Genomic DNA, 230,686 nt, shown 5'->3' on the forward strand with positions numbered 1-230,686 from the left:
GTGACGGATCATTTGGTGCCTCCTTGAGGGCGGCAATAGCGCATGGTGTGGCTGGAACAATGCAGATTTCCATTCATGGAATGGGCAAAATGCGTGTCGATGTAATCAGTTTTAAGTCCCAGACTTTTGATTGAGGAATCGATGTCACTTTTAAATGCCGGATTTACCGGCTCAGGCAAAATGAAGGTGTCTTGCACGATATCACCGTTTGTGGGATTGGGGAAAATCGAATCTGCAGAACCGTTCACGTATTTGGGAGGATTGCTGTCATAGTCCATTTCCCCAATGAAAAGATCAGGAAGTTCCACCGTTTTCGGGTTGCATTGTGGATAGGACTTTTTAACTTTCGCCAGTAAGTCTTTTTTGAACTTTTGAGTCGCCTCTTCGATGGAGGCATTGAATTCTTTGAACTCAAAATCCTCTTCAATCAGGTTGGCCAGATCCTTATTGGTCATATTGTAGCAGTCCATGGTGTTCTGGATGCTGGTTGAATCCTTGATCATTCCCGTCTGGCGCATCAGGGCGCGCCGACGGTTTAAGCGAGCGTACTTTTCTTCGCGACGGCTGCGTTCCAGGGCGGGATCGTCAATACCACCTTCAGAAATCCTTTCCAGGTATTCCTGCATGCGTTTGGATTCAGCGTCTTTTAGGGGTTGAACTGTGGCACCAGCAGAGACGGGCGGCAGCATGATTTCAAAAAGGAACTGACTGACTCCGCGCGACCGTTTTTCGCGGGACTTTTCCGGATTGCCACCGTTGTTTTTCAGGGCTTTGCTATAGGAAAATTCCTGACAGATATAGGTGTAAGGGGTCTGGCTCATGCGGGCCAGAGCTTCATCCGGTGTCAGGTGCGAAAAATCAAAAGCCCGGCCTTGCGGGTTTTTCTTCAGCAGGTCCAGACCTTTTTTGGGGCTGGCAAAGGACAGGCTGAAATCGCAAGGGGCTTTTTGAGTTGGGTCCTTCAGGGTTTTGAAAAACTCATCCGTGTGGCCAACGCTTAAAAAATCGGAGGGGGTTTTCACAGCCATGGCGGGATTTTCGCAAGTGACTTTGGCGTATCTGTCCCATTCGGTGCCTTCGAAGTGATCCGAGCCAATCAGGCAAAGTCCGTTGACGGCTTCGATGTTGCCGCCGCTGTGCCCGGATTTGTAAGGATTGTTCGTCAGCTTTTTTCCCTCTTGAAACGAGCAATCCTTGCTGGATTGTTTCATCAGATCATTGAAGGCGTTGCCGTGGCGGCCATAGCCCTGAACTTCGCGCAATACCGGTTTCCCGGTATTTGGATCAAAGAAGCTTTCAAAATAATCCTGCTGCCAGTTCCAGCGACTGTTGGTTTTCACGCGGCTCAGGCCTGAAATCCATTGCTGGGCGGTGGTTTGATCCGGAGCTTGCTTTTTGATTTCCCGGACAACGTCGTCCCAGGTTTCATCAGTCACGGCCAGAAAGAATTGTGGTGGTTTTTGTGATTGGGCCTTTAGAACCTTGGTGACATAGTCTTTAACGTAACCAGGTCCTCCCATGTCATCAGAAACAGTGGCCGCCATAATGGGATAGTTTTCAGAAAGCAGTTTGCTGCCGCCGGCAGGACACAGTGGTACATCGGCAGCCATCGGATTATGCTGGGAACAGGAATTTGCAGAAGCCTCAGTCAGAATGAAACTTAGCAGGATCTGCAGGAAAATGGTCATGATTATGCCGCCTGCAGACCTTTTGTGAATTCGCCGGAAAGCTTTTCAGCCAGAGTCAAAGAGACTTTGTTGTAGGCCGCTTTTTCAGCAAAGCCCATCAGCATTCCCACCAGTTTTTCATTGATAATGATGGGTGTGATGGTCACATGATCCGGGATGCGACCCTGATTCCAGCCATCAAAGAATTTCTCGTTGATCGCATTCAGGGAGATATAGCCGTGATACGGTTTTTGCGTCGTCGCCACAATATTGAAAACACTTGGCGTCTGAAGCGGGAAGCGCATGGACGTGTCCTTCATGCCCTGGAAATTTTCATCCCAGGCAAAGGCGGTCATCTGCGTTTCCTGTTCGTCCAAAGTCAGAATCATGGACTTTTCAAAGTGCACTTTCATCTGGCTTAGGGCCGTTTTGATTTTCTCATTCAGCAAAGCAGCATTTTTCTTTTTGATTTTTTCCAAAGCAAAATGACCACTGGCCACCGGATTGATGGTTGGCTTAGCCACACCAGCCGGGCGCGGAGTGATCGCAATTGGTTTGTTGCTGAAGCTGTCCTCAAATGGAGGCGGTGTTTCAGCTTTAGGTGGAGGCGGTGGAGGTGTTGCACGTTTTGGTGCAGAACTTTCCACAGCGGTCGCCACAGCAGCCGGTTCATTCGGCATTGTTGCAGCTGGCGCCGGGGTTAGCGGAGTCAGCGGTGACAGAGGAGAAATCACAGTTTTAAGCTCAGTCTCTGGCGTTTCAGAGGAAACGGCCACCGGTTCAGGAACCGGAGCAGCTGGCGTCGGTGTTTCTGCGGATGGGCTTAAAGCCTCAAGACGGATCACCGTGGGGCCATCAAACAGACCATCAAGTTTTTCGCCACCGGTTTCACCCAGTTGCAGTTCATCTTCACTTAAAGGCTGGAATTCCGGAGCCTCTTTGGAATCGGTTTTTACCCCCAGATCCTCGAAAGAGAAGCTGTCGGAAGCTTGTTTTGTCGTCGTGACCACGGAAAGATCAATACCCTCGGGGGCTTCTTCGGCCACCGGGGTTGCAGCAGGGGCTTGTTGTCTTTCCGGGTGCAGTTGTTTCCAGGTGGCTTCCAGATTTTCGTAGGTCGCCAGAACCAGAATACTGGAAGGCATTGAAGGAAAATCCTGCGGCGGCTGAAGACATGCTACGATGAGGGATCCATCCCACTCCGCCACAGGCAGACACTCCGCAGACCACGGATAATGGGTCGCCCACTTCGCGAACATTTCCTGGGACACGGGAGTTTCTGTAAAAAATCGTGACTGAAGCAAAGGCAGTTTATGGTGAGTCATCGCCCAACGAAGATAGTCCTCAGAGCTCAGGCGTTGCTCCTTGATGGCGTAAGCCAAAAGGCTCAGAGGCGTAGCACTTTGTTCAAAGGCTTCGGTAAGTCCTTGAAGTTGCTCTTTAAAATGTTCAAACCATAAATGATGACTCATCCCTGTGTTTATCGGAATTCCTGTTAAAAACCTGAGTGAAAACTGAGGTCTAGTCCAGTTAAGGACCGAAAAATCCCTGGTCGGCCTGGAAAACAGGCAGAAACGGGGTGTAGAAATTTCCTGATCTGTTAACGCAGTGGACACCCTAAAAGGGCAAATTATCTTAGAGGTTCTCAATACTTAAGAACTATGATAGGTTCCGGCAGCTTATGATACAGACCAAGGTCCTTCATTATTTCGATCACAACGCCACGACTCCGGTGTGCAAAGAGGTTTTGGAATCTCTGCCCGAGTTCGCACAAGCTTGGGGGAACCCAAGCTCCATCCATTGGGGTGGTCGTCAGCCGAAGAATATTCTGCGTGACGCGCGCAAGGCCGTGGCAGAAATGGTGAACGCAAGTCCGCTGGAAATCATTTTCACTTCCGGTGGCAGCGAAGCCAACAACACAGTTTTGAAAGGTCTGCTGGAATACTACCAGACAGCACAGTTCCTGACTCCGGAGCAGCGCAAGCGCACTCACTTCATGAGTTCTGAAGTGGAGCACCCAAGCATCATGAAAACCATGCAGCACCTGAAAGATCTGGGGGCGCGCGTGGATTTTATTCCGGTGAATCGTCAGGGGCAGATTGATCTGAAATTCTATGAAGAGCATCTGAGCGAAGAAACCGCACTGGTGTCTGTGATGTTTGCCAACAATGAAACGGGCACATTATTCCCGATCAAAGAAATGGTCGAGATGGCGCATAAAAAAGGCGCGCTCTTCCATACGGATGCGGTACAGGCTTTCGGTAAAGTGCCGGTGGACCTGAAGGCGTTGAATGTCGATTTTGCCTCTTTCTCTGGTCACAAATTCTATTCCGTCAAAGGAATCGGAGTTTTGTATGCGAAGAAGGGCAACAACGTCACACCTCTGATTCACGGAGGCGCTCAGGAAAGACACCGCCGTGGCGGCACTGAAAACACACTGGGTATCGGGGCGCTGGGTGTGGTTGCCAAGCGTGCGCCAATGATTGCGGAAAAATCCAAGACGCTGGCAGCTCTTCGTGATCACATGGAAGCCCGCATTCTTTCTGAAATTTCTGAAGTGACGGTGACTGCCGGGGAAACCCCTCGTCTGCCGAACACAAGTTCATTGGTGCTGAAAGGTGCTGATGGGGAAACCATGCTGATGTCTTTGGATATCAAAGGCTATGCTGTCTCCACGGGGGCTGCATGTTCTTCCGGGAATCCCGAGCCAAGCCCGGTGCTTTTGGCGATGGGTCTGTCCCGTGACGAAGCTCAGAACAGCCTGCGTTTAAGCCTTGGCTGGGACAGCACACTGGAGCAGGTGGATTCGTTTGTAGATACATTGAAAACAGTAGTGGATCGCTTGCGATCTTTGAACGACGACAAAGGAGAGACTTGTCATGTCTAAAGGAAGAGTCCTTGTTGCTATGAGCGGAGGCGTGGACAGTTCCGCCGCGGCTGCGCTCTTGGTCGAACAGGGTTACGAAGTTATCGGAGCCACGATGCAGGTCTGGGATTATTCCACCTGTGATATCGAGGAAGGAAACGGCACGTGCTGTTCCAGTATCGACGTGGATGACGCTCGTTCGGTTGCAGACCGTCTTGGTATTCCGTTTTATGTGATCAACTGCGAAGCGAAATTCCGTGCCGCGGTTATTGATCCTTTCTTGAAAGCCTACCTGGAAGGGCAAACGCCGCTTCCATGTGTGAACTGCAATACGTATTTGAAATTTGACCACCTGGTTAAAAAAATGCGTGAGCTTGAGTGTGACTATATCGCCACCGGCCACTATGCCAAAATCGTTTATGACGACAAAGGCAAAGCCTCGATCCACACATCCACAGATGACTGGAAAGATCAGACTTACTTCCTGTTTACAATTGATCCGGAATTGGTGCCGAAGCTTTTGTTCCCGGTGGGAGATATGAAAAAGCCGCAGGTGCGCGAGTATTCTGAAAGCCGTGGTCTGGTGACTGCGCGCAAGAAAGATTCTCAAGGCATCTGCTTTGTCGGCAATCAGGGTTATCAGAACTTTATCAAAGATCATGTGAAGTCCGAAATTCTGGCCAGCAAAAAAGGTCTGATCAAGCGCTTCCCGGAAGGTCAGGTGATGGCTTCTCATGAAGGCATTCACAACTATACCTATGGTCAATCAAAAGGTCTGGGCATGGATTATCACGAAAAACTGTTCGTGATTAAGATCGATGCCGCTGACAACACAGTCTGGGTGGGCGAAGAAAAACATCTTTTCGCCAAGGAAGTCGATGTCGTCGATCCAAAGCTGCTGGATGAAATCCAGGACGGCGAAATCATGAATGTGAAGATTCGCTATCAGCACAAAGGGGCCCCGGCTCAGGTGATTAAAACTGACAGCGGCTTTAAATTGAAATTCACAGAGCCTCAGCGTGCAGTGACTCCAGGTCAGGCTGCCGTTTTCTATCGTGACAGGCAGCTCGTGGGGGGCGGATGGATCACTCTATGAAGTATCAGGTCCACACTTTCGGCTGTAAGGTGAACACTTACGATGCCGGCCTGATCCAGAAAAACCTGAACGCCAGCGGCTTCATGCCGGTGGTGTCCGGCCAGAAAGACGCGCGCATCCACGTGCTGAACACCTGTGCGGTGACTGCGGAAGCCACGAAAGAGGCGGTTCGCTATATCCGTCGTCTGAAGGTGAAAGATCCTTTCTGCACGATCGTGGTGACAGGATGTGCGGCGCAAGTCGACACCGGGTCGTTCTCAGGTCTTCCGGGGGCAGATCTTATTGTGGCCAATTCCCACAAAGGCAGTCTGCCGGATCTTTTGAACAAGCACTTCCGCGGTGAGCTGACTGAAAAAGTATTTAAATCCAACATTTTTAAAAAAGAGGATCTGGAAGCCGGCGGTGGTATTGAAAAGCAACACACCCGCACCTTCCTGAAAATTCAGGATGGCTGTAACAGTTTCTGTACTTACTGCATTATTCCTTATGCCCGCGGTAAGAGCCGTTCCATCCCGGTGGCGGATCTGGTGAATCGTATCAATGACCTGTATGCGGAAGGCTCGCGCGAAGTGGTGCTGACCGGCGTGCATATCGGCGATTATGAAGACCAGATCGGTGACCGTAAATATGTGATGGAAGATCTGCTGGAAAATCTTCTGGCGAAAACCAAGATGCCACGTTTCCGTCTTTCAAGCCTTGAGCCGGTGGAAGTGTCTGAGCGTCTGTTGGATCTTTATCAGGATTCACGTCTGTGCCCGCATTTCCATATGAGCATTCAAAGTGCCAACACCGATGTGCTTTTCCATATGAAGCGCAAATACACGCAAGAAGACGTGCAAAAATCTCTGCGCGCGATTGCGGACCGTGTTCCCGGCAGCTTTGTCGGGATGGATGTCATCACGGGTTTCCCAACTGAAACCGAAGAGCAGTTCCAGGACACCTACAACTGCCTGAAAGATCTGCCGTGGACCAAGCTGCACGTATTCCCGTACAGCGAACGTCAGGGCACCCGTGCGGCGGCTATGGATGTTTCTGTGTATCCGCATGTGCGCGCGGAAAGAGCGGCACGTCTGCGCGAACTGAGTATCAGTCGTTACACCGAACAAGCCCGGAATCAGATCGGCAGCACCAAGCGTGTGCTGGTCCTGAAAAATGCCGCCAAAGGCGGACAGGGTCTTAGTCATGATTACTGGCCAGTGGATATTTCCGGTGCCGATAGCTTCCTGGATCACTGGGCGGGTCAGGAAGTCGATGTGAAAGTGACAGGCTATGATCATTCCAACAAACAACACATGGAAGGTCATCTGATCGGCGAGGTTCTGTCATGAGTGATCAGGGCCGAAAGAGTCTTGAAGAGCGTGTAGGGTATCACTTTAAGAAACCGGCACTGCTGGAAAGAGCGCTGACCCACAAGAGTTTTGCCAACGAGCTGAGAAACACCGTTGAGCACAATGAAAAGCTCGAATTCCTGGGTGATGCTGTTTTGGATCTGGTCGTGGGAGAGTTTTTGTATGAAAAATTCCCGACCGACACTGAAGGTGGATTGTCAAAGAAACGTGCCAGTATTGTCAATGAAGAGGTTCTGTCCGAACTGGCACTGGAAATGGGTTTGAATAAACTCATGCAACTGGGAAAGGGCGAAGCCCTGACCGGGGGCGCGCAGAAGCCGCGCCTGATAGCCTCTTCGTTTGAAGCCATTGTCGGGGCGCTGTACCTGGACGGTGGTTTCGAAGTGGCTCGCAGCTTTATTCGTCAGGAATTTGTTCCTTTGGCGGATCGGGTGTGTGGTCACGAGGACTTCGAGCGGGATTATAAAACCCGTCTGCAGGAACTGGTGCAGAAGTCCTCGAAAGAAACGCCACGCTATGAAGTGCTGGCGGAAGAAGGGCCCCCGCATGATCGGGAGTTCCTGGTTTGTGTAAAAGTAAAAGAAGATGTCTGGGCTCAAGGGCGGGGCCGCAGTAAGAAAAACGCCGAGCAAATGGCGGCAAAGAATGCCCTTGAGATGAAGTACAAGGAGACGAATTAAGATGAGTTACAAAGCTGGATTTTTAGGTCTGATCGGACAGCCGAACGCGGGGAAGAGCACGTTGATGAACTTCCTTGTGGACGAAAAGGTCTCTATCGTCTCTTCAAAACCTCAGACAACCCGCCGCCGTATTCTGGGCATCTGGAGCACAGATAAAGGTCAGGTGATCTTTGTTGATGCTCCGGGTTTGATCAAAGCCGATGAGGGTTTGAATGGTTTCCTGGCACAGGAAGCCCATGATGTTATCAACAGCTCTGATGCGCTTTTGGCGATCATTGCGGTGGATGAGGAAAAACCGGAAAACGCTGAAAAGGTCATCGACCTGGTTTCCAAAAGCGGCAAGCCATGGATCGCCGTGATCACCAAAACGGATATCGAGGAAAAAGCCCACCGTGTGATGATTCTTCGCAAGATGGTCGAGGACAAGGGCGGCAAAGCCTTCTCTGTGTCCGTGAAAGACTCCAAAAACGATCAGGAAGAGCGTGAAGCACTTCTGATTGAGTTCATGGAATTGCTGCCAGAGTCTCCGGCTCCACTTTATGACACTGAGTTGTTTACGAACGAAAACGTGCGTGAAATGGCGGCGGAAATCGTCCGTGAACAGTGCTTTGAGGCGCTTCACCATGAAATCCCGTATTCTATCGCGGTTCGCATCGTGAAGTTTGAAGAAGAAGCCAAGCCGGTTCCAAAGATCTATGCCGAGATCGTGGTGTCCAAAGACAGCCACAAAGCGATCGTGATCGGAAAAGGCGCCAGCGTGATCAAGCAGATCGGTATGGAAGCCCGCAAGGAAATTGAAAAACTGATGGGAGAAAAAATCTTCCTGGACCTGAACGTGGCATCCAAGCCCGAGTGGTTCTCCAATAAACGCATGATGAAGGAGCTTGGATATGTCGTCGACTCTAAAGACTGATTTCTCGCCGAAAGTGGCGATCATCGGTCGCCCGAATGTCGGTAAATCAACACTGTTTAATATCATCACTGAAACCCGCAAAGCCGTGGTGAAAAACCAGGCGGGTGTTACTCGTGACATCATGATCGAACCTGTCGATATCTGGGGCAAGCAATTCGACCTGATCGACACGGGCGGTATCACGGAAGCCGGCGATATTTTCTCCAAGCTGATCAAAGAACAGGTGACTGAGTTCCTGCACTCGGTGGATCTGATCGTGGCAGTGATGGATGGGCGTGTGGGTCTGGTGCCTGAAGACCGTGACATCATTCGCGTGGCGAAACAAACTGGCAAGCCGTTCCTTCTGGTGATCAACAAGGTCGACAGCGATCAGGATCAGGATATGGCCAAAGCTGACTTCTATGAGTTCGGTGTGGACGTGATTGCGGCCTCTTTTGAGCAGCGCCGTGGTCTGGCTGAGATCCTTGAATGGGTTGTGGCGCAGATCCCTGAAAATCCAGGAACGGTGAAAGAGGGCATGAATATCGCCATCGTCGGTAAACCGAACGTGGGTAAGAGCTCTATCTGTAATGCGATTCTGGGCTTCAATCGAATGATCGTTTCGGATGTTGCCGGAACGACCATTGACTCTGTCGATTCTCCTTTCGTTTATAACGAGAAAAAGTACACTTTGGTGGATACCGCCGGTCTTCGTCGTTCTGCAAAACGTGAAGAGGATCTGGAAATCATTTCTGCCTTCAAATCCCAGGAAGCCATTCGTCGTGCGGATATCGTGCTGTTGATGGTGGATGGAACTGTCGGCCCGACAGATCAGGATGCGCGTATCATGCAGGCGATTCTGGAAGATCACAAAGGTGTGATCGTCGTGGCGAATAAGTCAGACTTGGGTGGCAAGGAAGTTCCTGAATACCGCAAGACCTTCCGTGAGCAGGTTGAGCGTGTGTTCCACTTCTTCACTGACGTTCACGTTGTCTTCACCAGTGCCAAAACCGGTTACGGTCTGGAAGACCTGTTTGAGATGATTGAAAAAGTCGCTCATCAGATGACCTTCCGTGTTCCAACGGCAGAGCTGAATGACTTCTTCTTCGAAACCATCCGTAAAGCTCCGGCTCCGGTTTGGGGTACGACGAACGTGAAGTTCTATTATCTGACTCAGACATATCAGCAGCCTCCGGCATTTATCGCATTTGCGAATCATCCGGATGGTGTGACGAATTCCTATCGCCGCTTCCTGATTAAACACATTAAAACGAACTGGGACCTTCACGGGATGCCGATTCGTATCTTCTGTATGAAATCACGCCGTGGTGGACCGGATAATGGCTAGTAAACGCGGCTCGTGGAAAACACGCTATGGATTCTATCTTCTGGCCATCGGCTCTGCCTGTGGTCTGGGAAATCTGTGGCGTTTTCCCTATGTCGTGGGCGAAAATGGAGGCGGTGCCTTCATTTTGCTTTATGGTCTGCTGGCTTTGGCCATTGGTGCTCCGCTGCTGATTGCCGAGCTGATGCTGGGTAAAGGCACGCGTCGTTCGGTGATCGTGGCGACCCAGCAGATGAGCGCCAAGACCGGCGTGAATTTCCGCTGGGTCGGGCGACTGGCCGTGATGGTCAGCATTGTCGTCTTGTCTTATTATTCGGTTATCAGTGGCTGGGTTTTGCACTTTCTGACCCAATTCCTGGTTTCTTTATTTTCCAGTCCCGAACAACTGACTGACAAAACCAATCTGGCGGCCTTGATGTCCAATGGCTGGCTGCAGTTGATGCTGGCCAGTGCGCACATCCTGATCACGGTTGTTGTGGTTGTAAAAGGGGTGCAGCAGGGGCTGGAGCGCTGGATCGGCTACACCATGCCGCTGTTTGCAGTGCTGGTTATTATTCTGGTCATGCGTTCGTTCTCGCTGCCTTCAACTCCGGAGGTTTTGCGCTTCCTGTTTTATCCGGACTTTTCAAAGCTGAGCTGGGATTCCATCAACCACGCATTAGGGCATGTGTTCTTCACGCTTTCGGTGGGCTTTGGCACGATGGTGACCTTTGGTTCTTACATGCGTGAAGAAGACCACGTTCCGACGGCGGGTTTCCGTGTGACGATCGTGGATACGGTGATTTCACTGGTTGCCGTGGTGATGATTTTCCCGGTGGCTTTCCAGGCGTCCAATGTGCCGTTGACTGATCCGGCGTTGATGTTTGAAGTCTTGCCGAAGTACCTGTTGGGGATTCGCGGAGGCACGCTGTTTGGTTTGGCGTTCTTTGCGTGTCTTTATATGGCGGCACTGAATGCCAGTATTGGTTTGCTGGAAGTTGTCGTGTCCAACTGGGTGGATGCCAAGAAAGAAATGGAACGTGGTAAAGCGACCTGGTATTCCGGAGCGATTGCTTTGATGCTGACGGTTCTGCCGGCGCTTTCCAGTTCGATCTTTAAGGACATCCGCGTGGGTGGCCGGTCACTGATTGAAAATCTGGATTCATTGCTGATCAACTGGTTGTTGCCATTGGTGGCGCTGGGTATTTTGATCGCCTTCAATCGCGGCGTTTCAGACAAGGAAAAAGAGCTGGGCTTTGTCGACAAGGACAAGTTCGTCAGCTATTCAATGTATCCGCATTGGATGTTTGTTCTGAAGTGGGCAGGCCCGGTTGTGATTATCGTGGGCCTTTTGCTGCAAGTCATTGGGGTCTTTGTCAGTTAGTCTGGTCAGAAATGCGGGATGATTAGAAGTTCATCCCCAGGATCACCAGGAAGTTATAGAAGTCACCGGTCAGATTCTTATCCAGCTTTTCAGTGCCGTCCACATAGGACTTATTCTCGTCGCTGAAGTTCACATAGTGATAGGTCCCTTGCAAGCCCAGGTAGGCTTTTTTGCGCATCAAGGGGATCTCTAAACCCGCACCGATATCAAAACCCATTGTCGAGTCACGGCTGAAGCCATCAAGGCCCGCAATTGTGTATGTGCGATAGAACTGACCCAAGCCGCCCAGGATGTATGGATTCAGATCCGCAAGACCGCGGGTCACGTTCTGGGTGTTCATGTAATATTTCAAATCAAAGTTCACGGCCGTGATGGACACGTTGCCTTCGTAGGTTTTGGCCTGGTTGTTTACAGAGAACTTCACTGCGTGGTCACCAGTCTGGAACCCCAGGCTCATCGCCAGACGCAGGTCAAAGAAGTAAGTCAGGAAAATACCAAAAGTTGGCGCCGAGGAATACGCATCCGCAAAGTTGCCGGTGAATCCGCGCATACCACCCGCAAGACCAATTGTGAAGAAGCGGCCGTTGCGGAAAAAGTTGATGTCAGCTTCTTCGTCGGATTCTTCTTCAAATTCAGAATAATCAGTGAATGGATCATAGGCTTCGTCCGCGTCAACCTGGGAAATAAGGTAGGATTTGTGATCAGACTGAGCCAGGGATTTTGAGGGTAGGCTAAGCCCCAAAGCAAGTAGAATCAGAAGGCTGTATGTAAGTGATCGAGCTGTGGTTTTCACAAGGTCCCCCTCTTGATATTATCGAATCAAAAGGGGCAAAACTTCAAAGCAAAGTATCAAAACGGAGTCCAGAAATCGGCGGATTGTCTCGCTTTGGGACGCCGGACTTTTTAGAGGGGTTCGTTCAGGGCCTTTTCCACAGTTTTTGTGATGGAGTCCGAGGACGGTTTGGTGATTGAGCTCCAGCGTTCAACCGCCTGACCTTTGCGGTTGATAAGGAACTTTTCAAAGTTCCAGGCCACGTCTTTGAAGATCAATCCTGGTTTTTGTGTCGTCAGGAATTGATAAACCGGCTGGATGTCCTTGCCACTGACCGGTGCTTTATCAAACAACGGGAAGGTCACGCCAAATTCCTTGGCGGCAAAAGTCTGAACTTCGTCGTTCGTTCCCTTTTCCTGTTTGAAGTCGTTGGAAGGAAAGCCCAGAACCACGAAACCGCGGTCTGCATATTTTTTGTACATTTCTTCCAGCTCTTTTAGTTGAGGAGTGAACCCGCATTGTGAAGCGGTGTTGACCACCAAAACAACCTTGCCCCGGTATGTGGAGAAATTGATCTTTTTGCCGGAAAGCGAGTTCGCGGAAAGATCAAAGAAGCTGGATGGTGTGTCCTTAGCCCAGGCAAAAGAAGTGCACAAAATTAGGGCGATAAGAGTAAAAATACGCATGGTTTCCCCCTGATGGGCGTATTCTAGAGGGGGCGAAGGTAAATCACAAGAAAAAGCCCCGGGAAACCCTTTGGATGCAGTGCGCACCTTTGACTTTATCAATTCGTGATTTTCTAATCATTAAGAGCCTTTAGGATTCTAATTCAATTCAAAAACAGGAGATTATCTCGGCGATGGAACTGGGCAGTCCCGTTATCTTGATTTCAGCATTTGGTCGCGGTCATTGGCTGGCGGCGGCCTTGGCGAAAGAAGGTATCAAAACAACTCTTGTTGATGTGTCTTCAAAGCTGGGCGTGTGGCCCTCTGAAGACGTTGAAGGTCCTTTTGGTTTTCTGCGCAACGAACGCGTTTCCGAGTCCCAGCTTGAGCGTCTGTATTCGGATGATCCTTACGATGAGGTTTCCAACGGTTTCACATTGTGGCTGAAGGAAGGTCCTTTTGAATTCAAAGGTCCGGTCAGCAAATACAAACTGGATCAGTCTTCACTGGCAGCACCAGTCAAAGAATTCATCGCCGGCAGCAGTGCTGATAAAACCGCGAAAAATCTTTACAAGCATCTTGAAGCTTTGAGTTTTGATCAGAGCTGGATTTTGCATCTGGCGCATCAGTGGGCTGGTACCACTTATGCCCCGAATGCGCGCGGAGCTTCTGTGGGGGCGGCCGTTCCTTTGTCGTCGTCATTTCTGGTTCGTCAGGCGACTCGCAACGGTCTTGAGAAATCCCTGACCTGGCTTGTCAGCAAAGGTGTTGAAGTCATGCGCCCGCATCAGATCATGGACGTGTCCTTTGGTGGTGGCAAGTCTATCACCGGACTTGAGCTGTCGGGTGAAAAGCAAGGTCTGTTCCGTCTGGAGCAAATCATCTGGATGCTTTCCAGCGAAGAAACTTACTTCCTGAATGAGCGCCTGGGAAAATACTTCTTCCCTGAAGGGGCTTTAGAGCCTGAGTGGTGCTGGGTTCGTTACCGCGTGGGATTGCAGCAGTGCTTTGAACGCGATCGCCTGCCGCTGCACACACTGGTGGTGGATGATCTGTCTTCGCCATGGACTCATGAAAACATGATGGTTTTGCAAAGAACTTCATTGGCAGATCAATTTGATGTGTGGATGCGAATTCCGACGGTGCAGCGATTCAATAAAGAATACCTGACTGTGCGCAGTGATCGCATGAAGAATCTGCTGACGGCGCGCATGTCGTTGTCGGATCCGCAGATTCTAAGCTTCCCTCAGGAGTATTACTATACTTATGCGCAACTGGGGGCTTCACGCTTCCCGGTGTTTGGTGAAAAGCAGACGGCCCGTCGCGGACGTGCTGGTTATGGCAACCTTCATCTGGATGGGCCCGAAGTGTGGCCGCATTACAGTTGGGGATCTTACTTTGACAATCATGAGCGCATCCAGCTTCAGATCGTCAACTGGTGGAAAGAAAAACTTCTGAAAGAGCAAAAAGAGAAGAAGCGAAAGGAACAAAATCCGTGATTGAGAGATACACCCGCCCGGAAATGGGCCTTCTTTGGGACGCCGACCACAAGTTCGGAAAAATGATGGAAGTTGAAATTGCGGTGGCGCAGGTTCAATCCCAGCTTGGCATCATCCCCAAGAACGCAGCCAAGATCATCGCTCAAAAAGCTCGCTTCAATGTAAAAAGAATCTCTGAAATCGAACGAGAAACCAAACACGACGTCATCGCCTTTGTTTCAAATCTGGCTGAAAACGTCGGCCCGCAGGGAAAGTTCATCCATTACGGCATGACCTCGTCGGATGTGCTGGATACCGCCTTCAGCTTGCAGGTGCGTGAAGCCGGGGTCGTTCTGATGAAATCCATCGTCGCTCTGGAAAAATCCCTGAAAACCCTGGTGACCAGGCATGCGGAAACCCTGTGTGCCGGACGCACGCACGGCATGTTTGCCGAACCAACCACTTTCGGATTCAAGATGGCGGGCTTCCTGGCTGAAACTCAGCGCAATAAAAAACGTGTGAAATCCGCTCTTGATAACATGATGATCTGCAAGCTTAGCGGTGCGGTGGGGACTTATTCTTCTCAAGCTCCCAAAATTGAAACTTTGGTGGCAAAGAAGCTGAAGTTGAAAACCGAGACTATCGCAACCCAGGTGATCCCGCGTGACCGTCATGCCGAAATGCTTTCTGCCCTGGCGTTGTTCGGAACAGGGCTTGAGCGCCTGGCGGTGGAACTTCGTCATCTTCAGCGCAGTGATGTGGCTGAAGTGACCGAAGGCTTCACCAAGGGTCAAAAAGGCTCTTCAGCGATGCCTCACAAAAAGAACCCTATCAGTGCGGAAAACATCACCGGTCTTTCCCGCTTGCTGCGTGGTTATGCCATTGCCGGATTTGAAAACGTGGCGCTTTGGCATGAACGCGACATCAGCCATTCTTCGGTTGAGCGCGTGGTGTTCCCGGATGCTTTCATCGTCGCGGACTATGCCTGCAATCGCATGAGCATTTTGTTGGATGGTCTGGATGTGAACAAAAAACGCATGATGGACAATATTGAAAGTTCTCAAGGACAGATTTTCAGCTCCCACGTGTTGCTGGCGCTGATTCAAAAAGGAATGATTCGTGAGGATGCGTATGCGTTGGTGCAGCGTCTTTGTCATTCCCTGTCTTACGGAGAACATCTGAAAGACAAACTTCTGGTGGACGATCAGATCCAGAAGCTTTTGAAGCCGAAAGAGATCGACGAGATCTTTACCGGCAAGAAACACAAAAAAGCCATCAAAGACATCATCAAGAGAGTGTAGACAATGACCTGGAAGTTTTTGAAAGAAAATGATGTGATTGATGTGGTGGCCCCGGGCTATCCTTCCAAGCCTGAAGAGGTGGAAGGGGCGCGTGCGTTCCTGGAAAAATGGAATCTGCAGCCACGCATTCCCAAAGGCATCATCAAGCCGCACTTCCTGCACGCTCACGAAGATGAGGCGCGCTGGCAGTTCATGAAGGCTGCCATTGAATCCAGGGATTCCCGGGTGATCTGGTGCTTGCGCGGTGGCTATGGCAGCAACCGTCTGATTCCTTTCCTGGCTAAAATGAAGAAACCGAAAGAGCCGAAACTGCTGATTGGTATCAGCGACATTTCCTCTTTGCACACATTCGTGAATCAGGAATGGGGCTGGTCCAGTCTGCATGCGCCTTTGCTGGATCGTCTGGGACGAAATCTTGTTTCTGCCAAACATGAAAAAGAAATTCATGACATTCTGTTTGGAAAAACCCGCCAGGTTGAATTTAAAAAATTGAAACCTATGAATGAGGCCGCTCGTCAGGTGAAAACCCTGAAATCCAAAATCGTGGGTGGCAATCTGACGGTTTTGCAGTCCACGCTGGGAACTCCGTGGCAGGTCGATGCGGATCGCCGGTTGTTGTTTGTCGAGGACATCGGTGAGCGCGGCTATCGCATAGATCGTATGTTTGAGCAGTTCCGTCAGGCCGGCATTCTGAAGAAATGTCATGGCATTGTGCTGGGTGATTTCATTGGGGGCAATGAACCCAATGGCACCGAAGATAAAACTCAATTGGTCTTTAAACGCTGGGCTGCGGATTTGGAAATTCCGCTCTTTAAGGGTCTTGAAGCCGGACATGCTCCGGTGCAACGACCTGTGCCCTTTAATACTCCCTGTGAACTGGTGGTGGCGAACAACCGCACCGTTCTGACGATCGATACCGGAGGACGTCCATAATGAAATTTTCTGTACTGGAAAAAAATCTGATCACTCAACTTGAAGACCGCATTCGTGACACCACTCCGGGTGTGATGGTGCGTGCTTATCAGGGCGGCCGTATCATCTGTGATGTGGCGGTGGGTAACACTTATGCCTACTATGATCTAGCAAGTTTGACGAAAGTGATTTTCACGACTCAGGCCATGGTTCAGGCTTTTGAGGCGGGCAAGTGGAACTTTGAAACCAAAGTGGCGGACCTTCTGCCATGGTTTGCGCACAAAGAAACCCGCATCACTGAGCTTTTGACCCACAGTTCAGGTCTGGCTTGGTGGTTGCCGTTGTATCAGGAGATCAACACCTCTTTGCCGCGTGATAAACGCCGTGAACAGCTGCAGGGCATGCTGCAAAACCTGAAAATCGAAAAGCAGGACACTGCGGTTTATTCCGACGTGGGCTTTTTGGTTTTGGGCTTCATCATTGAAAAGCTTTACGACAAGTCTTTGGATGATGTCTGGACAGATATTAAAAACAAATTCTATCTGGGCACGACTTTGGAGTTCCATCCGGATAACAAGGCCGCTCACAAGGCTTCTTTGTATGCGCCGACCGAGGAATGCCCGGTCCGTCGCAAGCTGGTCCAGGGTGAAGTGCATGATCTGAATGCGTGGGCGCTGGGTGGGGTTTCAACTCACGCGGGTCTGTTCGGCAGTATTGATGATGCGGGCTGGTTCTCTTTGCACCTGCGTTCGCACTTGATGGGGATTGCCCGTTATTCCATCCGCCAAAAAACAGCTCAGTTGTTTGCCAAAAGAGCTTTGCCGGAAGGCAAAGGGGACTGGGCAATGGGTTACATGATGCCAACACCGGGTTCTGCAAGCTGCGGGACTTATTTCTCTTTGGATTCCATCGGGCATACGGGCTTTACGGGAACTTCCGTCTGGTATGATCCAAAGATGGACTTGAGTGTGATCATTCTGTCCAATCGGGTCCTGTACGGATCTGATAACAAAGCCTTTGGCAAATTGCGTCCGGAAATTCATAATTGGATTGTTGAAAACTACAGAAGAAGTGGACTTTAAGATGAATATCAAACCAGGCAGTCACATTCACTTGATGGGTATTTGCGGGACGGCGATGGCCTCCATGGCAGGTCTTTTAAAAGACCGTGGCTTTAAAATCACCGGCAGTGATTCCAATCCGTATCCTCCGATGTCGACGCAGCTGGAAAGTCTGGGCATCAATATCATGAAAGGCTACAAGGCCGAAAACCTGCATCCGAAGCCGGACTTCGTGATCGTTGGTAACGTGATTTCTGCCAACAATGAAGAAGCGCAAGAACTGGCAAAGCTGGGTATCCCGTACACGTCTTTGCCAAAAGCGATGGGTGAATTCATCATCGAAAATCGTGAAAGCGTTGTGATCTCCGGTACTCACGGAAAAACCACAACAACTTCCATGATGGCCTGGGTGGCGGAAAATGCAGGAGTAAAACCGGGCTTCCTGATCGGGGGGATTCCGAAGAATTTCTCTCAAAGTTTCAAAAATCCGGAAGGCAATTACTTCATCATCGAAGGTGATGAGTACGACACGGCTTTCTTCGATAAAGTTCCAAAGTTCATTCACTATCGTCCAAAACACGTGATCCTGACTTCGGTGGAGTTTGACCACGCGGACATCTATAAGGACTTGGATGACGTGAAAAAATCCTTCGCTCGTCTGATGGATCTTATTCCTGAAAATGGAACGTTGCTGGCTTGTGCGGAAGATGCCAACGTGATGGAGCTTCGCAAGCTTACCAAGTGCAAAAATTCATTCACTTACGGTTTTGGTGCAGAGGCTGACTTCCGTGCGAAGATCATGTTCCAAAACGCGAATGGTCTGGGCTTTGAAGTTCATCACCGTGGCGAGATCATGGGCCCCTATGCGATGCAGATCACCGGTGAATACAACGTCCTGAATGCCACGGCTGTGGTGGCGATGTCCAAGATGCTGGGCTTCTCTGAAAACCGCATCCAGATCGCATTGGAATCCTTCGAAGGTGTTAAGCGCCGTCAGGAAATTCTGGGTGAGCCGAACGGCATTCTGGTGATTGAAGATTTCGCCCACCACCCAACAGCGGTGCGTGAAACAGTGAAAGGCATTCAGAAAAAATACCCGGGCCGCAAAGTGTTCTCGGTGTTTGAACCAAGAAGTGCGACGTCCCGTCGTAAAGTCTTCCAGAAAGACTATGTGGAGGCTTTCAAGGGATCTCACGAAGTTCTTCTGGCAAAAGCTTTTGATCAAACCAAGATCGATGCGGAAAACAGATTCTCGACTCACGAACTGGTGGATGATTTGAAGAAAACCCAAGTGTCTGCGGCAGATTTTGATACAGCGGACGACATCGTCGCAGCCTTGAAATCCAAAGCCCACAAAGGCGACGTCATCCTGATCATGAGCAATGGCGGATTCGACGGCATCTACACCAAACTTTTGAAGGCTCTTGAGTAAGAGTCTTTAAGGCGGGTCCTTCTTGCGGGCCAGCTAACAAAAGCCCTCGGAATCAAGGGGTTTTGACTTAGAAACGGGTCTTTTTAGGCCCCTTCCTTTTGCGTCATGCCGGTAAAAACGGCAGCACGGAAATGACTAAGGCGCGCAGTGCGTCATCCTGCGCTTTTCCAGTGAAATAGCCTCAAAGCTTCGCTAATTTTTTTGGCCTATGTCGAATCTTACGCCACTCATGAAACAGTTCTGGGACATCAAATCTGTCCATCAAGATAAAATCCTTCTTTTCCGTATGGGGGACTTCTTTGAGATGTTCTTTGATGATGCTGTGAAAGCAGCTCCGGTGCTGGGAATTGCACTGACTCAAAGAAATAAAAAATCCCAGGACGAAACGCCGATGTGCGGAGTGCCTCATCACTCTATCGCAGGGCCTATCAATAAACTTCTGGCAGCAGGATTCAAGATCGCCATCTGTGATCAGTTGGAAGATCCAAAACTTGCCAAAGGCATCGTAAAGCGTGGTGTGACCCGCGTTCTGACGCCGGGGATGGTTTATGATTCCGACACTCTGGACGGCACAAAACCGCACTATCTGGTCAGTCTTGATTCCGAATCCTTAAGCTTCCTGGATACAACAACCGGCGAGGCGTTCTTCTTCCGTTCCAAAAAGACCACCGAGCTTTTGCGCTTCCTGCAGATCCTGCCGGTGGCAGAGATCGTGATCGCCAAAGAAGATGAATCCCTGCTGACGGGTGTGGACGGTGTGCTGATCAGTCACCACGAAGACATCGCAGACCTGCTTCATCCGCTTCTTAAAAACGAGGCCCCGATGTCGGCAGCTCGTTTGGTTTCTTATGTCGGCAATATGTCTGGCGAAGAGTCGCTGGCGACTATTTCTCCGTTTGTGATGCGTGATCTTGAACACCGTCTGGAAATCTCCAGCACGACTCTTCGTCACCTTGAAGTTTTCTCGACCTATAAGGGTGAAGGTCTGGGCAGTTTGTTCCATGCTATCAACCGCACACAGACCTCTGCGGGCAGCCGTTTGCTGCGTCAGTGGTTGAGCTTCCCTTTGCGTGATTTGAATGCGATCGAACAGCGTCTGTCGTCTGTTGAGTTCTGGCGCAGTCATGTTCTGGAGCTAAAGCGCGTTCGTCAGATCCTGGGGCAGATGGGCGATATCGAAAGACGTCTGGGTAAGATTTCCCAGCCTCAGTGCAATGGCCGTGATCTGCTGGCTTTGGCGGGCAGTGTGCACGCGGGTATCAGTGCTTTGGAGGTTTTGGTTCACGCGACGGGTGGCCAGGCCAACTTTGAAGGCCTGCGTGACCTGGCTTACAAAATCGAACGCACCATGGTTGAAGATCCGCCTTTGGCGACCAAGCAGGGTTATTTGATCCGTAATGGTGTGTCTCCGGAACTGGACGAGCTGATTGAGCTTTCCACCAATGCGCAGGCCATGGTGTCTCGCATGGAAGCGGAAGAAAAAGAAAAGACCGGCATTTCCAGTCTGAAGATTCGTTATAACAACGTTTTTGGTTATTACATTGAAATCACCAATTCCCATAAGGACAAAGCGCCGGCGCACTATCAGCGCAAGCAGACTTTGACCAATGCGGAACGCTATTGCACTGATGAGCTGATCGAACTTGAAAGAAAAGTTCTTAGCGCCAACACCAAGCGTGCGGACCTGGAATTTGAATTCTTTGAAGCTCTTCGTAAAGAGATCCTGGCTCAGTGTCCGGGACTTTTGGCTTTGGCGCACGAGTGTAGTGAAGTCGACGTGGTGGCAAGCCTTGCATGGCTAAGCCTTGAGGAAAAATACGTTCGTCCGAAATTCTCTGCAGATGGTTCTTTGAAAATGAAAGCCAGCCGCCACCCGGTGGTTGAACAAACCGTGAAAAAGAACTTCGTTGCCAACGACCTGGAGCTTCGCCAGCATTCCTGCCTGTTGCTGACAGGTCCCAACATGGCCGGTAAATCCACATTGATGCGTCAGGTGGCTTTGAATGCCATTCTTGCGCAGATGGGTTCTTTCGTTCCGTGTGATGAGGCTGAAATGCCGATCTTTGATGCGATCTTCACCCGTATCGGGGCAAGTGATCAGTTGTCTGAAGGTCTGTCCACGTTCATGGTCGAGATGACTGAAACATCCGCGATGCTGAAAAATGCCACCAAAGATTCTTTGGTCATCCTGGATGAAGTGGGGCGTGGGACCAGCACCTTCGATGGTATGTGTCTGGCGCAATCCATCCTTGAACATCTTTTGAGTGATGTGAAGGCTTTGACCTTCTTTGCCACTCACTATCACGAACTGACATCGTTGGATCAAAGCTTCGGTCAGATCACCAATGCCCACATGACGGTGGCAGAAAGAAACGGTGAAATCCGTTTCCTGCATACTCTTGTCAAGGGTCCGGCGCTGAAATCCTACGGGGTTCAGGTGGCCGAGCTTGCGGGCTTGCCGGCAACCGTCACCAAGCGTGCAAAAAGTCTTCTGCGTGATATCGAATCCAAACGAGTTCAGGCCAGCAGCCAATTGTCGTTGCTGGATTCTTTGACGTCGGACGAGGTTTACGTGGAACCCGTGGTGGTGAACGTGGATCCGGAAGCGGCTCGAGTGGGCGAGAAAATGAAGTCCCTGATGGAAGAGCTGCAAAAGTTCCCGCTGATGCAGACAAGTCCTTTGGATGTTATGAATCAGGTCGCTAAATGGAAAGAGATCGTCGAGCGCGTTTAAACTTGAGTCGGCTGGCAAATTCGGTGATCCTTTAAAGTCAGAGGACTTTATGGCCCACAAGACGTTTTTGACAGCCGAGCAGTTTCAACAGGCGCAGGAAATCCTGACTCCCCCTCTGATGACACCGGACGGGGATGTGCGCCAGGTGTTTTGTTTTTCCTCGGAAAGTCTGTCCCACTGGCTGGGCACTAAATTAGAAGAAATCCTGAAAGAAAATCCGCAGTGGCGCGACACCCATCCCATCATGCTGGGGTCCTGGGCCCGTGGTGAGCTAAGTCCCAAATCCGATATCGACATCCTTTTTTGTGGTGATGAAGCGCAAGTTAAAGCCTTCACCGATCATCTGCACGAGCGCGGTTTAAAGCTTCGCTATCGCATGCCTTTGAATATGGAGGACTGGACCGAAGGGGTTGAAGCCTTCGACATTCTGGCGCTGTTAAAAGCAAAGCCTTTGACTGCTGAAGGGGCGCGCAAGCTGTTTGAGCAGCAAAAGAACATCTGGACCCGCAAAAAACACTTCCGTCGCATTCTGCTGAAAGCCATCAAAGATGAACGCAAGAACCGCGAAAAGCGTTTTGATTCCATCACCAATTATCTGGAGCCCAATATCAAGTTCGGCCCCGGGGGCTTGCGTGATCTGGAGCAGGGGCTGCAGATCTATGAGCTGTTCGCGGAAAAATTCAACAATCCCGGCCACGCCCTGAATGTGCTTCAGTATTATCGCAGTTATTTCCTGAGCTTGCGGCAGAAGCTTCATCTGGACGGTCACGGGGACATTTTATCCAGCGCCGTGCAGTTTGATCTGGGAAAATGGATGGGCTTTAAGTCCCACAAGGACTTCATGCGCAACTTGCAGCGCGGTCTTTCCCGGGTCAGCTTCTATTCGGACTGGATTGTTGAAGTTGCCGAAGCCTCTGAAAAAGATCTGCGCAAAATTGAAAGTGGCACTTTTAAAAAGTTCGAGGATTTTTTAACTGCGTTACATAAGAGTCCCCGCGTGCTGGTGCAAAAGAAAGTCCGCGAGAATCTGGATTCACTCATTCCCGATAAGCTGGTGAAAACCATGGCCAAACGCCGCGGTAAAGCACTGGATGAAGTTTTGGAGGTGAAAGAATCCGACGAGTTTCTGGTCAGTGTGTTTCGTTCGCGCCTGATCGACAAACTGGTGCCGGAAGTGCGTCGCCTGGTGGGTTATGTTCAGCACGATCAATATCACAGATTCACTGCTGATTCCCATATCATGCAGGCGTGTCGTGAAGTAAAACGTATCTATAAAAAGCCCTCTGAACTGGGGCCGATGAAATTCATCAGCAAGGATCTGACCAGGGAAGACTGGAAGATTCTGACCTGGTCCTGTTTGTATCACGATCTTGCCAAGGGGCTGGAAAGCGCCGAGCATCACTCGGACCTGGGCGTGATGATTGTTGAAAGAGACTTCCGAAGCTATGGATTTTCAAAAGCGTTTACGGATGAAGTAAAGTGGATGGTGCAAAACCATCTGGAGCTTTCGCAAGCCGCCTTCCGCAAGAACCCGAAAGACCCCAAGGTCTGGCAGGAACTGCGGGAAAAAGGCATTTCCGATGCGCGCCTTTTAAGATTGGCGCTGTTCACGGCCATCGACATTCGGGCCACCAATCCCGAAGCGTGGAATGACTGGAAGGCGAAGCTTTTAAAGGACTTGGTCTTAAATCTTCAATCCAAACGTGCGCAGAACTATTTTGATTTCGAGTCGCTAAAGAAACGCAAGAAGTTGAATCTAAGTGCTGAAGTGGTGGAAGAGCTGGGCCTTCAGCTGCTTGAAAGTGTTTCTTTAACAGATCTGGTGGACGACTTGAAGAAAGCTGAAACCAGCGAGGTCTCGTTAAAACCACGCATGCTGAAAACGCGCAAGGGCGAGTTGTGGATCCGCTTCCATGACAAGAAAGACCGTCGCGGTCTTTTGAGTGACTATGTAGGCCAGTTGTATTCATTGGGTCTGGGGATTCGTCATGCCTCCATTCATACGCTGCCCAAGGTCGGTGTCTATGACTGGTTCCAGGTGACCAGTTCCCGCAATCTGACAGCATTGTCCAAAATGATCGAAAATGCGTCGGTGCAAAGCAAGCCCGTGCCGGCGGTGAAGTTTGATACGATTCAGATCGTCAGTGCGGATGACAAGGAATGGGTGGTCAGCTTTAAAGGAGCCGATCAGCCGGGGTTGCTCGCGTCTGCTGCCAAAGCCCTGAGTGATGCGGGGATGAGTATCAAGTCCGCCCGCGTGCATACGTGGGGGCGTCAGGTGGATGATATTTTTGTTGTGAAGCCGTCAGGCGATGCCCAGGAACTGGTGAAAAGTCTTTCGGAAAAGCTCGGATCTTAGTAGCCCCTAAAAACAAAAAGAGCCCTCTTGGGGCTCTTCTAATTTCAACTAGAGACTAGTTGTTTTTCTTTTTTGCCGCACCAGTGATGCCAGTGTGGTTTCTCCAGTTGTACTCTGGATCTGTTTTGGTGCGATTGTGCCAAGCTTCCCATTTTTTCTTAGGAAGTTTGTGAGAGACCTGACCCTTTTCATCAAAGATGTCTGGATCTTTACCTACCAAAAATTGACCGATGGACTTCAGAATACCCATTTATAACCTCATTGAATTGCTATCCCAATATAAGCGAGCAAGGGGGCTCGAGCAAGATAGCAGGTTCATGAGTGCGGCGCGTCTTAGGAGCGTGGGTTGGCGCAAACGTCGATGATATCCAAACCGCGGTCTTCTGAAACTCTGCCAGCACCTTTGTAGAAGCTGAAGCACTGTTGGGCTGCTTGTTCGTAAGCTTCTTCGTAGCTGCCTGCGGATTTTTTAAGTTCCAGAGTCTGGCCGGAAAGTTTGTATTTAAACGTGTATTCTTTGGAAGCGGCATCGCGGCTGCTCCATGCGAAGGAAGTGCAAGAGAAAGCCAGGATTGCGATAGTGATGAATGTTTTCATAAGTCCCCCTTGGTCAGGTTTCATGTTCTTGCTTTTACATAGAGCAAGGGGTGCGCCATAAAGACGGCGGCTATGCCCTAAAAATACCTCGTAACATATTGTAATAACGAGGTTATTTCATCTCATAGTGAGGCGTCTCAAAGGGGTATGCAGGAACTAGTCAGGTGACATGTTAGGGAATGCGGTTGATAAACTTTTGGACACTGCTAAGCTTTCATAAAAACCAACAAGGACATTTCTATGAGAGTTTTTCTTTTTGCTCTTTTGCTTCTGACGGCGACGACTTCTCAGGCCGGAACCCGAGGTCAGTTCTTGGGAATGCAGCTGATCGTGAATATCGCATCGGTCATGTACGACGGCTCCAACGACAGTTCCCCGCACGTGCTTTTTGAGGCCATGAACAGGCCGGAGCAGGATTCTATGGTGGGACGGGGAAAAGTGCTGGAAGCGCCTCAGAAAGTGCTTAATTTCATCTGCGCTCGTAAAGGTGAAAACAACTATCATTGTGCCATCTACATCCATCAGTCGCCTTTGGCGCGTATTGGTCCGGGGATGGCGCATTTCGAGGCTCGGGGGGCTGAGGCTCGCGCCCTGTTTGAGCAGTTCCACACCCAGGACAATCGCTTTTCCTTCCGCGATGGTGATGGGCTGTTCCTGATTGAGGCCACGCCAGAGCGATTTGTGATGAAATTCAACTCGAACGGCGTTTAGTTTCGCGCCATTTCCTGTAATTACTTTGCCCCCGAAAAAGGCCCTTTGAGTGAGGGCCTTTTCTGTTATAGAACCTTCGCTAGTCGGAGGTTTAACCAAATGAAAACATGGATTGCTTTTATTTTGCTGTTTGTGGGCTTGTCAGCCCAGGCGCGCACTCTTTTGGTCAGCGATGTCGATGACACGATCAAGCTGGCCCACATCAAAGATTTGTCTGAGGCCGCCCGATACGCTTTTGACTCCAGAAGCCGTTTTGCCGGGATGAGCGAATTGTATCACCTGATCGCCAAAGATCAGCCAGATCTTGAGATCGTCTATCTTTCCCGTGCTCCGGACTGGTTTATGGGGCGCACCCACAGAAAGTTCCTGGAAAACGGAAACTTCCCGGATGGCGAATATATCAACCGCACCAATTATGATTCTGACGTTCACAAAATCTACACCTTAAGAGAAGTCATGGCGAAAGTCCGTCCGGATAAAGTCATCTTTGTTGGCGACAACGGCGAGCAGGATCCAGAGATCTACAAACAGATTTCCGAAGAATTCGCCGGTCGTGGTGTTGAGTTTCATCAGTTCATCCGCGTGGTTTATCCCAAGACCAGCATTTTACTGGTCTTGCCGGAAATGATGCTGGAAGGGCAGACAGGATTTGTGACTCCGGTGGAGGTGGCACTGGATCTGGAAAAAGCCGGCATTCTGAAGTCTTCTTCCGTGCAAAACCTGATCAAGACCGTGTTGCCGAAAATTCTGGATGAGCCCAGTTACACCGCCGAAGGCGAAGTGGCCTTCCCGTATTTTGTGAACTGCCGTGATATGGTGTGGAAGTGGGATGCGGCCATCCCGCGCTTTGACGGAGTGAAAAGCGTCAAAGACCGTATCGTGAACCGTTGCAAGCTTCGCCCTTAGGATAAAGATGTTATTAAAGTACCAGCTTCCCCGCATTTATGAAAACATCCTGCCGCGTGAAATTTTGCAATTCGCACCGGAAGAAAAAAAGGCCACCTGTGATGCCTGTGCGATGTCACGTCCACAGAACAAGGCCAAGATTCATTATCGCGCGGATCTGAAGTGCTGCACCTTCCATCCTTTTTTGGCGAACTATATGGTGGGGGCCACGTTCCTGGACAGTACTGCCACGGAAGCTCATCGCATCTTCCGCGACAAAATTGAGCGTCGTGAATACGCACTTCCCATTGGTTTGGTCGCGCCGGTGAAATACCAGGTCCAGTTCAACAATCGCGAAGAAGGCGACTTCGGTCAGCGCGAGGACTGGCTGTGCCCGTACTTCAATAAAGAAAGCCAGAACTGCAATGTGTGGCGCAACCGCGGTGTGGTCTGCACGACGTTCTTCTGCAAAAGCTCTTATGGCAAGACGGGCTTAAAATTCTGGGAAAAGTTCAGTAATTATCTCTGGTATGTCGAGCTGGCCCTTTTGGAAGAGGCCTTGGCGATGCTGGATTTTTCCCCGCGCCAGGTGATGACTTTGTTGGACTATCACAATCGATTTGACGGCACAGCGGCCGAAAAAAAGTCCTGGGTGATCCCGGAAAAGCTCTCTCGCGAGCTGTGGAACGGGTATTATGATGATCAAGAGGGCTTTTTCAAAAAGAGCTTTGAGATTGTGGCCAATTTGGATAAAAGTGCCTTCCATGAATTGATCGGTGAGCAGGGGCAGTCTCTGGAAGAAGAGCTATTCACCATACTTCCCAAACTGAAAAGTGAATAAGCAGGGTGAGATATATGACTATTCAAGAAAAACAAAACAAGGTTATCCAGGACTTCTCCGCACTTGCGCAGTGGGAAGACCGCTATAAGAAAATCATCGACATGGGTAAGGCTTTGCCGGAAATGCCCGAGTCTTTGAAGACCGAGCAGAACGTGGTGAAGGGTTGCCAGTCTCAAGTCTGGTTGTCGGCTTCGTTGAATGATCAAGGGCAGGTTCACCTTCAGGGTGACAGTGATGCTTTGATTGTGAAGGGCTTGGTTGGTTTGCTGTTGAATGTTTATTCCGGATCAACTCCGGCAGAGATTTTGGCGACTCCGCCAGAGTTTTTAAAAGCTTTGGGGTTTGAAGGAAACTTGTCGCCGAGTCGTGCAAATGGTCTTCACTCGATGCTGAAGCAGATTAAGCTTTATGCGACGGCATTCGATTATTTGTTAAAAACTAAAAAGTAGTTGTCTTTCCCTGTCACATTACACAAACTTGTAATGGTGGATGTTCATGATGAGCGTCCAGAGGGGACAAAGTGAAAAGGAATTCATTCGTCGCGGCCGTCAGTGTCGCGGTTGCAGCAACGTTCTCAGTCGGTTTTGTTAATATCACTCCAAAAGTTATTTATGGCGAAGACAAACGTGTGGACGTGTACCAGGTCCAGCGCTCTGACATTCGCGAAATTGCCGATTCCACCGTGGCTTTGATTCCGTCCCGCTCTGTGGTTCGTGATGCCCAAGGCAACTTCAAAATCAACACGACAACTTATGGTCACGAATTGGATCTTTGCAAATCCGAGCCATTCTTTGATCAGCCGACAGCAGCGAACTGCTCTGGCTCTTTGGTTGGTGAGGATTTGATTGCAACGGCTGGTCACTGCATCAGCACTAAAGATTGCGGCACTTACAGTTTTGTCTTCGGCTTCCGTATGCTGGATGCGAAAACAGCTCCACAGACGATTTCTGCTGACGATGTTTACACCTGCAAAGAAATCGTGGCGCGCGAATACACATCCGCTCAGGATTACGCATTGGTTCGTTTGGACAGACCGGTTCGTGGTCATCGCGTATTGGCGATCCAATCGACTCCAGTACAGCCAGGTGATGATATCTACGTTGTCGGTCATCCATCGGGTTTGCCAACCAAGATCGCTGATGGTGCGAAAGTGCGTTCTCAAAAGAACGGCTACTTCGTGACTAATTTGGATACATATGGCGGCAACTCGGGTTCTGCAGTATTTAATGCCCGCACGAATGAAATCGTGGGTATCCTTGTTCGTGGTGCTCAGGATTTTGCCTATGACCGTGCAAATCAGTGTACGATCAGCAACCGTTGCACTGATGAAGGCTGTCGTGGCGAAGATGTGACGAACATTTCTTTCATCTCTCAGGCTTTGAAACAGTAAAAGATTTTAAAATTTAAAAACGAAAAACCCACAGCTTCCTCCGAGTTGTGGGTTTTTTGTTTTTTCAGGACCGCGCTACTGATATCTCAGAGGGCGGCCTGGTTCAGCCGGATCCGCGGGTCTGATAGGCTGAGCTTTAATAGCTCCTTCAGCAGGGCAGTCGCGGGTCGTGCTTTCGAGTCGGGCCATATCACCCAGTTTATCCCGATGAGCTTCCCCCGCACACGGCAGGAGAGGGGATTCTTTCTGAGTACTGGCCGGTTTACGTTTCAGTTCTTCACTTGTCTCTGTGGCACTGGACGCGTTTTTATCAGAAGTCATGCGTTCCGGAGCCCCTTTGACAAATTGAGGAACGATCATCAGAAGAGCCGTTAGCCACAGGGCAAATTTCATAACGACCTCCTTTGCACCTTTATTATAGCGCACTGGGAACGATGCCGCTTTTCAAGTGGAAGAGGGTTGCTGCGAGGTTTGAAACTGCCAAAAGACAGGCTTTGTTTGCGCCGTTGGTCGGGTAAAAAAAAGGGGAGGTCTTTAAACCTCCCCTTTGGGAATGCCTGTTAAATTGTTGCGTGAACGCGGTGAGTGTCGTCCATATCGTCAAGATAGTTCAGGAACTCTGCGACGTCTTTTCTTTGTTCGTCAGAAAGTTCCGTGATGTTCTTGGCTTTGTAAGACAGCTCCCCTTTGGTGATTTTCCAACCACGGGAAGTCAGTGCTTCACGAACCGCATCCAGATCGTCAGCGGCAGTGAAGAACTCATAAGTGCCTTCGTCAGCAGAAACTTCATTGGCGCCAGCTTCGATGGCTTCTTCATCCGGATCAAACGATCCGTCCTTAGTGCCTTCAATCAGGCCCACGCGATCAAACATCCATGCAACAGAGCCGGTTTCACCCATGCTCCCTTCGTGGGATTTGAAGGCGTGACGCATGTCCGGAGCCGTTCTGTGTTTGTTGTCCGTTTGGCACTCTACGATGACACCAACTCCATGAGGGCCATAGCCTTCATAGGTCAGCTCTTCGATCACCTTGCCGTCATCCAGAAGACCCGCACCTTTTTTGATGGCGCGTTCGATAGTGTCATTCGGGCAGGAAACTTTTTTAGCTGCATCCACAGCCAGACGAAGACGGGCATTGGCATTGGGATCAGGGCCACCAGCTTTTGCAGCAACGGCAATCTCGCGCGCAAGTTTGGTGAATATTTGGCCTTTTTGTTGAGCTTTCTCAACTTTACCGGCGGTTTTCCATGATTTACCCATATATCTCCTTCTTAGGCTTGGGACTTATTGCACCAAATCAGGAAATATTTGGCAAGAAAGGGAGCGGGATGTAAAAGGGGCTATGTTCAGTTTTTTGGTCCCTGATGTGTGGGAAAAAATAGACAATATCGAAAAATCCTGTGAGGAAGCATTTAAACTCACTCAACCCTGGACTCAGATGCCTGAAGATCCGGCAAGGGACGTCCTTTTGCTGCATCCAAAGCTTCACCCCCCGAAAAAGGGCTTTTCTTCTGCTGAAGGGCAGGCCCGCATGCTGCACGACCTGGCCAATATCGAACTTCAGGCCATGGAGCTGGGTGTAAGAACCCTGACCGAGTTCCCGGACGCCCCCCAGGGCTTCAAAGAAGAGCTGGTGGCCATCACCATCAATGAATCCGAACATCTGCGCATGTGCCTGGAGGGTATTGAATCCCTGGGGTTTAAATGGGGCGATTGGCCGGTGCACTCCGCACTTTGGCGTGCGGTCGGTGCTGAAGACACCTTGTTGGATCGTATCCTGATCGTGCATCGTTATCTTGAAGGCAGCGGCCTGGATGCCGGGGATACTTTGATCCGCCGTCTGGAAGGCCTGGGGTCGAATGGCCCGATTCAAAAGATCGTAAAACAGATCAATCACGACGAAATTGGCCATGTTAATTTTGGTTCTGAATGGTACCGCGAAATCTGCCGTCAGGAAAAGATGGATGCCGGCGAGGACTTCTTTAAGCGCATGGCGGATTTGCGTCTGCGTTTGCCCAAGCGAATTGAGCCGGTGAACCGCGTTTTACGCTCCAAGGCCGGTTTCACGGATGAAGAGATTCAGTATTTTGAAAACCTGCGCCTTGATTTCATGAACAAGGACAAAAAGCCCTAATCCAGATCGTGGTAATACGACAAGGTCATGGACGCGAAGCTGTGGAAGTTGTCTCGTTCTTCAAACTCGGGTGAAACGGTCACAAATCTCCAGATAAAGCTGAAGTTCATGTACTGCACACCGTAACCAAATTCCGTTTCGGCGACAAAGGGTTTGCGGGTCACATGCGGGCCGTTGTGAAAGATACTGCCGTCGATAAAGATGTTATGCCCCACCAGATTTCCGCGGGCGGCACCGTAAACATATGCCCGCCATGGCAGATCGGCTTTGCTTTCGCGTGGATCTTTGATCATGTCACCATCTGAAGCTGAGGGGCGGGTGGGACCAAAGTCGTTCGGTATATTGACTCCCAGTCGTCCAATCACGCCGGTGTGTGCAGCAACCAGGGCATTGCCCAGGGATCCTCCGACATAGGGAATCACGTCAAACATGCGGCCGGTGGTTTTATCCAGCACATCGACAAAGCGCACTTTCTGAAAGTAGGAAGCCTGCACGATCGGCTCGGTGTCGATTTGATTGTCCCAGCCTTGTGCTTCGGGCACATCGACAATGTGGTGGAATCCATTTTGAACCTGTTCGCCCATGGCCGGAGGCCCGACGATACCGATATCAAGCTCCAGGCTGTGGCTGTGGGTTTCGGTTTTGTAGTTTGCTGTAAACCCCAGGTACAGCCAGGCCGCATAGGGGCGGTCATCCAGAATAGGTTCTTTGGTGTCGGTGTTTTCCGGAGTGTAGATTTTCTGATTCAGGGAAATGCCGAAGTTGGTGGTTGATTGCTCAAGTTCCTTCTTGAGTCCCTGTGACCACTCCGTCAAAGTGGGTGCCCAGGATGGAATGGTGTCTTCGGCATAGATGTAAGCAAATCTAAAACCGCTTGAATAATCATCATCGGAGTTCGGTCCGCCCATGCGGCGGGTGTCGTTTTCAATCGTTGCGCTGTAGGATTCCCCTTTGCTGGCTGCGATCGCCAGCGGGTTGAATCCTGCAAAAACCAATGCAGCCAGCAGCAATGCCCTAATCAAGACGTTCGTCCTCTTCAAGGAAGCGCCATTGGCCTTCAGGAAGCTGACCCAGGCGGATTTTCCCAATGCGCACACGTTTTAGGCCTGTGACTTTCAAGCCCACCAGTTCACACATGCGACGGATCTGACGTTTTTTACCTTCCTGCAAAACAAAGCGCAGCTGATCTTCATTCAGCCATTCGACTTTGGCAGGTTTAAGCTTTTTGCCATCCAAAGAAAGACCGAAATTCAAAAGCTTCAGTTTATCCGGTGGCAGCTGACCTTGCACACGCACGATGTATTCTTTTTCGACCTTGGATTCTTCGCCGATGATTTTTTTTGCGATTCGTCCGTCCTGCGTAAACAGCAGCAAGCCTTGGGAATCAATATCCAGGCGACCGGCCACAGCCAAACCTTTGAAATGTTCTTCTTTCAGGCGGGTTTTGGAATTTCCGAACTGATTTTGTGCTGTGATCAGTTTGATCGCCGGCTGGTAGGGTGGTTCCGGTTGGGCGGAAACATAGCCTACCGGTTTGTTTAAAAGAATTGTAGCCAGACGTTTTTGTTGTTTCAGCGCCTGAGCTTCCAGTGTGATCTTTACATCCGGGCTGACCTTGGTGCCCAGCTGATCGATGATCTCGCCGTTGACCATCACCAGCCCGCGGGAAATATAATCATCAGCCTCGCGGCGGGAACAGATGCCTTTTTCAGCCATCAATTTGGAAAGGCGTACTTTATTGTCTTCGCTCATAGGCGGATCTCCGTCCAGATGTTGTCCATCTCGTAAAGGCGCAGATAAGAAATTTCTTCGGCCTTCACCTGACTTTTTAGTTTTTCCAGAAAATACAGACAGATGTTTTCTGTCGTCGGAATGTTTGTTTTAAATTCCGGAATCACGAAGTTCAAATGCTCGTGATCCAGTTTTGTCGTCAACGAATTCAGGACAGACTGATAATGATCGGCCTGCGTCTGCCAGTTTTCATTCTGACCGTGAAAGCCTGCTTCCAGCACATAGTTGTGCCCATGTCCGTACTGCGTGTAGCAGCGGCCAAAGGTTTCGCGGTTCTTTTGTTCATCCCATTGGGGTTGAGCATAAAAGTGCGCGGCGCTAAAGGGGCTTTTAAGGGTGATGATCATGTCAGATTGATTCCGCCGTCGACAGAAAGCACAGCCCCTGTGGTCCAGGAAGAAAGATCCGAGCCCAGGAAGTAAACCGCACGCGCGATGTCTTCAGGCTTTCCGATGCGACCCAAGGGTTGCAAACCGCCCATTTTATCCAGGGTCTCTTTTTTCTGATCGTCCGGCAAAGCATGGAACTGGTGAATCGGGGTGTCGACCAGGCCTGGGCACACGCAATTGGCGCGGATATTCAGAGGTCCGCCTTCCAAAGCCAGACTTTCTGTCCAGTTCACCAAGGCGGCTTTCACCGCTGAATAAGCGGAAGTCGGGCCTTGAGGGCGCAGTCCCAGTGTCGAGGAGATATTCACGATACTGCCGCCGCCTTGTTCTTTGAAGTACGGGAAGAAAGCGCGAACAATGCGCAATGGTCCCAACATGTTAACTTCAAACTGGCGACTCCACAGTTCATCGGATCCGGAGTCAGTGGTGTTGCTTTCATAGATGCCGGCATTGTTCACCACGCATTCCACGCGGTGGATTTTTGCGCCCATGACTTCACCCAGGCGCTTGTTCAAAGCCGCTTCATCAGACAGATCACAGGAGACGATGGAAGCACCGCTACGGCATTTCAAAGCCACGTCCTGCAGGCGCTCTTTGTTGCGACCCATAAGATAGACAAAGTATCCGTTTTTGGAAAATTCGATTGCGGTGGCGGCACCGATGCCACTGCTGGCGCCAGTGATAAGGACGGCTTTTTTCAAGTTGGACCCCCGAACCTCACTCCGGCTTCGTCGGAGTGCTAATAGATTTGAACTGGACTTATGGTAGCAAAAGAGGGGGCCGAAGAGAAGTTATGTCCATGCGCGAAGCGACGTCTATCGGAATAAAGTTCTTCTTTGTCGGTCTTTTGATCTTCGGGGCCTTTTTCAGCCATTTTTAAACCCGGCCACGCCACTAACAAATAAAAAAAAGCCGGGTGGGAGCCCGGCTTTTAACGGATGAATTTGAAATAGGAACAGTGTTAAGCCACTTTTTTTGCTGCCGTGTAGTGGTAGAACTTCTTGTCGAAGTCCGGCGCCTTCATGCCTTCTTTGGTGATCAGGCCGGCTTTAAACCAGTCAAAGTGTTCTGCACAGAAACCTGCTTTATCGGATTTCTTTTTGCAGCCTTCGCCGCAGCAGCGAGCAGATTCAAGGGAAACAACATTGTTTGGGATCTGTTTATCAAATTTTTTGTCAGCCATACGTGTGACCTCCAGATGAAATCTTAAGCTGGTTGATTGTCTTAAGACATAAGACTTATCGGCGAAGGTCTTGTGGACTTTAGGAAATCTTCTCAAGTTTAGAAGTCTCAAGTTGAGACACTTAATAGCGATTATAGAAGAAATGGCGGCAGGGAAAGCCGCCCTGCCGCCTTCATGGTTTAATTCACCGTGATCACATCGTTCACGTTAAAGTCACCGGGCATTTGCTTCAGGCCTGAGCCATCTTTTTGGATACGGAAGGTGCCCTCATTGGTCGTAAAGAAGACATGCTTACCCACGACATAGAAGGATTTGATGCCGGTTTGATTTACCAAAACTTCTGCTGTGGCGTTGGCAAAGTCTGTCAGATCAATACGTTGTAGTTTATTATCAGCTCCCAGGAAGAAAATAAAGTCCCCGGAAATAAAGCACGCAATGCTCGGTTTGATAACGCTGGAGTTAATGAATATGGACCATGCAGGCTGGGTGTTTTCTTGATAGCGGAATCGCTGGGTGACGGGAGCGGAAAGATCCACAGTCAATACACCCCTGCCAGTCACGATATGGCGTTTTTCCGAGTCGATAGTGTATTGTCCGCGGCATAGCAGGGTGCCGGTATCATAGTTCATGTTACTGGTGAAGGGTTTGATTTGTTCCACCGGCGTGTGTACAACTCCGGTCGGGTGAATATTTACTTCGCTCAGGGTGAAGTCCACATCTGTGATGGCAGGTGAGCTTGCTTGCAAATGATGGTACGGTCCGCTATTGGATCGTACCGAGAATAATTTCCCGTTGTGGTGAATATAAGAAAACTCCTGTGGGCCGCCATAGGGAGTGATTTGAACTTGGGTCATATCCCCATTGGGAGTCATAGCTATCGTTGGATAGTTTTCGTCGCCGTTGTCGAGGGTTCGTACTACTTGGGCTGCCACATTGTAGTTTTCATCAATCAGCATCGGCTCGCGGCTGCCGCCTTCGTCCGGAACATCTCCCTCATCATTCCACCACAGTGTTGACTGGGAGGTGAGGAATCGATCGCCTGGGATAAATGTGTAATTGGCAGGCAGGGTGATGTGAGTTTGAAGCTGTTTGGTTTCCAGGTTCATTCGTTTTAGATTTTTCAAATCACTGCTGAAAGCAAACAGGTGCCCATTAAACAAAGTGACGGATCGGGTATTGATATCCATTTCTTCCAGACGAATGATGGATCCATTCTGGATATTCACCAGACCGATAAAGGCATCCTGAATTACCACCAAAGCGTATTTCTTGGAAAGCCACTTTACCTGAGAAATGGACAGTTCAAGCTCATGTTCGATGCCTTGGTCATTCACCCAGATCTGGCGGGTGTATTCGCCAGAATCCAATAGATTATAAAGACGATCCATTTTTCCTGTGCTGGCTTTGGAAAGCCCTGTTGAAGAGGAATCCCCCGATGCGCGGAATAAAGCCGTCGTGCCATTCATTTTGAATGATGTGATGTCGCTGAGGCTGGAAGATTGATGGGCACTTTGCGGGGTGCATGCGGAAAGAACCAGTAGACCGGCCCACAGAAAGGAATTGTTTTTCATAAACGAACCTCTTTTCCCAGTACCTAAATTTTCGGCGGGACCGAGGTGTTTTTGCAGTCAAAATACGGGCAAAATCAGAGATGCTAAGTAGTGAAAAAAGCACACTCCGTATCAAATGAAGATATAAACTTAAAAGTATTTGCAAAAGAAAAAGCCCCTGGAAAAAGGGGCCTTGCCGGTTAAATCAGTTTCAGGAAGCGGCCCAGATCAACGGGTTTAGAGAACAAATACCCCTGGCCAAAACGAGCGCCCAGAGTTTCAAGCACCAGCGCTTCTTCGTGGTGTTCGATGCCTTCGGCGATGACTTCGATATCCATGGCGTGCGCCAAGTGGATGATCGAGCTGACGACCGCTTTGGATTTTGGATCACTCAGAATCTTCATTACGAATGAACGGTCGATTTTCAGAAAACTGATCGGCATCTGGGTCAGGTATTGCAGGCCCGAGAATCCGGTTCCGAAATCATCGATGGAAATCGCATAGCCCAGGCTGCGGCACTGGTTTAGAGCATCAATGGCGATCGCGCCATCCATCATGATTCTTTCGGTCATTTCAAGTTTGATGTTCTGGGTGTGCAGGTCATGCTTTTCGCGCAGATCTTCCAGATTGTTCACGAAATCAGAATGCGTGAACTGACGGCCGGAAATATTAATGCTCATCATGAAGTCATCAGACATGCGATCTTTTTTGTTCAGACGCAGCTGATCTTGAATGGTGCGCAGGTCTTTCAGGGCCTGATTGATAATCCAATGGCCAATCGGAATCACCATCGAAGAGTTTTCAATGATGTCGATGAAAAGATTCGGGGAAACCAAACCATGCTGCGGGGAGTTCCAGCGCAGAAGGGCCTCGCAGCCCGTGATGGTTTTGTTTTTAAGATTCACGATCGGCTGATAGAACAGTTCAAATTCCTTGTTCTGGAAAGCCTGGAAAATCTGATTTTCAAGTTTGATCTGATCCAGCGCACTTTGAGTTCCGTCATCACCCGCGCCTGAATTGTCGAATTCAGCTTCAGAAATACGGGAACCACCCGGGCCGCCGATGTTTTTGCGGCGCAGGCGTTTTAGCAATACACGCATCAAAAGCTGAACGACTTTGTCAGCAGTGGAAACGCGTTCCAAAACCTGTTGTTTGGTGACGATGGCCAGACGGACATCTTCCAAAGCGCGCACACTGGCAGAGCGGTTTTGATTGTCGATCAGGGCCATTTCGCCAAAGATTTCGCCTTCACCCAGGATAGTTAAGGGAATTTCCTCTTTGTCTTTGGTGATGTAAATCAGCACCCGTCCTTTTTCGATGATATAGGCGCAGTCACCTGCATCGCCTTCGCTGAAAATGATCTGATCTTTGTGGATGTCGACGGACTGAGCTGCTGCATTCATATGAGTTTTATTCTAGGGTCTTTGGTGCAGGTTGGACAAGTCCAGCTGATTCATTTGATTCAGTTTCCATCCCGTAAATTCAGGCTTGGCCAGCATTGAGAAATGAATGGCTCCCAGCGGGATCAGCAGGTGCTTTTTCATCAGGAAGTCCATGCCGGTTTGACACCATTTTTTCTGATCCTGGGGTTTTTCTGCCTTCGCAAGTGAGGACAAAATATTTTCATACTCTGTCGACTTCAGGCGGATGTAGTTTTCCGGGCTCAGCGGCGCAAATGTTTCTAAGGCTGCAAGACAGGTCGGACGATCCGGAGCCACGCCTTTACGGAACACTGCTGGAGGATTCTGCTGCAGAATTTGCAGATAGACTTTGTTTTCGCGGGACTCAAGATGCGTTTTCAGGCCGGCGTTTTTCAGCCACTGGTTTTGCATCCATTCCGTGGCGCGCTTGTGGTCTTCGCCCCCAAGGCTTGAGAACATCAAAGTAAAGGTTGAAGTGTTCTGAATCTTGGGAACTTTCTTTAAGTCAAAGTCGTAACAAGGCGCTTTTTCCGGAAACCAGGAATCCGGAACCCCCATGCAGCCGGGGCGCCCTTCAGACGAGAAAATCTTCTGAAGCTCTACGTAGTTCAAGGAATAGGTGAAGGCTTTTCTTAGGTCTTCTTTGTCTGCCAGTTCAGGTCCAAACCCCAGATAGTCCAGGCGGGTGACTGGAATCCAGTGAAAGTCCGGGCGTTTTTTATGGCTTGGAATGAATAACGTCGGGAGTCGGCGCAGAAACTGCAGTTCGTTCTTTTCATAAAGCTGCAAAGCCACGGTGTCTTCTTCAACGAACAAAAACTCCACATTCGGGCGTTGCGGGTGTCCGCCCTGATATGCCGAATTTGCCGTCAGGATGATCTTTTGGCCTTTTTTCCATTCAGCCAGTTTGTACGGACCGGAATAGGCGCCAAGGTCCGCTTTGGTGGGGGCCAGCAGGAAACTTGAAAGATTGTATTCAAAATCAGGGTCTGGATCCTGGAACTCAAAACGCAAAGTCAGGGCATCCGGGGCAAAGATTCCCAGATCAGCTGCTTTGGCTTTGCCAGCATAATAATCCTGAGCCTTTTTGATTTTGAAAAGCAAATCGGCACGCGGGGCTGCGGATTTGGGATCGAGAATCTTTTTATAGGTGCGCAGGAAGTCTTCGGACGTCAAAGGGGTGCCGTCGCTCCAGCGCAGATCTTTTTTCAGACGGCAGGTCAGATTCTTTTTCTTGTCACGGGTGCAGCCGCTGCCCAGATCCGGTACCAGGCCCTTTTGATCATCAAAGGTGAAGATATTGCGATACAGATTTCCCAGCAGATAGCTGGAGGCCGAAGTTTTTTGCTTATTCGGGTCAAGGCTTCCCGGTTCGTTGGAAAGGTGCAGGCGAAACGCCTTGGGGTTGGCAAAGGAAAGGACGGGAAAAACCAGAAGAAGTGCAAGGATGATTTTCATGCCTTTAAGATTAGCCTAAGGGCGGGATGAATTGAAGCACGAAAATTACCGGGAAAAATCATAAAAAAACGGCAGGGGATTCCTGCCGTTTTCGGGTTTCAACTTAAGGATTGAACTATTTGTCCAATTCCATTTTTGCAATCGTTTGCAACTGCATGTTGGTTGTACCTTCGTAGATCTGACCGATCTTCGCGTCACGCCAGAATTTCTCAACTGGATATTCTTTGGTGAAGCCATTACCGCCGAACAAGTCGATGGCTTTGGAAGTGATTTTCTCTGCCGCGCGGGAAGAGTACAGTTTAGCCATAGCTGCAGCTTCGATGAAGTCCAGACCTGCGTCTTTCAGGCGAGCGGCATTGTAAACCATCAAACGAGCGGCTTCCAGTTCAGTGCGCATTTCTGCCAATTGGAACTGAACGCCCTGGAAGTGAGCAATAGGTTTGCCGAACTGTTCACGGCCTTTTACGTAACCCAAAGCGGCTTCGTATGCACCTTGAGCGATACCGATCATCTGAGCGCCGATACCGATACGGCCTTCGTTCAGTGTTTCGATCGCGATTTTGTAGCCTTTGCCGACTTCGCCCAAAACGTTTTCTTTTGGAACTTCACAGTTTTCGAACAACAATTCGCAAGTGGAAGAAGCGCGGATGCCCAATTTGTCTTCTTTTTTACCAACTGTGAAACCTTTGAAGCCACGTTCAACGATGAACGCTGTGATGCCTTTGTAGCCTTTTTCCGGCGCCATGTTGGCAAATACGATAAAGATGTTGGCTTCGTTACCGTTGGTGATCCACAGTTTGGAACCGTTCAGAACCCATTTGTCACCTTTGTCTTCTGCTTTCAATTTCAATGCGAAAGCATCAGAACCGGAAGAGGATTCAGACAAAGCGTAAGCGCCCACGTCTTTGGAAGCCATTTGGCCCAGATACTTGGACTTCTGAGCTTCAGTGCCCCATTTAAGGAAGGCATTTGTTGTCAGAGTGTTTTGAACGTCTACAAGAACGGAAACAGAACCGTCCACGCGGCCGATTTCTTCAACTGCCAGGCAGGCCATGAAGAATGTGGAACCAGCACCGCCCCATTTTTCAGGAGTCTCGATACCCATCAAACCCATTTCGAAAAGCTTCGTCAGGATTTCTGGTTTCATTTTCGCTTCTTCGTCCATGTGAGTCACATGAGGTTTGATTTCGGATTCTGCAAAAGATCTTACAGCATCACGGAAAGCAATTTCATCCTCAGAAAGTACAGTCAGCGCCGGACGCGCATTTGTTGTATCAGACATCTTATTTCCCTTCGATCGGAAGCCCAGCCCCAAGGGCCTTACCTGCCTCTGCGGCTTCGGACAGTCCTCGCGGACGACCATTCCTTTGGAATGTGTCTGCTGCGGAACTCGCCGCATAGCCAGGTAAGGCCCTTGGGGCTGGGCTTCAGTTCTTGTTAAAACGTATTCAGAACCGTTTTAAAACAGTTTCTTAAAACGGGGGTCACGGTAGCTTTTTTGACTGATTTATTCAAGACCTTGGAATGACGAGAGCTTTTCTTTTAACAAGCTGTGTTAGACTGAATTGCACTTTAAATGTGCAAGTGTTTTATCGCACTAGACATGAGTCTAGGTGTGTTTTAGCGTGAGGTTGTATGGATATGATGGAAATCGGCGCCAAGATTGGTGTCTACTTTATTCCTTTTCTTTTTGCACTTTGCTTCCACGAGTTTGCGCACGGTTGGGTGGCGCGTCTACGTGGGGATAACACTGCGGAGCAGATGGGTCGTTTGACTCTGAACCCGGTGGCGCACATGGATTTGGTCGGGACGTTGATTCTTCCGATTGCGGCCATTGCGTTTTCGTCGCCGATCTTTTTTGGTTGGGCGAAGCCGGTGCCGGTGAATTCCCGCAATCTTAAGAATCCGCGCGTGGATATGTTCTGGATCGCTTTGGCGGGGCCGCTTTCGAACATCCTGCTGGCGCTGGTGGGCGCTTTTGCGATCGCTATGGTGGCGAAATACTACTCCTTCGGCATGTATGCCAAGGGTGCGGTGACGATTCTTCAGACCTTTATTGTGACTAATATGTTCCTGGCTGTTTTCAATCTTTTGCCGATGCATCCGCTGGATGGTGGCAAGGTGTTGGCGCGCTTCCTGCCTGCCAGCTTGAATTATAAGCTTGAACAGAATGAACACATCACCAGCATGGTTTTGATGGTGCTTGTGTTGACGGGGATGTTGCGCTTCCTGGCTGAGCCGGTTTACTGGAGTTCTCAGCACCTGATCAATCTTGCGTTGAGTGGGGTGGGAGTTTAAGGCTTTGCTGCGGCGCAAACACGTCGGGTGGGGGCCTTAAAGAGTTGTTGAATAATCCAAAGCCGCTTGATTCAATCTTCGGCGTTTGGACGGGGACTGCGAAGTGCGTTCCGGTTTTAGTGAAAGGGTAGAGGGGACCATCTTTCATGAGTATTACAGTACAGTTGCCTAAATTCGAAGGACCTCTTGGACTTCTTCTTTACCTTATCCGTAAAGAGGAAATGGACATCATGGATATCAAAGTCCATGAGATCACCAAACAATACCTTGAATATATCAAATTGATGAAAGAACTGGATCTGGAAGTTGCCGGAGAGTTCGTGGCCATGGCTGCGACTCTGATCCAGATCAAATCCCGCATGCTTTTGCCTCAGTACGACGAAAATGGCGAAGCTATCGAAGTTGAAGATCCGCGCAAAGAGCTGGTTCAGAAACTTCTTGAATACCAAAAGTACCAGGAAGCAGCGAAGCTTCTTTACGATCGCCCGTTGGTGGGTCGTGATGTGTGGTTGCGTGGAACCCGTGAAAAGCTGGATGAAAAAGAAGAGGAAATTGTTCTTGAGGACAACGCCCTGTTTTCTTTGATCGCCAGCTACCGTCGTATTTCCCGTGCCGTTAAAAAGAAAATTCACCAGGTGGCGGCGAAAGCCCAGTCCATCTCCAGCCGTATCCTTGAAATGAAGGATCGTCTGATTGTCGGTCAAAGAACCACAATGATGGAGATGGTGACGGCAACAGAAGACCGCGCCCGTCAGGCCCTGATCACCTTCCTGTCCTTGCTTGAACTGGGTAAAATGGGCTTTGTGGGTTTGTATCAGACCGAAGCTTATTCTGACATCTGGGTTGATACCAAAAAACCGATCGAAACGGACGTTTTGAGCCGTGTTGAAGAGTACGATTCCATGCGCGCTGATGAAGTCGCGGCAAAAATGATGGAAGAAACCAAAAAGATCGACGCTGATGAAGATCTTTTGGCAGAGATTGAAGAAACTGAAGAAGAAAACAACCAGCTGCAAATGGACTTGGGTGCTGGTCTCACAGACGACATCGCTTTTGTTGACACAAATGTTGATGATATCGCCACGGACGACGAAATCTTGGCTGCTGAGAGTGAATTGTTTAAAGATGACGTGACGGAAGTGTAGAGGGGACCATGTCTGAAGAAAAAGACGATTTGATCAACGAAGAAATGAATCACGCTGAAGAATCTGAAGGCTTCGAAACCGAAGCTGACGTTGAAACTGACGAACTTTCCGCTGACGGCATCGAATCCGACGCCTCTGTATTCCTGCAGGAAGAAGAGGAGGCAGAAGGTTTCCTTCCGGAAGCTTCTGATGATGACGTGGACGCGATGGAAGCCTCTGAAGAAGAGGACGAAGTCTCTGTTGATGGCACTGAGCTTGACGGTTTTGACTCCGCTGAAATTGAAGAAGTGGAATTCGTCGAGGAAGAACGCCTTGAAAGCATCGTGGAAAGCGTGCTGTTTGCTTCAGACAGACCGGTGAGTCTGGCTTCTTTGAAACTTCTGTTTAAAGGCACCAACATCCGTGGCGACAAAATCCGTCGTGCTTTGGATCAGCTGGCCGTTGAATACGCTGGCGGCCGTCGTGGCGTCACCCTGGAAGAAGTTCCGGGTGGATACCAGTTGCGCACTAAAATTGACAATATGGAATTCCTGAAGCGCACACTGAAAGCGCGTCAGTTCAAACTTTCCGGCCCGGCTTTGGAAGTTCTTTCCATCGTGGCCTACAAACAGCCGACCGTGAAAGCGGAAGTGGATGAAATCCGCGGCGTTGAATCCGGTCACTTGCTGCGCGCTTTGATGGAAAAGAATCTGGTTTGCTTCGAAGGCAAATCCGAACTTCCAGGTCGCCCTATGCAGTACGGCACCACCAGAAAATTCCTGGAGATCTTCGGCCTGAGAAGCTTGAAAGAGCTTCCAACCCTGTCCCAGATTGATGAACTTCTGCCGGATGGTATTGATGAACAGCAGGCGGAGGAAAAACCGACTCTTTCCACTATCACGGACAGCATGTCTGAAACTTACATTGGTTCTTACTCTCAAGGTGAGGAAGAGCTGATGAAAATCCAGGAACAGCTTGAAGACATCGCGACTTCTTCCAACTTCTTTGAGGAAGAAAAACGCCGTCAGGCTGAAAAACGTGACCAGGAGCGCGCTCAGAACATCCGTGATGCTTTGGCATTCGGCGAGCCGGTTTCCACACGTGATCAAAACTGGCTGACGAAGTACGATGAGGCTTTGGCTGCGGGCACTTCTTTGGTTGCCATGGCAGCTGAAAAGAAAGCCGCTGCTTTGGAAAACATGAAAAAGCCGGCAGTGACTGCGGAAAACGGCGAAGAAATCTCTGAGGAAGGATCTGAAGAGACTTTGGAAGCTTCCCTGGATGAATCCTCTGAAGAGTCTGTGGACGAATCCACCGACGGGGATGATTCCGAGCTGGAAGAAGCTGTCGTAGCATTTGATAACGACGAAGATCTGGATGAGGCTTCAGACGATCAATTATTCGCTGACTCTGATGATGAATCTTCCGAAGAAGAAGAGTTGCCATTCTTGGGTGAGGCGGACGACATTGATGAAGAAGGTGAAGCTTCTGTTTAAGACTCTTCTGAGTCTTTGGATCGTATATAATATCTTTGTGATGTTGGTGATGCCCAATGTGGGTGCCTATTTCGGGCGGGTGACTGCAAACGTGGTCACCCCGTACGCCAACACGGTGGGTTTGAATGCCGGGTGGAATTTCTTTTCCCCCGAGCCAGCCCATCCCATGTATCTGAAATACACCATCAATTATCTGTACACTGAAGGTGAAAACGCCGGTGAAGAGGCTAAAGAGCCGGTTTACGGTTTTTTCCCCTTGGAGACCGCCAAGGACAACCGTCCTTTGCCGAACATCACCCGCAAACGTGAATGGGCATTGATGCGCTATATGGTGCTGGATCCCAAGCGTTTAAGGGTTTTGATGGGACCATGGTTCTGTCGTCAGTATCCGGGTGCCACGTCTGTGGATATGGAGCATGTGATTGAGACTATTCCATTCCTGGATCAGGCCGTGCGTTTCCGCGAAGACAGCGTCAGTGACCTGTCCAAAGAGGTCCAGTATGTTCGGGAATCCTATTCCTGCGCAGGTGGGGATGAGGAGAGTCTATGATTAAAAAACTCTGGGCTCATTGGGATCAGTTCTGGTTTGCGCCACAAAGTCTGCTGGGTCTTGCGTATATGCGGATCATGCTGTGTGCGACGCTGCTTTATATGAACCTGTCCCGATTCTATAATCTTGAATTTTACACAGACTCCAGCTGGATTCCGCGCACCCGTGCGCTGGAAGTGATGCCGGAACTGGGGCGTCCGCTGTTTCTGTGGACGCTCTGGCCCGACAGCATGAATTTTGTCATGAACCTGGTGCTGGTGGTGCTTTTGGCTCTGCTGACCTTGGGGATTGGCGGTCGCTGGCTGATGGGGATCGCGTGGCTCATTAATGCCGGATTCCTGCAAAGAAATTATGCGGTGAATTTCGGGGCGGATGTGATCGGGGCGTTATTCCTGTTCTATATGGCCTTCACCCAAAGCTGTGAACGATTAAGTGTTGTGAATCTGGTCCGTAAGAAAAGTTCATTTAAAATGAGCGACACCGTCAGCTCGATGATGATTCGCATGATGCAGGTTCAGATTTCTGTGATCTATGCTTACACCGGGTGGGAAAAACTTAAAGGTGGCAGTTGGTGGGATGGAACCGCTTTGTGGAGTGTCCTTGCTAACCCACAAATGACGACGATGGACTTTTCGTTCCTGCGCCATTTTCCGTGGGTGATCCCGGTGATTGGCTATGTGACGATTCTGTTTGAAATCTATTTCCCGGCGATGGTGGCCTGGCCCAAGACAAGATATCTTTGCCTGCTGCTGGGGCTTTCGTTCCATGCGGGGATCGGCATCTTTATGGGTCTGATTCCTTTTGCCACGGTCATGGTTTCGACGTACTTCCTGTTCCTGGACCCACAGCTTCTTGAAAGGGCTTTGATCAGAACCCGCTCTGTGGTGCGCATTTAAATGAACAAAGCTCTGATTGGAAAAATCGTGAATGGACTGCTGGTTGTCGCAGTCCTGTGGGTTTTGATCAATCGCCTTCCGGGCATTATTGAAAACTTCAAAAAACAAAACCAGCCAGCTCCTTCGTTTGCGGTTCCTTTGCTGGATGGAACCTTGTTTGAATCAGAAAAAGCCGGCAAGCCCGTGGTGATTGTGTTTTGGGCCACGTGGTGTGGTCCTTGTGAGGTCGAACTTTCCCGCATGCAAAAGCTGATCGATGAAAAGATCATTCCCGCAGAATCGGTACTGGCTATTTCAAGTCTGGAAGATCGCGATCTTGTTCAGGCCACGGTGGAACAGCGCCGTTATACCTTCCTGGTGGGCGTGGATATCAGCGGTCAGGTGGCCGGTCTTTATGGAGTTCGTGCCACGCCGACCACGGCCTTGCTCGATAAAGACCACCAATTAACCTGGATCACCACGGGGTTAAGTCCGCTGTTGGAAGTAAAAATCCGGGGTCTTTTTAAGTAAATCCGCCGTTATCGCATTTTGGGACGGGGAAATCGTCTCAAAACTGGACCTGATGAAAAAACTCGTTTAAGCGTCCCCGCACCTCATTTATTCTATAAAGGTGGGGGAGCTCATGAAATCAGTACGATATTTTGCAGGACTTTCAAGTCTTTGTCTTCTGTTGGCGGCCTGTCAGCCGGTGGAAGGCGATTCTCTGCTGACTGATAAAAAAGATGATTCCAGCACCCATACTTTGGATAAAACTCCGAAATCAGAAGAACTGACCGTTCAGCTTTTCTCTCCCACCATCAATATGAAAAACACAGACACCAAAGCCGAAATCACCGGCGAGTGCTATGTTTCAACATATCCGTCCCACAGGCTGATTGTGATGAATGGTTCGACACAAATGACCCTGGTGGATACAAATCCGGCAACGGCCTCCAATGCCAACTATGCCACTTGTAAAAACGGACGCTTTAACTTCTCGTTGAATATTGCGGCTTTGGCTTCTGGCGTTTACAGCATGCGAATCATCATGCAGGCCTTCGATGCGGACGGAAATGCCGTGATGAACGAAGCCCGTGCGGCTCCGACATTCACTCTTACAAAATAAAATTGAAATCGTTTTTAAGTTTCAAAGGCGCTTCCTGATCTTTGCTTTCAAGAATCAGGGTGTCTTTCAATTGCAGATCGCGGATAAAATCCGCACGTCTGTGCAGTGGAATCTCTTTTCCCGTCACAGTTGAAAAGGTCGAATTAAAAGGGGTGCCCAGCAATCCCTTTTCCTGGTGCTCCACATTCGTCAGAACCTCAAGAATCTCCAAAGCCAGTTCTTTCTGGGTGGAGTTCGCCGGAATGGCGGCTCCCCACATCAAAAGGGCACTCAAAAACGGGTGAGGACCGCCGCGGAATTCACGATTCTGCGGGGTTTCCACGGCCCCTTCATCACTGGCTTTGCTCAGTTGATCCAGCTGCAGGGTCAGAATTCTTTTTGTATTGATTTGCTCAAGCAACCCCTGCTCTTTCCAGGTCTGGAAGTGCTTGAGCAGCAGGTCTTCATCGGCCAGCAAAAACAGGAAGGTTTCTTTTTTGTTTTTCAGATAATCCTGGAAGGTTTCGTCCAGCGGAGTATCAATGCCGGTTTTCATCCAGTAAATGGGCAGGAAAGTAAAGGTTTCGGGATTGCGGCTTTTTACGAAGTCAGTGGAAACTCGTTGCAGCAATTCACCTTGAATGCCGGCGACGTTTGCCAAAAGATTCTGATGCGCCAGTGTGTTGGCCCAGTATGATGGCAGAAAGATCAAATCGGCGGAAGGGCTGGCCACCACGTTGGCCATCATTGATTCCCAGTCGCGGGTCACCGTGACGGAAAAACGCACGTGAAGTTCTTCTTCCAGTTCCTGACGCAAGTTCATCGGGAACAGGACTTCATCCGTGGTCAGTACAGAAATTTTACGGGGAGTGACGAAATAGCTTCTGGAAATGCCTTGGGGCAGGACTCCGTGCAGAAATCCCACCCCCATGCAGATTAGAAAAAAGAAGATCCAAAAAATGTTGCTTTTCAGATGAAGTCCAGTCTCCGCGGCCCGATGCACCCCGGCTTCGCCGGAGTAGCGCCGCTACGACATCCTAGCCGTAGGCTAGAAGGCCTCGTCGAAGGCAACTGCGCCGGATACGCCTGTTTGGTAGGCGGAAACGCGTCTTTCGAAGAAGTTTGCAAGCTCTTGCATGTCCTGAAGTTCCATGAAGATGAACGGATTCTTCACGTTGTAGCGTGGAGCAATGTTCAAGCTTTCAAGGCGTTGATCAGCGCAGTACTCAAGATATTGTCTCATGTCTTTGGCAGACAAGCCGGCAACACCCAGGTTCAGTACGTCGTGAGCAAATTCCATCTCGCATTCGATGGCGTCTTCAAGCATTTGCACAACCATGTCTTCCATTTGCTGGTTGAACAATTCTGGTTCTTCTCTGCGAGCTGTTTTAACAACTTCGATCGCGAAGGCCATGTGCATGGACTCATCACGGAAGACCCAGTTGGTACCAGATGCCAAACCAGCCAAAAGACCTTTGGAGCGCAGGAAGTATACGTAAGCGAAGGCTGCATAGAAGAACAGACCTTCAACGCAAGTTGCGAAGCAGATCAGGTTCATCAGGAAGCGGCGACGATCTTCGATCGTTTTCAGTTCATTCAGCTCGTTGATGGAATCAATCCATTTGTAGCAGAAATCCGCTTTCTTTTTGATGGACGGGATGTTTTCAACCGCAGCGAAAGCCTCCGCGCGTTCATCTGGATTTGGAATGTAGTTATCCAAAAGTGTCAGATAGAACTGAACGTGCAAAGCTTCTTCATAAAGCTGACGGGACAAGTACATGCGACCCTCTGGAGAGTTCACGTGCTTGTAAAGGTTCAACACCAGATTGTTACCCACGATAGAGTCACCTGTTGCGAAGAAAGCCACCAAACGACGGATCAGATGTTTTTCTGATTCAGTCATTTTGGAGTGCAGATCCACAAGGTCTGTAGAGAAATCAACTTCATCCACAGTCCAGGTGTTCTTGATCCCGTTTTTGTACATTTCGTAGAAAATAGGGTATTTCATCGGGCGCAAAGTCAGGTCAAAGCCAGGATCCAAAATCATAAAAAACTCCCAAAAAAAGTACGCTCATTCGAGCAAAATAAGTGGCTGAAAGGCAGCTCACTGGTTCAGCTTCGGGGGCCAAAGCCCCCTCAGCTCTCCGCGGGCGAGCCGCGATTACTGACAAGCTTCGCAGGCTTCTGGGTTTTCCAGAGAACATGCGATCACTTCTGCGTCAGAGTAAGACTTCTTGGCCTCTTGAGCAGGAGCTGCGTCCATCATGCTTTCAGAAGCAGTTGGATTTGCAGAGTTGCTGGAAGCTTTCACAGTCGTTTTTGCGATTTTAGTCGCAGGACGAGAGCGAAGGTAATAAGTCGTCTTCACACCTTTTTTCCATGCATACATGTACATGGAGGAAAGTTTGCCGATAGTCGGGCTTTCCTGGAACAAGTTCAAAGATTGAGCCTGATCGATGTAAGCGCCACGGTCCGCAGCCATATCAACCAAAGACTTCATCGGGATTTCCCAAACAGTGCGGTACAATTCCTTGATTTGTGGAGGAATCATAGCCACGTCCTGGATGGAGCCGTCCTGAAGTTTGATTTCGTTACGAACGTCTTCAGTCCAGATGCCCATCGCTTTCAAGTCACCCACAAGGTACTTGTTGATCTGCATGAACTCTCCGGAAAGAGTCTCACGTTTGAACAAGTTGGAAACCTGTGGCTCGATCGCTTCGTAGCAACCCACGATGGAGGCGATAGTTGCTGTTGGAGCAATCGCGATCATCAAAGAGTTTCTCAGGCCGTGCTTTTTGATTTTCTCTTTCAACTTCTCGAAACGCTCTGGTTGAGAAGGTGTCACGCCCCAAAGGTCGTATTGCAACAAACCTTTAGCCGCTTTGGTCTGCTCGTAAGCGCCGTGAGGACCGTGCTTTTCAGCAAGTTCGCAGGAGGTTACAAGCGCATTGTAATAAATCTCTTCCTGAACTCTTGCAGAAAGGTCACGAGCCGCTGCAGAGTCAAACGGAAGCTTCATAAGGAACAAAGCATCCTGAAGACCCATCACGCCCAAACCAACTGGACGCCATTTGTGGTTGGAGTCCTGAGCTGTGCCGATCGGGTAGAAGTTGATATCAACAACGCGGTCCAGGTATTTCACAGCTGTGCGAACAGAACGAGCCAGTTTTTCGAAGTTGAACTGACCGTTTTCCACGTGGCGAGACAGGTTCACAGAACCCAGGTTGCACACCGCAGTTTCTTTGTCAGAGGTCACTTCAAGGATCTCTGTGCACAGGTTGGAAAGGTGGATCACGTTTCCAGCTTCGCCAGTCTGGTTGGCTTTCAAGTTCGCATGGTCTTTGAAAGTCATCCAGCCGTTACCAGTCTGAGCCAATGTTTTCATCATACGGCTGTACAGGTCGCGAGCTTTAAGTTGTTTGATGTAAAGTTTCTTTTCCTCTGCTTCGGTGTAAGCCTTTTCGAACTCTTCACCGTAAGTGTCCACGAAATGAGGAACCACTTTCGGATCGAACAAAGACCACATTGCATCGGCTTCAACACGCTTCATGAACAAGTCTGGAACCCAGTTTGCCAGGTTCAGATTGTGCGCGCGTTTTGCTTCGTCACCAGTGTTGTCGCGAAGTTCAAGGAACTCCTCGATGTCACCGTGCCAGGTTTCAAGATAAACACAGGCTGCACCTTTACGTTTACCACCCTGATTTACCGCTGCAACGGAAGAATCCATTGTTTTCAGCCAAGGGATGATACCGTTGGAGTGACCGTTTGTTCCTTTGATCAAAGAACCACGGGAACGAACGCGGGAGTAAGCCACGCCGATACCGCCGGCAAATTTGGACAGAAGGGCGATGTCCGTGTATTTCTGATAGATGGCAGTCAAGTCATCGCTTGGAGAATCCAAAAGATAGCAGGAAGACATCTGCGGACGCATAGTTCCGGAGTTGAACAAAGTCGGGGTGGACGGCATGTAATCGTGAGAAGAGATCAAACGATAGAACTCGATAGCCTCTTCCACGGATTGCGCCAAACCGCAGGCAACACGCATGAAGAAGTATTGAGGAGTCTCAAACACCTGACGAGTTGTTGGGTTTTTCAACAGATAACGATCATAAACAGTTCTTAGACCGAAGTATTCGAAACGGTCTGTTCTGTACGGCTCGATAGCCGCGCAAAGAGCTGCTTTGTTGGTTTCAACGAATTTGTAAGTGCTCTCAGCAAGAAGACCTGCCTGGAAGCCGAAGCTTACAGAGTCAGCGAAAGATTGGATCTTCTGAGAACGAACTTCTTCGTCAATATATGTGGAAAGAAGGCGAGCCGCCAGACGGGAATACTCTGGGTCTTCACCGATCAGCAAAGATGCTGTCTGGATACAAAGATTATCCAATTCTTTGGTGGAAGCACCATCATAAAGACCGCTGATAGCCTTAGTGGCAACACGCAAAGGATCTACCTGAGTCAATCCCTGGCAATTCTTGGTTACGCGCTCAACGATTTTCGTTACGTCCACTGGCTCCAGTGTGCCATCGCGCTTTTTAACTCTCATGATGTGAGCTGTTGTTTCCAACATGGCTGTATCCCCTCTGCCCAGTTCCGTTTGGGCAAAAAAATCCCGCCCCAAGATCTTCACCCCTCGTAAAGACTTAGGTCTGGTTAATGCATATATAAGTTGTATGGTAATTGGTGAGAACGAAGTTGCTAATCCTTAGCTGTTTCCCTTGAATCCCCCTTAGTCGCCTTTCGGCTTGCCACTATATCTAGTGGTCTCTAATTGGTGACATATCCATATGCCGGGTATCTCTCTCAATTCCGATCTTGTAATTCTTTCGGTGATGTTTCAAGAACAATTTTAAAAATAACGCCGATTTTTTTGTGACGTTGCCCATCAAATAGGCAAAAAAAACTTCCTCTTGACTGAAGTCGCGTGCAAACAAAACTGGCAAGAGCTTGTAATTTTACCTCGTAAAACTAAAGTCCAGTGCTGAAACCTTAAATTTGGGGGCTTAAAGCTGAAATTTCCCTGTACTGATCTTACACGATCTTAAATTGTGCAGAAACTAAGCACGGACTGCGTCTGTTCTTTGCGATTTTTCGAACAAGCGTTTTTGCAAAAGCATGTCCGAGTCGTTCAAAGCTGCGAAATTCTGGGACTGATAAGCGCCGTGAGCGCGCAAAACATCAATAATGTGCTGGTGCATGCCCATCTTGTTTCGTGTCCACTCTGGCGCGACAAGCTCATCCCAGCGCGAAGAATACGCCGCCAGACGGTGCAAAGCCAAACGCGGGGAAAGATGCTGCAGGAACAGCTCTACACGACGTGTGTATGTGTCTTTGTCGATCGGGCTGAATTCACCCTTGTGATACATCTCTTCCAGCGGAGTGTTCTTCAGGACATGCAGGTTGTGAAGTTTCACGTTGGTGATCGGCAAGTCGTTACAGATCTTGGCCGTTTCGATGATCTGTTCATCAGTTTCCGTGGGACTTCCAAAAATCAGATGAATGCCCAGATCCACCGTCGTGGATGAAGCGATTTTGTGAATGGCCGCGATGGAATCTTCCGCGGTGTGCCCCCGGCGCATGAACTCCAGTTGGTCATTATAGAAGCTCTGCACACCCAGTTCGACGGCCACGAAGGATTTTTCGTGATATTCCTGCCACAGGTCCAAGACAGACTTTGAAAGGCAGTCCGGGCGGGTGCCCACGGTGAAGCCTTTCACCCAAGGATAAGACAGGGCCACGTCGAAATTGTTTCTAAGGGCAGACACCTTGGTGAAGGTGTTGGTGTAGGCCTGGAAGTAAATCAAAAAGGCCTTGGCGTTATATTTTTTGCTGATAATGCCGTGGTATTTTTCGATTTGCGCACGAAGCTCCATGGAAAGGCTTTCGGCGTTGGCGGCAGAACCCCAAACGTCACAGAACACGCAAGTCTGCATGCCCTTCAGGCCACGGCGGTTCGGGCAGTCGTCAACGACAGCCACCGGCACCTTATAAACCTTTTCACCAAAGAGTTTATTGTAGTGCTCACTGATAGTATGATAGGGAACCCCTAACCAGCCTTTTTCCATAGGCACTTTTACAGGTTTTTTCTGCGGGAAGTCAATCAAATGAAGTCTTGGGCCGATATTGGTTTTGAAATTGAGATCACGGGCGATGCAAGCCCCAGTTTGCGTCTGCTTGAGTCTATAGACGGCGCCACCGATCGCGGCGAGACCATGCATCACTCGGGCGGAGCATGCGCTGAGACGTTGATGATCTACGGAGACCCTGCAAAACAGATCCTTCAGAAGGTGCAGAAACCTCATTTTCTAGTGGTGGGCCTGGGGCTTGGTTACATTGAACTGGTGATCGCGCGCGAAGCACTGCTTTTGGGAAAAACGTCTGCGGATGTGGGTTTGATCACAAGTTATGAAAGTGTCCCGGAACTGCGCGAATTTTTCATTCAGTGGCTGCACGAGGATCGCACGAATCTTCATCCGGAAGTGCTGCAAACTTATGATCAGGTTTTGCAAAGTGTTTGTGGTAACACGGAGCTTGATCCGCAGGATCTTAAGTTTTTCTTGAGAAATCATTTTTCAGATGTCAGCAAAATCAGCGGAGCCCTTGATGCAGACGTTGAGCTGGTGTCGAAATATCACTGTATTTTATATGATGCTTTCAGCTCCAAGACTTCTCCGCACCTGTGGGAAGAAGAGTTCCTGAACAAGATTTTGCGCGAAGGTACAGAGCAGAAAAGTCTTCTGACTACTTATGCTTGCAAGGGGAATTTGAAGCGCGCACTGAAAGCCCAGGGTTTTGAAGTGATTCTGCGCGAAGGTTTTCAAGGGAAGCGCAACTCCACTTTGGGTCTTAAAAATATCTGAATTTGTAACGTTGCGCTGGCTGAAAAGGCCTTGCTAATTACCATCAATAAATCTTTACTTAGTTATGTCTTTGATCGCGAACGTAACAGCATTGCTGCTTCTGTCGTCTGTAGCCTCGGCCAAGCCGATTGTTATGGCGACCTTCGCCATTCCTTTAATGGTGGAAAGTCCCGAAAAAGGCCTTTTCGTCAATCTGACCCGGGAAATCGCCAAGCGCAATTCCCGCCAAATCGAAATTCTGGTTTATCCCACCGGCAAAACTCTTTTGGCATTCACTAACAACAAGGTGGATGGGTTCTTTCCGGCACTGGATGTTTATGTTCCTCAGGCCTCTGCCAAATCCAGCGCTTTTTATCGCAAGGTGGATTATGTCTTCTACAAAAAAGACAAACCACTCAGAAGCCTGAAAGACCTTGAAGGCAAAAAAGTCGGCCTGACCTTCCGCTATCCTTACGTCCGAGAACTTATCGGCAACAAGAAAATCCGCTTTGAAATGGCGGCTGACGATGTGCTGAATATGAAAAAGCTGGGTAAGGGCCTGATTGATGCTTTTGTCGTGGAAGAGCGTTCAGGGTTGAAGGCGCTGCAACTAAGCGGTCAGAAACAGATTGAGTTTGATCGGAACCAGCCTCTGTCCGAGCAGGTTGTGTATTATGCGTTTCAGGATAACGATGACGGCAAACGTCTTGCCGATATTTTCTCAAAAACCATTGAGACTATGAAAAAAGACGGCAGCCTCGATCGGGTCCTGACCGAGACTGTCGCCACCACACCTTAGTTATTCCACAGTTCCCAGGCGGATCTCGGCATCAAGGACAATGTATAATTGCGCCTCTTCGCCCAGACTCCACTGCAAATCATAAAGTTCACTTTGGCGGGGGTATTTGGAAATCAAACCTTGCAACAATCCTTGAGCTTCCTGACGGAAAGCACCCTGAGCGGCACGGGATTGTTTTGCCTGAGGCTTCAGGGTCTCTGCGCGGAATCGCCACAGATCCAGCTGAAAGTTTTCATAGTCATGAAGTCCTGAACCCAGGCGGGCCGAGATCGTGTTCAGACGCTCTTGAGCTTCAGCCAGATCGCTATAAGCCATGTCACGCTGGCCGTTCATAATATTTTTGGCTGCACGCAAAACCTTGATTCGCGCCCACATGAATTCGTACGGGAATTCAAAAACGCCATCTTGAGCTGCGGTCGCAGACGCTGTTTCCAGCAAGGCCAGGGTGCGATCCAGACCTGTGATCGTGCTGTGATCCTGTTCATTGGCGAGATAGGCCTTCACATAGTATTTCATAGAGTCATACCAGGCAGGTTTCGTTGGATCTTCCCACGCTTTGGTGGTTCCCAGAATTTCTACCGGAGCTTTTTGTCCCGGACCCAGCAGGCGGAAGCCGACAAAGTGTGAACGGTTGGTCGGGTAGGTTTCTGCCACACTCATCCACCACTGCATGCGGCCTGGCTGCATTACATGGGTCGCGGCGGTGTAAAGTTTCGTGGTGGTGCGACCAAAGGATCTTGCACCCACCAGCTCGTCGCTGTGACCACTTAAGCGATTGATCACCCATTGAGCATCAATTTTTCCGAAGTCTTCATTCAGGGTGCGTTCGACATGTGTCAGACGCGCGCGGGTTTCCAGGGTTTTGTTCAGGCTGTATTCATAACCTTCCTGACTGGTTTTGCCACCCAGGAAGTGATTGCTCTGACCCAGGAATTTGTTTTGCGCGCGACGAGCCACCACCACAGTGTCGCCACTCAATTCAATGGAAGCGGATTCGTCGGTTTTGGCGTCAGAGATAAAGAACGTCCACGCTCCAAAGCCCTTGCGGGTCTGGATCATGGCAATAGCCTCATTAAGGGTGCGTGCTTTCAACAGAACAGAATGCAGCAGGTAAGGGGCGATGTCGGATTCACCACGATCATAGCGAATCTGGGTGCCCTCGGTTTGCAGTTCATGCAAGCTCACAGACAGACCGTGGTTGTTGATACCGCTGATGCCGCCGGCATAGTGCAGCCCCGCAGATCCCAGCCCCACAGACGTGGTTCCGTTTTTCTGGCGATTGATCACGATGACCTGTTCAGGTTCATAGAAACCCAGAAGGCCCGTGTCGAAGTTGCGACCATGAACAAGGGCCCCATCCCTGGAGCTGCTAGCTGATGCACTGATCCCTGTACAACCCATTTTAATGGACCTCAAACCCTGAACCAGCAACTTAAAGGGCTTGGCCAGAGTGTTCCCGATAAAGTAAGGCGCACAGGAGGCAAAAACCTTCATGGCTCCTTTGCGGGGGCTTTCATCCATCTGTCTTTGCATGGAATCAGCAAAGATAGAGAATTCCACCATGTAGTTGGTTTCTTCAAACGCGCTCCAGGACACCTGGCTTCCGGCATCTTCCAATCCTCGGTGCAGGTTTTTAAGGCCGGATTTAAATTCATCAGAAACGCTGGCGCGATAGTTGTCGATCACACATTTTTTAATCAACAAAAGCTGATCCTGAGACTTTTTGTCCAGGGCAGAAAAAGCACGTTCGGTTCTGACCTGAACGCCCTTCAAAACACCGGCCTCGATTTCTTTTTTCAGGAAATAGCCGTGGAAATAAGCGGTCTCGGAAAAACCACCCTTCAGATCCAGCACGTGCACCGATTTCGAAGTGCCCGGGGCCTGACAGACAAAATGCTTTTGGCCTTGCAGTTCATTCTTAAGAACACAGTCCGCAAAGGCAGAGCCGGGAAGTAAAAGAGCCAGGATAAAAAGACGCTTCATAGGATCCCCACAGAAAGATAAATTGAAAAGCAGAAGAAACCGCAGGCGGCCACGATTTCGATTTTTCTTAAGAATTGCTTGATAGGCCCGTGCAGTCTTTTAAGCCCCCACAAAAGAGCCAGAAAGCTGACCACGAAGGTCAGAAGATACACGAGGACTCCCAGCCACAGGGATTTTGCGTCCCGCAGGTGAACGAACAGACCTGCATAGATCAAAACCAGGTGGAAGTTGGAAAGGGTCAAAGCCAGGCTCTTGGTGAATCCCTGATGTGGGATCTCAATTGTGGCAGGCTGTTCTTTGGAAAGAAGAACCTTCAAAGAGTAAGCTGACAGGACCAGAGCGGTCATCCCTGTCAATGTAATCTTAAGCCATTCCTGGTGAAACAACGGGCTTTTTAGCAGGGCCATTGCCAGAAGGATGTAGGTCACATCCCCCAGTAAAAAACCTGCAATCGAGGACCAGGGCCAGGTGCGGCGGGACACCAGACTGCGAATGATGCTGAAGCTTGCAGGCCCCAGCGCAAACGCTGATAAAAATCCCACCGAAATCATCCACAGAATCATTGCGCAAGTCCTGTCTGTTCCAGGTTGTTGCGGATGAAGCTCAGGTATTCTTCCGCTGTTTCAAAAGTTGTTTTCATTTTGAACTGACCACGGCTGCGGTTCTTCTCGAAGTACGCCTGCAGATAATCAGCATTCATGATCTGCACCTGGGCCGGGCCCAGAACCCCCACTTCGCGGCAGTCGTGGTAGTCACCATTCAGTTTTTGCATCTGCTGATCCAGGGTCGCAGCCAGGGCTTCCATATTGATGTTTGCTTTTTCCGGAACGAACAAAGTCCAAAGATATGCGGCTTTGCCGTTGTTCAGGACCGGGGACAGGAAGAAGTGACGCAGATCCACGTTGTGAGAATTTTTGGTGTTCAAATAACAATCCAGAATTTCGTCGTCGCTGACTTTTTCCGCGGCCAGGTTCATGCCGGTGGATTTGCGACCCACGAATTCAAATACAAGATCGCCGTTATTCAGATCAAAGCTGACAACGTCTTTCATGCAATAGTGAATCATTCCGTTGGGAGTGCCGACATTCAAATAATAAGCCACGCCCATTTCAATCTGGTGCAGGCCGATGTTCTTTTTTGGTCCATTGACCGGAGTGAAAGAGTAAATCAGGTCCGGGTTCAGGAAATAGCGCTGGCGGCCGTTTTCATATTTTTCATAGGGCAGGCCGATAGCGGCTTCCGTTGCGGCATAAACACCGTAATAGTTCAGTTCGTGACCCACCAGACGGTCAATGCGTTCCTGGTATTGTTTGATCGGGGTGGCTGCATAGACAAAGACTTTCAGGTTCGGCCAGATTTCGTTGATGTGGGTTTTGCCGGTTTTTTGCAAAACGGCCTCAAAGATAGAAATGATATAAGTAGGGATTCCGCTCACCACTTGAATGTCCTGCTGGATGGATTCGTTAACCAGCATTTCAATCTTTTTGTCCCAGTTGGAAATAGCCAGCACCTCCCGGCAAGGGAAGGTGTTCTTGGCCAAAGCCTTTGGAACACGGGTGGACAGAATCCCGGAAATGTAACCAAATTTAAAACCATTCTGGGAATACAGATAAGGATCAGAACCAAAAGTCAGACGACCTGCTTTCAGCAGATTCAGATTCGGCTCTAACGTGGACAGTTTGCTTGCAATGCGCTTCTGGGATTTGATGAACATGCGAATCATGCGTTCGTTATAAGGAACGCGCTTGGAGTCTTTTCCGGAAGTGCCGGAAGAAAGACCAAAATAGTCCGCTTTGTCTTTAAAAAGAATGTCTTTATGGCCTGCAGCGATCATGTCGACATAGGGTGCATATTCGTCATAACCAAACACCGGAACATGGTTTACGAACTCTTCGTAAGAGTGGATGTGGGACAGGCGCAAATCCTTATAGATGCGGGTGCCGGTCATGGAACGCTTCAGGCTGGCAAAGTTCTTTTCTTGTTTTGCCAGCATGTCTTGATGATTCACGGTCATTCTTTGACCGTATGTTTTCAGGTATTTTTGACCCAGGGACTGGACAACATGATTCACTGCGAACATAAAAATCTCCTTCGTTGGAATGAAGGCAATTTATTTCGATTTAAAACCTTTGTCGCTTTATGGCGTTGACAGGAAATGAGGGTTTTTGTCGAATTCGGCAGCTTCCATTGACAGAATTCGGGTATTTTTGTCAAAATTGCAGGATGGCAACTGAATCGAAAGAAGAAATCTATTTTGCGGTCTGTAACGCTATTCTGAAGATGGAAGTGGCCAAAGGTCATTTACAGTGGACCTTGTCTGATATCTCCAGAGAATCCAACGTCACCCGGTCCTTGATTTACTATTATTTCGGGAAGGAAAAAGACAAGGTTCTGGAAGAGGCCTATAAATTCGTTATTTCTCATATCTTCAATATGGAGCGCACTAAAACTGTCGGCATTCGCGAGCGGCTGCGCACTGTTTTGCGGGATGTGAAGAATATGCCTTATTTGTTTGTGCTTTATTATCTGGAGAAAAACGCCGGAACCCAGTTCGGCAAGATGATCAATGAGGCGGAAGCGTTGTTGATGAAAGCGATGAAAATCGAATTCCCAACGTTAAGCGAAGTTCAGATTCTGGAGATCTATCTGAAAGAGCTTGGGGCCATCGCGTTCCAGCTGCCGCCAGAACGGGTCGATGACCTGTTTGCTGATTACATCAAAAAGAACTAATCCTCAGCCAGCGCTTTCGGTGTAAAGCGCGCGGCCGTCAGCCCCTGGTCGATCTTCACCTGGGCCAATCCAATAACCGTGGCTCTTTTATTCTGGACATTTTTAATGCTGATCTTGGAAGCGCGCATTTTGCCTCCAGAGACTTTTTTGTATCCAGTGAAATCCAGGGTTTTTAAAAGTTTTCCCTGTTTGTCGTAACATTCCATCTTCACGGGAACATACTCGACCGATGAAACGTAGCTGATAATTTTGGAATAGGACGAAGAGGTGGCGTTGACGTCTGATTCCACAATCAGATATTTCTTGCCGCCGATTTCAGCCTCTTTTTTGATGACATTTTGCGCCGCCTGGTCGCGATTGAAATCAAAATCCTCGGTGGAAAGCTCAGACCCCAGGATGCCCCCTTGGCCCGATTCGCCGGTCAGTCGGCGGGTTTGTTTGGTTGAGGGCAGATAAATCCATTTGTCCTCTTGTTCACCTTTCAGGGTGGCCAGCAAGGCGGTGCCTTTTAAATCCTGCGGCTTTTGCATGCGCACCAGAAGATAGTGCTCTTTTTTTTGGGGGCTGAACCGCCAAATTTTCATTTCGCGGTCTTTGCTTGAGCCGTCGGCCTCGATGATCTTCATTTTCACGACGAACTGTTCATCCCGGGAACGCAGGCGCTGGCTCATTTCTTCACCCAACTTTTCCGCAGTGGGAAGCTGGGCATGCGTTGGAATTGGGGCCATTGCTACAAATAGTGTCAAAAGTATCATTGCTGTTGTTGCCATGACTTTCTCCTTTTTCCACGGTACGGGACCGAGCAACCAAGGGCAACTTTTCAGCAAAGTTGGAAGAAGAATCAAATCACCAACCAGTCCAGCGAGCATTGACAGTAGCATGTAGAAGCCAAAGATCCTGTTCATTGCAAAATAAGACGCCATAAAGACAGAGAAGCCCGCAAGCAGGGTCAGGCTTGAGATAAGACAAGGATTTCCCTCGCGCCACAGAGTGCGTTCGATCTCAAGCTCTTTGCTCTTGGACTTTTTCTGCATGTAACGAAGCCGCTCCAGCAAATAAACTGTATTGTTAAATGCCAACCCCAGCGCGATCGAAAAGATAATGGCGACACTGGGTTTGATGGGTGTTTGTGAAATTGCCAGAAAGCCCAGTAAAGCTGCCGGCGGCACCAGATTGGGAATGCAGGCCACGATGGCCCAGCGAACAGAGCGGAAGACCACCACCAGCACCAGGGCGATTGCAATCATCGAATGCCAGAAGCCGAAAATCAGTTCTTTGGAAAGTTCATTGTTCAAGTGATGAATGGTCGAACCCATGCCTGTGACCTCGACATTCATCTGCGGGAAAGCCGCTTTGGCCTTTTCACGAATTTGATCCACCACAGAATGCAGCTGATTGGATGGCAGATCATAGGTCCGCACTGAGATCCGCGTGTTGGCAGAATCTGTAGTCAGGAAGTTCTTAAGCGGGCTTGCGCTGCTTAAGGAATAAAGGAAAAATATTTCGGCCGTTGATGAACGGCTGGCTGGCAGGCGGGAATGGTGCAGATTGGCGGCGGCCACCAGATCCGGAAGTCCCACGACGCTGCCGACACCTTCGACAGTGCGAAGTTCAGACAACAGTTGATCCAGACGCGCCAGTAATTTTGGTTCATTCCATGAATCTGCAGGCCCCTTGACTTCAATATCAACCGGAATCATTCCACCCAGTTCCCGATCAATGGTTTCAGTGGACAGGCGCACCTGGTGATTCGCAGGCAGGTCATCAAACAACCGGGCGGACCAGGAAAGCCCCTGACCTTTGATCGCCAATGCTGAACACACCAGGATGATTAAAAATGCCCAGATGCCCGAGCGGCGGAACAGATACAAGCCCCAGCGTGCCTTAGCCCAGGCCCAGTCGCGGGCTTTGGGGCCTTGCATAAAATAAAGCATAGGGAACAGGGTCATTGTCGTGACCAGCCAGCCAATCACAATGGCTCCGGCGGCGGTTACGCCATAGTCACGAATCAACGGAACCTTGGTCATCAACAGGCTTAAGAAGCCGATCATCGTGGTTGTGGAGGCAAAGAAATTGGGTCCCAGCAAAACTTTGAACGTGTAGACAACACGTTGCTGATGGGTCAGGTGTGGCTGGTTCTTTTGTTCTTCGGCGTAGCGCAGAAGTGTATGAATAATCAATGACACCACATCCACGGTGGTCAGAATCGGAATTGTTGTAGACAGGACTGAAAACGGATATCCAGCAAGTGCCATGATGGCCAGAACAATGATGTTGGCAAATATGATGGTCACAAATGAAATAATCAAAGGGGACCAATTGGCAAATATCAATCCCAGCACCAGAAAGCACGCCAGAAATCCCAGAACAACAAAATTACGGATCTCGGTCTGCAGCAGGACGCCCACATCGGTCTGGACGGCCGGAGTTCCGCCAATTTCAATGTGAGCAAAAGGCACAGCGGCGGTGGCCGTGACCTCCAGATTCTGGCGCAGACTGAGCAAGTCCTTCGTGTTCAGGGACTTGATGTTGACAATAACAGAGGCCGTTTTTGCATCTTCTGAAATCAGCGTCGGCGAAATCAGGGGATTGGCCAGGGTTTCAGTCTGCCATTTTTCATGGGGAAGATTTTGCAGCAGGGGGCCGACGCTCAGGCCCTCTTTATTGTTTACAGCACCCTGTACGGTGGCCAGGCTTAAGGTGCCTTTGACGCCGGGATAATTTGCCAGCAGATCCGTGAGGGATTTTAAACTCTGAATTTTATCGTGACTGAACCAGGTTTCGCCGTCTTCTTTGATCTTGGCGGTGACAATAAAGGGCTGGGCTTCTGAAAGCTGAAACACCTGTTTAGTATGTTCATCTCTTTGTAGCAGCGGATTATCCACTGGCAAAAATTGCTTTAAACTGTACTGCGTTTGTAAACCAGGCAGAGCGAACAGACCAAGGACAGAGGCCAGAAAAACAAAAAGAAGGGTAGAAATGCAGACTGTTTTGACGGAAACTTTTGAAAATATTTTGGCGATTGTCGTATTTATCATTGGAATGTCTTCTTTCGATTCTGCTTAAAAAAGTTCCTTTAGATTTTTCAGTTGAAGCCGTAACTTAGAAACATGATGTCTGACATGATGAGGAAACGAAGTTCTATGATGACAACAAAACTATCGGCCACGCTACTCACATTCTTAATAACTGTACCTGCATTTTCCAAAACAGTTGTGGAATCAGAGTTCGAACTGAAACTACCTAGACAATTCCAACAAAGTTTAATTGAAGAAAAGTGGAAAACACTCACGACTCGCGAGTTCACCGCAAACTGGCAATTTCCTGATCAGCAGGTTGTAAGTCAGGAAATCCCAGTCCACATTAAAGGCATTTCAATTGATATTAAGTCCCGCCTTGAAAAGCCCGCCCTGAGCGGTTCTCAGAGCGCCCTGGAGCTTTCATCCAAAGGTCTGGCGGCAGAACTCAAGATTGCAGAGGTCATGGTTGATCATCTGGTGGAGCGCAATGTGGGTGGCATTATCGGCCGTTTTCGCGTTCAGGCTCAGTGTAAGGATATTGTGCTGAATTTGAAATCCGGTGAAGGTCAGTTTGCAATGAAAGTGACTCCGAACGTGGGAAGCACACAAGCGGGCGCCAATGTTGATTCTGTGGCTCTGTCCTGGAATCCGGGCGCGTGGGTTGTGGCCGGCAATGTGCAATGTTCAGGGGCTGAAGGGTTCTCGGACATCTTGATGAACGAAGTCACTAAAATCACAAATGACTCGGCCAGCTTCGTGGAACCGCAAAAAGAACTTATTAAAAGCTATGTTCAAAAATATCTGGAAGGGGTGACCTTTGATTTCTCCGGCAGCCGCAAACTTGTTGTGGCCCGCCCGGATATTGAAGTCACAATGTCGGTTCAGAGTTTTCAGGATCTGGGCACAGAGGGCTTGCTGGCCAAAGGAACTTTGGCCGTGTCCTTCACTCGTGTCGCAGAGGATTCCAAAAAAGTTTTGAAACTGGATGAAGGTTCCGCGGTGTCTTCAAGCTCGGCATCTTTGCGTCTGCCGAAGGACTTTATCAATGTGGTTTTAAGTGAGGCTTATAAAGGTAATACCTGGCTGCATCAGATCAGTTCCAGCAAACTTCCGGGTTTTTCGACGATCATGAATTCCCGCTTTGTTCAGCTGTTTATCTGGCCTGAGCTGATGAACTATTCCAAGTCAGCCAAATTCCTGTTTGATCTTTATTCAGACAAGGATGTGCAAATCACCGGAAAAGGTTTGCAGTATTCTGTGAAAACAACCATGTATGCGAAAATGCAGGCCCCAAAATCCGGATCTTATATTTCGTTTATGAACTTCACTTTGCCATTCAATTCCAAAGTGACTTTGAAACTGGATGACGGAAAGGTGCAGGCAAAGTTTGTGAACCCGACTTTGGGAATGACGGGGGTCTATGATTCGACTTATATTTCCCGTTACAGTCCTTCGCGCCGCTTTAAGTCTGCCACCATCCGGGATCGTATTATTGATTCCCTGTGGGGGCAGTCGGTCAGCATGACTTTGCCGGATATCCCTGTGGCAGAAGGTTTGTCCTTGCAGGTCAACAAGCTGCTGACGACGGAATCTTCGGATTTGGTATTGCAGCTGACTCCGTAAATCAGAAAGAACGGCTTAAGGACAACGAATAAGAGTCGTTTTTTCCATAAACTCCCAAAGGAGTGTCGGCGGATCCCTGAATAAGGTCCGCCGTAATCGTCAACACCCACGCATCAAAAAAACGGCGGCTCAGCGAATACTGCTGATAAGTGCTTCCGTGGACGCTGTCATACAGTCCCAGCAAATTAAATCCCCAGACTTCTTTCCATGTCAGGCGGCCCCCGGCCATATAGGCACTGCGGAAGATTTCCGTAATAGACAGATTGGAGTCATTCTTCTTTTCCGTGTTCACGAAAGAGTATTGAAGAATACCGATCAACAGACCGCTTTCACCCAGATTGAAGGTCTTCTCAAGACCCAGCACATTTTCATTCGTCCATTTTTGCAGAGCCGGGTTGTCTTCCAGGCTTTGAGTATAGCTGCCAACAGTTTTAAAAAGCATGTTCCACTGATTCATCACAAAAGAAAGTCCCCCCTGACGAATGCGATAGTTATAGGTGTTTAAAAGAACATCCGGATCGACATCAATCACAGTTTTGGGTGAAACCTGTACGATGGTTCCGGTCACCACCGGCTCCACAAAGGGAAAGCTGGCAGCCCCCTCGTATCCCGTCAGGGCCACATCGATAAATTCACCTCTGCGCTGCAGGCGAAAGGCATAATTGTTGTCCAGGGCATTTCCCAGGCTCTGTCTTGAAGAATAATCATAACGCAGATTTTCGGGAAGATTCAGCACCAGATCGTTGTCGGCAGTCTGGGGCACGAAGATCTCCCGTGGCAGCCAGCGGCTTTCTGTGCCCGGCAGAAGTGATCCGCGATTCTGTGGGATATAGATCAGCTCCAGCTCCCAGCTTCCCATGGTTTGGGAATATGAAAGTGACAGCGCGCCCAGTTTTCGGCTGCGTAAGGGATCGAAATACTGTTTCGAGTTCACGATATCCACCGGGTTGTAGCCATCGGTCACACCCCAGGTGAAAAGATTGTATCCCGCCTGCAGGGAAGAGCTTTCCGTCTGGTAGCGGAGGTAGGCTTCGGAGGGATCAAAGAAATAGCGTTCTTCTTCAGAGTTGTTGTTCGGGGTGGCGACAAAAACGGGGCGCACGAAAAAACGCCAGGACTCAAGATACTTCCAGCGGTAAATCGGAATCAGTTCCAGACCATAAAGTTCCGAGTTGGTGTCTTCACCGTATTCTTCCGGGAAGGCTGTGGCCTCAAGCTTTGAATCCAAATGCAGGCTCCACTCTGTTTTGCGGGCGGCAAACACAGAGCCGGGCAGAATGATAATCACAAGAAAGGGAAGCAGCCACGACATTCCTGATAGATCATCATAGCGCCGGACTTTTTTCTATTTAAAGAGCTTTGATAGATGGCAGTTTAAACCATGGCAAACTTGCGCACGTATTCGATGATCGAACTTTTGAATTCTTCTGGTAAGCCGACAAAACGAAGTCCGGCATAGCCGTCGTTTCCGACATAAACCACTTCGCAAGTCGTGTTGATAGTCACAAACAGATTGGGACTGGTCAGCGTCCCTTTAAAGCGTTCGCCAATTTGCAGGTTCTGAGCATCGTTAACGCCCAGTCCGCCTTCGCTGATGGAAATCACCCGGCAGCTGAATTCGCCCTTGGGGCTTTCACAAGCCAGGGTTCCCACCATCGGCACACGCGGGTGGGAGCGACGGCTGATGCCCAGATCATCAACAATGCGGGGAATGGAATAGATTTCCTTCCAAACATTGGAATTATCCGCACACACATCCACCGCAGAAAAATCGGTCATGCCTTTCAGGAAAGAAATCAGGGCTGAGTATTTCATTGGAGGGCGGTCTTTGCCTTCCACGCGAACTTTCCAAAGTCCTTCAGGCTCATTGGCAGAAACCGCCGCTTGGCTTGAATCCTTCAATGACTGGCGCCACTTGATAGGGGTCATCCATTCGCTTTGCCCACGCCCCCAGATTTGAGCTTCCTTGGCAGAGGCCACACGGGATTCCACTTCCTGAACATCGAAAGGGCCGTTGACCTGTCCTTCGGTAAGCACGAACCAGTTTTTTGGATTCACGATGAAGCTCCTCGCAGTTGAGTCTTGTGTTTTATTACAGCGAAAGGTATATGACTTTGTCTAGGAGAATTACTCATGAAATACATCATCGCCGGTACAGACCGTCCCGATTCCAACACTCTTAAAGTTTCCAAAATTATCCAGGGAATCTATAAAGATCTGGGTGAAGCTGTTGAAATCATCGATCTGAAAGATCTGAAGCAGCATCTGCATGACGACATTCACTATGGAAAACCTTCTGAAGCTTTGCAGCCATACTTGAACAAGGTTCTTGGCAGCGAAGGTCTGATTGTGGTGTGTCCTGAGTACAATGGCTCTATGCCGGGCATTCTGAAGTACTTCATTGATCACTTGAAGTTCCCAGAGTCCTTCGAATATCGTCCGGTTTGTTTTGTGGGTTTGGGCGCGATGTTTGGCGCGCTTCGTCCGGTGGAACATCTGCAAGGGGTTTTCGGATACCGCAATGCCTTTATCTTCCCGGAACGCGTCTTTATGATGAATGTCTTTAAGATCATCAATGCTGAAGGGCAGTTGACGGACGAGTTGATGAAGTCCCTGTTGGTCAAGCAAGCCAAAGGATTCCAGAAGTTCACAGAGGCTTTGAAAGCCTATAAACTGGATGCGAACTCGTTTATTGAGAGTAAGAAGTCGACGTAGGTTGTCGGCTCGCGATCAATCTGTCATGAACGCGGCCCTCAAAGTAGATCAATCCCAGGATCAAGAGGGCTGCCAAAAACCATTTCGAGCGAAAAAGCGCATTCCGTGCCATAGATCTATGGTCTCAAAAAGCTCAAAATAAAGGCAACTGAACTTCCTGTAATGTAGTCAATACGCGTCAAATCTTCATGGGGACTGCTGACAACGGTAGGGATCTTATCTAGACTAAAACCTTGTTTCGACAACTTAGACGGGGTCTTTTCTATCGAAAATCCGGGTCATCACAAAAATAATTCCAATGTTTTAATGCTCGCTTTAGGCGCCCTTGGTGTGGTGTTTGGAGATATCGGCACAAGCCCCCTTTACGCCATGAAGGAGTGTTTCGGTCACTACGGCCTGGCACCCACGCCTGAGAACGTGATCGGGATTCTGTCTTTGATTTTCTGGACCCTGGTTCTTGCGATTTGTATCAAGTACATGGCGTTCGTCCTCAGAGCAGACAATAAAGGCGAAGGTGGAATTCTTTCGTTGATGGCTTTGGCTGTGCGCAGCCAGCACTCTAAGGATGTTTCGCGCCGTCGCTGGGTCATGACAATTGTCGGTCTTTTTGGGGCCGCGCTTTTGTATGGTGATGGAATTATCACTCCGGCGATCTCGGTCCTTTCGGCGATGGAAGGTCTGACGCTGGTGGCTCCACAATTCCATCCGTATATTATTCCGTTAACGATCTTTGTGATGAATGCTTTATTCTTGATGCAGAAATACGGCACAGCTCGTATTGGCGTTGTTTTTGGACCGATTCTTCTGATCTGGTTCACAGTGTTGGGGTTGCTGGGTATTCGCGGGATGGCTGAAAATCTACATATCTTCGAAGCTTTGCTGCCACACCATGGAATCGAGTTCTTAATAAATAACGGAATGGCCGGATTCCTGGTGTTGGGTTCTGTGTTTCTGGTCGTGACGGGTGGCGAGGCCCTTTATGCGGATATGGGTCACTTTGGTAAAAGGCCGATCCGTCTGGCGTGGTTCTTTGTGGCTTTGCCGGCGCTGATATTGAATTACTTCGGTCAGGGTGCTTTGCTTTTGAATAATCCCGAAGCGGTTTCAAACCCATTCTACATGCTTGCGCCCAAGTGGGCGTTGCTTCCGATGGTCATGCTGTCCACGATGGCAACGGTGATTGCCTCTCAAGCCTTGATCACAGGGGTGTTCTCAATCACGCGTCAGGCGATCCAGCTGGGATTCTGTCCTCGTGTGAACATCATCCATACCTCCAGTCAGGAGATCGGACAGATCTATATCCCGATCGTGAACTGGTCCATGTTCATCGGTGTCATCTGGTTGGTATTGACGTTTAAAACATCAAGCAATCTTGCTGCGGCTTACGGAATAGCAGTCACGGGTGCGACAACAATCACGACAATCCTGGCCTTTGAAGTGGCCCGTCAAAAATGGAAGTGGAGTCTGTTGAAAGCTTCCGCCATCTTTGGCAGTTTCCTGGTGATGGATCTGGCCTTCTTTGGTGCCAACGTTCATAAGATCCCGCATGGTGGTTGGGTGCCACTGATGATTGGCGCGATCATTTACCTGTTAATGACGACCTGGCAAAAAGGGCGTCAGATTTTGTTCCGACGTCTTAAAGAACGTTCCATGCCGATTGAGGACTTCTGTCAAAAGCTTCTGCGTGAGCCGCCTCTGCGTGCGCCGGGCACGGCGATTTATATGGCGGGTGACCCTTGGGGTGTGCCAGCGCCGTTGCTGCACAACATGAAACATAACAAGGTTCTGCATCAGCGCGTGGCGATTCTGACCATTCAGACCAAGGAAGTTCCGTTTGTTTCCAAACGTGATCGTATTTCCATTCAGGAAGTCATTCCCAATATCTATCGCATTATTGCCAACTACGGCTTTATGGAAATTCCCAAGATGAAACATATTCTTGAGGCCTGCCGTCAGCGTGATATCAACTTTAACGTGAATGAAACGACCTTCGTTTTGGGTCGTGAAACCATCATCGCAGAAAAAGGACCCAACCGTCCGGGCGAAACCGGCATGGCGCACTGGCGTGAACGTCTGTTTGCGATCATGTCCAAGAATGCCCAGCGACCGACAGCCTTCTTCCGCATTCCACCGAATCAGGTGATTGAAGTCGGAATTCAGGTCGAGATTTAATCTTCATGGAGCAGGCGCAAAACCTGCTCTTTGACGTTCATGCCGTCCTTGTATCCTATTTCAATCAAATCCGTGGAATAGGATTTTTCAAACAACAGAAAGCTTGCGATCTCGCTGGCTTCCTGCAAAGTCCCCAGACCCCGCAGCAGATAACGAATCATCGGCGGCAGGTTTTCAGTTTTCATCGAGGCGACTTCACCCAGATCCACTGATGGGGAAATCCACAGGTGTTTCACAGGTTTTACCGACACATTATCAAGTTCACTGGCAGCAATTTTCTGCAGATTTAAATTAATCCTTTCAATGCGTTCTATGTCGGCTTCCAGACCATCCATCATAACCGTGTTCAGAATCACACTGACGACCCGGGCAATGGACGGGGACTCGTGAGTGTTTACTTTTTGCGAGGCAAAGCAGATGTCCTGTTTCTTGCGAACACCGATGGCAATCAGTTTGCGCGCCCCCATATAAATCGCCGGCGCACAAGGGGACTGGTTGCGAATACTGCCATCTCCGAAGAATCGTCCGTCCACCGTGGTGGCGGGAAAAAGCAACGGGATAGAGGCTGAAGCCATCACATGTTCTGCAGTGATCTTTCCGGCAATACCCACTTTGCGCACACGGGTCCAGGTGGGGATTTTTTCTTCCCCTTGAATGAAAGTGACAGTGGAGGTTGTGAAATAGTCCAGCGCTGAAATCGCCACCGCACGGAATCGTTTGGCGTCGATGTTTTTTTGAATATTGCCGAAATCACAGTTTTTTCTGATCAGTTCGTGCAGCGGTTTTGTTTCCAGCAAAGATCGATGAGGCGAAGATTTTTTCATTCCGCCCATGGACAGATCCATCAGCCACTGAATGCCGCCTTTTGATAACGAAAAAATATCGCTGACATAAACTTGCTCGGCGCTGATGCCGGTCCAGAGCTCGGTGAGTTTGGCTGTCGCAGCACCAATGTGGCAGTTGTCGGCAGTCGTCAGGAAAGCTGTGTTGATGGCGCCCGCACTGACGCCGGTGTAATAGGAAAAAGGATAAGCAATGCCTTCCTGGCGGCTGATTTCAGCCAGAGCGTTGATGACTCCTGCCTGGTAAGCGCCGCGGGCTCCGCCGCCTGATAAAACAAGACCGAGGGATGACAAGGTGGCCCCCTTTCTTTTGTCTTTGATTTTAAGAGGCAACAGACAGCGTGGACAGACGTTTTCTGGACTTGCAGAAAAATACAGATAAGCGATACTGAAGTCGAACAAGGCCACAGTAATCTTTATTCGGTTGCTGGTCCCATTGAAGGGAAACCTGCCTTGTAAAAGGGAGTCAGATCGACTCCCTTTCTATTTTGTCTGAACGATGCAGTTCACGGCTCCATCCAAATGAAAAAGAATTGAAACTGCGCCCCTTTGGTATTCCTTGAGTGCTAAGGAGTGCTTTGAATGCAATGTGCCCCGAAAGTCCTGACGATTGGATTTAGGGAGAGGTTTTCTTTTCTGTGTTGATCTCTGTTACATTATGCGGGAAAGTTTTGATGGTTAACAGTGAAGCTAAACAACGGGAATTGCGAAGGAGAAAATGCAAATGTTTAAAACTGTTTTGGCTGCGTTCGTATTGGTAGTGGCTGCTCATGCACAAGCGGCTGATGTTTATAAAATTGATACTAAAGCCAGCTCTGTGGCATGGAAAGGCACTAAAAAAGTGGGCGAATCCCACAATGGTGGCATCTCCGTAAAAGAGGGCGAAGTGACTGTTGATAAAGGTCAGTTGACCGGTGGTAACGTGGTTGTTGACATGACTACGATCACAAATGCTGACGTGAAAGATGCAGGCTACAACAAGAAGCTTGTAGGTCACTTGTCCACTGAAGATTTCTTCAACGCAGGCAAGTTCCCAACTTCCACTTTTAAAATCACTTCCGTAGCTCCATCCAAAACCAAAGGTGAAGTTTTGGTAAAAGGTGAATTCACTATGATCGGTGGTACTCACCCGATCGAGTTCCCTGCAAAAGTGACTGTTGATAAAGGTGTTGCAACTGGTGAAGCTGTTGTGAAAATCGACCGCACTAAATGGGGTCTGAAATACGGTTCTGGCAACTTCTTCAAAGAACTTGCTGGCGACAAAATCATCAACGACGAGTTCGAATTGACTTTGAAACTTGTTGCGAAAAAATAGTTTTCTTTTATAAAGACAAACTTGAAAAGGCATCACGGGTTTCGTGATGCCTTTTTTATTAGTTGAACACGAACTGACCTTGTCCGTGTTTTTGGTGCGGGATTTTTTCTCCGCGCATTTCCTGTACGCTGACCTCGATGGTTTCGCACATTTGATTTAATGCCAGGTCATTGTCCTCAGTCCCAAAGGGCTCTTCAATCTGATTCACGATCGCATCCAAAGCCATAAAGGTGTAAGCCACAAATGTACAGATCAACGGGGTCATCCAGCCAATGCTGTCCATCAGTCCAAACGGCAAAAGCACGCAGTAAATATAAACCGTGCGATGCAAGAGCACGGCGTAAGGATACGGGATCGGGGTGTTGGCGATGCGCTCACAGCCCCCGACAATGTCAGACATGTCGTTCAGGTTCTTGTCGAACATGCCGGCCGTGATGCTGTCGATACGCCCGGCATTCTTTTGATCCTGAACCCATTGGCCTAAATGACGTAGCAGCACCGCGGGTTTGTATTCCGCCTTGGACAGCTCCGTCGTCAGTTCCGGAGTCAGGCGTTGCAAGTCAGCCATGGCGTCGGTTTTGCGCAGCTGGTGTTTGGTGCAATAAGCAAAGGCGATGATCAGCTGCAGGAATCGGCGACTTTCCGTGTGATTGGCGTCAAGGCCTGTGAATGTCAGCGCTTGCCGGGTCAGGGATCTGGAAACATTCAGCAGCGATCCCCACAGCTTACGCCCTTCCCAGAAACGGTCATAGGCGGCCGAATTGCGAAACCCCAAAAAGATCGCCAGGGCAATCCCCATCAAAGTGAACGGCGTGGGGTTCAGAGAGACTTTGACTGAAAAAAACACGCCGTGAAAGTAAATCACCAGCGCAGAAAGAATGAAGATAAAAATCAGGCGCGGCAGAATCTCGGGCAGAACCGAGCCTTTCCACACCAACAGCATTTTAAACCAGTTGTATTTGGGCCGAATGACCATCGTGAACACCTCGATGAAATAAGCCTAGGCCCCCGGGGAATGTCTGTCAAAGAGCTGAGCGACAGGGGGCGCAAAGTGTTCGAACCGGGGTGGAGTGTTTTGTTCTGAGACGCGTTTCACAGTGAGAATAAGAAAGGATTTCCGGCAGTTCCGCTGTTTATGCTCTTGGCGAAGCCTTTGCACTTTCAAAGTTCGAAGTCCATCGAACAAGGAGTGGCTAAATGAAGAAAACCAAAATGATCTTTGCAGCTTTGCTGGCAGGCAGTCTGATGACCGCGTGTGCGAAGAAGGATTCTGAATTTGCCGCCCGCTATGCGAAAAACAAAATGGGTGCAAGTGTTGTCGATGGAGCAAAGACCCAGGAAGCTGGCGAACAAGCCGCAGCTCAAGGGCTGGAAGCCGACATCGTGGGGGTTAAACGATACTGGACACCGCAAGGGCAGCCAGGCCCCCGCGTGGTGATGGCGACCATTTTGATTAATAACACCGAGTTCCCGGTGACCAGTCATCACTATAGCACCGAAATCGTGGATGGCAGTGTGGATGTGAACGGCTACAACGTTCGCTATCACGCGATGTGTGGCAATGATGAGTGCAATCCTTATTATGCCGCGATGGAAGTTTATCAGAACGGGCGCATCGTGATTCAGGAAGGTATTCGCATTTACTTTGATAAAACCAAACCCGAGCATCAGGATCTTTATCAGTGGCTTTCTCCGGGCAATGAATTGCCTTTGCTGGGCTCAAGCCAGACGGATCCTCGTGGCATGGTCGGGTACCTGAATCAGGCGGTCACAGGTGGCAGTTCTTCCAGCCTGATTAAATAAGAATTCAAATAACAGACTATTTTAAGGAAGAGTCCCGCAAGGCATTCTTCCTTTTTTCGTTTTGGATTTCCAGATCCAGCAATTCGGATAAAAAGCCGTGGCGGCTCTTTACTTGACTGTCGATCTTGGCCAGGCGGGTGGCGAGGTTGTTAAACAGCCGTTCGATCTCGGAATCGTTTTCCAATCGACCTTCCTCTTCTTTGATTTCTTCAATCAGGCGCTCCACTATAAAGAGGGCTCCGTTGAGGTTGACTCCGACATCATGCAGAAAAGCCCGTTCACGGCTGAGTTCTTGAGCATCGGCCATAAGAACCTCCTTCATATTAGTATTCAAAGGTCCCATCAGGCCGGCAACTTGTAGGTTTACATGGGCCAAAGTGGCACTGAATTTTCTTCATAGTCTTCTGTCATTAGCACAAGGTGAAAGTGTAATGATACAAAAGGACACCACCTCATAATGACAAAAATGTCCTCAGATCGAATTTAAGAGCAAATGGCACAAAGTTTTTTTAAATATCCGTCAAGATTTGCTTTGCCGCTCGACCAAAGTCATGGCACCTTACTTGCTTATTGGGCTATGTGGCTCCAAATTGGGACCATTTTTGGCACTGAGGATAAAGGAATTATCCGGAGTCCGAATTAGTTAAATGAAAATTAAACGTCGAAAGACGGATAACAAATTAAGAAACATAATTAACCATTATTGAAAGGGAAAACAGTGAAAACACAAATTTTGATGTCACTGATTTTGGCGGGGTCTATGGTTGCGGTTTCTGCTCAGGCAGAAGAACAAAACCAAAATGCAAACACTAGCACTGTAAAAGTGTCTGATGTTCAAAAGTCTGAAGAGAAAAAAGAAGACATCGATCAAGAGATCACGAATGCTCGTATGCGTTCTGAACTTGGTTCCAAGTCTCAATGGTCTTTCAAATCCAGCCTTGGTTACAACGGCGGCTCTTTGCAAAAACCTTTCGATTCTATCCGTCCTAACTACCGCGCTTCTGCGACAATCGAGTCTTTGACTGCTTTGTCCGGTAACGTAGGTGTTAACTACCGTGTATCCAAAGGTGGTAACCTTTCTTTCGGTACTGGCGTAGTTATCATGGCTCCACTTGAAGGCGATATCACTAAGGATTTCCAAGATCCACGCGCTTCCAGAAAAGGTGCTGATGTAAAACGTACTCAAGTTTCCACTCCATACATGGACTACAGCCACGGTTACCGTGCAATGGACATGCAGATGATCTCCAGCGTGACTTACTCTCACTACACTGAAGAAGATCAAACTGATTACTACAACCTGATGGGTAACCTGTCTGTAAGCCAAACTGTGCTTGCTGATTTCGGTGATTCCAAATGGCAGGGTGGTGTGTCTTTGTCTCTTGATAAAGATATCGCTAAAGGCTCCTTCTCTGTTGCTGGCGATTCTCGCTATGACTACGGTGTAGGTCTGTTCCCGTTTGCTGAATACGCTTTCAACGACGACTACTCTTTCAGAACAGTATTTGGTTACTTCCAATTTGCTAAGTACGAAGAGCAGGGCGACCTGATCCAAATGGAGCCATACCAGTCTGTTGGTGTTGGTATCTCCGTTACTCGTGACATCTACGTTTATCCAAACGTACAGTTCACTCCTAAAGACATCCGTTCTGACAGAACAAACGTAGCAGTTTCTGCTAACTTGAACTTGTTCTAATTCCTGAACGAAATTAGGAAAATTAAAAGGCTGCCCCTCGGGGTGGCCTTTTTTATTTCTTAAATATAAAGACGTTCATGCTGGACGTTTTGGAAAATAAAAAACCCGCTTTTATGAGCGGGTTTTGTTTTTAAGATTTATAGCTGTGCCGTGACTGAAGGAAGAAGCGGAAGCGGGTCAATCGGTCCGCGGTCCTTTCTGACTTCAAAGTGCAGGTGAACCCCGGTGGCGCGTCCTGTGCGGCCCATGGCGCCGACAACTTCGCCTTGGCGGACCTTCTGGCCTTCCGCGACCAGGATCTTGTCAAAGTGAGCGTAAAGAGTCGCCCAGCCGTTGCCAGACTCGATCAGGACCATCTTTCCGTAACCACGGAACTCACGACCTGCATAGATCACGGTGCCAGCCTGGGAAGCCAAAATAGGCGTTCCTTTAGGCGCTGCCAGATCAATACCCAGATGCGGGCGGCGTTTGTTAGGTAAGAACCCACGGGTCATGCGTGCGCGATCCACAGGCCAATCAAAGGTCAAAGACTGTTCGATGCGGGGGCTGTGATCTGAAGCGGCCACACGGGCGTTAGTTCCGCCGTTGGGTGCCAGATATTCGCGTGAAAGGGGTGTGTGAAAAGTCGTACAGGAACCCAAAGTTCCCAACGTGGCAATGCATCCTGCAAATTTAACGAGCTGATTCCATCCTGGTGTCATAGATTGAGTATACGACATAAGCCCTTGGATCCAAAGAATTTTTTGACCAAAGGCCAGCTTAAAATAAAGGCATTTTTACTGGTTAAAACCATAAAAAAAGCCCTCAGATTTCTGAGGGCTTCGTAACACTTTGTCGGTTTGGGACGTGCTTAGTAAATCGGGAACTGCTTGCAAAGCTCTTTTACTTCTTCATGCACGCGGTTTTTCACGGCAGTATCTTCCGCATTATTCAGAACTTGGCCGATCCATTTAGCAATTTGCTTCATTTCAGAAGGACCCATTCCACGTGTGGTCAATGCTGGAGTTCCAATGCGAACACCACTGGTGACAAACGGAGAGCGCTTTTCATTTGGCACAGTGTTTTTATTCACAGTGATGCCGGCTTCATCCAAAGAATTTTCCGCAAGCTTCCCGGTGATTTCGCGATCGCTCAGATCCATCAGAATAAGGTGATTATCAGTACCGCCAGTCACAAGTTTGAAGCCTGCAGACAGCAGTTCTTCTGCCAAAACTTTTGCGTTGCTGACAACTTTGCCGGAATAATCTTTAAACTCTGGTTTAAGAGCTTCGCCGAAGGCCACGGCTTTGCCGGCAATCACGTGCTCTAGCGGACCACCCTGGATGCCGGGGAAGATACGCGAGTTCATGGTCTTGGCTTTTTCTTCTGAGTTCGTCAGAATCATACCGCCGCGAGGACCGCGCAAAGTTTTGTGAGTGGTCGTGGTGATGTAATCAGCATAGGGAACCGGGGACGGGTGATGGCCAGTTGCCACAAGACCCGCAAAGTGCGCCATGTCCACCAGCAACTGTGCGCCCACTTCATCAGCGATCTCTTTGAATTTTGCAAAATCCAAGGTGCGCGGATAAGCGCTGTAGCCTGCGATGATCAGTTTTGGCTGAGTCTCTTTCGCGGTGGCGCGGATTGTATCATAATTCAAACGACCTGTTTCTGGATCCAGCTTGTACGAAGCCGCTTTGAACAACATCCCGCTGAAGTTCACCGGAGATCCGTGAGTCAAATGCCCACCGTGAGAAAGATCCATGCCCAGGATAGTTTCGCCAGCTTTGCATGCCGCCAGATAAACACCCATATTGGCTTGAGACCCAGAGTGCGGTTGTACGTTGGCATATTGAACGCCGAAAAGTTTTTTCGCTCTTTCAATGGCCAGGGACTCGACGGTGTCCACATTCACGCAACCACCATAGTAGCGTTTTCCTGGGTAACCTTCGGCATATTTGTTGGTCAGGATGGATCCTTGAGCTTCCATCACGGCTTTGGAGGTGTAGTTTTCAGAAGCGATCATTTCCAGACCGAACTGCTGACGTTCGGATTCTTTGTTGATGGCTGCCAGAATCTCGGGGTCAACCTGGGATAAAGTAAGTGATGTGGAATGCATAGACGGACTCCTTAACGCAGGTTCAAACTGCGTCTTGATTTTAGTCGTGATGTTAAATCAGATGATGAAAGTATCCCTTGAAAGACAGGAATTTAAAAGTCTCAACAACCAGTGTCGCTTGAAAGCTTGTCGACACGCTGCTGGTGGCGTCCACCGGCGAAGGAGGTCGACAGGAACGTTTGAAGCATCTTCACCGCATCATCGGGAGATGTGAAGCGTTCGCTCAGGCAAAGAATGTTCGCATTATTATGTTCGCGGGACAGGCGGGCGATGTCGTTGTTCCAGCAAAGCGCCGCACGAATCTGTGGAAACTTGTTGGCGCGAATGGCCATACCCTGCCCAGAGCCACAGATCAAAAGACCCAGTGCCGGGCCTTTTTGAGAATCAATCAGATTGTTCTTTTGATTTTGAAGTTCTACTTGAACAACTTCGCGGCACACATGATTGGCATAGTCCGGATAGTCGACAGAATCAGCGGAGTGAGTGCCCATGTCCTTCCATTGGATATCTGGAAGAGCCGCCATCACTTTAAGTTTTAAATCCAACCCAGCGTGATCGCAGCCAACATAGACAATCATTTCTTATCCTTCGTATTTCGAGAAGATCATGGAAGCATTGGTTCCACCGAAACCAAAACTGTTGTTGATGACATTGGTGATTTTACCTTTACGTGCCTCATTAGGAACGTAATCCAAATCACAGTCTTCACTTGGATTTTCCAAGTTGATCGTTGGTGGAGCCATCTGATCGCGAATTGCCATCACACAGAAAGCAGACTCAATTGCGCCGGCTGCACCCAACGCGTGACCCATCATGGATTTGGTGCTGGAAACCCAGACCTTTTTCGCATGATCACCCAGCAGGCGTTTGATTGCTGCGGTTTCAAGGCCGTCACCCACTGGCGTACTTGTGCCGTGAGCGTTGATATAGTTGATGTCTTCCGCTTTCAGACCAGAGTCTTTCAAAGCCATAGACATCGCCGCATAACCGCCAGCGCCTTCTGGAGCCGGAGAAGTCATGTGATAAGCATCGGAGGAAACTCCGTAGCCTGTGATTTCGCAAAGAATATTGGCACCACGTTTAACCGCGTGTTCAAGGGATTCGATGCAAAGAACCGCCGCACCCTCTGCCAAAACAAATCCGTCACGGTCTTTATCCCAAGGACGGCTGGCTTTTTCAGGAGCATCATTGCGGGTGGACAGGGCGCGCATGGAAGCAAAGCCTCCAACGGCCAAACCACAGATCGTGCTTTCTGCGCCACCTGCAAGCATCACATCAGTCATGCCGTCGCGAATATAGCGAACAGCATCCCCGATAGAGTGAACACCTGAAGCACACGCTGAAGTCACAGAATAGTTAGGACCTTTCAGTCCCAATGAGATCGTCACCTGACCAGCGGCCAGGTTCGTGATCACAGAAGGGATGAAGAACGGACTGATACGGCCCGGTCCTCTTTCCTTCATTTTGATGGCGGTTTCTTCGATGTTCGCAAGACCACCGATGCCGACACCAATGATGACTCCCGCTTGATTCTTCACTTCTTCGGTCAGCTCCAGCTTGGCCATTTCCACGGCCATTTTGGAAGCTGCGATCGAGTAGTGAATGAACTCGTCCATTTTCTTTTGCTCTTTTTTCTCGACGTATTGGTCTGTGTTGAAACCTTTTACTTCGCCGGCAAAAGTCACATCAAAGCCTGTCGTGTCGAATTTGGTGATCTTGGCGATCCCAGATTGACCACGGGTTGCAGCTGCCCAGCTCTCCTCAATGGTGTTACCAAGGGGAGTGACTGCGCCTACTCCGGTGACGACAACTCTTCTCTGTGGTTTGGATGGACGTTCAAATCGGGAGTTCATAATGAATTAAGCTTTTCCTTTTTTCTCAAGGTAAGAAGCTACGTCTTGAACTGTCTTCAGCTTTTCAGCGTCTTCGTCAGGGATTTCAAGATCGAATTCTTCTTCCATTGCCATCACAAGTTCAACGATATCCAAGCTGTCTGCGCCCAGATCGTCGATGAAAGAAGCTTCCGCTTTAACTTTATCTGGATCTACGCCAAGTTGTTCAACGATGATATCTTTAACCTTTGGATGAATAGCCATTTATGCCTCCTAATAGTGCGTTCAATATTACTTAAATTACAAGTCTAGTCTAGTGTTAGAACTCTATCATGTCGCTCCTAGGCGATATGAAGTATTCGCGAGTTTATTCGCGAGCTTAGTTCATGTGCATTCCACCGTTCACATCCAATGTGTGACCGGTGATGTACTTGGATTCGTCGCTCAAAAGGAAACGCACGGCTTGTGCCACATCTGATCCTTCGCCGATTTTTGCCAAGGGAATCTTATCCATCATTTTGGATTTTACATCTTCAGAAAGAACATCTGTCATTTCAGTTGCGATGTATCCAGGTGCCACGTTGTTCACGCGCACATTGCGGGAACCCAGTTCCAGTGCCACGGATTTGCTGAAAGCAATCGTGCCGGCCTTGGACGCTGCATAGTTCGCCTGACCTGCGTTGCCAGTCTCGCCAATGATAGACACGATGTTCACGATGGAACCTTTACGTGCTTTCATCATTGGTTTGGTAAAGGCTTTGGTCACCAGGAAGGTGCCGCGCAGATTGGTGTTCACCACGGAATCGAAATCTTCTGCTTTCATGCGCAGAAGCAATCCATCTTTGGTGATGCCGGCATTGTTCACAACGCCGTCGATGTCGCTCCATTTTTCCAGAATGTGATCTACAGCAGAGTTCACAGATTCTTCGTTCGCGATATCCATTTTGATGTAGAAGTGACCTTCGCCCGTCAAAGAGTGAGCCACCTGTTGAGCGGCCTCTTCGCGGGAAGAGTAAGTGAAGGCAACCTGAGCGCCTTCATCAGCAAGAAGCTTAACGATAGCAGCGCCAATTCCGCGGCTGCCACCAGTGACAACAATTTTCTTTCCTTGAAGCGACTTTCCGCTCATGTGCAAAATCCTTTTAAGCAATAACCTGTGTTGTTTTCAGCACACTGTGACCGAACTCCGAATAAAGCTCAAGAAATTTTAATGACTCGTAGCTTTCAGAAATTCTTCAATAATTTTCACATCTTCGATGGAAGTTGTCGTCATGACTTTGAAGAAATCCCCGTCGATCTTTTTCAGCAGGCCCTGAAGGACCTTGCCAGCACCACACTCGATAACTTGAGAGTGACCCATGCCTTTAAGAACTTCCATGCTCTGAGTCCAGCGCACAGGGGCTGACACCTGACGAATCAGATTTTCACGCAGGATGGAACCGTCGGTTTCAGCTTTGGCGTGGAAGTTTTGAATGATCGGGAAGGTCGCTGTTTCAAATTTCATCGCGGTCAGGACTTCTCTCATCTTGTCTTCGGCAGGCTTCATCATTTCACAATGGAAAGGAGCCGAAACAGTCAATGGGATAAGCTTTGCGCGTTTTGGAGCTTCTGCAAAAATCAACTCTGGTTTGAAGTTGTCCTTCAGCCAGTTGATGGCTTTTTGTGAACCGGAAATAACGATTTGCCCTGGGGAATTGAAATTGGCAGCTGACAATGGACCCACGCCGGAGTTTTTCACAACGTAGTTACAAAGTGTTTCAACCTGATCAGGCTCAAGACCCAACACAGCCACCATGCCGCCTTGACCCACTGGAACGGCAGACTGCATCGCCTGACCACGGGTTTTTACCGCGCGCATGGATTCGTCAAAACGAGTCACGCCCGCTGCGACAAGGGCTGCGTATTCGCCGATAGAGTGGCCAGCAGCCACAGACGCTTTCACGCCGAATTCTTTCGTCAGCACACGTTGAGTGGCTGTGGAGACCAACAGCAAAGCGGGTTGTGTGTTCTCGGTTAAAGCCAAGTCAGCTTCAGAACCTTCGAAGCACAGCTTTTTCATGTCTTGTTTCAGAGCTTCGGAACCTTCTTCGAAAGTTTCCTGAGCGACCTTGAAGTTTTCAAACAAAAAACGGCCCATGCCAGGTTGCTGGCTGCCTTGTCCTGGGAATACCAATGTAAACATTTTTTAGTACCTCAATAGAATACTGCCGGAAGTAAGACCTGCACCGAATGCGGTAAGCAAAATAGTCTGACCCCGTTTGATCTTGCCGTTTTTAACAGCCCAATCGAATGCAAGAGGGATGGAAGCTGCGGATGTGTTACCAGTTTCCTGGAGATACACGATCACACGTTCCATTGGGAATTTAAATTGATCTGCAACCGCCTCGATGATGCGCTTGTTGGCCTGGTGAGGAACAATCCAGTCGACCTGTTCAGGTGCAACCTTGTTGTGTTCCAGAGCCTCTTGGCAGCAGGACGCCATCGTGCGAACCGCGTTCTTAAAGATATCGCGGCCCTTCATGGTCATGAAGTGCAGGCCTTTGTCGATGGCTTCGTGGGATTGCGGGATTCTGCTGCCGCCCGCTGGAAGGATCAGAAGATCCGCCAGGTTGCCGTCGGCACGCAGGTGAGAGCTTTCAATAACGTTCGTCTGGCCTTCCGCTGCACGGGACACGACCCACGCCCCAGCACCGTCTCCGAAAAGAATGCAGGTTTCGCGGTCTTTGTAGTTCATGTAGCGGGAAAGGACTTCCGCACCGATAACCAGGATGTTTTTGTACATGCCTGTGCGGATGAATTGGTCGGCAATGCTGACGCCGTAGAGGAAGCCGGAGCAAGCTGCGTTCAAGTCCACAGCCATGATGTTTTTTGCTCCAAGTTTCGCTTGTACAAAGCACGCAGTGGACGGCATTTGATGGTCACCAGTTACGGTGCCCACCAGAATCATATCGATATCTTCGACTTTTAGATTAGCATCTTCCAGAGCGCGCTTGGCGGCGATGACACAAAGATCAGAAGTGGCCTGATCTTCGGAGGCGATATGGCGGCGTTCGATCCCGGTTCTTTCAACGATCCACTGATCGTTGGTTTCTACCATCTTTTCAAGATCCGTGTTTGAAAGGATCTTTTCAGGTAGATAGGAGCCTATCCCTGAAACTCGAGATCGATACATTCCTGCCATGGAGTCAACCTATTCTGTTCTGTTATGAAGCGAGATTATTTCGCTGCGCTGATTTGTTTGCCTTTGTAGTACAAAGCACCGTCAGCACTTTTGTGTGCGCGGTGAGGGCGAACAAGTTCACCAGTCTTTTTTTCTACAGCGATAGCTGGAGCAGTAAGACCGTCGTGAGAGCGGCGCATGTCACGCTTGGAGCGGGATGTTTTCTTCTTAGGAGTTGGCATTTCAAACCTCGTTTTAAATCAGTATTTAGCAAAGCACGTTAATTTAACCAAAGAACAATAAAAATCAACAATTTAATTGAGTTTTAAATTCTTTAGAGCCGCAAATGGATTCTGGGGCTTTTCTACCGGCATTTGTTCTTCGTAGATAAGGCCTTGTCCTGACTCGGGAATTCTGCAATCTGAGGGTTTTCCGTCTTCGCCAATTTCCGGACATGCCGGATTAAAAGGCGCAGCAAGAGCAACCACTTCATGCAGGTATTCGCTCATATCAAAAACCATATTTTCGTATTCAGAAACCTCAGGACCGCCTTCTGGCAGGTCGCTGACATGGTTCACCTTGGAATACTTGCTGGCGCGGGGCTGTTCGCGCTTAGGGATCAGGATTTCGTGGAATCTTTCGCTGACCGGCAAATTGAAGTCATTTCCGCAGCGGGAGCAGACTTCCGGGGATTTGGTCTTGATTTTCCCGGTCAGTTCGAAGTCCTTGGAATTCAAAGGTTTAATGAAAAACTCAGCGTCGTAGGCGTTTTTGCCCACGATGTCGGCCAAAACCGCATTGGCTTCGCCAGTTTGAGTGGTCCAGTGATAGGCGCGGCCTTCTTCAGGGACTTCAGTCAATTTGATCTTCATAGAAACTCCTCAGCTTCCCCAAAAGGCCTCTTTGGGCCCATAGTGCATTGTAATCGGGGAACGGGACTTTGTAGTGAATTTGGAGCGGTTGGTCAAGGACTGATTTCGTCTAGTGGGTCTTGCGGGGCTCTATGGCGGGAGTAGGCTTTAATTGAAAGCTAAAGGGGGTCTATATGGCTACTTTAAGACTGCATGGACATGAGTATTACTTTGAAGATCATGGCCCCAAAGACGCCCCCTGCATCGTGCTGAGTCCTCTTGTTTATACAGACACCACTGTTTATGAGCCCATCGCCCGCATCCTGGCGGACGACTATCGTGTGATCACTTATGATCACCGCGGCTTGGGTCGCAGCGAACACACTGTCAGCCCCAGCCTGGAAAGCGGCGCCAAGGACGTGGCGGCTCTTATTGAACAGCTGGGTGTTGGACCCTGCCACTTTGTAGGAAACTGTCTGGGAGCCTATATCGGACTGCAACTGGCCATCCATCGATCTGATCTGCTGAAAAGCTGCACGTTGATGGGGGCCGTCGCTGAGGGTGAAAGCGATGAAACCATAAAAGCTATGGAAGGCTTTGTCGCCAATATCAAGAAAGAAGGAATGAAAGCAGGGGTTGGTGACTTCGCTAAAATGTGGTTCGGAGACACCTTCCGCGCCACCAAAGATCCAATTCAAGTCAGCCGCCGTGAAAAATGGCTGAGTCATATCAAACACATGAAGCCAGAGGAAATGGATTCGGCTTTGCAAATCTTCCGCCGAACCGACATGAGCGAAGACCTGAATAAAGTGCATTGTTCTGTTCTGGTTCTGGCTGGTGATGAGGATTCACCTTCAAATCTGGAAGCTTACCGCCGTCTGGCCAAAGCTCTTCCGGCCGGTGAATACAAAACCATCCACCACGCGGGTTTTGCCCTTGTGATCGAACAACCTGAAGAGGTCGCCGAAAACATCCGCACCTTCGTGGGTAAAGTCGAACGTCATCTGAAACATCAATTCAAACAAGCTCCGCTGGGTTTTGATGCCCGCGCGATGTGAAGTTAGGTTCGAAGGCCCTCTGCAGGCAGCAGGGGGTCTTCTTTATTTAGATATATTTGGTGATTTCCTTGATCTCGTCCAAATCAAGGTCCTTGTGGTTGCCATCCAGGCAGTGCTCGATGTGATCGTGAATATAAACGCTTTTTGCCGCTGACAGGGCTTTGGTGACCGCGTGCAGTTGGCGGGCTACATCAACGCAGGCGCGTTCGTCAGCAATCATTTTAATGACAGTTTCCAAGTGGCCTTTGGCGCGCTTCAGGCGTTTAGAGACATCCTCGTGACTTGCATGTTGCTTTTTGTGTGACATGAAACTAGTATCCCCTCCCGGGGGATGGGATGTCAATGAAAGTCCAGAGCTTGTTCCGAATTGAAACTCAACTGTTGGTGGGAAGATTGTTAACCAGATCCGGCGATCAGGCCTGGGACTTTGTTGTGCCCTTTGCCTTGCTGGTTATCTTTCCGGGAAAACTGCAGGTTGCTGCATTTTATTATCTTATAGTGAAGATAGGGACCTTTCTGTTGACCCCTTCCAGTGGAAAATGGATCGATACTCACCCTCGCATTCAGGTGGTGAAGTGGGGCGTCTGGCTGCAGTTTTTTGCCATTCTTGCGGGCATGGTGTTTTTCGGAATGCTGGATAATCTTATTCGTGATGGGGGCCGCGATTCGTGGTTGTTGCCTGTGCTGTTTGTCGCTCTGGCGTTATCGGGGGTTATGGCTTCTCTGGGGTCACAGATCACGGATATATCTGTTGGGAATGATCTGGCTCCGTCTCTGGTGGCGCCGGAAAAACTAACCCAGTTCAACAGCTGGTTGCGTCGAATTGATCTGGCCACCGAGGTGGGGGCGCCGATTCTGGCCGGAACTTTGTTTGCATTTCATCCAGCACAGCTTCCATTGGCGGGTCTGTTCCTGATTGGTCTTTGGAATTTGATATCTTTTGTTCCTGAATATTTCCTTTTAAAGAATGTGATTCAAAAATCAGGATTAAAGGTCAAGGCTCTTGCTCAGGTGCAGAGCTGGAAAGAAACCTTCCAGATCAAACTGCACGGTTCTTTTGCAGATCCCATTTTCTGGCTGATTTTAAGTTATGCCTTGTTGTGGCTGTCGGTATTAAGTCCGCATGGAGTTTTGTTGGCCGCCTACTTAAAGGATGAAATGAGGCTTCCGGAAGCAGAGATCGGCCTTTTCCGCGGGCTGGGCGCTGTCTTTGGTCTGATTTCGACGGTGAGTTTTCCTTATCTGGTCCGTCAACTGGGTTTGATCCGCAGCTCGCGATGGCATTTGGGTTTTCAGGGGCTTACCCTGACAATCGGAATCGTGGCTTTTGCGATGGGATCGGTGGCTTCGGTGTATGTGTTTTTGGGATGTATTTTACTTTCGCGGGTGGGACTTTATGGATTTTCCAACGGGGAGTTCGAGCTTCGTCAAAGACTTATCCCCGAAGGTCGTCGCGGGGAATTGAACTCGCTCAGTTCTTTGATGACTACGTCAGCCACCTTGATTTTATTTGCGGCTGGCAGTCTGCTGCCGCGAACGGAAGACTTTAAATATCTGGTTTACTTGTCGCTGATTGCGGTGCTTGTGGCGAATGTGGTCTTTATCAAATGGTCCAGCAGGCAGGGGGCACCCTTAAGATCTGCTGAACCGGTTGAACCCTGAGGGCCTATTTTACGTATAGGTCCGAGGCTTTCGGAGTCGATTTGATTAGCTTTAGTTTTTTCATCTGCTGAACCAGGGTGTCCCAGCGTTCGTCCGTCATGGACCCCACCACAACGCCCGTGGTTTCAATCAAAGGCTTTTGGATATCGGCGGCTTTGTTAAAGGTTGTCAGATCAATGGCCTTGTTCAATGTGGCCATATGTTCATTCGTGGCTTTTGGATCCTTCAGGTAATGCGCCCAGCCTTCTCGGGTCGCCGTCAGAACTTTTTGCACCAGCTCGGGTTTGTTTTTCAGGGTTTCTTCCGTGGTGGCCAGAACCACCAAATAGGGATTGAAACCTTCATCAGCAATCAGGAAGTTCTTCACCTTGGCGCCGGCTTTTTCCGCGCTTAAAGGCTCAATGGTGATAAAACCCTGCTGGGAAAAAGTCATGTCGTTCACAAAGTTGCTGACGCCACCCAAGTAAGGCACCACACGGACTTTGGGCTTTCCGAATTTCTGCACCAGGAACTGATAGTATGGCAGGCCTGATTGCATGGACAGGAAGCCTTCGTTGGTGAAAACATCTTTCAGGCTTTTAAAGTTTCTTTCTGCATGGGTCATTACGATGTACGGGGACTTTTGGTAAACCGCGAACAAGGCTTTGACCTTGTTCACTTTGTTTTTGTCCTGGGAAATGATCAGTTCATCTGCGCTGACGATGGCAAAATCAACTTTGTTGTTAGCCAGCATCTGCACGGTGGGAGTTCCGGATCCACCTTCAAGGATCTGTACGTCCAGGCCTTGCGTCTTATAGAAGCCCTGTAAAGAGGCGGCATAGAAGCCACCAAACTCGGGCTCAGCCTTCCAGTTCAGCGCCAGTGTTGCGGGTGCATTGGCGGCAAAGGCTGCTGATGTCATCAGAACAGAAATCAAAAGGGTGATCATGGTTTTCATAATTCTCCTTGCGTGTAAGAGGCTAGCGGGCGGCGGCTCAGTATTAACTTATGAAGCAAAGCCCAGGCGCCCATTAATAGAAGTCCCATCAGTGATAACAATAAAAGCGCACCAAAGACAATATCGACCCGTTGCTGGGTGCGCGCAGAATCAATCAGGGCCCCCAGGCCACCACCGGCCACAAACTCCCCGGCAATGGCGCCGATAATCGACAGACCCGTTGAGATTTTAAGACCGGAATAAATATAACTGTAAGCATGGGGAAGTTTTAATTTCCACAGGGTCTGCAAACGAGTGGCGCGATAAATTCGAAACAGGTCTTTTTGTGATTCGCTGACACTTTCAAGACCCATCAGGGTGTTGGCGATAATCGGGAACAGTGACACGATAAAGCTTGAGGCAATGACCGTGGGTGCGCCAAAGCCGAAATAGATCACCAGCAAAGGCGCAATGGCAATGATCGGCACAGTTTGGAAAAACACGGCAAACGGCAAAATGGCCCGCTTCAAAGTTTCAGACAAAGAAAACACAAATGAAATCAGTCCACCCATCAGAACACTTAAACCCAATCCCGCAAGAACATTGATCAGGGTTTCTTTGAAGGCGACGCCAAAGTCAGCGCGAAGCTCGTGCAAAGTTGTGATGACAGTGGAAGGGGAGGGCAGCAGGGTCTCACTCACCCACCCGCCACGAGTCAGAATTTCAAGACTTAAGGTCAATATCACAAAGCTGATAAAGGCCGGCAGAAAACGTTTCACGCGCGCAGCCTTTCAGAAAGTCCTTCAACGATCTTATTGAAACCTTCCGAGGTTCTTAGGTGTTCCTGCCGTTTTTCTGGTAAGGCCAGTTTTTGATCAAAAACGATGGGTGCTCCCTGCCCCTTTAACATCACCACACGTTCTGACAAGAACGCGGATTCAAACAGGGAATGCGTCACAAACACGACCGTCATGCGTTCGGAATGCCAAAGTTCATGAAGCTGGTTTTGCATTTCAAAACGGGTGCTTTCATCCAAAGCCGCAAAGGGTTCATCCATCAGTAAAAGCTTCGGGGAATTCACCAGCGCACGAGCCAAAGACACACGCATTTTCATTCCGCCAGACAGTTGATGGGGGAAAAGATGCTGGGCTTCGGTTAAGTGGACTTTTTTTAGTGCGGCCAGGACTTTGTTCTTACGTTCTTCGTCCGGCAGGTTTTTAAAAGTATGATTCAGTTCAAACGGCAGATGCACATTTTCATAAACAGTTCGCCATGCCAGCAGGTTGGGTTCCTGAAAAACAAAGCTGGAAGGGGCGTCTGGCATCGTCAGCTTCACGCTTCCAGAGTTGGCGGATTCAAGGCCGGCCATGAGTCTTAGCAATGTGGACTTGCCACATCCCGAAGGCCCCACAATTGAAATAAATGAACCGGGTTCAACAGTCAGGTCCATGTTTTCAATCACGGACCTTTTGCCGAAGTGCTTGCTCAGTTTTTCAATATGAATTCCCTGGGCGCTATTCACTTTACACCCAGTCGTAGTTAAAGCTGATGCTGATGCGTTCTTTGTTGGAATCGTTTTTGGGAACTTCATGGCGCAACCAGGATTCAAACAGCACCACATGACCTTCCTGAGGCTCTAGCGAGTGATAGCGCTGGTTGTGAACCTTGGCGTTGTGCTTGCGTGGAGGTGACGCCATAAACGAATCCAGGCGCGGATCCTCGAATTTGATCGCCGAGCAGTTTTTCGGTGTCTGAACATAATAAGTCCCGCTGATCACAGAAAGTGGATGCAAGTGCATGGTGTGAATCACATCTGTCGGCATGATGTTCACCCAACACGAAGACATGCGCAGCTCTTTTGGGTCAATGTCCATTTCAAGATGTTTTACGAACTTGCGAACGTGTTTGTTGATCTCTTTTTCAAGATCCCCAAAGGTGGACGAAAACTGGTGCAACTGGCTCATGGATCCGTAAGAGGTGAAGCCGCCTTTGTAGTTCTTTTGCGACCAGATCTGACCTTCTTCATCGACTTCGGCAATTTTCACGGACTCTTGTTTCAGGTCCTTGTTCAGGGATTTGTCTTTGCTCGCCAAGGGAGCATAGTAAACGAAGGTGGGGAAGAGTGTTTTTATCATTTTGAGACACCTAAATGCTTGTAATTGCGTGTTTTTACCATAGGTCTAAATCTGTGTCATTACAAGAATTGATAACTACTTCTTTGACAGTTGTAAGGGGTTTTTGCGGGTGAAGGGGTTGTAAAACAATAGGCAGGGGGCTCGTTTGGCACTGCCCTTGCTTTATAAGTCTGTATCAGCAAGGAGCTAAGTATGAAGAAGCAAGTAGTTATCGCCGTAATGACCCTGATCCCAGCAATCAGTTTTGCCAAGATCTCGGATTTCAACGCTTTGATCAGCGAAAATTCCAAGGCGCAAAACGAGCTTCATAATACGGTTCAACACAACCTTGAGGCGTCCCGCGAACAAGCTGCTGCAGCTGAAGTGCGCGAGCGTATCGTGGTGGTTGAAAACTCTGGCTCTTCTTACAATGCTCCAACCAGAAAAGATCTTTTGGCCTTCAAAAAGGAAAAGATCAGCCACCGTGCTTCAGAAGAAAAGCAGTTTGACCGCCTGGCTTCTGAAATCCGCGGCATGGAAGACTAATTAAAGGATCAATTTACGTAGCTCTTGCTGAGAATATACGTAATCCGCATAAACCATGGTGTTGGTGATGTTTCGATGTCCCAACGCCACCTGGACCAGTCGCAAATCCTTCGTTTTCTGATACAGCTCAATCGCAAACGTGTGCCTTAAGGCGTGAAACTTCTTTGGTACGGGGCGATACATTTCCCAGACCTGATAAAGCCGATTGTACGAAATAGGAAAAACCGACGTTCCGCCCTGGTTTTCGGCGAAGCGATGAAGTCGGCTGAAAAGATCAGAATGAACCGGAATTTCGCGGTCATTCGACCCCTTTAGGCCCCTAATGAATATGCTTTCATCGTAGGGGTTCAAATCCGCCCGCTGAATATTGAGAACTTCCTGAGCCCGGGCGCCAGTTCGCAAAGCCGTCCAAATCATCAAACAGTTGCGTGGATCCTTATCCTGAAAATCTGTGAGAATTTTTCGCAAACGTTCCGATTCGGGAGCGAGAAGATATTTGTTCTTATTAAGTTGATACCGAGGTGCCGTAGCCATAACTCATCATTCAAAAGTCGAGAGGGCTTTGACAAGGGCTTATTCGCAACGCACCGCATCCAAAGTGTTGATGGGTAAATAATTTGTGTTTAGTCGTGGTGTATTGTAATATATGCAGTGCATTATGGCGGTCGGGCCAAATATCACCAATATAATATATCAATAAAAACATATACTTAATACTAAAGCTTATAACTATAAGCTTTAGGCGGATTTGAAAAAGGGGTGCCTGGAGTACCCCCGGAAGGATTCTTTTGTGGTTTCAATGACTTAGCTTGACCCCTCAAACACCCTTCTGGAAAGATATCTGTATTATACAACGCTAATTATTGTGAATAACAACACTAATATTGTGAAATACAACGGTCCAGAAGGGGTTTGTATGCAGGGTGAGGTTCAGGAGCCAGATCAGGATCAGCTTCAAAAGGGTGCCTTTGACGAGGGGTTTATCGAGGATGATTTGAACCCTCGATCCAAGACGTCTTTGCGTATGAATTACGAAGCCCAGGTCACGGTCATTCAAAGGCAGATCGGCAATCTGGAGCAAATTCGGGGGGATTTAGGCCTTTCACAACGCAAAATTTCGCAACTTTTGATGGTTGATCCATCCAGTTGGACCCGCTGGGTAAAACAAGGCGATGAAGCTCCCCCGCATATTTGGAGGGCTTTGCAGTGGTATTTGGCCCTGCGAGAAAAGATCCCCGGGCTCACGCCCAATTATTTCCTGGGTTCAAGTCCTCAGGTTCTGCATCAAAGAGCTCTTCAGGAAGTGGATTTAGAACGCCAAGCCCGTCGCGAAGAGATTGAAAAACTGTCTTTGGAGCTTCGCGGAGTGTTTTCCGAGCGGGAAAAGCTGAAATCAGAGCTTCAGGAATTGAAAAAAGACCTGAAATTCCACAGAAATATCAGTATAGTTGTGCTTCTTATTGGTCTGGCTTGGGCTGGCGTATTTTTCTTCTGGAAAGGTCTATGATTAAACACGACTCCATTCGATTGCTTGCGACGAACTTACTTAAAGATGCGATTGGCCGCGCTTATCCGGACTTTTCACCCGCTGAAGACGATATTTATAAGGCTTTGGTAAATCCTCCGAAATCTGATTTGGGCGACCTGGCTTTTGGTTGCTTCATTTTGGCGAAAGCTTTGAAAGCAGCCCCTCCGCAAGTGGCAACGGCTGTTGCGGCTCAAATGACAGGTGCCACTGCGGTTGCCGCGGGTCCTTATATTAATATCCGTTTCGACGAACAAACTCATGGTGAACAGGTTCTGGCGACAATTCTGGATGGCAGCTTCTTTAAAAAGCCGCTGATGGAAAAATCCCCAAAAACCATGATCGAATATTCCCAGCCCAACACGCATAAAGAACTTCATGTGGGTCACATGCGCAACCTTTGCTTGGGCGACGCGATTGTTCGCATGCTTCGTTATAGCGGCCGTGAAATCGTTTCTTCGACGTTCCCGGGTGATATGGGAACACACGTGGCGAAGTGTCTTTGGTACATGAAAAAGCACAATCAAGAACCCGTTCCGGCCACCGAAAAAGGTGAATGGCTGGGCCGCATGTATTCCAAGGCCAATTTGTTGTTGGAAGATCAAAACGGCACACCTCAGGAAGATATCAATCGTCAGGAACTGACAGCGATTCTGCATCAGCTGGAAGGCAAGACCGGTCCTTATTATGACCTGTGGCTTGAAACCCGCGAATGGTCCATCGAGCTGATGAAGAAGGTCTATGCCTGGGCGGATGTGACGTTTGATGAATGGTACTTTGAATCCGTAATGGATTCTCCGTCTGCAGCATGGGTAAAGCAGCTTTACGCTGAAGGCAAACTTGAGATGTCTCAAGGCGCTATCGGTAAAGATTTGGAGTCTGAAAAGCTGGGCTTCTGCATGCTTTTGAAATCTGATGGTACCGGTCTTTACGCGACGAAAGATTTGTTGCTGGCGAAGCACAAGTTTGAAGATGTGAAGATTGAAAAAAGCGTTTATGTCGTCGATATGCGCCAGGCTTTGCATTTCAAACAGGTCTTCCGCGTGCTGGAAATCCTGGGCTTTGAGCAGGCCAAGAACTGCTTCCATCTTCAGTACAACTATGTGGAATTGCCGGATGGTGCGATGAGCTCGCGCAAAGGCAACATCGTTCCATTGCGTGAATTGGTTCACCGTATGGAAGATCATGTGAAGACCACATATCTGAGCCGATATAAAGGTGAATGGTCAGAGGCGGATATTGAGAAGATTGCAGGTCAGGTTGCCAAGGGTGCTATTTTCTATGGCATGCTTCGTATGGATACGAACAAGAAGATCGTCTTTGATATGAATGAATGGTTGAAACTGGACGGGGAGTCCGGACCATTTGTGCAATATTCTTACGCACGTATCTCCAGCCTGGGTCGTAAGTTCCCACGCACGGCCGGCAGTAAAGTTGACTGGAGTCGTTTGACTCACTCTTCTGAAAGACAGCTGATGCAGTCTTTGGGTGGCTTCAATACAGCTGTTGCGGCGGCGGCAGAAAACTTCAAGCCTGCGGCGATTTGCAGCTATCTTTATGATCTGGCAAAGAGCTTCAACGTCTTCTATCATGAGTGCCCGATCGGCACTGAAGCGGATGTTGCAACTCGCGAAGCACGTCTGGCTTTGAGCGAAGCTGTCGGTATGACTCTGAAAAATGGTCTGGCTGTTCTTGGTATGCCAGCACCGGAGAAAATGTAGTTTTAAATGAGAAAACAGGCCTCTAAATGAAAATTTGGAGGCCTGAGCTAATACCCCGCATTAACGCTAGTCTTTTTACTCAATTGGACCCATGATCTTTCGGCAATTCAAAAATGAAGGAGCCTACATTGGGAACTTTTGAGATTATCTCTAAGCATGGTGATCATGAGCAGGTTGTTTTCTGTAACGACCCTCATGTTGGTTTGAAAGCGATCATCGCTATTCACAACACCTCTTTGGGGCCTGCACTAGGCGGCACCCGTATGTGGAACTATAAGAACGAAGACGAGGCTCTTGTTGACGTTCTTCGTTTGTCCAAAGGTATGACTTATAAAGCAGCTGCTTCCGGCCTGAATCTGGGCGGTGGTAAAGCAGTTATCATCGGCGATCCTAAGACTCAAAAGTCTGAAGGTCTGTTCCGTGCTTTCGGTCAGTTCGTGAACTCTCTGAACGGTAAATACATCACTGCTGAAGACGTTGGTACGTCTGTTCAGGACATGGAGCACATCTACATGGAGACTCCTTGGGTGACTGGTATCCCTAAGGACTTCGGTGGTTCCGGCGATCCATCTCCGTACACTGCACACGGTGTATTGATGGGTATCAAAGCTTCCGCTAAAGAAAAATTCGGCACCGACGCTTTGAAAGGCCTTCATATCGCCGTTCAAGGTCTGGGTAACGTGGGTTCCAACCTGGTGAAATACCTGGTTGAAGAAGGCGCTGTGATCACAGTGGCTGATATCGACATGAACCGCACTAAAAACGTGGCTGATAAGTTCGGCGCTAAAGCTGTCAGCTCTGATGACATTTTGTTCACAGAGTGTGACATCCTGGCACCATGTGCATTGGGCGCGGTCGTGAATGATCAGTCCATCACTAAATTGAGAACTAAAGTTATCGCTGGTGGCGCGAACAACGTATTGGCTGAAGCCCGTCACGGTGATCAGTTGAAAGAACTGGGCATCTTGTATGCTCCGGACTACGTAATCAACGCCGGTGGTCTGATGAACGTATTCGTTGAACTAGAGGGCTACTCTCCAGAGCGCGCCTTCGAAAAGACAAAACGCGTTTACGACAACATCCTTAAAGTTTACGAAATCGCAAAACGTGACGGTATCGGTACACACACCGCTGCGGACCGTTTGGCCGAAGAGCGTATCAACACAATTGGTCGCCTAAAACAACGCCACCCAGGCAAATCTTCCCGCGCGTTCACCACGCTGCGTGAAGTTCATAACAGATAGTTTTAAAGGGGTCGAAAGACCCCTTTTTTTATGCGCCGAGTGATAGCATTCATTACGGCCCGTTTTCTTGACATCCCCTCTGGACCAAAGAACAATCTTTCCTCGTAAGTATTTATTAACAGCGAGGAATTATCTTGAGCACTAAAATTTCTAAAGACGATTTGAAGTCCCCGGATCAGGTCACTCAAACTTTGAGAAAAGGTTTTGTCTGGACCACTGGTCACTCCAAAATTGTAATCGCAGCCGTTGCTGCCTTCATCGTGTTGGGTGTGGGTTACTCCATCGCCACTCATTTGTCTGATAAGAAAGAAACAGCTCAGCAGGAAAAATACTTCCTTCTTGAAAAGGCTTACAGCACGAAAAAAAGCGGCTTTGAAGAAGCGGCTCGTGCTGAGCAGATCAATGCTCAAAGCAAAGACAAAAAGAACGTTCCGGCCTTCGATCCGGCTAAAAAAGCTTCCGGTGATCTGCAAAAGGATTACGGCACAGTCGTGGCGGGCTTTGAGTCTTTCATCAATGACGCTCCTAAAACCAAAGCAGCTCAAATGGCAGCTTTGAACCTGAGCGAAATCTATCTGACTTATAAAAAGAATGATGAAGCTGCGGCGGTATTGGCGAAAGTCGAGCCGGGTCTGAAAAGCGGCGACGTTCTGACCGCTTTGGTACTGATGCAGACTGGAAATGTTCAGGCTGACAAAGGTGACTGTAAAGCGGCTGTTGAAAAATGGGAAAAGCTGGCTGACAGCAAAAACCTGGCATTTGCTCATGATGAAGCAAAATTGCGCATGGGTCTTTGCTTTGAATCCATGAATGATCTGGCAAAAGCGGAAGCGCTTTACACTGAGATCGCTAAAAAAGAAGACATGAACACAACTGACTTCGCGGCAGCCAAAGAAGCGCAAAAATACCTGCGTTTGCTTAAAGCCAAGAAGAACCTTTAATCCGGGGAATTCATGAAGATTGTCCTGTTCGGAACTCTATTGCTGACGCTGGTTGGATGCACCACTTTGAACTCGGGTTTGGAGAAATGGAGCTCTTTAAACAACAGCAAGCGTGAGTACGAGGTCAAGGCCGCGTGGATTCGTCGCACCACTGAAAAAGACAATCTGGGCTTCCGTAAGATCAACCGTATGACGCCGGTTTTGGCTGGCAATCTGGTGATTCAGGGGAATGGTCTGGATGGGATTGTTGCCTATAGCCGCGACAGCGGTCAGGAGCGCTGGAGACTGCCGATTGAAAATGGTGCTGAACCCAGCGCCACTTTGATCCGTGATCGTTTGTTTGTAGGTGCGAGCGATGGAAACTTCTATTCTATCGAAGCCAGCACCGGCAAAGTCCAGTGGACCTTCAATACCAAATCTGAAAACCTGGCCGCTCCTTTGTTGGAAGACGGCATTGTGTACTTCCTTGCGGGCAACAGCGTATTTTACGCACTGGATGCCTCTACAGGCCACCAGGTCTGGTTGTACTCTCGTCAGGATACGTCCCAGTTCTCTATTCGTGGCGGCAGTCAGGCGGCTTTAAGCAATGGTACTTTGTACGTGGGCTTCTCTGACGGTTCCGTGGTGGCTTTGAATGCGAAGACGGGTTCTTCCCTGTGGGAAGTTCAACTGAACCGCAACAAACGCTTCCGTGATATTGATGCGACCCCGGTGGTTGAAGGCAATCAGCTTTATGTGGCTGGTTATGATGACAAGCTTTACTGCCTTTCTGTAGACAAGGGTGAAGTCCTTTGGCGCATTGAAGGTGGCGGTTATAGCGGCGTCACTATCGTGGGTGATAAATTGATCTATCCGACGACCAATGGCGAAGTCCAGGCTTTGAATAAAGCGTCTGGTGACAAGCTGTGGTCTTATACGCTGAAGGACGGCATTGCGACTCAGGTAAGAACCTACAAAGGGGTGCTTGTGTTCGGTGAATCCCAAGGCTCTTTGCGCTTTCTGGATGCCAATGCCGGCACCGAGGTGGGATCTTTCGAACCGGGCCGCGGAATCCTTTCCTCCCCACAAGTGGATGAAAAGGCGGGTCGAGTTTACTTTATTTCCGGCGAAGCGAATCTTTATGCGATCGACGCTGGTTGGATCAAAACCCCTTACTTTTAGGAGTAAGTCATGAAAAAGCTTTTGTTGGTTTTGTCAGTTATGGGATCTTTGGCAGCGTGCAGTCACGGGAACTGCCGTGCCCAGAAGGAAGCTCAGAAAAACGCCCCTAAAAGCGAGGTTGTTGTGGAAAAATCAAAGTCCACGGATCGTGTGAAGGTGTTTAAGTACGACGGATCTTTGCAGTGCGGTCAGGGCAAGAAAATCGCCCCGGCTGAAATGCAAAAAGACCTCAAGGGTATTGAGGTCTTTTCTTCATCCAATCAGAACGACGGGATGATGCGTATTCAACTTTGTGGAAGCCCTACAGGCAACGCCAATGTCTACGAAATCGATCGTAAGGACCTGGACGCTGCCCTGAAGCTGGGCTTTAAAGAGTGGTTGGCTGAATAAGCAAACGCTCTTTGATTCTTTCTGTCGGGAGAGGACCTTCTCCCGGCACGTAGCGACCGTCGATCACCATCACTTCATTTGGCTTCTCGATATTTCTTAGAAGCGTTTCCATTACTTTACCAGCGGCATCCAGTCTTTGGATCAGCATCACCGCATCTGGATCTGTACCACCGATACCCATAACTTCTGCCTGACGGCCGTAAGTGTAGGCGAATTCAGGGTCAAACGCTTTCAGGCGACCCAGGTCCACATCCTTCATCGCTCTGTAAGAAGCCACGTTGATACGGGACTTCAACTGAGACTGAAGGGCTGGATCCATGTGTTTGCCGTATTCACCAACAACCATCGCACCCATGGCGAAGGCCTTACCCACCACTTCACGTTTGGAAGTGGAGTAACCGTAAGAGACACCATATTTCGGTCCGCTTCTGTGGTGGTCAATGGCCATTTCAACCATGTCACCATTCAGGGATTCTTTGTTGTACAGAGCAAAGTCATTCTTAATAGCCTCAACCAGTGGAGTGCCGGAACGAAGAGCTCTTAGCACGCTGTTGGACACCAAGTGAGATGTTGGTTTTTTGAAGTAGTCCAACAGCTCTTGACGAGTCGGCTCTTTGGTTCTGTTGGAAAGACCGCGCCATACAAGCAGCTCTTTGTCATACCAACGGTTCATTTTTGCATCCCAAAGGGCTTTGGAACCGGAACGATTTACACCGAACATATCAATAAAGTCAGGATCAACCAGGCGCAGACCGATCTGGCGTTCGCCATCTTTATCGTGGATGTAGCGAACGGTTTTTGATCTGTAGTATTCAACAAACAAGTCAGCGATACGAGACATTGCACGCAGACGGTTGTTCTGGATCTCTACTTTCAATTCAGGGTGTGCCTGAACCAGGGCTTTGATGAAGGCGTTAAACTGCTCGGCATCCACTTTGGTTTGAGCATAGTTTTCAACAACTTTGGTCTTGCCCTGTTGTTTCAAAGAGATGCCAACCATCTCTGGCAGACCCGGGTACAGCAACTCTGGAGAATGCTCTACAGTCAGACCATTTTTGATACGGAACAAAACATCAGCCTGCAAGTGAGCGTTGTTAACAACACCTTTATGTACGTATTCGCGCCATTCTTTCTGGGAAACCTGAACATCCAGGAAAGGATCCACCAGGCGAACAGGAGGCAAGCCTTCCTTCGTCAGAAGATAGTTCATCAACAGGCGAGTCGTGCGGCCGTTACCATTCAATACCGGGTGGATTGCCACCAGGTCACGCTGAAGGTCCGCTACGATATCGATATATCTGTGTTCATTGGTGCCGATTTTAACTTCGCCCAAAGCCGCGCGCTCAGCATTGAATCTTTCGAAACGCTGTTCAACCAGGGCTTTAGTGAAGGCCTGTTCCAGGGCCGGGGTGCCCTGACCATTCAAAGACGTGCCGTTTTGTTCACGGTACGCCATGATTTCTTTATAAAGCTCCGGGTGGGAGTTTTTGATGATATCAACAGTGGCTTGTTTCGGAGTTGTTACATATGGATAGTGAATACGGCCGCTGACCAAAGTGGTGTCGCCATTTTCCACAACCATGTCACGTTTGGAACCCCAGATTTTTACATTCTTCCATACGCCTTCATTCAAAGTGCTGCCTTCGCGAGCGCTTTCAACAAAGTTCAGGTAAGGATTTTCCAGGACTACTTGAGCTTCTTTCGGCGTCATTTTGAATGCGCCAGCTACGTTACCCATCCAATGACCATTGCGCCATACGCCCAATTGGTCTGCACGGATGCCTTCAACGCCGTTTTCCATAATGCGCTTATGGATCTCTGGCAGAAGTTCTGCGGTGATTGGAGGCTGTTCTTTTCTTAGGAAATTATCACGAGCGCTCAGGAAACCTTTAAATGGAGCTGCCTCAGCTTCGCCGCGATCGTAGATCTTGGAAAAGTCCATGGCTTCGCGTTTGCCTTCAAGGAAGTTAGGCAAAAGCTTTTCAGCTGTGTGCGTGTAATCGAAGAACTCGACTGAAGCCAGAAGATGTTCAACCTGGGATTTGCGCTGTGGGGCCAGCTTGTCCAGGGTTGCCCAAAGGTCTGCTTTAATAGTTTTAAATTGCAGCAGTTCACGAGGAGTTTCCGGCTGTTTCACTTCAGAACGCAGGCCGAATTCCACACCGCGGGCTTTAACCTGCGGATCTGTAAAGACATACTCACACATCTGAGCGGCTTGCGCCGGGCTCATAAAGCTGATTGTCAGTAACAGGGACAGCATGAACTTAAACATCTTATGCACAGGCATATAGACTCCTCTTCTTCAGAAGGATACTAAAGCAACGCCCGTGCTAGGTTATAAGCACTACGTTGGCCCTAACAGGGGAGGGATGGGGGACTCCCCGTCTCATTGTGAGAAAGAGGCAATTTGCGTCGACGGCTGTCAATGCGCTAGACGAACTTCGAAAGTGACAAGATGGCAGCATCCAGTTCTGCCTGAGTGTTATGAATATGCGGAGTCAGTCTTAAAACCGGAAAGCCTGGAACCCTTGGAAGTCCCACTTGCAAAGCAGGCTTTGAATCACGGACAAACAGGCCGTCAAATTCGATTCCGGGAAAACTCTCGATCTTGTAACATAATAGACTTGAAGCAATATCTGAATGACGGTCTTTAAGTGATTTGATCTTGAATTGATTTAAGCCGTCTTCAAGATAGTTCATACGTTTTTGAATTTCGGTTCTGATAGTGTCAGGTCCCATCTGATCCCAAAAATCAAAACAAGCTTCCAAACCATACAGGCTTGAATAGCTCATTGAATGGGACCACAGCATGCGCGCCGCAAACGGATGATCACAATAAGCACCCATCCCAGGCAAAATCTTTTCTTCCGTGGTCCAAGACCCATAAGCTGGCTGCATTTGATTCTGAAGTACAGGATTCACCCAGGCAAACGCTGTGCCTTTGGGACCCATAAACCATTTATGCAGATTCCCGGCATAATAATCGACGTTTTGAAGGTCATTTGTGAAGTTTAAATCCAATAACCCGGGTGCGTGAGCACCATCAACCACCAGTAAAACGTTTTTAGCTCTTAATGCGGCCGCCAGTTTTGCCAAAGGTACAGTCAGGCCATTGCCGGTAAAGACATGGCTGACGACGAATACACGGGTTTTACCCGAGATTTGCGATACGACCTTTGAAACCACTTCATCCGCTGAGATTTCATCATACATAAAATCCGCATTGATAAAGCGCACAGAAAGACGGTCTTTGCGGGCCTTGAAATGCAGAATATTTACCACCGCACCGTATTCAAAGCTGGTCGAAAGGATTTCGGAGTCTGCAGGCAGCTGCAAACCCATGATGATTTCATTTAAAGCCAAAGTGACATTGGGGCGAAGAAACAGATCCTGAGGCCGGGCTTTGATGAAACGTCCCAGACGCTCTTGCAAGACCCACAGGCGAGCCCAGGCCGCACCATACCCTTTAGATGTGTTGTGTTCAAAAGTCCCAACCTCGGCTTTTTGCTGATCGATAACGACCGATGGGCACAAACCCAGGGTGCCGTTGTTGAGATTCACAAACGAAGTGTCTTTGTATTTCTCAAAAGCAGCGGTGAAATCCTGAAACATAATTACTTATTACGACCTTTACAGGTTTTCAAAGACAGATCTTCGTTGGTCACCAAAGACAACTGATTGTTTTTCAGCTGTTCGCGGATGTCCGTCCACAATAAATAGTAATGCCATTCACGGGGGGATTTTTCCGAAACACCATGGTCGGGGAGAAGCTTCAGATCATTTGTTTTCACCAGAACATCCAAGACTTCAGGGTTCTGGCGCAGCTTTTCGATCAGGGCTTCAAAGATCAGATTATAATGCTCAGCGGGCTCTTTAGTCGCAAATGGAAACACTTTGCCTTCAAAGGTCACCCAGTTGGCGTCGTTTTTTTCCATCAGGAAGTTGGCGTAACCACCAGCGCTTTTTGCGGCATAGCCATTCATCTGGGAAACTTGTTCGCGGGTGTATTTCCAGTTCTTGGCCCAAGCCCAGCGAGGATCAGTTTCGGTCTCTGGGTATTTCATCATCTGCCAGAAAGCTTCAACCGTTGGATAGCAAACTCCATGGAATACGAACGAAGCTTCCGCGAAGTTTGAAAGCAGACCCAGTTCATTTCGTTTGCTTAGAACAACTTCCATACGGCCGGCATCTTGGGGAAGGATTTCCCAGGATTTGGCTTCTTCGCGCGGAACTTCTTTCCACCAGTGCGCCGGATATGGAGCTTTCCAGGAATCATCGGCTTTCGCGGCAGGTTTTACACCTTGGGTGGGCTTTTTATTGCTGGAATCTGAACAAGAAACCAGAAATGCTGTCAGAAGCACAAACAATGATACGAACGTCGTTTTAGCCATAAATCCCCCTTACGCAAAAACGCCCGCAAAGACTAGCGGACCTTCCGCGTGAATACAATTCTGACCGCACGCATAAAAGGTCAAAATACGGTCAGATTTAGGGCTATTCTTAAAGAAATCGACAAAGGGGAGCTTATGGAAGTTGGATTTTTAGGCGCAGCCGGAACAGTTACCGGGTCTAAGTTTCTGGTACATAATAACAGCACTCGAATTTTAGTCGATTGCGGCATGTTCCAGGGTTTTAAAGAACTTCGCGAACTCAACTGGGAGGACTTTCCGTTTGAGGCCCGTGATATCGATGCTGTCGTTTTAACTCACGCGCATCTGGATCATTGCGGAGCTTTGCCTTTGTTGGTTAAACGAGGTTTTAAAGGCCGAATTTACTGCACCGAACCAACGCTGGAACTGACGAAAATCATCTTACTGGATTCAGCCAAGATCCAGGAAGAAGACGCTGAATACGCCAACAAAAAAGGTTTCTCCAAACACAGTCCAGCACTGGCTTTATATACCATTGAAGATGCTGAAAAAACGCTGCCTCTTTTAACGCCGGTGGATCTGCACACTGAATTTGATATTGGAACTTTGAAGGTTTATTTCACCAGCAGCGGTCACATTTTGGGGGCTGCTTCAGCATGGATTTCAAACGGTGAAACCAGTATCCAATTTTCCGGTGATTTAGGCCGTTATAATGACCCTTTGATGCCACCACCGGAACCACCAGTGCATTCAGACTATGTCGTGATGGAATCCACCTATGGGGATCGCGATCATTCCAAGATCACTTCAAAAGAAGTCTTAAAACAGTGTATTTTAGAGATCGCAAAAACACGGGGAGTGTTACTGATTCCCAGTTTTGCCGTGGGAAGAGCTCAGAATCTGTTGTTTGAAATCACGGAACTAAAAAGAGACGGGGAGGTCCCCGCCCATATCCCCGTTTATTTTAACTCTCCCATGGGTCATGAAGTTGCAAAATTATACGAACGCTATCACCCGTTCCAACGTCTGGCTTCGGGACAGTTCGCTGAAATCATGTCTGAAGTTCATTCCGTTAAAACCGCCGAAGAATCCCGCGCTTTAAATGATGATAAATCCGGGCCTAAAATCATCATCGCAGCCAGCGGCATGTTAACTGGTGGCCGGGTTTTACATCATTTAAAAGCTTTCGGCCCGGATCCAAGAAACATCGTTTTGCTGGCAGGATTTCAAAGCCCCGGAACCCGTGGATACAGCTTGTTGAATGGTGCTAAAGAGATCAAAATCCATGGTCTTTATGTAGAGATTAACTGCAAAGTGGTTCCATCGGATTCATTTTCAGCCCATGCAGACAGAAGTGATTTAATGACCTGGTTAAAGCAGGCTCCAGAGGCCCCAAAAAGAACGTTCCTGGTGCATGGGGAATCCAGCGCTGCAGATGAGCTTCGTAAACGCATCGATAAAGACTTAAAATGGAACGTTTCAGTGCCCAGAATGAATCAATTCGTTAAGACCTAGGGCCATATTCAAATAAACCCCTCTACCCATTGTTACATAATATAACTTATCAGAAGATTGTATATCCCACTTCAACCGTGGGTTTTTCATCGAATTGACCCTGAACTGGTTCTGGCTTTACATTCAAAAGCATCTCTTTAAAGGTTAATTAATATGGAGTCTTGCCCGCTTTGTTCAAATCAATCCCAACTTCATTCCGAACCATTATTTCCGGCTTGGATGAATGCCTCTGAAAACCCGACTTTGAATATCTGTGGGACCTGCCAAACACGCTTTGAGCGAAATGCTGCCTTCACGGTGGAGTTTTTCAAAGAACGTGCTTTCTTCAAGAAGCTTATTGAGCCGGATTATTACGACACTTTTTATGGCTCTGAACTTCACCTTAAACGATCCCGTATCGCTTTGTTGTACTTCCTGGTGGGTCTGAGTTTGAAACAACATCTGATTCTGGCAAATCAGGGCGAAGACCTTTTAGGTGGCAGTTTTGATCGCTTGGCGCATGATTTTAATGGCCGTTTTATCGAGGAAAATGACTATCACCTTTGGGCGGCATTCAATCCGGAACACAGCGAGATTATTTCGGCCCCGGTGCGAACCCGCATTGAAGGTTTAAATGCCACCGAATCCTGCATTTTGGGATATCATTTCTTTCTGATCACAGATCAGCGTCCTTTGCCGGCGAAGTCTTTGATTCTGCAACTGGAACAAGAGCAAGACCTGACCATTATGCATGCGGGAATTGAAAAAGATATCTATGAGGACTTCGAAGCTTTCATGGAAGAGTTCAATAGCCGCAAAAAATAGTTTTGTATCAAACGGGGATAGTGAAAAACATCTCTCCCCGTCTTCCCCTGCTGGTTTATTTACTAAAAACTTCTGGTTTCAGGATGATTTCCTGACTCTCTGTTGTGATCGCTTTTAGATATTCATCACCAGCATTCAACCCCAGACTGACGGTGGCGACTTCATATAAATTCCCGTGCTGATCTTTCAGAATCAAATGACGAATGGGTCCAGATCCTGAATCCATCGTTTTGATTCCATGCTTTGTTACGGCGATCATTTTGACCAGTTCAAATTCCATGTCTGAACTGGCATCCACGGTCTGCGTTTGCATGTTTTCAATTTGATATTGATAATGGATGGCGTGTCTGGCTTCGACAAGTTTGTTGGTGATGGCGCCCATTTCTGCCAGGCATTGATATTCTTTATCGATCCCGCGCACCACAGCCGCAGGTCGAATCAAATGTATCTTGGCACCGGTAAAATCGGTCGGTATGGTCTGAGCTTCTTCGGTATAGACACAAGACCTTACCAAGGATCCATAATAACAATAGCGCAGGCCCAAAAACACACCTGCGACAATAACGATCCAAGAGCTTATTTTCCATCTGGTTTTCATTCAAAAGACTCCCCAAAACGGATGGCATTCAAATACGGATCATCGATCTGCATTTCGTTCATGCCCCAGAGTTGCCTGGTCAGTTCATATCTGAATACAACTCCGCGGTCTTTGAACTCTGAAAACAGGTTTTCAACATTTTCAACACGGATATAGCAGCTGCTTTGGCTCCCCAGATTCTTTGCATCAGTTTCAGAAGCGGTTCTCCAAAAATGAATTTCGCAAGACCCGCGCTTTACGGACAAAAACCCGTGCTCAATCATTTTCGCAACAACTTTAAAACCCAGTTTCTGTTCCATGAACTGAGCTGTTTTTTCAATGTCACCAGAAGGTAACTGCGGAATTGCAGGAGATAAATTAGCTGAATTCATTATGTTTCAATCCTGTTGCTGTTTTCTGTCGTAATCAATTCTGGCCTTAAACCATTTTCTTCAGTTCAGAAAGATGCATAATTTCCATTTGTGGCGGGACTTCGTCGATTTCAATTTTAACTTTTCCGGGATTGAACCAGCAGGAATCAATACCGAAATGATGCGCCCCCAGAATGTCCGTTTCAAGCTTGTCGCCAACCATCAGGGTTGATCTTTTATCAAACTTACGGGCCTGTTTAACGGTGTATTCAAAGAATCGAACATCGGGCTTCGCATAGCCGGCTTCTTCAGACACAGCCATAAAGCTGACAAAAGGAGCCAGTTTCGAGCGGCTGAGCCGTTGAACCTGAGTGGCTTGAATCCCGTTGGTGATAATTCCAAGCTCGCCTTTGCCGCTTAAATATTCACATAGCTCCACGGCGTGATCGATCAACACAACAGCTTCTGGCAAAGCATCCAAATATCGGTTTGCCGTCAGGACCGGATCGATTTCAATGGCGTGGACTTCAAACAGCTTGCGGAAACGTTCGATCTTTAAAAGATCCTTGGTGGTTTTTCCCTGTTCAAACTGTTTCCACAAAGCGGCATGTTCAATCTGATAAGTCCGGAAAAGGTTGTCCAGATCCGAGGTCAAACCCACTGAATTCATCGCCGAAACAAAAGACAGCTTTTCAGACGCTTTAAAGTCCAACAACGTGTCATCCAAATCAAAAAGGAACAAATCGTATTTCATAATCTGATCTTAAATTACTCCAGAACATCACGATACTCGTTTACCAGCCCTAAAGCCATACCCAAGTCCGTATGCAAGGCATTCTCCTGTCGTAACGTCCTGTAAAACTTCCCGCCCAATAAGCCGATTAAACAAATGCAAGACAAGTCCAACAAGGGGGCCTTATGAAAATTCAGATCCTAACTATTCTGGCGATGCTGATGGCAACATCCGTGGCTTCCGCCCGCCAATTCACTCTGGTAAAAGGTTCTGGCTATGCTATTGAGCCTTTGTACGGATATGAAACTGTCTATCGCAGCAGCCCCAGTCCGCATATCGCAACCCGCGCGATGTATGGCGTGCGCCTGTCGGCCGGCGTGGATCTGCTTTCCGGTGAAGCTGAGTATTCCCGTGCCTCTGATACCGAAACTTTCTCTGGCACCCCGGAAAAGGTTTATCACGAGGATGAAAACTACAAGCTTGGTATTCGTTCGACCTACAGATTCAATCAATATTTCTTTTCTTCCGCACGTCTGGGAGCCCAGGCCACTAAAGGGTTTGAAGAATCCACATCCAGTGGCGTGGTCACAAGAAAAGACAAAGACCTGAAATACAACCCTTATGCCGGTGCTCAGTTAGGTGTGAAGCTCGGGGTGTTTTCAGTGAATTTAAGCGCCACGATGGTCTTCAGAGACTATTCCGACCTGTCTAAAAATGATGTGCAGCACACGCTGTCTTTTGGTGTGGGCTATTAAAAGGCTTCCTTTACAATCCGAGGCTGACTGAAGGCAAACTCCAGCAAAATCCTTCCGGCAGCAAAGCGATCCTGATTGCTGGGCGCCCCCAAAACAACGGCTATATAACGCTCGGACTTTTTATCCGGGCGTTTGTTTTTTCGCGCACTGACCATCACACACCAGCCTGCCGCCTTGATATGTCCGGTCTTCATCCCATCCACCGGCAGTTTCGAAAACAGCAGGTCATTGGTGTTTTTCTTGTGGAAATCCCGAAAGGTCAGATCTTTGCTGGACGAGTATTCAAAGTACTCGGGGAATTCCTGGGAAATTCGCACTGCCAACAATCCCAGGTCCTTCGCCGTGGAATAGTGTTTATCAGTGTACAAACCCGAAGCGTTAGCAAAAAGACTTTGAGTCATTCCCAAGCCTTGCGCCGTCTTGTTCATTTGCTTTGCAAAAGCCCTCTGGCTGCCTGAAACAACTTCGGCCAACACAAGGGCGGCGTCATTGGCTGAAGCCACTATAAGCCCTCGCAAAAGCTCATCCACCGACACAGACTCCCCGACCTTTAAAAACATACTGGACTCTTCCGGCCGATGGACGATTGCACTGGCAGAAACCTTCGCCCGGTCCCTGCGGGAAAGCCGACCTTCGCGGATCTCAGATAAAACCATATACGCTGTCATCACTTTGGTTAAAGAAGCCGGTGGAAGCGGTTGATCTTTATTAAGTTCCGCCAGGATCTGACCGCTGGAGGCATCCAGCAACACCCAGGACAAAGCATTCACCGAAGGCAGGGCTTGCGCCTTCACGCAGAAGAAACACACAAAAAGAAGAAGCAACCCCTTCAGGCATTCCATAAAGCCATCATACACCTTGGGGATTATTTTAAAGGGTCTTTGTCAGTTGCGCCCAGACTTCAGAGAAGGGCTTGTAAGCGGTGTCCGGAATAAACACACGGGCGCGCTCGTTGCCATGAAGATAGATTTCTTCCTGAGCCCAGACATAATGATCACAATGACAGCCCCAGGCTTTCGCACCATCTTCAAGTTCTTCCTGAGGCAATGGATTCAAAGCCATGTAAGCTTCCAAGAAGGCCGTGGTCAGATCCGGTTTCAGATCAAACATGTAAGAAGCCACACGGGCCACTTCAAAACCCCGGGGCATAAAGACCGCCTGATCCCAGTCAATCACGCCGCAGACAGTTTCTTTTTGGAAAAACAGATTTCCCTGATGAAAGTCCCCATGCAGAACCTGAGCTGAATACTTTGGAACATAAGAATGCAGACAAGCAGGATTTCGCATCCACTCGCGCTGATCTTTAAGGCGATACAACACCCATTGATCGGCTTCAGACAAATGCGGTTTTTGTAAAATAACCGCTTCGATTTTATCCAGACGTGCAATCCATTCCTGGGCGTCCCAGTTCAAGGAGTACTTGCGATAACCCACATCCGGCAGTGGTTTTAATACTTTATGCAGACGAGCTAACATGGAACCTGCAGCTCTGGCATGGGTCAAGGTCAGGTCATTTTTCTTCACCTGATGCCCTGGAGCTTCGAAATACAAAGCCCCATACTTGCCCTTAAATTCAACCAATGAAGTTCCATACCGGGAAGGCAGCGTCTGTACCGCCGGCAGATTGTGAGCCGCCACAAATTCAATCAGAGCATGCTCACGCTGCACCCGGGATTTGTCTTCGGTTTTATATATTCTTAGATAGAAGTTACCCAGAGAGGCTTCAACCCGGTATACCTGATTGACGGCCCCGTTAAGAATCTCCACGACCGAACGAATGGCCCCTAAGGGCCATAGCTCCAATATCTCTTGCAAATGCGGCAATACGGTCGTGCTAGTCATTCGCAGTTCAGAATACTTTTTTTCTGGACCAAAACTCAAGAAGATTGAGTTTATTCTAAACCGGAATTTCCACGATCGAACGAATTCCCGTGCGGGCTGTCATAGCGTGAACCACAGCACGCAAACCCATGATGGTCTTGCCTTGAGTGCCAATGACCTGACCCAGGTTTTCTTTGGCACAATTCACCCGGTACACGGTGGTCTTGGGTCCCACATAGGTGCTGACCGTCACTGTGTCGGGGTGATCCACCAGCAGGCGCACCATGTGCTCGATCAGCTGACGGATTTCCTCGCGATACTTTTCCTGGTCAATATCTGCGCCTTTGACTTTACGTTCTTCATACTTAAAGGCTTCGATGTCGTTCATAGAACCTAATCCCCCATGATGAAATTGGCTGTGCCTATACGCTTAAAGTTGCAATGCGGTCCTGGGACTGGCACCCAGCTAAACAGGAAGGAAAACGCCTGGGCCCCTTTAATAAAGGCGGCCGAGCCCTCCTGAAATCCATAACCGTCATTGCGCCCGATGGAAACATAGAACCTAGGTTTTTTACCCTTGGGATATCTGCTGATCAGCCTGAGCGGATCGTGATTGTCCCAGTCCTTTTTATCCACGAACACGGATTGCGAAATACGCTGCATTTTTTCAACCTGACAACGAAGGGCCCCGGTGCGCCGGATGTAAGCGTCGATTTCGCGATCGCTGGCAAAAGGGCTGATCGTCGCAAGTGCCGGACACAACAAAGCCACTTTGGAAAACATCCCCGGATTTTTCAGGGATATTTCCGCGGCATTGAATCCCCCCATGGACTGCCCGATGATATGGCGCTGTCCACCTTTCAAACCCCCGACTTTTTTCTCCACAAAGGGCATGATCACCCGGGTGAAGGCCGGCAACAGAGGATATCGTTTGTTGTTAACCAAGAGCCACTGGGGGCCGAATGAAACCGAAATGATCCGAGGGCGATAACCGCGAAGCTCCCACCAGTCCTGGATCGTCCGGGTTCCCAAAAACTGGCGATGCCAGGTTTTCTCAGAACCGTTCAGTCCATGAAAGAAATAGACGATGTCGTTGTTGTTCGCGCTGTCTGGATCCCGGTAACAATACTTAAACCGGACGCCCTGCAATTCTTCCGAATCACAAATAAACCGTCCGCGACCAAATTCGGTTTCCGGGACATCTGCTTCTGCAAGCATATAATCGTCGGACACTTCATCATAGCCTTGAGCCCATAGTGAAACGCACAGAAGGAGAAAAGCTAGAGTCAACCTCTTCATAGACCCCCCTCTACACAGAGAAAAGGGTCCCTTGAGGCCTATGAAAAATCAATTTGCAATATCGAAATCTTCGCGGACTCTGTGCTTAGACACGAGAACTTGTTCGCCCGTGTTCAAACAGCGCAGATAGAAATGATTAAAGCCCCTGTTGGTTACCACAAAACGGCGGGGTTGAGCGGGAGATATCTTTTTGGCAAGAACCGATCCCACATCCAGAGTTTCATATTTACTTAAAAGTTTCCCAGCCACACGCGCACGCAGAACGTGGAGCAAAATGGCACCACAGACCAACACAAACGCCGCACCCAGCGCCACCACCCAATGAACTTTTTCATCCATCAGCCACGTGAACGACACGGGCGCCATCACTGAAAGAAGCACCAGGCCGCCGGTCAGAAAGCGTTCTTGTCTTTGATATTTTTTGAATTCTTCCACAAAAGAGGACATGTGCAGGAAACCTCGCTCCTCAAAGAGACCCTTATACAATCACAATCGGTTAGTACAGATCGAGTCCAGATTCTGTTATTTTCCTTGCCGCTCTGCCTCCCCAGCTGACAGCCTGTTTTGACTGGGTTCTGCTTACAACAAAGAGGTGCACATGAAATTACTTTTGAACGTTCTTCTTCTTTCCACCGTTGGATCGGCTTCCGCAATGGCTTTCGACTCCCAGGCAGTTTGTCAGGATATCGTTGAGAGACGTGGCAGCATCCAAGTCCAGATGATTTCTTCCAGTGATGGCGACAACTGCTATGTCTCTGTCCATAACCGCAAGGCACAAGGTCTGGTTTACCGTGACTATTTGTTCACGGCTGATGGCGAACTGATGGTCTTTAACTCTTTGGGTTATGGCGATGAGTCCTCGACCACAGGAGCTCGTGAATTCTTTCTGTTCCCACGTATTAATCCGGTTCCCACATTTGAATGGAATGACGAAACCCGCCGCCTGACGGTTACGACCGTAAACGGCAACAAAGCTTCTTTCGACTATGAAGACGCCGAACTGGTTGAAATGACGGGCGCAGAAGTCAAAAGAGCTGCAGCCATCCGTCCGGACAACCGTGGTGGCGTTGAAATCAACAAGTATCAGGGCTTGAAATTGGATTCCGGCTTTAAACTGGGTTCTGCACCCACAGCCGTTTCCGGGAACAGCTCTGTTTTCACCGATAAAAACGGTAAAACCTGCAGCGTAAAGAACTATGATCTTTTCAAATACACGTCTGACGGGGATGTGCGCTTTAAGTTCTCTGATAATGGTCTGAGAACTTTCCTGAAAAGCCGCTGTTCTTCACTGACTTTCTAAATCACTCCGTTTGAAGCGCTAAAGCGCTTCGCATGAAAAACTAAAAAGCCAGTCGGTGTTCCAGACTGGCTTTTTTTATTTTCTATTCTTTCAGCTTCGGAGTGATCTTCAGCTCCAGCGGCTTGCCATCACGAAGAATCTTCATAATGGTCTCTTGATTGGGTTTTACCGATTGAAGCGTATAAACATAGTCATACAGGTTTTCAATCTTGGTTCCACCGAACTCAGTGATAATATCCTTGTCTTTCAATCCGGCTTTTTCAGCAGGGCTGTCTTTGGATGCTCCAGAGATACGCACCCCTTTGACACCTTCCTGGGAATAATCCGGAACCGTGCCCAGATAAACACGGAAACTGCGGCCTTCCAGACGGTTCTGGGCGCTGGCCACTTTCACGTATTTGACCATTGGAAGCTTCGTATCAACCAAAAGGTCCGTCAGGCTTCTTACGGCCGTCAAAACACGGGCAACACCTTCATAGTTTACCAATTCAGGAATGTCGCGCGGACTGTGGTATTCAGCGTGGGACCCGGTGAAGAAGTTCGCCGTGGGAACTCCAGCCAGATAAAACGCCAAAGAATCCGTCGGCAGATAAGGGTCCTCTTGAACAATCATCGGAACCGCACTGCGCACACCCACTTCTTCCGCCAGACGGGTCCAGTTGTCTGCAGATCCCAAACCTTGAACAAAGACGCGATCTTTGAATCGACCGATCATGTCCATGTTGATATAGGCGGCAATATTATGTTTCACCATATTTTTGGTAAAATGGGACGAACCCAGATTTCCCAGCTCTTCGCCGGACCAGATGCCGAAATAGATATTCTTTTGCAACAGACCTGGTTTGGAAGCTTTCAGGTTCGCATAGTAATGCGCAAGTTCCATCACACCAGCCACACCTGAAGCATTGTCATCCGCACCCACATGGGCTTTACCAGCATCACCAGTCTTCGCCAAACTGCTGCCGAACTGACCGTGCCCCAGATGATCCCCATGGGCGCCAATCATCACCGCAGAATTGCTACCAGCTGCCGTCAGCTTCGCAACAACATTGATGCCTTGAGCTTTCTGGAACTGCAAATCCACCTGAGCCTTGATATACGCCGAAGGAATCACAAAACCTTCAGGCATTTCGCCTTTATCCAGTTTCATCTGCAGCTTGATCATGTCCTGACCGGCATAACGAATCATTTCCTGAGCTGCTGATGTCGACAGGCGCAAAACACCCAGCGTGCTTTCAGACAATGAGCCTTCGAATTTGATCTTGCCGAATTTTTCAGGCAAACCGCTTTCAGGTCCGTTAGTCACAATAATACCAACAGCCCCTTCATTTTTCGCCACAGTCACTTTGTGCTGCAAACGAGAATACAGATTCAGATAATGACGACGTTGCGGCGAAATATTTGCTGGCAAATCCGTCAGCACCATCACCCACTTGCCTTTAACATCCAGACCTTTGTAAGAATTGTATTCAGCTTCCTTGTCACTGGCCGGAGCTTTAATACCATAGCCCGCAAACACCACCGGCGCTTCACGGAAGTCTCCGGTTTTAGAGAATGACACCGGTTCAAAATCCCGGGAAACGGTGTATTTCTTTTTGAATGAACCCACCACTTCAAGTGAGTTCGCAGCACCCAGACCCACACCTGAAGTAAATTCGAAGGTTTCAAAGAACGACCCATTCGGACCTACCCCTGTCAAACCCCAGGACTTCAAGAGTTGCGCGAGCTTTTCAGTATAAAGCTTTTCTTCCCCCGTGCCGGTGCCACGTCCTTGAAGTTCCGGGGAGGCCAGATAGTAAACCCATTTCTTGATGTCTTCGACTTTCACTTCCGGAGTCAAAGAACCCGCGGCCGGATCCTGAGCAGCAAGTCCCAGAAGCTTTCTGGCCTGAGCCTCGTCCCATTTCGCAATAAAGATCTGCGAATCCCCTTTTTCATTTCGATGGGTCCAGGACAGACTGTTGCCATCCGGCGTGAACACCGGAAGCCCGTCAAAACCGTCATCCGACGTCACACGCACCGGCGCTTTTTTGCCTTCCGCATCGACGATGAAAAGTTCAAAGTTGTGATATCCCAGAACGCTGGAGCCAAAAATGATGTAATCCCCTGATGGATGAAAGTACGGCGCCCAGGACATGGACTTCAACTTGGTGACTTGTTTCTGGTCTGAACCATCCACATTCATGGTGAAGATTTCAGCCGTGGATCCATTCGGGGAGAATCGGCGCCAAGTGATTTTCCTGCCATCCGCACTGAAGAACGGACCGCCATCATAACCCTTGGAATCAGTCAGACGCTTCACTTGGGTGCCATCAGCTTTCATGATGTAGATATCCATCATGTAGGAAGGGTCCTGTTCAAAAAGCTTCTTGTCCTCCCCTTCCAGCTTTTCGGTGTAACCGGCACGGTTGGAGGCAAAGGCGATCCATTGCCCATCCGGGGAATAAGACCCTTCGGCGTCATAGCCTTTTTCACGGGTCAGACGCTGGATGTTTTTGCCATTCAGATCAGAACTGAAGATGTCGTAGTTATCATCAAAGCTCCAGGAATAGCGGGCTTTGACCGCTTTTTTGCGGTTGTCATATTCTTCCTGGGTTTTCTTTTTCGTTTCCGGATCCAGATGGGTCGAGGAATAAAGCACCTTCTTCATGGAAGGGTGAATCCAGCCACAGGTGGTTTTGCCATGCCCCGGGGAAACGCGGGTCGTGTCCCCACTGATCAGATCCAGAATGTACATCTGATAGAATGGATTTCCCGGCTCACGCTCACTTTGAAAGATCATCTTTTTTCCGTCCGGACTGAAATAGCCTTCGCCTGACTTAGGGCCGGTGAAGGTCAGTTGGCGGGCTTCACCCACCAATGTGTGAGGCTCATTGGAAAAGGCACCGGAAGCGGCAGTCTCAGATTTGGAAACAGAGGACTTGGTGTCCTTCACCTGGCACGCCACCAGGCCGGAAATTAGCGAGAAAATGCAGGCACTTGTAAGAAGAACTTTCACTTTTTTCATAGTCTGTGTAGGCTAAAAGCAGGACCATCTTAAGTCAAACCCAAGCGAAGAAAAGAGAAACTCATGCGCCGCACGTTTCACTTGGCTCTCATCTCACTTTCACTGACCGCCTGCGCCACCTCATCACCGTATAAACTTTCAAGCCTGAGCTATTCTGAACAAGAGCTTAAGCCGAAAGCCACGCGCGGGATTGCTTCCGTCGAACATAAAGAAAAGTCCTATCTGTCTTTGGATCTGCCTTATGCGGCCTTTGAAAAAATGCGCGTTGAGGTGGAAAAAAACCAAAGCGTGCAACTTCAGCATCGCGGCGAAGCGCATATCACGGTGATTTCACCGGTCGAATTCACGAAACTGAAAAAGAAGATTTCAATGAAAGAAATCAACGCCCTGGCTGAGCGCATGGACATGACTAAAAGCCCTTATCACTTGCTGTGCGTGGGTAAAGGGGCGGTGAAGGAAGATTCTACCTATTACGCGGTGGTGGAATCAGACCGCCTGTTCCAAATCAGAAAAGCCGTGCACGTTCTTTACACGCAAAAAGGCGGCAAAGCCGAAGACTTCAGTCCTGAACAGTACTATCCACATGTGACATTGGGTTTTACGAAGAAGGATCTGCACCTGGAAGATGGTGTGATCAAGGACGCAAGTTCTTGTATCTATTCCCTGCGCCCGTCTGAATCAGTGAAAAACTAGTAAGTGCTTGAAAGAGCTTTGTCCAAGCCCTGAGTTGTTCCGGCACCAGGGCCCAGCCACAACGTGGTTTCTTCCATCAAAGATCCATCTGAAAACTTGCAGACATTGAACGTCTGGCCGTCAGTGTCTTTGCCTTGAAAAACTTCCGCATCGAAAGATCCGCAGATTCCGCCGCGAGCCGAAGAGGCATTGCGATTTTTGTAGGCCAATACAGCCTCCGGAGTCGCCGATTTGGATTTAAACTGGAAAAGAGCCTCAGCTCCCACCGCAGATTCACCAAAGAAACACATGGAGTATTCCTCAGAACCCGCTTTTAGAACCCAGAACTGCCCCGCCTCAATACGGCAAGCACGCATCCAAGGGTTGTTGTTGGCAGCAAAGGAGGAAACTCCCGCAAAGATGATCATGCCAGCAAGCAATAAAATTCTCACCATTCCCCCATTAGTTTTGATAAGATAGGTTTTTCTTATAACAGCGAAATTGCCGGGGCAAGTACTCAATGCCGAACTTTCAGAAATTCGAAACCTTTGACAAACTGACCACTGTGCCTTGTCCCTACGCCCCGGACTGTGGCGGCTGTCAGCATATCGGAGTGCCTTACGGCGATCAGGCCCAAAACAAAATAAACGACCTTTCAGGATTATTTACGGCCGCATCGGTCGCGTTTCCACAGCCCCTCAAAGTTCTTTCCGCCGACCCCGGGCATTTACGGGACCGTCTGGATTTCAGCCTTCAGGAAGGCCGTTTGGGTCTTTACCGCACGGATCGTCATGAAATCCTCGATATCGAAGTCTGCGCCCAGCTCAGCCCCGCATTGCAAGAATGGCTCTCGGACTTTAGAAAGATTCAGTGGCCCTTTAAGCGCGGATCCTTCCGACTTCGCATCGGACCGGCCGGACAGCGCGGACTGTGGATCGATCTGGCCAACGTGGATATCAAAACCCTTTTGGATGAACAAAATATCCTGCGTTCTTTGCAACAGCAGGCTTTTGTGGAAATCGGTCAGCGTCGCAAAGTTCCGGTTTGGACTGGTCACGAGTTTAAATTGCGCGATCCCGAGCACCACGTGTGGTTCCAGTCCTGGATGGGTGACATTCCGGTGAATCTGTACTGCCAGGTGGCGAGCTTCACTCAACCCAGCCACACCGCCAACAGGATCATCTGCGATGTGATTTATGACTGGGTGAAACGCTATAAGGCCCAGCGCCTGATCGAGTTCGGTTCTGGCATCGGCAACCTGACCTTCCCGGCTTTGGCGGGGGCGGAAAGCATTCTGGCGTGTGAAATCGACGAACTGTCGCTGCAAGGCCTGGAGCGGTCTTTAAACGAGCTTCCCCAAAGCCTTTCCCACCTGAAGAATCGCGTGACTATATACCGCGGGGACTTCCAGAAAAAATTGACTCAGGATTTTTCACAGTTTGATGGGGTGCTGGCGAATCCACCAAGATCCGGCCTGATGGGCTTTTTGAATCCGCTAAAAAACCTTGCGCCTGAACAGCGGCCCGAGTTCTTTATTTATATGTCCTGTTATCCTGAATCCATGGCCCGCGATCTGGTCACTTTGCAGGAATGCGGATACCGCATGCAAGAGGCCTATATCGTCGACCAGTTCCCGCAAACGGATCACTATGAGGTTTTAGGATTACTTCAAAGAGAAAAGACGTAAGCCTGAAAGCGCACCGGCCAGATCTTTTCCGGCCAACAACGAAAGCAGCGGCAAGGTCACAATTCCGGTGACCAAAATCAAAGAGCTGCGCAAAGCCACGCGGAAGATATAACTGATTTGCAGACGCTCATGAGGTTGCCCCAAGCGCAGATCACACGCCCACTCACCGATGGTAGAACCCATCACGCTGCGAACGGTGATCATATACACCCAGGCAAACATCACAAAAACTTCAGCAAAGAAGGTCAGTTGATTTTGACTGTGAAACAAGTGCTGCATAAGCGCACCCACCGGTGTTTTCACGATCATTGAAAACATCAGCATGAACACACAACTGACCGCAACCAGAATCAAAGCATCAATGAACGACGCCAACCACGACCACAACGCAAGTTTATAACCCTTGCGACGCGCCGACGGCCCGCCATGAAAACCGGTTCCCTGTTCAAAACTCAGATCACGACGATCCCTGAACAAGCCGTTCACGCGTGACGGAGCCGGTGTTGCCGGCCCACGACGACGCGGGGTTGGACCCCTTAACGGCACAGGGGCTTCCCTTTTCTGGGGAGCCCGCTGTGGAATGTTTTTCTCTTGATGCTTGTCGATATTCACTTTTTAAGTTTCCTAACGAACCCCACCCGCACGGATGGAAGTGTCAGTTGTTGTTCCGCCCTCGGAATCCGGGGTCGGAGGAGGCACCACCACGACCGGCACACACACGTTGTTGATCAACTGGTTCGGAGCCGGGCACGGAGCCGTTGGAGGCGGATCAATGACCGGAGTCGTCACCGTTGTCGTTGCTGTCGGCTCTGGTTCTGGAGCAGGTGCTGGTGGCACGTACTCTGGAGACTTGGAGTCAGACTTGGATTTCTTGCTGAACAACCACCAGAATGCACCCAGGGCCAACAAACCAATACCCACTGGGATGATCCAGTTTTTATTACGGCACCAGAAACCACAGCTGTCGTCTTTGCCGACTTCTGTTTTACCACCTGGCAGATCCCCCTCGCCACCAGCTTCGATCACTAGACAGCTTGGACGGGATTCACTTTCACTTGGTTCGCTTTCTTTGGTTCCTTCGGGGCACACGCAGCCTTTGCCGCCTTCACCAGAAACGGAACCTGGTTTTTGCACAGAGCAATCACCAGCGATTGGCCCCGGAGGAGCCGGAGGCTCTGGAGCCACCACGAAGGATTGCAGGGAGAATGCACGAGTTTTAATCTCGTTACACGCAGACGCCTGGTCATCACGTTGTTGAGCAATTTTTTGCAAAGGCAACTGACCACACTCTGCCACCGCAGAGTTGATGAAGTTCTGCAGGTCACCCAGGTAAGCAGAAATTTGATTGTACTGCTCTTGAGAGATCTTGCCTTCTTCATTCAGCACCAGATTGATGTCCTGGCCTTTTACTTTTTTAAGGTAGGATTCAATGATACGTTTTTTATCCTCACCCTCGGATTTCACATCACCGGTGCGCAGGGGGGATTTGCCGTTACAAACGCGGGTTGCGTATTTCACTTCAGAACGGGACACGCAATGAGGTGCACCGTTGGCACTGAATCCGTAAACCATCGGATTACAGGACACACCGTTGTTCAAACAAGTGGCGCTGTTAACTTCCATTTTGTTTTTCAGATCGATCGCACCCTGCTTGCTGCCGCCGCAGGAGTTATTCTCACCATAAATAGACAAATAACCTGCCACGATACATGGCTTGCCTACCAGGCCCGCTGCTTCAGCGTCTTCCCCGAACAGGAAGGATGCGGCCCACTCATGACGTTTGTTGATTTCATTCAACGCCTGAGCACCATAAACAGTGGAATAAACTTTTTGAGCAGATTCAAGTGCCGCACGCATGCGCACGAAGTATTCCGCTTTCTGACGCGGAGTCAGACGCGTGTATTCTTTGTAAGTCAGTACAAAGTTTTTGCTTAGAGGTTTTTGTTTGCCCGTTTTCAGGGACTTGGCAACAACCGGATCCAGCTTCGCCATTTTACCTGCGATAGCGTTGAAGTTGTTATAGTTCATCAATTCTTTACGCTTGAAGTTGACGCCGTTTACTTTCAGTGGATTTTCATCATCACCAGTGAAAGTCAAAGTGGATGTCTGACCAGCATGAGTCAAAGTCAAACGCACTTGTTCTTTACCGTCGGCACCTTTGTAAGTGGACGCTTCCACAGCCGGCATCATTTCATGACGATTCAGCTCAACCCATTGATCCATCTGCTTTTGCAGTTTGTGTGGATAAACGTGGCGAACCATGCGGTAGAATTCACCGACGGTCATTTTCTTTGTCGTGAGCCCTGTTTCTTTCAGGTATTGATTGATCAGCTTCTTCTGATCCTGTGCCGCCGCACCTTGCGCGACTGGCGCCATGCACATCGTGAACGCCGACGCGCTGGCTGCAAGACTTTTCATCAATGACTTCGGTTTCAACTTCCATCTCATAACGACCTCATGCTTTTGAGTCTTTTCGGTACACATTCTAAAAAACTTAAAAAGAACCCGGACTTAACTTAACTTTTCTGTGGCTGTCTCAATCTGAGACCGGAGCCACTCTTGCAAATACACCCGGTCCCGCTCTGTAAGCTCTTTAAACTTCAGGCGAAGCACGTTATCGCGATATTCCACGACTCGACTTTTGACCTTCATATTACGAATGTCCGGGAAAATCACATCCACGAAACGCAATCCTTGGGACCCCTCAAGATCCCTTTGCAGGCGCACCCGGGCCCCGCTGAGCGAAATGGATTCAGTGACACCATCAAAGATGTCCTGAGCCACCACGTTCACTGGAGTACGGAATTCATAGCGGGACGCCGCCGGAAACAACCACTGCGCGCGGCGATCCAGATAAGGAAAGCGGAAATAAAACGCCAACAACAAAACAAAGGCCGTAATCAAACACGACATGAAAAGCTGTCCGTGAACCAACAGACCACTATCAGAAAACTCGCCATTGCCCCAGCGGTACAAGTTAATGAAAAGCACCAGCATCAGCGTGCCGATAGCAAGGGTCCAAGTCGCCTTATGAGCGCGCAAAAGCAAAACCCCGGTCAGAAGCAAAAGCCCCAGCCACATCCAATCCAAATTTGAAACTGATTGCGCGAAAGAGACAAAACCGCTTTGTGAATTGACATATTCAGAGCTTACAAAGCTGATCAGAAGATTACCCAATGGAGCCAGAATAAAAAGAATCGCCATCAGGTACATTCCCGTTGGCCTTTTTAGCTGTTCTTCCCCCATGAAACCTCCTCAAGTATGTTAAACGATAGCAACTTGACGGGGCATCAATTCTTGCGGTCTCTGGACCTTAGTTATGACAAAAACAGCAAAACAAATCCTCATTTTATTGGTGTCCCTTTTATCAACCCAAAGCTTTGCCGCCCCGGCCGGGAAAATCTCGGACTCCCTGGTGGAAAACCTGGCCTGCGACCGGCTTTCGACAGATGAAATCTATCGCCGCATCCGCCCCGAATCTTTAGGAAGCAGCTATCACAACCTGTCGGTAAACTGGCCGTTTTCAGCCGGGCTTTATGATCTGGCAGCGTGCTGGTCCTTGTCGCGCACGCAGCGCCTGTTCTTTTATCTGTCGCGCTGGAATCAGAACAGTGATCCAACGCCTCTGCAGACCACGGAAATCCTGGACATGGTGCGCGGCAGCCGTCCGTATGCTTCAGGCAGCGGATTGAAAGAAACGGCATTGAGCGAATTCAAAATCTTCAGCCAAAAAGATTCCCAGTGGCGCACCAACACGCCGTTGTGGTCACAGATGCAGTATGGTTTTTCTCAGAAATTTTCAAACGGCAAAACAATGTACCGCGCATGGAAACATGAAATTGAACACTATCAAAAAGAACGCTTTCATGAATTTGCAAAAAATCTGAAATTCGTTATTGGAGATGACGCCCGCAGTGGTCGCAAGAACCGCCAGACCCGTGATGTGCTTTTAAGAAACCTTGAATCCCACCGTCTGACTTTGCTTTTGTTGCGCCCCACCCGCACCGCCCAGCACGTTGTGGTGGCCAAGTCCTTTGAAATGAAAAGCAACGGACGAATCGAGATTCGCGTCTATGATTCCAATCAGCCCCTGCGGGATCAGCTCGTGGTTTTTGATGGTCGCGAAGACGACTTCTATGCGCCGGACATCGTGCGCGGACTGCCTCGGGTGAAAAACGCCAACGACGCCATCGGTGTGTTTATTGTGGATGAATACGAACGAAGCCTTGTCGACGCGGCCTTGTTGAAACACTATAAGAAAGCCTGCTCAGCCCCGACCGGAACGTAAACTGAAGCAGAAATAAAAAAAGCCATCCTTATCAGGTGGCTTTTTTTATTTTGAAACGTACCGAAACATTTGAAATTTAGTTGCCGGACATTTTGCAGATTTCAACCAGAGTCTTTTCTTTAACTAGAGAATAAATCTCTTCGATCTCCGGGTTGGTCACTGCCACACACCCTTGGGTCCAGTTCATCGGATGGATCAAACCCACCGCCTGACCTTTGCGTTCTTCTGAAGGCAGACCGTGGATCATAATATCGCCACCTGCAGACTTGCCTTGAGCTTTTGCGAACTCTGTATCCGCTTTATTCGGATAGGAAACATGCAAAGCCTTTGTGTACTGACTTTGAGGATTTTTATAGTCGATAGAGTACAAGCCTTCCGGCGTCTTGTTGTCACCCTCGAACTGTTTGTGACCGACAGGGTTTCTGCCGAAGGCCACCGGGTACACTTTCAACAAGGTGTCGCCAGAGATCAGATAAAGCTCTTTACGGTCTTTAGAGACCACAATTCTTTCCACTTTCAGCTCTTCCGCCTGAAGACGGTCCACGCTTTCACGGCTGCGATCCAAAAGCTTATCGACCTGGGAAATGTCTTCGCAATAGCGGAAAGACTTGTCCAGCGCCTTGGAACCGGCACCAAAAGAGTTTGTAGCAAACAGACTTAGAGCAATAAGGGGAAGCAATGTCTTTTTCATGACGAGAGTTATATCACACTCACCATTCATTCACATCCACCCGTAAAAGATATTTTTTTGTAATGAATTTTCAGTCGTAAAAACCAAATAAAAAGGTCCCCGTGATTTTCACGGAGACCCCTATTGTCACTCTGTCAAAAAGTTATTCATCGCGCTGATTAGCGGCGCAAGCTGGAGCAGGAAGAAATACAAGCCTCTCGGGCCATTTTCACTCGTGGAGCCATACAGTCCGTCGTGCCCTTGTGGCGAATCACCGACAACGTACCCACATTCGGAGTATAAGTCTTGTTGTTCACCTTCGCCAGACACGCATAGTAAGCGTACTTTTCCAGACCCGTCTGCATTTTCGCACTGGTTGGCAGATACACACGAGCATCAAAGAAGTTAATACCCACACCACCCACATTCGGAGAGCTCTGTGCAACAGTAAAATCAAAACCGCTGGATTTGATTTTCGAGCAGTCGCTTTCTGTTTTCGCAGAAGCAATACCGAATGGATCTGAACCCGCTTTATCGATCAACAGAACGTGACCATAAACTGCCACGATGTCACCGGCTTTCAGTGACGTCGCTGGTGTCACAGAGATTTTGCTTAAACAAGTCAGACCATTGTTCTGAGGCTCAACATAAGAGCTGGAACCCCACGCCCACGAATCCGACGCTTTCAAAGCCCGCCCGGATTTCAAACGAAGACCCGCCGTCGCCATTGAAGTATAGACGTAACCAGAGCAGTCAATACCCAGAACCTTGGTGCCATCACCGTTGTTCTTAAACATATCGATCGGGGAATCAGCAGCCGTTGTGCCATAAGGCTTGCCGCCGTAATCGTAAATCAAAGGATTGCTCTTCACACTGAAGCAACCTTCACCATATCCTGACACACCCTTGATATAAGGATGGCTCGCCTGAACCTTGGAAAGGCTGGCAATCTCACGCTTGCTGCCCACACCATCTGAATGCTTACCCACGATAGAGATACCCGAGATGGTCTCGGTCTGCGCATTCAGATCCGGCAAAACCACGCTTTGGCAGGTCTGATAAGAAGTCGCAAAGGCCCAACGGGCGCCAAATACGGACAAAGGCTCCCCGGCACTCAAGGCCTGGGCTTTATGATATTCATAATCACGATTCGGTTCTGGCGTCGGTTCAACCACATTGCCGCCCCCTGAGCTGGATCCAGAATCCGTGTCCGTGCTGCCGGAACCAGTGCCGGTGCCCGCGGTGGAGTTGTCACCCGCTGGACAGTTCAGTTCGAAGCTGTCCACGGTCTTTGAAAGCTGAGTGAAATTGCCACGCACTTTATCCTGCATATAGCTTCTGAAGACCGTGGAACGGTCCCCAACGTCAATCGCTGACAGAAGCATCAAAAGCTGCTCCGGCGTTTCCACGCGCTCGCCTTTTGGGGCTTCCTCAAGCAAAGACACCACCAGCTTATCCAGCTCGGCTTGCAGCTTTTCCTGATCTTCACTGGTCATGCTTGGATTTTCAGCAGCCAGCTTTTGCACCTGATCGCGCATGGCCTGCTTCAGTGTTTCAGCCGCCGGGATCTCTTTTTGCTCAATCAGATAGGCCTTCAGGCCGTCCCAGAGCTTCATCTCCAGCTTGTTGTCTTTGCAGGCAATGTCATTACCCACCTGCGAAGCGATATTGTTCATGGCCTCATACCCTTGCGGTGCGCAGGCCGTCATCATCATCCCTAAGATCAAAACCATTCCGTGTGTTTTCATAGGGAACTTATCGGCAGGCTTACTTGGACAGATTACACTCGCGGTGAATTTTAGACTCGACTAGACTAAAAATTAGTCACTATAATCAGAGTTCAAGAGGGACACATCAGCATGGCAGAAAAGTTTATCAAAATTCAGGCACTCTATGGACTCCTTGAACTTGAGCCTTTCATACTTTTGGGGGCTTTGATTGCCATCACGTGGATCTTTTATAAGTTCTTCCTGAAGGAAGCTTCCGACGAAAGACATCGCAGTCTTCGCAATCATTTCCGCACTTTGCTTCGCCATTACGTGATTTTGGCCTTCTTGTTTTTGCTCTTTATCTTCATGCAAACCTCCGAACCCCAGATCGGGCGCTTTGCGAAGTTCATTCCGTATGTCGCCTTCCTGACTTTTATTTGGGGCAACGTGGTGTTTGTGAAAACATCCCGTCTGATAGTCCTGCAGTACCTGTTCCTGGGTTCGATGAAGCACGGTGTTCCTTTGCTTCTGGTGAACATTTTCTCTTTGATCCTGTCGATCGTGTTGGTGTTCTGGGGCATCACCCATGTCTTTGGCCTGGAAGTGGGGCCCCTGCTGGCGACCTCGGCCGCGGCCTCGGTGATTCTGGGTCTGGCATTACAAGATACTTTGGGAAATCTGTTTGCCGGAATTTCCCTGCAGCTGGATCGCAACTTTGAAATCGGTGACTGGCTGGAAATCACGAGCGGTATTCAGAAAGCCACCGGACAGGTGCGTGAGATCACCTGGCGCTCAACGACCCTGGTGGGTTTTTCAGACGAACTGATCACGTTCCCGAATCGTTTTATGGCCAATGCTCAGATTTCAAACTTCTCTCCGCCGGACAACCCTATTGTGCGTCGTCAGATCTTCCGCCTGGCATTTGGGCAGAATATTGAACTGGCCAAGCAGATTCTAGAGCGCACCGTGGCTGGTGTGGGCGAAATCCGAGGCATTCCGGCACCTTGGGCCTATGTCAGTGATACCAATGAACACTGGGTGGAAGTGAAAATCATCTACTTCATTGATAACTACGGGTCTCAATTTAACATTGGCGACAAGGTTTACGTGCGCGGGATTGAGGCTCTGAAAGCTCAGGGGATCAAATTAGCTCGACAAGTGGTTGAGCTATCAGATACAAACCAAGGCCATGAAATCAGTCGTTAATTTTGAACACCCCCTGGCGGTAAAAATCCGCAAACAGATCGTGCAGGCGCTGAACGACTTCAACATGATTGAAGACGGCGACAAGGTCATGGTCTGCGTTTCTGGCGGCAAAGATTCCAGCGTTCTGCTGGCATTGCTGACCGAGATCCAACGACGCTCTGAACGCAAATTCCAGGTCGAAGCTGCGATTTTGGATCAAAAGCAACCGGGCTTTGATGTGTCCAAATTCAAACTTTGGGTGGAAAGCCTGGGCGTGCCTTTTCATATCGTTGAAAAAGACACTTACTCGATCGTGAAAGAAAAAGTTCAGGGCGGGACGTTCTGTTCACTTTGCTCTCGCCTGCGCCGGGCGATTCTTTATAATTTCGCCCACGACAACGGCTTTACCAAACTGGCGCTGGGACACCACCGCGACGATCTGGTTCACACGGCCTTGCTGAACATGTTCTATGTCGGCACGACGGCAGCCATGCCACCAAAACTGAAATCCGACGACGAACGCAACATTCTGCTTCGCCCGCTGTGCTATGTTTCTGAAAGAGACATCGAAGAACTGGCGGCGGACTGGGACTTCCCGGTGATTCCGTGCAACCTGTGCGGATCCCAGGACGGATTGAAGCGTCAGCGTATTAAACAAATTGTTCGAGATCTCGAAAAAGAGATCCCGAACATCTATGCCTCCATCCAGACTTCAATGTCGAACATCAAACCAAGCCAGATGATGGATCAGGATTTGTGGGACTTTAAGAACCTCAAGACCTAGTGGCCCGAGGCCCCTGCGGTGACCTTCAAGCTTGCCGCCGGAGCTGCCAACTCGTGTTCATCCTGGCCTGGTGCCGGAATATCAAACCAGTCAATCTGACCTTTTTCACAAACCTGCGAGACTTTGAAATACAAAGTCGAATTTGCCGGGGCCATGATTTTCGCGCGAATCACAAATTCATCATAGAAAGCATCCGGCAGATTCCCACCGCTGAATTTCACTGCGGTAGCAACACCGTTGCTGTCAGTTTCAACATTCACATCCCAGCCTGGTTTTGGCATTGGTTTCGGAGTGGTGAAACCCTTTGGCAGATGCACCGTCAGGGACGTTGTGGCCGTGGCATCACAACCATGGGGAACGCGCACAACAGCCTTATAATAGCTGCCAGCCGCCGCTTGAGGATTCTCCAGGGACACGTGGGCAAACGCTTGGGAACCAAGCAATAGAGTCAATACCGGGATCAGTTTAAGCACAAAGGCCTCCTTGATGGATGAATTTTTAATCCACCTCAAGAAAGCCCACAATGCAGCAAACAGTTGCGTAAAAAAAGCGCCTTAGGCCATGGCCTTCTGGACCGCAGGACGCGCCCCCACCAGCTCGGCCCAGCGTTTAACAGACGGCTTGTCTTCAAACCAACCCGGCTGGGCGTGAATAAAGCCCGCCACCCATGGATAGGTCACCATGTCGGCAATGGTATAACTTTCACCCGCCAGATACTTGTTTCCGGAAAGCTGAATTTCCATAACGCCCACCAGGCGGTGCGCCTCTTTTTCAAAGCGCTCAATAAAACCCGGATTGTGCGGAGTCAGCGTATTCAGCCCATAGTAATAGTTCCCAAAGATCGGACCGATCGCCGACATCTGGAACATCACCCACTGCAAAGTGCGGGTTTTTTCCGGCAAAGACGCACCCAGGAACTTTCCGTGCTTTTCAGCCAGATAGTACAAAATAGCTCCGCTTTCAAAAACGGTCGTCTGCCCTTCCGGCCCCTTGTTGTCGATGATTGTCGGGATCTTTCCATTGGGATTCAGCGCCAGGAACTCAGGCTTTTTTTGCTCCAGATCCTTCAAGTTCACCTTGTGCAGATTGTAGGCAAGGCCCAGCTCTTCCAGCATAATGGTCACTTTGCGGCCGTTGGGGGTGGAGGCGGTGTAAAACTCGATCATAGATGAACTCCTTAAGGCGAAAGACCCTAGTTTAGACCCGCTTTCGCTAAAACGGGACCCCTGACCACCCGCATCCATGATTGCTGCCACCATCTTAATGAGATAGATTTTTGTCTTCATACCACACGTGCGGATATAGCGTAGTTGGTAGCGCGCTTCCTTGACATGGAAGAGGTCACTGGTTCAAGTCCAGTTATTCGCACCATTTCTTCCCCATTTTCGACAGATTGATTTTTGCAAGTTTCCTGCGCTATCTTAGTTTCATGAAAACAATGAGACTTATCGCCCTGCTTATGACATCCATGCTTATCAGCTGCTCCACTCTGGCTCCGAAAGTGAACGAGTCAGATATCAATGCCGAAGCGGCCAAAGCTTACGCTGAAATCAAAACCAAATCCAAAATCTCCACCAACAAAGAATGGACCGCGATGGTTCAGCGTGTGGCCGATCGTATCGCGAAAGCCTCTGGTGAAAACTTTCAATGGGAAGTCATCCTGATCGACAGCCCCGAGGTCAATGCCTGGTGCATGCCCGGCGGTAAGATGGCGGTTTATACCGGCATCATGCCCGTGCTAAAAACCGAAGGCGCCCTGGCTGCCGTAATGGGGCATGAAGTGGCTCACGCGACTTTGCGCCACGGGATGGAAGGTTATATCCGCGCCAAACAACAAAGCTATGCCGGCATCCTGATTGCGGGCGCCACCGTGGTGGGCGGACAGTTGCTTTGCAAAACAGACGAATGCCGCAAATGGAGTGCTCTGGGTGGCGTGGCAGCAGGCTTTGCCCTGACCTTCCTGGAGAGAAAATTCAGTCGCGGAGATGAAACATCTGCGGATAAAAAAGGCCAGATCTATATGGCTAAGGCCGGATATGACCCGAAAGAATCTTTGGTATTGTGGGATCGTATGAATGCCGCAAAACAAGGCGCCGCCCCACCTGAATTTATTTCCACGCACCCGTCTGATCAGACGCGCAAAAATAATCTAAAGGGTTGGCTGCCAGAAGCTGAATCCGTTTACGCCCAGTCACCAAGCAAATACGGCCTGGGCGCCACAATCAAGTAACCTACTTACAAGACGCGGTAAAGATCACATCCTTTGCCGCAAACTGCACATCATAACGGTCTTCCGACTTGTTGTGCTTCATCGATAGACGACCCGCTTCCAGATAGGCTCCACCAAAAGTGTCTTGCAAATCACTGACGGACACTAACGCATCCAAATATCCATCTGCCAACGACTGACTTAAAGAAGAATTCTCAAAAGATGAATTGGTGTAGGATGTTTTGCTTTCACCATCCATAGAATACACAGTCACCGTCAGACGCTCTTTCTGACCGTCAAGTGATTCCACTTGAATATCCATATCGGCAATGTCACCCATACGACAAATCATAGTGGTATCCGCAAACGCGGCGGCGGAAAGCAAACTGATCAGAATAAAAACGGACAGATTCATCATATATTTCTCCTGCATTGTGTGAAGGTCAGGGAATATAGACAAAGCTTTGTGAAATATCGAGTTAGGAGATTTTAATAAAAGGTGGTCCGGGCAGTGGGAGTTCCTGCCCGGAAGAGAAACAATTGCTATCTTTCAATGATCGCGGCCACACCCATACCGCCTGCGGTACAGATAGAGATCAATCCACGGCCGGAACCTTTTTGCGCCAGCATCTTGGAAAGACTTGCCACAATACGGCCGCCAGTTGCAGCGAACGGGTGCCCCAAAGCCAGGCTTCCACCTTTGACGTTCATTTTGGAACGATCAATGGAACCCAAGGCCTTGTCCCAGCCCAGTTGTGTGCGGCAGTACTCTTCATCTTCCCAGGCTTTCAATGTGCACAACACCTGGCCTGCGAAGGCTTCGTGGATTTCATAGAAATCAAAATCCTGCAGCGTCAGGTTGTTGCGACGAAGCAGATTGGCCACCGCGCGAGTCGGCGCCATCAAAAGACCTTCGCCTTTTACAAAGTCCACGGCAGCATAGTCTGCATCAACAAAGTACGCCAGCACCGGAAGGTTTTTTTCTTTGGCAAATTCCTCACTGCCCAACAGAACTGCGGAAGCTCCATCCGTCAACGGAGTGCTGTTCCCGGCTGTTAGCGTGCCGGTGCCGTTGAAATCAAATGCGGGTTTCAGCTTTGCCAATTTTTCCATTGTCGTGTCCGGCCGAACAAAGATGTCCTGTTTCAGACCTTTGAAATCAAAAACCAGATCCTTATAGAACCCCTCAGCATAGGCCTTCGCCGCATTCTGATGGCTGTGGTAAGCCAGTTCATCCTGCGCTTCGCGCGTGATCATCCAGTCTTTCACCATCATTTCTGTGTGATCACCCATGGATTTGCCGGTGCGCGGTTCCTGCACATTCGGGAAGCGTGGTTTCAGATATTGAAGTTTTAATTCTGCGAACTTTTTCAGACGGCCACCCAGTGTTTTTTCTTTTTGGGCTTCCATCATGATCCAGGAAAACTCATGGGGCAAAACACCGGCGATATCACTGTTGGTGTCCGTACCGCCACCGATGCCGCTTTCGATCTGGCCTGAAGCGATTTTCAAAGCGATTTGCGCCACGGTCTCAAGACCCGTACCGCAGGCACGTTGTACGTCATAACCCGGTGTGTGCGGATCAAGTCCTGCCCCCAGAACAGTTTCACGGGCCAGGTTCCAGTCCGAGGCATTTTTCATCACAGCCCCCAAAGACACATCCCCCAACAAGGCCCCGCGCAGCTGGGTCTTGTCGACCAGATCACGCACCGTGGCTGTCATCAGCTCACGATTGGAGGTGCGGGAATAATTCGTGAAGGATTTCGTGAACGGAGTTCTGGAGCCGGCCAGGATGGCGACGGGTCTCATGGTTTTACGGTTGCTCATATCTACCTGTCCTGTTCTGGTACCTATTCTGGTTACCTGCAGTTATTCTGCTTGATACCTACCTACTGATAGGTAGATAATATCCCTGTCGGACCTTGAATGCAAGGGCTGAAAAGGATTAGAGTATGGACACTAGAACCCGCGCCCTGGACCTGGGACGCCATTATCTGCAAACCCTTGGTTTTAACGGCTTCAGCTTTCAAACTGTTGCTGACGCTCTGGGTATCCGCAAAGCCAGTCTGCACTATTATTTCGCCTCAAAAGAGGACCTGGGCATGGCACTGATTGAGGAATATCAAAAATCCTATACCGACTGGGCCGTAAAAAGAGAGCATCTCTCTGCCGAAGAAAAAATGGAACAATTGATCCAGATGTTTGTCAAAATCGGTGCCGATCACAAGATCTGCCCCGGTGGAGTTTTGTGTGCGGATTTTGGTGCCGTTTCAAATCCAATGAAGAAAAAACTTCTGCAGTTCCATCTTGGCCAAAAAGCCTGGCTGGTTCGCACGCTAAAACAAGGCATACAGGAAAAGACTTTCCGAAAGAATCTGGCCGTGGAAGAAACCGCCGATCTGATTCAAGCCAGCATTCAAGGGGGCTTGCAAGTGGCGCGTATTCGCGGCGAAATGAAAAGCTTCAAAATCCTGGGTAAGACGCTCATTCAAAATCTAAAATCATGACTTCTCTGAGCAGTCCGTAGGATTCACAATCTCTACGCTCCGCTCCACAATCGTTCCATCATTTCCTCTTAGTAATTCCATAATTTACAAAATTTTTGCTACCACCCATTGGCACTCACTTTGCTCTAAGGACACTGCTTGTGTTTTTTGGAGTCATTGTGCGACCAGCCCACATCAGAGGGCTTTAAGGAATGGTATTCATATGAAATACAGATCTATTACAGCTCTTGGCCTTCTGTTTTTCGCGACAGTCAGCGCGAATGCCGCGTCATTGAATGCAGACTCCGAGGTCAATACGACACTGATCCGGGAATTCCTTTCAAAAACTGAAATGCGCCTGCCACCCCAAGTGATCAAGTTCGTCGGCCCACAAACAGTTGATTTTAAAGACATGGGTGCGCTCCCGGGGAACCTGTGCAGCAAAGATGTGAATTATAAAGACCTGGTTAAAAGCAGCATTCTCAAGTTCCGCAAGCGCATCTTTCTTCACAAAGGTCTTTTGCCTTATCTGAAGGGAGCCAAATCCCCTTGTTCAGGTGACAGTATTCAGAATATCGCGGCCCGCGCTTTGATCTTTGAGATTTCCCGCCTTTATGACCGTTCTGACAAACACTGGGACAATGCCGCTGATAAGGCCGCTCTTTCAAGTTGTGAATTTCAACATGAAACAGATCGCCAGAACGGCAATCTGTTTCCGATCTGCCAGTATTATTTGAAAAGCTCGTACCGCGTTTCGGGATCCCCGTCTTACAAGAATCTTTCTGACTTTAAAGGGAACCGCATTCAAAGCAAAAACGAACTGCCTGTGCGTGTCGGAAATATCAACGAACTGGATTCGCCGGACGAACACTTTGCTTACAACTTCACTCAGTTTTTGACTGATCCCAGCTATCAGTGTCGTAAACCTTCTTTCCACACTTACTTCCAACGCCTGACCGGATTTGTCCCTTTTACTGCCGAAAACTGCGCCCCCGTCACCCATCTTTACACCAGCACCGGCGCCTGGAAGATCGACATCGATCCTGCCAAGGTCTACGAAGTCCATTTCCTTTTTGCCAGCAAGGGTGAAGAGATGATGAGCCGCTGGGGGCACTCGATGCTTCGCCTGGTGGTGTGCGCCCCCACCCGCAAAACTGTAGGACCAGAATGCCTGGCGGATGTGGCTTTCCATGTGGTGTTAAGTTACCGCGCCAACATTGATGACGTAATCGTGAATTACTGGGATGGCCTGACTGGTAAATACCCGTCCCAAATCATGACGTTCTCAATGAATGAGGTGATTGATGAATACACTCGGGGCCAGTGGCGCGACCTGATCAGCCTGCCACTGAAGATCTCTGCGACTGAAAAGAAAATTCTGGTGGAAAGCGCGCTTGAGCACTACTGGAGCTATGCTGGTGACTATAAATTCCTGTCCAACAACTGTGCTTCGGAAACAGATCAGTTGATGCGCTCGGCTTTGCCGAAAAGTCATTCTTATCAGGACACCTTTGCGGCAAGTCCGCTGGGTGTGTATCGCAATTTGAAACTGCACAACCTGGTGGATGAAGGTCTTTTGAAAGACGAAAAAGACGCCAAACGCAAAGGCTATTTCTTCCCAAGCCAGAAAGAATCCCTGGACAAGGCCTTTAATCACATGCGCCCGTTCTTCGTGGGATATCGTGATTTGTCCGAGTGGGCGGAATACTCCAAAGCTTCAGAGCGTACAAACGTGTACCAGACGCTAGAAACCTTCGAAGACCTGGGCAACGCCTACATTCTGGAAAAGTACGCCAACCTTGTACAGCAGGGACTGCAAGGCAAGCTGATCACCCGCCTGCTCCAGGGCGAAAATCGCGAGACCGCCTTTGTTCAGGTGATTGCCGGCATCAACCAGGCTTCACAAAATCGCCTGCCCTGGAGACTTGCTCAAGGTGGTTACGGCGTGCCCGTGGCTGCCGAGGTGGTTTCGGATGAAGAAGTCACCCTGCGACTGCAGGAAGGCATCAAATGGGGTTCAGCTTACAAAGATTTGGTTATGAAAAAGTTCCCGGGCATTGACCAGGAGCTTGTTGGAATTAAACAGAACCTAGAACTACTAACAAACCGCAGGAGGTTTTAATGAAAAAACTAGTACTGGTCTCTTTGCTGATCATGGGTATTGGCATCGAATCCGCGATGGCACGCCCTCACCACAGACCGCGCCCAGAGCACGGCCGTGGCCACGGTGGTCACCATGGCAACAGCGATTTCGGTGACGGCGTATTGGCAGGCTTGCTGCTTTCCACAGCAGCTTTGTTCATGAGCGATATCACAGCCAACCATTCTCAAGCTGTGTACTTGTATGCTGACCAGGATGCTGCAACCTTCCTTGCTGAAGGCGGCGAGCCGACTCCAGCCTTGGCGCAGGCAATGAACTATGAGCGTGATTTCCTGGCGCGTGCGCAAGTGGAAGCTTCCGCTGAGCTTTCTGATCAGGAAGTGGCTTATTTGGTTATGAGAAGATCTGAAAGCCTGTAATTCAGGTTTTTACTTCGGACCACGAAAAAGGGGCTGAGAAATCAGTCCCTTTTTTTATTTCGGATACGAGTTGTTGTTTCAGACAGACAGGACTATAATGTGCCTATGTCTGATACTAAAAAGCTTTCCGAAATTCAACTCTCTGTCCTGGACCTTGCGCCCATCATCGACGGTAAATCCGTCGCGGACTCATTTCACAACACTCTGGATCTGGCCCAGCACACAGAAAAATGGGGCTACAACCGTTATTGGCTGGCCGAACATCACAATCTTGATGGAATTGCCAGCTCTGCCACATCAGTTTTGATCGGCTATGTGGCCGGTGGAACCAAAACCATCCGTGTGGGCTCTGGCGGCGTCATGTTGCCAAATCACGCGCCTTTGGTGATCGCTGAACAATTCGGCACGCTGGCGCATTTATACCCGGGTCGTATTGATCTGGGGTTGGGACGTGCGCCGGGCACAGATCGCCTGACCATGCATGCTTTACGGCGCGATATGCAGGGAAACGAAAACGATTTCCCTGAAAATGTGCGCGAACTGATCGGATACTTTGCAAAAAGCCACGGGCATGAACGTGTGCGTGCGATTCCAGCGATGGGAACCGAAGTTCCGGTGTGGCTGCTGGGATCCAGCCTTTACAGCGCCCAACTGGCAGCAGTCATGGGACTTCCTTATTCCTTTGCCGGACACTTTGCGCCGGAACAAATGGAAGAAGCGATCCATATTTACCGCTCCGGATTCCAGGCATCCCGGTACTTGAAGAAACCTTATGTGATGGTGGGCCTGCAGGTGGTTGCCGCTGACACCACTGAACAAGCCCAGCGCCTGGCCACAACCCTGTATCTGCGTTTTCTGGGAATCATCCGCAATCAGCGCGTGAATCTGCTGCCACCCGTAAGCAGCATGGAACAAATCTGGCGCCCGGGTGAAAAAGAAATTGTCTTAAGTAAATTGAGCAACGCCATCATCGGCGACAAACACGAAGTCAAAGCGGGGCTGGAAAGATTTATCCAGCGCACCGGTGCTGATGAAGTGATGATTTTGTCTGATATGTACGATCATGCTGATCGTCTGCGCTCGTTTGAACTGACCGCGGAAGCCTGGAAAAGCTAATCCTGAGACATCAGGTGCCAGTCTTTCAGATTGTATTTGTTCAAAATACTTTCCAATTCACCACTCTGACGTGCCTGCAGGAACCAGTTCTGCAGGTGCTGAGGAACAGAACCAAACTCGGGCTCTTTCGGTACACTGACAAGAACCAAAGAACTAAAGCCAGTCAATGAAGTCGGCACCAGTTTCAGGTTCACACCCACTTTGCGACCCATAGAATAGCTCAGCAGATTGTAATCACCCAGCGCCAGATCCACGCGACGGTCGTTGATCATCTTGATCATACGATCTGCCACATCCGAACCTGTCAGCTTGATCACGCGGGATCCACCAGAAGTGGAAAACACTTCCGCACTGCCTTCGCTGCCCACATCGGCATAAACGATTTTTTTAGTGGAAATGGATTCACTGTCGATCAGGGAATCTTTGTAATTCAAAGGCACCAGAGCGCCCAGATAGCTCATGCCCAAGTCAGGACCCACGATCCGAATGTTCGGCAGATACCGAACCATATAGGAAGGAACGATGATGTAATTCACCTTGCGCGACAGAAGGTTTGATACCAATCGGGTGTTGGCGATACTTTCCATCTGCAGGATAAATCCATGTTCTTGAGCGATACCTTTCAGAATGTCATAAATGTATCCACCCCAGACACCCGGGCCTTTTTCGCAAAGATACGGGCACAGCGGCGCCACGCCGATCTTCACAATCAGACGATTGGTAGAAGATGTCGGAATGGATTTCGTTTTCACCGGCACCGGAGTTTTTTCCGGCGTCACCGTCACATACTTGGAAGAAGGACGTCCCATCCACCCCGGATAGTCCTTCACCGACTGAGCCGTCACCGGAAAAGTGGGAACCAGTTTCTTGGTTGGGACTTTTTCTTTCTTAAGATAAGCAATCAGGTTTCGCGCCGTCTCGCGCCCCAGCTCCGCACAGAACTGGGCGGAATCGATGATTGTCAGTCTTTTGTTTTTGATATTTTCAACCGACTCCGGATCACCGTCGAAAGTGGCATGACGAATCTCGGTGCGTTTTTTCTCCCAAAGGCTTTTCACGATCGTGATGCCACCCCCGTCATTTACGGTCAGAATCAGATCCACGCTGCCTTTTTCCGGAAAGTCTTTCAGGAACTGTTTTACTGCCACTTCGCCCGATGCCGGATCCACGGCCTGATAACGCTTCAGAACTTTGAAGTTGCGACTGTGTTCACGAAGAGAATCGAAGAACCCATCCACGCGATCCATCGTGGAAGACACCTGCGGGTATTCAAAGACCACAATACGGATTGTGGTGCCCTTTTCAAAAGTCTTTTCGATATAGTCGCCATTGTCACGACCACCCTGATAGTTGTCGCTGGTTAAAAACGACGCCAGGTTCCCGTTCACGATATACTGATCGTACGCAATGACCGGGATACCCTTGGTATTGGCCTCTTGCAGACCGCGCGCCAAAGCCGAGTTGTCGGTCGGCTGAATCACAATCACATTCGGAGTTTTTTTAAGGGCGTCATCCAGCTGGGTCGTCTGATTCAAAATACCTTTACGACCTTCGCCAGCCACATAAGGAATCACTTTAATTTTATCAGAATTTGATTTGTTGAATTTTTCGATCTCTTCTTCAAAGCCTTTTCGCATGGCCACCTGGCCTTCGATCTTCATGCTCCAGTATAATGCAGGAACATTCCACGTTGTTGAAGCGTGTGAAGAAAAAGAGAAAAGAAATGCGCTGATAAAAAAACAAAACGTATTTGTGCCCACACAGCGAGTATATCTGATGCTGTTATGGGCTCCAAATAAGCAATTTAGAATTGCGACCTGTTAATGAAAGAAAATAAATTATGTTTACAGCAAGAGGCGGAACCATGATGTTCCGCAAATATCCGCGACGTTAATACAACTCAATGCGATCATTCTCTCTGAATCCAGAGCCGGAATGTATGACGGCAATGGATCCATCGTTACCGAAGTAACTGATGACCTCGAGTGTTCCTTTCAATCTGCCCGGAACACGACCGATATGACCACCGCTTTCAGGGTCATACACATCGTCACCGTCTTCAGTGACTTTCAAAAGATCTCCCACTTGCAGACCCGAAACTCTGCCGACATTCAGATAAATTCTGTCGCCATTGATCGCAGCAATGCGTCCTTCCCAAGTGACTTTATCCAAAGACGCCAACACCTGCGGAGTAAAATCAAGGAATGCATCTTTTACCAAAACTGTGATCATATCCGGGTTGTTTGCCAGGAATTTGTCTGTTTCAACACGTTCCGCGACACGCACACCTTGCTCTTCCACGGTGACAGTTTTTACCGTGTTAAACACTTCGCGGCCCGCACGGCCAGTTACAACACGCACCTGCGCCACCACTTCAAATGCCGTGGTCAAATGACGAACCACGCCCACGTTGTCAGCTTTGCGTTTGATACGAATGTCGATGATCTTGCCTTCAAGAACTGTGTTCACACCCAGAGCCTGGGCCGCTTTGGCGACTTCTGCCAGCTTGTACTGACCATTTTCAATCATCTTGGCCAGATCCACTTTCAATTCACGGCTGTCCAGAGCAATGACTTCGCCTGTGCGATTCAAGTCAGCAATAAAAGCAGCACGAGCCTGATCACGCAGTTCCTGCGGGCGTTTGTCACCAGCATCCAGGAACGGCAGAACCATCATGCGCTTGCGAGGAGCAGAATCATCCTTGCGCGCCTCATAGTTCACATCTTTGATTTCCCGGCGGGTGGTGGGATTTGCACTGCGATCCAAAGTTGCACACGCAGTCACACAGAAAACAATTGCCAGACAGAATAACTTTTTCACCAGGAGTCCCTTCCTACTGAGCCCACTTCAAAACGATCTCATTTTGCCCTTCAGACACGCGGGAAAGCCTTTTCCCGTCCATATCCAAAGTTTCAAGCTTACCCACCAGCTCCGAAGCCGGCACCGATGTGTCGACCTCAAAGCTGACGCTGTCAGCACTGACCAGACGCTCACGGATGTTTTTCACCTGAGTCAATTGCGAGCGGATTTTTTCTTTCACACCCTCAAGAACCGGCAGCGGCTGACGGCCCTGAATGGTCAGACGGATCACGGAAGTCCCGACAGAACCTCTTTGCCATGCATCCATCACCTGCACTGCCAGATCATTGGCTGTGCCTTCCAGAACCTCACGCAATTTTTTATCAATCGCATTTTCGAAAGAACCAGAATCCGTATCAAAACGACGGGACACATCAGCAATGGCGCGGCCGTTGCTGACCTGCAAAGCTGTCAGCTTGATTTCAATACGGAAGTTGTTGCGCTCCCCTTTGGTCAGATTCACTTGGCCGTCAACCACCACTGGAGCGTTAAAGTACTGCGCAAAGAACTGAGCGTCCTCGCCACCGACTTTTTCATTCTGGAAGTCCGCCGGAACACTGGCCGCCAAACCCGCTTCGATCGGCTTGATCAGATAGAAATTATTCTTCTGGAAAGCTCCACGCAGGGCTTCTTCCAGCAGACGGCCTTCCTTCACCAGGAAGCCTTGCGGATTTTTATCCAACGGCAACCACCAGCGATAGCTGCGACCTTCAACACGGTCCTGCCAGCTGACCAGCGGAAGCACCACCGGCACCGCTTCGTTTTCATTCAAAAGGGAACTGTCCTGAAGCATCTGTTTCAGATCCTTCAAAGACACTTTCATCGCCACCGACATTTTGAATTCATCCGCGCTTTGAGTCAGCGCCGACGGCTTCGTAAATGGAATGTAGCGCGCAGAATTGCGGATGATTTTATTTTGAATCAGGGTTTTATTTTTCAGAAAGCGGTCGTTACCGATCAGCTCCTGAATGATTTCTTCAGAGACTTTTTGAGCCGCTTCATCCTGAATGACTCTTTTTGCCACCTGCGGGTTGGTTTCTTTGGATACACCGGAATAGGTGCGATCCACCAGTTCTGCCTGCTGGGCCAGGGCGGTGCCACTTACGATGCTCATCAATGCTGCTGCAACCACACTTACTAAACGCATTCCTAGCTCCTCAACTCGATAAAGTCCGTTCTTCCAAACAGGGAATGAACGCCTTCAAAGAATTCATTATTCACACTGATCCCCTGAGCCTCTTCCATCTCCATCAGGACACGGCGGTTCAGCTCACCCAGCTCGATTTCAAGACTGACCGAGGTTGTCCCCGGATAGTCCTTCATCAAAGACTGCAGGCGCGGGTAATCATCAGGATTAATCTTATCCAATCTTAGTACCATTCGCTTGGTTTTTTTAAGGATATCTTCCAATGGAGAAACAGTATCAACCATGATCTTGGCCGAACCATCCTCCACTTCCAGACCACCCCCGACCAGGACAGGCCTTTCATCGCGAAGTTGCGCTTCAAAACGCGCATAAGAATCCGGGAAGATCACCAACTCGCAGTTGCCTGTCAGGTCCTCGACCTTGCCGAACGCCATGCGAGTTCCTTTTTTCGTGATCAGCTCGCGAAGCTCCGTAATAAGCCCCGCAACCACGACACGTTTTTTACCCGCATCACGGTTTTTCCAGTCTTTTTTGGCAGCCTTCAGGGCTTCAGCTTCCGGACTGCCCGGAGCTGGCATCTGTGCTGGCAGGTCAATCACCTTGCACGTCGTCCAAAGCTCAGAAAGCGTGTCAAAACCCTTCAACGGGTGATCACTCAGGTAAAAACCCAGAACTTCTTTTTCGTAAGTCAAAGAGGCTGTTCGCGCCCAGGGCTTCACTTCCTCCAAAGTCACTTTGGTTTCCGTCGAAGGTCCCAGATCAAACAATGAAGACTGACCCATTTCGCGGTCTTTTTGCAGACCGATGGCGCGATCCAGATACTTCTGATAACCACCCACCAGCTGTGCACGGTGCGCGCCGAAACCATCAAAGGCGCCGGCTTTGATCAGACACTCGATCACTTTTTTATTCACACGACGGGTGTCGATGGAATTAAAGAATTCATCCAGCGTGGTGAACTTTTTGTCTGGCAGATTGTTGCGGGCCTCGATGATGGCCTCGACCGCATTCTGTCCCACACCTTTAATCGCCCCCAGACCGAAGTAAATCTCGTCGCCATGAACATCAAACAGATAATCCGAATAGTTCACACTTGGGGACCGGACGGTCAACCCACGTTTGGTGGCGTCTTTGGAATACTTTACGATCTTTTCCGTGTCGGAAAGCTCGGTACTAAGCAGAGCTGCAAAGAATTCAGCCGGATAGTGACATTTCAACCAGGCCGTCTGAATAGTGACGACCGAGTACGCGGCAGCGTGGGATTTATTGAAACCGTAATCGGCGAACTTATACATCAGATCAAACAGATCCGATGAACGTTGTTTGTCATGCCCGCGCTCAATCGCCCCTTTCATGAAGCGTTCGCGGTGCTGATCCATTTCCTCTTTGATTTTCTTACCCATCGCACGACGAAGCATATCCGCTTCACCCAGAGAATATCCGGCAATGCGCGAGGCGATACCCATAACCTGTTCCTGATAGACCATGATCCCGTAGGTCTCAGACAAAACTTCACGGGTGTCTTCCAGAAGGTATTCCACCGGCGCCTTACCGTGCTTACGATCGGTAAAGTCCGGAATGTTCGCCATTGGACCCGGTCGGTACAACGACGTGATCGCAGTGACATCAGCAAACGAAGAAGGGCGGATTTTACGGGTGGCATCGGTGATGCCCTCACCCTCAAACTGGAACACCCCGGCCGTATCCCCGCGTGACATCATTTCGAAAGTCGCGGCATCCGTCATCGGAATCATCTGCGACTGGATTTTTTTGCCACGGTTTTTCAGAATCAGCTTCAAAGCGTGATTGATGTGAGTCAGGGTCTTCAGACCCAGGAAGTCGAACTTGATCAGGCCGATTTTTTCGGCGTGTTTCATGTCGTACTGAACGACCTGCTCGCCGTCAGCGCCCTTGTAAAGCGGAGCATGACGAACCAGCTGACCATCGGCGATGATAACCCCGGCGGCGTGGATACCGGCATGGCGAACCATACCCTCAACCCTTTGCGCAAGATCCATCAGGGTGTTCACCGTTGGATTCATCTCCATCATCTCGCCGATACGAGGTTCCATTTCCATGGACTCTTTCAGATTGATACCGAGCTTGTCTGGAATAAGTTTTGTTACCGCATCGACTTCAGGGAATGTCATACCCAATACACGCCCCACGTCCTTGATGGCGGCACGGGCCTGGAGCTTTCCATAGGTGATGATCTGAGAAACGGATTCCTGACCATACTTGCGGGTTACATACTGAATCACTTCCTGACGACGATCCTGACAGAAGTCGATATCGAAATCGGGCATGGAAATACGCTCTGGATTCAGGAAACGCTCAAACAACAGGAAGTTAGGAAGTGGATCCAAATCCGTGATTCGCAGAACATAAGCGACCAGGGAACCGGCACCGGAACCCCGCCCCGGACCCACCGGAATGTCATTCACCTTTGCCCAGTTGATGAAGTCCTGGACGATCAGGAAGTAACCGTTAAAGCCCATGCGATCGATAATGCCCAACTCGTATTCCAGGCGCTTGTCGTATTCTGGAATCTTGTCTTCCGGCACCATCTCGCCACGTGCGGCAGCTTCTTCAAAGCGCACCAGCAATCCAGCTTTGGCTTTGCGGGCGATGTCTTCTTTCAAAGACAAACCATCATCTGTCGGGAATGTCGGCAGGTGATAGATCGGTTTACCCTGATCATCTTTCAGTTTGAACTTCACATCACAACGTTCCATGATCTGAAGTGTGTTGGAGATGGCCTCAGGCACATCCGCAAACAGCTCCTGCATCTGCTCTGGTTTTTTTAGATAAAATTCATCCGTGCCCAGACGGAAACGGGATTCATCGCTCAAAGTTTTATTCGACCCGATACAGATCAGAACTTCCTGAGCCATCTGGTCATCCTGAGTCATGTAGTGCACATCATTGGACGCCACAACAGGAACTCCGGTGATCTTGGAAGCTTCCAGCAGGAATGGATTCAGGCGATCCCACTCGGCAACACCTGTTCGGCACATCTCCAGATACAGGCGGTCGTTGAAGATTTCTTTCAGCTGACGGATTTTCGCCAAAGCCGCATCCGGCCCTTCACGCAGGAAGGACTCTGCAACTTCACCGCGCAAGCCGCCCGTCAGACAGATCAGATTTTCGTTATACTGCTGAATGACTTCGTAATCGATACGAGGCTTCCAGTAAAAGCCCTCTTGGTAACCGATGGAAGAAAGTTTACACAGATTGCGATAGCCATCGTTGTTTTGCGCCAGCAACACCAGACGGCGTGGTCCGGTGTTGACCTGATCACGGTCCTGCTTTTTTTCAAGACGAGATCCTGGCGCGATGTACGCATCCAAACCCAGAATTGGTTTTACGTTGTTGTCCTTACAGGCAAAGAAGAATTCAACAGCACCGAACATGTTGCCGTTGTCAGTAAGAGCCACCGCAGGCATCTGCATCGCCGCTGCTTTTTTAGCAATGGCTTTGACCCGGCAAGCGGCTTCCAAAAGGGAATATTCTGAGTGGACGTGTAGATGAACAAAAGACATGACAATTTCATATCTTAGCCCCCTTTTTGTTTCAATAAAAGGGGGCGTTTAGATCACAGTTCGCCCGGCGCGTTAAAAGACCCCAAGTTGCACCAGCGGCTGAATGGAAACTCCGCCCGGAATTTGAGCAGACCCCAGATCCAATCTGTCGTTTTTAACGGGAATTTTGATAGTTTTCGCCCCCAGCCCCGCATCTATCGTGACTGTGAGAATAACTCCGGAAACCTGAGCCGGATTGGTCGCCCCGTCGATATTCCAAAGCGTTGCCTGATCGTCGCGGAATTCGATTTTATCACTGTTCGGCGCTGCCGGGTCTTTTTCAAGTTTTACATCCAAAACACTGGCCGCATACCCATCAGCCACTTCCATATCCACCTGCAATTTTTGGCGAAGCATTTCATTGGCGTATTTGATCAGTAAAACCGCCTTTTTCCCCGCAGCAGGTGTGACGAAATCCCGATCGCGGGTGCTATCCTGGGAAATCAGACCGATATAACGAACCGCCAAATCTGAATTGGGGACTTCTAATGAAAAAGGCTGAGTCACTCTTTGGCGATACTTGAAATCATTGAAAGACATCAGCAGACGTCCGTCTTCAAGGTTGAACAGACGATAACCTGTCACTTCAGCACAGCATCCACCCAAGCCCGAAACCAGCACCGGATAATTGTCGTGCACATTCAGCTCTGTCGCGACCTCGGATTTGCCCCACAGAACCTGCTCCAGACGCTCCCCTTTACGAACGCTCCAGGAAATGCTGCCGGAAATACCTTCAGCACTCAGATATTGCTCGGTGGTTTTGGCACTGCCGACCAAATACAGCTGATCTCCGTCCACTTCCGAGTAAGAACGAAAGGTTTGATAATCCTGCGACGTGCGTTGAATCACCCGGCTGCCATCTTCAGCCTGCTTCAATTTAAAACTGGAAATGCCAGAGCTTTCATACAGAATCTGCCCCGCGGCAGCCAAAGCCGCCACGCAGGATAGAACGATAAGTAAAGTGATGCCCTTAGAGATTTTATGGATGTGTTTTGTTTTCATTCCAAGAAGGCTAACAAAACCAACCCCCAATCAGGAGTTACACAAAAATCATGACAAACAAAAAAGGTACCTGCTTTTTTCAGGTACCTTTTGGTTATTCCCACTCGATGGTGCCGGGGGGTTTGCTGGTGACGTCGTACACTACGCGGTTGACGCCTTTGACTTTGTTAGTGATCAGGTTCGAGACTTCACGCAGGAACTGGAATTCGAATGGATACCAGTCTGCGGTCATGCCATCACTGGAGGTGACTGCACGCAATGCCAGAACATGATCGTAAGTTCTAGAGTCACCCTGAACGCCCACGGTCTTTACCGGAAGCAAAACGCAGAACGCCTGCCAGATTTTCTCATAAAGACCGCGACGACGAAGCTCTGAAATATAAACATCATCCGCTTCTTTAAGAATTTGTAGTTTTTCTTTCGTCACTTCACCCAACACACGAATGGCCAATCCCGGACCCGGGAACGGATGACGCCACAGCATTTCTTTCGGAAGCCCCAGCTGAGCTCCCAAGGCGCGCACTTCGTCTTTGAAAAGTTCACGCACAGGCTCTACCAGACCCAGTTTCATTTTCTCAGGCAAGCCACCCACGTTATGGTGCGACTTGATTGTCACACTGCCACCCACCGAAGACACACTTTCAATCACATCCGGATAAAGTGTTCCCTGCGCCAGCCACTTGATAGGAAGTTTGTGGTCATAGCTTTTATCAAAGACTTCAATGAACACGCGTCCGATGGTTTTACGTTTATCTTCAGGATCAGACTTACCCTGAAGGGCTGAAAGGAACTCTTCAGAAGCATCCACACCGCGCACATTCAAACCAATGCGATGATAGGATTCAAGAACAGCTTCGTATTCGTTTTTGCGCAACAGTCCGTTATCAACAAACACGCAATGAACGCGCTCAGCACCCAAGGCCTTGGTCAACAAGGTCGCCACCACGGTGGAATCAACGCCGCCACTTAAACCCACCAGAACATGATCCGTAGGTCCGACTTTATCCTGTGCTTCCTTGATCAAAATATCCTTGATGTGAGGAGCATCCCAGTCCGCCGGTGCCTGACACATGCCTTGGGCGAAATATTTCAACAAATCCATTCCATGATCGGTGTGCGCCACCTCAGGGTGGAATTGCACCGCCAGAACGCCTGGGCCCTGCATGGCAGCCGGATGATTGCCGTCGGAATTGGCGATGATTTTAAAACCCTCTGGGGCTTTTTCAACCACATCGCCGTGACTCATCCAAACTTTTTGTCTTTCAGGAACACCCTGGACCGGACTGGACCATGTTACATAATTCAGGCCGTACTCACGATGTTCAGCGCGAGTCACTTTGCCGCCCAATTGGTGAGTCAAAAGCTGCATTCCATAACAAACACCCATGACAGGACTTATGTTACGAAGCTCAGCCACATTTCTTTGCGGCGAACCGGATTCATAAACTGAATTTGGACCGCCACTAAGAATAATGCCGTAAGGATTTTTCTTACGGATTTCTTCCGTGGAATATTCAAACGAATGAATCTCTGAATAAAAACCCATCTCGCGCAGTCGACGGGCAATCAGTTGTGTGAACTGGGAACCAAAATCAAGAATGACAAAACCACGCATAATTATGACTCAATTCGATAGTTAGGTGCTTCTTTGGTGATGCTGACATCATGCACGTGGGACTCACGAAGACCCATGGCCGAAATCTGCACAAACTTCGCCTTGCTTTGAAGCTCATCAATATTGCGGGCGCCGACATAACCCATGCCGGATTTCAAACCCCCGATCAATTGATGAATGACTCCGGAAGCAGATCCTTTGTAAGCAACCTTGCCTTCGATGCCCTCTGGAACAAGCTTGTCGTTTTCATCAACATCCATTTGCCCATAACGGTCTTTGGAACCTTTGGACATCGCACCCAGACTGCCCATTCCGCGATAGACTTTATAAGTACGACCCTGGAACAAGATGGTTTCGCCCGGTGATTCTTCAGCACCTGCCAGCAGGTTTCCGACCATCACAGAATTCGCACCCAAAGCCAGTGCCTTGGTGATGTCACCCGAGAATTTAATACCGCCGTCAGCAATAATTGTTTTACCGCGGGAACGAGCGACTTTCGCACATTCCATCACCGCAGAAATCTGCGGCATGCCGACACCGGCAACCACACGCGTGGTGCAGATACTGCCCGGACCCACGCCGACTTTCACAACTTCAGCACCCGCATCCAGCAGGGCTTGCGTGCCATCAGCAGTGACCACGTTTCCGGCCACCACAATCACATCTTTATGTTTCTGGGAAATGTGCTTCACCATCTCGATCACATTTTTAGAATGACCGTGAGCCGTATCAACACAAAGAACGTCGACATCCGCCGCAACCAGAGCTTCCACGCGGTCGCGGGAATCAGGCCCGACACCCACCGCAGCACCCACGAACAAACGACCGTGTTCGTCTTTGGTGGCTTGCGGATAATTCTTGGCCTTTTCAATATCCTTGATCGTGATAAGACCCTTTAATTTGCCCTTGGAGTCAACCACCGGCAGCTTTTCGATACGGTGTTTTTGCAGAATCTTTTTTGCTTCATCTAAAGTAGTGCCCATTTTCGCCGTGACCAGATTTTCTTTGGTCATCAGATTGCGAATCGGCTGATTGAAGTTTTCTTCAAAGCGCAGATCGCGATTGGTTAAAATCCCCACCAACTCGCCATTCACCGTAACCGGAACCCCGCTGATGGAATACTTTTCCATCAGTGCGACCGCTTCTTCCACCAGGTGATCCGGCCCCAAAGTGATGGGATCCATGATCATACCGCTTTCGTATTTTTTTACTTTTTCAACTTCCAGGGCCTGTTTGTCGATATCCATATTTTTATGAATGATCCCCAGACCACCGTACTGTGCCATGACACGCGCAATGCGGTTTTCAGTCACCGTGTCCATCGCCGCAGAAATAATCGGCGTGTTCAGATATTTGCCGCGGGCAAACACCGAACGAGGCACAACATCCGTGGGAGTGATTTCAGAATATTGGGGAAGAAGAAGAATATCGTCAAACGTCAGTGCGTAAGGGACTTCACGATCCATAACAAAGCTCCTAGAGGCAGGTTTTTGTTATTCTGAGCGGAAATCCCTTTGAGTTCAAGCAAAACAAGGGTGATTTATCAGTACCAGGTCTTGTACAAAAGATAGTTATCAGCGGATTTTTCAAGCAGTGCGACTTCTTCATCCGTCAGTGCCCGTTTGACTTTTCCGGGACGTCCCACAACCAGACTGCGGGGCGGAATTTCAGTGCCTTCCGTGATCAAAGTACCAGCACCAATCAGGCAATGCTCGCCGACTTTGCACCCATCCATGATGATCGACCCCATGCCCACCAGTGTACCGCGACCGATTTCACAGCCATGCAGCATCACCAAATGTCCAATGGTCACGCGGTCATGCAGCGTTGTGCCCCATTTTCCGTAAGTGCCATGAATGACGGCTCCATCCTGAACATTAACCTCTTTGCCAATACGAATCGGCATCACGTCACCGCGGATCACCACGTTGTACCAGATCGAGGAATTATCACCAATTTCCACATTGCTGATAATGCGGGCGTTATCCGCCACAAAAACCTTTTCACCAATCACCGGAGACATGCCGCGTGCATTTACAAACTCGTTGCTCATAGAACACCTCTGTTCTAGGCTAAAGTTTCGCTCTGAAGGAATCAACCTTTGATTCCAGAAATTTTCCTGGGTCTCACCACCGCGGCCTCTTCCTGAGCGCGTGCGAAAAAATCAGCGATTTTATCCTGTTCTTTCATCCCATCTGAAAATCCAATATCAATCAACTGACGGCAATAGGACGGAGTAAACATCAGGTAACTCAGCAGCTCTGCCGATTCATCGACCGAACCAGGCCCCCGCAACAGATACCGAATGATACGCGGAAGCTCACTTCCCTTCTTTTTCGCCAGCTCTGAAAAATCCACAGATGGCGAAATCCAAAGAGTTTCCAGCTCATGCCAGTTCGAACGATGGCGCTCTTCACTGTTAAGTCCTTTCAACCCTTCGTTGATCTGCTGTATTCGCTGAATATCAGATTCAAGCCCGTCCATCATCACCGCGTTCATCAGCACGTTGGCCACCCGGGCGACAGTGGGCATTTCCCCGCCACTGGCATGATGATAACTGTAAAACGTATCCTGCCGGCGCCGAACCCCGACGGCCAGCAAACGACTGGCCCCCAGATAAATCGCCGGACCACAGGGGGACTGATTGCGAATACAACCGTCACCGTAATAGCGATCCTGCACCTTCACCGGAGGAAACAACATCGGAATCGCCGAGGAAGCCATGATGTGCTCTACCGATAAATTCACTTTTTCACTGCGATGCATGCCCCGCTCCCAGGTCTTCAAATCGGGGATTCCCTGAAAGAAACTGACCGTGGAAACACTGTCATAATCAAGCGCAGACACCGAAACCGCCCGCAGAATGCCGGCATTGATCTTTCTTTGAATTTCAGCAAACTGACACTTGCTTAGAATATAGTTATGCAAAGGATGCGTGGATAAAAGCGAGCGCAGTCCGGAATCTTTCTTGCCACCCCCCAAAGAAAATTCAGTCATCCACTGAAGTCCACCCCGCGACAACGCCATCAGATCGGCATAGAACACATTATCACTGTCGATCTTAGACCACAGGTTCACCAGATTTTTACTGCTTTGAACAAATGACGAAGGATTCCCCGCCAGCAAAGCCACATTGATGGCTCCGGCACTGACGCCAGAATAAACCTGAAAGGGATCATCCAGTTGATGGCGAGAACAGATGTGCGCGATTGCCGCAAGCACACCGGCCTGATAAGCCCCACGGGCGCCGCCCCCGGAAAGAACAAGACCCAGAGTTGGCATAAACACCCTCCCCGAATGTTTATGCTAACTTTGACTGCCACAGAGGTAAAGAAGTCGAACTAAACTGTCACCTGACTTTGCTTTTTATCAGATACAACCCAGACCAAGTCGTGCTCGCGTAACGTGAAACTGGCGCGTGGACCCAAAATTCTTTGTGGACCGCGCTCAATCCCCACAACCATGCCGTGATAAGACTCGCGGATGCCGCTTTCACGAATGGTTTTGTCTTTGAATTTGGAATCATCCGACACCACAAACGAAGAAAGCTTGTAATCTTCCTGTCGGGTGGTCGCTTCCGGCTCTGGCACTTGCGCGGCTTTTTCACCTTCGAGGAAGGTGTGGAAGCTTTGCAGCTCTTCTTCACTGCCGAAACAAATCAGCTTGTCGTGAGGCCACAGCACAAATTCCCCGTCCGGAGCAAAGTAACGTTTGGCACCGCGGAAGACCGCCGCCACCGTCACACCGTAATTTTCTTTAAACGACAGATCCCGCAAAGTGCGACCCACCAGCGAGCATTCAGACGAGATGTCATAGTTTCCAAGCGTTGTTTCCCATGGCAGGAAGTTCTTCGCCACGGAACTGCTGACCAGTTCTTTACGCTCTTTTTCGGTCAGATTTTTTTGGAAGTTCTTTTCAATGAACTGATACAGGTGACGAACCCACAACTGGCCCGCCAAAGCGGCTACACCCACCACGGCCACAATCACACCGGAAGCCACCTTCAAGGTCGCAAACTGACTGATCAAAGCGCCAAGCAAAACCACTGCCAGCACCAGACGGCCGACGAACAAGCCAGCTTGCAGGCCGCGCAGCTTTTGCAATTCTTCCACCTCACGCTGAGCGCGCAAGGAAGGACCACTCATCACAATACCCCAGAAGAACGGGGCTGAAAGTGCCAGACAGACAAATAAAGAAATACCGCTCGCCCACGGGCTTTCCTGCAGATATTTTTGAATTTCAGCATTCACCACAGCTTTAAACGCAGCCATGATAGCCACAACCATCACGGTGTTCAAAAGAATCTTCATCCCGTAGGTTTTCATGATCAGGGCGCCCGCTTTTTTTTCACCCGCCTGATTGAAGGAAGCCTGATACTGATCCAGATTGCGCTTCACACCTTCTGGCAGCTTGGATTCCACCCAGCGATAAAACGGATCCGCGACCTTGATCAGGTACGGCGTGGTGAATGTGGTCACCGCAGAAACGGCAATCGCCAGCGGATACAGGAAGTCACTGGTGACTTTCAGACTGACACCCAAAGCAGCGATGATGAAAGAAAACTCTCCGATTTGCGCAAGGCTCATGCCGGACTGGAAGGACTGTTTGCGCCCCTGGCCGGACAAAATCGCACCCAGGAAAGTGCTGATAAATTTACCGACGATCGTAACCAGCGTGACCAGAATCACCAGATCCCAGCGTTCAATCAGAACCTTTGGGTCGATCATCATACCGACTGAAACGAAGAAGATAGCGGCAAAAAGATTTTTCACCGGCTGCAGGACGTGCTCCATCTTGTGACCTTCCGGAGTTTCAGCCAGAAGCGAACCCATCACAAATGCGCCCAAGGCTGGAGAGAACCCCACACCCGCTGCAATCATCACCATCATAAAGCAAAGACCGATGGACACCAGCAGCAGCGTTTCGTCTTCCAGAAGGTTGCGGATCTTGCGCAGGAAAATGGGAATCAGGAAGATCCCGACCACAAACCAAAGTGCGATATAGAACAACAACCGAAGCCCCGAGAACGCCAGTTCGGCGGTCGAGAAAGTGTCAGAGCTTGCAATCGCCGTCAACAACACCAAAAGCAGGATGGCAACGATGTCCTCGACCACCAGAATACCAAAGACAAGTTCAACGAACTTTTTGCCTTTCATGCCCAGTTCCTGGAAGGCCCGAACAATAATGGTTGTGGAAGAAATGGAAAGAATGCCCCCGAAGAACAGACTGTCGATGTTGTTCCAACCCAGCAGACGACCGACCAGATAACCCAGGGCCACCATGAAAACCACTTCGAACACCGCAGTAAAGCTGGCGGATCCACCGACCTTGAATAGTTTCTTAAAGCTGAATTCCAACCCCAGACTGAAAAGCAGGAAGATCACACCGATCTCGGACCAGACCTGAATATTCGCCTGATCTGTCACTGTGGGCAGGAAAGGAACGTGAGGACTGACCAGGAAACCTGCAATCAGATATCCCAATACTTGAGGCTGACCGAGTTTTTTGAAAAGCAGCGTGGAAAGCGCTGCGATCATAAGAATAAAACCAAGATCCGTAATCAAATGAGGTAGATGATGCATGCCTCATAGTTACAAAAACTAGTTCAAATATCCAGAGCCTTTGTCCATTAGACCAAAATTTTGGATATTTTGCGCGCCGCCCTCGACTTCCGCATTCATCACACGAGATCGTCCGATAAAGCTCTTTGTCGCAAATAGAGGCACACCCAGATAAAGGCACAGCGACATCGCTTCATCTGCACGCAATTTCAAAGAGTTCGTCTGTGGATGACCGCTGATGTACAGACGCAGATACTGATGAGCGCCTTTAATTTCAACGAAAACCGCCTGTTTTATTTCGATTCCCAAAGATTCCAGCATCAACGCCGTAAACTTGTGCGGCGAAGACTCCAGAATCATTTTATTGCTTTGAGACATCGCCACGCCTGCATCAATGGCACTGACTGCCACCGGCAGTGTGTATTGATGAGCCTCGTCTTTAAAAAGCAAAAACGGGCGCGTCGCGTCCGTGGTCACCGACAAGCCATAAGGGAACAGTTGCACCAGCTCTTTCTGATGAAAAGATTCCTCTTCGCGGGATTCATTTGAAAACACGATTTGTGTTTTAAGTGAGTTGAAACTCTGGATGTCTTTCATGATTAAATCATTTCTCCTCTGAACACTGCCGGGAATGCCTTGGTGATTTTCACATCGACCGTTTTACCGATCAAATCCGCAGTTCCCAGGAAGTGGACCAGCTTGTTGCCGGTACTTCTGCCTTGCATTTTTCCGTGATCACGGTCCACATTTTCAACCAGGACCTTCATGGTTGTGCCTTCGTAACGCTTCACGCGCTCAAAGGCCATGGCCTCATGCACATCAAACAGACGATTCAAGCGCTCGTTCTTTACATCTTCCGGCAGCTGATCTTCAAACTTCGCCGCTTTGGTGAAAGGACGCGGTGAATAGCTGAACGCAAAAATGGTTTCAAACCCGACCTCGGTCACCATGTTCAGCGTGTCCTGAAAGTCCTCTTCAGTTTCACCTGGGAATCCAACAATGATGTCCGTAGAGAAACAGACATTCGGCAGCCCCTTTTGAATCATCGCAATGCGCTCCAGATATTCCTCGCGCGTATAGTTGCGATTCATGCGTTCAAGCACCTTTGTGCTGCCCGCCTGGAACGGCAGATGGATGTATTCCATGATCTTGCTGGAATGTTCAGACATCACATCAACCAGCTTCTGGTTAAAGTCCTTGGGATGGGAAGTCGTGTAACGAATACGCTCAACATCTGTTTCTTTGGCGACCTTCGCCAGCAAATCAGCAAAGTCGATGCCCTCGTCACCCTGATAAGAGTTTACATTCTGCCCCAGCAAAGTGACTTCTTTCACTCCACGTTTCACCAGATGTCTGATGTCGGTCAGAATGTGCTGAACCGGACGTGATTTTTCACGACCGCGGGTGTACGGAACCACACAGAAGGTGCAGAAATTATCGCAACCCTTGGTGATGTTCACGTAAGTGGCCACCCCCGGATTACGCACCAAAGTTTCGATATGATAAGGTGAACGGTGTTCAAAGCGGGAATTCACCAGCCTGCGTTCACCCGCAAAAGATTTCGCCACCAGCTGAGGTAAACTGTCGATCTGATCCGTGCCGAAAACGAAGTCAATCATCGGCTGGGTCTTCATCAGATTTTCTTTTTCCTGCTGACCCACGCAGCCACCCACGCCGATTTTCAAATCGGGGTTTTTGCGTTTCATGTATTTGTAGGTGCCGACTTCAGAATAAACCTTGTGAACCGGCTTTTCACGCACGCTGCAGGAATTGATAATAATCAGCGACGCCATTTTCGGATCCGCCACCGGCACAAAGTTCTGCATTTCAAGCAATGCATACATGCGCTCGGTATCGTTCACGTTCATTTGACAACCGTAGGTAGAAATATAGACGCCACGACCCATCCCGATATCAGGATTTTTCTCAACACTTTCAAGATTTTGGGTGATGTCGTCCACGAGCTCTTACCTCTTGTGTCATTAAGGAAAGTGAGTTATAGAGGACCGTCTTAAGAATGTCAAAAAAAGCCCGAACCTGATGGAGGCCTTCGTCATGATCCCAAGACTGAAAAGTTCAAAAAAATGGACATCCTTTCCTAAAGAATACTCAGATCAGATTCAGGCTGTTTTTAAAGAAAATTTCGCCCAGTATCTGGACAATGCCCAACTGATCATTGAAGGCCGCATCTATCAGGAAGAAATTGTGCTGCGCGTTGGTTACCTGGAAGAAGGCCGCCTGGCTCAAGCCAATTTCGAAGTTTCCATGAGCTATTCTCAAGAGCAACAAGACGCCGTTTCCCGCATTCACAACTGTGTCGACGCTGCGGCCAGCATGATGATGGAATTCCTGGAAAACGAAGGCGAAGTGGACTTCCCATACACCTGGAAAGAAGTTCCGTTCCAGGGAAAGAAAGTCTATCTGAAGTTCTCAACTGAAAATTCCGATCTGGAAGCTGAAGCCAACAAAATTCTGGGCTTGAGTGAAGAAGAAATGCTTCACGACACCAACGAAGAAGAAGACGAAGATGCGTTGAGCCGCGCTGAACAGAGCGAAGAACTGTCGCCTCCTCGTGATGATGAAGACTATTCCAAAGAGGGCGAATCCGCCGACGAAGGCGAGGAAGACTCCGAAGACAAGGGTCCGAAGATGTTTGGTGGCAAAGGAAAGAAGCAGCTTCACTAGCTGCTCTCTCCCTTCTGGGGGATAGATTCTCACTCTGAGACCTTCCCTGCATTACGATTTATTCAGATAATTCAGACAGATATCCAACGAAGACGAATTCTTGCCGATAAGTTAGGCATGGAAACTCGCAAATACGGAACGTCGATTGTTGGTATTTTAACAGGCTTTCTGCTGCTCTCTTTTTCAGCAGCAGCAGCAGCGGCACCGAACTCACTCACGTATCAAGGTAGAATTCTTAAGAACGACGGTTCACCGCTGGAATACAGCAACGTCAGTTTTCAATTTGAAATCACAAGTCCCAATGGCCAGTGCATAATCTATCGCGAGCAAGTTGATCACATTGACCTGACAAATTCTGGTGGTGTGTTTGATGTGCCGATCGGAACTGGTTCACAAAATCATCCCACGGCGGGAACTTTCACCCTGCTTGATTCATTTAAAAACTCCGGCAGCCTTTCCTGCGATGGTGGTGCCACTTACAATCCAGCTTCCAGCGATCAACGCCGTCTGCGCGTAAGATTCCATGACGGCTCCGGATGGAAAACCATTTCCCCGGACAACGAGATCCGCTCGGTCCCTTATGCCGCTTACTCTTTGTCAGCACAAAAACTGGGTTCATATCAATCCACAGATTTCATTTTAAAGAACACCGTCACTGCCTGCCCTGCAAATAACTTCCTGACTTTTGATGGCACTGGTTTTTCTTGTGCTCCAGTGACAGGCGCTGCGGGAGGCACCGTGACGGATGTCACTTCCGCCAACAACTATCTGACTGTGGCCACAGGAAACTCAACACCCGTATTGACCGTGAATGTTGGTACGACCGCCAACACGGTGGCCGCGGGTAACGACGCGCGTTTTTCTGACGCCCGCGCCCCGTCCGGAGCAGCCAGCGGCGATCTCGGCGGCACCTATCCAAATCCTTCCGTGACAAAACTTCAGGGTGTTGCCGTTTCAACAGCGACCCCCACCGCTGGCGACTTCATGAAGTTTTCCGGCACAGAATGGACAAAGTCCTCGATCACGATCGGTGACATCACCAACCTGAACAGCTCTTTGAGCGGACTGCTGCCAACAGCGACGTTTAATACCGCCGTCGGCAGTGCCAACTGTGCGGCTTACGAAACTGCCTATTGGAGCTCTGTCGGCGGTAAATTCCTGTGTCAGGCAATCAACGTGTCTGTGGCCGGCGACATCAGTGGTTCCATCGGCGCTGTGACAGTTGATAAAATCAAAGGCGTGAATGTCGATGCTACAGCACCAACATCGGGTCAGGTTCTGAAGTACGACGGCGCAAAATGGGCGCCCGCAACTGAAGTGAACGGCCCGATTTCGGCTAGCGATATCCCCGCTCTGGACTGGAGCAAAATCACGACAGGCAAACCAACAACAGTGTCTGGCTATGGCATTACCATCACGGCCAGTGATCTTCCGACCATTGCGGTGAACAAGGGCGGCACGGGCCAGACCAGCTTCGTGAATGGTGAATTATTGATTGGCAACTCGACCGGAAACACACTGACCAAGGCCACCCTGACCGCAGGCGCAGGCATTTCCATCACCAATGGTGCAGGCAGTATTTCTATTGCGGCAACCGGATCCGCACCCACTGGCACCGCCGGGGGTGATCTTTCCAGCACTTATCCAAATCCGACGGTCGCAAAACTTCAGGGGTATGAGGTTGCCACAAATGCGCCTTCCGCCAATGCCTATTTGAAATGGGACAACGGCACCAGCAAATGGACACCGGGCTTTGTAAAGCTGAGTGAATTGCAAAATCTGACTGGTGGAAGCGCCTTCAATGCTGCGGGCTGTACGGCCGCGCAGACTTTGAACTGGAGTTCCATCACGGATAAGTTTGAATGTCAGAATATCTCTATCGCCAACACGCAAGTCACAGGCTTGGGCACAGCCTCCACCAAAGCCGCTGGAACTGCTGCCGGGGAAGTTCTGCTTCTGGATGGCAGCGGGCGCCTGCCGGCAAGTGCTCTTCCAACGACTTTGGGCCAATGGGGTCTGTCCGGAACCAAGCTGTACTATGATGACGGCGTTATCGTCGCCGGGGGTTCGTCGACAGCCTATACCGGAACAAATCAGCCCTTTATTGTTAAAGGCGACTCAGGATTATATTCGCAACTGATCATGGATCGCGGTGGCAGTTTAACTGCGTTTTACACCAACGGTTCCGCATGGTCTTTCGGCAAATGCTCCACCACTGCGTGCACCGGCTACACAAACTATTTGAACGTGGATCTGTCTGCAAATCGCATGGATATCGGCGCTGGCGGCACAGCCGACACCCGCGTGGCGGTGATGTCAACAGGCCGCCTGGGAATCGGCACCGATGCTCCCAGCTATAAACTGGATATTCAGTCCACAGATTCCTTCCAGCAGCGCCTGTTTCATTCCTCGGACAATGCATATGACGGCGCCGCTCTGATGATGACCCGCACGCGCGGCACGCTGGCTTCCAACACCGCCGTTCAATCCGGGAACACGATCGGGGGAATTTATTTCCGTGCGCATGATGGCTCGGGCACAGGCACCACCACTTCGGCCATCGAAGCCAGTGCGACAGAAAATCACAGTTCCACCAATCGCGGCAGCAAAATTATTTTTGAGACCACCGCCACGGGGTCTGCAACACGCACAGAAAAAATGCGCATCGATGGAACCGGCCGCGTGGGTGTTGGCACAAGCTCCCCTTTGTATCCGCTTCACGTCGCAGCCCCGGGGGATTCACTGATCGCCACCTACGGCGCCGACGCCAGTCAAAGCGGATACAATCTGGGGGTCAGCGCCACGAACCGCTGGACTATGGTTCAAGACAACGCCACCAACGGCCGTGCGCTTAATTTCTGGCATGATCACTCGGGCGTGGGCGGAACCACCGGAACGGTCATGGCCATGTTCACGAATGGCAATGTCAGCGTCGGTGATTTTGCATCATCCGCCAACCGCCTGAACGTGTCTGGTCCCACCAACACCTCGCAAGTGCGTATCGCCAACACAGGTTATGCGGGCTATCTGACTGTTCCCACTGCTACAGCGGGCCTGATTCTTTCTGCCGGGGCGAAATACAGCAACGACAACTGGGTTGCAGAAACCACCAACGTCACCGCCATGCAAATGGTGCCCACTGGAATCTCATTTTACGGCAACGGCGGAAATACCGTTGGAAACGCAATGACGCCCGTCCTGCGCATGATCATTGGTTATAATGGACAGGTTTCTATCGGGAGCTCTGGCACCGGCTTTCAAAGCGGCATCCTGACTATTGGAGATTACAGCAATGACCAGGGCATCTTTACGTTAAGACGTTCTGCCACCAGTTCCAATCTGGATGTCTATGTGCCTTATGAAGGTGCTGACGGCGGAAAATATTTTGGCTATGGCTATCAGGCCAGCACTGGCATGTTCCGCTTCTGGGACAGCTCTGCTGGTCAGCGCATGAACTTTACAAACTCGTCCGGAAACATGTGGATCGCGGGAACCTATTCCAACGGTTCGGATCGTCGCTTTAAAACCGACATCGAAGTCATTCCGGATGCGTTGAAAAAAGCGCTGCAAGTGCAGGGTGTGACCTATCACTGGAAGCCGGGAATGAATCCGGATCCAAGTCAGCAAATCGGGGTGATCGCACAGGATGTGGAAACAGTGTTCCCTCAAGCTGTGAAAACAGACGCTGATGGCTACAAGTCCGTGACTTACGGAAATCTGGTGGCGCCGCTGTTTAACGCCCTTAAAGAGTTTTACGAGATTTGGAACAAAGATTCTCAAAACACCAGGCGTGAAATCGCTTCTTTGAAAGAGGAAGTTCAAACTTTGAAACTGCAGAATGAACAGTTCAAAAAATATGTCTGTGAAAAAGAACCGCAAAATCCAATCTGCAAATAGACAACATTGGCCGCGGTATTTTTGATTCGACATATTTTTTAGTTAGCTCTCACGCTGCTTATCAGGATAATGAAAGAAGATGTTTGAAGGACTCAGGATGTTGCAACTACTTCTAATACTGACACTCACCTGTTCCGGGAATTTCGCCCGAGGCAACACCATCGTTATCAATGGCGAGGATGATTGGGCCCCTTACTCTTCAGCATCTGCCGACTACAAAGACGTTGTGGGTCTGGCTCCGGAAATTGTGAAAGCCGCCTTCAAAAGTCAGGGCGTCACCGTCATCACCCGCCCCGTGCCGTTTGCCCGCTGTATTTATGAAGTTGAAAAAGGGAAATCCCTGGGATGCTTTGACACCATCATCAACCGGGACACCAAAGACAAATACATCTTTCACAAGACACCGATGTTTGAAGCCGAGATGGTCGTCTATGGCCGTATCCGCGACAGCAAACAAAATGTGACTTTGAAAGACATGGAAAACAAAGTCGTCGGCACCACAAATGGCTACACTTACCCGACAGAGTTTTTACAGAACAAAAAGATTCTGCATTCACAAAGCCCCACTGAAAAATCCCAGCTGGAAAAGCTGGCCAGCAATCGCATCGACTATGCAGTGGTGTGGGGCCTGACCGGAGAATACCTTTTAAAAAGCCACCCCGAGCTGGCCAAAAAGATTCAACCGGTGGGTCGGCTGTCCAAGGACGGATTGTATTTGAATTTTTCAAAGAGCCATAAAGATGGAGCGCACTACGCGCATGTCTTTGAAAAGGGTCTGCAGGCCATCCGCGCTGACGGAACCTATGAACGGATCATGAACCGCTTCAACACCCTGCACGCCATGAACCCCTAAAACGAAAAATGCCCGTGCCTTAATTCAGACACGGGCGCCCCTCGAAACAGAGATAATATAAATTCAAAGATTAAAGTTCGCGAACGCGAGCTTCGATTTCTGGAACTTCATTCAGGTGATTTTTAGCCTGAATGATGATTTCCACAGCGTCTTTCTGAAGCAAACGGCCGGCAGCCATTTTTTCACAGATCAGAGCTTCCAATTTGTCAGTGATTTCGTAAACAGATTCGTGCTGTGGCCACAGATTTTTAGCATCGTTGCTGCCACCTGCACAAAGCGGGATGTAGTGATCGATCTTGAATGCCAGACGCTTCATAGAGCGTGTTCTGTAACCGATCTGATCGTATTTCTGGAAAATAGCAGCCTTCTGGGAGGAAGACACATCACGCTCACAGTATTTGATCTTTTCAGGGTAACGGTATTCAGACGGACGGTTGCAAAGAGCCCCCGGCGTCAGGGAAGCATCTGGTCCCTTCGGAAAGGCTTCATAAGCCTGGGACATGGAAACAGAGAACAAAACAACAACAAAGAGAACTGCGCTCTTCAACATATTCGCTCCAAATAGACTGCCCTTTACGGTGGCAGGTAGAAACGTCAGACCCTATCTCCGACTTATATTTGTGTAACCGCGGTTAGTAGTAGCGGTGAGATTTCCTCTTTGCAATAAAATTAAGGACCCCTAACGCACCCGTTCATGTCCCCAAAAGGCAAAAAAAAGACCCACCCTCATCGGGCAGGTCTTCCTAAATCTTAATTTTAAAGACGTTCTAGTACTCGTCGTCTTCGACGCCGGAACCGGACCCTTCGCCCATCCCACGAACTTCTTCGATGAATGCGCTGTTATCCTCTTCAAAGTCATTGTCGCTCGCTGATTCGTCGATTTCCAGCTCTTGGATGGCAGCCAGGAAGTCTTTTTCGGTGCGCAAATCACGGCGGATCATTTCCAGGAATTTATCCGGATAACGAGAGGTTAGCTCTTCCACATAACGCTCAAGTTTACCGTCCTGAAGGATCTTCTTACGAACTTGGATCTTCTTCCAGAACATCAGGTAGTGGTAACGGCAGTATGCATCCACAGCAGCGATCTGATCGCAATCGCGGGCACGGCAGTAACGGCGGCCTTCGGCATCCGTCAGAACCACTTCTTCGTCAGACTTGGCTTTTTCTTCGGCAACCCACTCTTCATCAACCTCGATCTCCTCTTCGGATTCCTCGACGGCTTTGAGCTCTTCCTCGTACTCGCCAATTTCATCACCCATCAGATCGTCATCGGCGATAAAATCGTCTTCCAGCTCGTTTTCGTCCTTTTCCTTCTTCGCTTTGCCTTTTTTAGGGGCTTTTGCCTCTTTTTTAGGCGCAGCTTTTTCAGGAGCAGGTTGCGGGGCTGCCTTTTTCTCGGCTTTTTTGGCCGCTTCGACCTTGGTTTCTTTAACCTCTTTGGTCTCTTTGGCTGCTTTAACCGGGGCTTTTGCCGGTTTTACTTCCGGCTTTTTCTTCGCCTCAGGCTTTTTAGCCACCTTAACAGGGGCTTTATCGGCCTTTTTCTTCACAACAGCCTTCGGAGCCGGCTTTTTAGGAGCTGGCTTTGCGGCTTTTGCGGGCGCTTTCTTAGCTGGTTTTGCAGCGGCTTTGGCCGCGGGCTTCTTTTTAACGATTTTTGCCATAGTTCTACCTGGTAGTGCTTTAGATGATCATTTCATCTGTCAGACATTTGAGAAAAGCTGTCAACTCATTTCACTGAAATAGTGCCATCTTGACTGCGCACAAAAATGCTTCCTCTAGGTGCGTCGCCACGAAGGCGTCCACGCACACTTTTTTCCGCACTGAGCTTCGTCACACGAAGTTCCGAAGGAACAACAATTTCACCTTCCACCGTCATCAAATTCAAAGAAGCTCCCGATCCCGGAGGCGTCTGAATGCTGACTTTGCCGGACTTGGATTTCACATCCACTTCAGAATCCAGAGTCATGCCAATTGTGATGGCAGCATCCTGGTTCTGACCTTCAATGCGCCCCTGGAAGCCCTGAATATTCAGACTGCCCTTGCCGCTTTCAAACTGGATAGTCCCGTTGCTTTGATTGACCTTGGCTGCCGACTGCTGTGCCGATACGGTCAGGAAACCACGCACTTTTTCGATGTTCATCTGTCCGGAGAAAAGCGAAGCTTCCACATCGCCCTGGATGTTTTTAAGAGTCATGCTGCCAGAATAGGAATCAGCCTCCACCTTACCCAGGTGATCCGACACCGACACATCCCCTTTTTGCACGTAAACCTGCAAAGTCCCGGCACCATTAAGTGCTGCAACGCGGCCTTGAGTCAGGCTCACTTTAAGGTCTTTATTCCACTTCTGCGCCACCACGGATCCACCGCGCAACTGCACTTCTGTAGGCATTCCCGGACCGGTGATTTCAATTTTTTTCAGTTGTGTATTCGCTTTTGGCAAGATGTTCAGCCAGGTTCTTTTCCCGCTGTATTCATTCATGCGCACTTCGATGATATTATTTTTCTTTTCGATGATAAAAACGCCTTCAGCGCCGGACTGCTCCACACCTGAAACCCGCAACGCTGCACCAGGCTGCGCCACCATCTGAACCTGAGCCTCAAGTCCTTTGAGGACCAGACGGTCCCCTTCAGAGACTGGCACGTCAAAAGTCGCCGCCATCACTGGCTGAAAAACGAGGTGGGCAAGAATGAAACTAATCGCTGACATGCGTTGACTCCCCTGCCCCATCCCGGGGGCTATTGACTCTGTTCCTAAAATATAAAAAAGTATCCGGGCATTTACAATAAGGTATTTATAAAGCTTCGGACGGAAATCGCCCGAGACTAATTTGACAGGTAAATTTGAGGTGAAAATGGAAAATGTCGTAATTGTGAGCAGCGTAAGAACCCCTGTAGCTACTTTCCAAGGAGGCTTTGCCTCTGTTCCTGCACCAAAACTGGGTGCGGCAGCAATCAAGGAAGCTATCTCTCGCGCAGGTGTTTCTCCTGACGAAATCGATGAGTGCATCATGGGTGAAGTTCTGACTGCAGGTGTCGGCCAGGCTCCAGCGCGTCAAGCGGCTTTGGGTGCGGGTTTGAAGAACTCCACTCCCTGCATGACCATCAACAAAGTGTGCGGCTCCGGTCTTAAATCCGTGATGCTGGCAGCTGATTCCATCGCTTTGGGTCACACTAAAATTGCAGTGGCTGGCGGTCAGGAAAACATGACTTTGGCTCCGCACTTGCTTGAAAACTCCCGCTCCGGTTACCGCATGGGTCCGACACAAATGACTGACTCCATGATCAAAGACGGTCTTTGGGATCCATACAATAACTTCCACATGGGTAATGCGGCTGAAATCTGCGTGAAAGAGCACGGTTTCACTCGTGAAGAACAAGATGCTTTCGCAATTGATTCCTACAAAAAAGCTCAGGATGCGTGGACGAAAAACGCATTTAAAAATGAAATCGCAGCTATTGTGGTTGAAGGCCGCAAAGGTGCTGTGACTATCGATAAAGACGAAGAACCGTTCAACACGAACTTCGACAAAATCCCTGGCTTGAAACCAGCATTCGACAAAGCCGGCACCATCACGGCTGCCAACGCTTCCAAAATCAACGACGGTGCGGCGGCCCACGTTTTGATGTCCGAATCTGAAGCGAAAAAACGCGGCATCAAACCTTTGGCGAAAATCGTGGCTCACGCAACATTCGCGCATGAACCAAAATACTTCACCACGGCTCCAGTGGGCGCGATCAAAGCGGCCCTGAACAAAGCCAACCTGAAAGTGGGCGATGTGGATCTTTGGGAAATCAACGAAGCTTTCGCAGTTGTGACTCAAGTGGCGATGAAAGAACTTGAAATCCCGGCAGCTAAAGTGAACATCCACGGTGGTGCGGTGGCTATCGGTCACCCGATCGGTGCTTCTGGCGCGCGTATTCTGGCGACTTTGGTTCATGCTTTGCACACTCACAACAAACGCTACGGCCTGGCTACTTTGTGCATCGGTGGCGGTGAAGCGGTGGCATTGATCATCGAGAAGGCGTAATCAACATGAGTAAAAAGGTGTTTAAAGACGCCAAGAGCGCGCTCTTTGACGTCAAAGACAATATGACTCTGGTGCTGGGGGGCTTCGGCCTTTGCGGCATCCCGGAAAACTGCATCACCGTTTTGAACGAAATGGGCGTAAAAGGCCTGACTTGCGTTTCTAATAACGCGGGCGTGGATGATTTCGGTCTGGGTTTGCTTTTGCAAAAACGCCAGATCAAAAAAATGATTTCTTCTTATGTGGGCGAAAACGCTTTGTTCGAAAAGCTTTACATGAGCGGCGAACTTGAATTGGAATTCTGCCCGCAAGGAACCTTGGCTGAACGCATTCGTGCGGGAGGCGCTGGAATCGCTGGTTTCTACACTCCGACAGGAGTCGGCACACTGGTGGCTGAAGGCAAAGAGATCAAACAATTCGATGGTCGCGATTATGTCCTTGAAAGAGGCATCAAAGGTGACTTTGCACTTGTGAAAGCCTGGAAGGGCGACAAGTTCGGAAATCTGATCTTCAGAAAAACCGCGCGCAATTTCAATCCGATGGCGGCAACTGCCGGAAAAATCACCGTGGTTGAAGTTGAAGAACTGGTTGAAATCGGCGAACTGGATCCGGATCAGATTCATACTCCGGGTGTTTACGTGCAACGTATCTTCCAGGGTTCTGATTATCAAAAACGCATTGAACAAAAAACAGTTTCCAAGGGATAGGAGAGCAAAATGCCATTAACAAGAGAACAAATTGCTCAACGTATCGCTCAGGAAGTTGAAGACGGCTATTGCGTGAATCTGGGTATTGGGATTCCAACTTTGGTGGCGAACTACATCCCTCGGGATAAATTCGTTATGTTACAGAGTGAAAACGGCCTTTTGGGCATGGGTCCATTCCCGAAAGAAGCCAATATTGACGCTGACCTGATCAACGCCGGCAAACAAACCGTGACGGCACTTCCGGGTGCCAGCTTCTTTTCCAGCGCTGACAGCTTTGCGATGATTCGCGGCGGTCACGTGGATCTGACTGTGTTGGGTGCGATGGAGGTTGATGAAACCGGCAGCATCGCCAACTGGATGGTTCCTGGCAAAATGGTTAAAGGAATGGGCGGCGCGATGGATTTGGTTGCGGGAGCCCGCAATGTGATCGTGGCCATGCAGCACACGGACAAGGAAGGTAATTCCAAACTTCGCAGCAAGTGCACGCTGCCATTGACCGGCGTTAAATGCATCAAGAAAATCGTCAGCGATTTCGGCGTGATCGAAATCACACCTGAAGGTTTCGTTTTGAAAGAATATGCTCCGGATTTGTCTCCGGAAAAAGTTCTGGCAGCCACTGAGGGCAAAATGAAAATCGCCCCAGACTGCAAAGCGATGACATTCTAGTTTCACTTCAAGACGGCTTCCTGCAAAGAAGCCGTCTTGGTTTTATACACTTCCCGTTCTTACACCCACCAAGGTCCAGCACCACATTGCTCTGTCTGAAAATCCCATAGATAATAAATCTTCACGTACTTGCGAGTGGGGTTTTCGTGGCTGAGGCAAAAAAAGTGGCAAAAGACACCTATCTATTCCGAGATGGGGACGCTCCAGATGCCATGTACATCGTTAAGACCGGCGGCTTTGCCATCACCAAAAGCAAAGGCAACACCGAAGTTGTGATTGCTGAAATCCAAGCGGGTGCGATGGTCGGCGAAATGGCTTTGTTCGACAAAAAACCCCGCAGCGCGAATGTGAAAGCCACCAAAGATTCTGAAGTGATCGCACTTCCTTACGACTCTTTGAACAAGCAGATGGATCAACTGCCAGTGTGGGTTCGCGCCATCATGAAAACCCTGAATGAAAAACTGCGTGATGCGAATCAGAAAATCCGCCTGCTTGAAAACACCAATCCCGATGAAGAGCGCTTCCCGCCTCACATCGTGAACAAGTACATTTCCATTTTGAATCTGGTTGGCAACAAATACGGAAAAGCCGAAGATGGCGGGGGCTTGAGCTTCTCGTCAGTACTGATTCGCAATTACACGATTCAGATCTTCCAGGAAGCCACCAATAAAATGCAAAGTATCACCAACGCGCTGACGGACCTTGGATATCTTTCCCAGGAAGACCGCGGCGACGGCACTCAAAAAGTCACCAACCTGAAACCTCAGGAGCTGTTTGGCTTTGTTGACTGGTATAACGAGTGGCTGTTCAAACAGGAAAAAGACCGTCTTCCAGCTTTGTCCGAGCTGGAAGTGAATATTCTGAACGGCATTCTGCTGTTTGCCCGCAGATCTCAGCCGAACCACAAGGGTCTGTACAAAGTCGATCTGACTGATGTGCAGAATGAATCCATGAAAGAACTGGGTCAGTTGATCCGCGCGGATGATGTAAATTCTTTGATCGAGAAGAAATATCTGACAGAAAAAATCATGGATGAAAAAGGCGTCTACATCATGGTGGAACTGCCTTACGTTGAACCGCTGGCACGCAATTGGACTATCGTGAACAATCTGAAAAAGAAACTTCGCTAGCCTGCTTCGGCGGAGCTGGAATCAGACAGAATAAAAAAGCCAGGGGTGACCCTGGCTTTTTTTTATTCTTCATTTTGAAAGCCGATTACTCAACAACCGGCTCTTCCTGACAACGCAGAGGCAGCTTGTCATTAGCAAGCTTCGCCACGTTTTCCCCACCCACCGTGTGCACATAGATCGAATTGGTCTTGGCGCCACAAGCGATAGGCTGCCCCAATGTCAGAATCACACGGTCCCCGGTTTTACCCAAGCCATGAGACACCAACAGCAGATCCACTTCACGCAGAATATCTTCCATCGTCTTGTATGGCTTAATCGCGTGAGTCTGAATACCCCATCCCAATTCCATGCCATTCAAAACATCCAGATGCTGAGTCACAGAGATGATGCGCGCTTTCGGACGGAAAGCAGAAATGATATTTGCCGTCTTACCGGAAGTCGTCAGACAGATGATCGCCGTGGCGTTCAGCTTCAACGCACTCAATGAAGCACTGGCTGCGATGGACGCTGGCGTGCTCAGGAACTCATTTTCAAGAGAGATTTTATAATATTCTTCCTCATTGCGTTCCACTTCGGTGATAATTTCATGCATGGTGCGAATGCACTTGAATGGATGTTTGCCGCTGGCAGATTCCGCCGACAGCATCAACGCATCAGAACCATCCAAAACTGCATTGGCCACATCCGTGATTTCCGCACGGGTTGGGCGAGGATTTTCAACCATACTATCCAGCATCTGAGTCGCCGTGATTACCGGCTTACCCAACTGATTGCACACCTGGATGATACGCTTTTGATAACCCGGCAGACGGCTTTGTCCGACTTCCACAGCCAAGTCCCCTCGCGCCACCATTACGGCATCACTCAGACGACAGATTTCTTCCAGATTTTCGATAGCTTCCACCATCTCAATTTTCGCCACGATTTTCGCGTTGGAATTACCCGCCTCAATCAATTCACGGAGTTTGCGAATATCACGGGCATGGCGCACGAAACTCAGGGCGATATAATCAACTTTGTTGGCGATACCAAACTGCAGGTCTTCCAGATCCTTCGGAGTCATGCATTCCACCGGCAGATTCACGCCCGGCAGGTTCATGCCCTTGCGGTCTTTCAGAATGCCGCCATAGATGACTTCAACATCCAGCTCTTCCCCGCGAACAGCCAGAACCTTGATCTCCATCAGGCCGTCATCCAACAGGATACGAGTGCCCGGCACACAAGCCATTGGCAATTCCTGGAAATCCGAAGGGATCAACCCTGGCTTCCCCAGAACCTTGGCAGTGGTCACAACCAGTTTTTCGCCAGGTTTAATTTCGATGGAACCATTTTCGAATTTGCCCACGCGGACTTTAGGGCCCTGCAGATCCTGCAGAATTGCCACGGGCGCCTGCAGCTCTTTAGAGAGCTTGCGCAGGGAATGAACCACCTTCAGGTGGTCTTCATGGCTTCCGTGCGAAAAGTTAAGGCGAGCCACGTTCATGCCCGCCTTAATTGCTTTTTCCAGATTTTTCTCATCACGTGTCGCTGGGCCAATAGTGGCCACAATCTTCGCTCGACGATCTGCTAACATTTGAACTACGCCTTCCTGCTATATGAACTCATCTTCACAGACAAGTTTTGCATATCTTCCTCATGGCGTCTATTCATTCTATCAAGTTGATCCTGATGTGAATTGTTCAATTGAGCGATCTTGGCTTCGTACTTCATCTGCATGGAGTCTTTCTCCATTTTGCCGGATTTACCCTGCTCGTCAGTTCGGGTCGCGTACATTTTCTCCATACGCTTCAACTCACGATCCTGACTGTCTTTCAATGATGCCAGACGGTCTTCATAAGTCTTTACGGTTTGCTCCATCTTGGCATTGAAGCTGGCTTCCATAGTTCTGAAGCGCTCCGTCATAGCTTTATGATTGGCCGAATGGTCCGCGCTGTTTTTCTCGCGCACCACGTCCATGCGTTCCATATAGTTCGCCTTCATGGTGTCCAAAGAATCACCATAATAGCGCTCCATCTGATCCTGATTCTTATTGGTCAGATCGATCACTTTTTTCACGCGGGCTTCGGCATTGTTCGCCACCTGCGTGACCTGATCTTTGTGAGTCGTCAGCAGATTTTCTTTTTCCTCGCGATGACGCGTGTTCATGATGCTGACCTGGGATTTATTCTCACGATCCGTATTTCGCAAAAGCTTCTGATTTTCGGTCAAAACCTTGCCAATACGCTCGTCGTTGATATCTTTCATGCGATCCACAGCGTTTTCACGCTGTTCTTCAGAAAGATTCAAACGCTGTTCATAAGCTTGCGTCAGATTGCGGCGCTCAATACCACGCAGACGTTCATTCTTGGAAATTTCATTATTCAAACGGCTGTTCAGACGCTGAATCTGACTGTCACGGGACCGGATCTGGCTGTTGATACGACCATTCACGGAATCACGGAAGTTCTGATTCTGCTCGTCCATCAAGTTGGATTTCTGAGACAAGGTGTTTTCGTACTTATCACGAACCGCCACACGCTCCTGATCCATGATTTCCTGCTTCATCTGCAGATTGTCGCCGTACTCTTCCTTGCTGTTAGTAACATAGTCAGAATACTTCTGGGACCAGCGGGAATTATCAGCCTCACGCTGACGCTCAGACTGCTTCAGGCGCCCCTCATAGGACTTGCGCATCTCACGCTCATTACGGTCTTTCGAGCGCAATGTTTCATCGTGACTGGTTACAATGGCATCTCTTTCACGCTCGTGAGCTTCATTCAGCTTGCGGGCGTTGTCGTGGATGGCTTTCTGGGATTTAGTGCGGTTTTCTTCAATTGCGGTCTGAAATCGTTCATCACGGTTGCTGACTTCTGAATTCAGCTGTCCGACCAGGTTTTGCTTCTGGGAATCATTGATTTCTTTTTGCTTTTTGATGGTGCTTTCATAGGCCGCTTTTTGCTCTTCACGGGCGTTGTAAGCATCTTCCGTTTTATTGCGCAAAGATTCGCGATAAGTCTGGCGGACTTCATCGATTTTCTTGGAGTTTTCATAGTCGCGCTCACTCAAAGTCTCGCGGTTGCGATCCTTCAGTTCGGCGATACGGCCTTCATATTCATCAGTGATATTCTTGATTTCGTCGTGATGACGCTGCTCAAGTCGTTTAACTTCCGCATTACGGCGCTTGGCATTTTCGCTTTCGCGATTTTCGTACTCTTCCCGAGTCTTGCGAATTTTTTCGTCCTGACGCGCACGATCCGATGATGAAATAGAAGACATCCTATCCTCCCAGACCTCAGGGTAACATGAGGCATGGGAAGAAACTTCAAATGACATGGAATGCAAATTAAAATCAGGACCAGAGTCTAGCGCTCAAAGACGCGCTGGCGGTACAGATCTTTCATGCGCTGCAGTTCCGCGGCTTTTCGCTGGCGGCGCGTTTCTTCGGCCTTTTCCTGAGCCTCGATGGAGGCAATCTTTCTTTCAGTCAAGGCCTGATAAAGCTGGCTGGATTTCTGCGCCAGATCACCCCAGTTATCACGATACAAACGCACTTCTTTCACGAAGTCCTCTTTGCTGCCACGATAAAGGGAGTTCCACATCGGCAAATGCTCTTTCATATTCACAGGTTCAATCATGCCGTATTCGGTTTTACCATGAGAGTTCATACCCGCAACCCAGACTTCGAAACCCTCTGGGATTTCCAAAGTCTTCCCATCGCGTAAAGTCACTTTAAGGGATGCATTCATATTGCGGATCAAAATGCGGGAATCCTGGGAAATCACCCAGTACTCACCCATTGTCGCCTTGGTGGTGGCATAAAGACTTTCAAGCTGCAGGTTTTTTCCACCTTCAACCCAGACAGCGCCCTTCACCAGGCGCCATTGATCCGGGGCCAGACGAACCAGGGCTGAACCCGTGGTTACATGCAGCTGATTGTTGCCTTTTTCAAAATGGAAAGCGGAACCGGTCACCTGAATCGCGCAGCTTTCCTGAGATTTCAGGCAAGCCGATGGCTGCTCAATCAGATCCCCGGCGGCCCGAACCCGGACCTCCATCTGAAATGCCATCAAGAATAACATCAAGCGCACGATTTTCTTCATACTACTCAACACTTTGCGCCAGTTTGCGCGCCTGTTTTTTCAGGTTTTCATTCTTGAAATTCTTAGCCACGGTTTTATAGATTTCAGCCGCTTCTTCGCTTTGACTGTTCAGCTCGCTGATCTGTCCCATGCGAAGCAGAATAAAGCCCGTCAGATCGTGCTGCGGGTACTGAGTCACCATCTCGTCAATCTGCCCCAAACTGCTGCGATAGTCTTTTTTCAGGAAGTAGCTTTCAGCAATGAAAAAACGCGCCTCAACACTGTGTTGGGACAATGGGTATTTTTCCAACAACTGGCCAAATTCACGAATGGCACGGTCATATTCCTGACCGTTAAAGTAACGCTTTCCCTTTTCATAGATGGCGCCAGACAGATCCAAAGCCTCTTCACTGGCCGGAGCACGCACCACTGCGGAAAGATTATGAAGCTCATACTTTGCTTGAAGTGTTTTATCGTTCGGCAGAACCTGCGCAACTGTTTGCTGGAAGTCCTTCAACTGGTAGGTCAAAAGAGAGTTGTTGAATTTCTCTTTTTCCACCTGTTTTTGCAGGGATGCCAGACGCATTTCATACTCTTCATGACCATTAAAATGCGCCACGAATGTGGCATACACTCCCATGAACCCGACAGCCAGGCACAGGCAGAAAACGACAAATAAAGAGTTCTGATTTTTCATGTCTCACTTATCGGCAAAAACCGATAAATATTGAGACTGTCTTATTTTGAGACGGACTTCTGGTCGTAGGTATAGACGCTCTCGGCGTCCAGATCCTTCCACTTGCCATCCTTCTGAATTTTCGGCGCCACGCGGCCTTTCATTACCTGCAGCTTCTTGTCAGCATGGGAATACCAAAGATGAATCGGATCCACGATAGCGGCGATAATGAAACTTGTGGGCTTCATACGCAGCTCCATCCATTTTACGCCAGCCACATCTTTTTCGCCGACCTTTTGCAAAGTGAACCCGACAGTCTCCAGACGATCCCAAACTGCAAAGCGAACATCCAAAGGTTTGCCGGCGGTTAAGGCATCCCAGTTTTTTTCAACAAAGGCGTTGAAATTAGGAGTGCTTAAAACAAAGCCGCTCAGTTTTTCATCCGCACTTTTCTTTTTGCCGCCCGGGCCTTCATATTCAAAATAAATACGGCCATCACGAACCTGGAAGCGGCCTTTTTCGCCGGTTTGCTTGCGATCGATTTCATAAGACAGCACGTCAGCCCCTTTGATCAGGCCTTTTTCACTGACGACAACGTTGCCTTCTGTATCGCGAAATTCCGTCTGCGTTTGCACGCCGTCAGCCGGCGCAGCAAGATCTACATTCAAAGTAAAGAGAGTTTTTTGACGATTGGATTTCAAATCGTAAAGGGTTGCGGAAGAATAGTTTTGAGCAAATCCGAAAACCGGAAACAAAAGCGCAAGAACGAATGCCATGAAGCCTCCCCATCAAAAGTCCATAGTACCCAATGGAGCAGAAAATAGTAACTATGACACTTAACAGCCATTAATTTCTGCAACACATCCAGGACCTGAAAATTTCATTTAACTTGACCATCCCGACACAGAAAATTAGGGTAAGTTCCTTCGGGATAAGGATTGATGAGCTATGAATAAAGCGCAATTGGTGGAACTGGTCGCAGAAAAAACAAAGACAACCAAGAGTCAATCCGAACTGATTCTCGACGCCACTCTGGAAGCCATTCAGGAAGCATTAAAAGATGGAGATGAAGTCAAACTTGTTGGCTTTGGCACATTCTCCAGAAGCTCCCGCAAAGCCCGCCAGGGACGCAATCCCAAAACCGGCGAAACGGTGAAAATTCCCAGCGCTTACATTCCCAAGTTCAAACCCGGCAAGGACCTTAAAGACGCCCTTAATTAAATTCAGGGCGATCCAAAATTCGCGACCACCCGCTCATGCCGGATTTCCAGATATAGTTCTGAGCACTGACGCGCTGACTGCGCACAGATTCCTGAATTTCACGCACAGAATAAGGCCCTTCTTGCACCATGGCCTTGCCATCATCTGAGGCCACCAGCAACACCCACTCTTTATCATCCGCGGCGACATCCATCCCCTGCACATAGCCTTGAGTCGCCGGGAACAGACTGCGATCAAATCCCCATTCCCAAGCTGACTTCCAGCTGCCATCAGCATCGCAGGAAATCAAATCATGCGGACCGATGTCACCTTTTAGTATGAGCTGACGGACTTCTTCAAAACCGACGGGGCCCTGGGGTTTTAAGTTTTTGTTGTAGTACCAACGGTCATTTTTCATAACTTTTCCTTTTTGCTCAGGAACGGTGCCGGCAAGGACTCGATCACTTCCAGTGCTTCATAGTAAACCACATCAAAATGCGGATTGCCCAATGGCTTTTTCAGGAAGGTTGCCAAAGTGGCCGCCTTGATCAGTTTTTTTTGATATCCGCCAAACAAACGCTCACCCATCATCCCGCCCAACAAAGACGCTGCCAGAACATAGCTCCACTTTTTACGCGGACGTGCCTGCAGACGATGCCCCGGGACACCGGTGATCACCATCAATTCATGCATCTTCTGAGCAAGCGCCAACTGCAGGGCTTCTTTCCCCAGATCCGAGGGACCGCGCGCTGCAAGACTTGCCTTGATATCAGCAATCGTGTCGGTCTTACGTTTGTGGTTGATGATTTTGGAACCAAAATAGGCCACAGCTTCTTTCCAGATCAGACGCAGGAAATCTGCCGGAACATCCATCGGAATCAGCTTTTCACCACTGACCTGACCATGCACAAAATGCATCGCCAATGAGGCCGCGTGATTCACCGTTCCCCGCGCCAGATAGGCCGCACCGATTTCCGGCAAATAGAAAGAGTTTTCATCTGCAATCATCATCTCTATCCAGCGCAGCTTTTTGGGGTCATAATGCTCGCGCACCTGACTCCAGAAAGAACTGTCCCGGGCTGTATACACCGATAAACTGGAGGTTGAAACCGTCAGCCCCAGTTCTTCCGAGATGATCTTAACGTAACGACCGACATGATCCGTATAATCCAGCAGGTCCTCATCGTCGTCGTCATCTTCATACAGCCCCAGATCATAGGTCTGCTCCAGATACATCAGATAATTTTGCCACTTCACCCACGGCGGAACACTCATCAGACAGAAGACATTTTGCGACAGGCGCACCAAATCCGTGCTGGCCTCCAGCTCCCGATTCAGCAACTGGAAATAGATTTTTTCAGAGTTCTGGAAGATGCGCAAAATGCGTTTTGCAAATGGCGCCCCCAGAGTGCGGACGATCTCAGCGGGAATATGCTCTGATGCCAGATGCAAGTCCCCATAGATAACGAAAACCAAATGATCCGGATGTGCCTTCACCAATTCAGCAATTTTTTTGCCAGCAAAGACATCCCGTGACTTCAAAGTCGTGGCATTGCGTTTTTTATAACTGCGGTTGATACCGCGGACAGCGACCTTGTTTTTTTGCGCCCAGCGCAACAAAGGGCGATAGTATTCCCAGGGAAATCCCCACTTGGTCTGCCACTGCACTGATTTTAGAAAATCACGCTCTGACATCTTCCCGGACATATAGCGGTCGATCTTTTCCTGATCTGCGGCCTCAAGGAACTCTACAGCCAGAATGGTTTTGCGGTCTTTGGGGATATGGCGCAGGATGCGCGCCTGGGCTTTTTGCGACTGGTGAAGAGCGTGAAAATCCCCGACCATAACGACCTGAGAGTGACTCATCTGCTCCCAAAGAGCTTCTTTGGTGGAGGCCGTCCATTTCCTGGAGAACTCCTTTTCATAGACCTTTTGATAGCGCATCAACTCGGGCGTGTCCCGTCCCAGTCGATGCCGCACCTGCTTTTCCATTTGCAGGTAAAGGTCTTTACGTATGCGTATCCATTTCTGTAGGTCGTTCAAGCTGTCTTCCTTGAGAGCATTCCGAAGTATTTTTACATAATTTCGATTGATTTCAAACACGATTCTAAGATTCAATGGGGTCATGAAAAACACAGCCAGTAAATCCAAGTTCCTGCTTATCGCGATGATCGCCACCCTGATCGGCGTGGGTATTCATATCTATTTGACCCTGCACTATTATGATATCAAGTTCGGCCTGTCTGCCGGCGATTCAATGTGCAATATCAATGAAGTACTGAATTGTGATGCTGTGACTGCCAGCAAGTTCTCGGCCCTTCTAGGGGTGCCGATCGCACTTTGGGGTGCGATGACCAATTTGGTTTTGGTGTATTTCCTGGGCGTCACCCGTTTCAACCTTGTGCAGGATTCAGATCGCACTTCCCGCTACGCTTTGTTGCTGTCCGGAGTGACCGTTGTGGCTTCCGTGGTGATGGGATTGATCTCTGTCACCGCGATGAGCAACCTTTGCATCTTCTGCATCAGCGCTTATGTGCTTTCCATCATTGGCTTCATCTTCACTTGGATGGGTGCTGAAGACGTTACTGCTGAAAATATCAGCAACGACATCAAAGACATCTTCACCTCGGAACGTTGGGTTGCGGGCTTCCTTTTGGCGATTCCAGCCTTCGCATTCCTGGCAAATATTATGTATCTGGAAAGCCATGGCCTGTCTGACGTTGAAAAAATGGCCAAAGAAAAAGTGGCTTACTGGCAGGTTGCTCCTCAGCAGAACTTTGACCTGACAAAGGGTCTGAGCATGCAAAAAGGCACAGAAGAACCTGTGATGACGATCGTAGAGTTTGCAGACTTCCGTTGCGGCCACTGCAAACACGCCGCTGCTCCTTTGCACAACTTCACTAAAAATCATCCGGACGTGCGTTTGATCTACAAACCATTCCCATTGGATGGCACGTGCAACGAAGCCATGAAAAACGGCGGCGGTGACGGCATCTCTTGCGGCCTGGCATTTGCGACTTTGTGTTCTGAAAAGATCGCGCAAAAAGGCTGGGTGGCGCACGATTATATCTTCGACAATCAGGAAGAAATCACGCGCATGATGAACCTGGATAAGAACCTTGAATCCATCGCAACAGCGACCGGCATCCAGCTGGAAGAACTGAAAACTTGCGTAAAAGGCACCGAGATTCCTGAGGTCGTGCGCAACACCGCCAAAGAAGGCGAAGTGGCGCAGATTCGCGGGACCCCGGCGATCTTCGTAAATGGCAAATTGCTGGACAGCGGACAACTAATCCCGGTCCTTGAAGCTGCTTATAAGACATTGAAAAAGTAAGATGAAAAACGGCCTCTAAGAGGCCGTTTTCTTTTTAGAATCCGATCATTTCCGCCAGTATGTTGGCAAGCTTCCCGAAGCCATCGTCAAACACCACAACGCTGGTCTTTGCCAGGCCATTGACGATATCCAGCCAGAACGCCAGAACAATAATCGCCAGCGATGCAAACCACGCCGCCTTCACCACATAAATGGTAGAGCGAACATCCTGAATGCGTAAATCGCCCTGAACTTTCTCAACGATTTTCAAAACATACTGAAGTTCACGGAAGTGTTCTTTGAATTTCTCACGAAGCTCCTGCTGCTTGGCACGCGTCAGGGAATTGATTCCCGGAAAGCTTCTTTTGGCTTTAATAGCATAGATCAAGTCGATGGAATGATTGATGTATCGAGTGACTTTGGACTGAAAGTTCGGGTACTCGGACGGCTTTTCCAGGAAGTCTTTCAATTCTTCGATGGCGCGATCATAGCGCTCGTCCAGAACCCACGTCAGAATGTTGTAGCGCAAAGAATCAGGCCGGCCCAAGTCCGACTTGTCGACATTCATATCGAAGAAGGCGCCTTCTTCCCTTTTCTTTGCTGGATCCGCAGCGTTTGCGGCGTCTTTTAATGCGGGTACTGACATGAGTATCTTTTCGGCTGTTTGATGGCGATATTAAGGTCTTTTGTTATTACCTAGGTCTAGTCTTAGTACCTTGGTTTGACTAATTATGTCTCATCCTGAGAACATGGACCTAGGGCGACCTAGACTTCATGGAGGAGGGCTATGGAAACCGAATCTTTCCAGACCGCGAAACTTGGACATTTAGACTTTGATTCACCCCGGGAAAACCAGCCGGTGGGCAACATCCCATTGCCTGACGAACTGCCCCGCCAGAATGATTTCAGCCATCTCCCAAAAGAGATTCTGAAGTCCTCCACTGTTGAAAATCTGATTTCACAAAATGAAGACCTGATGGCCCGCCTGAAGGTGACTTTGCGCCGTCTTTCTTTACTGGAAACTGAAAATCAGAAGTTCAGCGAAGAGGCTAACAAGGCCCGTCTTTCCCAATCCTCTGTGACTGATCAAATTCTGGTCTGGAAGGAAAAGGACAATCTGTGGAGACAAAAGATCGATCAGCTGGAAAGAGAAAAAGAAATCCAGTCTGAAAAACTGCGTGCCCTGACTGAAAAAACACAGAACATGGCCACCGAACTGGCACGCCATGAAAAGTACCATGAGCGCATTAAAACTCAGGTAAAACCTTACATTTCTGAACTGAAAGAATATTCCCGCACCCAGGACTTGCGCCTGCAGGAGCTGGAACATTCCTCCAGCCACAAAGAAGCCCAGCTGCGCGATCTGCGTCATCAAATCATCGAGGTGACCAAGAATTCCCGCTATCAAGTTGAAGCTTCCGAGAAAAAAGCTCAGGAAATGGTTCACTTCTATGAAGAACAGATCGAGCGTCTGACCAAGGAAGTGGCACAACTGCATCAGATTCAAGAAGAACTTGAAGTGAAGTCCATAAAGCTGCACAGCGCTTTGGAGCGCCAGGACACTTTGGAAAATGAAGTGGTGACTCTTCGCCGTAGCAAAGAAGAACTGAAAGACTGCTATGAGCAGGAGATCCAGCGCCAGCAGGAACGCATCAGCGAACTGACTCGCCAGAATCAAAAACTGGGTGTCGAGCATGCTGATTTGCAGATTCGCGTGGTGGAAGATCAGGAAAAAATCCAAAGACTTGAAAAAGACCACTATCAGTCCCAGGAACAACTGGAAAGTCTGAGATATATGTGGACTGCCAAAAACGAGGAAAACGAAAAACTCAAGGTTGCAGCCGCTGCTTTAGAGCGTTTAAACCTTGAGTTGAGTCAGAAACTTAATGAATTGCGGAAACAGGACGGGCCCACAGCTTAAAAGCTTTGCAGGGCCCCTTCGATGCTTTCATGCACTTCCAGGCTGGCACACTCAGAGAATGAGAAAAGGCGCTGGAAGTCCGGAGTCAGACCCGCGATCTTCACATTCATGCGGCTCCCCGCATTCAAATCATTCAAAATACCAAAGAAAGACTGAATCCCGGAAGACCCGACAAAGTGCAGGTTTTTCATGCAGAATACGACTTTACGGTCGGAGAAGTTCTGCAGACAGGCTTTTTTAAAGGACTGAGCTTTTTCGATTTCAATGCGACCGCTCAAAGACACAACGGTGATGTCACCATCGAGCACGAGTTTGACTTCCATGTTAAGACCTCATCAACCTAAGTTAAGTGTTCTATCTTAACGGCCAAAATCTATGACATTTTGAGTCCAAAAAGAGACCAGTTTCACCTCGACAAAGGCCCTAAAGCATCCCTAGAATACTTTGGTGCTTCGAAGCTGGATCGTCTTGATTTCATTTTTACTGGTGACAGTGATGTCATCTTCTTTTGCCCTGGGTGCAGAACCCATGGCGAAGATCCATGATATGTTGATCAATGCCGACAGCATGTACCGCGATACTGAAAAAGAGGTCGTGGAGCTGGAAGGCAATATCCAGATCGTCTACAAAGGCCAGCACATCAAAGCCGACAAAGCCATCACCTCGCTACGTTCCCGTCAGGTGGAACTGTACGGCAACGTCGAAATTATGGACGCCAAAAACACCATCGTGGGCGATCAGGTGTTCCTGGATTATGAAAACAACACCGGCATGATCTATAATGGATCGGTGCAATCCGGTCCAATCATGTTCTCGGGCGACGTTTTGCAAAAAACCGGCGAATCCGAATTCGTGGTGAGTTCTGCTGATTACACCGCCTGCACCAACTGCCCGGCTTCCTGGAGTTTCTCAGGCACCACGGTGCGCGCCGAACTGGGCGGCTATGCTTATATCAAGAATGCCGTTCTGCGCTTTGGCCATGTGCCGGTTTTCTGGATGCCATATCTGATTGTCCCGCTTAAAAGTGACCGTCAGTCAGGCCTGCTGACTCCGACCTTTGAAGTTTCTGACAAGGGGGGCTTTGCGATCTCCCAACCGTACTTCTGGGCGATTTCCCGCAGCACCGATGCAACGTTTGAAGTAAAAGACTACGCCAAGCGGGGCCTTAAGGGTTTGGTCGAATATCGCTACATGCTGAATGATACATCCAGCGGAACGATGAATTTCGGAACCATCTTTGACCAGGCGTTCGCACAAGATGACCGCTTGAATTTATACCGCCCGGCCAGCGAAAAAGGCGACCCTTTAGAGCGCTGGTTCCTGCGTTATGATCATTACTATGACATGCCGGATGGCATCGTTCACCGCGCCCAGTTGAATCTGGCCAGCGATCTGCAATATCCCAAGGACTTCCCGACCGAGACACTGAATCACGGTGACTCGGCGATGGAAAACCGCATGTCCTTCACCAAAAACACTCTGGATCAGCACTACAGTGTCGATTCATCGTACTATGTGAACATGCTGCACGGAAATCCACAGGAAGGAAATGAAGACGCCGTTCACCGCATTCCTGAACTGCGCTTCTCGCAAACCCAGGAAAATATTGGCGAGACCAATTTCATTTACTCATTGAATTTGACCTATGTGAATTTCACCCGCGCCGGTCAGGCCTATGACGACATGACCGAACAAACCATCAACGGGAACAAAATCCGCTTCCCAACCAACACATGCAACGACCCGCGCTGGGAAGACAACCCCAACTGCCGTCGCGTGTATGATGGGTCCTACAATCCAGGCCTGGATCAGATCCGCACCGGTCAGCGTCTGGATTTCATGCCGGCCCTTTATTACCCGATCAAATTCGGCGACGGTCTGGATGTGATTCCGGCGGTCAGCTATCGCGAAACCCACTACGGCTTCAACATCGACGAAGACCAGTATCTGTCCCGCCGCTACATCCGTACCGAAATCGGCGCGCGCACAAATTTGAGCCGCATCTATGGCGACACGGTAAATTCAAAAGCCACTCGCTATAAACACGAGATCATCCCGGAAGTGATCTACACCCGCCTGCCGTGGGTGTCCCAGGATGACAATCCGTTCTTCGGCACTGGTTCAATTTCAGATGCGCCGTACACGGCCCGTGACAGCATCACGGATCTGGACATCGCCAGCGACTATGGCGTGCAGTTTGACTATTATGACCGCGTCTATGACCGAAACCTGGTGACGCTGGCTTTGACGAACAAGATCACGGAAAAACGCTGGATTGGTGACCGTCCTGAATACCGCCAGGTCGGTTATCTGAAACTTGCGCAGTCTTATGACGGCACCCAGGAAAACAAAGTCGGCGTGAAAGAACCTTGGTCAGATCTGACCGCCACTTTGGATGTGCGTCTGGATCGTTTCCAGACTTATTCCATCTTCAACTATTTCCCTTATCAGAACGTGACCAACGCGTCTTCGCGTGTGCGGTTGTTAAATGATATGGGTCAGTTCTTCCAGGTGCAGCTGACTCGTCAATACAAGGTCACTCCGGGGCAATCCGCGAACACCAGCGATCGCCAGGAAGATTACACGTTCTCGGCGGGCTTCACTTCCAGATTCATCAACTTGATGGGTAAGTTTGTATATGACGCCAACTGGGCGGAATCAACGACTCGCGATCAGGTGAAATCCTGGGCGTACATTGCGCAATTCAAACCGCCGGGCGATTGTATGATGATCACCTTCATTCACGATCAGGTGACCGGTGGGGATACCAACTTTAAATTGAATTTCGAATTCACATTCGATGGAAATCCAAAACCGGCCTTGCCACCAGAAGCTTTGGATTCATACGGATTCTAAAAACTCAAAACCGTGGCGAACACTTCAGCTCCATCAATCTGACCTTTTTCGAAAGTCGGCGCGATGGCAAAATCCGGCTGCTGAGACAGCTCCGGTTGTTTGTTCATGGAATAAACCCCATAAGCGATTCCCGCATACAAACCCAATGAAGCCCCGCGGGCCACGTTGTTCCAGCTTTGACTGGGTTTGTCTTCCACCGCCAGACTGACCACGCCGACTGCCGCCCCACCCAACGTTCCCCACGCACAGCTGGTCAGAAAGCGCTTCAGGCTTTGCGCCTGGACGGATTGAGTTAGAAGCAGAACCAGAATCAAAAGTGGCAGGATTTTTTTCATAAGACATTGTCCCCTGAAAGCGGGGTTTTCAGTCAATCACTGATGTCTTCAAAGACCGTGATCTCACCGTCTTTCGTGACAAAGGCCCAGTGAATTTCAACCAGCACATCCCAGCGCGCCGCCAGAAACAGCATCGCCCGCACCAAACGGGCTTTTTGCTTTTTAGTGATTCGAAAGGGCTGAAAGTCAGACAGGTTGGTGGTTTTAACCTCCACCATCAATAACGTCTGCCCGGAGGTTTTGAACAGCAAATCCACTTCAGCAAAGGGGGTTTTCACTCGCTGTCCCAGCAAGTGAAAAAGTTTACGCTGATAGTATTCGATAACCAGAGACTCGGACTGCAGTCCCCGTTCATGCGCCCAATAGACTGAGCGCTCAGAATTATTACACGTATTCTTTGACGCCCGCGAAGGATCTGCGGTGAGCGATGCACGGCCCGTGGTCGACGATGCTTTGTTTGTGAACCGGCGTGGAGTAGCCTTTGTGAATTTCGAATCCATAGTGCGGGTACTTCACTCCCAGATCTTTCATCAGACGATCACGGGTCACTTTCGCAACAATGGAGGCCGCCGAAATCGGAGCCACTCGCAAGTCACCTTTTACAATGGTGCTTTGTTCGAAGCCTTTTAGATTCGGAATCTTTTTGTTGCCGTCCACCAGAACATGACCGCTCTTCACTCCCAATTTTTCCACCGCACGTTTCATCGCAAGCAGTGAAGCATTAAGAATGTTGATTTCGTCGATTTCTTCAACGGAAGCAGAACCGATACCAACTATGTGTTCTTTTAAAATAAGATCCGCCAGTTCTTCGCGGCGTTTTTCGGACAGAAGCTTGGAGTCAGTCACAAGGTCATTCAAAGCATCGGACTTGAAAATCACCGCCGCCGCATAAACGGGACCCGCTAAACAGCCACGACCCACTTCATCCACGCCAATGATCGGAGTGGGCGAAAAATCACGCCATTCAATTTTCGGGAATTCGACTTTTTCTTTTTTAGCCATGCAGAGTGCCTCGATGTAAGGCTTGCGATACTACAAATAAGCGGGCCCGCGGGTCACGCTGAATGTGACTGCGTCGACGACAATGTTCCTGACAGACGTCAGAAAAAACAAAAGACCCGGAATCGTAAAATCCCAGGTCTTTGCATAAAAGCTGTATTTAGTTTTAAAAAACTAGTCTGCTTTAGCGGAAACCAGCTCAGATTCAATCTTAGCTGCTTTACCTTTAAGAGCGCGAAGGTAGTAAAGTTTAGAACGACGTACTTTACCTACGTTTACGATCTCAACTTTATCCAAAGCTGGAGATGCGAACGGGAAAGTTCTTTCCACGCCAACACCAGCGGACATTTTACGAACTGTGAAAGACTTCGCTGCACCAGATCCTTGGATCTTAGTTACGATACCTTTGTAAAGCTGAACACGCTCTTTCTCACCCTCTTTTACTTTAACGAATACGTTAACAGTATCACCAGAGTTGAAGGACTGGATATTTTTGTTAGCAGCTTTAACACTAACGCGACGAACGATGTTTGTTTCTTTAGCCATTGCTTAAAATCCTTATAGCAGTCAATTTTCACAAAAAGTAAAACAAGGGTCTACCATGGACCCATGACACGGTCAAGACAGATACTTACGGCAGATCTTACTGAAAGATGCCGATAATCTTTGGGGGGAGCACCCCTAATGCTCTCCAGAACCCCTGACGAGGATCTGATGAGGTCTTCCGTCAAACCGAAGCCTGTTCCAAATAGCATAAAAACTGGCTTTTTGGCCACATGCATTTCATTACGCAGCTCGGCAAACGAGTACTTATGCTTCGCCCACTCCGTACGGGCGGTTGTAGCGATCGTCAAGGCCTCTGGGACATTCCAGTCCTCAAATGCCTTTTCGACGCTCGCAACGGCCTTTACGTTCCCCAGGGCGGTCTTTCTCATGGGGTTGAACTTGGAGCCCTGGCCGGTACGCCAGTGATCCAGCACGCGATCCACAAACATCAGCTGCTCTTGCATGGGATGGATGATGTAATATTTTTCCACCCCGAAGACGGTCGCCGCGCGGGCGATGTCATGAATATCAAAATTGGTCACGTTGGTGGCCACTGTTTTCTGCATGCGATCTCGCACCGGATAGTGGACCAGCCCAATCGCCAGACGGGGCACGTAAGGTGTTTCTTCAGCCATTGAAGCTTTCCTCATTCAGGTCCTCAAGACCCAAAACTTCGCGATCCTGAGGGGATAGTTGCTGCCAGAACTTAAAGAGCTCCTTCAGGGGCTCTGCCGTTTTTTTCTTTTTCAATGCGCGGTACTTTTCACGCTCTTCCGCCAGATAGATGATGAACAGATCCGGGCGTTTCTTTAAGGTCACCAACGCCGAAACTTTCTCTTTCCAGTCGGCGATCAACTTGTGATTGCCACCCAAAAGAACTTCGGGAACATCCTGCCCTAAATACTGGCGAGGACGAGTGAAATTGGGATGCTCCAGAAGACCTTCTGAAAAACTGTCCTTGTCCGCTGAATCCACATGCCCCAGCACACCGGGAATGAAACGCGAAAGTGCATCGATCACCACCAGCGCCCCCAGCTCGCCGCCGGAAAGCACATAATCCCCTACAGAGATTTCTTCATCCACATAGCTGTTGATGATTCGCTGATCGATCCCGCCATAACGGCCACAGACCAAAACCAGATGTTCTGCCTGGGATAATTCACGGGCCTTGTCATCCGTGAGCACCGAGCCTTGCGGCGACAGATAGATGATCTTGGAATTCTTATGTTGCACTTTTTGAAGGGATTTTTCGAGAGTCTCGGACAGCATGATCATGCCGTCACCACCGCCAAAGGGACGATCGTCGACCGTGCGGTGTTTGTCGGTGGCAAATTCGCGCGGAGTGTGCGCCTGCACCGACAAAAGATCACCCTTTAATGCCTGCCCCAGGACGCCGTGAGACACCGCGCCCTGGATCATCTCAGGGAAAAGAGTGATCACATCGATTTTAAGCATTTTCGATATCGAAAAGCCCTTCAGGCAAATCCATCACGACAGCCTGATGTTTGAAGTCGATTTTTTTGATGAAAGCATCAACGAACGGAACTTCCGCTGTTTTACCGTCAACAGTTTCAACCACCAGCAAATCCTGAACACCGTTAGAGGAAAAACCAACGATTTCGCCCAATACGGTTTGTTCTGGATTCTTCAACTTGAAGTTTTTAATCTCAGACAGGAAGATGGTTTCACCCGGCTTGGACACCATCAGGTCTTCCTCGATGAAGAATTCCATGTGCTCCAGACCTTCGGCAGCGGTGCGATCAGCCACTTCAGCAGCTTTTACGATCAGACCTTTTTTGAAAGGCTTGGTGCGCTCAACAGTGAAAGTTTTGATTTCATCTGAGTCTTTGGCTTTAAGGCCAAAGGTTTTCATGCGTTTTGCCCAGGCAATTTCACCAGAGAAGACCAAAACATAAAGGTCTCCTTTAAGGCCGTGAGCTTCGCGAATTTTTCCTACCAATTTCATTTTACGACTCCAGTGAGACGGCACTTAAGTCCGCCAGCACAAATAAGAAAGGGGTCACCTATTTGGTAACCCCTTCCATGAGAATTAACTCTAAATTTACTTAAACCAAACTATTCAACGATATCCAGGTGATAACGTTTGTTAAGCTTAGTACCCGCAGCGCGGATGATAGTTCTCATCGCAGCAGCGGTTTTACCTTGCTTACCAATTACTTTCCCAAGGTCTTCTTTATCGACCTTCAAAGCAAGAAGTGTGGTTTGCTGACCAGGGATTTCATCAACTTCGACATTTTCAGGTTTGTCCACAAGGGACTTCGCCATGAACTCAACGAGGTCTTTCAAGCTATCCATATTTACCCCCACAGATAGTACCTACCTGATCTAGTTTAGCAAAACCAAGTAGGAAGCCAACAACTTATTTAGCTTGAGCCAATTTGATCACGTGTTTTACGCGCTCTGAAGGTTGTGCACCTTTTTTGATCCACTCTTCAACTTTAGCCAGATCAAGCTCAATCTTTTTGTCGTTACCTTTTGGAGATGGAATGTAAGTTCCAAGAATATCAAGGAATTTACCAGTCACATAACGACGGGAATCCGCTACAGTAACGCGGTATTTAGGTTCATGCTTAGCGCCCATACGAGCCAAACGAATTACAACTGCCATTTCTAAACCTCATGTATCAAAAACAGTAAGTCCAAGTTTGTACTTGGATCGTGGTTAAATATCAAGCCCTAAAATGGAAACTTCATTCCGCCCCGGCCCATACCCATTTTCATCATACCGCCCATCATCTTTTTTGCATCCTCAAACTGCTTTATAAGCTTGTTCACGTCCTGAACTTGAGTTCCGCTCCCCTTCGCGATCCTTTGACGACGCGAAGCGTTTAAAATCTTATGGTTATGACGTTCCTGATAGGTCATGGAGCGAATGATCGCTTCAATCTTTTTCATTTCTGCATCCGGAGGGGTCATATTTTTCAGCTGCTTGCTGAGCTCACCCATGCCCGGTAAAAATTTCAAAATACTTTCAAAGCCGCCCATCTTCTTGAGCTGCTGGATCTGAGTCAGGAAATCCTCCAAAGTGAACTCATTCTTCATGAGTTTCTTCGCGGAATCACGCGCAGACTTTTCATCAATGACTTCCTGGGCTTTCTCAACCAGAGACAGTACGTCGCCCATGTCCAGGATACGGCCGGCCAGACGGTCCGGGTGGAAGACTTCCAACGCCGTGACTTTTTCACCAATACCCAGGAATTTAATTGGGATCCCGGTCACTTCACGGATCGACAAGGCCGCACCACCGCGCGCATCCCCGTCCACCTTGGTCAGAACCAGACCTGTCAGATTCAGGCGTTTGTGGAAGCCTTCAGCCACGTTCACGGACTGCTGACCCAGCATCGCATCGGCCACCAACAGAATCTCCTGTGGCGTCCAGATTTCTTTCAAACGACCCAGTTCACCCATCAGATCTTCATCGATCTGCAGGCGTCCTGCCGTATCGACAATGACCACTTCGACCATGTTGTCGCGAGCCCATTGTTTGGCTTTTTCCAGAATTTCTTCCGGCTTCATGCCCACTTGGGTTGGGAATGTCGGGATGTTGTTCTGCTTACCCAGAACCTGCAACTGGTCGATCGCGGCCGGACGATAGATGTCGGCTGGAACCAAACCCGGTTTTTTATTCAGTTTCTGGCGGATATAAAGAGACAATTTCGCAGCCGACGTGGTTTTACCCGCCCCCTGCAAACCCACCAAAAAGATCACGCTTGGGTTTTCACGAACGTTGATATCAACCGCGCCGCCACCAAGAACGTTCACCAGTTCGTCATGGACGATCTTTACGAACATCTGGCCGGGATTGACGTTGGTCAGGACGTCCTGACCCAGGGCTTTTTCCTTCACCTTATCGATAAAGGTTTTCACCACTTTGAAGTTCACGTCAGCTTCAAGAAGACTCAGACGGATTTCCTTGATGACTTCCTCAATATTGGCTTCGCTGATCTTATGCTGACCGCGGACCTTTTTAAGGCTTGTCATGATTTTATCTGATAGATTCTCAAACATGTGAAACTCCTGAAGGATCATTCTTTATAACAACTCTGCCGGAATGACAAAGAACCACCCCTAACGCAGCGCGCCCCGAGAGCGGTTCCAAGGCTCACTTCACTTTTGGAATAATATACTCCGGCGGAGCGTCAATCCATTCTTTCTCCACGCTTTGTGTGTATGAGAGTCCGCAAAGGGGCATTTTTATGAAAAAAATTGTACTTGTTTCTGTATTGGGGACTGCCGCAATCGCAAATGCGCAGACAGGACTAAGAACTACTCACACTACGACAATGGACGGTCTTCGCGACGCCCGCAAACAGATGGAAGTTCAAACTGAAAATTCCATTCTGGAAAAACTGGAAGCACAACGCATGGAAGACGAGAAAAAACGTTTCCGTGAATTTGACTCTTTGAACTTCAGCGTGGTGAACGACGGCACACAAACGTCCGCACCGACGACTTCTTCATTCTAAAAAACCGGAATTTCGCGGATTTTTTCGAAACACTTTCTGGGCTTTTTTGCCAAACGATTGTTTCACAAAATCCCGCGACCGCGATCTCGATTTAACTGAAAAATGGGCGTAAAACTTGCGCCCATTTTTAATTTCTTTTTTGAACCTCTACACGTTTGAAATGGTTTTTTTCTCGGAATTCTGTGGATACACACGGAAAGCCACGGTTTTTTCGTGTCAGTTGCCAATTACATTTTTGTATTTAGACCGTTCCACGAATTTCTTACTAGGTTTTGTCGTGCGCTTTTGGAGTGTTTTGCTCCTTTTGCGAAACAAACAATAACCACACCAACTTTGGTAAGGAGTTCCGATGAAAAAGGTTCTATTCACAATGGCCGCACTTTTGGTTTCTGTCAGCGCTCACGCTGTTCACCAGGGCAGTTCCTGGTCTGAAATCTTCGCGTCCCGCCACGCCGTGGTGACTCACGGTTATCGCTTGGGCGGTATCAAACTGGAAAATGCCTGTATGACCGACACCGAGATTCGTTCCATCACTCCAACGCGTGAGTGTGCGGAACTGGTGCCTCGCCAGGTGGGCAATCCGAACAGTGAACAAGGTGGTTACACTGAGTGGGTTTGTGCCCGCTATGAAACCACAACCCTTGTTGTTGATCGCAGCTATGAGCAACCCGTTTGTGAAGAGTTCACTCCTGCCAACGGCGAACAAACTCCAGAGTGCACACGCTTTGGCTCTAGAACAGTGACTGTGCCTCGCACTATCGACACGCAAGTGATCATTTCTCGTGGCGAAGCAGACCAGTCCTTCTGGAAGCGCTTCACCTTCCCTACTTGTGAAGGCGTATACCCTCACTAAAAAAGCAAAGGCCCTGAATTTTCATCAGGGCCTTCCTTTTTTTTGCGAATGAATCACTTATTGAATTGAAATCTGCGAGGCTGTGCAAGGGTTCGCCGCACAACGCCCCAGCACCATGTTGCCTGAGGAGGTTCGTTCCAGCTCCCCTGGAAGTTCGGCCACCAGATCAGAGGGCAGAAGGATAGAGTCTGTCACTGCTCCGTCCGCAACATTGAGCACCGGCAAAGTTGAAACGGCCTGGCCGTTTAGCGTGGAAAACACACCTTCCAGCAACAACTTCCCGGAAGATACTTCCCGCACCGCCGCGATCAGATTCGGAATCACCATAACATTGGCAATCGTTAACGACACACTGTGAACAAATCCCGCATCAAACGTTTCCTGCGCAACTTTGTACCGGGCCAGCGAAGTGGCGACACCATTGGCTGTACTGATTCCACCGATATACACACTGTCACCGCTGGAGGTGATGGACATTTTCAGATTTAGCATCGCCATAAACGGTTCCGACACCAGTCCCGGGATCGCGGAAAGCGAGTCCTGACCTTTCGTGAACAAGTCAGCTGCATTCTTGATGCGCACAAAGTTCGACCCGGCGACAAAATTCACCGCAGTTTCAGAAAGATCTGTCGCATCCACAATTTTCAGACTTTCAAAATTACCAATCAGGAACATCTGACCGTCATTTAAAACAGCATCCAAAGACCCCGTAGCCATTGTCCCGGAAATCAAAGCATAACGATCAGACTGAAGCTGACCATTTACCAGCGCAAAGGACTGAATCCCCCCGGTCGCGGCAATATAAAGCTGCGATCCGGATTTCAGAATACGGGCCTTGCTTGAGGCAACAAAATCCACCACGCCCGGAACCGGCACATTGGTGACATCTCCACTGCCCGGATCAAAAACAACCACCGAAGAAGTCAAAGGATGTGAATTCAGCTGTGTTCCGTTTTTCTGAACCACCAGAAGCTTCCCATCCACGTCAGCAAGACCCAGAATCTCTCCGTCGAAATCAACAAAACTGAGTGACTTGTCAGCATTGGAAACTTTCAGCAGCGGAGAAACAGCCTGGTCGTTAAAATATAAGCTGGAAAGATAGAAAACAATATCACCGTTGGCCTGTTCAATGGGCTTCGCGTGACCAAAGAAAGTCGCCCGTGGCTGAAATTTAAAATACAAATCAGAAAACTTGCCCGCATCCGTACCGGTCGCCGCATCATAGACATGCATATAGATTTTTTCCGGAAGAGCCGCATCGAAACCGTCGTCATCGCCCGAAGGCACAATGACCTTGTCCTGGAAACGGTACATTCGGTAAGTTTTCCAGTGATTGATCAGGTCATGGCTGTAGTTCGCGCCGTTGCCCCCAAAGTCCTGCACAATGCTTTGCGCTGGCGCATTAATGGAAACAAAAGAGTTAATAACTTTGCACGAGGCCGGAAAGCTCGGGCAATTATGAGCGCTGTTGCCGCTGTTGAAGACCGCCGGATCCGCCAGAACGGAAGACCCTGTCATATAAAGAATGTCACCGCTAAGAATCAGTCTGGTTTCAGCGTTGCTGGTATTGATGAATCTTTCCCAGACCACTGACGAATTTGTCACGTCATAAATGACCAGACGGCCGTCATCGGTGTCCCCATGCATGAAGGCCTCGTATTTTGCATTCCTCGCATAACCAAACACATGACGAACCCCGCTTGCAAAAACTGCCTGAGTGATCGCGGTGGGTGGTACGAGCGTGTCGTTGGCGGTATTCACGGTGTAAAGCCCCCCGTCGAAGACGCCGCCATAGTTTGTGCCGGAAAAACAGATTCCAGCAGAAGACACTATATATTCAGAACAAAAGGCCCCTGAATTCACCGGAGTATCCAAGGTGGTGATATTGCCGTTCAAATCGAAAACCAGCAATTTCGCGCTGACAGGATAGTATGCGAAAAGTTCGCCCTGCCACGAAGTGAATTGAGGGTATTCCCCATAGGCCGGAAGAATTGTCACATTCGCTGCCGGACTGATAACACCTGTCACGGCAGCCCCGGTCAGCTTGTTATAGACTTCCAGCTGACGCACACCCGGATGCCAGTTATAAATGAAAAGATAATCCCCAACCATTGAAACGGAGGAATTACCAAACGTCTGATTCACACTTCCCAGAAATGCGTTTCCGTTTTGAGTGTCATAGGTGTAAGCCCCGTTAAAATGAATCAGACTAAGCTGGCCGCTTTCATATTGAATGCTTTGAAACGAATTTATCCCCGGAACGATTTCGGTGGGATAAAACGACGTCACCAAAGATGCCGCCGCCGAAAACTGAAATTCTGCCACCGGCAGATCGCGAACGATGTTTTTTCCCGGGCCGTCGAACGCAGTCACATCCATTGGATAGTCCCCGGCAAAAAACAGCGAGTTTTGTTCATTCACCTGCAGGATTTTACGCGGAAGAAGGCTTGCGTTAGGCACGGTCACAGTCATCACAGGAGTATCATACAAATGCGCCCCCGCGTGGCTGTAGACTTTAAAATAATATTCTTTGGTCGTATCAAACACCGCATTATCAAAAACCATCACGACCACGTAATCTTTAAGGACCTGAACGCTTTCCACCAAAACATTCTGCAACTCGATATCCGCCACAGCGGGGTCGTCCACATAAGATGACGTCAGCTTTCTTAAAACCAGGCGATTATAATAGGTGATTCCCTCATAAACCCGGGTCTGGGAACGATCGACATAAAGCTTGCGTGAAGAAACAGTGGGATCCCACGACTTGGTTGAAAACAAGGTCGTGGCCTGACCGGCCTTATTCAGGAAATAATATCCCTTTTTAGGATTACCGTGATAACTGCCTGCCTTTCGAAAGGTCACAGTGCTGGCATCATCCTGAATAATCTCGGCTCCGCCGACAAAAGTGGGATTCCAGGATGTCAGCTGCCCCGTTGCAAGATCCACGGAAAAAGCACCGACCCTTTCAACACCGTTCACCGCCTCAAAAACACCGCTGACGTACAGGCGATTGTTTTTCACGATCATTCCATGCAGGTCGTGGGCCGAATAGCTGGTGCTGGACCAGGTCAGTTTAAGTACTGGAAAGGAATTGTCCAGCGTCAGGTCAGGTCGGAATTTTAAAACATTTATCTCTGAAGCCGAGTCCGTGATAGACTTATAAAAGCGTCCATACACATAGATATTGCCTGCAGCATCCACGGCGTTGGCAAAAATATCACCCGCATATCCACCCAGACCCACCGAGCTCAATGAAGGGGTTCCGTTGGCGTAACTGATCTTTAAACCATGGGAGGCAATATTCGTGGCATTGTTAAAGCTGCCTCCGATAAAGATATTGTCGTCCACGCTGGCGGCAGCCTTCATGGGACCATTAACGATAATTTTATAATTGGAAAGATTTGTCAGCGTCCCGCTATCACCCTCGGATCCGCCATCACCCGTGCCTGGGTCGATGCCGATAGCTTCCTTCAGTTCACCGAAAAATTCGGCGTTCAGGGAACATCCTGACGTGAGCAATGAAAGAAGAATGAAGAATCCAATCATTCTAAAACGTACCAGTATTCGCATAGCTTACTCCGCTATGTAATACATCGGAATATTGCGAGAAAAACCATGCTATTTACGAATGATTCTGTTCCCATTTTCGATGAAAACGTCTCAATCAGGGACACACCACCCGTTCGAATGAGTCAGCCCGGGTTTATTCAGAAAATATTTTGAAGGAACCTCTGGTTTATCAGCGATGCCATGACGGATGATCCTACCAGCGCTGGAAGGATCCTTTGCGCAAAGAAAGTCGTGCGACACCATAGAACACACCAATTCCGATCAGGGAAATAAAGGCGGCGGTCCAGACATTCACATCACTGACTCCCAGAATTCCATAACGAAGACCGTTGATCAGATACAGCAACGGATTGGCTTTGGAAACCGCCTGCCAGAATGGATGCAAGTGTTCGATCGACAAGAACACACCACCCAGATAAGTCAGCGGAAGCAAAATGAAAGCGGAAAATGCCGACAATTGATCAAAGGTGTTGGCCCAAAACGCAATGCTGATGCCGATCATTCCAAAGATCAGACCGGCCAGCACCACAAAGAACAATGCTGCCACCGGGTGAGCAATCACCAGCCATGTGCCATTTTGGTAGTACATGAACAAAGAACCCACGATGTAAGTTATCACCGCCACGATACTTCCGCGAACCAGGGCCGCAAGACTCATGGCCCAGATGATCTCCTGATCAGTGACGGGAGCCACACGCAGATCTTCCAGATCGCCTGAAAATTTGGACGACACAATCGAAGAGGATGAATTCTGAAAGGCATTGTTGATAATACCCATCATCATCAGACCCGGAATCAGGAAGCTAAGATAACTTACGCCCTGGTGTGAAGCCATTTGTTCACCCAAAGACACACCAAAGATCAAAAGATACAGGAAAGAGGAAATAAACGGCGTCACCACCGTCTGCACCAGAACTTTCAGGAATCGTGCAATTTCACGCTGGAAAATAGTCACAAAACCGGTCATAGCGACACCTGCGATTCTTTCTTGGTAACAAGCTTCAGGAAGGCGTCTTCCAGACTGCCTTCCTCGATCTGAACATCAGCGATCAGCCCTGTCGGGATGCTGACTTCGCTCAGGAATTCACCCAGGGTTTTATTCTGAGGCACAACGAAACTGTATTCTTTCCCGTCCACTTCAGTCAGATAGTCAGACTGAATCAGATGTTTTTCGGTCAGAAGAACACGGATTTTTTTATGCGTGTATTCGCGGATAATGGCTTTGGTATCCCCCAGAACCACCAGAGATCCCAGATTGATAATGCCGACGCGGTCGCACAGCTGCTGGGCTTCTTCCAGATAGTGAGTCGTCAGCAGAATGGACATGCCTTCGCCGCGAAGCTCTTGAACAAACTTCCACAGGTCTTCACGCAGACGAATGTCGACCCCGGCCGTGGGTTCATCCAAAAGCAACAGCTTTGGATTGTGAACCAGAGCCTTGGCGATCATCAAACGGCGCTTCATCCCGCCGGAAAGCTGTTTTACTTTTTTATGGCGGTGTTCGTACAAAGACAGTTTTTCCAGCAGGAAGTGAATGCGTTCTTTGTTTTTACGCAGACCATAGTAACCAGAATGGAAGGTCAGGATTTCTTCAACGTCGAAGAAACCGGAAGTAATCACTTCCTGATGCACGACGCCTATTTGTTTTTTTGTGAACATCGGATCATTGCAAACATCCACACCGAACACTTTCACCGTCCCCGAGGTGGGCTTTTCAAGCGTCGTGATGGTTGAAATAATCGTCGTCTTACCCGCCCCGTTAGGCCCCAGCAGACCGAAAATCTCGCCGGGTTTTACGGAAAAGGTCATACCCTTCACCGCTTCGACGGTGCCGCCGCGGTAGGTTTTTCTGAGGTCAGTAATCTCTAATGGCAAATTCATAGTTGCTACTCCAGCTTGCGCGGCTGCCGCCGCTTCAGCACTGTGGCTGCGCCCTACTCCAGCTTCCGGGTCACTGTGCGCTAGCGAGCGCGCGAGATACTAGTGTGGAATTCCACTGTTGGGTTTTCGCGCTTCAGCCAGTTTAGATCCCATTCCTGATTTACCAGAACAACCGGATTATTCTGCAGATCACGGTACATGTTCGCGCCACCTTTAAGGTCTGTGACTGGTTTGCCATCTTCCGTGCGCGGCCAGCGGGCCACGCCGTATGGCAAGCGGTTCAGCTTCACTTCCAGATTGTACTCGTCCTGCAAACGACGGATCAGAACTTCAAACTGAAGTTCACCGACGGCACCGATGATCGGATCCTGATGGCCGACGATAGGATCAATAAACAACTGAATCGCACCTTCTTCAGAAAGGTGGTTCAAGGCTTCATTCATTTTCTGACGTTTCAGGGCGTCTCGAACAGACAGTTTCCCGAACAGTTCCGGAGCAAACTTCGGAATGTCCTCGAAATGAACTTTACCAGAGGCATAAACACAGTCGCCGATAGCAAAGTTACCGGTGTCACCGACCCCGACGATATCGCCCGCGTAAGCATCATCCACAGTTTCTTTGTCAGCTGCGACAAACTGACTGGCATAGGACAGGCGCAGCTCTTTGTCATGACGGGAATGTTTCACCTTCATGCCACGCTCGAACTTACCAGAGCAGATACGGATAAAGGCAATACGGTCGCGGTGACGCTTGTCCATATTGGCCTGGATTTTAAATACGAAACCAGAGAAGTTCGCATCACAAGGATCCATTTCCTTGCCATCTTTCAGATGACGAGGTTGTGGGCCCGGAGCGTACTTGGTGAAGAACTGCAGGAATGTGTCCACCCCGAAGTTCTGTTTCGCAGAACCAAAGGTCACCGGCGAAATAGTGCCGTTCAGGAATTCATTCACATCAAATGGCGGCAATGCGCCTTCGATCAGATCCAGTTCTTCCAGAACCTGGTCAGCGGATTCCTTATCCAGATAGTCATAAAGGATTTTATCGTCTTTGCCTTTTTCAAATGGAATGATTTTGTAGTCTTCCACTTCTTCACGGCGCTGATCATAGATCCAGATTTCTTTGGTCAGACGGTTGTAGATACCACGGAAGCGCTGACCGATGCCCAGAGGCCAGGTCACAGGGTAGCACTGCATGTTCAAAGTCTTTTCAACTTCATCAATCAACGTCAGCGGATCTTTACCTTCACGGTCCAGTTTGTTCACGAATGTGAAAATCGGGATCTTGCGCAGGCGGCAGACTTCGTAAAGTTTTTTAGTACGTTCTTCCACACCCTTGGCAACGTCGATCAGCATGCACGCGGATTCCACGGCCATCAATACGCGGTAAGTATCCTCAGAGAAGTCTTTGTGTCCCGGTGTGTCCAGCAGGTTCACACGCAAACCGTCGAAATCAAAGGTCATCACGGAAGACGTGATGGAGATCCCTTTTTCGCGCTCCATGGCCATCCAGTCGGAGGTCACAGCCTTCGTCCCCTGCTTGCCCTTTACTTCCCCGGTTTCGTGAATCACGCCCCCGTGATAAAGCAATTTTTCTGTCAGCGTGGTCTTACCGGCATCCGGGTGAGAGATGATCGCAAACGTACGGCGACGCTGAATTTCTTTTTGGATCTGAGGAGTGACTTGCATTGTGGAATCTTTCCTTTGAAAACTCCTTTTTACGGGGAAATCCGACGGGTTACAAGCATTTGCCGCACTGCCCTTGGCGCCCGGAACCCTCCTTGGGTGGATTTGTGCCCAACCTGACGGCGATCATGCCCAAAACCGGGCAATTCATACAGACTTCTCCTCGTTTTCCGGACGGAATGACGAGGCCCCCTTGCGCCAGAACACAAAAGCCCTTATAACCGTCCGACTACTTTGAACTCCCCTTGGTTTGGAGCCAAGCTACCCGGACGCTCGCGCGCCGGCAGGACACGAAGGTGACACAATGTCTGAATCGCTGAACTATTATGTTACGGCTTATTATCGTTTTACTAAACTGGCAGATCTGCCAGCCATCCAAAAAGCTCTGGAAGACAAAGCGGAAGAACTCAACGTCAAAGGACTCGTGATCCTGGGCGACGAGGGCTACAATTCCACATGTGCCGCTTCTTCCATGGAATCTTTTGAAGCCTGGAAAGCGTTCATTCGCGAATACTTCAATTCTCCGGATCAGTTTTTTAAAGATTCCGATTCGACGAAGTCCCCGTTCCGCCGCTTCAAAGTCAAAGTTCGTAACGAGATCGTGACCACGGGTATTCCAGGAGTGATGCCTCCGGAAGGTGTGAATCATCACCTGACACCAACCGAGTGGAACAAAGTCATGAAAGAAGAATCTGACTATGTGATGATCGACACGCGCAACTGGTACGAATACAAAATCGGAACCTTCAAAGGCGCCCTGAATCCCAATATTGAAAAGTTCACGGAATTCCCGCAATACATCGAAGCGCAAGGAATTCCTAAGGACAAAAAAATGCTGATCTTCTGTACTGGTGGCATTCGTTGTGAAAAAGGCATCCTGGAACTTCAGGACAAAGGGTACAACAACGTCTTCCAGCTGGACGGCGGTATTCTGAATTATATGAAAGAATACCCGAACGATCAGTTCGAGGGCGAATGCTTCGTCTTTGACCACCGCGTGGCGGTCGATCAGAACCTGCAACCCTCCACCAAGTTCGGCCTGTGCCCGCACTGCGGTCAGCCTGCGACAATCAATGTCGACTGCAAACGCTGTGATTCCCATGCGCTGGTTTGCGAAGACTGTGTCAAAATCGATTACGCCAAAGACACTTGCTCAAGAAACTGCGCTTACCAGCTGGAAAAACATCCGGCCCGCAAGGGTCAGAAACAACTGGTGCCGTTTGAAATCGAAAAGATGAAAGCCGAAGGCAAGGACACCGGAACAGTTCCACAGATTCGTGTGACTCGCACCAAGTACATTTCACTCAACAAGAACGGCGAAGCGGAAACCCGCTCCACCAAAGAAACTGCTGAGTAGGCGCCAGCCACAGTTCTGCAGCGGCGGTTGCGGCGGTCGCCACAGTGCTGCAGCGGCGGTAGCCGCGAAAGCTGAAGTAGCTTTCTATTTTCCTGAGGGGGCTTTCTGAGCCCTCTCAATATCCCGCGCAAACAAGCTGACAACCCAGGAATCATTCACACCCACGCGGGTGCTGTTGAATTGAACTTTGACCCTGGAGCGATAAGCCGGATCATAGCCGATCGCCTTGGCATCAAGACCCGCGCTGTCCAAAAACCTGGACATCTCGGCGGAGGCTTCATCAGCATTGAACTCGCCCCCGGCATTGATGTTCTTTTCCATCTGATCACAGAAATCCAAAGTTGCTGAGTCACGCGCCAGTTCGGGCTTCGCTGCCACGGCCCGGGCCAGATAGTGCATGTTATAGCTTTTTTGCAGAATCTGATCCATGTCGACTGTGTGCTTTTGCAGGTAATCACCCGCGCGATAGATTTCGTAATAGAACTCAGCTTTTTTCAGCAGACCCTGATCATTCTTTGCATCGGCGCTCATGATCTGTTCCACCACTTGTTCCATGCCTGGTGCACGAAAGATGAATCGCAAGATAGGTGCTGCGGTTTCAACCATCGGGTCATGATTTCCATCGGACAAACTGCTGAAGAAGTATTTCGCGGAAGCATTTTGCGGATCACGCAAAAGCCCGCTGTGTGCTGCTTTTTCAAGATTGCGACAACCATCCACCAGGGGCTTGCGAGGATCCGCGAAATCCTTCAGCAAAACATCCACGGTGTCTTGCGCCAGTTTTTCACGGGCATTCATCGCTGGTGTGGCCGCAGGTGTTGCTGAAGACGTTTCCGCGGTCGCGGAAGATTTATCAGAAGTGTTAGCTGTTAAGGATTTCGCAGCATCCGTGCTTGAGCTTTGAGCAGTTTTTTGCAGTGCTGGCGGAGTCAGGGCTTTTTTCAGATCAGAAGCTGAGGGAAGTTTGGAAAGGCCCCAGAATAAAAAACCCACCAGACCCACTGCTGAAATAACAAAGCTGATTCCCAAAATTTTTAGCAAGTTTTTCGCATTCATATTCATGCCTCCTGCAACACAGTCGAACTGAACCATGAAACACGAGCACTGACAATGATACATGGTGCTATATTAAAATTATTAATAAGAGGGGTTGACCCCTCGGCGCTTTGCACCTATACCTATGTTTCCTTGTCGCGGGGTGGAGCAGTCTGGTAGCTCGTCGGGCTCATAACCCGAAGGCCGTAGGTTCAAATCCTGCCCCCGCAACCAATAAAGGCTCGATGGTAAACCATCGGGCCTTTTCCATTTCTACGCCTCGAAAAAATTAGATTCTATTTTACCCACTCTACAACACCCTGATCCTCCGTCTGCTTTTCGTTCTCAAATAGTTAATTTCTTGGATTATTTCGGATTTATGCTTGCGCACAAGGACTGTCCCGTTCTAAGGCTTTTATTCAACACTTAGCAGGAGGACACCCATGATCATGAGCACAGCCCAATTCATCCGAAAAGGACTCGAACCCCAGCATTTGATTTCCTCCGTCAGTTTCATCGTGTTCCTGGTGTCGTCAATGTTTGCCGAAGGCAATATGTGGATCACTGTGACCGCGGCGGTGTTCCTGGGTGTGGCAGTGATGTCCTCTGTCCACCACGCTGAAGTTATTGCCCACAAAATTGGCGAAGGCCTGGGGACCTTGGTTCTTGCTCTTTGCGTGACGATCATCGAAGTGGGACTGATTGTGTCTTTGATGAACCAATCCACCGTCAGTGCTGATTCGGCTGTATTGGCCCGTGACACGATTTTTGCCGCGGTGATGATCATCACCAACGGGATGGTGGCACTGTGCCTGATTCTGGGCGGTATGAAGTACAAAGAGCAGGAGTTCCAGGTTCAAGGCTCAAAAAGTCTGATGGTTGTTTTGATGACCCTGGCCCTTTTGGTGTTTGTGCTTCCCAATTTCACAACCACAACCGCAGTAGGCACCTACAACCCGCCACAAATGATCTTCATTGGTATCATCTGCGTGGTTTTGTATCTTCTGTTCATTCTGTTCCAGACCACCACACACAAAACCTACTTTGAGGCCGTGGACACCAAGAGTGATATTTCCCCGATTGATCCCACTCATGAAATCACTAAATCCGACGCCTGGCTGAGTTTTATTTCCCTGTCTGTCAGTCTGATTGCCGTGATCGGTCTTGCAAAAATGATCTCGCCATTGATTGAACAGGGTGTGGACTATGTCGGCGCTCCAAAATCGATGGTGGGTCTTTTGATCGCAGGTATCGTGTTGCTGCCAGAGACCTGGGCCGCTATCAACGCCGCACGTGCCAACCGCCTGCAAACCAGTCTGAATCTGGCGCTGGGCTCTGGTATCGCCAGTATCGCACTGACGATCCCCACCGTCATTGCATTCTGCCTTTACACGAACCAGACACTGATGCTGGGCCTGGATCCTAAAAACATGGTCTTTTTGATTATGACATTCATGGCCGGCATGATCACACTGGGAACCGGAAAAGCCACCTTGCTTCAAGGGGCGGTTCACGGCGTGATTCTATTAACTTACTTTGTGATGTCCTTCATCCCTTAAGAGGATTTTATGAGCGAAGACAGATTCGTTGATCTTGAAATCAAGCTGACTCACCAGGAACAAAAGCTGGAAGAACTGCATCATGTAGTTTATGAACAGCAAAAGACCATCGACAAAATGGAGACCCTGCTTCAGGGTCTGACCAATCGACTGAAAGAAGTTCTGGGAACCGAAGGTGATGAGATTCGCGGCAATGAAAAGCCGCCTCATTACTAGATGTCTTTTTCAGAAGCCTGATACAGAGGCAGTGCCGGAGGAACAACCCCCTGCTGCTTCATCAGCTCAGGATCGCGCAGTTGAATTTTGATTGAATTGAATCCATGACGGTCGATGAAACGAATTACAGTTTCGTCGCCCTCCACCTGAGCACCCGACACAAACAAGTGCATATCAAACAACGGACGGATCGCCCTAAGGCGCAAGACGCCGTCAGCCACATCCCACAAACCCTGTCCGTCGCCCAGCTTGTCCACCTGATAATAGAATTTGCCATTCGTGAACAGCGCCATTCGCATTGGGTAATCAGAGCCTGTTTCAAGAAGTTTTACCTGATCCAGCTTTTCCACAGCACTGTCCATTTGCTCGGCAGGATTCACAAAGCGGCCATAGAATTCGGCATCACGCTTATTTGCAGTCATGGAGCTCATCGGAGAACAAGCCGCAAACAAAGTACACAAAGACAACGCCAGGATGATTTTGGATTTAAGCATGAAATAATGATGACCTTGAGCTGGTCTCAAGTCAACTCAGGACCCAGACCGCGCTTGGATACAAAGCATATCACATCGTTCGTTGTGCTTAATTCCCGAATGCGCCTTCACCCATTTCCATCGCACGTCCCGCATCGACAACAGCAGATCCAGTTGCTTTAGCTGATTGACCTGGGGAATCGGCTGACCGCGGGACTTCACCCAGCCCAGAGCTTTCCATTCCGGGACCTTTTGCAGGGTCTCAATCAGGACTCGCGAGTCGGTGTAAATTTCAATACGGGATTTTTCCGGCAAAGACGACAGTGCCTCGATGGCGGCCTGAAACTCCATCTGATTGTTGGTGGGTTTTAAAGAGGCCCCGCTGCATTCACGAAGCACGCGGTTACGACGAACAATCACATAGGCCCAGGAACCCCGACCGTTCTTTACACTGCCGTCGGTGTACACTTCAAAGCGCGGCAGAAAAAATCTGCGCGCTTTTTGGATGATTGCTTGAATAGGTTTTAAGATAGCCCCTGCTTCGTTACCCACATGGCAACTTCCACAGAAGTGTTCACGCCCAGTTTGGTCATGATATTGGTCTTGTGAGTTTTGATCGTCTGATCAGAACAACCCAAAGCTTCGGCGATTTCTTTATTGGAACGGCCTGTGGCAACCATTCTTGCCACTTCGACCTCTCGCTTGGTCAGAACTTCCACACCCGCCTTATCAATGGCCTGGCGGATATTGTCTGAAAGGAAGCGATCTCCATTTTTCAAGGCCAGCAGCGCTTTGGGCACGTCCTCGATGTAGGACCCTTTGCTGACAATCGCCACCACCGGGGAATTCCAGTAAGTTTTCAAAATGGCTGATTCCAACGACTGAGTGAATACGATCACGCGAATAGATGCGTTGAACTTGCGGATAAAATCCAGAACTTCAAAACCGCTGGAGCCACGAAGATGGTGGTCCAACAAAATCACTGTTGGATTTTCAGTTTGAATCATCTGCAGGGCGCGGACGGCTTCCTCAGCCTCTCCTACCACGGTGAAAGTATCAGAAAGACGCTCCACCTCGGTTTTTAGGCCGGCGCGGACAATCGGATGGTCATCAATAATCAAAACTTTTTCCAAACTCATACTAAAAGTCTTTACGCCCGGCCCAAAAAAGTCAATTCAGGGACATTCAGATTTTCGCCGCATCGCTTCGCCACAGGTGCCCCGTGACAAGTGGACTTGGGCAACCCTAAAATGGGCGCGATTTTTAAGGAGTTGTCCCTTGGCATTTCGTTGGATCGGTAAATCAGCAGACGGTAAATCAGTCACCCTCAAACACCTTGAGGATTGCAAACTTAATACACCCCCTTATGCGACCACGACCTGGGTTCGGGACAATGCCGACATCGTGCGTGTTGCCGCTATTTTGGACGTCGAAACCACGGGTTTAAATCAGGCCGAAGACACCATTATCGAAATCGGTATTCGCCAGTTTCTTTTCAACAAAAACTCGGGCGAAGTTCTGGCTGTCACCAAGACCTATTCCAGCTTCCAGGATCCAGGGAAACCGATCACACCCGAAATTCAGGCCCTGACCGGAATCACCGATGAAATGGTGGCCGGCAAGCAGATCGACTGGACTGCTGTGGATGCTCTTTTAAATGAATGTCAGTTGATCATCGCGCACAATGCGAAGTTTGACCGCCCTTTCATCGATCGCAGATCCAAAACATCTACAGAGCGCGTATGGGCTTGTTCGTTTAAACAGGTTGAATGGTCCGACAAGGGCTTTACCAGCCCGAAGCTGGAGCTTTTGAATATCTATCACGGGTTCTTCACTGATTCCCACCGCGCAATCAACGATGTGGATGCCTTGCTTTACCTGCTAAGCCTGCCGGATGCAGACACCCAGAAGCCTTATCTTTTTGAATTGATCAACAACGCCCGTCGCCCGATGACTCATGTGATTGCGACGTCGGCACCGTTTGAATCGAAAGACCACCTGAAGGGTCGCGGTTATAACTGGGACAGCATCAATCGTTTCTGGTCAAAAATCATTTTCAAAGACGAAGTCCCGGATGAAACCAAATGGCTTGAAGAAACCGTTTACTGTGGCCCCTTCGGCGGCATGACCCGAGACATCGCCTTGGTGGATGGGTTTAAAAACTAACGAGGAATTGCGGACAGGCAGTTATCCAGGGACGTTCCGCCGCCAATGTTGCGGGCGTTCTTAAGATCACGCAGGATAAAGCTTTCAAAAGCGCCGTCGCTTCCGTTGGAAACGCACATAAATCCTGACGTTGCTTTTGCAATCAACACCTGGCAGGCATCAAACGAAGTGCCGCCACCGATTTTTTTACGTGTCGCCAAATCCAGAGGACTGAAACGCTCAAAGTGATCGTCACTGCCATTCGAGACACACATCAAACCATTCATCTGTTTTTCAATCAGTTGACGACATTTATCCAAACTCGTCCCGCCACCCACGACTTTGTTAGTTGCTAAATCAGTCGGAACGAAGCGTTCAAAGTGATCAGAACTGCCATTGGAAATACAGGCAAACGGCACGCGGGATTCTTTTTTCTGATAACGTCCCAAGGTGATCTCAAGCTTTTCAAGGCTATAGCGAACTTCCTCGTGGTCAGCATATACCAGCTGCGATTCCACGTCCTGCAAATGGTCAGCAAGCTTTCTGGCTTTTTCAGCAAGAGCCGCACTCACTGGTACCGCCTGAACACCTGAACTCAACAACAAAACCCCCAAGACCGTACATACTAAATTTTTCACAATATACCTTTCTGGAAAAAACTCATTTCCGATGCTGATCCCCTTCAGCAAGGGATGTGCCCTGTCAGATCCACTCAGTGGATAGCTGACGCTCCCCTAGCCCCTCAGCTTCTGAAAACGGGGACGAGCTGTCCGGAAATCCGGAAAATCAGATGACTTTTAACAGGCCTGCGGACCAAAGCGATCTTTCCCCGGACAGAGTGCTAAAATGGACTGGCTGGAGGCCAGCTATGGAAAGCAACACTCTTCAATCTTTGGAGGTCATTAAAGACATCTACAATGTGGACCAGCTGCTTTCTGGTAAAGAATACATTCGAGAGTTGGTGCACCGTCTGGCCACCACCTTGGACGTCAAATACGTGATGGTTGGCCACGCCATCGAACCTGAGCGCAAATCCATTCAAACGGACTTTCTATGGGCGAACCAGGGTTTCACCGACAACGTCGTCTATAACCTGGAAGACACCCCGTGCACCCAGGTCCTTTGCGGGACCCGTGTGGCCTGCTATTCCACGAACGTGCAGCAGGAATTCCCCAAAGACCAGATGCTGAAGGATATGAATGTACAGTCCTATCTGGGATCCCCCTTTCTGCACACAGATGGTCGTCTTATTGGATTGCTGGTGATCATGGACGAAAAGCCTTTTGCGAATTTGGAAATGCAGACAGCGATTGTGGAATTCTTTGCCGCCCGCATCGGAACCGAGTACCGCCGTCTGGCGGCGGAGGATTCTTTAAAAAGAATCAACGAAAGTCTGGAAAGACTTGTCAACGAACGCACCAGCGAACTGCAAAAAGCCTTCGCTTCACTTCAGGCCACACAGAAACAACTTATCTCTCAGGAAAAACTTGCGACTATCGGACGCATCACCTTCGGTATCGCCCATGAGCTGAAGAATCCTTTGAACATCATTATCAACGCTTCAGAGCTGCTGCAGGATAGCGACCTCGACAAAGAATCCCGTGACCGCGCCGTTGAAATGATCCAGCAACACAGCATGCGTGCCAGTGACATTATCACCAACATGTTAAAACAGGCCCGTCAGGACACCAGCCAGGAACCGGAATGGGTTAATTTCTCTGCCCTGGTCGAGCGGGCTTTGGACATGTTCCTGCGATCCATCACCGACATTGATCTGAAAACGGCTTTGGTCAAAAAAATCAACATCACGCCTCAGGTGCAGGCACGCCTGGTCGACGCACCGGCCATGGAACGGGTTTTTATCAACATTATCGACAACGCTCTTTATGCTTTGAATGAAAAGTTTCAAAGAAACCGCACCACATTTATCCCAGAGCTGCAGGTGGAGCTTTTGCCCGGAAAAGCTCTGTGCCGCCTTTCAGTCCGCGACAATGGCACCGGCATTCCACAAAATCACCTTCCCAATGTTTGCGATGAGTTCTATACCACGAAGCCACCGGGCGAAGGAACCGGACTGGGACTTTGGATTGCCAAACAGAATGTTGAAAAAAACCGGGGTTCTTTCCAAATTCTAAGCAAAGAAAACGAGTTCACTCTTATCACCATCGAACTTCCCAGTGCCCAACGCACGGCAGAGGTCAGTCTATGAACACGTCAGTACCTTTGGACGTCGTCGTGGTCGATGACGAAAGCAGTGTCGGTGCCCTGTGCGAACTGAAGTTCAGAAAGCCCATTGAAAAAGGCGATATTCGCTTTCACTTCTTTGAAGATGCCCAGTCCTGCTTATCATATCTGGAAAGTTCCCAAAGAAATCCGGGCTCCGAAGTTTTATTCACCGACATTAATATGCCCAACGTTTCGGGCTTTGAATTGCTGAAGAAAGTGAAGCAGCGCTTCCCCGATATTGATGTCTATATGATGAGCGCTTATGACGATGAGCTAAGTATCCGAAAGTCCCTCAACCTGGGTGCGCAAGGCTATTTTACGAAACCTGTAAACTATAAAGAACTCATATCCCGCATCGAAAAAGATTATGGAGTCACCCTGGCTTGACGGCTGGCGGATCGTGCTCATCTTTAAGGAAGCCCCCACTTATGGGGAGAAAACGAGGTAACACGTGTCATACGTCTCTGGTTACGTCCCAGTCATTCCTCTGAAGAATTCCGTACTGTTTCCTGACATCAGTATGCCTTTAAGAATCGGACGTGAAAAAAGTATATCGGCTTTACAAAAAGCCCTGCGCGACAATCACTGGGTGATATTGCTGACGCAGAAAAACCCCAATGCGTCGGTGGACAAAGCTGAAGATCTTTATCAGGTCGGCACACTGGCAAAAGTCGAATCATTCCGCATGGAAGAAGACGGAAGTTATAATATTTTCGTCAAAGCCCATCAACGCGTTCGCCTGATTCACAGCCGGGAATCTGACGGGCACATTGAAGCGCAAACCGAGGCCGTGGAAGACTCAGGACATCTGGATAAAAAAACAGAAGAAGCCCTGCTGTCCTCTTTGCGCCAACTCAGCGATGACCTCTTGGACCTTCTGCCCGGAAACACAAGGCAGATCCGTGAGATGATTGCTGAAATTGAAGATCTGCAGACACTCGTAAACATGTGTGCCGCTTACGCAGATATCAATATATCCGACAAACAGGAAATTCTGGAAATCGCAGCTCTGAAAGACCGCGCCCTGAAACTTTTGGACCGCCTGCAGGAACTGAAAGAACGCCTGAAAATCCAGCGCGGCATCCGCGACAAATTGCAGGAAAGCTTCCAGCAGAATCAAAAAGAAAGCATTCTGCGGGAACAAATGCGCGTGATCCGCGAAGAGCTTGGCGACAACGAGGGCGAGGACCTGTTCACCAAATTCAAAGATAAAATCGACAAGGCCGGAATGCCTGCGGAAGCTTTGGAACTGGCGAAAAATCAGCTGCGCCGGCTGGAAACATCCAATTCAGCTTCGCCTGAGTATCAGATGATTCGCACCCATCTGGAGCTGATGACAACTCTGCCGTGGAATCAGTCGTCCGCGCAACAGAACATTGATCTGGAGGCCGCAGAGCGCGTGCTGAATGAAGACCATTATGGTCTGGATAAAATCAAAAAAAGAATCCTGCAGCATCTGGCGGTGATGAAACTGCGCAAGTCGCATCAGGGATCCATTCTGATGTTTATCGGCCCTCCGGGTGTGGGTAAAACCTCTTTAGGCAAAAGTATTGCGCGTGCTTTGGGTAAAAACTACGTGCGCGTGGCCCTGGGTGGCGTGCGTGATGACGCGGAAATTCGCGGGCATCGTCGCACCTATATCGGCGCCCTGCCCGGTCGAATCATCGCAGGCATTAAGAAGGCCGGCGAAAATGATCCAGTCTTTATTCTGGATGAAATCGACAAACTGACCCGCGGCTTTGGCGGCGATCCCGCCAGTGCGATGCTGGAAGTCCTGGACCCTGAACAAAACAACACGTTCCAGGATCACTATCTGGATACGCCGTTTGATTTGTCGAAGGTGTTCTTTATCGCCACTGCGAACTCTTTGGAAGGCATTCCATTGCCCCTGCTGGACCGCATGGAAGTGATCGATCTCAGCGGCTACACGGTCGATGAAAAGCGCCAGATTGCGCGAAACCATCTTTGGCCTAAGCAATTGATCGAGCACGGATTGGAAGACAATCAACTGCAGATCACGGATCAGGCGCTGACCAAACTTCTGACTCACTACACCCGTGAAGCTGGTGTGCGCGATTTACAAAGAAAAATCGCCAGCATCTGCAAACACATGAGTCTTAAGATTATCAAAGCCGAAGGACTGCCGCTGCTGGTGGAAGAAAAAGACCTGGAGGAAATCTTTGGTGCTGAAAGATTCTCGGCCGACATGATTGGCAGCTTGCTGCCTCCTGGAGTGGTAACCGGACTTGCATGGACGCCGGTGGGCGGGGACATCCTGTTTATCGAATCAGCCCAGATGCCCGGCAAGGGAAATCTGCTGCTAACGGGACAACTGGGCGAGGTGATGCAGGAATCGACAAAAATTGCGCTGACACTGCTGAAATCACGGCTGCCGCTTTTGGATCCATTGCTGGACTTTGCAAAAAAAGACATTCACGTGCACGTACCAGCCGGCGCCATCCCGAAAGACGGGCCTTCTGCCGGTATCACCATGCTGACTTCGATGGCTTCCATGCTGCTGAATAAGCCGGTGGATCCGAAGATTGCCATGACCGGAGAGATCTCTTTACGGGGCAGCGTGATGCCAGTGGGCGGGATCAAGGAAAAGGTCATTGCCGCTCACCGGGCGGGTGTGCAGGAAATTCTTCTTTGCAAAAGAAACGAAAAGGATCTGAGAGAGATCCCTGAGGATATTCGCAAAGACCTGCGCTTCCACTTTGTCGAGGACGTGAATGAAGTTCTGAAGATCACTTTGGGTGTGAATGTGCCCAAGTGGGATCAGGTGCAGCTTCCTCCGCCGTCCCCGCTTAGCTCCACAGATGCAGGGACATAAAGCATGTAACCACCGCGATCAGGGCCGTCAGCGGAAAGCCGATTTTCAGGAAATCGACAAATCGGTAGTTCCCCGGCCCCAGAATCAGTAAATTTCCATGGTGCCCGATCGGAGTCAGAAAAGACGCAACGGCTCCGACGGTCACACAAACCACCGCCGCGGTTGGCGAAACCCCGGCGGTTTTTGCAAATGCAATTGCAATGGGCGCAATCAGCACAGTTGTTGCCGCATCCGATAAAATCTGAGTCAACAATCCGGCGGCCACAAAGAAGGTCATCATGATGGCCCAGGGCTCCCAGTGCGCGATCACCCGTGCCAGACTTTCAGCAAACAAGGTGGCCAGTCCCGTTTTTTCCATGGCGATCCCCAAAGGGATCACCCCGGAAATCATCACAAAGATTTTTACTTCGATAGAGTCATACGCCTGGCGCACGGAAATGCATTTGCTTAGAACCATCGCCACCGCCCCCATCATAAACGCGATATGCGGAGGCAGAGTTTCCGTCGCCGCGACCAATACCGACGTTCCCATGATAAGAGCCGCTGTTTTGGCCTTCACCCGTTTTTTCGGTCGCACGTTCATCGGGAACAACATCAGAAGATGACTGTATTTGGCATTGATTTCATCCAGCTGATTTTCATGCCCCCACAGAATGATCAAGTCCCCTTCGCGCAACCGCGCCTGAGAAAGCTCGTGATACATCCACCCACCCCGGCGCCATAGCCCGATAACAACAACCCCCATGGTGCGCACAAAATCAATTTCACCGACACTTTTTCCCACCAAAGAAGACTGAGGAGCAACCAAAGCCTGTACAATCATGGGTTCGGCGACCTTGCTGTGCCCTTCTTCGGCGGCGGCTATTTCTTCGCCGTACTTTTTCACCGTCCTTAGTGCCAGACCCATTTTCTCGTCCACCGACAAGAGCTCATCGGGCGAAGTTTTAACCAGCAGCACATCGTGCACTTCCAACTGTACTTCGGCTTCCAAGGTGGAAATCCTTATGCCGTTTCTTTTAAGACCGACGATTTCAAACCGCTTTTCCATTTCTTTCTGAAACTGCGCCAAACCCATCCCCGCCCAGCGGGAACCAGACGGAACCACCAACTCGGTGAAAAGTTCTTCGATACGAAATTTTTCATCATGATGATCGCGCCCTGATGTCTTTGGCAGAACCCATAACAAAAGCAAAATCAGCACAAAGCTGACACCGACCAGTGTGGCCCCCAACGGGGTCACTGAGAACAACCGCAAGGCCGGTTCTCCGGACCGCTTTAAAACGCTGTTTGCCAGCAGAAAGGCTGGCGCACCAATCAAAGTCAGTGTCGTCCCCAGGGATGCTGCCGTGGCCATGGGAATCAATAATCGCGAAGAGGGAAGGTTTTGTTCCCGGCAAAGTCGCATCACAATCGGAAGCATCATCGCGGTGACCATCAAGTGATGGGTGAAGGCCGAAAGTGCCGCCACCGTCGTCATGATAACCAGATTTGCCGTCCACTGATTTTTCCCAGCCACCCGACTGACGGCATTGCCAATGGCATCTGTCAGCCCCGTGGCAGAAAGACCTGCGGACAGCACAAACACCGCCACCACAATCAGGGCCGGTTCACTTGAAAATCCGGCAAAGGCCTCTTTGGGATCCAGAATCCGCGTCACCGCCAATGCCAGGATGATCAGCAAGGCCGTCATATCCACGCCCAGCTTTTCGCTGACAAAAAAGTACAGCGCCAAAGCCAGGATTATTAAGAACATGATCTGATTTAAATCCATCCGACAATTATGAGCCCAGCCCCGATGAAATCCTAATTTCAACTGGGAAAGCTCATTCCTTTACTGCAAGACCACCAACACCAAAGCGGTGGTGGAACGGGCCATTTCTTCAAACACACCGGTTTTATTCTGAGCTGGTGCTGCGCCGGTGGCTTCGGCCGAGGATTTCACTTCATAGTCATCGGTTTTGAAAAGTTCACTGAGTTTGGACGGACGCTCGGTCATATTGTGCGTATCCACAGAATCAATCTTCAGATCCTGCTGCAAAAACTTTTTAATGGAGTCGGCGCGATCTTTGGCCAAAGAAATTTGTTTGGCAGAGGCTTTTTCATCCTTCGCCGGATACTCGCGATCTCCCCAGCTTAAAACCCGCACGGATTTGATCTTGTCAGACTCACGCAGTGAGGTGAAGAACGAGCGCAGTTCTTTTTTCTCTTCACCGTTCATATTGTTTTTTCCCGGCTCAAAAAAGACGGGTGCGACCTGTGATGCACCCACCATACGGGCTGTGGCCAGCTCGACATCAGGTTGTGCGTAAGTGATGGCGCCTACAAAACCCAAAGCCAGCGCCAGACGAATAATCGAAGTCATGGATACCCTCCTTGTTATCTCACAAGAAAGGTAATGCAAGGGAACCACCAAGGCTTAAAACGTTTAAAATCGTTATAAGCCCTGGCGCGAGGCAAATCACCCCGCACCCTGAGGAATTTTCCCCTAGACGGAAACCTGCGGGTCAATTTCCTGCAGTTTGCGATACAGGGTTTTTCGATCAATACCGAGAGCTTTGGCCGTCAGTTCTTTTGCGCGATTTTTTCTTTCATAGACGAATTGCACGTATTTCTTTTCCAGCTCGTGCAAAGGTTCGACCTCGTCACCGAAATGAAAAACAAAGGCGTTCTTTTTATCCTCTGTACTTAAGAAAGCATCCTGCAATGCCGGTTCATCAAAAAGAGTGAAGGCCGCAACATCAATCTCGGCCCCGGATGAAAGAACCACGGACCGTTCAATGGCATTTTCAAGTTCGCGCACGTTTCCGCGCCAGCCTTGAGTCAGCAAAAACTCTTTGGCGGATTTTTTAAACCCCTGCACCTGAGTGCCATTGATGGCGTTGTATTTTTTCAGGAAATGCTCTGCCAAAGGCAGAATGTCCTCACGACGATCCCGCAGCGGCGGAAGTTTCACCGGAATCACATTCAGACGGAAATACAAGTCCTCACGGAAACGTTTTTCCGCGACTTCCTGACGAAGATCCTTATGGGTCGCCACGATCACGCGCACGTCCACCGAACGGGACTGATTTTCACCCACCCGCTTGATTTCGCGCTCTTGCAAAACGCGCAAAAGCTTGGCCTGCAAGGACAGATTCAAATCCCCGATTTCATCCAGAAACAATGTGCCGCCGTCGGCTTCTTCAAAAAGACCGACTTTCTTTTCCACCGCACCGGTGAAAGATCCCTTGGCGTGACCGAACAATTCAGATTCCAGAAGATTTTCCGGAATGGCTGAACAGTTGATCGCCACAAAAGGTTTCTTGGCGCGCGGACTCCAGTTATGAATGGCTTTGGCAAAGACTTCTTTCCCCGTGCCACTTTCACCAGTGATCGAAACGGTCGAAGCGCTCTTCGCCACCCGGCGGGCCAGATCCACGACTTTGCGAATCGCATCACTTTTTCCGATGATGCCATCAGGATTCACACCTTTGCTGAAATCCAGAGTCTGGCGCAGGTTTTCATTTTCTTCATTCAAGGAATTAAATTTGAATGCCCGTTGCGCAGAAATTAAAAGCTGAGGGAAATGCAGTGGTTTCACCACAAAGTCATAAGCGCCGGCATTGATGGCTTCCACCGCCGTGTCGACATCGTTGGAAACGGTGATCAGAATAATCGGAAGCGCCACACCTTCATTGCGAGCAGCTTTGATAAAATCCAGGCCCGACATCAAGGGCAGATTCAAATCCGTGATGATGGCATCAGGAACCAGCTTTTTGGAAGTGATGGATTTCAAAGCCTCCAAAGGGTCTTCCATATGCAAAACCTGAATGCCTTTTTGGCGGAAGTACGCTGTTGCAAGCTCTGCCAAATCCAAATCATCTTCAATAAGCAGGATCGTTTTTTGAGAGTCCATTAAGCCCCCTTCTGAATATAGAGATAATCCAGCGGGGCATATATCCGCAACCTTTTTGTGGCTTTTTGCCACCTTTGGCCAAAAATAAGATTCATAAGTCTATTTATTTCGTTTTAAGCGGTATTATCTTAAGGCACCCCAGTTGCAGCCATATTATAGCAACGGGCTTCTGGCCCCACGGAAAAACACCATAAGGAGACATTATGTTACGCAACTCGAGCATTTTTCTGACCTTAATCAGCTCTCTTATATTGGGCGCTGGATGCGCTTCTAACTCTGCCAAAACAGAGTCACCACAGTCTGCAGAGGCGACCGCTCCCGGCACTACTCATTACACGGTGGTGAACTTTCAGCCCGGTACCGACGAGCTTAGCAAGGAAGAACAAAGCAAAATCCATCAGCTTACCGAAGTCGCCGAACGACATGGGGGCATCCAGGAAGTGCGCATTCTTGCCTGGGCCGACCGGGAATATCCCTCGCCAGGGCAGCATATCCCCGCGGGAGATTCTAAACTTGCTGATGAACGAGCCGCGGCAGTTAAAGCTGTGCTGAAAAAAGATCTGCAACAGATCACGGTGATTGATGAACTTAACGCCGCAACACACCCGGCAGACACGGAACTTAACAACGCCAAGGCCTCGAAAGCCCTGGTACTGATCACTTACAACACAACAACCCTCAACAAAGGAGAACACCATGAATAAGGATATCATTCAGGGCAAATGGAAAGAGATCAAAGGCGACCTGCATAAAGCCTGGGGTAATATCACCGATGACGAGTGGGATAAAACCAAGGGTGATGCCACAGCCATCGCGGGTATTTTGCAGCAGAAATACGGCATGGCGAAAGACGAGGCTTCTGAAAAAGTCTCCTCCGTCTTTGCCAAGTACGCCAGCAGCGCAAGAGAGAGTCTGGATAAACCAACTTCCCCTTCCCGCCGCCCGCAACAGTAACCCAATATTTTCGTTCGTCATTTGACCACGACAGATGACGGATAAGCGGCCACCCTTTCAAGCATTCTCCGAAGGGGTGGCCTTCCATCAAACACCTTACACCGAAAGGAGCACATCATGATTGTCGCCATCATTCTGGGACTGCTGGTGGGAGCCATTGCCAAAATACTTATGCCCGGACGAGACCCCGGAGGCTGGATCATCACCTGCATGCTGGGTATCGCCGGATCTTTTGTCGCGCACTTTATCGGAACCCGTGCGGGATATTATGCACCCTATGAGCCAGCCGGCTTTATCGCCTCGGTCTTTGGCTCAATGCTGATTTTGTTTGTGTATCGACTGCTGGTTGGGAAAACCAGCCACTCATGAATACTGCTCCAACAGGGCGGTCACCTTCTGCTTTAGCTCTTGCGCCGCAGACTGCACCGCCTGACCATCTTCCGCAAGGCAAGCGGCCTCAAGCCTCTTGCCAAGGTCGGTGAGATCATTGAACTCGAAAGTCGCGGCATTGCCTTTGACCTGATGCCCCACTTTTTTTCCCAGCTCAAACAACTCCGCACCCACAATCATCCCCAACAGGGATTCGAGCTCAGCATCACGACGGCGCAGGTATTTCACTTTTGATTCCACAGGCACAATCATCGCTGCCATATCAAACCTTGTGATTCAGATAGAAGTAAACTTCCTGCACCAGCAGCTCTCCGGACACCGGCTTGGTGATCTGACCATTGCAGCCTGCTTCCAGGCAACTTTGCAGTTCTTCATGCAGAGCGTGGGCCGTCAGGGCAATCACGTTGCGAGTGAAGCCCTTTTGACGAATGCGCTTGGTGGCCTCGCGACCATCGAATTTGGGAATCTGGATATCCATCAAAATCAAATCCGGATTGTACCGGAAAGCCTGGTCCACAGCCTTTTCACCATCATCCGCAATCATCACATCCGCCCCGGCACTGCGCAGGAAGTGTTCAAATATTTCCTGATTGTCTTCAGAATCCTCGACCAGCAGGATTCTTGATCCTGCCAGCAGATTTTTCAGATCCAAAGCACCCCAGTCGATCTCGCGCTTGGGACCGTCATCCAGAGCACTTTCCACCTTCACCACATTTTTTTCAGGGCGCACATTGAAAGCGCGTTTTTCAAGATCCTTCAGCGGAATGCGCAGACAGAAGGTGGAACCTTTGCCGATAGAGGATTCCTGCAGGAAAAGCTCCCCGCCCAGAAGTTCAGCCAGACGCTTGGAAAGTGCCAGCCCCAGGCCGGTGCCACCATACTTGCGGGTCGTGGAAACATCGGCTTGAGAAAACGGCTTAAACAGCATTTCACGGCCTTTTTCACTGATACCGACACCGCTATCCTGCACCTGGAATTCCAGGAACTGTTCGCCATGATCACTGGCGTAGGTTTTATACAGCAGCTTCACGCCGCCTTTTTCCGTGAACTTGATGGCATTACCCACAACATTCACCAGAATCTGTTTCAGGCGCACATCATCAGTCACCACCATCGACGGCACATTGCTGAGCTTCGCCGTGCTGAACTGGATTTTCTTGTCGGAAGCGCGCACTTCCATGATGGATTTGATTTCCTGAATCAGGTTTTCAAGATTCACCTGAGCCATTTCAAAGTGCAGCTTGCCGGCTTCCACCTTGGAGATATCCAGAATATCATCAATCAAACGCGCCAGCTCTTTACCGTTGCGTTTAATGCTTTTGACAATTTGCTCTTTGTCGCCGGGCTCCAGATCGTCATCTGCCAGAATCTCTGAATACCCTACGATTACTCCCAACGGTGTGCGGATCTCGTGGCTCATGTTGGCCAGGAACGAACTTTTCATAAAGTTCGCATCTTCCGCACGACGAAGCAAAATGGCCTTATCATAGGACATGGTGAATTTCCCCACCACACGCTGAACCGCATAGGACTTCATCTCGGAATCCAGCAGGCTTTTGGGGCCCTTCAACACGATCAGCACCGAGGTTTCCTTGCCGGATTCATGCATGGCCGTGCGGATCAGGTAGTAAGGCGACTGATCCAGAGTTTTACGCACGTCGGGTGGTATCATGGCCAGGGCTTTTTGCATGGCCTCGACCGCGCCTTGAGTGGCCAGGATCCCTTCGCCCAGATGGACATCAAATTCACGTGGCACGTCCAGAATATCCGGGAAGACGTTCAGATTTTTCTGGAAGCGCTTTTCATAAGGGCCTTTTTGCTCACGGACAAAGACAGCGCAATCCTCGACACCAAATACGCTTTCCATGTGTGTGCAGAACTTTTCAAACAAAGAACTGCCTTCAATGGCCGAAGACAAATCCGCTTGTACCGTGTTCAGCTTGCGGAACATGGCGATATCCTCGGATTTATTCTTGGAAAGCTGGGACAAAGAGGCTTTATGGCGTTCACTGAACTTCAGGAACTGCTGTGTGGACCACAATGCCAGGAAAATCACCGACAACATCACCAGTGTCACAAACGCAAAAAGAATCGGGACATAGCGTTCGTACCAGTTAAAGAAATGCGGCAAAGGCTCAAAGTGAATTGTCCAGGTTTTATCAAAGACTTTGATTTCACGGCTGACCGAGATATCAGAAACGACCTTGTCTTCAGACTTGGACGGGAAGCGTTCATAGATCGGAATGGTGCGACCCATCTTCTGATCATAGATGGTGATCTTATAATTGACCTTTTCATCATAGAACTGCGGCACCCCGAAGGCGCCGTTAAAGAAACGGTTGATACGCACCACCGAGTACGCAAACCCCAGAAGCATGTTCTTGGGCTCCACTTCACCCGACACGTCAATCGTCTTGGTCACTGGCAGATAAATCAGGAAACCTTTTTGGAATTCCTCCTGATCATCCTGCACCAGGACCACCGGATCAGACACCGCCATCAGATTTCCCAACAGCGCTTTATCCATCGCCGACTGCCGAGTCAGATCCGAGTACATATCAAAGCCCAGGGCTTTTTTGTTTCGCCAATCCTGGGGCTGAATCAAAGTAATTGAAGTGTATAAAGGACGCTCCCCTTCGGGCCAGAATTTAAAATCGACAAAGCCCTGATCGCGCATGGCGCGCTCTAAACCGGGCACACCGTCTTTTTCAACTTTTTGCGCAAAGCCAATACCCTGCAACCCCGGGAAACGTCGAAGCACCTGGGAAGAATCCACATAGTCCTGATATTCTTTCGCTGTGGGAATTCCTGCCAACTGGAAAAAGGCGCGTGTGTCCATCAACGACTGACCATAGCCGAAGAACTCGCGGTTGATCACCGCCTGAACACTTCCTATTTCTGATTCAAGACGTGCATTCCATTCTTTTTCAAGATGCACCTTAACCATCCACCAGCTCAGTACGCTGACGGAAATGATAATCAACAGAACAAGAAAGACATTCCATTCATGTGACAGAACGAACAGCCGCTTTAGTCTTTTCACAAAAACCCTTCTCTCCCAGGATTTATGATTTATTCAGTCTTAACTCATTCTTAGGTGAAGAAGGGTCTCATCGCAAGGAAAAGACACTATTAATATTGTTTAAACGCATGGGGGTCTTTCTCCTGCGGATCGGGTCATTTTGCCCCGAAAAACTCACGAAATTATGTCAGATGAAATATATGCGTTCTCACCGAGGGCCCCACGATTGCATTACTGACTTTGCATGAACGATGTAACGGCAAATAGCCCAGATCAACAGCTTCACTTGCGCTTTCATACCACAGAGCCCATGAACCTCTCCCAGGGTGGTCTCTATGGTGAGAAAGATCAGCTTGGCGATCTTCACTCCTATTATATAGGAGGCGGCATTTACGCTGTATCCATTCAAATACCCTTCCCTCCAGTGAGGGGGCCTGAGCAAGAGGCCCTCTCACCCCTCCTCCCGTCAGAGTCTCATTTTGAGAGGAAGGAACTTAACACTGTCAGTAATTTCTAGACACCTGTTCACGCACTTTTTCTGAAGAGCCATTCTGCGCAGGTCTGAAGCTGGCTTCATGCTTGCTTATAGGAATCTGCACAAGGGGGAACTTAAGAATGATGAACACACAAATCTTTATCACCGGGACCAACCGTATTCCTGCGCAACTGAAAAACGAAAAGACTTTCGATTGCACACTGATCGACAATCCCTATTCGCTGCGCCCGGTTCTGCAAAACAACGACGTCGAAAAAATTATCGTCGTCTTCCTGCCTTTTCTGGAAGTGCGGCACTTTGACCTGTACAGCTATCTGCAAAAAACCACCCGCAATGTGAAGACCTTCTTCGTGGTGAACGAGCTTTCAAGCTCGATGAAAATCCGCCTGAAATCCCGCAATGACTTCGTGGTGCTGTGGAAGACCGAAGAGGCCAACTTGCTGAAAGACATCCAGGCCCACCTGAATGGCCGTCAGCTGGAGCTTCGTCAGGACAAGCGCGAAACGCAGGAAAGCCGCGCCATGGTCAGTCCGTCTATGCTGCCCTCGGGAATGGAAAACCGCGGCTTTCAACCCATCATGGGAGGTGCCTTTGAGAACATTTCACTTAACGGCTCTTGCCTTAAGATTAAGGCTCCATTCTATACGAAGAAAGACTTTGTCAATCTCACCTACCAGAACAAAGAAGGTGAATATGTCAGCGTCGAAGGACAAGTCCGCTGGTCACGCTGGAACGAGATTGAGCAGGCTCAGGAACTGGGCGTTCAGTTTCTTACCCAAGCCTGACACTGACGCTATGCCTTGATAACACTGTCTGTTGCCTCCCCCTCTAAACTGTGCGTTGATTGAGAGGCGGAGGCCTTTATGAAAGCGTTCATTCTTGCTGTATTTGCAATTCTCATGTCCCAGTCAGTTTTTGCCAAAACCATCCAGGTCACCGGACGTGGTTCGGAGTATTCTTACTGCAATGCCAACAGCGGAACCTTCTGTTTTAACGACATCAAGCGCCGCGCCGAAAGCGAAGCCGAACGCGATGTCCGCTGGACCTGCGAGATGACCCATCGTGGGCGCTCTTTGACCTACACCATATTCAAAAACACATTCTGCAGCCCCAGCTATTTACCACCAAAACACGATGGAACCTGGATCAACTGCCGTAGCGATGCACGCATGCAGTGCGAGGTTCAAGACTAGATGTCCGACAATATTTTCAGCAAAGCTCCTGACGTTATGTATTCTGAACCTGCAGTTGCATGCGACTTTGGCGAATTCACCAAAGTTGTCGAAAGCCGTCGTTCTGTCCGCCACTATACCAATGAACCGATTCCGGATGCTGTCGTCGAAGAATGCCTGCGTTTGGGATTGCTGGCACCGAATTCCTCCAACCTTCAGCCGTGGGAATTTTACTGGATAAAAAGCCCGGACAAGCTTCAGCGTATGAAAGAATTCTGTCTGAATCAGCCGGCAGCGCGAACCGCGCCGACGCTGATTGCCTGCGTGGCCCGTCCCGATCAATGGCAGCGGGGTCAGAAGATCAATCAGGCTTATTTTTCCAACCGCCATGACACCCCGAAAAGTGTTCATGCCTATTACAACAAACTTGTGCCGTTCGTGTATGGCAATGGTCCCTTGCATATTCTGGCACCGTTTAAAAGCCTGGCTGTGTTTTTCCTGGGAATGTTCCGGGTGATGCCACGCGGGCCTTTTGGTCGCAGCGGAAATTTGCTATGGGCCACCAAAACCACCGCCCTGGCCTGTGAAAACCTGATGCTGGCTTTTCGTGCTGCCGGTTATGACAGCTGTCCGATGGAGGGCTTTGACGAAGTTCGCGTGAAAAAGCTGCTGGATCTGCCCTCCGGGGCCGCCATCACAATGATTATCAGCGCCGGCAAAAGATCTGAAAAAGGCATCTATGCTGAACGCATTCGTGGCAGCCAGGATTTATTTATCAAGAAAGTGTAGGACGTTATGCTGAATTCTTTCAAAGACAAACCGCAAGCTGTGCACTGGGTTTTATTTGCGCTGTTACTGACGGCCTTTTTATTTATCAATATTCCCTTCCTGATGCCTCTGCTTCTTGCCGGTGTCTTTGCCATGGGTCTGAATGACTGGATTGAAAAGCTTAGCAGGAAAGGCCGTCTGGGGCGCAAATCCTGGTCCATTATCTTTATGCTGGTGGGAATGGGACTGTTCCTGATCCCGTTGTCTTTGGCCATCTATCGCATCGTCGTTTACGCCAGCCAGCCGAAAAATATTGAAACCGACCAGATCCTGACTCAGGCACACAATCTGAAAAATTACGCTCTGAATCTGCTGCAAAAGCTTTCAGATTTCACCGGAACTGATCTGGCCGGTCCGGCCAAAGAGGTGATGGAAAATGTGCTGCATAAAATCGGCAGCAGCGCTTTGGAGTATTCCACGCAGTTCCTGGGTCAGCTTCCGGCGATTTTACTTTTGATTTTTGTCTTTTTGATATCCATGACCGTGATGCTGATCAAAGCACCGGGCATCAAAAAATTCACCCTGAAGTATTCCCCGCTTCGCGAGGAAACGACGGAAAAACTGATCCTGATCACGAAAAAAAGCTGCTGGATCACTCTGTTTTCCACGCTGGTCATCGGCTTGATTCAAGCAAGTCTGATCGGTGCCGGCAGTTTGATCTTTGGCGAAGGTGATTTCTGGCTGGTACTGACCATCACCTTCTTTGTGTCTTTTATCCCGGTGATTGGCGCGGCCCCTGTGGGTTACCTGCTGTGTGTGCTGGCCTTTATTGGCGACCGCACCGGCGCAGCCGTTGGCCTGTTCATCGTGGCAACAATCGCGGGAAGTATCGACAATATCATCAAGCCGTTTATTATCGGCGGTGAGCAGGATATTTCTGCCGTGATTGGCTTCACCTGTGTGGTCGGCGCGATCATCATGATGGGGCTGCCGGGCCTTCTTATCGGACCGGTGATCATGAACCTGTTTGTGGGAATCTCGCCCCTGCTTTTGAAAGAAAACGGCAACGTAAAATAAACAGGTGAAGTAAAACAAGTGAAATAGAAAAAGCCTCCCAATGGGAGGCTTTTTAATTTTTAAAGTCTTTTGATCACGGACTTGAAGAAGTCATTTCCTTTGTCATCGACGATGATAAAGGCCGGGAAGTCTTTCACTTCGATCTTCCACACAGACTCCATGCCCAGCTCTGGGAAATCCAGCACTTCCACTTTCGTGATGCATTCTTTACCCAAACGAGCCGCCGGGCCGCCGATCGACCCCAGATAGAAGCCACCGTACTGTTTGCAGGCTTCTGTAACCTGAGGGCTGCGGTTTCCCTTACCCAGCATGATCATCGAACCGCCCAGCGCCTGGAAGGTGCCCACATAAGGGTCCATGCGCTCACTGGTCGTCGGACCAAAGGATCCGGAAGCGTAACCTTTTGGTGTCTTTGCAGGACCCGCGTAATAAACCGCATAATCCTTGAAGTACTGAGGCACACCTTCGCCGCGATCCACTTTTTCTTTCAGCTTCGCATGGGCGATGTCACGAGCCACGATCATCGGACCGTTAAGCATCACACGGGTTGCCACTTTTTGCTGGGAAAGAACTTTCAGCGTTTCTGCCATGGGTTTGTTCAGATCAATTTCAATCGCTTCAGCACCAGCATCCTGCAGGTGATTTGGCAGGTACTGTTCCGGGTGAAGCTCCAGCTGCTCAAGGAAAATACCATCACGGGTGATTTTGCCTTTGATATTGCGGTCCGCAGAACAGCTGACACCCACGCCGATCGGGCAACTTGCCCCGTGACGAGGCAGACGAATCACGCGCACATCGTGCACGAAGTACTTGCCACCGAACTGAGCGCCGATGCCGGTTTCACGGGCCCACTGCTCGACTTGTTTTTCCATTTCCAGATCACGATAGGCACGACCGCCTTCGCTGCCTGTCGTTGGCAAACCATCCAGATAACCCGCAGACGCGTATTTCACGATCTTCAGAGTTTCTTCCGCAGACGTCCCACCCACGCAGAACGCCAGGTGATACGGTGGACATGCCGCCGTCCCCAAAGAGTTCAGCGTTTCGCGCACGAACTTTTCAAAACCCTCCGGATTCAAAACCGCTTTGGTTTTCTGATACAGATAGGATTTATTCGCACTGCCGCCACCTTTGGCCAGGAACAGGAAATTGTATTCCTCACCCTGCTCGGAATAAATGTCGATCTGCGCTGGCAGATTGCTGCCGGTGTTTTTTTCTTCAAAGAAAGAAATCGGCGCCATCTGAGAAAAACGCAGATTGCGTTTTTGGTAAGTGTTGAAAATCCCTTTGGACAGGAATTCCTTGTCGTCAGCACCGGTGAAGACGCGCTCCCCTTTTTTGCCGACTACAATCGCTGTTCCCGTATCCTGACAGGATGGGAACTCCATTTGCGCTGCGATCACCGCATTGCGCAGCAAATCCACCGCCACAAAGCGATCATTGGGGGATGCTTCTGGGTCCTGCAGAATTTTTTCAAGCTTTTCAAGGTGTTTTGGGCGCAACAGATGCGACACATCGCTCAATGCCTCTTGCGCAAGCAATTCGAGGGCCTCAGGTTCTACAATCAGAACCTCGCGCTCGCCGACTTTTTCCACGCGCACGTGATCGGAAGAGATTTTTTTATATTGGGTAGTATCTTTTTGCTTTTCGTAGAGGGGGAAGTATTTAAATGACATGCAAATGAAAGTAGCATTGCGTCGTGTTCGCGCGCAAGCCCCGGCAGGCTGTGTTAGGTGGGCTATTTAGGTGGGACTTTGTGAGCCGCGATTGCGGCGGTTTTCTTGGGACCGGGTCTCTCTTTCGCTGGGAGAGTGGTCAGGAACCTACCGAGGTTAGAAGGTTTCGTTTGTAACGTCTCCTTCTGAAACACAACATATCGCCCTGGACCTATAAGCACAAAGTCATAATATTTACCGCTTCCATAAGTTTTGCTTATGGCAAACTCAGGGGTCCCATTAAACAGATTTGAGCGATTTCATCGTGAAGTTTTTGCAGCGTATCACAAAAGGGGGAAATTAAAATCCCACTCTGGAACCAGTTTCCCGGCTCCCTAACACAATCTTGAAATAACTTCGGGGCAACCGAAGGCTCTTTAGATTGCAAAGTGGCCCATTTTCCTTTAGCTTCCTCGAAATTTTACCGGAGGTCCCATGGCTTTACTACTCGTCAGCGCCTGTCTGTTCGCGGTTATTTTCTTGTACTTCAAGAACAACCCGCTGGGACATTCACGCAAGTTCATGATTCGTCGTTTCGTAAACTGGTTCCCTCTGGGTATGACTTATGCCTTCTTGTACATGGCACGTTACAACCTGAATGTTTCCAAGAACGCCCTGGGCGACCTGATGACCAAAGAACAATTTGGTATCATCTTCGCAGCCGGCACAATCACCTACGGTTTCTCTTTCCTTCTGAATGGTCCGATCGTTGATAAAATCGGCGGTAAAAAAGGTATCATCATTGCGGCTCTGGGTTCATCCATCATGAATCTTTTGATGGCAGGTGCGACTTATCTGTTCCTGATGGGCACTTTGAAAACAAACATGGTTGTGGCGTACTCTGTCTTGTTCGCGCTGAACATGTTCTTCCAGTCCTACGGTGCGGTTTCCATCATCAAAGTAAAAGCTTACTGGTTCCACGTGCGTGAACGCGGTGTCTTCGGTGCGATCTTCGGCACTTTGATTTCCTTCGGGGTTTACTTCGCATTCGACTGGGGTCAGGCGATCGTTGAAGCTTCCAAGCTGCAACTGGGTCACGAACCAACAGCCTTCCAAAGCTTTATCCGTCACATCTTCGCTATCGACACCGGCGTGACGAATGCCACATGGCTGGTGTTTGCAATCCCAGCCTTCCTGTTGTTGGTTTGGGCATTGATCGACTTCGTTCTTTTGAAAGACTCTCCGGCTGAAGCCAATTTCGGTGACTTCGATACTGCGGACGCTTCCTCTGACTACGATGATTCCAACGTTAAAATCACTATCGGCTTCATGCTGAAAAAGATCTTCACAAACCCTGTGATGATCACAATCGCCCTGGTGGATTTCACTTCCGGCGTTCTGCGTAACGGTATCATGCAATGGTATCTGGTCTTCGCTCACGAGATGAAAGACAAAGACGCTGTGTTCTTTGAAGGCTCTCAGTTCTTCATCAAAAACTGGGGTCTGTTGCTTTGTATGACTGGTATCTTCGGTGGTTTCATGGCGGGTATCGTGTCTGACCGCTTCTTCCAGTCCCGTCGCGGTCCTCCAGCGGCGATCAATAACTTCATCATGATCATCCTTTTGATCATCATGGCGTTCAGCCTGTTCTCAAATCCAACCGTATTGGGTCTGGCAGCAATCATGATCACCCTGACAGTTATCGGCGTTCACTCTTTGATGTCCGGTACAGCAGCTGCTGACTTCGGCGGTAAGAAAATGACTGCCACCGCGTCTGGCATCGTGGATGGTTGCGTGTACCTGGGCTCTGGTATCCAGTCCCTGGCGATCGGTTACCTGTCTCACAAGAGCTGGGCTTACTGGCCGCTGTTCCTGATCCCGTTTGCGGTGATGGGGCTTCTTCTTTCCCTGCGCATGTGGAATGAACTTCCAAAAGCGACCAAAAAGTACATCGAAGAAATCGAAAAGGCGGAAGAAAAAGCTCAGAAACTGGGCACCACAACGGTGGGCAGTTCCGACCCGACTCCGACCACATAGGACCTTTCTGGTTCATTTTAAAAAGCCTGCCCCACCCGGCAGGCTTTTTTCGTTTTAAGACCTGTCATCTGCCACACTGATTCCCGACAAGCTCTAAGCCGATTTCTTTATTGCATCTATTCTTCGCGGCACAATAACGACTGGGAGGTTCTATGAGAATCATCTGGGCTTTGGATGCTTTTGAAGACAACAAAGAACTCAACCAGCGCATGGCGGACTATCTGACCCACCTGCACCAGACACTGCAGGCGGAAATTGAACCCCTGTACCTTTTGCGCGAAAACGAAATCGTACTGCCAACCTATGAGGTCCCGGCCTGGGTCACAGATCACTCCAAAACCGCCGAATCGCTCTTTAAAGAGGTTCTGAGCGACTATAACCTTCCTTTCCTGCTAGAACCAAAGGTCATCCCCCACGCCTCACAGTCGCACGCTGGGGCCGCAGAAACCCTGTCCCACTATGCCCTGCGCACCGGAACCAACCTGATCGTCGTCGGCAGCCATGGCCGCGAAGGGTTTCAGCGCTTTATCCTGGGAAGTTTCGCCGAAAGCCTGCTTCTGCAAAGCGAAGTCCCGGTCTGCGTGGTGGGAGCCCACACCACCAAAACCCGCTCGCCGAAAAACATCCTGTTCCCGACCGAGTTTGGAGAACATTCCAAGGACAACTTCCGCCACGTTTTGGAGTTGGCAAAAAACCTGAAGTCCGGCGTGACCCTGCTGCATGCGATTGCTCGTCCGATCGAAAGCCTTTTTGATCTGGACACCCGCCCGCGCATTTATAACTTCAAAGGACAGATGCTGACGCTGGATCAAATCATCGAACACACCATCGAGGAACAATCCCATCGCGCCCAGTACTGGGTCGATTGGGCCCATAAGGAAGGCGTGGAAGCGCAATTTATTATTGATAATTCATTCCGCGGCGTGGATGAACTGGTGATGGAAGCCATCGACAGCACCGAAGCAGATCTGGTGGTGATGGAAGCCCAAAGCGGCCCGATGAGCGCCGCCATCTTAGGCAGCTACACCCGCAATGTGGTCCGCAAGGCCCACTGCCCGGTGTACGTGCTGACCCGCCACTTCTATGACAAGAAAGAGGACCGCTTTATTGAGCCGTCCCCTTAGTTGCGCACCTGGGACGGGCGCATGGATTCTGGAAGTTTCTTATAAATATTATTCAAATGAGTTTTCAACGTCGCCTTGGAGATAAAAAGCTTCTCGGCGATGTTTGCATTGGTCATACCCTGAAGCACCATTTGCATAATGCGGATTTCACTCTTGGTCAGACCCTTTTCACGGAAGTAGGCTTCCTGCTTCTGGAATTTTTCTTCGCTTTCATCCAGCGGATAAAGCAGAGTGGTGATCTTATCGCCGTCGTTCACGATCAGCGCATCCACCTTGTGACCTTCAATTTCAGTGGCTTTGAAAAGCTTCATGCCTTCAGAAATGGCGGAGCATTCCTCGATCTTCTTATACAGAGTCATGCACGTCTTGGAGCACTGCTGACCCAGCATATCACCACAGGTGCGAATGCTGTTTTCATTCTGATAAAGAACTCGCTTGTCCTGATCCTTCACGCACAAACCCAGCTTGGTTCCCAGGTTTGCAAAGTGCTTTAAATCATTCTGGCCGTCCACACGCCACCTCCGTCCATTTCATAGTCGCCGAAAGCCGCTCTGCAAAACATGATGCCCATCATAGGACCCAAAATAATTAAAACTCGTAACTTCATATACTTAGCAGCCTTATTAACATGCTTTTAAAATGTGAGGCCGGCGGCCTTGATGCGCATTGCGCGCAGCGATGGACGAACGATACTTTGCCAACATATTGGATCCCCGAACACACCCTTGGAAGCGCTATTCGCTGAAATTCCGCAGCAGAACTCAAAAATTTCATTCACAAAGTTCGAAGAGAAATTTAAAAACAACTCGTAGAAAACAGGTATTTCGACATAAACATAATTAAAAGCTCTTATTTCTACCGCTTTTTGATTACGATAGAGCAATACTTCTAATGTTTAGGGGTATAGGATCAGAATAAGACGATAGTTTTAATTTTATGTTAAAGATTGGTAAAGATGTACCTCTGGGGGGGACGTCGGTACCGCCAAGTGATACTTACCGAACTAGTATTGAATTATAAACCCTCTTGGCCGAATATGAACCTGAGCCAAGTTTATAACCTCAAAAAGGAGGAATTTATGGGTGCAGCTCCACAAACTCACACAAGTCCTGAAAAGAAGTACATGCTGAAAATCCCCGTCCAGAAACGCTCCAAAGAGACGGTGGCTAGCATTGTAGAATCCTGCGCACGCCTTCTGGTTCAAGAGCCCTACCACGCTATCACTACTGACAAGATCGCCGAAATGGCAGGTGTCAGCATCGGGTCTCTGTATCAGTTCTTTGCCAACAAAGAAGCCATAGTGGCCGCGGTGATCGACGATCTTCTGCAGAAAGACCTGGCATATATTGAAGAGAAACTGGCTCATCTTCAAACGCCGGACCTGGATGCCAAGATCCACGCCTTCATCGACATCGGCTTCACACGCTTCCACGACAACCGCCCGCTAAGAACCGCCCTGCAAGGCGTTCAAGGCATGCTGGATTACTGGGAAACACGCCGCGTGTTCTTTGAACACTACCAAAAAGCGGTATTGGCCCACATGCCGGTTTATCAGGGACGTGACCGTGACATGATGGCTCTTTTCGTCGTCAGCTGCTTTAACAACATCCTGCAACTGGGATTATTGGGACCGCAAACTGTCGAGCGCGAAGAAGCGATCAAAAAAGAAGTCTTCACTCTGTTCAGCAGATACCTGAAGCCTTAAGAAATTACTTGCGTCCTCCGAGCCTCCCCGTATTCTTTATGAAAGCAGGGAGGCTTTTTTTATGCTCAAAAAGATCAAAACCAGTTTCACCGACACCATGGGCATCGACTATCCCATCATCGCAGCCCCCATGTTTCTGGTCAGCAACACCGACATCGTCGTCGAAGCCAGTGAAGCCGGCGGCATCGGCACCTTCCCTGCCCTGAACTACCGCCCGATCGAACAATACGCTGAAGCCCTGAAAAACATCAAAAGCCGCACCAAGAAACCCATTGGCGTGAATGTCATTGTGAACAAAAGCAACACCCGCCAGGGTGAAGACATCAAAGTGGCCCTGGATCACGGCGTGGACATGTTCATTACTTCTTTGGGAAGCCCCAAATCTGTGATTCGGGACGCCCACAAAAATGGCGCCAAGGTATTTTGCGATGTCACGAATCTGGAGCACGCCCTGAAAGTTCAGGACATGGGCGCTGACGGCGTGATCGCTGTGGGCGCCGGCGCTGGCGGACATGCCGGCCCGATTTCTCCGTTGGTTTTGATTCCGTGGCTTAAAACCCGACTGCAGATCCCCATCATTGCCGCCGGAGGCATTGCTCACGGATCCATGATTTCGGCGTGTCTGGCACTGGGCGCTTCCGGCGTCAGCGTGGGAACCCGATTCATCGCCAGTCGCGAAGCTCAGGTGGATCAGTCCTACAAGGACGCCATCGTGAATTCCACCCCGGAAGATATCGTGATGACCACACGAGTGTCAGGCACACCGGCTGCGGTGATCAACACCCCTTACGTGCAGAAAATGGGAACTGATTTGCCGTGGGCAATGAAGATCCTGAAAGACTACAAACTGACAAAGAAATACATGGTACCGTTGATTCATTTGATGGGAATGAAGTCCCTGGAGGCGGCTGCCACCAAACCCACTTGGAAAACCGTATGGACTGCCGGGCAGTCTGTGGGCCTGGTGGAAGAAATTCTGACCGTGAAAGAAATCTACGCCAAGCTCATCAACGAATATGATGAGAGCGTAAAAAGCCTTTCCCAGTTAGGCCTTGATTGATCTGTTTCTGACGGAAAGTGTGAGCTCATAAGTCATGATGGGCTCTGTTTCACTCACTGAAGGAACGATCGCATAACCCTTCATTTTTCGTTCAATACGGTTCGGATTGGTTTTGGACTCTTCAATCAAAGAGTTCACCATTTCGACTTCGTCGCAGATAAAGTGCACATCGCCATCACCGCGCTTCAGATAGTCGCCTTTGAAATCCTTGAACACGAAGTCAATCTTCTGCTTGCTTTCAGCAATGGAAAAAACCGCCGCTGCCGCGATGGAAAGTTCTGCACCAATCCCCAACGCACCAAAATACATCGAGTTCAGGTGATTCTTCGTGCGATACCCCAGCGGGATCTTGATCACAAAGCGCTTTTTGCCAGCTTCCACCACACGGGGACTGACAAACAAAACCAAAGGAATTTTGAAAAGACCATAAAGATGAACGAACAGTGTGTATTTGAGATTTTTCATATTCATTCATCAATAGTAGGACTCACGCCCAGAGATGGACCAGCGTTTTTCACTGAGGCCTCGACCTTTTGACAAAACGCACCATCAGGAGTGTAATGAAATCAGACAGGAGTTCCGTGAATTTTCCCCTCATACATGTTCTCATTCCCTCCTTCTCACGGACTCCTGCCCCGTTTATTGACCCCTTGACTATTCGCCTTTAAAGGAGAGGATAGAAACAGCAAGGGGTTCTTTTTTATATGGAACAAGCTCCACCCAAAACCAAATTTCTGGATCGCTGGACGCCACGAGTGTTTCGTGAAGCGAAGCAGATTTTCCGCGAAAGCGGATTAAAGGGCGTGATTCGCCGTTATGGCTGGAAATTCTTTGCCGTGTTTTTTGCTTATTATCTGATTCGCGATATTACTTTGTACATTATTCTGCCGTGGTACCTGGCGAAGAACTTGTTGTAAGACTATTTACAAATCAATTCCCAAAAGGAAACTTCCCACCAAAGCCACAAAAACTGTCAGCGCCATCAGCGCAAGCCCTTTGTCTTTTTGCTTCAGGAACAAGATGGCGGTCATCAGGACGCGCACCAACGGCAGACACACCAACACCACCAGACCAAACTGGGCAATCAACAGCGCGCGATCATTCATCACCAGCGCCCATTGAATGTTTTCCACGAAGGGACGAGGTTCATACGTGCTGAAGGACTGTAAATCTGATCCATCACGCAACCACATCCACAGCCAGCCCGTCAGCAGGAAGATCCCGGCAAACAAGACACCACCGCGCAGAATCTGACTGATGGTCAGCTCCAGATCATGCAAAGACTCTTTTTCCGGTGTTTGCGGAGTCGGCGTCATTTCAACCCCTTGATGATCATCTGAATGGACACGATACTTAGAACCACCACGAAGATCTGACGAATCCTTACCGCTGGAATTTTCACCATGGCCTTGGCACCGACAAAAGATCCCACGATGATTCCGACAGCCACAGGCGCTGCGATTTCAGGACGGATATCCCCGCGCAGAAGATACGCCCCGGCGCTGGCAGAGGCCGTCACACCAATCATAAAATTCGACGTCGCACTGGAAACCTTAATCGGAATCTTCATTGCTCCGTCCATGGCCAAAACCTTGAAGATCCCGCTGCCGATACCCAAAAGGGCCGACATCACACCCGCGCCAAACATGGCAAACAGACCCAGCGGTACATTCTGCACCTTGTATTCAATCAGACGGTTGTCACTTTCCGGATAGATGCCATCAAGCTTCAGCTTTTCGGCCCAGGGGTGATTGACGGTGGCAATGTGTTCACCGCGCTTTCGCAGCATCATCAGGGCCGAAAAAAACAGGAAGGTTCCAAACAGAAGGAACAGAAATTGTGCTTTGATAAAAGAGGAAATCAGAAAACCAACAATGGCGCCACTGACTGTTCCGACCTCAAGAAACACAGCCAGTCGCAGATTGGTCAAAGAATCTTTCAGGTAGCTGGCAGCAGCCCCCGAGGACGTGGCCACAATCGAAATCAAGCTGGCGGCAATAGCGTAGCGAATATCGACGTGGTACACCAGAGTCAGAACCGGAACCACAATAATTCCGCCACCAAGCCCCAGAAGGGCCCCGAGGAAACCGGCGGCCATGGAAGTGATCAGCAGCAGTAACTCAAACATTGCGTTTGCTTACTTTACGCACTCGTACAGCTTAACCAAGCGAGCTCCGTAGTAAGTGTCTTTCTTTGTGAACTGCCAAGGTGGATACGGCAGGAAAACAGCTTCAGCACACTGGCCAGGCTGAGCCACCGCCCATTGACGATCTTCGGAAGACGCTGTGAAGATTTCGTTTGTTTTAGTGTCCTTAATACCGATAGCAAAAGAAAACACCTGAGATGTGATATTTCCTTCGGCGCGTGTGACAAGTGCCACAGGAAGCTCTACACGTTCAACACTGGTGATTTCACCAATCACAGTTTTAGAGAAGATCACACTGTAGTTAGCCAGCACCGCCCACAGGATCAAACCAAAAACCACCAAACCAATAACAAACTTCGTAAACTTCCAAATTGTTGCCATATCCATGGCTTATCGGTAAGTTTTAAACACGTCAACAAAAAGGACCCCCCGTGTTTTCCAAACAAGAAAAGCTCCTTCTCGCGATCCTGGCTTCCATTCAGTTTAGTTCCATCGTGGACTTCATGATCATGATGCCACTGGGGCCTCAGTTGATGCGCATGTTTGCGATCAATCCGCATCAGTTCGGACTCCTCGTGTCATCGTACACCTTCTTTGCGGGCTTGAGCGGCTTTGCCGCCTCTTTCTTCCTGGACAAATTTGATCGCAAGGCCTGCCTGCTGTTCTTCTTCATTGGGTTCTCGGTGGGGACCGTGGCCTGCGGCCTGGCGCCGAACTATGAAATGCTGCTTTTGGCCCGCGGCCTGACCGGCGTCTTTGGCGGCGTGCTGGGTTCGTTGGTTCTTTCCATTGTCAGTGATGCAATTTCTTACGAGCGTCGGGGCAGCGCCATGGGCGTGATTATGACGTCGTTTTCCATGGCCTCCATTCTGGGGGTCCCCTTCAGCCTGTTCCTGGCAAACCAGTTCAACTGGCACGCTCCGTTTATCTTCCTGGGATGCACGTCCCTGGCACTTTGTGTGGTGATCTGGTTCAAAGTTCCGTCCATGAGCAAACACCTTGAGGGCGGCATCATCAAAGAGCCCATGTGGAACACCATCAGCCGCATCGCCAACAACAAAAACCAGCGCCGTGGCCTGTATTTCATGTCGTCGGTGATGTTCGGCCACTTTGCCATCATTCCTTTCCTGTCGCCATCACTGGTGGCCAATGCCGGCCTGACCGAATCCCAACTGCCGCTGATGTACATGATTGGCGGCGCCTTTACGATTTTCAGCTCCCCGTTCATCGGACGTCTGGCGGATCGCTATGGAAAACACAAGGTCTTCTTGTGGGGGGCCCTGGTGACGCTGATTCCTTACTGGGTGATCACCAATCTGGGACCCAGTCCTCTTTGGGTGGTGCTGGCGATCTGCGCCTTCTTCTTTGTGGTTTCCGGCGGACGCATGATTCCGGCGACAGCTTTGGTTTCTGGGACAGCCCGACCGCAAAACCGCGGAAGCTTCATGAGCATCGTCAGTTGCGTGCAGCAGTTGTCGTCAGCGGTTTCAAGTTACATCGGTGGCTTGATTGTCACGACCGGAGCTCATGGACGTCTGGAGCATTACCCGGTGGTGGGCTATATCGCCATCGGCTTCACCTTTGTCGCGATCTTCCTGTCCCGCCGTATTGAAGCGGTTGAAGGCGGCGGCCCGGCTCCGGTCGAGCACGTGGCAGAGCCTGTCGTTTAAATTATTTTACTTCACTTTTTGGCGCAGAGATTTGGTTTCAGAATGTTTGCGCTTGGTATCCAGACGCTTGCGCACAGAACTGCGGGACGGCTTGGTGGCCACTCGTTTTTTGGGAACAAAAAGGGCTTTTCTTAAAAGTGCATGCAGACGAGCAATGCACTCGGAACGGTTCTGATCCTGATCCCGATGCACATCGCTGCGAATCAGAATATCACCCTCTTCGGTCAACTGCGCGGCCAGCTTGGCCTGCAGGCGCAATTTCAATTGCTCGCTGATCACCTGGGAACTCATCAGATTCCAACGCAGAATCGCCGCCGAATTGGTGCGATTGACATTCTGCCCTCCGGGCCCGCGGGACCGGGCATAGGTGAAGTCAAGTTCTGCAAAAGGAATCTGAATATCGATCATGCCTTGGCGCTTTCAAAGTCGGCCTGTCCTTCGCCGATCTTCACGTCGTTCAGGTACACCTCGTAATCAATCGGAGAGGCTTTCACGACCATCGCGCTGACGCCGCAGTACTTGGTCATGGACAAAACCACAGCCTTCATCAGCTGTTCGTTCTTCATTTCGCCTTTTACGAGGAATTTCAGTTTTACGCGGTCGAAAATGGACGGATAGCCCGCCGTGGTGTCGGTGTCTGCGTCCACGCTGCAGGACTGAAGCCCGACTCTCATTTTCTGCAGGATGGAAACCACGTCCATCCCGGTGCAGCCGCAGATACTGGCCAAAAGCAGTTCTTTCGGGGATGGCCCTTGGTCCTTGCCTCCATCGCTGCGTGAATCCATAGCAACCTTGTGGTCACGAATCTGCGACTCGAAGCCGATGCCTCCAACCCACTTCGTTTGACACGCCATATGACCCATTAAAACCTCCTGCGGTGCGCTTGGGAAGTAGCCTACCGTCCATAACGCCAGAAGTAAAGGCCCCCATTGCCGCGGCAAAGGTTTGCAATGACCTTCCATTGAGAGTTACAATAACAGGGTTAGGAGTACCCTTATGATTGCAATGATTGCTACAGCCATAATTGGAATTGTCGCCGGTGGTGGTTTGGGCTGGGCCTTGCACAAATTCTTCAGAGCGCGCACTTTGCGTCTGGCTCGCGAAGAGGCCCAGGATATTTTAGACGAAGCCAATGAAGTCATCGAACTTCGCAACCTGGAAGAAAAAGAACGCATCCAGGAAATCGAAATGGAATTGTGGACCAAGGTGGAACCCGAGATGCTGAAGTCCGAAGGACGCATCGAGGATCTGCAGGAAGTCGCCAACGAGAAAAAAGCCAAAGCCGACGCCATCGTTCAGGAAGAAAAGAAGAAACTTCAGGACCGCGAAGCTGACGTAAAAGTTCAGGAACAGGCCCTGCGTGGCCAGGAATCTGAACTGGGCAAAATCAAGGACGCCCAGAAGGCGCTGAACCAGGATCTGGTGCAGAAGCTGACCGAGCGCCTGGGCACTTCCGCTGAAGAATTCAAAACCCAGTTGAAAAACCAGATGGAAGAGGAATCCCGCCGTCGTGCTGCCCGCATGATCCAGGAAACCGAAGCTGACACCAAAGAACACGCCGAATCTGAAGCCAAGCGCATCCTGAGCCTGGTGATTGACCGTTTCGCCCGTCCTTACTGCGCAGAGCGTGGTATTGGTGCGGTGAACTTCCCGGATGCTCACATCCGCAAGCTGTTCTGCGACCCGGCTGGAAACAACATCAAGGCCGTTCAAGATGCCTGCGGTTGTGACATCATCGTGGAAGAAGGCATGGACATGGTCGGCGTTGCCGGCTTTGACCCTGTTCGCCGCGAGATGACCCGTCGCACGCTGGAGCGCATCTTCAAGGAAAAGAAAAACATCAATCCTGATTTCATCAGAAAAATTGCTGAGAATCAGAAGAAAGAGCTTTTCAAAAACATCAAACACGATGGCGACTCTTTGGCTAAAGAATTGAAACTGGAAGGCTTGAACGCCGAGATCCGTCAGATGATGGGTTCTTTGCGCTATCGTTATTCCTTCACTCAGAATCAGTATTTCCACTGTGGTGAAGTGGGCTGGCTGGCGGGCCTGATGGCAGCTGAGCTGGGTATTGATATCAAGAAAGCACGCCGCGTGGGCATGCTTCACGATATCGGTAAATCCATGGACCACACCGTCGAGGGCGGTCACGCCGTGATTGGTGCCGACTTTATCGCGGCTCGTGGCGAAGCGGCTGACGTGGTTCACGCCGTGAAAGCCCACCACTTTGACGAACAACCCAGCACAGATCATGCGTTCCTTGTGATCGCGGCCGATGCGGTTTCTGGTGCTCGTCCGGGCGCTCGTCGTTCAACGATTGAATCCTACAATCAGAAAGTTTCCGAATTGCAGGACATTGCCCGCAGCTTCCCGGGTGTTACTGACTGCTTCGTATTAAGTGGTGGTCGCGAATGCCGAGTGATGGTGAATGGCAAAAAAGTGGATGACACTCAAGCCATGGATCTGTCGCGCAAAATTGCGGCACGCATCGAAGAAGAGTGCAATTACCCAGGATCAATTAAAGTGGTCGTGGTGCGCGAAACAGTTGTCACAGAACAAACAAGGAAAGAACTCGCATAAGCAATGTGAGTTCTTTCTGTCTTTAGACAGACCTTCTATTAAAATCCCTTCATGCTAGCTCTTTTAGAAGATTCTCCGATCTACTTCGGTTTCAATTACTGAAGTAGCGACACACAGGGAGAATATTCATGGTCTTAGAAACTAATCTCGAAAAACAACGCACACCTCGCGTTCTGGTGATCGACGATAGCTTGGATTCTGTGAAACTCATGTCACACATCCTTGATCACTACAAATGCGATGTCACGATGGCTTTCGACGGTCAAGATTCCATCCCACTTCTTGCGAACAGACATTTTGATTTGGTGATTTTAGACTGGCAAATGCCACAAATGGGCGGTCGTGATACTTTACTTTTGATGGATCGTCTTTTGACGGAAAGAAAGGTGCACAAGATCCGCAGACCCATTCCGGTGGTGATTTACACCGGACACAGCGAGGAAGAACTGGATCTGCCATTGGTGAGAAACTTCACCTATATGGGCTTTATCAATAAACGCCAGGCGTTCAGTTCCATGATGAGATCATTTAATTTTATTTTGCGTTCTATCTAAGGCAACTTAGGAACGCACGCAACGGGGCCGCGGGCATGATGTCCGTGGCCCCAGAACTATCAGGCCCTTAAGGCTTCGCGCACTGCCCTTGACTCTGACAACGGAGCATATCAGCGCGATGCTGATGCATCTCTTTCAAAGTGTACTCAAGCTCCACTTCAAACCCCTGAGCCGCAGAGCCCTTCTGCGCGATAGAGAAGAACTCTTTCACGAAGGCAAACTGCTCTTTTTCGAAAGTCTGCTTGGTGGACGTGGAACGGAAGAACAAAGGTTTTCCAGAACGGTTGTATTTAAGGAAACGAGCTCTTTGCTCCTGGGCCTTCTGCAAACCGGCACGAACGTCTTTCCAGCATTTTACTTCAGCGATTTTCAAAACCTTGTTCAGGTTGTTATCAAAGATCACCACATCCAGCTCACCAATCGTGCGAGTTCCATCGCCGTAAGCGATGCCCACTTCGACTTTGTATTGCGGAGCCGGATACGTGCGTTGCATTTCCAGGCGCGCGACTTCTTCACAGATTGCACCGGAATCTTCGTAGCTGCGTGGAATATCTTTTAATTCAGAGAAATCCTGTGCCCAGTCAGCCGACGCCGTGGAAACAGACAACAACAGACCAAGAATCAATGATACAACTTTCATAGAACCCCCTCGAGGCCCCCTTTTTGCCGAGTTGCGCAACCAAAAGCAACTACATTGTCCGCGAAGCCTTATGATGCATCGCAACCATGAACCCCCATGCTTAAAACGCACTGCCCCTTTCCGGGAAGCGCACCCCCAGTGTAGTATCAGAACCCTATGGATCCTGACCCTTACCCGAAATACTCGTCCCCGTCTCGCAGGAGCGCACATGACTGAGTTCATTGTTGTCGCCGCCTGTCTTTTCGTAAACATGCTTCTTTCCGGTTCCGAGATGGCCTTTGTCACCGTCAACCGGCAGCAATTAAAGCGACTGGCGCCGACTCATAAAAGCGCACGCCGCCTGCTGAAATTGAAAGAAAATCCGGAGCGAACTTTGTCCGTCATCCAGATCGGCATCACTCTGGTGGGCGCCATCGCGGCGGCCGTCGGTGGTGCGGGTGCGGAAGAAGCCCTAAGTCCTTGGCTGATGGGCACCTTTGCCATGTCTGAACAAACGGCAGAGGCCGTGGCCATTGCGATGGTGGTTTTGCCTATCTCTTATTTGAGTGTGGTCATCGGCGAGCTGGTTCCCAAAACCCTGGCTTTGCGAAACCCTCTGGCCATTGCGCTGTTCACTGCGCAAGGTTTGTATATTGGTGAAAAACTGCTTTCCCCGGCCGTGACCATTTTGGAATGGTCCACGAATGTGGTTTTGAAGCTTTTCACTTTCGGAAACTTCCACGGGGCCCCCAAAGAAACGCACATTGAATTTGAGGATCTGCCTCAGCAGACCAAACAATACGTGGTGAATCTGGTCAGCGCCGACAAGAAGATGGCCCGTGAAATCATGCTGCCCTGGAAAGACGTGATCTTCGTGCGAAAGACCGACACCGTGGAAGACGTTGAAACCATCATCATGAATTCCCGCCATACCCGCCTGCCGGTTTTGGACGGAGAAGAAGTCATTGGCCTGATCAATACCAAGGAATTCCTGACAGCACGCCGTTACGGCGAGGCTGAATGGCAAAGTGTGATTCGCCCTATTCTGCGCTTTAAAGCCTTTGAACCTTTGTTCAGAATTCTGCTGAAAATGCAGGAACAAAAGTCGCACATGGCGATCATCTATGAACAACAACACCCGATGGGTCTTGTGACCATGGAAGATATCTTTGAAGAAATCATCGGTGACGTCTTTGACGAAGATGATGACGGATTGATGAAAAAGATCCTGGCGTCCAAGTCGCGCCGCCGTCCTATTTAATCAGCCTTCATTCAATGCCGGGAATTCAATCCCGGCACTGGTTCCGTCACTATTGGCTAAAGTAAACTTCCAGCCATAAAGTGTCGCAACTGAAAACACCCAAGCCAAACCCAGCCCACTGCCCTTTTCCTGACCGGAACGATGAGGTCCGCGATTAAACGGAGTCCCCAGTCGCTCCAGCACTTCTGCCGGCACTCCGGCACCCTGATCTTTTACCATCAGAACATTTTCTTTCAAGATCACGGTCACAGAGCCCGGCGTGTAGCGAAGCGCATTCACCGTCAGATTTTCAATCACCTGCTCCAGATGCAGCGGATTGCACATCACCTGAAAATCAGCCTGCAGATCCAGCGTCAATCGATCCGGATAAGCGCGCTGAATGGAACTGCACACGTCGCGCACCACGGATTGCGCCTTTAGCACATGCAGATTTCCGGGCTTTTCAGTATTGGCCAGATCCGCCCAATCCAGGAAGTTGGTGATGGTACGGGAAACCCGGTTCAACTGCCGCTGCACTTCGTGATTTTCGCTGGTTTCCCAGTGATATTTTTCCTGCAGGCGTTCCAGCTCGCGATTTAAAAGTGTCAGCGGTGTTTTGATTTCATGAACCATCTGGAAGGTCCATGATTTGGTGAATTTATTATTCATATTCACCCGCCCGACCAGATGGGAAATACCCTCCACCAGCGATTTAAATTCATCCCGACGGCGCAGGTACTTCAGCTGCGGTGAAAGCAATCGATGTGGAATTTCCGGAATGTCTTTTTTGCTTTCAAGCATGGTGCTGGCCTCGCGCAAGAAACCTTCCAAATCCCGCACGGGCGAAAACAGCTGGGCTGACAAGAACCAGGTCATCACCAGAACAATGCCCACGATCAAAGAAATCAGCACCACGGATCTTTGGGTCAGAGTAGACCAAAAAATGAAATTTGAATCGGTGATGGCTCCGACCTGCAAGGTGCGATTGGGAAATTTTGGCAGACTCAAATTCAACACCCGCAAAAGCCTGCCATCCTGTTCAATGGTCACCCACTGCGGACTGCGCGGAATGGCCACTTCGAGCAGACTGACGTTGTCGGTCTGAAACAGAATCTCATCCTTGGAGTTTCGCACGATAAAGAATTTACCCACGCGATCGGGCCCCAGCTCTTCAGAAATCAATGCGTTGGCAATCTGATAATCATAGGTCTTTAGATCAGACAGTTCGGAATCCACAATGGCCGTGGCGGTTTCACGAACCTGATCGTCAATAAAGGCCAGCCGCTCGCTTTGATAGAAATAAGCCAGCAAAAAAGTGATGCACAGACTGGTAAAAACCAGAGTTAACAGCGACAGCAAAAAGAACTTAAGCCTCAAGCCAGTACCCCACGTTGCGCACGTTTTTTATCCCGCAGGGGCATTTTCCCGATTCCAGTTTACGACGAAGGTTGTTCACCGTGGCTTCAACGACTTTGGATTCGACATCACCCTTGCTGTCCCAGACTTTCTCAAGCAGGACTTCTTTCGGAAAGACCTTTCCCGGATGATGGGCAAACAGCAATAACAACTGGAATTCTTTTTGCGACAGGTTCACGACGTCCCCGGCCACTTCCACCCGACGAAGCCCCATGTCGATCGCAAGATTTCCAACGGTCATCAGATTGTTTGATGCCACCAGGGTGGATCTGCGCCCCAGCGCCTTGATTCGCGCCACCAGTTCAGAAGTGGAGTAAGGTTTCGCCACATAATCATCAGCCCCCAGGTCCAACAGACGGGCTTTTTCATTGCTGGTGTCGATGGCAGACAAAACAAGAATCTTCGTGTCAATAAAGGACGTCTTGATGCGTTCTACATATTGTGCGGAATCGGTGCCGGCAATCATACGATCCTGCACCACCACCTGGGGATAAAAGGACTTGGCCTTTAAAAGTGTGGCCAGCTCTGATATCGACTGCACAGCTTTTACCGCCCAGCCCTGAGATTCAAATGTAATTACAAGACGCTTGGAGATTTCTTCATCGTCTTCCAGCAACAGGATGTTCATGGCGTCACTATAGCCCAATCCCGACCGGACCCTGAAAGTTATTTTCCATGTTAAAAGATTTTTTATTTTCGCCCGTTGTTGGTTTTTTGCCATTTGCTAGGCTTAAACAAACAGAAGGAG

The 230,686-nt window shown here is 49.5% G+C and carries 223 protein-coding genes, 2 tRNA genes and 1 riboswitch (1 of these 226 running past the window's edge); of the genes, 97 read left to right on the plus strand and 128 right to left on the minus strand.

Annotation, left to right across the window (positions count from 1 at the left end; genetic code table 11):
* The 3 genes in view from BDT_RS09600 to BDT_RS09610 are tightly spaced (at most 2 nt apart) and all read right to left on the minus strand, a layout consistent with a single transcriptional unit that may run on beyond the window.
* Positions 1-12, minus strand: the beginning of a protein-coding gene (locus BDT_RS09600; protein WP_015091041.1) for a hypothetical protein. The gene continues 489 nt to the left of window position 1, outside the view; 12 of the gene's 501 nt are visible here — the first part of the coding sequence; the start codon lies at positions 10-12; its stop codon lies off the left edge, out of view.
* Positions 9-1,688, minus strand: coding sequence for a protein-arginine deiminase family protein (locus BDT_RS09605; protein ID WP_015091042.1), 1,680 nt, complete (start codon positions 1,686-1,688; stop codon positions 9-11). Before BDT_RS09605 ends, BDT_RS09600 begins: the two co-directional genes overlap by 4 nt.
* 2 nt (positions 1,689-1,690) lie before the next feature.
* A complete protein-coding gene (locus tag BDT_RS09610) occupies positions 1,691-3,139 on the minus strand; it encodes a hypothetical protein (protein WP_015091043.1) in 1,449 nt (482 codons plus the stop codon).
* Between the two features lie 209 nt (positions 3,140-3,348).
* Here BDT_RS09610 and BDT_RS09615 point away from each other — a divergent pair, with 209 nt between their 5' ends.
* The 7 genes from BDT_RS09615 to BDT_RS09645 are packed head-to-tail and all read left to right on the plus strand — an operon-like array spanning position 3,349 to position 11,258.
* Complete coding sequence (locus tag BDT_RS09615; protein WP_015091044.1) at positions 3,349-4,554, plus strand: cysteine desulfurase family protein; 1,206 nt, start codon at positions 3,349-3,351, stop codon at positions 4,552-4,554.
* Positions 4,547-5,629, plus strand: a complete 1,083-nt coding sequence (gene mnmA / locus BDT_RS09620) for a tRNA 2-thiouridine(34) synthase MnmA (RefSeq protein WP_148278790.1) — start codon at positions 4,547-4,549, stop codon at positions 5,627-5,629. The genes BDT_RS09615 and mnmA overlap by 8 nt, the downstream gene beginning before the upstream one ends.
* A complete protein-coding gene (gene mtaB / locus BDT_RS09625) occupies positions 5,626-6,957 on the plus strand; it encodes a tRNA (N(6)-L-threonylcarbamoyladenosine(37)-C(2))-methylthiotransferase MtaB (RefSeq protein ID WP_041577566.1) in 1,332 nt (443 codons plus the stop codon). The genes mnmA and mtaB overlap by 4 nt, the downstream gene beginning before the upstream one ends.
* Positions 6,954-7,658 carry a ribonuclease III gene (rnc, locus tag BDT_RS09630; RefSeq protein ID WP_015091047.1) on the plus strand — a complete coding sequence of 235 codons (705 nt, stop codon included), beginning with the start codon at positions 6,954-6,956 and terminating at the stop codon, positions 7,656-7,658. The genes mtaB and rnc overlap by 4 nt, the downstream gene beginning before the upstream one ends.
* 1 nt (position 7,659) lies before the next feature.
* Positions 7,660-8,571, plus strand: a complete 912-nt coding sequence (era, locus tag BDT_RS09635) for a GTPase Era (RefSeq protein WP_015091048.1) — start codon at positions 7,660-7,662, stop codon at positions 8,569-8,571.
* A complete protein-coding gene (der, locus tag BDT_RS09640; RefSeq protein WP_015091049.1) occupies positions 8,549-9,898 on the plus strand; it encodes a ribosome biogenesis GTPase Der in 1,350 nt (449 codons plus the stop codon). The genes era and der overlap by 23 nt, the downstream gene beginning before the upstream one ends.
* The gene (locus BDT_RS09645; RefSeq protein ID WP_011164397.1) at positions 9,891-11,258 is read left to right on the plus strand and encodes a sodium-dependent transporter; all 1,368 of its coding nucleotides are present in this window, start codon (positions 9,891-9,893) and stop codon (positions 11,256-11,258) included. Before der ends, BDT_RS09645 begins: the two co-directional genes overlap by 8 nt.
* A gap of 22 nt (positions 11,259-11,280) precedes the next feature.
* Here BDT_RS09645 and BDT_RS09650 read toward each other — a convergent pair whose 3' ends face one another.
* Complete coding sequence (locus BDT_RS09650) at positions 11,281-12,051, minus strand: outer membrane beta-barrel protein (RefSeq protein ID WP_015091050.1); 771 nt, start codon at positions 12,049-12,051, stop codon at positions 11,281-11,283.
* Positions 12,052-12,161: 110 nt separating this feature from the next.
* Complete coding sequence (locus BDT_RS09655) at positions 12,162-12,716, minus strand: glutathione peroxidase (RefSeq protein ID WP_015091051.1); 555 nt, start codon at positions 12,714-12,716, stop codon at positions 12,162-12,164.
* A gap of 173 nt (positions 12,717-12,889) precedes the next feature.
* On the opposite strand from BDT_RS09655, the gene BDT_RS09660 reads away from it, so the two are divergent.
* The 7 genes from BDT_RS09660 (at position 12,890) to BDT_RS09690 (ending at position 23,972) form a co-directional block, all read left to right on the plus strand.
* Positions 12,890-14,194 (plus strand): hypothetical protein, encoded by a 1,305-nt coding sequence (locus tag BDT_RS09660; protein WP_015091052.1) that lies wholly within the window; start codon positions 12,890-12,892, stop codon positions 14,192-14,194.
* Positions 14,191-15,474, plus strand: a complete 1,284-nt coding sequence (gene purB, locus BDT_RS09665; protein WP_015091053.1) for an adenylosuccinate lyase — start codon at positions 14,191-14,193, stop codon at positions 15,472-15,474. The genes BDT_RS09660 and purB overlap by 4 nt, the downstream gene beginning before the upstream one ends.
* Positions 15,475-15,477: 3 nt before the next feature.
* Entirely contained in the window at positions 15,478-16,407 is a 930-nt protein-coding gene (locus tag BDT_RS09670; protein ID WP_015091054.1) for a S66 peptidase family protein, read from the plus strand.
* Positions 16,407-17,468: a serine hydrolase domain-containing protein gene (locus BDT_RS09675; protein ID WP_015091055.1), complete on the plus strand. Its 1,062-nt coding sequence runs from the start codon at positions 16,407-16,409 to the stop codon at positions 17,466-17,468. The genes BDT_RS09670 and BDT_RS09675 overlap by 1 nt, the downstream gene beginning before the upstream one ends.
* A 1-nt stretch (position 17,469) precedes the next feature.
* Positions 17,470-18,879 carry a UDP-N-acetylmuramate:L-alanyl-gamma-D-glutamyl-meso-diaminopimelate ligase gene (gene mpl / locus BDT_RS09680; RefSeq protein WP_015091056.1) on the plus strand — a complete coding sequence of 470 codons (1,410 nt, stop codon included), beginning with the start codon at positions 17,470-17,472 and terminating at the stop codon, positions 18,877-18,879.
* 229 nt (positions 18,880-19,108) lie between these two features.
* Positions 19,109-21,613: a DNA mismatch repair protein MutS gene (gene mutS, locus BDT_RS09685; RefSeq protein ID WP_015091057.1), complete on the plus strand. Its 2,505-nt coding sequence runs from the start codon at positions 19,109-19,111 to the stop codon at positions 21,611-21,613.
* 49 nt (positions 21,614-21,662) lie between these two features.
* Complete coding sequence (locus BDT_RS09690; protein WP_015091058.1) at positions 21,663-23,972, plus strand: HD domain-containing protein; 2,310 nt, start codon at positions 21,663-21,665, stop codon at positions 23,970-23,972.
* A 55-nt stretch (positions 23,973-24,027) separates the two neighbouring features.
* On the opposite strand, the gene BDT_RS09695 is transcribed toward BDT_RS09690, so the two are convergent.
* Together BDT_RS09695 and BDT_RS09700 are read right to left on the minus strand one after the other, a co-directional pair.
* Positions 24,028-24,222 (minus strand): hypothetical protein, encoded by a 195-nt coding sequence (locus tag BDT_RS09695; RefSeq protein ID WP_011164408.1) that lies wholly within the window; start codon positions 24,220-24,222, stop codon positions 24,028-24,030.
* Between the two features lie 83 nt (positions 24,223-24,305).
* The gene (locus BDT_RS09700) at positions 24,306-24,569 is read right to left on the minus strand and encodes a hypothetical protein (protein WP_015091059.1); all 264 of its coding nucleotides are present in this window, start codon (positions 24,567-24,569) and stop codon (positions 24,306-24,308) included.
* Positions 24,570-24,809: 240 nt separating this feature from the next.
* Here BDT_RS09700 and BDT_RS09705 point away from each other — a divergent pair, with 240 nt between their 5' ends.
* The 5 genes from BDT_RS09705 (at position 24,810) to BDT_RS09725 (ending at position 28,396) form a co-directional block, all read left to right on the plus strand.
* Positions 24,810-25,280, plus strand: a complete 471-nt coding sequence (locus BDT_RS09705; RefSeq protein ID WP_015091060.1) for a hypothetical protein — start codon at positions 24,810-24,812, stop codon at positions 25,278-25,280.
* A gap of 99 nt (positions 25,281-25,379) precedes the next feature.
* Positions 25,380-26,186, plus strand: a complete 807-nt coding sequence (locus BDT_RS09710; protein WP_015091061.1) for a phosphatase domain-containing protein — start codon at positions 25,380-25,382, stop codon at positions 26,184-26,186.
* Positions 26,187-26,193: 7 nt separating this feature from the next.
* On the plus strand, positions 26,194-27,006 hold the full coding sequence (locus BDT_RS09715) for a hypothetical protein (protein ID WP_015091062.1): 813 nt from the start codon (positions 26,194-26,196) through the stop codon (positions 27,004-27,006).
* A gap of 14 nt (positions 27,007-27,020) precedes the next feature.
* A complete protein-coding gene (locus tag BDT_RS09720) occupies positions 27,021-27,455 on the plus strand; it encodes a SufE family protein (protein ID WP_015091063.1) in 435 nt (144 codons plus the stop codon).
* Between the two features lie 71 nt (positions 27,456-27,526).
* A complete protein-coding gene (locus BDT_RS09725; RefSeq protein ID WP_015091064.1) occupies positions 27,527-28,396 on the plus strand; it encodes a trypsin-like serine peptidase in 870 nt (289 codons plus the stop codon).
* 75 nt (positions 28,397-28,471) lie between these two features.
* Here the strand turns inward: BDT_RS09725 and BDT_RS09730 are convergent, their stop codons facing one another.
* Positions 28,472-28,789 (minus strand): hypothetical protein, encoded by a 318-nt coding sequence (locus tag BDT_RS09730; protein ID WP_015091065.1) that lies wholly within the window; start codon positions 28,787-28,789, stop codon positions 28,472-28,474.
* A gap of 167 nt (positions 28,790-28,956) precedes the next feature.
* A complete protein-coding gene (locus BDT_RS09735) occupies positions 28,957-29,655 on the minus strand; it encodes a YebC/PmpR family DNA-binding transcriptional regulator (RefSeq protein ID WP_015091066.1) in 699 nt (232 codons plus the stop codon).
* A gap of 82 nt (positions 29,656-29,737) precedes the next feature.
* Between BDT_RS09735 and BDT_RS09740 the strand changes: the two genes are divergently transcribed.
* Positions 29,738-30,529, plus strand: a complete 792-nt coding sequence (locus tag BDT_RS09740; RefSeq protein ID WP_015091067.1) for a DUF455 family protein — start codon at positions 29,738-29,740, stop codon at positions 30,527-30,529.
* Here BDT_RS09740 and BDT_RS09745 read toward each other — a convergent pair.
* From BDT_RS09745 to BDT_RS09785, 9 genes are all read right to left on the minus strand, one after another.
* Positions 30,526-31,551 carry a lipid A deacylase LpxR family protein gene (locus BDT_RS09745; RefSeq protein ID WP_235046075.1) on the minus strand — a complete coding sequence of 342 codons (1,026 nt, stop codon included), beginning with the start codon at positions 31,549-31,551 and terminating at the stop codon, positions 30,526-30,528. The genes BDT_RS09740 and BDT_RS09745 overlap by 4 nt on opposite strands.
* Positions 31,544-32,281 (minus strand): pseudouridine synthase, encoded by a 738-nt coding sequence (locus BDT_RS09750; RefSeq protein ID WP_015091069.1) that lies wholly within the window; start codon positions 32,279-32,281, stop codon positions 31,544-31,546. The genes BDT_RS09745 and BDT_RS09750 overlap by 8 nt, the downstream gene beginning before the upstream one ends.
* Complete coding sequence (locus BDT_RS09755; protein ID WP_015091070.1) at positions 32,278-32,667, minus strand: 6-carboxytetrahydropterin synthase; 390 nt, start codon at positions 32,665-32,667, stop codon at positions 32,278-32,280. The genes BDT_RS09750 and BDT_RS09755 overlap by 4 nt, the downstream gene beginning before the upstream one ends.
* Entirely contained in the window at positions 32,664-33,410 is a 747-nt protein-coding gene (locus tag BDT_RS09760; protein ID WP_015091071.1) for an SDR family NAD(P)-dependent oxidoreductase, read from the minus strand. The genes BDT_RS09755 and BDT_RS09760 overlap by 4 nt, the downstream gene beginning before the upstream one ends.
* A 260-nt stretch (positions 33,411-33,670) precedes the next feature.
* Positions 33,671-33,892 (minus strand): hypothetical protein, encoded by a 222-nt coding sequence (locus tag BDT_RS09765; RefSeq protein ID WP_015091072.1) that lies wholly within the window; start codon positions 33,890-33,892, stop codon positions 33,671-33,673.
* A 179-nt stretch (positions 33,893-34,071) separates the two neighbouring features.
* Positions 34,072-35,463 carry a hypothetical protein gene (locus BDT_RS09770; protein WP_015091073.1) on the minus strand — a complete coding sequence of 464 codons (1,392 nt, stop codon included), beginning with the start codon at positions 35,461-35,463 and terminating at the stop codon, positions 34,072-34,074.
* A gap of 179 nt (positions 35,464-35,642) precedes the next feature.
* Entirely contained in the window at positions 35,643-36,845 is a 1,203-nt protein-coding gene (locus BDT_RS09775; RefSeq protein ID WP_015091074.1) for an EAL domain-containing protein, read from the minus strand.
* A 12-nt stretch (positions 36,846-36,857) separates the two neighbouring features.
* Positions 36,858-38,321 (minus strand): peptide ABC transporter substrate-binding protein, encoded by a 1,464-nt coding sequence (locus tag BDT_RS09780; RefSeq protein WP_015091075.1) that lies wholly within the window; start codon positions 38,319-38,321, stop codon positions 36,858-36,860.
* A gap of 115 nt (positions 38,322-38,436) precedes the next feature.
* Positions 38,437-39,603: an acyl-CoA dehydrogenase gene (locus BDT_RS09785; RefSeq protein WP_015091076.1), complete on the minus strand. Its 1,167-nt coding sequence runs from the start codon at positions 39,601-39,603 to the stop codon at positions 38,437-38,439.
* 353 nt (positions 39,604-39,956) lie between these two features.
* On the opposite strand from BDT_RS09785, the gene BDT_RS09790 reads away from it, so the two are divergent.
* From BDT_RS09790 to BDT_RS09820, 7 genes are all read left to right on the plus strand, one after another.
* Positions 39,957-40,619 (plus strand): site-2 protease family protein, encoded by a 663-nt coding sequence (locus BDT_RS09790; RefSeq protein WP_015091077.1) that lies wholly within the window; start codon positions 39,957-39,959, stop codon positions 40,617-40,619.
* Positions 40,620-40,765: 146 nt separating this feature from the next.
* The gene (locus BDT_RS09795) at positions 40,766-41,764 is read left to right on the plus strand and encodes a segregation and condensation protein A (RefSeq protein WP_041577573.1); all 999 of its coding nucleotides are present in this window, start codon (positions 40,766-40,768) and stop codon (positions 41,762-41,764) included.
* Between the two features lie 8 nt (positions 41,765-41,772).
* Positions 41,773-43,239, plus strand: coding sequence for an SMC-Scp complex subunit ScpB (gene scpB, locus BDT_RS09800; RefSeq protein ID WP_015091079.1), 1,467 nt, complete (start codon positions 41,773-41,775; stop codon positions 43,237-43,239).
* The gene (locus tag BDT_RS09805; RefSeq protein ID WP_015091080.1) at positions 43,214-43,789 is read left to right on the plus strand and encodes a hypothetical protein; all 576 of its coding nucleotides are present in this window, start codon (positions 43,214-43,216) and stop codon (positions 43,787-43,789) included. The genes scpB and BDT_RS09805 overlap by 26 nt, the downstream gene beginning before the upstream one ends.
* Positions 43,786-44,685 carry an HTTM domain-containing protein gene (locus BDT_RS09810; protein WP_015091081.1) on the plus strand — a complete coding sequence of 300 codons (900 nt, stop codon included), beginning with the start codon at positions 43,786-43,788 and terminating at the stop codon, positions 44,683-44,685. Before BDT_RS09805 ends, BDT_RS09810 begins: the two co-directional genes overlap by 4 nt.
* On the plus strand, positions 44,686-45,195 hold the full coding sequence (locus tag BDT_RS09815) for a TlpA disulfide reductase family protein (RefSeq protein WP_015091082.1): 510 nt from the start codon (positions 44,686-44,688) through the stop codon (positions 45,193-45,195).
* Positions 45,196-45,307: 112 nt separating this feature from the next.
* On the plus strand, positions 45,308-45,790 hold the full coding sequence (locus tag BDT_RS09820) for a hypothetical protein (protein ID WP_015091083.1): 483 nt from the start codon (positions 45,308-45,310) through the stop codon (positions 45,788-45,790).
* Here BDT_RS09820 and BDT_RS09825 read toward each other — a convergent pair.
* From BDT_RS09825 to BDT_RS09840, 4 genes are all read right to left on the minus strand, one after another.
* Entirely contained in the window at positions 45,780-46,700 is a 921-nt protein-coding gene (locus BDT_RS09825; RefSeq protein WP_015091084.1) for a hypothetical protein, read from the minus strand. The two genes, BDT_RS09820 and BDT_RS09825, sit on opposite strands and share 11 nt — an antisense overlap.
* 117 nt (positions 46,701-46,817) lie before the next feature.
* Entirely contained in the window at positions 46,818-47,816 is a 999-nt protein-coding gene (locus BDT_RS09830; RefSeq protein ID WP_015091085.1) for a ribonucleotide-diphosphate reductase subunit beta, read from the minus strand.
* Between the two features lie 114 nt (positions 47,817-47,930).
* Positions 47,931-50,336, minus strand: a complete 2,406-nt coding sequence (locus BDT_RS09835) for a ribonucleoside-diphosphate reductase subunit alpha (RefSeq protein ID WP_041577575.1) — start codon at positions 50,334-50,336, stop codon at positions 47,931-47,933.
* A gap of 487 nt (positions 50,337-50,823) precedes the next feature.
* Complete coding sequence (locus BDT_RS09840) at positions 50,824-51,831, minus strand: TIGR01212 family radical SAM protein (protein ID WP_235046076.1); 1,008 nt, start codon at positions 51,829-51,831, stop codon at positions 50,824-50,826.
* 39 nt (positions 51,832-51,870) lie between these two features.
* Here BDT_RS09840 and BDT_RS09845 point away from each other — a divergent pair, with 39 nt between their 5' ends.
* The gene (locus BDT_RS09845; protein ID WP_015091088.1) at positions 51,871-52,626 is read left to right on the plus strand and encodes an MnmC family methyltransferase; all 756 of its coding nucleotides are present in this window, start codon (positions 51,871-51,873) and stop codon (positions 52,624-52,626) included.
* Between the two features lie 64 nt (positions 52,627-52,690).
* Positions 52,691-53,404 carry a substrate-binding periplasmic protein gene (locus BDT_RS09850; RefSeq protein WP_015091089.1) on the plus strand — a complete coding sequence of 238 codons (714 nt, stop codon included), beginning with the start codon at positions 52,691-52,693 and terminating at the stop codon, positions 53,402-53,404.
* Here the strand turns inward: BDT_RS09850 and BDT_RS09855 are convergent, their stop codons facing one another.
* The 3 genes from BDT_RS09855 to BDT_RS09865 are packed head-to-tail and all read right to left on the minus strand — an operon-like array spanning position 53,405 to position 57,467.
* Positions 53,405-55,387 (minus strand): C45 family autoproteolytic acyltransferase/hydolase, encoded by a 1,983-nt coding sequence (locus tag BDT_RS09855; RefSeq protein WP_015091090.1) that lies wholly within the window; start codon positions 55,385-55,387, stop codon positions 53,405-53,407. It lies immediately after the preceding gene.
* Positions 55,384-55,950, minus strand: coding sequence for a hypothetical protein (locus BDT_RS09860; RefSeq protein WP_015091091.1), 567 nt, complete (start codon positions 55,948-55,950; stop codon positions 55,384-55,386). The genes BDT_RS09855 and BDT_RS09860 overlap by 4 nt, the downstream gene beginning before the upstream one ends.
* Complete coding sequence (locus BDT_RS09865) at positions 55,947-57,467, minus strand: GH3 family domain-containing protein (protein WP_015091092.1); 1,521 nt, start codon at positions 57,465-57,467, stop codon at positions 55,947-55,949. Before BDT_RS09865 ends, BDT_RS09860 begins: the two co-directional genes overlap by 4 nt.
* Before the next feature lie 143 nt (positions 57,468-57,610).
* Between BDT_RS09865 and BDT_RS09870 the strand changes: the two genes are divergently transcribed.
* Positions 57,611-58,117, plus strand: a complete 507-nt coding sequence (locus tag BDT_RS09870) for a TetR/AcrR family transcriptional regulator (protein WP_015091093.1) — start codon at positions 57,611-57,613, stop codon at positions 58,115-58,117.
* Here BDT_RS09870 and BDT_RS09875 read toward each other — a convergent pair.
* A complete protein-coding gene (locus BDT_RS09875) occupies positions 58,114-61,155 on the minus strand; it encodes an outer membrane lipoprotein-sorting protein (RefSeq protein ID WP_080602378.1) in 3,042 nt (1,013 codons plus the stop codon). The two genes, BDT_RS09870 and BDT_RS09875, sit on opposite strands and share 4 nt — an antisense overlap.
* 105 nt (positions 61,156-61,260) lie before the next feature.
* On the opposite strand from BDT_RS09875, the gene BDT_RS09880 reads away from it, so the two are divergent.
* A complete protein-coding gene (locus BDT_RS09880) occupies positions 61,261-62,760 on the plus strand; it encodes a hypothetical protein (RefSeq protein WP_235046077.1) in 1,500 nt (499 codons plus the stop codon).
* Between the two features lies 1 nt (position 62,761).
* On the opposite strand, the gene BDT_RS09885 is transcribed toward BDT_RS09880, so the two are convergent.
* Positions 62,762-64,072 (minus strand): hypothetical protein, encoded by a 1,311-nt coding sequence (locus tag BDT_RS09885; protein ID WP_015091096.1) that lies wholly within the window; start codon positions 64,070-64,072, stop codon positions 62,762-62,764.
* Between the two features lie 62 nt (positions 64,073-64,134).
* The gene (locus BDT_RS09890) at positions 64,135-64,818 is read right to left on the minus strand and encodes a PilZ domain-containing protein (protein WP_015091097.1); all 684 of its coding nucleotides are present in this window, start codon (positions 64,816-64,818) and stop codon (positions 64,135-64,137) included.
* A 75-nt stretch (positions 64,819-64,893) separates the two neighbouring features.
* Between BDT_RS09890 and BDT_RS09895 the strand changes: the two genes are divergently transcribed.
* Positions 64,894-65,475, plus strand: a complete 582-nt coding sequence (locus tag BDT_RS09895) for an NADPH-dependent FMN reductase (RefSeq protein ID WP_015091098.1) — start codon at positions 64,894-64,896, stop codon at positions 65,473-65,475.
* 306 nt (positions 65,476-65,781) lie between these two features.
* The gene (locus tag BDT_RS09900; RefSeq protein ID WP_041577578.1) at positions 65,782-67,647 is read left to right on the plus strand and encodes a potassium transporter Kup; all 1,866 of its coding nucleotides are present in this window, start codon (positions 65,782-65,784) and stop codon (positions 67,645-67,647) included.
* On the opposite strand, the gene BDT_RS09905 is transcribed toward BDT_RS09900, so the two are convergent.
* On the minus strand, positions 67,644-68,783 hold the full coding sequence (locus tag BDT_RS09905) for a patatin-like phospholipase family protein (RefSeq protein WP_041578324.1): 1,140 nt from the start codon (positions 68,781-68,783) through the stop codon (positions 67,644-67,646). The two genes, BDT_RS09900 and BDT_RS09905, sit on opposite strands and share 4 nt — an antisense overlap.
* A 430-nt stretch (positions 68,784-69,213) precedes the next feature.
* Between BDT_RS09905 and BDT_RS09910 the strand changes: the two genes are divergently transcribed.
* Positions 69,214-69,804, plus strand: a complete 591-nt coding sequence (locus tag BDT_RS09910) for a YceI family protein (protein ID WP_015091102.1) — start codon at positions 69,214-69,216, stop codon at positions 69,802-69,804.
* A gap of 58 nt (positions 69,805-69,862) precedes the next feature.
* Here the strand turns inward: BDT_RS09910 and BDT_RS09915 are convergent, their stop codons facing one another.
* Positions 69,863-70,780: a bestrophin family protein gene (locus BDT_RS09915; RefSeq protein WP_041577580.1), complete on the minus strand. Its 918-nt coding sequence runs from the start codon at positions 70,778-70,780 to the stop codon at positions 69,863-69,865.
* A 221-nt stretch (positions 70,781-71,001) separates the two neighbouring features.
* Here BDT_RS09915 and BDT_RS09920 point away from each other — a divergent pair, with 221 nt between their 5' ends.
* Positions 71,002-71,607: a hypothetical protein gene (locus tag BDT_RS09920; RefSeq protein WP_015091104.1), complete on the plus strand. Its 606-nt coding sequence runs from the start codon at positions 71,002-71,004 to the stop codon at positions 71,605-71,607.
* A gap of 16 nt (positions 71,608-71,623) precedes the next feature.
* On the opposite strand, the gene BDT_RS09925 is transcribed toward BDT_RS09920, so the two are convergent.
* Complete coding sequence (locus tag BDT_RS09925) at positions 71,624-71,914, minus strand: hypothetical protein (protein WP_015091105.1); 291 nt, start codon at positions 71,912-71,914, stop codon at positions 71,624-71,626.
* Between the two features lie 411 nt (positions 71,915-72,325).
* Here BDT_RS09925 and BDT_RS09930 point away from each other — a divergent pair, with 411 nt between their 5' ends.
* Positions 72,326-73,303, plus strand: a complete 978-nt coding sequence (locus BDT_RS09930) for a hypothetical protein (RefSeq protein WP_148278792.1) — start codon at positions 72,326-72,328, stop codon at positions 73,301-73,303.
* Positions 73,304-73,440: 137 nt separating this feature from the next.
* On the opposite strand, the gene BDT_RS09935 is transcribed toward BDT_RS09930, so the two are convergent.
* The 10 genes from BDT_RS09935 to BDT_RS09980 form a co-directional block, all read right to left on the minus strand.
* A complete protein-coding gene (locus BDT_RS09935) occupies positions 73,441-74,022 on the minus strand; it encodes a M23 family metallopeptidase (RefSeq protein WP_080602380.1) in 582 nt (193 codons plus the stop codon).
* 131 nt (positions 74,023-74,153) lie between these two features.
* Positions 74,154-75,401, minus strand: a complete 1,248-nt coding sequence (gene glyA / locus BDT_RS09940) for a serine hydroxymethyltransferase (protein ID WP_015091108.1) — start codon at positions 75,399-75,401, stop codon at positions 74,154-74,156.
* 101 nt (positions 75,402-75,502) lie between these two features.
* Complete coding sequence (locus BDT_RS09945; RefSeq protein ID WP_015091109.1) at positions 75,503-75,979, minus strand: RpiB/LacA/LacB family sugar-phosphate isomerase; 477 nt, start codon at positions 75,977-75,979, stop codon at positions 75,503-75,505.
* Between the two features lie 3 nt (positions 75,980-75,982).
* Positions 75,983-77,254 carry a beta-ketoacyl-ACP synthase II gene (gene fabF, locus BDT_RS09950; RefSeq protein WP_015091110.1) on the minus strand — a complete coding sequence of 424 codons (1,272 nt, stop codon included), beginning with the start codon at positions 77,252-77,254 and terminating at the stop codon, positions 75,983-75,985.
* A 6-nt stretch (positions 77,255-77,260) separates the two neighbouring features.
* The gene (gene acpP / locus BDT_RS09955) at positions 77,261-77,497 is read right to left on the minus strand and encodes an acyl carrier protein (protein ID WP_011164461.1); all 237 of its coding nucleotides are present in this window, start codon (positions 77,495-77,497) and stop codon (positions 77,261-77,263) included.
* 115 nt (positions 77,498-77,612) lie between these two features.
* The gene (gene fabG, locus BDT_RS09960) at positions 77,613-78,362 is read right to left on the minus strand and encodes a 3-oxoacyl-[acyl-carrier-protein] reductase (RefSeq protein ID WP_015091111.1); all 750 of its coding nucleotides are present in this window, start codon (positions 78,360-78,362) and stop codon (positions 77,613-77,615) included.
* 78 nt (positions 78,363-78,440) lie between these two features.
* A complete protein-coding gene (gene fabD / locus BDT_RS09965) occupies positions 78,441-79,415 on the minus strand; it encodes an ACP S-malonyltransferase (RefSeq protein ID WP_041577584.1) in 975 nt (324 codons plus the stop codon).
* A 3-nt stretch (positions 79,416-79,418) separates the two neighbouring features.
* Entirely contained in the window at positions 79,419-80,414 is a 996-nt protein-coding gene (locus tag BDT_RS09970; protein ID WP_041577586.1) for a beta-ketoacyl-ACP synthase III, read from the minus strand.
* Positions 80,415-80,449: 35 nt separating this feature from the next.
* Positions 80,450-80,635 (minus strand): 50S ribosomal protein L32, encoded by a 186-nt coding sequence (gene rpmF / locus BDT_RS09975; protein WP_015091114.1) that lies wholly within the window; start codon positions 80,633-80,635, stop codon positions 80,450-80,452.
* Between the two features lie 72 nt (positions 80,636-80,707).
* Positions 80,708-81,265, minus strand: coding sequence for a YceD family protein (locus BDT_RS09980; protein ID WP_015091115.1), 558 nt, complete (start codon positions 81,263-81,265; stop codon positions 80,708-80,710).
* A 173-nt stretch (positions 81,266-81,438) separates the two neighbouring features.
* Between BDT_RS09980 and BDT_RS09985 the strand changes: the two genes are divergently transcribed.
* Positions 81,439-82,302 (plus strand): alpha/beta fold hydrolase, encoded by an 864-nt coding sequence (locus tag BDT_RS09985; RefSeq protein ID WP_015091116.1) that lies wholly within the window; start codon positions 81,439-81,441, stop codon positions 82,300-82,302.
* 46 nt (positions 82,303-82,348) lie between these two features.
* On the opposite strand, the gene BDT_RS09990 is transcribed toward BDT_RS09985, so the two are convergent.
* Entirely contained in the window at positions 82,349-82,609 is a 261-nt protein-coding gene (locus tag BDT_RS09990) for a metal-sensing transcriptional repressor (RefSeq protein ID WP_015091117.1), read from the minus strand.
* A 29-nt stretch (positions 82,610-82,638) separates the two neighbouring features.
* On the opposite strand from BDT_RS09990, the gene BDT_RS09995 reads away from it, so the two are divergent.
* Positions 82,639-83,964 (plus strand): solute carrier 40 family transporter, encoded by a 1,326-nt coding sequence (locus BDT_RS09995; protein WP_235046078.1) that lies wholly within the window; start codon positions 82,639-82,641, stop codon positions 83,962-83,964.
* Positions 83,965-83,968: 4 nt separating this feature from the next.
* Here the strand turns inward: BDT_RS09995 and BDT_RS10000 are convergent, their stop codons facing one another.
* From BDT_RS10000 to BDT_RS10015, 4 genes are read right to left on the minus strand one after another with little or no spacing between them, the layout of a single operon-like run.
* Positions 83,969-84,901: an ABC transporter substrate-binding protein gene (locus BDT_RS10000; protein ID WP_015091119.1), complete on the minus strand. Its 933-nt coding sequence runs from the start codon at positions 84,899-84,901 to the stop codon at positions 83,969-83,971.
* On the minus strand, positions 84,898-85,659 hold the full coding sequence (locus tag BDT_RS10005) for an ABC transporter permease (protein ID WP_015091120.1): 762 nt from the start codon (positions 85,657-85,659) through the stop codon (positions 84,898-84,900). The genes BDT_RS10000 and BDT_RS10005 overlap by 4 nt, the downstream gene beginning before the upstream one ends.
* The gene (locus tag BDT_RS10010; RefSeq protein WP_015091121.1) at positions 85,656-86,402 is read right to left on the minus strand and encodes an ABC transporter ATP-binding protein; all 747 of its coding nucleotides are present in this window, start codon (positions 86,400-86,402) and stop codon (positions 85,656-85,658) included. Before BDT_RS10010 ends, BDT_RS10005 begins: the two co-directional genes overlap by 4 nt.
* Before the next feature lies 1 nt (position 86,403).
* On the minus strand, positions 86,404-87,015 hold the full coding sequence (locus BDT_RS10015) for a 2OG-Fe(II) oxygenase family protein (protein WP_015091122.1): 612 nt from the start codon (positions 87,013-87,015) through the stop codon (positions 86,404-86,406).
* 192 nt (positions 87,016-87,207) lie between these two features.
* Here BDT_RS10015 and BDT_RS10020 point away from each other — a divergent pair, with 192 nt between their 5' ends.
* The gene (locus BDT_RS10020; RefSeq protein WP_041577588.1) at positions 87,208-87,540 is read left to right on the plus strand and encodes a hypothetical protein; all 333 of its coding nucleotides are present in this window, start codon (positions 87,208-87,210) and stop codon (positions 87,538-87,540) included.
* On the opposite strand, the gene BDT_RS10025 is transcribed toward BDT_RS10020, so the two are convergent.
* Positions 87,541-88,074 (minus strand): tyrosine-type recombinase/integrase, encoded by a 534-nt coding sequence (locus tag BDT_RS10025; protein ID WP_038449271.1) that lies wholly within the window; start codon positions 88,072-88,074, stop codon positions 87,541-87,543.
* 382 nt (positions 88,075-88,456) lie between these two features.
* On the opposite strand from BDT_RS10025, the gene BDT_RS10030 reads away from it, so the two are divergent.
* The 6 genes from BDT_RS10030 (at position 88,457) to BDT_RS10055 (ending at position 94,522) form a co-directional block, all read left to right on the plus strand.
* Entirely contained in the window at positions 88,457-89,047 is a 591-nt protein-coding gene (locus BDT_RS10030; protein WP_041577591.1) for a hypothetical protein, read from the plus strand.
* Positions 89,044-90,786 carry an arginine--tRNA ligase gene (argS, locus tag BDT_RS10035; protein ID WP_041577593.1) on the plus strand — a complete coding sequence of 581 codons (1,743 nt, stop codon included), beginning with the start codon at positions 89,044-89,046 and terminating at the stop codon, positions 90,784-90,786. Before BDT_RS10030 ends, argS begins: the two co-directional genes overlap by 4 nt.
* Before the next feature lie 113 nt (positions 90,787-90,899).
* On the plus strand, positions 90,900-92,030 hold the full coding sequence (locus tag BDT_RS10040) for a Glu/Leu/Phe/Val family dehydrogenase (RefSeq protein WP_015091127.1): 1,131 nt from the start codon (positions 90,900-90,902) through the stop codon (positions 92,028-92,030).
* 134 nt (positions 92,031-92,164) lie between these two features.
* Positions 92,165-92,971, plus strand: coding sequence for a tetratricopeptide repeat protein (locus BDT_RS10045; RefSeq protein WP_015091128.1), 807 nt, complete (start codon positions 92,165-92,167; stop codon positions 92,969-92,971).
* Positions 92,972-92,983: 12 nt separating this feature from the next.
* On the plus strand, positions 92,984-94,132 hold the full coding sequence (locus tag BDT_RS10050; protein ID WP_015091129.1) for an outer membrane protein assembly factor BamB family protein: 1,149 nt from the start codon (positions 92,984-92,986) through the stop codon (positions 94,130-94,132).
* Between the two features lie 9 nt (positions 94,133-94,141).
* The gene (locus BDT_RS10055) at positions 94,142-94,522 is read left to right on the plus strand and encodes a hypothetical protein (protein WP_015091130.1); all 381 of its coding nucleotides are present in this window, start codon (positions 94,142-94,144) and stop codon (positions 94,520-94,522) included.
* Here the strand turns inward: BDT_RS10055 and BDT_RS10060 are convergent.
* From BDT_RS10060 to BDT_RS10070, 3 genes are all read right to left on the minus strand, one after another.
* A complete protein-coding gene (locus tag BDT_RS10060; protein ID WP_041577596.1) occupies positions 94,500-96,809 on the minus strand; it encodes a Fic family protein in 2,310 nt (769 codons plus the stop codon). The two genes, BDT_RS10055 and BDT_RS10060, sit on opposite strands and share 23 nt — an antisense overlap.
* Positions 96,810-96,952: 143 nt before the next feature.
* Complete coding sequence (locus tag BDT_RS10065; protein WP_015091132.1) at positions 96,953-98,134, minus strand: aminotransferase class V-fold PLP-dependent enzyme; 1,182 nt, start codon at positions 98,132-98,134, stop codon at positions 96,953-96,955.
* A 2-nt stretch (positions 98,135-98,136) separates the two neighbouring features.
* A complete protein-coding gene (locus BDT_RS10070) occupies positions 98,137-98,913 on the minus strand; it encodes an NADAR family protein (protein WP_015091133.1) in 777 nt (258 codons plus the stop codon).
* 135 nt (positions 98,914-99,048) lie between these two features.
* On the opposite strand from BDT_RS10070, the gene BDT_RS10075 reads away from it, so the two are divergent.
* Together BDT_RS10075 and BDT_RS10080 are read left to right on the plus strand one after the other, a co-directional pair.
* Positions 99,049-100,407 carry an MBL fold metallo-hydrolase RNA specificity domain-containing protein gene (locus BDT_RS10075; protein ID WP_041577598.1) on the plus strand — a complete coding sequence of 453 codons (1,359 nt, stop codon included), beginning with the start codon at positions 99,049-99,051 and terminating at the stop codon, positions 100,405-100,407.
* 153 nt (positions 100,408-100,560) lie between these two features.
* Entirely contained in the window at positions 100,561-101,211 is a 651-nt protein-coding gene (locus tag BDT_RS10080) for a hypothetical protein (RefSeq protein WP_148278794.1), read from the plus strand.
* Positions 101,212-101,266: 55 nt separating this feature from the next.
* Here the strand turns inward: BDT_RS10080 and BDT_RS10085 are convergent, their stop codons facing one another.
* Genes BDT_RS10085 through BDT_RS10095 form a run of 3 tightly spaced genes read right to left on the minus strand, consistent with a single transcriptional unit; the run spans position 101,267 to position 102,913 of the window.
* Complete coding sequence (locus tag BDT_RS10085; RefSeq protein ID WP_041577600.1) at positions 101,267-101,809, minus strand: hypothetical protein; 543 nt, start codon at positions 101,807-101,809, stop codon at positions 101,267-101,269.
* Positions 101,806-102,180: a bleomycin resistance protein gene (locus tag BDT_RS10090; protein ID WP_015091137.1), complete on the minus strand. Its 375-nt coding sequence runs from the start codon at positions 102,178-102,180 to the stop codon at positions 101,806-101,808. Before BDT_RS10090 ends, BDT_RS10085 begins: the two co-directional genes overlap by 4 nt.
* Positions 102,181-102,226: 46 nt before the next feature.
* The gene (locus tag BDT_RS10095) at positions 102,227-102,913 is read right to left on the minus strand and encodes a YjjG family noncanonical pyrimidine nucleotidase (RefSeq protein ID WP_015091138.1); all 687 of its coding nucleotides are present in this window, start codon (positions 102,911-102,913) and stop codon (positions 102,227-102,229) included.
* 164 nt (positions 102,914-103,077) lie between these two features.
* On the opposite strand from BDT_RS10095, the gene BDT_RS10100 reads away from it, so the two are divergent.
* Positions 103,078-103,647, plus strand: coding sequence for a hypothetical protein (locus tag BDT_RS10100; RefSeq protein WP_015091139.1), 570 nt, complete (start codon positions 103,078-103,080; stop codon positions 103,645-103,647).
* Here the strand turns inward: BDT_RS10100 and BDT_RS10105 are convergent.
* The 5 genes from BDT_RS10105 to BDT_RS10125 form a co-directional block, all read right to left on the minus strand.
* Positions 103,644-104,489, minus strand: a complete 846-nt coding sequence (locus BDT_RS10105) for a D-alanyl-D-alanine carboxypeptidase family protein (protein ID WP_235046079.1) — start codon at positions 104,487-104,489, stop codon at positions 103,644-103,646. The two genes, BDT_RS10100 and BDT_RS10105, sit on opposite strands and share 4 nt — an antisense overlap.
* Before the next feature lie 28 nt (positions 104,490-104,517).
* Positions 104,518-105,489: a phosphotransferase enzyme family protein gene (locus tag BDT_RS10110; protein WP_080602467.1), complete on the minus strand. Its 972-nt coding sequence runs from the start codon at positions 105,487-105,489 to the stop codon at positions 104,518-104,520.
* A gap of 55 nt (positions 105,490-105,544) precedes the next feature.
* Positions 105,545-105,856 carry a KH domain-containing protein gene (locus BDT_RS10115; RefSeq protein WP_015091142.1) on the minus strand — a complete coding sequence of 104 codons (312 nt, stop codon included), beginning with the start codon at positions 105,854-105,856 and terminating at the stop codon, positions 105,545-105,547.
* A 5-nt stretch (positions 105,857-105,861) separates the two neighbouring features.
* Positions 105,862-106,686, minus strand: a complete 825-nt coding sequence (locus BDT_RS10120; protein WP_015091143.1) for an alpha/beta hydrolase-fold protein — start codon at positions 106,684-106,686, stop codon at positions 105,862-105,864.
* Positions 106,687-106,815: 129 nt separating this feature from the next.
* Positions 106,816-107,214 (minus strand): hypothetical protein, encoded by a 399-nt coding sequence (locus BDT_RS10125; protein WP_015091144.1) that lies wholly within the window; start codon positions 107,212-107,214, stop codon positions 106,816-106,818.
* 151 nt (positions 107,215-107,365) lie between these two features.
* Between BDT_RS10125 and BDT_RS10130 the strand changes: the two genes are divergently transcribed.
* Entirely contained in the window at positions 107,366-108,067 is a 702-nt protein-coding gene (locus BDT_RS10130; protein ID WP_015091145.1) for a hypothetical protein, read from the plus strand.
* 82 nt (positions 108,068-108,149) lie between these two features.
* Here the strand turns inward: BDT_RS10130 and BDT_RS10135 are convergent, their stop codons facing one another.
* Positions 108,150-111,074 carry a M28 family peptidase gene (locus tag BDT_RS10135; RefSeq protein ID WP_015091146.1) on the minus strand — a complete coding sequence of 975 codons (2,925 nt, stop codon included), beginning with the start codon at positions 111,072-111,074 and terminating at the stop codon, positions 108,150-108,152.
* A gap of 63 nt (positions 111,075-111,137) precedes the next feature.
* Between BDT_RS10135 and BDT_RS10140 the strand changes: the two genes are divergently transcribed.
* Positions 111,138-111,767: a hypothetical protein gene (locus BDT_RS10140; protein WP_015091147.1), complete on the plus strand. Its 630-nt coding sequence runs from the start codon at positions 111,138-111,140 to the stop codon at positions 111,765-111,767.
* Here BDT_RS10140 and BDT_RS10145 read toward each other — a convergent pair.
* Positions 111,764-112,201 carry a hypothetical protein gene (locus tag BDT_RS10145; RefSeq protein ID WP_015091148.1) on the minus strand — a complete coding sequence of 146 codons (438 nt, stop codon included), beginning with the start codon at positions 112,199-112,201 and terminating at the stop codon, positions 111,764-111,766. The two genes, BDT_RS10140 and BDT_RS10145, sit on opposite strands and share 4 nt — an antisense overlap.
* Positions 112,202-112,266: 65 nt before the next feature.
* Here BDT_RS10145 and BDT_RS10150 point away from each other — a divergent pair, with 65 nt between their 5' ends.
* Entirely contained in the window at positions 112,267-113,433 is a 1,167-nt protein-coding gene (locus tag BDT_RS10150) for a class I SAM-dependent RNA methyltransferase (RefSeq protein ID WP_015091149.1), read from the plus strand.
* Here BDT_RS10150 and BDT_RS10155 read toward each other — a convergent pair.
* The 3 genes from BDT_RS10155 to BDT_RS10165 all read right to left on the minus strand — a co-directional run bounded on the left by BDT_RS10155 (position 113,410) and on the right by BDT_RS10165 (position 116,679).
* Positions 113,410-113,979, minus strand: coding sequence for an RDD family protein (locus tag BDT_RS10155; protein WP_235046080.1), 570 nt, complete (start codon positions 113,977-113,979; stop codon positions 113,410-113,412). The two genes, BDT_RS10150 and BDT_RS10155, sit on opposite strands and share 24 nt — an antisense overlap.
* A 78-nt stretch (positions 113,980-114,057) precedes the next feature.
* Entirely contained in the window at positions 114,058-115,881 is a 1,824-nt protein-coding gene (locus BDT_RS10160; protein WP_235046081.1) for a hypothetical protein, read from the minus strand.
* 63 nt (positions 115,882-115,944) lie between these two features.
* Positions 115,945-116,679, minus strand: coding sequence for a PilZ domain-containing protein (locus BDT_RS10165; protein WP_015091152.1), 735 nt, complete (start codon positions 116,677-116,679; stop codon positions 115,945-115,947).
* Between the two features lie 73 nt (positions 116,680-116,752).
* Between BDT_RS10165 and BDT_RS10170 the strand changes: the two genes are divergently transcribed.
* Positions 116,753-117,721 carry a hypothetical protein gene (locus BDT_RS10170; RefSeq protein WP_015091153.1) on the plus strand — a complete coding sequence of 323 codons (969 nt, stop codon included), beginning with the start codon at positions 116,753-116,755 and terminating at the stop codon, positions 117,719-117,721.
* 76 nt (positions 117,722-117,797) lie between these two features.
* On the opposite strand, the gene BDT_RS10175 is transcribed toward BDT_RS10170, so the two are convergent.
* Together BDT_RS10175 and BDT_RS10180 are read right to left on the minus strand one after the other, a co-directional pair.
* On the minus strand, positions 117,798-118,412 hold the full coding sequence (locus tag BDT_RS10175; protein WP_015091154.1) for a L,D-transpeptidase family protein: 615 nt from the start codon (positions 118,410-118,412) through the stop codon (positions 117,798-117,800).
* Between the two features lie 158 nt (positions 118,413-118,570).
* Positions 118,571-120,139, minus strand: a complete 1,569-nt coding sequence (locus BDT_RS10180; RefSeq protein ID WP_015091155.1) for a hypothetical protein — start codon at positions 120,137-120,139, stop codon at positions 118,571-118,573.
* A 111-nt stretch (positions 120,140-120,250) separates the two neighbouring features.
* On the opposite strand from BDT_RS10180, the gene BDT_RS10185 reads away from it, so the two are divergent.
* Both BDT_RS10185 and ttcA read left to right on the plus strand, forming a co-directional pair.
* Positions 120,251-121,306 (plus strand): mechanosensitive ion channel family protein, encoded by a 1,056-nt coding sequence (locus BDT_RS10185; protein WP_015091156.1) that lies wholly within the window; start codon positions 120,251-120,253, stop codon positions 121,304-121,306.
* The gene (gene ttcA, locus BDT_RS10190; protein ID WP_015091157.1) at positions 121,290-122,069 is read left to right on the plus strand and encodes a tRNA 2-thiocytidine(32) synthetase TtcA; all 780 of its coding nucleotides are present in this window, start codon (positions 121,290-121,292) and stop codon (positions 122,067-122,069) included. Before BDT_RS10185 ends, ttcA begins: the two co-directional genes overlap by 17 nt.
* Here the strand turns inward: ttcA and BDT_RS10195 are convergent.
* Both BDT_RS10195 and BDT_RS10200 read right to left on the minus strand, forming a co-directional pair.
* Complete coding sequence (locus BDT_RS10195; RefSeq protein WP_015091158.1) at positions 122,066-122,542, minus strand: YcnI family protein; 477 nt, start codon at positions 122,540-122,542, stop codon at positions 122,066-122,068. The two genes, ttcA and BDT_RS10195, sit on opposite strands and share 4 nt — an antisense overlap.
* Positions 122,543-122,623: 81 nt before the next feature.
* The gene (locus BDT_RS10200; RefSeq protein WP_015091159.1) at positions 122,624-123,235 is read right to left on the minus strand and encodes a glutathione S-transferase family protein; all 612 of its coding nucleotides are present in this window, start codon (positions 123,233-123,235) and stop codon (positions 122,624-122,626) included.
* 129 nt (positions 123,236-123,364) lie between these two features.
* Between BDT_RS10200 and BDT_RS10205 the strand changes: the two genes are divergently transcribed.
* Positions 123,365-123,440, plus strand: a tRNA-Val gene (locus tag BDT_RS10205).
* A 58-nt stretch (positions 123,441-123,498) separates the two neighbouring features.
* Positions 123,499-124,299: a M48 family metallopeptidase gene (locus tag BDT_RS10210; RefSeq protein WP_235046082.1), complete on the plus strand. Its 801-nt coding sequence runs from the start codon at positions 123,499-123,501 to the stop codon at positions 124,297-124,299.
* A 1-nt stretch (position 124,300) separates the two neighbouring features.
* Here the strand turns inward: BDT_RS10210 and BDT_RS10215 are convergent, their stop codons facing one another.
* Together BDT_RS10215 and BDT_RS10220 are read right to left on the minus strand one after the other, a co-directional pair.
* Positions 124,301-124,696 (minus strand): hypothetical protein, encoded by a 396-nt coding sequence (locus BDT_RS10215; RefSeq protein ID WP_148278795.1) that lies wholly within the window; start codon positions 124,694-124,696, stop codon positions 124,301-124,303.
* 125 nt (positions 124,697-124,821) lie between these two features.
* Positions 124,822-126,105: an acetyl-CoA C-acetyltransferase gene (locus BDT_RS10220; protein WP_015091162.1), complete on the minus strand. Its 1,284-nt coding sequence runs from the start codon at positions 126,103-126,105 to the stop codon at positions 124,822-124,824.
* 125 nt (positions 126,106-126,230) lie between these two features.
* Between BDT_RS10220 and BDT_RS10225 the strand changes: the two genes are divergently transcribed.
* The 4 genes from BDT_RS10225 to BDT_RS10240 all read left to right on the plus strand — a co-directional run bounded on the left by BDT_RS10225 (position 126,231) and on the right by BDT_RS10240 (position 130,400).
* Entirely contained in the window at positions 126,231-126,785 is a 555-nt protein-coding gene (locus tag BDT_RS10225) for a TetR/AcrR family transcriptional regulator (protein ID WP_015091163.1), read from the plus strand.
* A 202-nt stretch (positions 126,786-126,987) separates the two neighbouring features.
* Entirely contained in the window at positions 126,988-128,886 is a 1,899-nt protein-coding gene (locus tag BDT_RS10230) for a lipoprotein N-acyltransferase Lnb domain-containing protein (protein ID WP_015091164.1), read from the plus strand.
* Positions 128,886-129,284, plus strand: coding sequence for a hypothetical protein (locus tag BDT_RS10235; RefSeq protein ID WP_015091165.1), 399 nt, complete (start codon positions 128,886-128,888; stop codon positions 129,282-129,284). The genes BDT_RS10230 and BDT_RS10235 overlap by 1 nt, the downstream gene beginning before the upstream one ends.
* Before the next feature lie 105 nt (positions 129,285-129,389).
* Positions 129,390-130,400 (plus strand): LLM class flavin-dependent oxidoreductase, encoded by a 1,011-nt coding sequence (locus tag BDT_RS10240; RefSeq protein ID WP_015091166.1) that lies wholly within the window; start codon positions 129,390-129,392, stop codon positions 130,398-130,400.
* Here the strand turns inward: BDT_RS10240 and BDT_RS10245 are convergent.
* The 12 genes from BDT_RS10245 to miaB form a co-directional block, all read right to left on the minus strand.
* The gene (locus tag BDT_RS10245) at positions 130,397-132,061 is read right to left on the minus strand and encodes a substrate-binding domain-containing protein (protein WP_015091167.1); all 1,665 of its coding nucleotides are present in this window, start codon (positions 132,059-132,061) and stop codon (positions 130,397-130,399) included. The two genes, BDT_RS10240 and BDT_RS10245, sit on opposite strands and share 4 nt — an antisense overlap.
* A 229-nt stretch (positions 132,062-132,290) precedes the next feature.
* The gene (locus BDT_RS10250; RefSeq protein ID WP_015091168.1) at positions 132,291-133,220 is read right to left on the minus strand and encodes a hypothetical protein; all 930 of its coding nucleotides are present in this window, start codon (positions 133,218-133,220) and stop codon (positions 132,291-132,293) included.
* Between the two features lie 13 nt (positions 133,221-133,233).
* On the minus strand, positions 133,234-134,406 hold the full coding sequence (locus BDT_RS10255) for a hypothetical protein (protein WP_041577611.1): 1,173 nt from the start codon (positions 134,404-134,406) through the stop codon (positions 133,234-133,236).
* Between the two features lie 2 nt (positions 134,407-134,408).
* The gene (gene dnaE, locus BDT_RS10260) at positions 134,409-137,948 is read right to left on the minus strand and encodes a DNA polymerase III subunit alpha (RefSeq protein ID WP_041577613.1); all 3,540 of its coding nucleotides are present in this window, start codon (positions 137,946-137,948) and stop codon (positions 134,409-134,411) included.
* A 72-nt stretch (positions 137,949-138,020) separates the two neighbouring features.
* Positions 138,021-138,989, minus strand: coding sequence for a hypothetical protein (locus tag BDT_RS10265; RefSeq protein WP_015091171.1), 969 nt, complete (start codon positions 138,987-138,989; stop codon positions 138,021-138,023).
* A gap of 94 nt (positions 138,990-139,083) precedes the next feature.
* A complete protein-coding gene (gene guaA, locus BDT_RS10270) occupies positions 139,084-140,604 on the minus strand; it encodes a glutamine-hydrolyzing GMP synthase (RefSeq protein WP_015091172.1) in 1,521 nt (506 codons plus the stop codon).
* 2 nt (positions 140,605-140,606) lie between these two features.
* Positions 140,607-142,070 carry an IMP dehydrogenase gene (gene guaB, locus BDT_RS10275; protein WP_015091173.1) on the minus strand — a complete coding sequence of 488 codons (1,464 nt, stop codon included), beginning with the start codon at positions 142,068-142,070 and terminating at the stop codon, positions 140,607-140,609.
* 77 nt (positions 142,071-142,147) lie between these two features.
* Entirely contained in the window at positions 142,148-142,657 is a 510-nt protein-coding gene (locus BDT_RS10280) for a gamma carbonic anhydrase family protein (protein ID WP_015091174.1), read from the minus strand.
* A 41-nt stretch (positions 142,658-142,698) separates the two neighbouring features.
* Positions 142,699-143,886, minus strand: coding sequence for a patatin-like phospholipase family protein (locus BDT_RS10285; RefSeq protein ID WP_015091175.1), 1,188 nt, complete (start codon positions 143,884-143,886; stop codon positions 142,699-142,701).
* A 59-nt stretch (positions 143,887-143,945) separates the two neighbouring features.
* The gene (locus tag BDT_RS10290) at positions 143,946-146,186 is read right to left on the minus strand and encodes a cation:proton antiporter (protein WP_041577615.1); all 2,241 of its coding nucleotides are present in this window, start codon (positions 146,184-146,186) and stop codon (positions 143,946-143,948) included.
* Positions 146,187-146,204: 18 nt separating this feature from the next.
* Complete coding sequence (locus BDT_RS10295; RefSeq protein WP_015091177.1) at positions 146,205-146,762, minus strand: DUF151 domain-containing protein; 558 nt, start codon at positions 146,760-146,762, stop codon at positions 146,205-146,207.
* A 2-nt stretch (positions 146,763-146,764) separates the two neighbouring features.
* The gene (miaB, locus tag BDT_RS10300; protein ID WP_015091178.1) at positions 146,765-148,126 is read right to left on the minus strand and encodes a tRNA (N6-isopentenyl adenosine(37)-C2)-methylthiotransferase MiaB; all 1,362 of its coding nucleotides are present in this window, start codon (positions 148,124-148,126) and stop codon (positions 146,765-146,767) included.
* A gap of 94 nt (positions 148,127-148,220) precedes the next feature.
* Here miaB and BDT_RS10305 point away from each other — a divergent pair, with 94 nt between their 5' ends.
* The 3 genes from BDT_RS10305 to BDT_RS10315 all read left to right on the plus strand — a co-directional run bounded on the left by BDT_RS10305 (position 148,221) and on the right by BDT_RS10315 (position 153,600).
* A complete protein-coding gene (locus BDT_RS10305) occupies positions 148,221-148,850 on the plus strand; it encodes a hypothetical protein (protein WP_148278798.1) in 630 nt (209 codons plus the stop codon).
* Between the two features lie 117 nt (positions 148,851-148,967).
* A complete protein-coding gene (locus BDT_RS10310) occupies positions 148,968-152,747 on the plus strand; it encodes a tail fiber domain-containing protein (RefSeq protein ID WP_015091180.1) in 3,780 nt (1,259 codons plus the stop codon).
* 97 nt (positions 152,748-152,844) lie between these two features.
* Entirely contained in the window at positions 152,845-153,600 is a 756-nt protein-coding gene (locus tag BDT_RS10315) for a substrate-binding periplasmic protein (protein ID WP_015091181.1), read from the plus strand.
* 70 nt (positions 153,601-153,670) lie between these two features.
* Here the strand turns inward: BDT_RS10315 and BDT_RS10320 are convergent, their stop codons facing one another.
* The 3 genes from BDT_RS10320 to BDT_RS10330 all read right to left on the minus strand — a co-directional run bounded on the left by BDT_RS10320 (position 153,671) and on the right by BDT_RS10330 (position 156,310).
* Positions 153,671-154,150, minus strand: coding sequence for a hypothetical protein (locus tag BDT_RS10320; protein WP_015091182.1), 480 nt, complete (start codon positions 154,148-154,150; stop codon positions 153,671-153,673).
* Positions 154,143-154,240: riboswitch (purine riboswitch) on the minus strand. It overlaps the preceding gene by 8 nt.
* Before the next feature lie 127 nt (positions 154,241-154,367).
* Positions 154,368-155,264: a hypothetical protein gene (locus tag BDT_RS10325; protein ID WP_015091183.1), complete on the minus strand. Its 897-nt coding sequence runs from the start codon at positions 155,262-155,264 to the stop codon at positions 154,368-154,370.
* Positions 155,265-155,329: 65 nt separating this feature from the next.
* Positions 155,330-156,310, minus strand: coding sequence for a DUF4097 domain-containing protein (locus BDT_RS10330; protein WP_235046083.1), 981 nt, complete (start codon positions 156,308-156,310; stop codon positions 155,330-155,332).
* A 145-nt stretch (positions 156,311-156,455) separates the two neighbouring features.
* On the opposite strand from BDT_RS10330, the gene BDT_RS10335 reads away from it, so the two are divergent.
* The 4 genes from BDT_RS10335 (at position 156,456) to BDT_RS10350 (ending at position 160,131) form a co-directional block, all read left to right on the plus strand.
* Entirely contained in the window at positions 156,456-157,631 is a 1,176-nt protein-coding gene (locus tag BDT_RS10335; RefSeq protein ID WP_041577622.1) for a thiolase family protein, read from the plus strand.
* Between the two features lie 5 nt (positions 157,632-157,636).
* Positions 157,637-158,335, plus strand: a complete 699-nt coding sequence (locus BDT_RS10340; RefSeq protein WP_015091186.1) for a CoA transferase subunit A — start codon at positions 157,637-157,639, stop codon at positions 158,333-158,335.
* A gap of 9 nt (positions 158,336-158,344) precedes the next feature.
* Positions 158,345-159,001, plus strand: coding sequence for a CoA transferase subunit B (locus tag BDT_RS10345; RefSeq protein ID WP_015091187.1), 657 nt, complete (start codon positions 158,345-158,347; stop codon positions 158,999-159,001).
* A gap of 146 nt (positions 159,002-159,147) precedes the next feature.
* The gene (locus BDT_RS10350; RefSeq protein ID WP_015091188.1) at positions 159,148-160,131 is read left to right on the plus strand and encodes a cyclic nucleotide-binding domain-containing protein; all 984 of its coding nucleotides are present in this window, start codon (positions 159,148-159,150) and stop codon (positions 160,129-160,131) included.
* Between the two features lie 85 nt (positions 160,132-160,216).
* Here the strand turns inward: BDT_RS10350 and pyk are convergent, their stop codons facing one another.
* The 5 genes from pyk to BDT_RS10375 form a co-directional block, all read right to left on the minus strand.
* A complete protein-coding gene (gene pyk / locus BDT_RS10355; RefSeq protein WP_041577624.1) occupies positions 160,217-161,704 on the minus strand; it encodes a pyruvate kinase in 1,488 nt (495 codons plus the stop codon).
* Positions 161,705-161,709: 5 nt separating this feature from the next.
* On the minus strand, positions 161,710-163,386 hold the full coding sequence (locus BDT_RS10360; protein WP_015091191.1) for a hypothetical protein: 1,677 nt from the start codon (positions 163,384-163,386) through the stop codon (positions 161,710-161,712).
* 86 nt (positions 163,387-163,472) lie between these two features.
* Positions 163,473-164,210, minus strand: a complete 738-nt coding sequence (locus tag BDT_RS10365) for a hypothetical protein (RefSeq protein WP_015091192.1) — start codon at positions 164,208-164,210, stop codon at positions 163,473-163,475.
* Position 164,211: 1 nt separating this feature from the next.
* Positions 164,212-164,886 (minus strand): tetratricopeptide repeat protein, encoded by a 675-nt coding sequence (locus BDT_RS10370; protein ID WP_015091193.1) that lies wholly within the window; start codon positions 164,884-164,886, stop codon positions 164,212-164,214.
* Positions 164,887-164,927: 41 nt separating this feature from the next.
* The gene (locus tag BDT_RS10375) at positions 164,928-165,641 is read right to left on the minus strand and encodes a hypothetical protein (RefSeq protein ID WP_015091194.1); all 714 of its coding nucleotides are present in this window, start codon (positions 165,639-165,641) and stop codon (positions 164,928-164,930) included.
* 172 nt (positions 165,642-165,813) lie between these two features.
* Between BDT_RS10375 and BDT_RS10380 the strand changes: the two genes are divergently transcribed.
* On the plus strand, positions 165,814-166,086 hold the full coding sequence (locus tag BDT_RS10380) for an HU family DNA-binding protein (RefSeq protein WP_011164549.1): 273 nt from the start codon (positions 165,814-165,816) through the stop codon (positions 166,084-166,086).
* On the opposite strand, the gene BDT_RS10385 is transcribed toward BDT_RS10380, so the two are convergent.
* Positions 166,079-166,483, minus strand: coding sequence for a DUF4339 domain-containing protein (locus BDT_RS10385; RefSeq protein WP_015091195.1), 405 nt, complete (start codon positions 166,481-166,483; stop codon positions 166,079-166,081). The two genes, BDT_RS10380 and BDT_RS10385, sit on opposite strands and share 8 nt — an antisense overlap.
* Positions 166,480-168,108 (minus strand): ChaN family lipoprotein, encoded by a 1,629-nt coding sequence (locus BDT_RS10390; protein WP_235046084.1) that lies wholly within the window; start codon positions 168,106-168,108, stop codon positions 166,480-166,482. The genes BDT_RS10385 and BDT_RS10390 overlap by 4 nt, the downstream gene beginning before the upstream one ends.
* A gap of 82 nt (positions 168,109-168,190) precedes the next feature.
* On the opposite strand from BDT_RS10390, the gene BDT_RS10395 reads away from it, so the two are divergent.
* Positions 168,191-169,399: a fused vitamin K epoxide reductase/thioredoxin gene (locus tag BDT_RS10395; RefSeq protein WP_015091197.1), complete on the plus strand. Its 1,209-nt coding sequence runs from the start codon at positions 168,191-168,193 to the stop codon at positions 169,397-169,399.
* 34 nt (positions 169,400-169,433) lie between these two features.
* On the opposite strand, the gene BDT_RS10400 is transcribed toward BDT_RS10395, so the two are convergent.
* Complete coding sequence (locus BDT_RS10400; protein WP_015091198.1) at positions 169,434-170,024, minus strand: hypothetical protein; 591 nt, start codon at positions 170,022-170,024, stop codon at positions 169,434-169,436.
* Positions 170,025-170,165: 141 nt separating this feature from the next.
* On the opposite strand from BDT_RS10400, the gene BDT_RS10405 reads away from it, so the two are divergent.
* Positions 170,166-171,299: a hypothetical protein gene (locus BDT_RS10405; RefSeq protein ID WP_015091199.1), complete on the plus strand. Its 1,134-nt coding sequence runs from the start codon at positions 170,166-170,168 to the stop codon at positions 171,297-171,299.
* Here BDT_RS10405 and BDT_RS10410 read toward each other — a convergent pair.
* Entirely contained in the window at positions 171,296-171,622 is a 327-nt protein-coding gene (locus tag BDT_RS10410; protein WP_015091200.1) for an STAS domain-containing protein, read from the minus strand. The genes BDT_RS10405 and BDT_RS10410 overlap by 4 nt on opposite strands.
* A 172-nt stretch (positions 171,623-171,794) precedes the next feature.
* Here BDT_RS10410 and BDT_RS10415 point away from each other — a divergent pair, with 172 nt between their 5' ends.
* Complete coding sequence (locus BDT_RS10415; RefSeq protein ID WP_235046085.1) at positions 171,795-174,155, plus strand: LPS-assembly protein LptD; 2,361 nt, start codon at positions 171,795-171,797, stop codon at positions 174,153-174,155.
* On the opposite strand, the gene BDT_RS10420 is transcribed toward BDT_RS10415, so the two are convergent.
* The 10 genes from BDT_RS10420 to ffh all read right to left on the minus strand — a co-directional run bounded on the left by BDT_RS10420 (position 174,152) and on the right by ffh (position 180,064).
* Positions 174,152-174,490 (minus strand): hypothetical protein, encoded by a 339-nt coding sequence (locus BDT_RS10420; RefSeq protein ID WP_015091202.1) that lies wholly within the window; start codon positions 174,488-174,490, stop codon positions 174,152-174,154. The genes BDT_RS10415 and BDT_RS10420 overlap by 4 nt on opposite strands.
* Positions 174,491-174,522: 32 nt before the next feature.
* Positions 174,523-174,834, minus strand: a complete 312-nt coding sequence (locus BDT_RS10425; protein ID WP_326929569.1) for a YraN family protein — start codon at positions 174,832-174,834, stop codon at positions 174,523-174,525.
* A 40-nt stretch (positions 174,835-174,874) separates the two neighbouring features.
* Positions 174,875-175,492: a ribonuclease HII gene (locus BDT_RS10430; protein WP_015091204.1), complete on the minus strand. Its 618-nt coding sequence runs from the start codon at positions 175,490-175,492 to the stop codon at positions 174,875-174,877.
* A 171-nt stretch (positions 175,493-175,663) separates the two neighbouring features.
* A complete protein-coding gene (gene rplS / locus BDT_RS10435; RefSeq protein ID WP_015091205.1) occupies positions 175,664-176,035 on the minus strand; it encodes a 50S ribosomal protein L19 in 372 nt (123 codons plus the stop codon).
* Between the two features lie 50 nt (positions 176,036-176,085).
* A complete protein-coding gene (locus BDT_RS10440) occupies positions 176,086-176,670 on the minus strand; it encodes an RNA methyltransferase (RefSeq protein WP_015091206.1) in 585 nt (194 codons plus the stop codon).
* The gene (gene trmD, locus BDT_RS10445) at positions 176,663-177,490 is read right to left on the minus strand and encodes a tRNA (guanosine(37)-N1)-methyltransferase TrmD (protein ID WP_015091207.1); all 828 of its coding nucleotides are present in this window, start codon (positions 177,488-177,490) and stop codon (positions 176,663-176,665) included. Before trmD ends, BDT_RS10440 begins: the two co-directional genes overlap by 8 nt.
* Positions 177,483-178,001 carry a ribosome maturation factor RimM gene (gene rimM, locus BDT_RS10450; RefSeq protein WP_015091208.1) on the minus strand — a complete coding sequence of 173 codons (519 nt, stop codon included), beginning with the start codon at positions 177,999-178,001 and terminating at the stop codon, positions 177,483-177,485. Before rimM ends, trmD begins: the two co-directional genes overlap by 8 nt.
* A gap of 110 nt (positions 178,002-178,111) precedes the next feature.
* Positions 178,112-178,351 carry a KH domain-containing protein gene (locus BDT_RS10455; protein ID WP_038446499.1) on the minus strand — a complete coding sequence of 80 codons (240 nt, stop codon included), beginning with the start codon at positions 178,349-178,351 and terminating at the stop codon, positions 178,112-178,114.
* Between the two features lie 64 nt (positions 178,352-178,415).
* Entirely contained in the window at positions 178,416-178,664 is a 249-nt protein-coding gene (gene rpsP / locus BDT_RS10460; RefSeq protein ID WP_041577634.1) for a 30S ribosomal protein S16, read from the minus strand.
* Between the two features lie 68 nt (positions 178,665-178,732).
* On the minus strand, positions 178,733-180,064 hold the full coding sequence (gene ffh / locus BDT_RS10465; RefSeq protein WP_226988149.1) for a signal recognition particle protein: 1,332 nt from the start codon (positions 180,062-180,064) through the stop codon (positions 178,733-178,735).
* 188 nt (positions 180,065-180,252) lie between these two features.
* Here ffh and BDT_RS10470 point away from each other — a divergent pair, with 188 nt between their 5' ends.
* Together BDT_RS10470 and BDT_RS10475 are read left to right on the plus strand one after the other, a co-directional pair.
* On the plus strand, positions 180,253-180,522 hold the full coding sequence (locus BDT_RS10470) for a hypothetical protein (protein WP_148278799.1): 270 nt from the start codon (positions 180,253-180,255) through the stop codon (positions 180,520-180,522).
* 349 nt (positions 180,523-180,871) lie between these two features.
* On the plus strand, positions 180,872-181,375 hold the full coding sequence (locus BDT_RS10475; protein WP_015091212.1) for a hypothetical protein: 504 nt from the start codon (positions 180,872-180,874) through the stop codon (positions 181,373-181,375).
* A 57-nt stretch (positions 181,376-181,432) separates the two neighbouring features.
* On the opposite strand, the gene BDT_RS10480 is transcribed toward BDT_RS10475, so the two are convergent.
* From BDT_RS10480 to BDT_RS10495, 4 genes are all read right to left on the minus strand, one after another.
* A complete protein-coding gene (locus BDT_RS10480) occupies positions 181,433-184,948 on the minus strand; it encodes a hypothetical protein (protein WP_148278800.1) in 3,516 nt (1,171 codons plus the stop codon).
* Between the two features lie 193 nt (positions 184,949-185,141).
* Positions 185,142-185,915 carry an ABC transporter permease gene (locus tag BDT_RS10485; RefSeq protein ID WP_015091214.1) on the minus strand — a complete coding sequence of 258 codons (774 nt, stop codon included), beginning with the start codon at positions 185,913-185,915 and terminating at the stop codon, positions 185,142-185,144.
* Positions 185,912-186,829 carry an ABC transporter ATP-binding protein gene (locus BDT_RS10490; protein WP_015091215.1) on the minus strand — a complete coding sequence of 306 codons (918 nt, stop codon included), beginning with the start codon at positions 186,827-186,829 and terminating at the stop codon, positions 185,912-185,914. The genes BDT_RS10485 and BDT_RS10490 overlap by 4 nt, the downstream gene beginning before the upstream one ends.
* An 80-nt stretch (positions 186,830-186,909) precedes the next feature.
* On the minus strand, positions 186,910-188,517 hold the full coding sequence (locus BDT_RS10495) for a peptide chain release factor 3 (RefSeq protein ID WP_015091216.1): 1,608 nt from the start codon (positions 188,515-188,517) through the stop codon (positions 186,910-186,912).
* Between the two features lie 301 nt (positions 188,518-188,818).
* Here BDT_RS10495 and trhO point away from each other — a divergent pair, with 301 nt between their 5' ends.
* Complete coding sequence (trhO, locus tag BDT_RS10500; RefSeq protein WP_015091218.1) at positions 188,819-189,871, plus strand: oxygen-dependent tRNA uridine(34) hydroxylase TrhO; 1,053 nt, start codon at positions 188,819-188,821, stop codon at positions 189,869-189,871.
* Positions 189,872-189,955: 84 nt separating this feature from the next.
* On the opposite strand, the gene BDT_RS10505 is transcribed toward trhO, so the two are convergent.
* Positions 189,956-190,927 (minus strand): hypothetical protein, encoded by a 972-nt coding sequence (locus BDT_RS10505; protein ID WP_041577637.1) that lies wholly within the window; start codon positions 190,925-190,927, stop codon positions 189,956-189,958.
* Between the two features lie 136 nt (positions 190,928-191,063).
* On the opposite strand from BDT_RS10505, the gene BDT_RS10510 reads away from it, so the two are divergent.
* The 3 genes from BDT_RS10510 to BDT_RS10520 all read left to right on the plus strand — a co-directional run bounded on the left by BDT_RS10510 (position 191,064) and on the right by BDT_RS10520 (position 192,681).
* A tRNA-Met gene (locus tag BDT_RS10510) sits at positions 191,064-191,140 on the plus strand.
* Positions 191,141-191,349: 209 nt separating this feature from the next.
* Positions 191,350-192,465: a calcium:proton antiporter gene (locus BDT_RS10515; RefSeq protein WP_015091220.1), complete on the plus strand. Its 1,116-nt coding sequence runs from the start codon at positions 191,350-191,352 to the stop codon at positions 192,463-192,465.
* Positions 192,466-192,474: 9 nt separating this feature from the next.
* Positions 192,475-192,681: a SlyX family protein gene (locus BDT_RS10520; RefSeq protein WP_015091221.1), complete on the plus strand. Its 207-nt coding sequence runs from the start codon at positions 192,475-192,477 to the stop codon at positions 192,679-192,681.
* Here BDT_RS10520 and BDT_RS10525 read toward each other — a convergent pair.
* Genes BDT_RS10525 through BDT_RS10535 form a run of 3 tightly spaced genes read right to left on the minus strand, consistent with a single transcriptional unit; the run spans position 192,678 to position 194,293 of the window.
* Positions 192,678-193,205: a transposase gene (locus BDT_RS10525; protein ID WP_148278801.1), complete on the minus strand. Its 528-nt coding sequence runs from the start codon at positions 193,203-193,205 to the stop codon at positions 192,678-192,680. The genes BDT_RS10520 and BDT_RS10525 overlap by 4 nt on opposite strands.
* A 6-nt stretch (positions 193,206-193,211) precedes the next feature.
* Positions 193,212-193,706, minus strand: coding sequence for a ribonuclease H family protein (locus BDT_RS10530; protein ID WP_015091223.1), 495 nt, complete (start codon positions 193,704-193,706; stop codon positions 193,212-193,214).
* Positions 193,679-194,293 carry a response regulator transcription factor gene (locus tag BDT_RS10535; RefSeq protein ID WP_015091224.1) on the minus strand — a complete coding sequence of 205 codons (615 nt, stop codon included), beginning with the start codon at positions 194,291-194,293 and terminating at the stop codon, positions 193,679-193,681. The genes BDT_RS10530 and BDT_RS10535 overlap by 28 nt, the downstream gene beginning before the upstream one ends.
* Before the next feature lie 139 nt (positions 194,294-194,432).
* Between BDT_RS10535 and BDT_RS10540 the strand changes: the two genes are divergently transcribed.
* Positions 194,433-195,320 (plus strand): 3'-5' exonuclease, encoded by an 888-nt coding sequence (locus BDT_RS10540; protein ID WP_015091225.1) that lies wholly within the window; start codon positions 194,433-194,435, stop codon positions 195,318-195,320.
* Here BDT_RS10540 and BDT_RS10545 read toward each other — a convergent pair.
* Positions 195,317-195,937, minus strand: a complete 621-nt coding sequence (locus BDT_RS10545) for a hypothetical protein (RefSeq protein WP_148278802.1) — start codon at positions 195,935-195,937, stop codon at positions 195,317-195,319. The genes BDT_RS10540 and BDT_RS10545 overlap by 4 nt on opposite strands.
* A gap of 230 nt (positions 195,938-196,167) precedes the next feature.
* Between BDT_RS10545 and BDT_RS10550 the strand changes: the two genes are divergently transcribed.
* The 3 genes from BDT_RS10550 (at position 196,168) to lon (ending at position 200,358) form a co-directional block, all read left to right on the plus strand.
* On the plus strand, positions 196,168-197,508 hold the full coding sequence (locus BDT_RS10550) for a GAF domain-containing sensor histidine kinase (protein WP_015091227.1): 1,341 nt from the start codon (positions 196,168-196,170) through the stop codon (positions 197,506-197,508).
* Positions 197,505-197,912: a response regulator gene (locus BDT_RS10555; RefSeq protein ID WP_051026295.1), complete on the plus strand. Its 408-nt coding sequence runs from the start codon at positions 197,505-197,507 to the stop codon at positions 197,910-197,912. The genes BDT_RS10550 and BDT_RS10555 overlap by 4 nt, the downstream gene beginning before the upstream one ends.
* Positions 197,913-197,976: 64 nt before the next feature.
* Positions 197,977-200,358 carry an endopeptidase La gene (lon, locus tag BDT_RS10560; RefSeq protein WP_041577650.1) on the plus strand — a complete coding sequence of 794 codons (2,382 nt, stop codon included), beginning with the start codon at positions 197,977-197,979 and terminating at the stop codon, positions 200,356-200,358.
* Here the strand turns inward: lon and BDT_RS10565 are convergent.
* From BDT_RS10565 to BDT_RS10575, 3 genes are all read right to left on the minus strand, one after another.
* Positions 200,333-202,129 carry an SLC13 family permease gene (locus tag BDT_RS10565; RefSeq protein ID WP_015091230.1) on the minus strand — a complete coding sequence of 599 codons (1,797 nt, stop codon included), beginning with the start codon at positions 202,127-202,129 and terminating at the stop codon, positions 200,333-200,335. The genes lon and BDT_RS10565 overlap by 26 nt on opposite strands.
* 60 nt (positions 202,130-202,189) lie before the next feature.
* Positions 202,190-202,720: an OmpA family protein gene (locus BDT_RS10570; protein WP_015091231.1), complete on the minus strand. Its 531-nt coding sequence runs from the start codon at positions 202,718-202,720 to the stop codon at positions 202,190-202,192.
* Positions 202,721-202,843: 123 nt separating this feature from the next.
* Complete coding sequence (locus BDT_RS10575; protein ID WP_015091232.1) at positions 202,844-204,253, minus strand: sigma-54-dependent transcriptional regulator; 1,410 nt, start codon at positions 204,251-204,253, stop codon at positions 202,844-202,846.
* A gap of 203 nt (positions 204,254-204,456) precedes the next feature.
* Here BDT_RS10575 and BDT_RS10580 point away from each other — a divergent pair, with 203 nt between their 5' ends.
* The 3 genes from BDT_RS10580 (at position 204,457) to BDT_RS10590 (ending at position 205,576) form a co-directional block, all read left to right on the plus strand.
* Positions 204,457-204,957: an OmpA family protein gene (locus tag BDT_RS10580; protein WP_041577652.1), complete on the plus strand. Its 501-nt coding sequence runs from the start codon at positions 204,457-204,459 to the stop codon at positions 204,955-204,957.
* A complete protein-coding gene (locus BDT_RS10585) occupies positions 204,950-205,207 on the plus strand; it encodes a CsbD family protein (RefSeq protein ID WP_015091234.1) in 258 nt (85 codons plus the stop codon). Before BDT_RS10580 ends, BDT_RS10585 begins: the two co-directional genes overlap by 8 nt.
* A gap of 117 nt (positions 205,208-205,324) precedes the next feature.
* Entirely contained in the window at positions 205,325-205,576 is a 252-nt protein-coding gene (locus BDT_RS10590; RefSeq protein ID WP_015091235.1) for a GlsB/YeaQ/YmgE family stress response membrane protein, read from the plus strand.
* Here BDT_RS10590 and BDT_RS10595 read toward each other — a convergent pair.
* On the minus strand, positions 205,571-205,858 hold the full coding sequence (locus BDT_RS10595; RefSeq protein WP_015091236.1) for an Hpt domain-containing protein: 288 nt from the start codon (positions 205,856-205,858) through the stop codon (positions 205,571-205,573). The two genes, BDT_RS10590 and BDT_RS10595, sit on opposite strands and share 6 nt — an antisense overlap.
* A gap of 1 nt (position 205,859) precedes the next feature.
* Positions 205,860-208,640 (minus strand): CHASE domain-containing protein, encoded by a 2,781-nt coding sequence (locus BDT_RS18975; RefSeq protein ID WP_051026296.1) that lies wholly within the window; start codon positions 208,638-208,640, stop codon positions 205,860-205,862.
* A 594-nt stretch (positions 208,641-209,234) separates the two neighbouring features.
* Between BDT_RS18975 and BDT_RS10610 the strand changes: the two genes are divergently transcribed.
* The 4 genes from BDT_RS10610 (at position 209,235) to BDT_RS10625 (ending at position 212,132) form a co-directional block, all read left to right on the plus strand.
* Complete coding sequence (locus BDT_RS10610; RefSeq protein WP_015091238.1) at positions 209,235-209,900, plus strand: PilZ domain-containing protein; 666 nt, start codon at positions 209,235-209,237, stop codon at positions 209,898-209,900.
* A 78-nt stretch (positions 209,901-209,978) separates the two neighbouring features.
* Positions 209,979-210,308 (plus strand): hypothetical protein, encoded by a 330-nt coding sequence (locus BDT_RS10615; protein WP_015091239.1) that lies wholly within the window; start codon positions 209,979-209,981, stop codon positions 210,306-210,308.
* Positions 210,309-211,076, plus strand: coding sequence for a nitroreductase family protein (locus BDT_RS10620; protein ID WP_015091240.1), 768 nt, complete (start codon positions 210,309-210,311; stop codon positions 211,074-211,076). It abuts the gene before it with no gap.
* 6 nt (positions 211,077-211,082) lie between these two features.
* On the plus strand, positions 211,083-212,132 hold the full coding sequence (locus BDT_RS10625) for an AI-2E family transporter (RefSeq protein ID WP_015091241.1): 1,050 nt from the start codon (positions 211,083-211,085) through the stop codon (positions 212,130-212,132).
* Between the two features lie 59 nt (positions 212,133-212,191).
* Here BDT_RS10625 and BDT_RS10630 read toward each other — a convergent pair whose 3' ends face one another.
* A complete protein-coding gene (locus BDT_RS10630) occupies positions 212,192-213,808 on the minus strand; it encodes a fumarate hydratase (protein WP_015091242.1) in 1,617 nt (538 codons plus the stop codon).
* A 474-nt stretch (positions 213,809-214,282) separates the two neighbouring features.
* Between BDT_RS10630 and BDT_RS10635 the strand changes: the two genes are divergently transcribed.
* Positions 214,283-215,824: an MFS transporter gene (locus BDT_RS10635; protein WP_041577658.1), complete on the plus strand. Its 1,542-nt coding sequence runs from the start codon at positions 214,283-214,285 to the stop codon at positions 215,822-215,824.
* 152 nt (positions 215,825-215,976) lie between these two features.
* Positions 215,977-216,948 carry a universal stress protein gene (locus BDT_RS10640; protein WP_015091244.1) on the plus strand — a complete coding sequence of 324 codons (972 nt, stop codon included), beginning with the start codon at positions 215,977-215,979 and terminating at the stop codon, positions 216,946-216,948.
* Here the strand turns inward: BDT_RS10640 and BDT_RS10645 are convergent.
* On the minus strand, positions 216,945-217,460 hold the full coding sequence (locus tag BDT_RS10645) for a response regulator transcription factor (RefSeq protein ID WP_015091245.1): 516 nt from the start codon (positions 217,458-217,460) through the stop codon (positions 216,945-216,947). The two genes, BDT_RS10640 and BDT_RS10645, sit on opposite strands and share 4 nt — an antisense overlap.
* 566 nt (positions 217,461-218,026) lie before the next feature.
* Between BDT_RS10645 and BDT_RS10650 the strand changes: the two genes are divergently transcribed.
* Together BDT_RS10650 and BDT_RS10655 are read left to right on the plus strand one after the other, a co-directional pair.
* A complete protein-coding gene (locus tag BDT_RS10650) occupies positions 218,027-218,653 on the plus strand; it encodes a TetR/AcrR family transcriptional regulator (protein ID WP_011164596.1) in 627 nt (208 codons plus the stop codon).
* Positions 218,654-218,714: 61 nt separating this feature from the next.
* Complete coding sequence (locus tag BDT_RS10655) at positions 218,715-219,713, plus strand: NAD(P)H-dependent flavin oxidoreductase (protein ID WP_015091246.1); 999 nt, start codon at positions 218,715-218,717, stop codon at positions 219,711-219,713.
* Here BDT_RS10655 and BDT_RS10660 read toward each other — a convergent pair.
* Entirely contained in the window at positions 219,699-220,178 is a 480-nt protein-coding gene (locus BDT_RS10660; RefSeq protein ID WP_235046088.1) for a DUF4442 domain-containing protein, read from the minus strand. The two genes, BDT_RS10655 and BDT_RS10660, sit on opposite strands and share 15 nt — an antisense overlap.
* Positions 220,179-220,417: 239 nt before the next feature.
* On the opposite strand from BDT_RS10660, the gene BDT_RS10665 reads away from it, so the two are divergent.
* Positions 220,418-220,630: a hypothetical protein gene (locus tag BDT_RS10665; protein WP_015091248.1), complete on the plus strand. Its 213-nt coding sequence runs from the start codon at positions 220,418-220,420 to the stop codon at positions 220,628-220,630.
* Positions 220,631-220,636: 6 nt separating this feature from the next.
* Here the strand turns inward: BDT_RS10665 and BDT_RS10670 are convergent, their stop codons facing one another.
* Genes BDT_RS10670 through BDT_RS10680 form a run of 3 tightly spaced genes read right to left on the minus strand, consistent with a single transcriptional unit; the run spans position 220,637 to position 222,240 of the window.
* The gene (locus BDT_RS10670) at positions 220,637-221,029 is read right to left on the minus strand and encodes a DUF1634 domain-containing protein (RefSeq protein ID WP_015091249.1); all 393 of its coding nucleotides are present in this window, start codon (positions 221,027-221,029) and stop codon (positions 220,637-220,639) included.
* A complete protein-coding gene (locus BDT_RS10675) occupies positions 221,026-221,841 on the minus strand; it encodes a sulfite exporter TauE/SafE family protein (protein WP_015091250.1) in 816 nt (271 codons plus the stop codon). The genes BDT_RS10670 and BDT_RS10675 overlap by 4 nt, the downstream gene beginning before the upstream one ends.
* A 9-nt stretch (positions 221,842-221,850) precedes the next feature.
* Positions 221,851-222,240, minus strand: coding sequence for a hypothetical protein (locus tag BDT_RS10680; protein WP_235046089.1), 390 nt, complete (start codon positions 222,238-222,240; stop codon positions 221,851-221,853).
* 50 nt (positions 222,241-222,290) lie between these two features.
* Here BDT_RS10680 and BDT_RS10685 point away from each other — a divergent pair, with 50 nt between their 5' ends.
* Complete coding sequence (locus tag BDT_RS10685) at positions 222,291-223,529, plus strand: MFS transporter (RefSeq protein ID WP_015091252.1); 1,239 nt, start codon at positions 222,291-222,293, stop codon at positions 223,527-223,529.
* Between the two features lie 6 nt (positions 223,530-223,535).
* Here BDT_RS10685 and arfB read toward each other — a convergent pair whose 3' ends face one another.
* On the minus strand, positions 223,536-223,937 hold the full coding sequence (arfB, locus tag BDT_RS10690; RefSeq protein ID WP_015091253.1) for an alternative ribosome rescue aminoacyl-tRNA hydrolase ArfB: 402 nt from the start codon (positions 223,935-223,937) through the stop codon (positions 223,536-223,538).
* On the minus strand, positions 223,934-224,383 hold the full coding sequence (locus tag BDT_RS10695; RefSeq protein ID WP_235046090.1) for an OsmC family protein: 450 nt from the start codon (positions 224,381-224,383) through the stop codon (positions 223,934-223,936). The genes arfB and BDT_RS10695 overlap by 4 nt, the downstream gene beginning before the upstream one ends.
* A gap of 142 nt (positions 224,384-224,525) precedes the next feature.
* On the opposite strand from BDT_RS10695, the gene BDT_RS10700 reads away from it, so the two are divergent.
* Together BDT_RS10700 and BDT_RS10705 are read left to right on the plus strand one after the other, a co-directional pair.
* Positions 224,526-226,109, plus strand: a complete 1,584-nt coding sequence (locus BDT_RS10700) for an Rnase Y domain-containing protein (RefSeq protein WP_015091255.1) — start codon at positions 224,526-224,528, stop codon at positions 226,107-226,109.
* A 128-nt stretch (positions 226,110-226,237) separates the two neighbouring features.
* Entirely contained in the window at positions 226,238-226,663 is a 426-nt protein-coding gene (locus BDT_RS10705) for a response regulator (protein ID WP_011164606.1), read from the plus strand.
* Between the two features lie 67 nt (positions 226,664-226,730).
* Here the strand turns inward: BDT_RS10705 and BDT_RS10710 are convergent, their stop codons facing one another.
* Positions 226,731-227,303 carry a hypothetical protein gene (locus tag BDT_RS10710; RefSeq protein WP_015091257.1) on the minus strand — a complete coding sequence of 191 codons (573 nt, stop codon included), beginning with the start codon at positions 227,301-227,303 and terminating at the stop codon, positions 226,731-226,733.
* A 208-nt stretch (positions 227,304-227,511) separates the two neighbouring features.
* Between BDT_RS10710 and BDT_RS10715 the strand changes: the two genes are divergently transcribed.
* Positions 227,512-228,543, plus strand: coding sequence for a hemolysin family protein (locus tag BDT_RS10715; protein WP_015091258.1), 1,032 nt, complete (start codon positions 227,512-227,514; stop codon positions 228,541-228,543).
* Here BDT_RS10715 and BDT_RS10720 read toward each other — a convergent pair whose 3' ends face one another.
* Both BDT_RS10720 and BDT_RS10725 read right to left on the minus strand, forming a co-directional pair.
* Entirely contained in the window at positions 228,544-229,899 is a 1,356-nt protein-coding gene (locus BDT_RS10720) for a sensor histidine kinase (protein WP_041577661.1), read from the minus strand.
* A complete protein-coding gene (locus BDT_RS10725) occupies positions 229,889-230,566 on the minus strand; it encodes a response regulator transcription factor (RefSeq protein ID WP_015091260.1) in 678 nt (225 codons plus the stop codon). Before BDT_RS10725 ends, BDT_RS10720 begins: the two co-directional genes overlap by 11 nt.
* Between the last annotated feature and the right edge of the window lie 120 nt (positions 230,567-230,686).

Origin of the sequence: Bdellovibrio bacteriovorus str. Tiberius (assembly GCF_000317895.1) — a bacterium.
Taxonomy (GTDB): Bacteria; Bdellovibrionota; Bdellovibrionia; order Bdellovibrionales; family Bdellovibrionaceae; genus Bdellovibrio; species Bdellovibrio bacteriovorus_F.

Bases quoted from the DNA above. Each gene is read 5' to 3' on its own strand.
- BDT_RS10535 (WP_015091224.1), bottom strand. From the start codon at position 194,293: ATGAGTTTGGAAAAAGTTTTGATTATTGATGACCATCCGATTGTCCGC.
- BDT_RS10515 (WP_015091220.1), top strand. From the start codon at position 191,350: ATGATCATGAGCACAGCCCAATTCATCCGAAAAGGACTCGAACCCCAG.
- BDT_RS09755 (WP_015091070.1), bottom strand. From the start codon at position 32,667: ATGATCATCACCCTTAAAAGCCCCTTTAGCGCCGCGCACTTTTATGCT.
- mpl (WP_015091056.1), top strand. From the start codon at position 17,470: ATGAATATCAAACCAGGCAGTCACATTCACTTGATGGGTATTTGCGGG.
- BDT_RS10635 (WP_041577658.1), top strand. From the start codon at position 214,283: ATGGCTTTACTACTCGTCAGCGCCTGTCTGTTCGCGGTTATTTTCTTG.
- BDT_RS10420 (WP_015091202.1), bottom strand. From the start codon at position 174,490: ATGAAAAAAATCCTGCCACTTTTGATTCTGGTTCTGCTTCTAACTCAA.
- ffh (WP_226988149.1), bottom strand. From the start codon at position 180,064: ATGTTTGAGAATCTATCAGATAAAATCATGACAAGCCTTAAAAAGGTC.
- BDT_RS10050 (WP_015091129.1), top strand. From the start codon at position 92,984: ATGAAGATTGTCCTGTTCGGAACTCTATTGCTGACGCTGGTTGGATGC.
- BDT_RS10550 (WP_015091227.1), top strand. From the start codon at position 196,168: ATGGAAAGCAACACTCTTCAATCTTTGGAGGTCATTAAAGACATCTAC.
- BDT_RS10140 (WP_015091147.1), top strand. From the start codon at position 111,138: ATGCGCCGCACGTTTCACTTGGCTCTCATCTCACTTTCACTGACCGCC.
- BDT_RS09985 (WP_015091116.1), top strand. From the start codon at position 81,439: ATGGCTACTTTAAGACTGCATGGACATGAGTATTACTTTGAAGATCAT.
- BDT_RS09920 (WP_015091104.1), top strand. From the start codon at position 71,002: ATGAAGAAAACCAAAATGATCTTTGCAGCTTTGCTGGCAGGCAGTCTG.
- BDT_RS10675 (WP_015091250.1), bottom strand. From the start codon at position 221,841: ATGTTTGAGTTACTGCTGCTGATCACTTCCATGGCCGCCGGTTTCCTC.
- BDT_RS09885 (WP_015091096.1), bottom strand. From the start codon at position 64,072: ATGTCGTGGCTGCTTCCCTTTCTTGTGATTATCATTCTGCCCGGCTCT.
- BDT_RS10490 (WP_015091215.1), bottom strand. From the start codon at position 186,829: ATGAATTTGCCATTAGAGATTACTGACCTCAGAAAAACCTACCGCGGC.
- BDT_RS09710 (WP_015091061.1), top strand. From the start codon at position 25,380: ATGAAAACATGGATTGCTTTTATTTTGCTGTTTGTGGGCTTGTCAGCC.
- BDT_RS10165 (WP_015091152.1), bottom strand. From the start codon at position 116,679: ATGGGGGAAGAACAGCTAAAAAGGCCAACGGGAATGTACCTGATGGCG.
- der (WP_015091049.1), top strand. From the start codon at position 8,549: ATGTCGTCGACTCTAAAGACTGATTTCTCGCCGAAAGTGGCGATCATC.
- BDT_RS10095 (WP_015091138.1), bottom strand. From the start codon at position 102,913: ATGAAATACGATTTGTTCCTTTTTGATTTGGATGACACGTTGTTGGAC.
- BDT_RS10430 (WP_015091204.1), bottom strand. From the start codon at position 175,492: ATGGCTAAAAAAGAAAAAGTCGAATTCCCGAAAATTGAATGGCGTGAT.
- BDT_RS10030 (WP_041577591.1), top strand. From the start codon at position 88,457: ATGCAGGGTGAGGTTCAGGAGCCAGATCAGGATCAGCTTCAAAAGGGT.
- BDT_RS09750 (WP_015091069.1), bottom strand. From the start codon at position 32,281: ATGAGCGAAGACAATAAAGTACGCCTTTCCAAATTGATGGCTGAAAAA.
- BDT_RS09870 (WP_015091093.1), top strand. From the start codon at position 57,611: ATGGCAACTGAATCGAAAGAAGAAATCTATTTTGCGGTCTGTAACGCT.
- BDT_RS10520 (WP_015091221.1), top strand. From the start codon at position 192,475: ATGAGCGAAGACAGATTCGTTGATCTTGAAATCAAGCTGACTCACCAG.
- BDT_RS10255 (WP_041577611.1), bottom strand. From the start codon at position 134,406: ATGCGTTTAGTAAGTGTGGTTGCAGCAGCATTGATGAGCATCGTAAGT.
- BDT_RS10415 (WP_235046085.1), top strand. From the start codon at position 171,795: ATGTCATCTTCTTTTGCCCTGGGTGCAGAACCCATGGCGAAGATCCAT.
- BDT_RS10440 (WP_015091206.1), bottom strand. From the start codon at position 176,670: ATGGCTGAAGAAACACCTTACGTGCCCCGTCTGGCGATTGGGCTGGTC.
- BDT_RS10065 (WP_015091132.1), bottom strand. From the start codon at position 98,134: ATGTTTCAGGATTTCACCGCTGCTTTTGAGAAATACAAAGACACTTCG.
- BDT_RS09790 (WP_015091077.1), top strand. From the start codon at position 39,957: ATGGATATGATGGAAATCGGCGCCAAGATTGGTGTCTACTTTATTCCT.
- BDT_RS09970 (WP_041577586.1), bottom strand. From the start codon at position 80,414: ATGGCAGGAATGTATCGATCTCGAGTTTCAGGGATAGGCTCCTATCTA.
- BDT_RS09670 (WP_015091054.1), top strand. From the start codon at position 15,478: ATGACCTGGAAGTTTTTGAAAGAAAATGATGTGATTGATGTGGTGGCC.
- rplS (WP_015091205.1), bottom strand. From the start codon at position 176,035: ATGGCTAAAGAAACAAACATCGTTCGTCGCGTTAGTGTTAAAGCTGCT.
- BDT_RS10110 (WP_080602467.1), bottom strand. From the start codon at position 105,489: ATGACTAGCACGACCGTATTGCCGCATTTGCAAGAGATATTGGAGCTA.
- guaA (WP_015091172.1), bottom strand. From the start codon at position 140,604: ATGCGTGGTTTTGTCATTCTTGATTTTGGTTCCCAGTTCACACAACTG.
- BDT_RS09980 (WP_015091115.1), bottom strand. From the start codon at position 81,265: ATGAAGATCAAATTGACTGAAGTCCCTGAAGAAGGCCGCGCCTATCAC.
- BDT_RS10320 (WP_015091182.1), bottom strand. From the start codon at position 154,150: ATGTTGAAGAGCGCAGTTCTCTTTGTTGTTGTTTTGTTCTCTGTTTCC.
- BDT_RS10660 (WP_235046088.1), bottom strand. From the start codon at position 220,178: ATGAAAAATCTCAAATACACACTGTTCGTTCATCTTTATGGTCTTTTC.
- BDT_RS09700 (WP_015091059.1), bottom strand. From the start codon at position 24,569: ATGAAAACATTCATCACTATCGCAATCCTGGCTTTCTCTTGCACTTCC.
- BDT_RS10405 (WP_015091199.1), top strand. From the start codon at position 170,166: ATGGAAACCGAATCTTTCCAGACCGCGAAACTTGGACATTTAGACTTT.
- BDT_RS10455 (WP_038446499.1), bottom strand. From the start codon at position 178,351: ATGGATAGCTTGAAAGACCTCGTTGAGTTCATGGCGAAGTCCCTTGTG.
- glyA (WP_015091108.1), bottom strand. From the start codon at position 75,401: ATGCATTCCACATCACTTACTTTATCCCAGGTTGACCCCGAGATTCTG.
- BDT_RS10700 (WP_015091255.1), top strand. From the start codon at position 224,526: ATGATTGCAATGATTGCTACAGCCATAATTGGAATTGTCGCCGGTGGT.
- BDT_RS09735 (WP_015091066.1), bottom strand. From the start codon at position 29,655: ATGGGTAAATCATGGAAAACCGCCGGTAAAGTTGAGAAAGCTCAACAA.
- BDT_RS10025 (WP_038449271.1), bottom strand. From the start codon at position 88,074: ATGGCTACGGCACCTCGGTATCAACTTAATAAGAACAAATATCTTCTC.
- rpmF (WP_015091114.1), bottom strand. From the start codon at position 80,635: ATGCCAACTCCTAAGAAGAAAACATCCCGCTCCAAGCGTGACATGCGC.
- BDT_RS09810 (WP_015091081.1), top strand. From the start codon at position 43,786: ATGATTAAAAAACTCTGGGCTCATTGGGATCAGTTCTGGTTTGCGCCA.
- rimM (WP_015091208.1), bottom strand. From the start codon at position 178,001: ATGAAATTGGTAGGAAAAATTCGCGAAGCTCACGGCCTTAAAGGAGAC.
- ttcA (WP_015091157.1), top strand. From the start codon at position 121,290: ATGAAATCAGTCGTTAATTTTGAACACCCCCTGGCGGTAAAAATCCGC.
- BDT_RS10295 (WP_015091177.1), bottom strand. From the start codon at position 146,762: ATGAAAGACATCCAGAGTTTCAACTCACTTAAAACACAAATCGTGTTT.
- BDT_RS09895 (WP_015091098.1), top strand. From the start codon at position 64,894: ATGAAATACATCATCGCCGGTACAGACCGTCCCGATTCCAACACTCTT.
- BDT_RS09720 (WP_015091063.1), top strand. From the start codon at position 27,021: ATGACTATTCAAGAAAAACAAAACAAGGTTATCCAGGACTTCTCCGCA.
- scpB (WP_015091079.1), top strand. From the start codon at position 41,773: ATGTCTGAAGAAAAAGACGATTTGATCAACGAAGAAATGAATCACGCT.
- BDT_RS10625 (WP_015091241.1), top strand. From the start codon at position 211,083: ATGCTGAATTCTTTCAAAGACAAACCGCAAGCTGTGCACTGGGTTTTA.
- BDT_RS09715 (WP_015091062.1), top strand. From the start codon at position 26,194: ATGTTATTAAAGTACCAGCTTCCCCGCATTTATGAAAACATCCTGCCG.
- BDT_RS09915 (WP_041577580.1), bottom strand. From the start codon at position 70,780: ATGGTCATTCGGCCCAAATACAACTGGTTTAAAATGCTGTTGGTGTGG.
- BDT_RS10210 (WP_235046082.1), top strand. From the start codon at position 123,499: ATGAAAACAATGAGACTTATCGCCCTGCTTATGACATCCATGCTTATC.
- BDT_RS10090 (WP_015091137.1), bottom strand. From the start codon at position 102,180: ATGAATTCAGCTAATTTATCTCCTGCAATTCCGCAGTTACCTTCTGGT.
- BDT_RS10665 (WP_015091248.1), top strand. From the start codon at position 220,418: ATGGAACAAGCTCCACCCAAAACCAAATTTCTGGATCGCTGGACGCCA.
- BDT_RS09880 (WP_235046077.1), top strand. From the start codon at position 61,261: ATGATGACAACAAAACTATCGGCCACGCTACTCACATTCTTAATAACT.
- acpP (WP_011164461.1), bottom strand. From the start codon at position 77,497: ATGGCTATTCATCCAAAGGTTAAAGATATCATCGTTGAACAACTTGGC.
- BDT_RS10725 (WP_015091260.1), bottom strand. From the start codon at position 230,566: ATGAACATCCTGTTGCTGGAAGACGATGAAGAAATCTCCAAGCGTCTT.
- rpsP (WP_041577634.1), bottom strand. From the start codon at position 178,664: ATGGCAGTTGTAATTCGTTTGGCTCGTATGGGCGCTAAGCATGAACCT.
- BDT_RS09820 (WP_015091083.1), top strand. From the start codon at position 45,308: ATGAAATCAGTACGATATTTTGCAGGACTTTCAAGTCTTTGTCTTCTG.
- BDT_RS10410 (WP_015091200.1), bottom strand. From the start codon at position 171,622: ATGGAAGTCAAACTCGTGCTCGATGGTGACATCACCGTTGTGTCTTTG.
- BDT_RS10315 (WP_015091181.1), top strand. From the start codon at position 152,845: ATGTTGCAACTACTTCTAATACTGACACTCACCTGTTCCGGGAATTTC.
- BDT_RS09835 (WP_041577575.1), bottom strand. From the start codon at position 50,336: ATGTTGGAAACAACAGCTCACATCATGAGAGTTAAAAAGCGCGATGGC.
- BDT_RS09660 (WP_015091052.1), top strand. From the start codon at position 12,890: ATGGAACTGGGCAGTCCCGTTATCTTGATTTCAGCATTTGGTCGCGGT.
- BDT_RS10180 (WP_015091155.1), bottom strand. From the start codon at position 120,139: ATGAAAACACACGGAATGGTTTTGATCTTAGGGATGATGATGACGGCC.
- BDT_RS10620 (WP_015091240.1), top strand. From the start codon at position 210,309: ATGTCCGACAATATTTTCAGCAAAGCTCCTGACGTTATGTATTCTGAA.
- mtaB (WP_041577566.1), top strand. From the start codon at position 5,626: ATGAAGTATCAGGTCCACACTTTCGGCTGTAAGGTGAACACTTACGAT.
- BDT_RS10185 (WP_015091156.1), top strand. From the start codon at position 120,251: ATGGCAGAAAAGTTTATCAAAATTCAGGCACTCTATGGACTCCTTGAA.
- BDT_RS10235 (WP_015091165.1), top strand. From the start codon at position 128,886: ATGAAAAAACTAGTACTGGTCTCTTTGCTGATCATGGGTATTGGCATC.
- BDT_RS09825 (WP_015091084.1), bottom strand. From the start codon at position 46,700: ATGGGGGTGGGATTTCTGCACGGAGTCCTGCCCCAAGGCATTTCCAGA.
- BDT_RS09845 (WP_015091088.1), top strand. From the start codon at position 51,871: ATGAAGTCTTGGGCCGATATTGGTTTTGAAATTGAGATCACGGGCGAT.
- BDT_RS10070 (WP_015091133.1), bottom strand. From the start codon at position 98,913: ATGGCTAAAACGACGTTCGTATCATTGTTTGTGCTTCTGACAGCATTT.
- BDT_RS09705 (WP_015091060.1), top strand. From the start codon at position 24,810: ATGAGAGTTTTTCTTTTTGCTCTTTTGCTTCTGACGGCGACGACTTCT.
- mutS (WP_015091057.1), top strand. From the start codon at position 19,109: ATGAAACAGTTCTGGGACATCAAATCTGTCCATCAAGATAAAATCCTT.
- BDT_RS10125 (WP_015091144.1), bottom strand. From the start codon at position 107,214: ATGTCCTCTTTTGTGGAAGAATTCAAAAAATATCAAAGACAAGAACGC.
- BDT_RS10285 (WP_015091175.1), bottom strand. From the start codon at position 143,886: ATGCCAACTCTGGGTCTTGTTCTTTCCGGGGGCGGCGCCCGTGGGGCT.
- pyk (WP_041577624.1), bottom strand. From the start codon at position 161,704: ATGTTAGCAGATCGTCGAGCGAAGATTGTGGCCACTATTGGCCCAGCG.
- arfB (WP_015091253.1), bottom strand. From the start codon at position 223,937: ATGATCGATATTCAGATTCCTTTTGCAGAACTTGACTTCACCTATGCC.
- BDT_RS10570 (WP_015091231.1), bottom strand. From the start codon at position 202,720: ATGACTTCGATTATTCGTCTGGCGCTGGCTTTGGGTTTTGTAGGCGCC.
- BDT_RS09695 (WP_011164408.1), bottom strand. From the start codon at position 24,222: ATGGGTATTCTGAAGTCCATCGGTCAATTTTTGGTAGGTAAAGATCCA.
- BDT_RS10130 (WP_015091145.1), top strand. From the start codon at position 107,366: ATGAAATTACTTTTGAACGTTCTTCTTCTTTCCACCGTTGGATCGGCT.
- BDT_RS10135 (WP_015091146.1), bottom strand. From the start codon at position 111,074: ATGAAAAAAGTGAAAGTTCTTCTTACAAGTGCCTGCATTTTCTCGCTA.
- BDT_RS10365 (WP_015091192.1), bottom strand. From the start codon at position 164,210: ATGAAGAAAATCGTGCGCTTGATGTTATTCTTGATGGCATTTCAGATG.
- BDT_RS10610 (WP_015091238.1), top strand. From the start codon at position 209,235: ATGATGAACACACAAATCTTTATCACCGGGACCAACCGTATTCCTGCG.
- BDT_RS09855 (WP_015091090.1), bottom strand. From the start codon at position 55,387: ATGAAGCGTCTTTTTATCCTGGCTCTTTTACTTCCCGGCTCTGCCTTT.
- BDT_RS10615 (WP_015091239.1), top strand. From the start codon at position 209,979: ATGAAAGCGTTCATTCTTGCTGTATTTGCAATTCTCATGTCCCAGTCA.
- BDT_RS10245 (WP_015091167.1), bottom strand. From the start codon at position 132,061: ATGAAGATCGAAGGCCAGGTGGCCATGCGAAAAGGCTTTGAAGAAGAG.
- BDT_RS09850 (WP_015091089.1), top strand. From the start codon at position 52,691: ATGTCTTTGATCGCGAACGTAACAGCATTGCTGCTTCTGTCGTCTGTA.
- BDT_RS10375 (WP_015091194.1), bottom strand. From the start codon at position 165,641: ATGGCATTCGTTCTTGCGCTTTTGTTTCCGGTTTTCGGATTTGCTCAA.
- BDT_RS10150 (WP_015091149.1), top strand. From the start codon at position 112,267: ATGCCGAACTTTCAGAAATTCGAAACCTTTGACAAACTGACCACTGTG.
- BDT_RS10595 (WP_015091236.1), bottom strand. From the start codon at position 205,858: ATGGCAGCGATGATTGTGCCTGTGGAATCAAAAGTGAAATACCTGCGC.
- BDT_RS10115 (WP_015091142.1), bottom strand. From the start codon at position 105,856: ATGAACGACATCGAAGCCTTTAAGTATGAAGAACGTAAAGTCAAAGGC.
- BDT_RS09605 (WP_015091042.1), bottom strand. From the start codon at position 1,688: ATGACCATTTTCCTGCAGATCCTGCTAAGTTTCATTCTGACTGAGGCT.
- BDT_RS10380 (WP_011164549.1), top strand. From the start codon at position 165,814: ATGAATAAAGCGCAATTGGTGGAACTGGTCGCAGAAAAAACAAAGACA.
- BDT_RS09765 (WP_015091072.1), bottom strand. From the start codon at position 33,892: ATGGCTGACAAAAAATTTGATAAACAGATCCCAAACAATGTTGTTTCC.
- BDT_RS10145 (WP_015091148.1), bottom strand. From the start codon at position 112,201: ATGGTGAGAATTTTATTGCTTGCTGGCATGATCATCTTTGCGGGAGTT.
- BDT_RS10085 (WP_041577600.1), bottom strand. From the start codon at position 101,809: ATGAAAACCAGATGGAAAATAAGCTCTTGGATCGTTATTGTCGCAGGT.
- BDT_RS09780 (WP_015091075.1), bottom strand. From the start codon at position 38,321: ATGAAAATCATCCTTGCACTTCTTCTGGTTTTTCCCGTCCTTTCCTTT.
- BDT_RS09875 (WP_080602378.1), bottom strand. From the start codon at position 61,155: ATGATAAATACGACAATCGCCAAAATATTTTCAAAAGTTTCCGTCAAA.
- BDT_RS09655 (WP_015091051.1), bottom strand. From the start codon at position 12,716: ATGCGTATTTTTACTCTTATCGCCCTAATTTTGTGCACTTCTTTTGCC.
- BDT_RS09935 (WP_080602380.1), bottom strand. From the start codon at position 74,022: ATGTCGTATACTCAATCTATGACACCAGGATGGAATCAGCTCGTTAAA.
- BDT_RS10220 (WP_015091162.1), bottom strand. From the start codon at position 126,105: ATGAGCAACCGTAAAACCATGAGACCCGTCGCCATCCTGGCCGGCTCC.
- BDT_RS10265 (WP_015091171.1), bottom strand. From the start codon at position 138,989: ATGAAAACAAAACACATCCATAAAATCTCTAAGGGCATCACTTTACTT.
- BDT_RS09860 (WP_015091091.1), bottom strand. From the start codon at position 55,950: ATGATTCTGTGGATGATTTCGGTGGGATTTTTATCAGCGTTTGCGCTG.
- BDT_RS09840 (WP_235046076.1), bottom strand. From the start codon at position 51,831: ATGGAAAAAGGCTGGTTAGGGGTTCCCTATCATACTATCAGTGAGCAC.
- BDT_RS10075 (WP_041577598.1), top strand. From the start codon at position 99,049: ATGGAAGTTGGATTTTTAGGCGCAGCCGGAACAGTTACCGGGTCTAAG.
- rnc (WP_015091047.1), top strand. From the start codon at position 6,954: ATGAGTGATCAGGGCCGAAAGAGTCTTGAAGAGCGTGTAGGGTATCAC.
- BDT_RS10695 (WP_235046090.1), bottom strand. From the start codon at position 224,383: ATGGCGTGTCAAACGAAGTGGGTTGGAGGCATCGGCTTCGAGTCGCAG.
- BDT_RS10715 (WP_015091258.1), top strand. From the start codon at position 227,512: ATGACTGAGTTCATTGTTGTCGCCGCCTGTCTTTTCGTAAACATGCTT.
- argS (WP_041577593.1), top strand. From the start codon at position 89,044: ATGATTAAACACGACTCCATTCGATTGCTTGCGACGAACTTACTTAAA.
- trhO (WP_015091218.1), top strand. From the start codon at position 188,819: ATGTCTGAATCGCTGAACTATTATGTTACGGCTTATTATCGTTTTACT.
- BDT_RS10040 (WP_015091127.1), top strand. From the start codon at position 90,900: ATGAAGGAGCCTACATTGGGAACTTTTGAGATTATCTCTAAGCATGGT.
- BDT_RS10060 (WP_041577596.1), bottom strand. From the start codon at position 96,809: ATGCCTGTGCATAAGATGTTTAAGTTCATGCTGTCCCTGTTACTGACA.
- BDT_RS10630 (WP_015091242.1), bottom strand. From the start codon at position 213,808: ATGTCATTTAAATACTTCCCCCTCTACGAAAAGCAAAAAGATACTACC.
- BDT_RS10650 (WP_011164596.1), top strand. From the start codon at position 218,027: ATGGGTGCAGCTCCACAAACTCACACAAGTCCTGAAAAGAAGTACATG.
- BDT_RS10555 (WP_051026295.1), top strand. From the start codon at position 197,505: ATGAACACGTCAGTACCTTTGGACGTCGTCGTGGTCGATGACGAAAGC.
- BDT_RS09730 (WP_015091065.1), bottom strand. From the start codon at position 28,789: ATGAAATTTGCCCTGTGGCTAACGGCTCTTCTGATGATCGTTCCTCAA.
- fabD (WP_041577584.1), bottom strand. From the start codon at position 79,415: ATGTTTACATTGGTATTCCCAGGACAAGGCAGCCAGCAACCTGGCATG.
- BDT_RS09830 (WP_015091085.1), bottom strand. From the start codon at position 47,816: ATGATTTTGGATCCTGGCTTTGACCTGACTTTGCGCCCGATGAAATAC.
- BDT_RS09945 (WP_015091109.1), bottom strand. From the start codon at position 75,979: ATGATTGTCTATGTTGGCTGCGATCACGCTGGGTTGGATTTAAAACTT.
- BDT_RS10215 (WP_148278795.1), bottom strand. From the start codon at position 124,696: ATGATGAATCTGTCCGTTTTTATTCTGATCAGTTTGCTTTCCGCCGCC.
- BDT_RS09995 (WP_235046078.1), top strand. From the start codon at position 82,639: ATGTCAATGAAAGTCCAGAGCTTGTTCCGAATTGAAACTCAACTGTTG.
- BDT_RS10485 (WP_015091214.1), bottom strand. From the start codon at position 185,915: ATGACCGGTTTTGTGACTATTTTCCAGCGTGAAATTGCACGATTCCTG.
- BDT_RS09690 (WP_015091058.1), top strand. From the start codon at position 21,663: ATGGCCCACAAGACGTTTTTGACAGCCGAGCAGTTTCAACAGGCGCAG.
- BDT_RS10305 (WP_148278798.1), top strand. From the start codon at position 148,221: ATGATCCCAAGACTGAAAAGTTCAAAAAAATGGACATCCTTTCCTAAA.
- BDT_RS09805 (WP_015091080.1), top strand. From the start codon at position 43,214: ATGAAGAAGGTGAAGCTTCTGTTTAAGACTCTTCTGAGTCTTTGGATC.
- BDT_RS10385 (WP_015091195.1), bottom strand. From the start codon at position 166,483: ATGAAAAATGACCGTTGGTACTACAACAAAAACTTAAAACCCCAGGGC.
- BDT_RS09990 (WP_015091117.1), bottom strand. From the start codon at position 82,609: ATGTCACACAAAAAGCAACATGCAAGTCACGAGGATGTCTCTAAACGC.
- BDT_RS10655 (WP_015091246.1), top strand. From the start codon at position 218,715: ATGCTCAAAAAGATCAAAACCAGTTTCACCGACACCATGGGCATCGAC.
- BDT_RS10590 (WP_015091235.1), top strand. From the start codon at position 205,325: ATGATTGTCGCCATCATTCTGGGACTGCTGGTGGGAGCCATTGCCAAA.
- BDT_RS10080 (WP_148278794.1), top strand. From the start codon at position 100,561: ATGGAGTCTTGCCCGCTTTGTTCAAATCAATCCCAACTTCATTCCGAA.
- BDT_RS10340 (WP_015091186.1), top strand. From the start codon at position 157,637: ATGAGTAAAAAGGTGTTTAAAGACGCCAAGAGCGCGCTCTTTGACGTC.
- guaB (WP_015091173.1), bottom strand. From the start codon at position 142,070: ATGGATCGTGAAGTCCCTTACGCACTGACGTTTGACGATATTCTTCTT.
- BDT_RS10335 (WP_041577622.1), top strand. From the start codon at position 156,456: ATGGAAAATGTCGTAATTGTGAGCAGCGTAAGAACCCCTGTAGCTACT.
- BDT_RS10345 (WP_015091187.1), top strand. From the start codon at position 158,345: ATGCCATTAACAAGAGAACAAATTGCTCAACGTATCGCTCAGGAAGTT.
- BDT_RS10370 (WP_015091193.1), bottom strand. From the start codon at position 164,886: ATGAAAAATCAGAACTCTTTATTTGTCGTTTTCTGCCTGTGCCTGGCT.
- era (WP_015091048.1), top strand. From the start codon at position 7,660: ATGAGTTACAAAGCTGGATTTTTAGGTCTGATCGGACAGCCGAACGCG.
- BDT_RS10705 (WP_011164606.1), top strand. From the start codon at position 226,238: ATGGTCTTAGAAACTAATCTCGAAAAACAACGCACACCTCGCGTTCTG.
- BDT_RS09815 (WP_015091082.1), top strand. From the start codon at position 44,686: ATGAACAAAGCTCTGATTGGAAAAATCGTGAATGGACTGCTGGTTGTC.
- BDT_RS10360 (WP_015091191.1), bottom strand. From the start codon at position 163,386: ATGTCTTCTATTTCATCATCGGATCGTGCGCGTCAGGACGAAAAAATT.
- BDT_RS10160 (WP_235046081.1), bottom strand. From the start codon at position 115,881: ATGAGATGGAAGTTGAAACCGAAGTCATTGATGAAAAGTCTTGCAGCC.
- BDT_RS10505 (WP_041577637.1), bottom strand. From the start codon at position 190,927: ATGAATGCGAAAAACTTGCTAAAAATTTTGGGAATCAGCTTTGTTATT.
- dnaE (WP_041577613.1), bottom strand. From the start codon at position 137,948: ATGTCTTTTGTTCATCTACACGTCCACTCAGAATATTCCCTTTTGGAA.
- BDT_RS10710 (WP_015091257.1), bottom strand. From the start codon at position 227,303: ATGAAAGTTGTATCATTGATTCTTGGTCTGTTGTTGTCTGTTTCCACG.
- BDT_RS10170 (WP_015091153.1), top strand. From the start codon at position 116,753: ATGACAAAAACAGCAAAACAAATCCTCATTTTATTGGTGTCCCTTTTA.
- trmD (WP_015091207.1), bottom strand. From the start codon at position 177,490: ATGCTTAAAATCGATGTGATCACTCTTTTCCCTGAGATGATCCAGGGC.
- BDT_RS10100 (WP_015091139.1), top strand. From the start codon at position 103,078: ATGAAAATTCAGATCCTAACTATTCTGGCGATGCTGATGGCAACATCC.
- BDT_RS09910 (WP_015091102.1), top strand. From the start codon at position 69,214: ATGTTTAAAACTGTTTTGGCTGCGTTCGTATTGGTAGTGGCTGCTCAT.
- BDT_RS09795 (WP_041577573.1), top strand. From the start codon at position 40,766: ATGAGTATTACAGTACAGTTGCCTAAATTCGAAGGACCTCTTGGACTT.
- fabF (WP_015091110.1), bottom strand. From the start codon at position 77,254: ATGAACTCCCGATTTGAACGTCCATCCAAACCACAGAGAAGAGTTGTC.
- mnmA (WP_148278790.1), top strand. From the start codon at position 4,547: ATGTCTAAAGGAAGAGTCCTTGTTGCTATGAGCGGAGGCGTGGACAGT.
- BDT_RS10580 (WP_041577652.1), top strand. From the start codon at position 204,457: ATGTTACGCAACTCGAGCATTTTTCTGACCTTAATCAGCTCTCTTATA.
- BDT_RS10480 (WP_148278800.1), bottom strand. From the start codon at position 184,948: ATGCGAATACTGGTACGTTTTAGAATGATTGGATTCTTCATTCTTCTT.
- BDT_RS09900 (WP_041577578.1), top strand. From the start codon at position 65,782: ATGCTCGCTTTAGGCGCCCTTGGTGTGGTGTTTGGAGATATCGGCACA.
- BDT_RS10475 (WP_015091212.1), top strand. From the start codon at position 180,872: ATGAAAAAGGTTCTATTCACAATGGCCGCACTTTTGGTTTCTGTCAGC.
- BDT_RS10290 (WP_041577615.1), bottom strand. From the start codon at position 146,186: ATGCATCATCTACCTCATTTGATTACGGATCTTGGTTTTATTCTTATG.
- BDT_RS09675 (WP_015091055.1), top strand. From the start codon at position 16,407: ATGAAATTTTCTGTACTGGAAAAAAATCTGATCACTCAACTTGAAGAC.
- BDT_RS10225 (WP_015091163.1), top strand. From the start codon at position 126,231: ATGGACACTAGAACCCGCGCCCTGGACCTGGGACGCCATTATCTGCAA.
- BDT_RS10670 (WP_015091249.1), bottom strand. From the start codon at position 221,029: ATGACGCCGACTCCGCAAACACCGGAAAAAGAGTCTTTGCATGATCTG.
- BDT_RS09645 (WP_011164397.1), top strand. From the start codon at position 9,891: ATGGCTAGTAAACGCGGCTCGTGGAAAACACGCTATGGATTCTATCTT.
- BDT_RS09785 (WP_015091076.1), bottom strand. From the start codon at position 39,603: ATGTCTGATACAACAAATGCGCGTCCGGCGCTGACTGTACTTTCTGAG.
- BDT_RS10395 (WP_015091197.1), top strand. From the start codon at position 168,191: ATGAAAAACACAGCCAGTAAATCCAAGTTCCTGCTTATCGCGATGATC.
- BDT_RS10015 (WP_015091122.1), bottom strand. From the start codon at position 87,015: ATGATAAAAACACTCTTCCCCACCTTCGTTTACTATGCTCCCTTGGCG.
- BDT_RS10330 (WP_235046083.1), bottom strand. From the start codon at position 156,310: ATGTCAGCGATTAGTTTCATTCTTGCCCACCTCGTTTTTCAGCCAGTG.
- BDT_RS10575 (WP_015091232.1), bottom strand. From the start codon at position 204,253: ATGGACTCTCAAAAAACGATCCTGCTTATTGAAGATGATTTGGATTTG.
- BDT_RS09770 (WP_015091073.1), bottom strand. From the start codon at position 35,463: ATGAAAAACAATTCCTTTCTGTGGGCCGGTCTACTGGTTCTTTCCGCA.
- BDT_RS10200 (WP_015091159.1), bottom strand. From the start codon at position 123,235: ATGATCGAGTTTTACACCGCCTCCACCCCCAACGGCCGCAAAGTGACC.
- BDT_RS10280 (WP_015091174.1), bottom strand. From the start codon at position 142,657: ATGAGCAACGAGTTTGTAAATGCACGCGGCATGTCTCCGGTGATTGGT.
- BDT_RS09740 (WP_015091067.1), top strand. From the start codon at position 29,738: ATGTTCAGTTTTTTGGTCCCTGATGTGTGGGAAAAAATAGACAATATC.
- BDT_RS10495 (WP_015091216.1), bottom strand. From the start codon at position 188,517: ATGCAAGTCACTCCTCAGATCCAAAAAGAAATTCAGCGTCGCCGTACG.
- BDT_RS10000 (WP_015091119.1), bottom strand. From the start codon at position 84,901: ATGAAAACCATGATCACCCTTTTGATTTCTGTTCTGATGACATCAGCA.
- BDT_RS10020 (WP_041577588.1), top strand. From the start codon at position 87,208: ATGAAGAAGCAAGTAGTTATCGCCGTAATGACCCTGATCCCAGCAATC.
- BDT_RS09615 (WP_015091044.1), top strand. From the start codon at position 3,349: ATGATACAGACCAAGGTCCTTCATTATTTCGATCACAACGCCACGACT.
- BDT_RS10400 (WP_015091198.1), bottom strand. From the start codon at position 170,024: ATGTCAGTACCCGCATTAAAAGACGCCGCAAACGCTGCGGATCCAGCA.
- BDT_RS10240 (WP_015091166.1), top strand. From the start codon at position 129,390: ATGTCTGATACTAAAAAGCTTTCCGAAATTCAACTCTCTGTCCTGGAC.
- BDT_RS10680 (WP_235046089.1), bottom strand. From the start codon at position 222,240: ATGGCAACAATTTGGAAGTTTACGAAGTTTGTTATTGGTTTGGTGGTT.
- BDT_RS10175 (WP_015091154.1), bottom strand. From the start codon at position 118,412: ATGAAAAAGACATTGCTTCCCCTTATTGCTCTAAGTCTGTTTGCTACA.
- BDT_RS10105 (WP_235046079.1), bottom strand. From the start codon at position 104,489: ATGGAATGCCTGAAGGGGTTGCTTCTTCTTTTTGTGTGTTTCTTCTGC.
- BDT_RS09775 (WP_015091074.1), bottom strand. From the start codon at position 36,845: ATGAATGCAGCAGCTCAGTCCGTCGACATCCACAAAGATCAGATCATT.
- BDT_RS10120 (WP_015091143.1), bottom strand. From the start codon at position 106,686: ATGCTTGCAGAAGCAGATGTCCCGGAAACCGAATTTGGTCGCGGACGG.
- BDT_RS10565 (WP_015091230.1), bottom strand. From the start codon at position 202,129: ATGGATTTAAATCAGATCATGTTCTTAATAATCCTGGCTTTGGCGCTG.
- BDT_RS10325 (WP_015091183.1), bottom strand. From the start codon at position 155,264: ATGGCAAAAATCGTTAAAAAGAAGCCCGCGGCCAAAGCCGCTGCAAAA.
- BDT_RS10640 (WP_015091244.1), top strand. From the start codon at position 215,977: ATGAGAATCATCTGGGCTTTGGATGCTTTTGAAGACAACAAAGAACTC.
- BDT_RS10585 (WP_015091234.1), top strand. From the start codon at position 204,950: ATGAATAAGGATATCATTCAGGGCAAATGGAAAGAGATCAAAGGCGAC.
- BDT_RS10230 (WP_015091164.1), top strand. From the start codon at position 126,988: ATGAAATACAGATCTATTACAGCTCTTGGCCTTCTGTTTTTCGCGACA.
- BDT_RS09865 (WP_015091092.1), bottom strand. From the start codon at position 57,467: ATGTTCGCAGTGAATCATGTTGTCCAGTCCCTGGGTCAAAAATACCTG.
- BDT_RS10055 (WP_015091130.1), top strand. From the start codon at position 94,142: ATGAAAAAGCTTTTGTTGGTTTTGTCAGTTATGGGATCTTTGGCAGCG.
- BDT_RS09610 (WP_015091043.1), bottom strand. From the start codon at position 3,139: ATGAGTCATCATTTATGGTTTGAACATTTTAAAGAGCAACTTCAAGGA.
- BDT_RS09925 (WP_015091105.1), bottom strand. From the start codon at position 71,914: ATGGCCGATGCTCAAGAACTCAGCCGTGAACGGGCTTTTCTGCATGAT.
- BDT_RS10470 (WP_148278799.1), top strand. From the start codon at position 180,253: ATGAAAAAAATTGTACTTGTTTCTGTATTGGGGACTGCCGCAATCGCA.
- fabG (WP_015091111.1), bottom strand. From the start codon at position 78,362: ATGAGCGGAAAGTCGCTTCAAGGAAAGAAAATTGTTGTCACTGGTGGC.
- BDT_RS10310 (WP_015091180.1), top strand. From the start codon at position 148,968: ATGGAAACTCGCAAATACGGAACGTCGATTGTTGGTATTTTAACAGGC.